At 67.5% G+C, this 167,344-nt stretch carries 147 protein-coding genes and 2 pseudogenes (1 of these 149 cut by a window edge); 96 read left to right on the top strand and 53 right to left on the bottom strand.

Annotated elements, in window-relative coordinates:
• The 4 genes from ACFWVD_RS05805 to ACFWVD_RS05820 all read left to right on the top strand — a co-directional run.
• Nucleotides 1–1,233, top strand: partial view of an APC family permease gene (locus ACFWVD_RS05805; protein ID WP_379240787.1) — the 3' portion only. Its footprint begins 273 nt before the window's first position; only the last 1,233 of its 1,506 coding nucleotides appear in the window; the start codon falls outside the window, past its left edge; it ends in the stop codon at nt 1,231–1,233.
• Between the two features lie 114 nt (nt 1,234–1,347).
• Nucleotides 1,348–1,980, top strand: coding sequence for a metal-dependent phosphohydrolase (locus ACFWVD_RS05810; RefSeq protein ID WP_379240788.1), 633 nt, complete (start codon nt 1,348–1,350; stop codon nt 1,978–1,980).
• A 154-nt stretch (nt 1,981–2,134) separates the two neighbouring features.
• On the top strand, nt 2,135–2,416 hold the full coding sequence (locus ACFWVD_RS05815) for an ArsR/SmtB family transcription factor (RefSeq protein WP_379240789.1): 282 nt from the start codon (nt 2,135–2,137) through the stop codon (nt 2,414–2,416).
• Nucleotides 2,416–2,808, top strand: coding sequence for a VOC family protein (locus tag ACFWVD_RS05820; RefSeq protein WP_379240983.1), 393 nt, complete (start codon nt 2,416–2,418; stop codon nt 2,806–2,808). Before ACFWVD_RS05815 ends, ACFWVD_RS05820 begins: the two co-directional genes overlap by 1 nt.
• A gap of 1 nt (nt 2,809) precedes the next feature.
• On the opposite strand, the gene ACFWVD_RS05825 is transcribed toward ACFWVD_RS05820, so the two are convergent.
• The 6 genes from ACFWVD_RS05825 to ehuB all read right to left on the bottom strand — a co-directional run bounded on the left by ACFWVD_RS05825 (nt 2,810) and on the right by ehuB (nt 7,599).
• Entirely contained in the window at nt 2,810–3,646 is an 837-nt protein-coding gene (locus ACFWVD_RS05825) for an SGNH/GDSL hydrolase family protein (protein ID WP_379240790.1), read from the bottom strand.
• 147 nt (nt 3,647–3,793) lie between these two features.
• Nucleotides 3,794–4,540 (bottom strand): peroxide stress protein YaaA, encoded by a 747-nt coding sequence (gene yaaA / locus ACFWVD_RS05830; protein WP_379240984.1) that lies wholly within the window; start codon nt 4,538–4,540, stop codon nt 3,794–3,796.
• 49 nt (nt 4,541–4,589) lie between these two features.
• Entirely contained in the window at nt 4,590–5,345 is a 756-nt protein-coding gene (gene ehuA, locus ACFWVD_RS05835) for an ectoine/hydroxyectoine ABC transporter ATP-binding protein EhuA (RefSeq protein ID WP_379240985.1), read from the bottom strand.
• Nucleotides 5,346–5,352: 7 nt separating this feature from the next.
• On the bottom strand, nt 5,353–6,000 hold the full coding sequence (gene ehuD, locus ACFWVD_RS05840) for an ectoine/hydroxyectoine ABC transporter permease subunit EhuD (protein WP_379240791.1): 648 nt from the start codon (nt 5,998–6,000) through the stop codon (nt 5,353–5,355).
• A complete protein-coding gene (ehuC, locus tag ACFWVD_RS05845; RefSeq protein ID WP_379240792.1) occupies nt 5,997–6,704 on the bottom strand; it encodes an ectoine/hydroxyectoine ABC transporter permease subunit EhuC in 708 nt (235 codons plus the stop codon). The genes ehuD and ehuC overlap by 4 nt, the downstream gene beginning before the upstream one ends.
• Nucleotides 6,705–6,711: 7 nt before the next feature.
• Nucleotides 6,712–7,599, bottom strand: a complete 888-nt coding sequence (gene ehuB, locus ACFWVD_RS05850) for an ectoine/hydroxyectoine ABC transporter substrate-binding protein EhuB (protein WP_379240793.1) — start codon at nt 7,597–7,599, stop codon at nt 6,712–6,714.
• Between the two features lie 258 nt (nt 7,600–7,857).
• Between ehuB and ACFWVD_RS05855 the strand changes: the two genes are divergently transcribed.
• From ACFWVD_RS05855 to ACFWVD_RS05865, 3 genes are all read left to right on the top strand, one after another.
• Complete coding sequence (locus ACFWVD_RS05855; RefSeq protein WP_379240794.1) at nt 7,858–9,606, top strand: proline--tRNA ligase; 1,749 nt, start codon at nt 7,858–7,860, stop codon at nt 9,604–9,606.
• Nucleotides 9,607–10,185: 579 nt separating this feature from the next.
• Nucleotides 10,186–11,841, top strand: a complete 1,656-nt coding sequence (locus tag ACFWVD_RS05860; protein WP_379240795.1) for a hypothetical protein — start codon at nt 10,186–10,188, stop codon at nt 11,839–11,841.
• A 142-nt stretch (nt 11,842–11,983) separates the two neighbouring features.
• Nucleotides 11,984–13,735: an acyl-CoA dehydrogenase family protein gene (locus ACFWVD_RS05865; protein WP_379240796.1), complete on the top strand. Its 1,752-nt coding sequence runs from the start codon at nt 11,984–11,986 to the stop codon at nt 13,733–13,735.
• A 197-nt stretch (nt 13,736–13,932) separates the two neighbouring features.
• Here the strand turns inward: ACFWVD_RS05865 and ACFWVD_RS05870 are convergent, their stop codons facing one another.
• Both ACFWVD_RS05870 and ACFWVD_RS05875 read right to left on the bottom strand, forming a co-directional pair.
• Nucleotides 13,933–14,364: a ferritin-like domain-containing protein gene (locus ACFWVD_RS05870; protein ID WP_379240797.1), complete on the bottom strand. Its 432-nt coding sequence runs from the start codon at nt 14,362–14,364 to the stop codon at nt 13,933–13,935.
• Nucleotides 14,361–15,206, bottom strand: a complete 846-nt coding sequence (locus ACFWVD_RS05875) for a hypothetical protein (RefSeq protein ID WP_379240799.1) — start codon at nt 15,204–15,206, stop codon at nt 14,361–14,363. Before ACFWVD_RS05875 ends, ACFWVD_RS05870 begins: the two co-directional genes overlap by 4 nt.
• A 230-nt stretch (nt 15,207–15,436) precedes the next feature.
• Here ACFWVD_RS05875 and rimP point away from each other — a divergent pair, with 230 nt between their 5' ends.
• From rimP to ACFWVD_RS05910, 7 genes are all read left to right on the top strand, one after another.
• Nucleotides 15,437–16,075: a ribosome maturation factor RimP gene (gene rimP, locus ACFWVD_RS05880; RefSeq protein ID WP_379240800.1), complete on the top strand. Its 639-nt coding sequence runs from the start codon at nt 15,437–15,439 to the stop codon at nt 16,073–16,075.
• Nucleotides 16,072–17,100: a transcription termination factor NusA gene (gene nusA / locus ACFWVD_RS05885; protein WP_379240801.1), complete on the top strand. Its 1,029-nt coding sequence runs from the start codon at nt 16,072–16,074 to the stop codon at nt 17,098–17,100. The genes rimP and nusA overlap by 4 nt, the downstream gene beginning before the upstream one ends.
• Nucleotides 17,101–17,171: 71 nt before the next feature.
• The gene (locus ACFWVD_RS05890; RefSeq protein ID WP_379240802.1) at nt 17,172–17,483 is read left to right on the top strand and encodes a YlxR family protein; all 312 of its coding nucleotides are present in this window, start codon (nt 17,172–17,174) and stop codon (nt 17,481–17,483) included.
• A gap of 108 nt (nt 17,484–17,591) precedes the next feature.
• Nucleotides 17,592–20,630 carry a translation initiation factor IF-2 gene (gene infB, locus ACFWVD_RS05895; RefSeq protein WP_379240803.1) on the top strand — a complete coding sequence of 1,013 codons (3,039 nt, stop codon included), beginning with the start codon at nt 17,592–17,594 and terminating at the stop codon, nt 20,628–20,630.
• Between the two features lie 94 nt (nt 20,631–20,724).
• The gene (locus ACFWVD_RS05900; RefSeq protein WP_379240986.1) at nt 20,725–21,018 is read left to right on the top strand and encodes a DUF503 domain-containing protein; all 294 of its coding nucleotides are present in this window, start codon (nt 20,725–20,727) and stop codon (nt 21,016–21,018) included.
• 17 nt (nt 21,019–21,035) lie between these two features.
• Nucleotides 21,036–21,482 carry a 30S ribosome-binding factor RbfA gene (gene rbfA, locus ACFWVD_RS05905; RefSeq protein ID WP_379240804.1) on the top strand — a complete coding sequence of 149 codons (447 nt, stop codon included), beginning with the start codon at nt 21,036–21,038 and terminating at the stop codon, nt 21,480–21,482.
• A 104-nt stretch (nt 21,483–21,586) separates the two neighbouring features.
• Nucleotides 21,587–22,585 carry a bifunctional oligoribonuclease/PAP phosphatase NrnA gene (locus ACFWVD_RS05910; protein ID WP_379240805.1) on the top strand — a complete coding sequence of 333 codons (999 nt, stop codon included), beginning with the start codon at nt 21,587–21,589 and terminating at the stop codon, nt 22,583–22,585.
• Between the two features lie 71 nt (nt 22,586–22,656).
• On the opposite strand, the gene ACFWVD_RS05915 is transcribed toward ACFWVD_RS05910, so the two are convergent.
• Nucleotides 22,657–23,826, bottom strand: a complete 1,170-nt coding sequence (locus ACFWVD_RS05915; RefSeq protein WP_379240806.1) for an MFS transporter — start codon at nt 23,824–23,826, stop codon at nt 22,657–22,659.
• A 210-nt stretch (nt 23,827–24,036) separates the two neighbouring features.
• On the opposite strand from ACFWVD_RS05915, the gene ACFWVD_RS05920 reads away from it, so the two are divergent.
• The 5 genes from ACFWVD_RS05920 to truB all read left to right on the top strand — a co-directional run bounded on the left by ACFWVD_RS05920 (nt 24,037) and on the right by truB (nt 29,384).
• Nucleotides 24,037–25,146 (top strand): lipase family protein, encoded by a 1,110-nt coding sequence (locus ACFWVD_RS05920; protein WP_379240807.1) that lies wholly within the window; start codon nt 24,037–24,039, stop codon nt 25,144–25,146.
• Nucleotides 25,147–25,265: 119 nt separating this feature from the next.
• Entirely contained in the window at nt 25,266–26,603 is a 1,338-nt protein-coding gene (locus tag ACFWVD_RS05925; RefSeq protein ID WP_379240987.1) for an MATE family efflux transporter, read from the top strand.
• A 69-nt stretch (nt 26,604–26,672) separates the two neighbouring features.
• Complete coding sequence (locus tag ACFWVD_RS05930) at nt 26,673–27,629, top strand: metallophosphoesterase family protein (RefSeq protein WP_379240808.1); 957 nt, start codon at nt 26,673–26,675, stop codon at nt 27,627–27,629.
• 157 nt (nt 27,630–27,786) lie between these two features.
• Complete coding sequence (gene npt, locus ACFWVD_RS05935; RefSeq protein WP_379240809.1) at nt 27,787–28,458, top strand: 4'-phosphopantetheinyl transferase Npt; 672 nt, start codon at nt 27,787–27,789, stop codon at nt 28,456–28,458.
• Entirely contained in the window at nt 28,458–29,384 is a 927-nt protein-coding gene (gene truB, locus ACFWVD_RS05940; RefSeq protein ID WP_379240810.1) for a tRNA pseudouridine(55) synthase TruB, read from the top strand. The genes npt and truB overlap by 1 nt, the downstream gene beginning before the upstream one ends.
• Before the next feature lie 206 nt (nt 29,385–29,590).
• Here the strand turns inward: truB and ACFWVD_RS05945 are convergent, their stop codons facing one another.
• On the bottom strand, nt 29,591–29,965 hold the full coding sequence (locus ACFWVD_RS05945) for a nitroreductase/quinone reductase family protein (RefSeq protein WP_379240811.1): 375 nt from the start codon (nt 29,963–29,965) through the stop codon (nt 29,591–29,593).
• A gap of 220 nt (nt 29,966–30,185) precedes the next feature.
• On the opposite strand from ACFWVD_RS05945, the gene ACFWVD_RS05950 reads away from it, so the two are divergent.
• Entirely contained in the window at nt 30,186–30,608 is a 423-nt protein-coding gene (locus ACFWVD_RS05950; protein WP_379240812.1) for an EF-hand domain-containing protein, read from the top strand.
• A 101-nt stretch (nt 30,609–30,709) separates the two neighbouring features.
• Here the strand turns inward: ACFWVD_RS05950 and ACFWVD_RS05955 are convergent, their stop codons facing one another.
• Nucleotides 30,710–31,036 carry a hypothetical protein gene (locus ACFWVD_RS05955; protein WP_379240813.1) on the bottom strand — a complete coding sequence of 109 codons (327 nt, stop codon included), beginning with the start codon at nt 31,034–31,036 and terminating at the stop codon, nt 30,710–30,712.
• Nucleotides 31,037–31,052: 16 nt separating this feature from the next.
• Between ACFWVD_RS05955 and ACFWVD_RS05960 the strand changes: the two genes are divergently transcribed.
• Nucleotides 31,053–31,592, top strand: coding sequence for a hypothetical protein (locus ACFWVD_RS05960; protein ID WP_379240814.1), 540 nt, complete (start codon nt 31,053–31,055; stop codon nt 31,590–31,592).
• Here ACFWVD_RS05960 and ACFWVD_RS05965 read toward each other — a convergent pair.
• Nucleotides 31,589–32,338, bottom strand: coding sequence for a metal-dependent transcriptional regulator (locus tag ACFWVD_RS05965; protein ID WP_379240815.1), 750 nt, complete (start codon nt 32,336–32,338; stop codon nt 31,589–31,591). The genes ACFWVD_RS05960 and ACFWVD_RS05965 overlap by 4 nt on opposite strands.
• A 112-nt stretch (nt 32,339–32,450) precedes the next feature.
• Between ACFWVD_RS05965 and ACFWVD_RS05970 the strand changes: the two genes are divergently transcribed.
• The 5 genes from ACFWVD_RS05970 (at nt 32,451) to ACFWVD_RS05990 (ending at nt 62,008) form a co-directional block, all read left to right on the top strand.
• Nucleotides 32,451–33,419 (top strand): bifunctional riboflavin kinase/FAD synthetase, encoded by a 969-nt coding sequence (locus ACFWVD_RS05970; RefSeq protein WP_379240816.1) that lies wholly within the window; start codon nt 32,451–32,453, stop codon nt 33,417–33,419.
• 124 nt (nt 33,420–33,543) lie between these two features.
• Complete coding sequence (gene rpsO / locus ACFWVD_RS05975) at nt 33,544–33,813, top strand: 30S ribosomal protein S15 (protein WP_379231837.1); 270 nt, start codon at nt 33,544–33,546, stop codon at nt 33,811–33,813.
• A 491-nt stretch (nt 33,814–34,304) separates the two neighbouring features.
• Complete coding sequence (locus ACFWVD_RS05980) at nt 34,305–36,575, top strand: polyribonucleotide nucleotidyltransferase (protein WP_379240817.1); 2,271 nt, start codon at nt 34,305–34,307, stop codon at nt 36,573–36,575.
• Between the two features lie 447 nt (nt 36,576–37,022).
• Nucleotides 37,023–60,530 (top strand): non-ribosomal peptide synthase/polyketide synthase, encoded by a 23,508-nt coding sequence (locus ACFWVD_RS05985; RefSeq protein ID WP_379240818.1) that lies wholly within the window; start codon nt 37,023–37,025, stop codon nt 60,528–60,530.
• Between the two features lie 146 nt (nt 60,531–60,676).
• Nucleotides 60,677–62,008 carry a M16 family metallopeptidase gene (locus ACFWVD_RS05990; RefSeq protein WP_379240988.1) on the top strand — a complete coding sequence of 444 codons (1,332 nt, stop codon included), beginning with the start codon at nt 60,677–60,679 and terminating at the stop codon, nt 62,006–62,008.
• Between the two features lies 1 nt (nt 62,009).
• On the opposite strand, the gene ACFWVD_RS05995 is transcribed toward ACFWVD_RS05990, so the two are convergent.
• Nucleotides 62,010–62,342, bottom strand: coding sequence for an ArsR/SmtB family transcription factor (locus ACFWVD_RS05995; RefSeq protein WP_379240819.1), 333 nt, complete (start codon nt 62,340–62,342; stop codon nt 62,010–62,012).
• A 107-nt stretch (nt 62,343–62,449) separates the two neighbouring features.
• Between ACFWVD_RS05995 and ACFWVD_RS06000 the strand changes: the two genes are divergently transcribed.
• Nucleotides 62,450–63,643 (top strand): MFS transporter, encoded by a 1,194-nt coding sequence (locus tag ACFWVD_RS06000; RefSeq protein WP_379240989.1) that lies wholly within the window; start codon nt 62,450–62,452, stop codon nt 63,641–63,643.
• A gap of 43 nt (nt 63,644–63,686) precedes the next feature.
• Here the strand turns inward: ACFWVD_RS06000 and ACFWVD_RS06005 are convergent, their stop codons facing one another.
• Complete coding sequence (locus tag ACFWVD_RS06005) at nt 63,687–64,082, bottom strand: VOC family protein (RefSeq protein ID WP_379240990.1); 396 nt, start codon at nt 64,080–64,082, stop codon at nt 63,687–63,689.
• A gap of 134 nt (nt 64,083–64,216) precedes the next feature.
• Between ACFWVD_RS06005 and ACFWVD_RS06010 the strand changes: the two genes are divergently transcribed.
• From ACFWVD_RS06010 to ACFWVD_RS06045, 8 genes are all read left to right on the top strand, one after another.
• Nucleotides 64,217–65,323 carry an alcohol dehydrogenase catalytic domain-containing protein gene (locus ACFWVD_RS06010; RefSeq protein ID WP_379240820.1) on the top strand — a complete coding sequence of 369 codons (1,107 nt, stop codon included), beginning with the start codon at nt 64,217–64,219 and terminating at the stop codon, nt 65,321–65,323.
• Between the two features lie 227 nt (nt 65,324–65,550).
• Nucleotides 65,551–66,297 (top strand): 4-hydroxy-tetrahydrodipicolinate reductase, encoded by a 747-nt coding sequence (dapB, locus tag ACFWVD_RS06015; RefSeq protein ID WP_379240821.1) that lies wholly within the window; start codon nt 65,551–65,553, stop codon nt 66,295–66,297.
• Entirely contained in the window at nt 66,294–66,791 is a 498-nt protein-coding gene (locus tag ACFWVD_RS06020) for a hypothetical protein (protein WP_379240822.1), read from the top strand. Before dapB ends, ACFWVD_RS06020 begins: the two co-directional genes overlap by 4 nt.
• A gap of 6 nt (nt 66,792–66,797) precedes the next feature.
• Entirely contained in the window at nt 66,798–67,250 is a 453-nt protein-coding gene (locus ACFWVD_RS06025; RefSeq protein WP_379240823.1) for a flavodoxin family protein, read from the top strand.
• 114 nt (nt 67,251–67,364) lie between these two features.
• The gene (locus ACFWVD_RS06030) at nt 67,365–68,030 is read left to right on the top strand and encodes a response regulator (RefSeq protein WP_379240824.1); all 666 of its coding nucleotides are present in this window, start codon (nt 67,365–67,367) and stop codon (nt 68,028–68,030) included.
• On the top strand, nt 68,027–69,241 hold the full coding sequence (locus tag ACFWVD_RS06035) for a sensor histidine kinase (RefSeq protein WP_379240825.1): 1,215 nt from the start codon (nt 68,027–68,029) through the stop codon (nt 69,239–69,241). Before ACFWVD_RS06030 ends, ACFWVD_RS06035 begins: the two co-directional genes overlap by 4 nt.
• Nucleotides 69,241–70,266 carry a hypothetical protein gene (locus ACFWVD_RS06040; protein WP_379240826.1) on the top strand — a complete coding sequence of 342 codons (1,026 nt, stop codon included), beginning with the start codon at nt 69,241–69,243 and terminating at the stop codon, nt 70,264–70,266. The genes ACFWVD_RS06035 and ACFWVD_RS06040 overlap by 1 nt, the downstream gene beginning before the upstream one ends.
• A gap of 40 nt (nt 70,267–70,306) precedes the next feature.
• A complete protein-coding gene (locus ACFWVD_RS06045; protein ID WP_379240827.1) occupies nt 70,307–71,506 on the top strand; it encodes a winged helix-turn-helix domain-containing protein in 1,200 nt (399 codons plus the stop codon).
• 10 nt (nt 71,507–71,516) lie between these two features.
• Here ACFWVD_RS06045 and ACFWVD_RS06050 read toward each other — a convergent pair whose 3' ends face one another.
• Entirely contained in the window at nt 71,517–71,963 is a 447-nt protein-coding gene (locus ACFWVD_RS06050; protein ID WP_379240828.1) for a hypothetical protein, read from the bottom strand.
• A gap of 114 nt (nt 71,964–72,077) precedes the next feature.
• On the opposite strand from ACFWVD_RS06050, the gene dapA reads away from it, so the two are divergent.
• Together dapA and ACFWVD_RS06060 are read left to right on the top strand one after the other, a co-directional pair.
• Nucleotides 72,078–72,986: a 4-hydroxy-tetrahydrodipicolinate synthase gene (gene dapA, locus ACFWVD_RS06055; RefSeq protein ID WP_379240829.1), complete on the top strand. Its 909-nt coding sequence runs from the start codon at nt 72,078–72,080 to the stop codon at nt 72,984–72,986.
• The gene (locus tag ACFWVD_RS06060) at nt 72,983–75,091 is read left to right on the top strand and encodes a ribonuclease J (protein WP_379240830.1); all 2,109 of its coding nucleotides are present in this window, start codon (nt 72,983–72,985) and stop codon (nt 75,089–75,091) included. Before dapA ends, ACFWVD_RS06060 begins: the two co-directional genes overlap by 4 nt.
• Before the next feature lie 138 nt (nt 75,092–75,229).
• Here ACFWVD_RS06060 and ACFWVD_RS06065 read toward each other — a convergent pair whose 3' ends face one another.
• Together ACFWVD_RS06065 and ACFWVD_RS06070 are read right to left on the bottom strand one after the other, a co-directional pair.
• Nucleotides 75,230–75,775 carry a hypothetical protein gene (locus tag ACFWVD_RS06065; RefSeq protein WP_379240831.1) on the bottom strand — a complete coding sequence of 182 codons (546 nt, stop codon included), beginning with the start codon at nt 75,773–75,775 and terminating at the stop codon, nt 75,230–75,232.
• Between the two features lie 61 nt (nt 75,776–75,836).
• Nucleotides 75,837–76,229: a DUF4189 domain-containing protein gene (locus tag ACFWVD_RS06070; protein ID WP_379240832.1), complete on the bottom strand. Its 393-nt coding sequence runs from the start codon at nt 76,227–76,229 to the stop codon at nt 75,837–75,839.
• A gap of 283 nt (nt 76,230–76,512) precedes the next feature.
• Between ACFWVD_RS06070 and ACFWVD_RS06075 the strand changes: the two genes are divergently transcribed.
• Together ACFWVD_RS06075 and ACFWVD_RS06080 are read left to right on the top strand one after the other, a co-directional pair.
• Nucleotides 76,513–79,047, top strand: coding sequence for a DNA translocase FtsK (locus ACFWVD_RS06075; protein ID WP_379240833.1), 2,535 nt, complete (start codon nt 76,513–76,515; stop codon nt 79,045–79,047).
• A gap of 151 nt (nt 79,048–79,198) precedes the next feature.
• Nucleotides 79,199–80,176, top strand: a complete 978-nt coding sequence (locus ACFWVD_RS06080) for a TerC family protein (protein ID WP_379240834.1) — start codon at nt 79,199–79,201, stop codon at nt 80,174–80,176.
• Nucleotides 80,177–80,232: 56 nt separating this feature from the next.
• Here ACFWVD_RS06080 and ACFWVD_RS06085 read toward each other — a convergent pair whose 3' ends face one another.
• Together ACFWVD_RS06085 and ACFWVD_RS06090 are read right to left on the bottom strand one after the other, a co-directional pair.
• Nucleotides 80,233–80,517: a YciI family protein gene (locus tag ACFWVD_RS06085; protein ID WP_379240835.1), complete on the bottom strand. Its 285-nt coding sequence runs from the start codon at nt 80,515–80,517 to the stop codon at nt 80,233–80,235.
• Nucleotides 80,518–80,533: 16 nt separating this feature from the next.
• Nucleotides 80,534–81,088, bottom strand: a complete 555-nt coding sequence (locus tag ACFWVD_RS06090; protein WP_379240836.1) for an amino-acid N-acetyltransferase — start codon at nt 81,086–81,088, stop codon at nt 80,534–80,536.
• 182 nt (nt 81,089–81,270) lie between these two features.
• Here ACFWVD_RS06090 and pgsA point away from each other — a divergent pair, with 182 nt between their 5' ends.
• From pgsA to ACFWVD_RS06115, 5 genes are all read left to right on the top strand, one after another.
• A complete protein-coding gene (gene pgsA / locus ACFWVD_RS06095) occupies nt 81,271–81,906 on the top strand; it encodes a CDP-diacylglycerol--glycerol-3-phosphate 3-phosphatidyltransferase (protein WP_379240837.1) in 636 nt (211 codons plus the stop codon).
• Nucleotides 81,903–82,394, top strand: coding sequence for a CinA family protein (locus tag ACFWVD_RS06100; RefSeq protein ID WP_379240838.1), 492 nt, complete (start codon nt 81,903–81,905; stop codon nt 82,392–82,394). Before pgsA ends, ACFWVD_RS06100 begins: the two co-directional genes overlap by 4 nt.
• A 111-nt stretch (nt 82,395–82,505) precedes the next feature.
• On the top strand, nt 82,506–82,937 hold the full coding sequence (locus ACFWVD_RS06105; RefSeq protein WP_379240839.1) for a helix-turn-helix domain-containing protein: 432 nt from the start codon (nt 82,506–82,508) through the stop codon (nt 82,935–82,937).
• Between the two features lie 147 nt (nt 82,938–83,084).
• On the top strand, nt 83,085–83,909 hold the full coding sequence (locus ACFWVD_RS06110; RefSeq protein ID WP_379240840.1) for a PspA/IM30 family protein: 825 nt from the start codon (nt 83,085–83,087) through the stop codon (nt 83,907–83,909).
• Between the two features lie 95 nt (nt 83,910–84,004).
• Nucleotides 84,005–84,865 (top strand): hypothetical protein, encoded by an 861-nt coding sequence (locus ACFWVD_RS06115; protein ID WP_379240841.1) that lies wholly within the window; start codon nt 84,005–84,007, stop codon nt 84,863–84,865.
• Between the two features lie 74 nt (nt 84,866–84,939).
• Here ACFWVD_RS06115 and ACFWVD_RS06120 read toward each other — a convergent pair whose 3' ends face one another.
• Together ACFWVD_RS06120 and ACFWVD_RS06125 are read right to left on the bottom strand one after the other, a co-directional pair.
• The gene (locus ACFWVD_RS06120; protein ID WP_379240842.1) at nt 84,940–86,433 is read right to left on the bottom strand and encodes a carboxylesterase/lipase family protein; all 1,494 of its coding nucleotides are present in this window, start codon (nt 86,431–86,433) and stop codon (nt 84,940–84,942) included.
• A 65-nt stretch (nt 86,434–86,498) separates the two neighbouring features.
• Nucleotides 86,499–87,194 (bottom strand): maleylpyruvate isomerase family mycothiol-dependent enzyme, encoded by a 696-nt coding sequence (locus tag ACFWVD_RS06125; RefSeq protein ID WP_379240843.1) that lies wholly within the window; start codon nt 87,192–87,194, stop codon nt 86,499–86,501.
• A gap of 160 nt (nt 87,195–87,354) precedes the next feature.
• Between ACFWVD_RS06125 and ACFWVD_RS06130 the strand changes: the two genes are divergently transcribed.
• Together ACFWVD_RS06130 and ACFWVD_RS06135 are read left to right on the top strand one after the other, a co-directional pair.
• Entirely contained in the window at nt 87,355–87,522 is a 168-nt protein-coding gene (locus ACFWVD_RS06130) for a hypothetical protein (protein WP_379240844.1), read from the top strand.
• A gap of 23 nt (nt 87,523–87,545) precedes the next feature.
• Complete coding sequence (locus ACFWVD_RS06135) at nt 87,546–88,256, top strand: PIG-L deacetylase family protein (protein WP_379240845.1); 711 nt, start codon at nt 87,546–87,548, stop codon at nt 88,254–88,256.
• Between the two features lie 10 nt (nt 88,257–88,266).
• Here ACFWVD_RS06135 and ACFWVD_RS06140 read toward each other — a convergent pair whose 3' ends face one another.
• Nucleotides 88,267–89,058 (bottom strand): HD domain-containing protein, encoded by a 792-nt coding sequence (locus ACFWVD_RS06140; protein ID WP_379240846.1) that lies wholly within the window; start codon nt 89,056–89,058, stop codon nt 88,267–88,269.
• A 116-nt stretch (nt 89,059–89,174) separates the two neighbouring features.
• Between ACFWVD_RS06140 and ACFWVD_RS06145 the strand changes: the two genes are divergently transcribed.
• Complete coding sequence (locus ACFWVD_RS06145) at nt 89,175–90,326, top strand: glycosyltransferase (RefSeq protein ID WP_379240847.1); 1,152 nt, start codon at nt 89,175–89,177, stop codon at nt 90,324–90,326.
• A 79-nt stretch (nt 90,327–90,405) separates the two neighbouring features.
• Here the strand turns inward: ACFWVD_RS06145 and tnpA are convergent, their stop codons facing one another.
• Nucleotides 90,406–90,852 (bottom strand): IS200/IS605 family transposase, encoded by a 447-nt coding sequence (gene tnpA / locus ACFWVD_RS06150; protein WP_379240848.1) that lies wholly within the window; start codon nt 90,850–90,852, stop codon nt 90,406–90,408.
• 25 nt (nt 90,853–90,877) lie between these two features.
• On the opposite strand from tnpA, the gene ACFWVD_RS06155 reads away from it, so the two are divergent.
• From ACFWVD_RS06155 to ACFWVD_RS06165, 3 genes are all read left to right on the top strand, one after another.
• The gene (locus tag ACFWVD_RS06155; protein WP_379240849.1) at nt 90,878–92,026 is read left to right on the top strand and encodes an RNA-guided endonuclease InsQ/TnpB family protein; all 1,149 of its coding nucleotides are present in this window, start codon (nt 90,878–90,880) and stop codon (nt 92,024–92,026) included.
• A gap of 122 nt (nt 92,027–92,148) precedes the next feature.
• Complete coding sequence (locus tag ACFWVD_RS06160) at nt 92,149–92,340, top strand: DUF3046 domain-containing protein (protein ID WP_379240850.1); 192 nt, start codon at nt 92,149–92,151, stop codon at nt 92,338–92,340.
• A gap of 7 nt (nt 92,341–92,347) precedes the next feature.
• Nucleotides 92,348–93,571, top strand: a complete 1,224-nt coding sequence (locus ACFWVD_RS06165) for a tetratricopeptide repeat protein (protein ID WP_379240851.1) — start codon at nt 92,348–92,350, stop codon at nt 93,569–93,571.
• Between the two features lie 13 nt (nt 93,572–93,584).
• Here the strand turns inward: ACFWVD_RS06165 and ACFWVD_RS06170 are convergent, their stop codons facing one another.
• On the bottom strand, nt 93,585–94,100 hold the full coding sequence (locus tag ACFWVD_RS06170; protein ID WP_379240852.1) for a CGNR zinc finger domain-containing protein: 516 nt from the start codon (nt 94,098–94,100) through the stop codon (nt 93,585–93,587).
• Between the two features lie 128 nt (nt 94,101–94,228).
• Between ACFWVD_RS06170 and ACFWVD_RS06175 the strand changes: the two genes are divergently transcribed.
• The 10 genes and pseudogenes from ACFWVD_RS06175 to ACFWVD_RS06220 all read left to right on the top strand — a co-directional run bounded on the left by ACFWVD_RS06175 (nt 94,229) and on the right by ACFWVD_RS06220 (nt 102,455).
• On the top strand, nt 94,229–94,690 hold the full coding sequence (locus tag ACFWVD_RS06175; RefSeq protein ID WP_379240853.1) for a VOC family protein: 462 nt from the start codon (nt 94,229–94,231) through the stop codon (nt 94,688–94,690).
• A gap of 40 nt (nt 94,691–94,730) precedes the next feature.
• Complete coding sequence (locus tag ACFWVD_RS06180) at nt 94,731–95,609, top strand: pyridoxamine 5'-phosphate oxidase family protein (RefSeq protein WP_379240854.1); 879 nt, start codon at nt 94,731–94,733, stop codon at nt 95,607–95,609.
• A gap of 20 nt (nt 95,610–95,629) precedes the next feature.
• A complete protein-coding gene (locus ACFWVD_RS06185) occupies nt 95,630–96,079 on the top strand; it encodes a nuclear transport factor 2 family protein (protein ID WP_379240855.1) in 450 nt (149 codons plus the stop codon).
• Nucleotides 96,080–96,251: 172 nt separating this feature from the next.
• Nucleotides 96,252–97,289 carry a recombinase RecA gene (recA, locus tag ACFWVD_RS06190; protein WP_379240856.1) on the top strand — a complete coding sequence of 346 codons (1,038 nt, stop codon included), beginning with the start codon at nt 96,252–96,254 and terminating at the stop codon, nt 97,287–97,289.
• Nucleotides 97,290–97,719: 430 nt separating this feature from the next.
• Nucleotides 97,720–98,262, top strand: a pseudogene (locus tag ACFWVD_RS06195) (regulatory protein RecX); the annotation flags it as partial.
• Nucleotides 98,263–98,412: 150 nt separating this feature from the next.
• Nucleotides 98,413–98,571, top strand: a pseudogene (locus ACFWVD_RS06200) (recombination regulator RecX); the annotation flags it as partial.
• Between the two features lie 244 nt (nt 98,572–98,815).
• Nucleotides 98,816–99,466, top strand: a complete 651-nt coding sequence (locus ACFWVD_RS06205) for an ABC transporter permease (RefSeq protein ID WP_379240992.1) — start codon at nt 98,816–98,818, stop codon at nt 99,464–99,466.
• Entirely contained in the window at nt 99,459–100,637 is a 1,179-nt protein-coding gene (locus tag ACFWVD_RS06210) for an ABC transporter ATP-binding protein (protein WP_379240857.1), read from the top strand. The genes ACFWVD_RS06205 and ACFWVD_RS06210 overlap by 8 nt, the downstream gene beginning before the upstream one ends.
• Nucleotides 100,638–100,704: 67 nt before the next feature.
• Nucleotides 100,705–101,478 (top strand): ABC transporter permease, encoded by a 774-nt coding sequence (locus ACFWVD_RS06215; RefSeq protein ID WP_379240994.1) that lies wholly within the window; start codon nt 100,705–100,707, stop codon nt 101,476–101,478.
• 26 nt (nt 101,479–101,504) lie between these two features.
• Nucleotides 101,505–102,455 carry a glycine betaine ABC transporter substrate-binding protein gene (locus ACFWVD_RS06220; RefSeq protein ID WP_379240858.1) on the top strand — a complete coding sequence of 317 codons (951 nt, stop codon included), beginning with the start codon at nt 101,505–101,507 and terminating at the stop codon, nt 102,453–102,455.
• A 65-nt stretch (nt 102,456–102,520) separates the two neighbouring features.
• Here the strand turns inward: ACFWVD_RS06220 and ACFWVD_RS06225 are convergent, their stop codons facing one another.
• The 4 genes from ACFWVD_RS06225 to ACFWVD_RS06240 form a co-directional block, all read right to left on the bottom strand.
• Nucleotides 102,521–103,414, bottom strand: coding sequence for an amino acid ABC transporter permease (locus ACFWVD_RS06225; protein ID WP_379240859.1), 894 nt, complete (start codon nt 103,412–103,414; stop codon nt 102,521–102,523).
• A complete protein-coding gene (locus tag ACFWVD_RS06230) occupies nt 103,411–104,082 on the bottom strand; it encodes an amino acid ABC transporter permease (protein ID WP_379240860.1) in 672 nt (223 codons plus the stop codon). Before ACFWVD_RS06230 ends, ACFWVD_RS06225 begins: the two co-directional genes overlap by 4 nt.
• Before the next feature lie 93 nt (nt 104,083–104,175).
• Complete coding sequence (locus ACFWVD_RS06235; protein WP_379240861.1) at nt 104,176–105,009, bottom strand: glutamate ABC transporter substrate-binding protein; 834 nt, start codon at nt 105,007–105,009, stop codon at nt 104,176–104,178.
• Between the two features lie 38 nt (nt 105,010–105,047).
• Complete coding sequence (locus tag ACFWVD_RS06240; RefSeq protein ID WP_379240995.1) at nt 105,048–105,776, bottom strand: amino acid ABC transporter ATP-binding protein; 729 nt, start codon at nt 105,774–105,776, stop codon at nt 105,048–105,050.
• Nucleotides 105,777–106,015: 239 nt separating this feature from the next.
• Between ACFWVD_RS06240 and miaB the strand changes: the two genes are divergently transcribed.
• Both miaB and ACFWVD_RS06250 read left to right on the top strand, forming a co-directional pair.
• Nucleotides 106,016–107,557 carry a tRNA (N6-isopentenyl adenosine(37)-C2)-methylthiotransferase MiaB gene (miaB, locus tag ACFWVD_RS06245; protein ID WP_379240862.1) on the top strand — a complete coding sequence of 514 codons (1,542 nt, stop codon included), beginning with the start codon at nt 106,016–106,018 and terminating at the stop codon, nt 107,555–107,557.
• Between the two features lie 107 nt (nt 107,558–107,664).
• Complete coding sequence (locus ACFWVD_RS06250; RefSeq protein WP_379240863.1) at nt 107,665–108,243, top strand: hypothetical protein; 579 nt, start codon at nt 107,665–107,667, stop codon at nt 108,241–108,243.
• A 55-nt stretch (nt 108,244–108,298) separates the two neighbouring features.
• On the opposite strand, the gene ACFWVD_RS06255 is transcribed toward ACFWVD_RS06250, so the two are convergent.
• Nucleotides 108,299–109,669 (bottom strand): DUF349 domain-containing protein, encoded by a 1,371-nt coding sequence (locus ACFWVD_RS06255; RefSeq protein WP_379240864.1) that lies wholly within the window; start codon nt 109,667–109,669, stop codon nt 108,299–108,301.
• Nucleotides 109,670–109,839: 170 nt separating this feature from the next.
• Here ACFWVD_RS06255 and ACFWVD_RS06260 point away from each other — a divergent pair, with 170 nt between their 5' ends.
• The 6 genes from ACFWVD_RS06260 to ACFWVD_RS06285 all read left to right on the top strand — a co-directional run bounded on the left by ACFWVD_RS06260 (nt 109,840) and on the right by ACFWVD_RS06285 (nt 115,985).
• Entirely contained in the window at nt 109,840–110,697 is an 858-nt protein-coding gene (locus ACFWVD_RS06260; protein WP_379240865.1) for a hypothetical protein, read from the top strand.
• On the top strand, nt 110,694–111,626 hold the full coding sequence (gene miaA, locus ACFWVD_RS06265; RefSeq protein ID WP_379240866.1) for a tRNA (adenosine(37)-N6)-dimethylallyltransferase MiaA: 933 nt from the start codon (nt 110,694–110,696) through the stop codon (nt 111,624–111,626). The genes ACFWVD_RS06260 and miaA overlap by 4 nt, the downstream gene beginning before the upstream one ends.
• Nucleotides 111,623–112,459, top strand: coding sequence for a TrmH family RNA methyltransferase (locus tag ACFWVD_RS06270; protein WP_379240867.1), 837 nt, complete (start codon nt 111,623–111,625; stop codon nt 112,457–112,459). The genes miaA and ACFWVD_RS06270 overlap by 4 nt, the downstream gene beginning before the upstream one ends.
• A 44-nt stretch (nt 112,460–112,503) precedes the next feature.
• Complete coding sequence (gene dapF, locus ACFWVD_RS06275; protein WP_379240997.1) at nt 112,504–113,385, top strand: diaminopimelate epimerase; 882 nt, start codon at nt 112,504–112,506, stop codon at nt 113,383–113,385.
• 169 nt (nt 113,386–113,554) lie between these two features.
• Nucleotides 113,555–114,988, top strand: coding sequence for a GTPase HflX (hflX, locus tag ACFWVD_RS06280; protein ID WP_379240998.1), 1,434 nt, complete (start codon nt 113,555–113,557; stop codon nt 114,986–114,988).
• 97 nt (nt 114,989–115,085) lie between these two features.
• Nucleotides 115,086–115,985 carry a lysophospholipid acyltransferase family protein gene (locus ACFWVD_RS06285; protein ID WP_379240868.1) on the top strand — a complete coding sequence of 300 codons (900 nt, stop codon included), beginning with the start codon at nt 115,086–115,088 and terminating at the stop codon, nt 115,983–115,985.
• Between the two features lie 64 nt (nt 115,986–116,049).
• Here ACFWVD_RS06285 and lexA read toward each other — a convergent pair whose 3' ends face one another.
• The gene (lexA, locus tag ACFWVD_RS06290) at nt 116,050–116,760 is read right to left on the bottom strand and encodes a transcriptional repressor LexA (RefSeq protein ID WP_379240869.1); all 711 of its coding nucleotides are present in this window, start codon (nt 116,758–116,760) and stop codon (nt 116,050–116,052) included.
• A 232-nt stretch (nt 116,761–116,992) separates the two neighbouring features.
• Here lexA and ACFWVD_RS06295 point away from each other — a divergent pair, with 232 nt between their 5' ends.
• From ACFWVD_RS06295 to nrdR, 3 genes are all read left to right on the top strand, one after another.
• Nucleotides 116,993–117,649: a hypothetical protein gene (locus ACFWVD_RS06295; protein WP_379240870.1), complete on the top strand. Its 657-nt coding sequence runs from the start codon at nt 116,993–116,995 to the stop codon at nt 117,647–117,649.
• A gap of 111 nt (nt 117,650–117,760) precedes the next feature.
• A complete protein-coding gene (locus ACFWVD_RS06300; protein ID WP_379240871.1) occupies nt 117,761–118,990 on the top strand; it encodes a hypothetical protein in 1,230 nt (409 codons plus the stop codon).
• Between the two features lie 69 nt (nt 118,991–119,059).
• Nucleotides 119,060–119,533, top strand: a complete 474-nt coding sequence (gene nrdR, locus ACFWVD_RS06305) for a transcriptional regulator NrdR (RefSeq protein ID WP_379240872.1) — start codon at nt 119,060–119,062, stop codon at nt 119,531–119,533.
• Nucleotides 119,534–119,564: 31 nt separating this feature from the next.
• Here nrdR and hrpA read toward each other — a convergent pair whose 3' ends face one another.
• Nucleotides 119,565–123,713 (bottom strand): ATP-dependent RNA helicase HrpA, encoded by a 4,149-nt coding sequence (gene hrpA / locus ACFWVD_RS06310; protein ID WP_379240873.1) that lies wholly within the window; start codon nt 123,711–123,713, stop codon nt 119,565–119,567.
• Nucleotides 123,714–124,033: 320 nt separating this feature from the next.
• On the opposite strand from hrpA, the gene ACFWVD_RS06315 reads away from it, so the two are divergent.
• Together ACFWVD_RS06315 and ACFWVD_RS06320 are read left to right on the top strand one after the other, a co-directional pair.
• Nucleotides 124,034–124,675, top strand: a complete 642-nt coding sequence (locus ACFWVD_RS06315) for a Pr6Pr family membrane protein (RefSeq protein ID WP_379240874.1) — start codon at nt 124,034–124,036, stop codon at nt 124,673–124,675.
• Nucleotides 124,676–124,729: 54 nt separating this feature from the next.
• A complete protein-coding gene (locus ACFWVD_RS06320) occupies nt 124,730–125,953 on the top strand; it encodes an aspartate aminotransferase family protein (protein WP_379240875.1) in 1,224 nt (407 codons plus the stop codon).
• Nucleotides 125,954–126,033: 80 nt separating this feature from the next.
• Here the strand turns inward: ACFWVD_RS06320 and ACFWVD_RS06325 are convergent, their stop codons facing one another.
• Nucleotides 126,034–126,381 carry a type II toxin-antitoxin system HicB family antitoxin gene (locus ACFWVD_RS06325; RefSeq protein WP_379240999.1) on the bottom strand — a complete coding sequence of 116 codons (348 nt, stop codon included), beginning with the start codon at nt 126,379–126,381 and terminating at the stop codon, nt 126,034–126,036.
• A gap of 520 nt (nt 126,382–126,901) precedes the next feature.
• On the opposite strand from ACFWVD_RS06325, the gene ACFWVD_RS06330 reads away from it, so the two are divergent.
• The 9 genes from ACFWVD_RS06330 to ACFWVD_RS06370 all read left to right on the top strand — a co-directional run bounded on the left by ACFWVD_RS06330 (nt 126,902) and on the right by ACFWVD_RS06370 (nt 132,429).
• Entirely contained in the window at nt 126,902–127,276 is a 375-nt protein-coding gene (locus ACFWVD_RS06330; RefSeq protein ID WP_379240876.1) for a hypothetical protein, read from the top strand.
• Nucleotides 127,273–127,569 carry a hypothetical protein gene (locus tag ACFWVD_RS06335; RefSeq protein ID WP_379240877.1) on the top strand — a complete coding sequence of 99 codons (297 nt, stop codon included), beginning with the start codon at nt 127,273–127,275 and terminating at the stop codon, nt 127,567–127,569. The genes ACFWVD_RS06330 and ACFWVD_RS06335 overlap by 4 nt, the downstream gene beginning before the upstream one ends.
• Nucleotides 127,570–127,887 (top strand): hypothetical protein, encoded by a 318-nt coding sequence (locus ACFWVD_RS06340; protein WP_379240879.1) that lies wholly within the window; start codon nt 127,570–127,572, stop codon nt 127,885–127,887.
• Between the two features lie 5 nt (nt 127,888–127,892).
• Nucleotides 127,893–128,654, top strand: a complete 762-nt coding sequence (locus ACFWVD_RS06345) for a hypothetical protein (protein WP_379240880.1) — start codon at nt 127,893–127,895, stop codon at nt 128,652–128,654.
• A 307-nt stretch (nt 128,655–128,961) separates the two neighbouring features.
• Nucleotides 128,962–129,315, top strand: a complete 354-nt coding sequence (locus tag ACFWVD_RS06350; protein WP_379240882.1) for a hypothetical protein — start codon at nt 128,962–128,964, stop codon at nt 129,313–129,315.
• 122 nt (nt 129,316–129,437) lie between these two features.
• Nucleotides 129,438–129,995 (top strand): DUF3558 domain-containing protein, encoded by a 558-nt coding sequence (locus tag ACFWVD_RS06355; RefSeq protein ID WP_379241000.1) that lies wholly within the window; start codon nt 129,438–129,440, stop codon nt 129,993–129,995.
• A 13-nt stretch (nt 129,996–130,008) separates the two neighbouring features.
• Nucleotides 130,009–130,389 carry a hypothetical protein gene (locus ACFWVD_RS06360; RefSeq protein WP_379240883.1) on the top strand — a complete coding sequence of 127 codons (381 nt, stop codon included), beginning with the start codon at nt 130,009–130,011 and terminating at the stop codon, nt 130,387–130,389.
• Nucleotides 130,386–131,690: a hypothetical protein gene (locus ACFWVD_RS06365; protein WP_379240884.1), complete on the top strand. Its 1,305-nt coding sequence runs from the start codon at nt 130,386–130,388 to the stop codon at nt 131,688–131,690. Before ACFWVD_RS06360 ends, ACFWVD_RS06365 begins: the two co-directional genes overlap by 4 nt.
• Nucleotides 131,677–132,429 carry an ESX secretion-associated protein EspG gene (locus tag ACFWVD_RS06370; protein WP_379240886.1) on the top strand — a complete coding sequence of 251 codons (753 nt, stop codon included), beginning with the start codon at nt 131,677–131,679 and terminating at the stop codon, nt 132,427–132,429. Before ACFWVD_RS06365 ends, ACFWVD_RS06370 begins: the two co-directional genes overlap by 14 nt.
• Before the next feature lie 15 nt (nt 132,430–132,444).
• On the opposite strand, the gene ACFWVD_RS06375 is transcribed toward ACFWVD_RS06370, so the two are convergent.
• The 5 genes from ACFWVD_RS06375 to ACFWVD_RS06395 all read right to left on the bottom strand — a co-directional run bounded on the left by ACFWVD_RS06375 (nt 132,445) and on the right by ACFWVD_RS06395 (nt 135,970).
• A complete protein-coding gene (locus ACFWVD_RS06375; RefSeq protein ID WP_379240887.1) occupies nt 132,445–132,996 on the bottom strand; it encodes a hypothetical protein in 552 nt (183 codons plus the stop codon).
• Nucleotides 132,997–133,069: 73 nt separating this feature from the next.
• Nucleotides 133,070–133,672: an energy-coupling factor transporter transmembrane component T family protein gene (locus ACFWVD_RS06380; RefSeq protein ID WP_379240888.1), complete on the bottom strand. Its 603-nt coding sequence runs from the start codon at nt 133,670–133,672 to the stop codon at nt 133,070–133,072.
• Complete coding sequence (locus ACFWVD_RS06385; RefSeq protein WP_379240889.1) at nt 133,669–134,349, bottom strand: energy-coupling factor ABC transporter ATP-binding protein; 681 nt, start codon at nt 134,347–134,349, stop codon at nt 133,669–133,671. The genes ACFWVD_RS06380 and ACFWVD_RS06385 overlap by 4 nt, the downstream gene beginning before the upstream one ends.
• A gap of 12 nt (nt 134,350–134,361) precedes the next feature.
• Nucleotides 134,362–134,955, bottom strand: coding sequence for a biotin transporter BioY (locus ACFWVD_RS06390; protein ID WP_379240890.1), 594 nt, complete (start codon nt 134,953–134,955; stop codon nt 134,362–134,364).
• A gap of 106 nt (nt 134,956–135,061) precedes the next feature.
• Nucleotides 135,062–135,970: a hydrogen peroxide-inducible genes activator gene (locus ACFWVD_RS06395; RefSeq protein ID WP_379240891.1), complete on the bottom strand. Its 909-nt coding sequence runs from the start codon at nt 135,968–135,970 to the stop codon at nt 135,062–135,064.
• A gap of 92 nt (nt 135,971–136,062) precedes the next feature.
• Here ACFWVD_RS06395 and ACFWVD_RS06400 point away from each other — a divergent pair, with 92 nt between their 5' ends.
• The 3 genes from ACFWVD_RS06400 to ACFWVD_RS06410 all read left to right on the top strand — a co-directional run bounded on the left by ACFWVD_RS06400 (nt 136,063) and on the right by ACFWVD_RS06410 (nt 138,029).
• Nucleotides 136,063–136,650, top strand: a complete 588-nt coding sequence (locus ACFWVD_RS06400; protein WP_379240893.1) for a peroxiredoxin — start codon at nt 136,063–136,065, stop codon at nt 136,648–136,650.
• 35 nt (nt 136,651–136,685) lie between these two features.
• Nucleotides 136,686–137,225, top strand: a complete 540-nt coding sequence (locus ACFWVD_RS06405) for a carboxymuconolactone decarboxylase family protein (RefSeq protein WP_379240894.1) — start codon at nt 136,686–136,688, stop codon at nt 137,223–137,225.
• 102 nt (nt 137,226–137,327) lie between these two features.
• A complete protein-coding gene (locus tag ACFWVD_RS06410) occupies nt 137,328–138,029 on the top strand; it encodes a PhzF family phenazine biosynthesis protein (RefSeq protein ID WP_379240895.1) in 702 nt (233 codons plus the stop codon).
• Here ACFWVD_RS06410 and ACFWVD_RS06415 read toward each other — a convergent pair.
• Together ACFWVD_RS06415 and ACFWVD_RS06420 are read right to left on the bottom strand one after the other, a co-directional pair.
• The gene (locus tag ACFWVD_RS06415; protein ID WP_379240896.1) at nt 138,026–139,237 is read right to left on the bottom strand and encodes a hypothetical protein; all 1,212 of its coding nucleotides are present in this window, start codon (nt 139,235–139,237) and stop codon (nt 138,026–138,028) included. The genes ACFWVD_RS06410 and ACFWVD_RS06415 overlap by 4 nt on opposite strands.
• A gap of 58 nt (nt 139,238–139,295) precedes the next feature.
• Nucleotides 139,296–139,880, bottom strand: a complete 585-nt coding sequence (locus ACFWVD_RS06420; protein WP_379240897.1) for a DUF5134 domain-containing protein — start codon at nt 139,878–139,880, stop codon at nt 139,296–139,298.
• Between the two features lie 208 nt (nt 139,881–140,088).
• Here ACFWVD_RS06420 and ACFWVD_RS06425 point away from each other — a divergent pair, with 208 nt between their 5' ends.
• The 4 genes from ACFWVD_RS06425 (at nt 140,089) to ACFWVD_RS06440 (ending at nt 142,375) form a co-directional block, all read left to right on the top strand.
• A complete protein-coding gene (locus tag ACFWVD_RS06425; protein ID WP_379240898.1) occupies nt 140,089–140,586 on the top strand; it encodes a GNAT family N-acetyltransferase in 498 nt (165 codons plus the stop codon).
• 67 nt (nt 140,587–140,653) lie between these two features.
• A complete protein-coding gene (locus tag ACFWVD_RS06430) occupies nt 140,654–141,244 on the top strand; it encodes a TetR family transcriptional regulator C-terminal domain-containing protein (protein WP_379240899.1) in 591 nt (196 codons plus the stop codon).
• Nucleotides 141,245–141,324: 80 nt separating this feature from the next.
• Nucleotides 141,325–142,065 (top strand): SDR family NAD(P)-dependent oxidoreductase, encoded by a 741-nt coding sequence (locus ACFWVD_RS06435; protein ID WP_379240900.1) that lies wholly within the window; start codon nt 141,325–141,327, stop codon nt 142,063–142,065.
• A gap of 97 nt (nt 142,066–142,162) precedes the next feature.
• Nucleotides 142,163–142,375 carry a 4-oxalocrotonate tautomerase family protein gene (locus ACFWVD_RS06440; protein WP_379240901.1) on the top strand — a complete coding sequence of 71 codons (213 nt, stop codon included), beginning with the start codon at nt 142,163–142,165 and terminating at the stop codon, nt 142,373–142,375.
• Between the two features lie 108 nt (nt 142,376–142,483).
• Here ACFWVD_RS06440 and ACFWVD_RS06445 read toward each other — a convergent pair whose 3' ends face one another.
• The 7 genes from ACFWVD_RS06445 to ACFWVD_RS06475 all read right to left on the bottom strand — a co-directional run bounded on the left by ACFWVD_RS06445 (nt 142,484) and on the right by ACFWVD_RS06475 (nt 149,891).
• Nucleotides 142,484–143,149, bottom strand: coding sequence for a Fic family protein (locus ACFWVD_RS06445; RefSeq protein ID WP_379240902.1), 666 nt, complete (start codon nt 143,147–143,149; stop codon nt 142,484–142,486).
• A 34-nt stretch (nt 143,150–143,183) separates the two neighbouring features.
• Nucleotides 143,184–143,381 (bottom strand): pentapeptide repeat-containing protein, encoded by a 198-nt coding sequence (locus ACFWVD_RS06450; RefSeq protein WP_379240903.1) that lies wholly within the window; start codon nt 143,379–143,381, stop codon nt 143,184–143,186.
• Entirely contained in the window at nt 143,311–143,892 is a 582-nt protein-coding gene (locus ACFWVD_RS06455; RefSeq protein ID WP_379240904.1) for a hypothetical protein, read from the bottom strand. Before ACFWVD_RS06455 ends, ACFWVD_RS06450 begins: the two co-directional genes overlap by 71 nt.
• A 109-nt stretch (nt 143,893–144,001) precedes the next feature.
• A complete protein-coding gene (gene speD, locus ACFWVD_RS06460; RefSeq protein ID WP_379240905.1) occupies nt 144,002–145,204 on the bottom strand; it encodes an adenosylmethionine decarboxylase in 1,203 nt (400 codons plus the stop codon).
• A gap of 7 nt (nt 145,205–145,211) precedes the next feature.
• Nucleotides 145,212–146,315, bottom strand: coding sequence for a type III PLP-dependent enzyme (locus tag ACFWVD_RS06465; protein ID WP_379240906.1), 1,104 nt, complete (start codon nt 146,313–146,315; stop codon nt 145,212–145,214).
• A 105-nt stretch (nt 146,316–146,420) separates the two neighbouring features.
• A complete protein-coding gene (locus ACFWVD_RS06470; RefSeq protein ID WP_379240908.1) occupies nt 146,421–148,919 on the bottom strand; it encodes a DEAD/DEAH box helicase in 2,499 nt (832 codons plus the stop codon).
• Between the two features lie 18 nt (nt 148,920–148,937).
• Nucleotides 148,938–149,891 carry a proteasome assembly chaperone family protein gene (locus ACFWVD_RS06475; protein ID WP_379240909.1) on the bottom strand — a complete coding sequence of 318 codons (954 nt, stop codon included), beginning with the start codon at nt 149,889–149,891 and terminating at the stop codon, nt 148,938–148,940.
• Nucleotides 149,892–150,086: 195 nt separating this feature from the next.
• Between ACFWVD_RS06475 and ACFWVD_RS06480 the strand changes: the two genes are divergently transcribed.
• The gene (locus ACFWVD_RS06480) at nt 150,087–150,803 is read left to right on the top strand and encodes a sensor domain-containing protein (protein ID WP_379240910.1); all 717 of its coding nucleotides are present in this window, start codon (nt 150,087–150,089) and stop codon (nt 150,801–150,803) included.
• Between the two features lie 147 nt (nt 150,804–150,950).
• Nucleotides 150,951–152,114 (top strand): DUF4192 domain-containing protein, encoded by a 1,164-nt coding sequence (locus tag ACFWVD_RS06485; protein WP_379240911.1) that lies wholly within the window; start codon nt 150,951–150,953, stop codon nt 152,112–152,114.
• Between the two features lie 79 nt (nt 152,115–152,193).
• Here ACFWVD_RS06485 and galE read toward each other — a convergent pair whose 3' ends face one another.
• Both galE and ACFWVD_RS06495 read right to left on the bottom strand, forming a co-directional pair.
• Nucleotides 152,194–153,174 carry a UDP-glucose 4-epimerase GalE gene (galE, locus tag ACFWVD_RS06490; protein ID WP_379240912.1) on the bottom strand — a complete coding sequence of 327 codons (981 nt, stop codon included), beginning with the start codon at nt 153,172–153,174 and terminating at the stop codon, nt 152,194–152,196.
• Nucleotides 153,175–153,177: 3 nt separating this feature from the next.
• Entirely contained in the window at nt 153,178–153,864 is a 687-nt protein-coding gene (locus tag ACFWVD_RS06495; RefSeq protein WP_379241001.1) for a metal-dependent transcriptional regulator, read from the bottom strand.
• A 129-nt stretch (nt 153,865–153,993) separates the two neighbouring features.
• Between ACFWVD_RS06495 and ACFWVD_RS06500 the strand changes: the two genes are divergently transcribed.
• A complete protein-coding gene (locus ACFWVD_RS06500) occupies nt 153,994–155,235 on the top strand; it encodes an acetoin utilization protein AcuC (protein ID WP_379240913.1) in 1,242 nt (413 codons plus the stop codon).
• Complete coding sequence (locus ACFWVD_RS06505) at nt 155,228–158,200, top strand: GNAT family N-acetyltransferase (protein WP_379240914.1); 2,973 nt, start codon at nt 155,228–155,230, stop codon at nt 158,198–158,200. The genes ACFWVD_RS06500 and ACFWVD_RS06505 overlap by 8 nt, the downstream gene beginning before the upstream one ends.
• A 114-nt stretch (nt 158,201–158,314) precedes the next feature.
• On the opposite strand, the gene ACFWVD_RS06510 is transcribed toward ACFWVD_RS06505, so the two are convergent.
• The 3 genes from ACFWVD_RS06510 to ACFWVD_RS06520 form a co-directional block, all read right to left on the bottom strand.
• Nucleotides 158,315–159,283 (bottom strand): sigma-70 family RNA polymerase sigma factor, encoded by a 969-nt coding sequence (locus tag ACFWVD_RS06510; RefSeq protein ID WP_379240915.1) that lies wholly within the window; start codon nt 159,281–159,283, stop codon nt 158,315–158,317.
• Nucleotides 159,284–159,452: 169 nt separating this feature from the next.
• Complete coding sequence (locus tag ACFWVD_RS06515; protein ID WP_379241002.1) at nt 159,453–160,952, bottom strand: methyltransferase; 1,500 nt, start codon at nt 160,950–160,952, stop codon at nt 159,453–159,455.
• Nucleotides 160,953–161,133: 181 nt separating this feature from the next.
• On the bottom strand, nt 161,134–161,874 hold the full coding sequence (locus ACFWVD_RS06520; protein WP_379240916.1) for a VOC family protein: 741 nt from the start codon (nt 161,872–161,874) through the stop codon (nt 161,134–161,136).
• 197 nt (nt 161,875–162,071) lie between these two features.
• Between ACFWVD_RS06520 and ACFWVD_RS06525 the strand changes: the two genes are divergently transcribed.
• A complete protein-coding gene (locus ACFWVD_RS06525) occupies nt 162,072–163,415 on the top strand; it encodes an MFS transporter (protein ID WP_379240917.1) in 1,344 nt (447 codons plus the stop codon).
• On the opposite strand, the gene ACFWVD_RS06530 is transcribed toward ACFWVD_RS06525, so the two are convergent.
• Nucleotides 163,386–163,793, bottom strand: coding sequence for a DUF3099 domain-containing protein (locus tag ACFWVD_RS06530; RefSeq protein ID WP_379240918.1), 408 nt, complete (start codon nt 163,791–163,793; stop codon nt 163,386–163,388). The two genes, ACFWVD_RS06525 and ACFWVD_RS06530, sit on opposite strands and share 30 nt — an antisense overlap.
• A gap of 83 nt (nt 163,794–163,876) precedes the next feature.
• On the opposite strand from ACFWVD_RS06530, the gene ACFWVD_RS06535 reads away from it, so the two are divergent.
• Entirely contained in the window at nt 163,877–164,119 is a 243-nt protein-coding gene (locus ACFWVD_RS06535; RefSeq protein ID WP_379232005.1) for a DUF3039 domain-containing protein, read from the top strand.
• On the opposite strand, the gene ACFWVD_RS06540 is transcribed toward ACFWVD_RS06535, so the two are convergent.
• On the bottom strand, nt 164,086–165,246 hold the full coding sequence (locus ACFWVD_RS06540; RefSeq protein ID WP_379240919.1) for a YihY/virulence factor BrkB family protein: 1,161 nt from the start codon (nt 165,244–165,246) through the stop codon (nt 164,086–164,088). The two genes, ACFWVD_RS06535 and ACFWVD_RS06540, sit on opposite strands and share 34 nt — an antisense overlap.
• A 173-nt stretch (nt 165,247–165,419) precedes the next feature.
• Here ACFWVD_RS06540 and ACFWVD_RS06545 point away from each other — a divergent pair, with 173 nt between their 5' ends.
• The gene (locus ACFWVD_RS06545) at nt 165,420–167,147 is read left to right on the top strand and encodes a DEAD/DEAH box helicase (protein ID WP_379241003.1); all 1,728 of its coding nucleotides are present in this window, start codon (nt 165,420–165,422) and stop codon (nt 167,145–167,147) included.
• Nucleotides 167,148–167,344 lie beyond the last annotated feature (197 nt).

The raw sequence follows: 167,344 nt of genomic DNA on the forward strand, positions 1-167,344 counted from the left end.
TACGGGTTCATCTCCTACGGCCTCGGCCGACGAGTCGGGCTGTCGGCCGGCCTGCTCGCCGCCTTCGCCTACATGGTCTTCGAGCCGTCGCTGATCGGCATCTTCTCCAGTTTCGCCACCAATACGGTGAGTGACCAACTGGGACTGGACATTCCGTGGTGGGTCTTCGCCGTCGCGATGCTGGCGATGAACGCGATCGGCACCTGGTTCGGCGTCGCGGTCGCGGAGAAGATCCTGATCGTGCTGCTGGTCACCGAAGTGGCGGTACTTGCCGCGATGGGGATCGGCGTGGCAGTGAATGGTGGTGGGCCGGACGGGTTTTCGCTGGCACCGCTGAATCCGATCAACGCGTTCACCGGCGTCTCGGCGGGCCTTGGCCTGTTCTTCGCGTTCTGGTCGTGGGTCGGTTTCGAATCCACCGCCATGTACGGCGAGGAATCGCGCGACCCCAAGCGGATCATCCCGAAGGCCACGATGCTGGCCGTGCTCGGTGTCGGTGTGTTCTACGTGTTCGTGTCGTGGATGGCGATCCTGGGCAACGGCCTGGACGGTTCGCAGGCGCTGGCCGCCTCCGCGAGCCCGGCTGACCTGTTCTTCAACCCGACGCAACACTACGTCGGGCAGTGGGCGGTCGTGGCCATGCAGTGGCTGATGGTCACCGGGTCGCTGGCCTGCGGCATGGCCTTCCACAACTGCGCGGCCCGCTACCTCTACGCCCTCGGCCGCGAAGGCGTGCTGCCCGTATTGCAACGCACCATCGGCCGCACCCACCCCGGGCACGGCTCCCCGCACATCGCCGGGCTCGTGCAGACCGGGTTCGCCGCCGCGCTGCTGCTGGCCTTCGGCCTCGCGGGCAAAGACCCGTACACGGGCACCTACACGCTGCTCGCGATCCTGGGCACCACCGCGATCCTGGTCGTGCAGGCCACCTGCTCGTTCGCGGTACTGGCCTACTTCCGCACCCACCATCCCGAGAGCAAGCACTGGTGGCGCACCTTCACCGCACCGCTGATCGGCGGCATCGCGATGCTCGGTGTGGTGGCGCTGCTGGTGGTCAATATGGACACCGCGGCCGGTGCCGAAGCGGATTCGCTGGTGCTGTGGGCCAGTCCGTGGATCGTGGCGGTGATCGCGATCGCCGGGTTCGCCTACGCCCAGTATCTGAAACAGCGCGCGCCGGAGAGGTACTCGTTGTTGGGGCGCACGGTGCTCGAGGAGTCGCACGAACGCTGACGAACACGGAACCCGGAAGATCCTTCCGGGTTCCGTTCGTCGTATCGAGCTGTGCGGCAGTGACATTGGGAAAGGGGGGTTGTGGGGTCGGGGGTGGGGGACGAAACTTTGGGGATGAGCGCGTTGTCGGAGGACCTGTTGCAGCGGTGGATCGCGTTGGCCGGGGGCGATGCCGCGCGCAGCGGTGCCGGTGTGATCGGGCGGTATGAGGAACCGCATCGGCGGTATCACACGACCACTCACCTGGCGGTGATGCTCGCGGCGATCGACGAATTGGCCGAGGCCGCAGACGATATCGATGCGGTGCGGTACGCGGCGTTCTTCCACGACGCGATCTACGCGGTTGCGCGCGCCGACAACGAGGAGCGCAGCGCCGATCTGGGCCGCGATGTGCTCGAATCACTGGGTGCCGCCCCGGAATTGGTCGACGAGGTTGTGCGGCTGGTCGTGCTGACCCGTGGGCACAAGCCGCAGCCCGGTGATGCGAACGGTGCCGTGCTCTGTGACGCCGACCTGGTCGTTCTCGGCGGAAGCCCCGAGGAGTACGCCGCCTACACCGTCGCGATCCGCGCCGAATACGCGCACGTGCCCGACGACCTGTTCCGGGCCGGCCGCGCCTCGGTGTTGCGCAATCTGGCCGACCAGCCCCGCCTGTTCCGCACCGACCTCGCCCACGACCGCTACGAGGCCGTTGCCCGCGCCAACCTCGCGGCGGAACTCGCCGAGCTCACCGCCGCAATCGGCTGACGGCCTGGATCTCACCGGCATAATCACGCACTTCGACGTCTTCGAGTCGGATATCTGATCGGAACGAGGCCGAGTGCGTGATTATGCCGGTCCGACAAGCTTGACAGGCAAGTCGGCGCTTGCCTATTGTTCGGGGGAGCGAACAGGAGCGCCCGTGACCGATATCTTCACCGCACTCGCGGATTCGACACGACGCGCACTCCTCGACGAACTCGCCGATCGCGACGGGCAAACCCTGTTCGAATTGTGCGCCCGTCTGGTGAGCAAACACGACATCAGCTCGTCGCGGCAGGCGATCACCCAGCATCTGGGGGTGCTCGAGGAGGTCGGGCTCGTGCATACCCGTCGTCAAGGTCGATACAAGTTCCATCACGCCGATTTCACGCCCCTGCACGCGGTTTCGCAGCGATGGCCCATCCCCAAGGAGGACACATGATCCGCATCGGAGTGACCAGCGTTTTCGTCGACGACCAGGCCAAAGCCGAGGCCTTCTACACCGACGTGCTCGGGTTCCAGGTCAAAGACAAGGTCCCCGTCGGCGAATACGACTGGCTCACCCTCGTCTCACCCGCCGACGTCGACGGCATCCAGCTGCTGCTCGAGCCCGACCAGCACCCGGCGGCCAAGGCCTACAAGACGGCGCTGAGCACCGAGGGCATCCCCGTGATCGTGTTCACCGTCGACGACCTCGACGCCGAATACGCGCGCCTGGTCGACCGCGGCGTGTTCTTCACCCAGCCGCCCGTGGTCATGGGCCCGGTCAGCACCGCGGTCTTCGACGACACCTGCGGCAACCTCATCCAGCTGATGGCGCCGATCGCCGAGTAGGTCAGCGGCCGAGCTCGGCTTCGATCGCCGAGGCGATCAACTCCGCGACGCCGCGCTGGCCGGCGAGTGTCGGGTGGTAGGGGAGCAGGGTCAGGTCGGCCACCAGGGGGTCGAACCAGCGGGTCGACGGGTCGGCGCACATCCCGAATTCCTTCGACGCGGCGACGGTGTCGACGTAGACGGCGCCGTGGTCGCGGGCTTCGCGAGCGACCACGGTGTTGAGACGTTCGAACTTGGACTGGATGTAGGCGGCGTCGGCGGGCCGCAGGCCCAGCATCGCCGGGCAGCTGGTGTCGGTGAGGTAGGTGGGCCACCCGTCGACGAAAATGGTGGCTTTCGGTGCGCGGCGGGCGATCTCGTCGAGAGCGGCGGCGTAGGAGGGGGCGATCGCGTCGATCTTGCTGTCCCACTGCGGATCTGCCTCGGCCGCGCAGCCACCCACGTGACAGTGGCCGAGAATGTACTCGGTCATGTCGGCGTCGTTGGCACCGATGTGCAGGGTGACGATCTCGGTGGCGGGCCCGAGCGCGTCCAGCTGCGGTGCTACGCCCGCGCCCTGCGAGCTGTACAGGTCGGCGATCTTCGCGGCGCTACAGGTCCGGTCGTCCAGCGACAACCCGAGTCGTTGCGCGACCAACTTGGGTGCGTTGGTCGTCGAGCGCACGCAGCGCAGGGGTGCGGTGAGGTCGAGGTTGACCGCGCCGGTGGTGGCCGCGCCGGAATCGCCGAGGGCCACGTACCGAGCTCCGGGCGTCGGTTGGCCGTGCACGGTGGCGGGGGTGATCGCCACTGCCGCGATCAGGCAGGTCGTCGCGAGCGCGCGCAGCCAGGTGTTCATCGGAGGTCCTGATCATCGGGGTTCGCGGCGGAACCGGTGGTCCGCATCGCGGCGGTGACGATCACTGTGCCGCATCCGCGCGGTGCGCGCGGGCGCAACTCACGCAGGTTTGTGCGGGACAACAACTCTCGGCGACCGCGGACACCGCTATTCAGTGATGATGAGCAATTCGGTCGGGGACGCGATCTCGGTGCGCAGACCGGCTTTGGTGGCCACGCGCGCCACCGCGCGGATGTCGGTCGGGTCCGCGCGGGTGAGGACCAGGGCGCGGGCGAGCAGGCCCTTGTGGTGTTTGTTGAAGTGGCTGACCACGGTGCGGGAGCCGTCGGGGTGCTCGGTGAGCACGTTGGCGGTGATGGCTTCGGGGACTCGACCCAGTTGCTGGTAGGTGCCCGAGCGCAGGTCGATCACCAGCTCGCCCGCGGCTTCGGTGTAGAGGGCGTCGGGGAGCACGTCGCGCCACACGGCCGACAGTGTCGGCAGCCCCGGGAGTTTGGTGCCGCCGGAGAGTCGGTAGGCGGGGATGGGGTCGCACGCGCGGACGGCGCCGAACAACGCCGAGCCGATTCCCAGCCGCGCGTAGGCCTTCGCGCGTTGGACCTTCGTGAACGATTTCGCGTCCAGTGCGTCGTAGAGGACGCCGGTGTAGCGCTCCAGGGCGGGGCGGGTGGCGCTGGTGCGCAGGGCGGCGTTGCGGGCGATCTCGGCGTCGGCGCCTTTGCCCAGGCCCAGCACGGCGGCCGAGACGGCGGGGTCGGCGGCCAGTTGCACGACCTCGGTGAGCAGCTTGTCGCGGACCGCGGACAGTTGCGGCATCGCGAGATCGTCGAGGTTCAACGGCGCGCCCGATCCGCCGTCGGACTTGGTTTCGGAGGGAGGCAGCAGCACCAGCACGATCGTCAACGGTAATCGTCGCCGGAACCGCCATCTCGCCCCGCCCCGTTCAGCGCACCGCCTCCAAGAACTTGCGCGTCCGTTCGTTGGTGGGCGCTTCGAAGATCTGCTCGGGCGGACCCTGCTCGATGATCCGCCCGGAATCGAACATCAGCACCCGGTCCGACACCTCGCGCGCGAACCGCATCTCGTGCGTCACGATCAGCATCGTGATGTCGGTGGTCTCGGCGATGGTGCGCAGCACGTCGAGCACGTCGCCGACCAGTTCCGGGTCCAGCGCCGAGGTCACTTCGTCCAGCAACATCACCTTCGGGTCCATCGCGCAGCAGCGCGCGATCGCCACGCGTTGCTGCTGACCGCCCGACAGTTGCGAGGGGTGCGCGTTCTCCTTGTCGGACAACCCGACTACGTCCAGCAGATGCCGGGCACGTTCGCGCGCTTCATCTTTGGACTTGCCCAGCACGTGAATTGGTGCCTCGGTGATGTTTTCGAGCACGGTCATGTTCGGGAACAGGTTGAACTGTTGGAACACCATGCCGATCTTCGTGCGCACCGCGCGCAGGTGTTTCTCCTTGGCGGGCACCAGCTTTCCGCCGCGCTGGGTGTGGGTCAGCGGTTCGCCGTCGACCCAGATCACGCCGTCGCTGATGGTCTCCAGTGTCATCAGCAGGCGCAAGATGGTGGTCTTGCCCGACCCGGACGGCCCGATCAACGTCACCTTCTCGCCGCGTCGGACGCTGAAATCCAGTTCGTCGAGCACGGTGAGCGCGCCGAAGCGTTTGACCACCTGATCGAATCTGATCATCTCGTCGTCAGTAGTAGGCAAGTCGCTTCTCCAGTCTTCTGATCAGCACAGACGTCGGGTAGCTGGCCACCAGGAAGAACACCCCGGCCAGGGAGATCGACTCCAGGTACGCGAAGTGGCGTGCCCCGAATTGCTGTGCGGCGGTCACCAATTCGACGACCGAGATGGCGAACAAGAACGGGGTGTCCTTGAACATCGACACGGCATTGGTGCCGAGGGCCGGCAGGCTGGCCCGGATCGCCTGCGGCAACACCACCGCACCCCAGGTGCGCGTGGGCGGCAGCGACAACGCGCGCGCCGCCTCCCACTGCCCCTTCGGCATCGCCTCGATCCCGGCCCGATACACCTCGGCCAGGTAGCTCGAATAGTGGATGCCCAGCACCACCACGCCGATCTGCAGCGCCGAGAACTGGGTGAGCAGTGTGTAGGCGAACAGCAACTGCACGACCAGGGGAGTGAGCCGGATGAACTCGCTGCACGCGTGGACGGGCCCGGCGATCCAGGTCGGCGCCGTGCGGCGGATCAGCGCGATCGCCAACCCCAGCACCGCGGCCAGCGTGAAGCCCAGCAGCGTGGCCAGCAGGGTAATCTGGAAGCCCTCCCACAGCACCGGCAGCGCCTCGCGGGCGCGTTCCCAACTCCATTCAGCGGTCATGACGCCACCTCCGGTGCCAGGCTGAGAACGTCCTTGAGCGAGGCTCCGCGGCCCAGTTTGTTCTTGGCGCGGGTCTCCAGCAGGTTCATACCGAGGGTGAGCAGGTAGCCGAGCACGAAGTAGATGAGCAGGCCGACACCGAACGAGAACAGCGTGTCGCCGGTGTCTTTGCGCAGGTCACCGATCTCGTACGTGAGGTCGTGCAGGGTGATGTACGACGCGACCGCGGTGCCTTTGAGCAGATGCACCAGCAGATTGGTCAGTGAGGGCAGCATCAGCGCCCAGGCCTGCGGGAACAGCACCCGTCGCATCCGCTGCCACGGACTGAAATTCAACGCCACCGCCGCTTCGAACTGCGCGCGCGGCACCGCGTTGAGCGCGCCACGCACCACCTCCGCACCGTAGGCGCCGTAGTTCAGGCCCAGCGCCAGGATGCCGCAGAACAGCGGGTCGAGCTTGTAACCCAGCAGCGGCAACACATAGAACAACCAGAAGATCTGCACCAGAAGTGAAGTGCCACGGAAGAATTCGATCATGACCCGGGCGCTGCCGCGGGCCGCGAGATTGCGCACCCGGGCAGTGGTGCCCAGGGCGAGGGCGAGGACGAACGCGAGCAACGCGCCGCCGATGGTCAGCTCCAGCGTGACCACGATGCCCTGCCACAGCGCGGGCAGGGCATCGCGCACCGCATCGAAATTGCTCATGGGTGGATCAGATTTCGCCCTTGCACAGCTTGGCTGTCGTGTACTTCGGATCGGGCAGCTCACGCTCGGTGAAGCCGAACTTGCCCACGATCGACAGGTACTTGTCCTTGTCGCCGGTGATCTTGGCCAGCTCCGCGTTGTACGCGGCCAGCAGGTCCGGATCGGTGGTGCGGAACACCGTGCCGCCCGCGCCGACCTGCGGCTTGCCGTCGATGACCGCCACGAACGACGGGGTCACCTCGACCGCGGCGTTCGGGGTGCGGTTCTTCAGGTCGTTGAGCGAGATCGCGGTGAGCGCGAACACGTCGGCGCGCCCGGAGGTGACCGCGTCCATCCCGTCCTGCGGGGTGCCCACCTGAGTGGACTCGATGCCCAGTGCGTCGGCGTAATCGGATTCGATGGCACCGGTCATCGACGCCATTTTCGCGCCGCTGTCCTTCACCGACTGCATATCGGTCAATTTCATCGGATTGCCTGGTTTGACCATCAACGCGGTGGTGTACATGAATTCCGGTTCGCTGAAAGAAGCCTGTTCACAGCGTTTCGGCAAGATCGACATTCCGGCACTCACGGCATCGAAACGATTGGCCTGCAGGCCGGGGATCAGCGCACCGAACTCGGTCTGCACACCGTCGACGGTCTTGATGCCGAGGTTGCCGAAGATCTCCCGGTGCAGGGCCACCGTGGCGCCGGTGAGCTGGCCGCCGTCTTCGAACGAATAGGGGGCCTCACCGGCGAAACCCACGGTGATCGTGCCCTTGTCCTTCAGCGACTGCAGCAGCTGTCCGCTGTCTGCGGTCTCGGTCTTGGTGCAACCGGCGAGGGCTGCGGCTACTAGCGCGGTACCGGCGAACACTGCTGTACAGCGCTTCGACAGGGAATTCGTCTCAGCCATTGTGACCTCTCGCAAGGGTAGCGTCGCGCTACCAATTTTCTGTTGTACGTATGTAATTGACTTATAAGGGAAATCTACGCACCGGATAATTGTCAGGTGCGGTTACGTTATCAGGTTGTTATTTGATGATTCAACCGCGTTCGAAATGGGTACCCCCATATGGATTACCTGTCTCCGCACTCGTTTTCGGGCCGCCTCGAGCCCGCTAGAGGTAATCGGCTGTCGCCCCGTCCACACCAGGGACTACCCTGTGCATCCGTGATCACCCGCCTCTCCCGCCTGTTCCTGCGCACCCTGCGAGACGATCCCGCCGACGCCGAGGTGCCGAGCCACAAACTGCTCGTGCGCGCCGGCTACGTCCGCCGGATCGCCCCGGGTGTGTACTCGTGGCTGCCGCTGGGTCTGCGCACGCTGCGCAAGATCGAAGAGGTGGTGCGCCAGGAAATGGACGCCACCGGCGCCCAGGAGATCTCGCTGCCCGCGCTGCTGCCGCGCGAGCCCTACGAGACCACCAACCGGTGGACCGAATACGGCCCCGGCCTGTTCCGGCTCAAGGACCGCAAGGGCGGCGACTACCTGCTCGGCCCCACCCACGAGGAGCTGTTCGCGCTCACCGTGAAGGGTGAGTACAACTCGTACAAGGACCTGCCGGTCACGCTGTACCAAATCCAGACCAAGTACCGCGACGAGGAACGTCCCCGCGCGGGCATCCTGCGTGGGCGCGAATTCGTCATGAAGGACTCGTACTCCTTCGACATCGACGACGACGGCCTGACCAACAGCTACGCCACCCACCGCAAGGCCTACCAGTCGATCTTCTCGCGCCTCGGTGTCGAGTACGTGATCGTGGCCGCCACCTCCGGCGCCATGGGCGGCAGCGCCTCCGAGGAATTCCTCGCCGTCAGCCCCGTCGGCGAAGACACCTACGTGGCCTGCGCGGAGTCCGGCTACGCGGCCAACGTCGAAGCCGTGGTCACCCCCGCGCCCCCCGCGATCGCGATCGAGGGCCAGCCCGAGGCCGTGGTCCACGACACCGAGAACACCCCGACCATCGCGACCCTGGTCGACTGGGCCAACTCCGTGGACGTGCTCGGCCGCCCGGTCACCGCCGCCGACACGTTGAAGAACGTGATGGTGAAACTGCGCCACCCCGACGGCAAGACCGAGATCCTGGGCATCGGCATCCCCGGTGACCGCGAGGTCGACGACAAGCGACTGGGCGCGGCCGTCGAACCCGCCGAGGTGGAACTTCTCACCGAGGCCGACTTCGCCGCCAACCCGTTCCTGGTGAAGGGCTACATCGGCCCGAAGGGACTGGCCGCCAACGGTATTCGCTACCTCGTGGACCCCCGCGTCGTCGACGGCACCGCGTGGATCACCGGCGCCGACGTCAAGGGCAAGCACGTGGTAGGCCTTGTCGCGGGCCGCGACTTCACCCCCGACGGCACCATCGAGGCCGCCGAAGTCCGCGACGGCGACCCCTCGCCCGACGGCGCAGGCGTGCTGGTGGCAGCGCGCGGCATCGAGATCGGCCACATCTTCCAGCTCGGCCGCAAGTACACCGACGCGTTCGACGTCGACGTGCTGGGCGAGAACGGCAAGCCCGTGCGCCTGACCATGGGCTCCTACGGCATCGGCGTCTCCCGCATGGTCGCGGTGATCGCCGAACAGCAGCACGACGACAAGGGCCTGCGCTGGCCCGCCGAGGTCGCCCCGTACGACGTGCACGTGGTCATCGCGAACAAGGACGCCGCCGCCCGCGACGGCGCCGAACACGTGGTCGCCGGCCTGAACGCCGAAGGCCTGGACGTGCTGTTCGACGACCGCACCGCCTCACCCGGCGTGAAGTTCAAGGACGCCGAATTGCTCGGTATGCCATGGATTCTGGTGATCGGGCGCGGCTGGGCCGAAGGCAAGGTGGAGTTGCGCAACCGCTTCACCGGCGAAGCCGAGGAGATCCCGGCCGAGGACGCTGTCAGCACGGTGACCGCGAAGGTCCGCGGCTGAGGCTCCTTCCCGACAATTCCGACCAGCCGCGGTGACACGGAGGTTCCATTCTCGTGAAGCGCACCTCCGTGTCCGGGGCTCTGTTGGTGCCGGGCAGCGCTTCGATGGGTGGGGTTGTGGCAGGTTCGGGGTGTCATCGAGCGAGGGGCGTAGATGCGACGGCGTAGGGGACCGGTGTCCGTGCCTGCTGCGGTTTTCGGCGCAGCGGCGCTGGTGGGTGTCGCTTGTGCTGGGGTGTGGTCGTTAGGCGGAGTCGAGCTCGGAGGTGTTGACCCCGGAGCCCTTGTCGTTGCGGTGTTGGGGTTTTTGTTCGCTGTCGCGCTGGGATGGCGATCTCAGCGATCCGATCAGCTGGCACAACGGTGGAACGACACGGATGCCCATGGTGTTGTTGATCGGCTTGCACCCTCGATAGCTGCAGTAGAGGGCACTGCTCGTTCCGACCTGGTGGGTAGCAGTGGGCGGCTCGACATAAGTTTTCGATTTCGAGCGGTTCCTTCCCATAACGCGAGTGGCTCGGGATCGGAAGGGGCTCTGTCGGAGGTTGTTCGCTATTACAGCGATCTTCAGCCACGACGGGTGGTCATCGCCGGAGCCGGAGGCGCAGGGAAAACGGTACTGGCGTTGGAGCTCGTGCTCGGCCTTCTGAATGCCCGCGCTCCTGGGGATCCAGTTCCAGTCCGTATCAGTGCTCCCACCTGGAAGACGGGAGATTCGATCGGAGTGTGGCTGGTTCAGCACCTGGTCGCCGTCTATCGGATGAGTCCGGCCTCGGCCGAATCCGTAGTCCATGCCAACTTGGTCATACCTGTCGTCGATGGACTTGACGAGATGGACTCCGGTGTACTGGGATACGGCTCGAGGTCCGCCAAGTTGGTTGCAGCCCTCAACAGCTTCCAGGATCTCAACCGCCGAGCTCCGATAATTGTCACTTGCCGGACCACGCAGCTCGAAGCGTTGATCGCGGCTCGAGTGTGGGTTCACGACTCCGCGACAATCGAGATCGAACCGGTGTCGCCAGCGAAAGCGCAGCTCTACCTGAAATCCGAGGTTGTTGATGTCGAACGTTGGCAGCCGGTGCTCTCGAAGCTGGCATTCGAACCGAATGGTGCCTTGGCGACTGCATTGAGCACACCGTGGCGGCTGTCGTTGGTGCGTCGGATCTACGAGTGGCGCGACCCCGACGGCAACTTTTCACGGGAACCTGTCGACGTGGTCAGCGTGGCTACGGGCGGTTCCGATGCCGTTCGGGATCATCTGTTGGCCCTTCTGATACCTGCTGCGGTTATCGATTCGAAAACCTGTAGCTACGCACCGGCGCAAGTGGAGCGCTGGCTGACCACGTTGGCGTGCGAGTACCTGAGCAACTTAGGGGGCACGACAGTCGGCGGTGTGACCGTTTCTGGGACTGATGTTGTGCCTCATCGGTTGTGGCCGCTGGCGGGTGTGCGTCGTGTTCGAGCTGTCACCATGTTGATTGCGTGGGTTCTGCTGTCAACCGCGTTGTGTGGCGAACTGGTTCGGGCCGATCCGCGGCTATCCGCTGCGTACGTTGCGACAGTCGGTGGTTTTGGTAGTGCTGTGTTGGCGACATCGATGCTATTCGTGCTATTGAACGAGGTGGAGCCGCACCGATTCGTCTGGACTTTCACCCATAAGGTAGGCGGGAGGAAACAGCTTCGCCGAGCCATAACGGCGGCACTGTTGCTCTGGGCAGGCGTCATCGCGCTGGGATTTGCAATGATTGCTCTGTCGGATCGCGTGGTGGCCAGCTGGGCATGGGGGGCTGTACCGGCATGTGGTGCTGCGTTCGCAGTAGCCGCACTTACCCGAGACGACGCCTCAGTCGCCGCGCGGCACCCACGCGAGGTGGTCGCTGCTGACGTTCGGTTCGGCGTCTTGTTTTCTGGAGTGTCGGGTGCGCTCATGGCGGTGCTTGTCAGGGTTGCGCCCCCACCGCCGGACGTCCCCGACGATTTCGGGTTACTTGTAGGTCCCGCGCTTGGGATCGTCATCGGGTGGACGATTGCCCCGACATCGATCTATTACCTCGCAATGCTGCTCAGTACGCGGCGCTGGTCGCGTAACCCACTGCCGTGGCGCCTCGTCCGCTTTCTTGACTGGGGTCATGATTGCGGCCTGCTTCGTACTGCCGGTATCGGCTATCAATTCCGGCACCGGGAGATTCAGGATTATCTAATTCGTCAGGCGCATCTCAGCGCGACTCACAGCTAGAGTCGAGGTGGGACGGCGGTCCCGAACCTGTCCTGACAGTTCGAAATCCGTACCCGATTCTGGGCAGTGACTTACGCCTACGTAAGGGAAACCTGCAGTTAGGCGCGTTGGCGTGTGGCGGGGCGCTGATAAGTTAGCGGGCATGACGAGTTCGCCCAGCCTGTTGTTCAACCCTGCTACCTACGACCCGCAGCACTTCGACGCGGAGACTCGACGGCTGTTGCGGGCCACCATCGAGTGGTTCGAGTCCAAGGGCAAGGCGCAGTTGCTGGTCGAGGATCGCGACGCGGTGTGGACCTCGGAGTTCCTGGAGTTCGTGGGCAAGGAGAAGCTGTTCGCTACCTTCCTCACTCCGGCTGCCTACGCCGACGGTGATCCGAACAAGCGCTGGGACGCGGCGCGTAACGCGGCGCTGTCGGAGATCTTCGGGTTCTATGGCCTTGCGTACTGGTACGCGGAGCAGGTCACGATTCTGGGTCTGGGCCCGATCTGGCAGAGCGACAACGAGATCGCCAAGCGCAAGGCTGCGGCTGATCTCGATGACGGGCAGGTGATGGCGTTCGCGCTGTCCGAGCGCGATCATGGCGCCGACATCTACAACACCGATCTGATTCTCACCCCGAGCGAACCGGGTAGTGCTGACGCCGAAGCGGGAATTCTGTTTCGCGCCAACGGTGAGAAGTACTACATCGGCAACGGCAACGTGGCCTCGATGGTGTCGGTGTTCTCCCGGCGCGGCGATGTCGAAGGGCCCGAGGGCTACATCTGGTTCGCCGCGGACAGTCGGCACGACGACTACCACCTGGTCGAGAGTGTGATTCACGGCCAGATGTACGTCAGCCACTTCCGGCTGGAAAACTACCCGGTCACCGCCGCCGACGTGCTTCATGAAGGGCCGGAAGGCTTTTCGGCCGCGCTGAACACCGTGAACGTGGGCAAGTTCAACCTCTGCCACGGCAGCATCGGCATGGTCGAGCACTCGTTCTTCGAGGCCATCACCCACGCCAACAACCGCATCCTCTACGGCAACCCGGTCACCGACTTCGGGCATGTGCGCGGCAACTTCGTCGACGCCTACGCCCGCCTGATCGCGATGAAGCTGTTCAGCGACCGGGCCGTGGACTACTTCCGCAGCGCCTCCCTCGAGGACCGCCGCTACCTGCTGTTCAACCCGATGACCAAGTCCAAGGTCACCTCTGAGGGTGAGGTCGCCATGACCCTGCTGCTGGATGTGTTGGCGGCCAAGGGATTCGAGAAGGCCACCTACTTCGCGCAGGCCTCGCGCTACATCAACCACCTGCCGCGCCTCGAGGGCACCGTGCACGTGAACGTGGGCCAGATCCTGAAGTTCATGCCCAACTACCTGTTCAACCCCAAGGAATACCCGGTCATCGGCACCAACCTCGACGCCGGTGACGAGGCGTTCTTCTGGGCGCAGGGACCGGCGCGAGGCGCGGGCAAGGTGCAGTTCGCGGACTGGACCCCGCCGTACGAGCAGGCAGCCGACGTGCCCAACGTCGCCCGGTTCTACGAGCAGGCCAAGGCGCTGCAGACGCTGCTGCTCACCGCGGCACCGGATGCGGACCAGCAGAAGGACCTGGACTTCATGCTGACCATCGGCCACCTGTTCTCCACGGTGGTCTACGGGCAGCTGATCCTCGAACAGGCGCAGCTCACCGGCCTCGACCGCGATGTCGTCGACCAGATCTTCGACTTCCAGATCCGTGACTTCAACACCCAGGCCTCGGCGCTGCTGGGCAAGCCGTCGGTCACCGAAGCGCAGCGTGACTGGGCGATCGGCGCACTGCGCAGCCCGGTTGCGGACAAGGAGCGTTTCGATCGGGTGTGGCAGCAGGTCCAGGCGTACGACGGCGCGTACGCGATGCGGCCGTAGTGCAGCCATCGATCGGCTGACCGCCGTAATCACACACAACGCCTCGTTCCAGTCAGGTTTCTGAATGGGCGACGGCGGTGTGTGTGATTACGCCGGATGCCCCGGCGTAATCGTCCAAAACGGCACGTTCGGAGTCGGAATTCGGACTCGAGGACGGTGTTTTGGACGATTACGCCGGATGTGCCGAAGGTCGGGGGTTACGCCTGACCGGGGAAGGCGACGGTCCACGGGCTGGTACCCAGGATCGACTGCCAGCGGGCCCGGCGGATGGCGGCCTCGGTGAGCGCTTCGGTCGCGGTGGCGCGCACCGACTTGTCGGTCGCGTTCTCGACGACCGCGTACCACGCTGCGGCACAGTCGGTTTCGACGCTCACCGCCAGGTGGGCCGCCGGGATCGGGTCGTCGACGGGTGCGGGAGGGTCGTACGCGGCGGCGGGTGCTTCGGGGGCGGTGCCGTCCGCTTCCAGGAGTTCGATCGTGGCGTCGCGGCGGGCTCGATGCGCGGCGGTGAACTCCGCGACCAGGCGGGAGCGGTCGGTGTTGGCGTAGGCGGCGATCACGCCGTAGGAGTAGACGGCGGCGTACTCGGCGTCCAGGGCGTTCTGTAGGGCCGTGCGTTGTTCGGTCATGTCAGCAGGACTCCTGCCTGGGTGGCGCAGGCCGCACTGATCGACGCGAGAAGGCCTGCGCGGTAACCGGATTCGGTGGCAGCCAGCGTGGCGGCGGACTGTTGGGAGCGGACCAGCTGGTCACGCAACTGTGTGATGGTCACCGGCTGCTGGGCCGCGGTCTCGGCCTGTGTGGCAGGCACCGGCGAACCGTCGGGGCCGGGCACGGTCAGCGCGCCGGTGCGGCGTACGGGGGTGGTGCCGTCGCCGTACACGCCGATCACGCGGTCGATTTCGGTGCGCAGTGCGTCGGCGTGGGCGGTGCGTTCGGTGGCGATGGTGGCCAGTGTGGTGTTCGACTGCGGAGCCAGTGCGATCGCGGCGGTCGCGGCGGCGGCGTCGGCTCGGGCCAGGACCTCTTGTGCGGCAAGGGGATCCGGGGCGTGCACGGTATCGTCCTCGGCGCAGGCGGCCAGTGCGGCGACAGTCGGAATGCCGATCGCGCTCGCTGCGGCGAATCGGAATATTGTGCGACGGGGCCAAGCCGATCCGGCGTCGACCTCCACGGGGCCCATCGTTGCGGTGTCGACTCGCGCGGGGTTCGTCGATCCGGCGTCGGCTCGCACGGGGCCCAACGCTCCGGTGTCGATTCGTGCGGGGCCCATCGCTCCGGTGTCGACTTGCACGGGATCCATCGATCCGGTATCGACCTGCACCAGCCCCGCCGACGAAAGCTGCTGCGCCGCAGGCGGATACGGAACATGGACAGGCATGTGCGAGGGGGTCGCGGCGGTGGGAGTCGACGGCGGTCCGGTGACACGTTCGATCCGTGAGGTGCGGGGATCGTGCCGGTCGAGGCTCATGCCGGAAGGTCGCCCGGCATGGCGCGGGACGGGATGGCGGTGGGGCACGTGCACCATCGTGCCAGATCGCGCGCGGGGGTCTCGCGCACGCCGCGACACGGGCGGGCACGCCGAGTCGGACCGGTGCGCGGTGCACGCCGCCTAGTCCTTTACACTCTCTGAGCGCGTTACGCTAGACCTTCAGCGTAGATATTTCCGATCGCGTCACAACTGAACCAGGAGCCGCCCATATGCCGATGCCCACCGAGGAAAGGGTGAGCCAGCTAGTCGCTGAGCTCGTCGCACGCCGGGGATTCGACCTCGAGGGCGTTGCGATCGTGGCCGCGGGCAATGGTGAGTTGGCTCCGGTTCGGGTGAAGGTGACCGTCGACAGCGACGGCCCCGCCGACCTGGACGCCATCGCCGCACTCAGTCGCGATATGTCCGAACTTCTCGATGCCGCAGGCGATTTCGGCGAGTCCGCCTATCTGCTGGAAGTGACCACGCCCGGCGTGGATCGCCCGCTGACCACCGAACGGCATTGGCGCCGCGCGCAGGGCCGCAAGGTCCGCGTGAAGCTGGCCGACGGTGCCGACCGGGTCGAAGACAAAGCCCGTTTCGACGCGCGCGTGGGCCAGCTGGCCGACGACGCTGACAACCCCACCATCGCGCTCGTGCTCGGCGGCAAGAACAAGCCGCATCGCGTGCACGTGCCGCTCACCGACATCGCCGAGGCCGTCGTGCAGGTCGAGTTCAACGCACCCGGTGCCGCCGAACTCGAACTCGCGGGCGGCATCGCGCCGGGCCGCCCCGTTCCGGGCGCGGAACCGGCCGACCTCGCCGCACCAGGACAACACAGTGACACTCCCACCGAAGGGGTTGCGGAATGAATATTGAAATCGAAGCCTTGCGCGCGATCGTCGCCGACAAAGGCATCTCGATCGAGACCGTGATCTCGGCGATCGAGTCGGCACTGCTGACCGCCTACCGGCACACCGACGGCCACGAGGCCAACGCCCGCATCGACATCAACCAGAAGACCGGTGTGGTGCGCGTGATGGCGCGCGAACTCGACGCCGACGGCAACCTGGTCACCGAATGGGACGACACCCCAGAGGGTTTCGGTCGCATCGCCGCCACCACCGCCCGCCAGGTGGTGCTGCAGCGACTACGCGACGCCGAGAACGAGAAGTCGTTCGGTGATTTCGCCGCCCACGAGGGCGAGATCGTGGGCGGTGTGGTGCAGCGCGACGCCAGGGCCAACGCCCGCGGCATCGTGGTGGTGCGCATCGGCAGCGAGGCCAACGGCGCCGAGGGTCTGATCCCGCCCGCCGAGCAGGTACCCGGCGAGACCTACGAGCACGGCGATCGCATCAAGTGCTACGTCTACGGCGTCTCGCGCGGCCAGCGTGGCCCGCAGATCCAGCTCTCGCGTACGCACCCGAACCTGGTGCGTCGACTGTTCTCGCTCGAGGTGCCCGAGATCGCCGACGGGTCCGTGGAGATCGTCGCGGTGGCACGCGAGTCGGGTCACCGGTCCAAGATCGCGGTGCAGTCCACGGTGCCCGGCGTGAACGCCAAGGGTGCGTGCATCGGTCCGATGGGTCAGCGCGTGCGCAATGTGATGAGCGAACTGGCCGGCGAGAAGATCGACATCATCGACTACGACGAGGATCCCGCGACCTTCGTGGGCAACGCGCTGTCGCCGTCGAAGGTGGTATCGGTCACCGTCGTGGATCCGGAGGCCAGGGCCGCGCGCGTGGTCGTGCCGGACTTCCAGCTGTCGCTGGCGATCGGCAAGGAGGGGCAGAACGCCCGCCTGGCTGCCCGTCTGACGGGCTGGCGCATCGATATCCGCAGCGATGCCGCCCCGGAACCGGACGACTCGGTCCGGCCCGAAGCGCAGCGCGGCTGATCCGAACACGCGTCGAATCCCGGCCCGCGGATTTCATGTTCGTAACTTCCGACAGGGGAGGGTTCGTCGTTATGACCGGGTCACCGGTAGAGTGGGTACAGGACCGGCCCGCGCAATCCGTTCGCACCTGTATCGGATGCCGTCAGCGTGAGCCATCTGCCGACCTGTTGCGGATCGTGGCGCAGCATCGGAATTCCGATGTCGCGATTGTTCCCGATCCGCGGCGCAGACTTCCCGGACGGGGTGCCTGGTTGCACCCCGTTTCAGCTTGTTTGCGTTCCGCAGAGCGGCGCCGAGCATTCGGCAGAGCCTTACGAGTGTCCGGAAATCTGGATATCTCAGCCCTGGAGCAGTACCTCGAGAACAGGCACGAGCACTCATGAGCACAACGTGAAGCACCAACGATGAACGTCCGTCGGAGATAACCCGAGGTCGTGCGGGCCCGCCTTACCTAGGCGGCGTCACTGCTCGGCCTCTCAGTGAGGAGAGCAGTGGCAGGCAAGGCCCGCGTGCACGAGTTGGCTAAGGAACTCGGTGTCACAAGCAAGGAACTACTCGCGAAGCTCAAGGAGCAAGGCGAGTTCGTGAAGTCGGCGTCCTCGACGGTGGAAGCACCCGTCGCACGTCGTCTGCGCGAATCTGTCGCATCCAAGGCCGCCCCCGCGGCCGATGCGAAGTCGGCGGCCCGTCCGGGCCCGTCGACCCCCGCAGCAGCAGCACCGGCCCGTCCGGCCGGCGCCAAGCCCACCCCCGGTGGCCCGCGCCCCGGTCCGCGTCCGGCTCCGGCCGCGCCCGCCCCGGCAGCTCCTGCCGCGCCGGTCGCGCCGAAGGTCGAGGCCGCTCCGGTCGAAGCCAAGCCCGCTACCCCGGCACCCGCGAGCACCGCTGCGGCCGCCGAGCAGGCTCCGGCCACCAAGCCCGCAGGTACCCCCGCACCCGGCCCGCGTCCGGCTCCGGCCGCGCCGCGTCCGGCTCAGCAGGCTCCCGCGGCACAGACCCGTCCGGGTCAGGCAGCACCGGCCGCTCCCGGCCCGCGTCCTGCCGGTCCCGGCCCCAAGCCGGGCCCCAAGGCTCCGCGCGTGGGTAACAACCCGTTCAGCTCGGCCCCCGATCGTGAGCGTCCCGCGCCGCGTCCGGCCGGTCAGGGCCAGGGTCAGGGCGGCACTCGCCCGACTCCGGGTCAGGGCGGTCCCCGTCCCGCACCCGGTCAGGGCGGTCCTCGCCCGGCTCCCGGTCAGGGCGGTCCCCGCCCGCAGGGTGGTCAGGGCCAGCGCCCGGCCGCCGCGCAGGGCGGTGCCCCGCGTCCCGGTGGTCCCCGTCCCAACCCGGGTTCGATGCCTCCGCGTCCGAACCCCGGTGCCATGCCCGCCCGTTCGGCACGTCCCGCCCCCGGTGGCGGCGCGGGTCGTCCCGGTGGCGGCGGTCGTCCCGGTGGCGCTCCCGGCGGTGGCGGCGCAGGCCGTCCCGGTGGTGGCGCAGGCGGTGGCGGTTACCGTGGCGGCGGTGGCGGTGCCCCCGGTGCTCCCGGTGCCGGTGCTCCCGCGGCCGGTGGTTTCCGTGGTCGTCCCGGTGGCGGCGGCGGTCGTCCCGGTGGTCCCGGTGGCCGTGGTGGCGCAGCCGGTGCGTTCGGTCGTCCCGGCGGTGCTGTCCGTCGTGGTCGTAAGTCGAAGCGGGCGAAGCGCGCCGAGTACGAGAACATGCAAGCTCCCGCCGTCGGCGGCGTGCGTCTGCCCCGTGGCAACGGTGAGGTCATCCGCCTCGCCCGTGGCGCCTCGCTGTCGGACTTCGCCGAGAAGATCGACGCGAACCCCGCAGCTCTCGTGCAGGCCCTGTTCAACCTCGGCGAGATGGTCACCGCCACTCAGTCGGTGAACGACGAGACCCTCGAGCTGCTCGGCGGCGAGATGAACTACGTCGTGCACGTGGTCAGCCCCGAGGACGAAGATCGCGAACTGCTGCAGTCGTTCGACCTCACCTACGGCGAAGACGCCGGCGGCGAAGACGATCTCGAGCACCGTCCGCCGGTCGTGACCGTCATGGGTCACGTCGACCACGGTAAGACCCGACTGCTGGACACGATCCGTAAGGCCAACGTCGCTGAGGGCGAGGCCGGTGGCATCACCCAGCACATCGGTGCCTACCAGGTGCTCACCAACCTCAACGACGAAGAGCGTCTGATCACCTTCATCGACACCCCGGGTCACGAGGCGTTCACCGCCATGCGTGCGCGTGGTGCGAAGGCCACCGATATCGCGATCCTCGTGGTCGCGGCCGACGACGGCGTCATGCCGCAGACGGTGGAAGCGATCAACCACGCACAGGCCGCTGATGTGCCGATCGTTGTCGCGATCAACAAGATCGACAAAGAGGGTGCGAACCCGGACAAGATCAAGCAGCAGCTCACCGAGTACGGCCTGGTCACCGAGGAATATGGCGGCGACACCATGTTCGTCAACATCTCGGCCAAGCAGGGCACCAACATCGATCAGCTGCTCGAAGCAGTGCTGCTGACCGCGGATGCCTCGCTCGACCTGCGGGCCAACCCGGACATGGACGCCCAGGGTGTCGCCATCGAGGCGCACCTCGACCGCGGCCGTGGCCCCGTTGCCACCGTGCTCATCCAGCGCGGCACCCTGCGCGTCGGTGACTCGATCGTGGCGGGCGACGCTTACGGTCGCGTCCGTCGCATGGTCGACGAGCACGGCGCGGACGTCCACGCGGCGACCCCGTCGCGTCCGGTCCAGGTCATCGGTTTCACCAGCGTCCCCGGCGCTGGTGACAACCTGATCGTGGTCGAGGAAGACCGCATCGCCCGTCAGATCGCCGATCGCCGCAATGCGCGTAAGCGCAACGCACTGGCCGCTCGCAGCCGCAAGCGGATCAGCCTGGAAGATCTGGATGCCGCACTGAAGGAGACTTCGGAGCTCAACCTGATCCTCAAGGGCGACAACTCCGGTACCGTCGAGGCCCTCGAAGAGGCGCTGCTCGGTATCGAGATCGACGACGAGGTGCGTCTGCGCGTCATCGACCGCGGTGTCGGTGGCGTCACCGAGACCAACGTCAACCTGGCGTCGGCCTCCAACGCGATCATCATCGGCTTCAACGTCCGCGCGGAGGGCAAGGCCACTGAGCTGGCCAACCGCGAAGGCGTGGATATCCGGTACTACTCGGTCATCTACCAGGCGATCGACGAGATCGAAAAGGCCCTCAAGGGCATGCTCAAGCCGATCTACGAAGAGGTCGAGCTGGGCCGCGCGGAGATCCGTGCGATCTTCCGCTCGTCCAAGATCGGCAACATCGCCGGTTGCATGGTGCTGTCGGGTTCGGTCAAGCGCAACGCCAAGGCGCGCCTGATCCGCGACGGTCGAGTGATCGCCGAGACGATGACCATCTCCTCGCTCAAGCGGGAGAAGGACGACGCCACCGAGGTGCGCGAAGGTTTCGAGTGCGGTCTGACCGTCACCTACAGCGACATCAAGGACGGCGACATCATCGAGGCTTACGAGCTTCGTGAAAAGCCGCGCGACTGATAAAACGCAACACCGCTTCGCACGCCGCATCCGAATTCTCGGGTGCGGCGTGCGGGCGTACAACCCCCACAACACACACAGGAGGTGAGCACCGCTGTTCATTGGTGCGCTCGAATTCGATCTGTTGCTCGGTGACGTGCATTCGCTCAAAGAGAAGCGGTCGGTGATCCGGCCGATCCTGTCTGAGCTGCAAAAACGCTTCGGCGTGAATGCCGCGGAAGCCGGAGATCAGGACCTACACCGCCGGGCATTGCTCGGGGTGGCCATGGTCAGTGCGGAGACGGGACACCTGAACGAGGTGCTCGACAAGTGTGAGCGGCACGTTGCCGCGCGTCCGGAGATAGAGTTGCTGGCAGTACGCCGCCGCGTCTTCGGGCCCGAAGACTGAGTTAGAGGAGGATTCCCATGGTGGATCAAGCCAGGGCACGCCGACTCGCCAAGCGGATTTCCGCGATCGTGGCGACCGCGATCGAATACGAGATCAAGGATCCGCGACTGCGGTTCGTCACCGTCACCGATTGCAAGGTGAGCGGCGATCTGCGCGAGGCGAATGTCTATTACACGGTGATGGGTGAAACCATCGACGCCGAACCCGACTACCCCGAGGCCGCCGCGGGGCTGGACGCGGCCAAGGGCGTGTTGCGGTCCAAGGTGGGCGCGGGCACCGGCGTGAAATTCACGCCGATCCTGTCGTTCACCCTGGACAAGGTGCCCGAGGTGGCGCGGGAGATGGAAGAGCTGCTGGCTCGGGCTCGCGCCATCGACGACGAGGTGGCCAAGGTCGCCGCCAACGCCAAGCACGCGGGCGACGCGGACCCGTACAAGGTCGATCGCGACGACGAGGACGAGTAGGCAGGCATGTCCGGTCAGCGCCCGGTAGCTCGAGTGACCACGCGGGGTGCGCAAGCGCGCCCCGCGGGCACCGCCCTGTCGGGCGCAGGACCGGTGGACGCCGGATGACCAGCGTCCGCGACGGGACCGAACTGGACGCCGCCGTCGCCGCACTGGCGGCGGCGCGTTCGGTGACCATCCTGTGCCACGTGCAGCCCGACGCCGACACCGTCGGCAGCGGGCTGGCGCTGGCCTTGGCCCTGCATCGGCGCGACGTACCGGTGTGCGTGTCCTTCGCCGAGCCCGCAGAGCTGCCCGCGTCGTTGCGCACGCTGCCGGGCGTGGAGCTCGTCTTGCCGCCCGCGCAGGTGCCCGACGAGGTCGATCTGCTGATCGTCGTCGACTGCGGTGCGCGCAGCCGTCTCGGTGCGCTCGCCGACCGATTGCCCGGCGCGACAACGACATTGGTGATCGATCATCACCGCGCCAACGACGGCTTCGGCACCGTCGACCTGATCGACGAAACCGCGGCCTCGACCACCGAACTGGTCACCCGCCTGCTCGACGCGTGGGGTGTGCCGATCGACGCCGCCATCGCACACTGCCTGTTCGCGGGACTGGTCACCGACACCGGCTCGTTCCGCTGGGCACGCCCCGGCAGTCACGCCATGGCCGAGCGTCTCCTGGCGACGGGCATCGACGGCACCGAGATCACCCGTGTCCTGCTCGACACCCACCCCTATGCCTGGCTGCCGATGCTGTCGAAGGTGCTGTCCTCCGCTGTGGTCGTGCCGCAGGCCGCGGGCGTGGGCCTGGTCTACGCGCTGGTTCGTGCCGCCGACACCCATGACGTGGGGCCCGAAGAAGTCGAAAGCGTCATCGACGTCATCCGCACGACTTCCGAGGCGGGGATCGCCGCCGTCTTCAAGGAAGCTCGCGGCCAGAACGACCGCTGGACCGTCTCCCTGCGTTCCCGCGACTCCGCGCCCGGCCTGACCGATGGCGTCGACGTCGCCGCAGTGGCCAGTGGATTCGGCGGTGGCGGTCATCGGTTCGCCGCCGGGTACACCACTTATGGCGACCCGGATGGCGTTGTGCGCGCGTTGGTTACTGCGTTGGGCTGATTCGCGGGGTGGAAACCACGCTGAGCGGACAAAACTTAGCTCAACGGTCGAGAATTCGACTGTTTTCGCGATTAGTGGGCGCTCAGCGTGGTCGCGTTGGTGCGCAACCGAAGGGCGAGGGGTACGCCCAGGATCGTGGTGGTGGCGCAGAGCACGAAAGCCCAGGCCGGGGTGTCCACCAGCAGGCCGGTGAGGCCCGCCACGACCAGGCCGCCGAGGTTGCCGGTCATCCAGATCAGGCCTGCCGCAGTGCCTTCGGCGGTGCCGGTGTGGCGTTCGGCCATGGCCAGCACGATCGGCAGGGCGGGCAGCAGGGTCAGGCCGATCAGGACGAAGGCCAGGAAGCCGGTGGCCAGGTTGGGGGCGACGGCAACCAGCAGGCAGGCGGCGGCGCTGGCGGTGAGGCCGACCATGACGGCGGGCAGCTCGATACCGCGACGCAGCACCGCGACCGGGATCACCGCGCACCCGACCACGCCCGCCAGGACATTCACCAGCAGCACGATGCTGGCCGAGTCCGCGCTGACGCCGGCGGGTTCCAGCAGGGCTTGGCCGTAGGTCGCCAGGGCCACGAAGGTGCCGAAGGGGAAGAACACGGTCAGGCACAGTCGCCGCACGTAGGAGTCGCCGATGGTGGCTCGCACGGCCGCGAGCGAGGTCGAGGTGCTCGCGGCGGGTCCGGTGCCCGCGCGCATCAATTCGACGGTCAGTGCGATCGCGGCGACGGCGGCGAAGATCGTGCCGACCGCGGCCAGCGTGGTGAGCTGGCTTTCCGCGGGCAGGGCGGCGCCGAGCAGGAACGCGGCCGTCATGCCTGCGAAGGTGCTCGCGGTGCCGATCGCGATGCCGGTGGGGCGGTCCTTCTCGTCGAGGTAGTGACCGGCGATGCCGGTGATCGCGTTGAGCACCAGGGGTTGGGCGATCGCGACGACGGTTTGGCCGACCAGCACCATCACGAATCCGTCGTCGACCAGGCGCAACGCGGCGCCGATCGCGGTGAGGGCGGCACCGGCGATCAGGCTCGGCCGGAACCAGCGGTCCAGCATGATCCCGGCGGGGATGGCCAGCACGACGTAGAGCAGCGGGAACATGTTCGCCAGCCACCCGATCGCCGACTCGGAGACGCCGAAGTGCTCCGCGGCCACGGTGGTCACCGGCGCGTAGGTGAGCCATACGAGTTGGGTCGCCGCGCCGACCAGGGCGAATGCCGTGATCACCCGCCATCGCTGCACAAACGCCATGGGTGGTCCTGAGTCTTTTCGGGCGAACTCGGTTCGCGGGGTACTGCCCGAGCTGGGCAGGTGACCAGTATCACCGGTTGGGGGGCTGCCGTCCACATTTCGCGGGACTTCGTCGTATCGAGGCTGCGGGCGTATTCGTTCGGCCCTGTGCGACTGGCTTCGGTTGGTTAGGGTCAGAGCCTGGCTGTTGGGCTGACGTGTGGAGGCGATGTGGTGTCGAGGTGGGCCGGGTTGGCGTTGACGGCGTTGCTGGTCACGCTCGGTGGGTCGGTCGCGCAGGCCGCGCCGGACTCGACCGGGCAGCTGCTCGGGCGCACGGTGCAGGAACCAGGGTGGGGTACGTGGAATCGTGCATCGATTCTCGAGTACCGCACGGAAGGTCCTGTCGGCGAGACGGTTTCGGCTTCGGGGTTGCTGTTGCTGCCCGACTCGCCCGCTCCTGCCGATGGCTATCGGGTGGTTGCCTGGGATCACCCGACCATGGGTTTGGCCGGGCATTGCGGCATCACCACGTCCCGCGGTGTCCAGGAACAGGCCATCATGCAGGCGTTTCTCGATCGAGGATGGGCCGTTGTCGCGCCGGATTACCTGGGTCTGTCACCGAACTCGACGTTCCCGCACCCCTATCTACACACGCGCACCGAGGCGACCTCGACCATCGATCTGGTCCGCGCGGCCCGCGCCGCCGAGCCCGCACTGTCGACGACCTGGGCTGTGGTCGGGGCATCGCAGGGTGGACACGCGGCCCTGGCCACCGGCAGCATCGCGCCGCAGTACGCGCCGGAGCTGGATTTTCGCGGAACCGCTGCCATGGCACCGGAGTCCAACTTCGAAACTGTGTTCGCGCAGATCAGCCCCGCGACCACGAATTTCCCGATGGAGGACAAGCTGATCGGCCCGTTCGCGGGGATGTTGGCCGGGCTCAGGCTCACCCGTTCTGATATCGACGTGAACAGGATTCTCACGCCCACGGGCCGCGCACTTGTCGATGCCATCGCGTCCAGTTGCGTCGAGGATTTCGACCGAGTCGCCGCTGGTACCACTTTCGGCACGATGCTCGCCGCGCCCGTTTCCGAGATCGGCGAGGCTCTGCGCGCGTACATGGCCGCGCCGACTCGCTTCGAACAACCCTTGTTGATCACGCACGGGGCCACGGACATGGTGGTGCCGCTGCCCATGACGTTGGCCTACCTGGCCCAATTGCAGGCGGCGGGAACCGATTACGAGTTCGACGTGCACACGGTGGGTCACAGCGAGATCGAAGTGGTCTCGCGCGACAGTGTGCTGGAGTTCGTCGGAAACCTGTTCGCCCGGCCCTGACCTGGGGCGCAGCGTGGCCGGTCCGAAGTTGTCGGTGGGGTGTGCCACGATCGGCAGGTCGGTAGCGTTCGCGCCGATCGGTCCTAGGGACGGTGGTGGGTGTGGGGACTGCGAAGTCGATAGACGACACCGTTGAGACGGTCGGCCCGGCGCGCATTCTCGGGATCGCGGTGCCCACGTTGGGGGTGTTGGTCGCCGAGCCGCTGTACTTGCTGTTCGATATCGCGGTGGTCGGCAGGTTGGGTGCGCTGGCATTGGCCGGGCTCGCGGTGGGGGCGGTGATTCTCGGGACGGTGAGTACGCAGCTCACGTTCCTGTCCTATGGAACGACGGCGCGCGCGGCCCGCAGACATGGTGCGGGGGACCGGACCGGCGCTGTCGAGGAAGGTGTGCAGGCCAGCTGGGTGGGGTTGGCGGTCGGTGCGGTGATCGTGGCGGTGATCCAATTGTTCGCGGCACCACTGTGTTCGGTGCTGTCCGGTGGCGGGGAAATTGCCGGGGAAGCGTTGGTCTGGGTGCGGATCGCGATCTTCGGGGTGCCGTTGATTCTGTTGGCCATGGCGGGTAACGGGTGGATGCGTGGGGTGCAGGACGTCCGCAGACCGCTGACCTATGTTGTTGTGGGGCTGGCACTTTCGGCTGTGCTGTGCCCGGTGCTGGTGTACGGATTACTCGGCGCGCCGCGCATGGAACTGGCCGGTTCCGCGGTGGCGAACCTCGTCGGCCAGTCGGTCTCAGGAGTCTTGTTCGCCTATGCGCTGCTGCGCGAACGGGTTTCGCTACGTCCGCAACTCGCGGTGATGCGCGCCCAACTGGTCCTCGGCCGTGACCTCATCGTCCGCAGCCTGTCCTTCCAGATCTGCTTCGTCTCCGCCGCCGCCGTAGCCGCCCGCTTCGGCGCCGCCTCCGTGGCCGCCCACCAAGTAGTCCTGCAATTGTGGAATTTCCTTGCCCTGACCCTGGATTCGCTGGCCATCGCCGCCCAAACCCTGGTCGGCGCGGCCCTGGGCGCGAGCAATGTCCACGGCGCCAAAGCAATCGCCCGCCGCGTCACCGTCTGGTCCGTCCTGTTCGCCTTATTCCTGGCCGCAGTCTTCGCCGCAGGCGCGAACGTGATCCCCCTGCTGTTCACCGACGACGCCCAGGTCCTGGACCGCACCCACGTCATCTGGTGGTTCTTCGTAGCGATGATCCCCGTCGCCGGCGCCGTCTTCGCCCTCGACGGCGTCCTCCTGGGCGCAGGCGACGCCGCCTACCTCCGCACCACCACCCTGGCCGCCGCCCTCACCGGCTTCCTACCCCTGATCTGGCTCTCCCTGATCTTCGACTGGGGTGTGGCCGGAATCTGGACAGGTTTAGTCGCGTTCATGCTGCTGCGATTGATCGCGGTCGTCGCGCGAGCGAGGTCGGGTCGGTGGGCCACCGTGGGCGCGGAGGTGCCGAGCGGAGCGGCGTAGAGACGCGGTGTTCGCGTGGGTCGCCATGGTGCATGACCCGGCCGATGAGTCGTGTGCCACTGTGGACAGGTGATTCCGAAGTTGATGGCGGTCAGTGATGTGCATGTGGGGCATCAGGGGAATAGGCCTGTGGTGGAGCAGATCCAGCCTGATTCGCCCGAGGACTGGTTGATCGTTGCCGGGGATGTGGGGGAGAAGGCCGAGGAGGTGCGGTGGGCGCTGGGGTTGTTGCGTAGCCGGTTCGCCAAGGTGATCTGGGTGCCGGGCAATCACGAGTTGTGGACCACGCCGAAGGATCCGGTGCAGATGCACGGGGCCGCGCGGTACGACTATCTGGTGGCGATGTGTCGTGACCTGGATGTCGTGACGCCGGAGGATCCGTTTCCGGTGTGGACGGGGTCGGGTGCGGAGAAGTACGGCGGGCAGGTCACCCTCGCGCCGATGTTTCTGCTGTACGACTACTCGTGGCGGCCCGCGGGCACGAAGACCAAGGCGGAGGGTTTGGCGCTGGCGCGCGAACGCAATGTCGTGGCGACCGACGAGTTCCTGCTGACCCCCGACCCGTACCTCACCCGCGACGCCTGGTGCCACGCCCGCGTCCAGTACACCCAGCGCCGCCTCGACGCGCTGCCGCCGGAAACCCCGCTGGTGATGATCAACCACTTCCCCCTGGTCCGCCAGCCCACGGAAATCCTGTTCTACCCCGAATTCTCCCTCTGGTGCGGCACCGACCTGACCGCCGACTGGCACACCAGCTACAACGTGGTCTGCTCGGTCTACGGCCACCTCCACATCCCCCGCACCACCTACTACGACGGCGTCCGCTTCGAAGAGGTCTCGCTGGGCTACCCCCGCGAATGGAAGCGCCGAGGCGTCCCGGATCCGCTCCTGCGCCAAATCCTGCCCGAACCCACCTACGCCGAAGGCGACTTGAATGCCTGGGGCGGCCATTTCAAGGTCACCCCGGAAATGGAAGCCGCGGCCGAGGAAATGCGCGCGAAGGCGGAACGCAGAAGAGGCATCTAGAAGCAAATTTGCACGAAATCCCACCACCTGATTTCGTAAGCACAGAGGTAGTTCACCGGGCACGAGCAAACCCGCCCACCCCCGGTACCGCCAGACGTCAACGCTGCGCAACCAGCACCTGGAGTCTGGCTTGAATACGCGGAGAGGCGGACAAGCTTTGCTGGAGAGGATTTTGCCGAGAAGTGTCGCTTCGGCGGAGCTCTTGGCGTTCCCGGAGGAATTGACGGCGCACCCCGCCGAAGAACACCTGATCGCCAAGTCCGTCGAGAAGCGTCGCCGCGATTTCATCGGCGCCCGGCACTGTGCCCGCCTTGCTCTCGAGGAACTCGGTGAGAAGCCCGTCGCGATCGGCAAGGGGGAGCGCGGAATGCCGCTGTTCCCGCGCGGCATCGTCGGCAGCCTCACCCATTGCGACGGCTACCGCGCGGCCGCGATGGCGCACGCGCTGCGTTTCCGTTCGGTGGGCATCGATGCCGAACCGCACGGTCCGCTGCCCGACGGCGTGCTCGATTCGGTCAGCCTGCCCGCCGAGCGCGAGTGGCTGGCTGCCACCCCCGGCGAGGGGCTGCACCTGGATCGACTGTTGTTCTGCGCCAAGGAGGCCACCTACAAGGCCTGGTTCCCGCTGACCCTGCGCTGGCTGGGTTTCGAGGACGCGCACATCACGTTCGAGATCGATTCCCGCACAGCGGATTCGGGATCGGGAACCTTTCACACGGAACTGCTCGTGCCGGGCCTGACCAACGACGGCGGCGCCCCGCTGACGAAGTTCGACGGCAGCTGGTTGATCGCCGACGGGCTGATCCTGACCGCGATCGCGCACGTCTGATGGCGGCGCGGGTATCGCGGGTCGGCGAGCTCGGCGGTCTGGTGATCGTCGACAAAGACAGTGGACTCACCAGCCACGATGTGGTGGCGCGCAGCCGAAAGATCTTGCAAACCAAGAAGGTCGGGCACGCGGGCACCCTGGACCCGATGGCCACCGGTGTGCTGGTGCTCGGGGTGGAGCGGGCCACGAAACTGCTCGGCCAGCTGCTGCTCACCACCAAGGCCTACACCGCGACGATCCGGCTCGGACAAGCCACGAACACCGATGACGCCGAAGGCGAAGTCATCGCGACGACCCCCGCGCTGCACGTCACCGACGAGGCGATCGCCGCCGGTGTCGCCGCCCTGACCGGTGACATCGAGCAGGTGCCCGCCACCGTGAGCGCCATCAAAGTCGACGGCGAACGCGCCTACGCCCGCGTCCGTGCGGGCGAAGAGGTGCAGTTGGCCGCCCGCCCGGTCACGGTGTCGCGCTTCGACATTCTGGCCCGACGCGACGTGGATGACTTCGTCGACCTCGACGTAGATGTCGAATGCACCTCCGGCACCTACATCCGAGCCCTGGCCCGCGACCTCGGCGCCGCCCTCGGCGTAGGCGGCCACCTGACCGCGTTGCGCCGCACCAGAGTCGGCCCCTTCACCCTCGAACACGCCCGCACCCTCGAACAACTCGCCGCCGCCGCCGAAGCCGACCAGCCCCTGCTGAGCCTCGACGTCGACACCGCCGTCAAAACCGCGTTCCCCCTCCGCGACATCGACGAATCCCAAGCCACCGACTTGCGCACCGGCCGCTGGCTCGACCCCGTCGGCATCAAAGGCGTCTATGCCGCCATCGATCCCCGCGGTCGAGCCATCGCCCTGCTCCAGGAAAGCGGCAAACGCGCGGGTTCGGTCATCGTGGTGCGCCCGCGCGGAATCGGCGACTGACCTCACGGGTCGGTTGGCCGACTCGTAGTCCGGCCTAATCGACCAATCCGCCGCCTCGTAACCCGAAAAACTGGTTCAGGGAGGGCGAATTGGTCGATTACGCCGGATCGTCGCCGGGGGTGAGGGGTGGTCGGCGCTGCCGAATCGGTAACGCCGCGCGTCTCGACGGTCATGCGAGCTGAGCGATCCCGACGAAAGATGTTGTCCTACAGCGTCTTAGGGGATGTCCGCGAGCGATGCGGATCTGCGGTGGAGTCCAGATCGATCCGGACCGTGAGCAGATCCGTGCCGAGCATGCGCACCATCATGCTGTTGAACCGGGGTAGCTCGCGAAGCCGAGCGCGTGCGTCATCGGCGGGAAGCGGGTGGGCGGTGCCGGTGTGCCAGCGGAAGCGAAGGCGCAGCCGGACCTGCGGATTCGCCTCGATGTTGCGAACGTAGGCCGAGGCTGCGCCGTGGTCGCTGACCAGCCAGAACGAGTCACCCACGCGCGTGCCGCCGATCGGCGTCCGGCGCGCGAGACCGGTCCGGCGGCCGGTGGTCTCGAGCAGGGCCGAGCCCGGCATCGCCCGCCCGCCCATACCGGGCGCAAACGAAACGACCGGGGCGAACCCCGACGACGTGGAGCTGCTGGTAGATCAAGCGTTCGGCGTGCTCTGGTATCGGCTCTCGGTGACTCGCGCGCCGCTGAGCGGGAAGGTTGCCGACCGTCTGGCCGACTCGTTGTGTGCCGCACCGGCTTCGGGGAATCCGTAGAGTGGCGGGACCGGCCGAGGGTGGTCGCGGGAGAGGGATCGTGAGATGAGTGCAGAGTCGGTCGATACGTTCACGCTGTGGGATCGCGACGGGGACGGGCTGGTGTCGGTGGAGGACATCGTCGACGGGATTCGTTCCGCGGGAGTCGAAGTCGATCGGGAGGCTGTCGAGCGGATGGTCGCCGCCGCGGACACCAACGGGGATTTTCTGGTCTCCCGTGCCGAGTTCGATGCCGCGGTGGTGCAGGGGCGGATCGAGGTCACCGACGCCGACGCGGCGTTTCGGGTCTTCGATATCAACGGCGACGGCCGGATCTCGGTCACCGAACTGGACGCGCTGATTCGGCACGTGGGTGCGGGCCGCATCGACGAACCGGCTGCCGACCTGCTCGCGGCCGCCGACCAGGACGGCGACGGGTACCTGTCACTGTCGGAATTCCGTGTGCTGCTGGACTTCTTGTCGCGGTGAGACCGGCGAAATCACGCAATTCGACGCCGAATAATCAGGAAACTGATCGGTGGGCGACGTTTTGCGTGATTACGCCGGGTGTCAGGGGTGGTGGACAGGGGTTAACGCCGTAATCGGGGTGGGCGATAGCCGAGAAGTATGGCTTTCGCTGCAGAGGGGTAGATCATGATGGGAAAGTCTTGGATCGGGGTGATCGCCGGTGTGACACTGGTGCTCGCGGGGTGCGGTAGTGGGGATGCGCAGGCGCCGGGGTCGAGTTCGGTGCGGCCGAGCACCACGCCGACGACGAGCGTGACGACAACGGTCATCACGCCGGCTTCGGGCACCGACCAGCCCACGATCGTGCCCGCGCCGTCGACCACCGCATCATCGGGCGGATCGGTGACGACGAAACCGGCACCGACGCCGCAACCCACGGGCACGATCATCCTGTCGACCCGGACGGTGGCCGGTTCGCCGGTGCCGAATGTGCTGGTGCACTTGGCCTTACATCGACCCTGTGACCCGGTCTCGCACGACATCAAGACGGGCGAGACGTCGGAGGCCGCGCGATTCGACGCGCACACCGACGCACAGGGCATCGCCACGTTCCCGAACGTGCCGGTCGGCTGCTACTACTTCGGCATGACCCCGCCCGAGGGCAGCAGCCCGGTCCCCGTCGGCATGCACACGCTGTTCCTGACGACCGCGGGCGCCACCCAGAAGGGGACCCTGGAGTTCAACAACATGACCAGCTCACCCAACTGCGACGAGACGACCATCGAAACCAGCCTCGGGGTCGATCCCGCGCCTGCGATCACCATCGACCTCTGCGACGGGGCGTGGGCGGTGGTCCGCTGGGACAGCCGAGGCGACAACCAGCAGATCATCAACTCCAACGTCGGCGGATGGCAGACGTACACGATCTTCCCGCACACCATCTGCTGGGCGAAGGCCACCGCCGACGGTGTTCCCGACCGGTTCAAGCGTTTCTTCGACTGCTAGGCGGTCAACCAAATAGCTTCGGCGGCAAGGGTTCCCAGTTCGGTAGGGGAATCGGCGGCGGCGATGCGCACGGCGATGGTGCCGGCGAAGTCGCGGCGTTCCTCGACGGCGATGGAGGTGTCGAGGGCGATGCCGACGGAGTCGAAGTAGCGCAGCATCGCGGGGTCGGAGTCGGAAATGCGCGCGACCCGGCCTGATTCGCCCGCGGCGAAGTCGCTGAGTTGGCGGGCGGGGGGTGTGGGGACCGCGCCGTCGGCGGAGGGGATCGGGTCGCCGTGGGGGTCGCGGTCGGGGTAGCCGAGTTTGGCGTCGATGCGCGTCATGAGCAGATCGGAGACGGCATGTTCGAGGATTTCGGCTTCGTCGTGGACCTCGTCCCAGCCGTAACCCAGTTCGTTCACCAGGAACGTCTCGATCAGGCGGTGGCGGCGCACCATCGCGACCGCGGCGCGGCGGCCGTGTTCGGTCAGGGTGATCGCGCCGTAGCGGGCGTGTTCGACCAGGCCCTGGTCGGTGAGTTTGCGGACCGCCTCGGACACGGTCGAGGCCGAGACGCCGATGCGTTCGGCGAGCAGCTTGGTCGACACCTTCTCCTGCGACCACTCCTGCGCGGTCCAGATCACCTTCAGATAGTCCTGCGCCACCGCCGACAAATCGGGGGCGAGGGTGGCGGTGGGACTGAGTTCGGCCTGCTCGCCGGGCTGCGTGGACGCACGGCGGGTCGCGACATCTCGTTTACCTGGCACGTTTTCAATGTTAGGCATCCCTGGCCCGAATGACACATCGGCGAACCGGCACGCCGGTGAACTCGTCGCACCGGAATTCTGTTCGCGTCGTGCTTTGCGTAGGCTTCGCGGTGTGCAGAGATGGCGAAGTCTGGACGACGTGCCCGGCGACTGGGGGCGTTGCGTTCTCACGATCGGCGTGTTCGACGGAGTTCACCGGGGGCACGCGCAGCTGATCAGCCGCGCGGTGGCCGCCGCCGAACAGCGTGGTGTCCCGTCGGTTCTGATGACCTTCGATCCGCACCCGATGGAAGTGGTGCGACCCGGTTCGCATCCCGCGCAGCTGACCACGTTGACCCGGCGCGCGGAACTGGCCGCGCAGCTGGGCATCGATGTGTTCTGTGTGATGCCGTTCACCCAGGAGTTCATGAAGCTCGCGCCCAGCGAGTACGTCAACGACCTGCTGGTGGATCGACTGCACGTGAGCGAGGTGGTGGTCGGCGACAACTTCACCTTCGGGAAGAAGGCCGCGGGCACGGTCGACACGATGCGTGAGCTGGGCGAGCGGCTGGGTTTCGAGGTCGACGGCGTGACCTTGCTCGGTGAGCACGCGGTCACGTTCTCCTCTACTTACATTCGCGCCTGCGTGAACGCCGGCGATATGGCCGCCGCGACCGAGGCGCTGGGCCGCCCGCATCGGGTGGAAGGCATCGTCGTGCGCGGCGACGGGCGTGGGCGTGGTCTTGGCTTCCCGACCGCCAATGTGGCGCCCACGATGCACGCCGCGATCCCCGCCGACGGGGTGTACGCGGGCTGGTTCACCGTGCTGGGCGACGGGCCGACCATCGGCACGGTCGCGCCCGGACAGCGGGCGATGGCGGCGATCTCGGTGGGCACCAACCCGACCTTCTCGGGTCGCACGCGCACCGTGGAGGCCTTCGTGCTCGACGGTGAGGCGGACCTGTACGGGCAGCACGTCGGCGTGGATTTCGTCGAACAGCTGCGCGGGATGCGCAAGTTCGACTCCATCGACGAACTGGTCGAAGCCATGGGCCGCGATGTCGAGGCCGCCCGCAAGGTCCTCACCGCCGACGAGGCCTGAGGCCGATTCGTTAGCGCATTGTTGCGTCGGGTAAAGTGGCTCCTCGGGTTTGCTGCGGTCCGCGGCGGCGCCCATCCCGGGTAACCGGAACTTCGAGCGCGGAACTGAAAATAGGAGTCCAGCCATGGCGCTGACCACCGAGCAGAAGTCGGCGATTCTCGCCGAGTACGGCCTGCACCCCACCGACACCGGCTCGCCGGAGGCGCAGATCGCGCTGCTGTCGAAGCGGATCTCGGACCTGACCGAGCACCTCAAGACGCACAAGCACGATCACCACACCCGTCACGGCCTGCTGGCCCTGATCGGTCGTCGTCGTCGCCTGTCGAAGTACCTGCAGGCCAATGACATCAACCGCTACCGTTCGCTCATCGAGCGCCTCGGCCTGCGTCGGTAATTTTTGCGGCTGGTGCCGCGGGTTTTCGGCCTCGTAACCCCGAATCCGAGGGGCGATACTGCGCCTTCGGCGTTCCGTCTCGCCCCTCGGATCCGGGGCGGCCGAAAACGTGGTGCTCGAGTTCGTATGACATGCCATCCTGAGGGAGGCGGTCGACATCTAGCCAGCGGGAAGAAGTACACTTCTTCTCGTTGGCTATTTGTGTATTCAACATGTGACAGCCGTGTGTACCCGTCCGCGTGGCGTCGGTCTTCGGTAGTGGCCTTTCGGCAGGCGTTGTTCTAACCGCCGTCGGGCTTCGATCGATGACCGCCTCTGCGTCGCCGCTTCCAAGGGGATTCGGCCGGGTGCTGCGCGTGGCAAGCCAGGAGGGTTTCCACGTGTCCGTGTCCGGTACGGCTGACGACAGCTGGTTCCGCGCCCACCAGGGTGCACATGCGCCTGGAAACGGCAGCGCGGTCCAGCGAGACGAGAGGTCGAGAGAAGAAAATATGACGCAGACAACTGAACGTGCATCGACTGCGGTCGAGGTCGAGCCCGGTGTTTTCGAGTCGGTCGCGCTGATCGACAACGGTAGCTTCGGCACCCGCACCATCCGCTTCGAAACCGGCCGTCTGGCCAAGCAGGCCGCGGGCTCCGTCGCCGCCTACCTGGACGACGAGACCATGCTGCTGTCGGCGACCACCGCCGGCAAGCACCCCAAGGATCATTTCGACTTCTTCCCGCTCACGGTCGACGTCGAAGAGCGCATGTACGCCGCGGGTCGCATCCCCGGCTCGTTCTTCCGTCGCGAGGGCCGTCCCTCCACCGACGCGATCCTGACCTGCCGCCTGATCGACCGGCCGCTGCGCCCGACCTTCATCGACGGTCTGCGCAACGAGATCCAGGTCGTTGTCACCGTGCTGAGCCTGAACCCGGTCGACCTGTACGACGTGGTGGCCATCAACGCCGCCTCGGCGTCGACCCAGCTGTCGGGCATCCCGTTCTCGGGCCCGATCGGTGGCGTTCGCGTCGCCCTCATCGGTGAGCAGTGGGTCGCGTTCCCGACCGTCGAGCAGCTCGAAGGCGCCGTGTTCGACATGGTCGTCGCGGGCCGTGTCACCGACACCGGCGACGTCGCCATCATGATGGTCGAGGCCGAGGCCACCGACAAGGTCATCGCGCTGATCGAAGACGGTGCGCAGGCGCCGACCGAGGCCGTGGTGGCCCAGGGTCTGGAAGCCGCGAAGCCGTTCATCGCGCGTCTGGTCCGTGCGCAGGCCGACCTGGCGGCGCTGGCTGCCAAGCCGACTCAGGACTTCCCGCTGTTCCCGCCGTACGGCCCCGATGTGTTCGAGGCTGTCGAGGGCACGTCCAAGCGTGAGCTCAACGACGCGCTGAGCATTGCCGACAAGCAGGTCCGCGAGGCCAAGATCGACGAGATCAAGGCCGAGGTGCTCGGACGCCTGGGTGACGACTTCGTCGGTCGCGAGAAGGAACTGGGTGCCGCGTTCCGCTCGGTGACCAAGAAGCTGGTTCGCCAGCGCATCCTCACCGACGGCTTCCGCATCGACGGGCGTGGCCTGGCCGATATCCGCGAGCTGTCCGCCGAGGTCGACGTGATCCCGCGCGCTCACGGTTCGGCGATCTTCGAGCGTGGCGAGACCCAGATCATGGGCGTCACCACCCTCGACATGGTGAAGATGGCACAGCAGGTCGACTCGCTGGGCCCGGAGACCTCCAAGCGCTACATGCACCACTACAACTTCCCGCCGTTCTCCACCGGCGAGACCGGCCGCGTCGGTTCGCCGAAGCGTCGCGAGATCGGCCACGGCGCGCTCGCCGAGCGTGCGCTGATGCCGGTGCTGCCCTCGCAGGAGGAGTTCCCGTACGCCATCCGTCAGGTCTCGGAGGCACTGTCCTCCAACGGCTCGACCTCGATGGGTTCGGTCTGCGCCTCGACCCTGTCGCTGCTCAACGCCGGTGTGCCGCTGAAGGCGCCGGTCGCGGGCATCGCCATGGGCCTGGTGTCGGACACCATCACCAATGACAAGGGTGTCGAAGAGGTCCGCTACGTCGCGCTCACCGACATCCTCGGCGCCGAGGATGCCTTCGGCGACATGGACTTCAAGGTGGCAGGCACCCGTGACTTCGTCACCGCCCTGCAGCTGGACACCAAGCTCGACGGCATCCCCTCGCAGGTCCTCGCGGGTGCGCTGAACCAGGCGCACGACGCCCGCACCACCATCTTGGACGTGATGGCCGAGGCCATCACCGACCCCGACGAGATGAGCCCCTACGCCCCGCGCGTGACGGCCATCAAGATCCCGGTCGACAAGATCGGCGAGGTCATCGGGCCCAAGGGCAAGATGATCAACCAGATCACCGAGGAAACCGGCGCCAACATCTCCATCGAAGATGACGGCACTGTTTTCGTCGGTGCGACCGATGGGCCTTCCGCCCAGGCCGCGATCGACATGATCAACGCCATCGCCAACCCGCAGCTGCCCAAGGTCGGCGAGCGTTTCCTGGGCACGGTCGTCAAGACCACCGCCTTCGGTGCGTTCGTGTCGCTGCTGCCGGGCCGTGACGGTCTGGTGCACATCTCCAAGCTGGGCAACGGCAAGCGCGTGGCCAAGGTCGAAGACGTGGTCAACGTCGGCGACAAGCTGCGCGTGGAGATCGCCGACATCGACAACCGCGGCAAGATCTCGCTGGTCCCGGTCGAGGACGACGCCGCCGCCGAGCCGGTCGCCGTCGAGGAAACCGTCGTCGCCGAGTAAGCGTTCGCACTGATCACCAAAACCCCCGCCGTTGCGAACGGCGGGGGTTTTGTCGTGCCAAACCTGTTCGTGACGCGGATCACGATGATGCAACGGTGATGCAACGTTGCGTGACCTAATGTGACTGGACACAGTAAGAACCCGTGCTGCTGTTTTGACTGAATCTGGTCCGGTTTATTATTGAAACGAATACGCTTCTCCTCGTCTGCGAAACGCGTGTGTCAGGTGTTGGTGGTTGACGATGGAGGTCGGGAGATGAGCCGGGATATTGCGATCGTGTCATAGCCGATCGCGCTGAATGCTGACGCGTACGGGTGGATTTCGGGCAGGTTGCCCGAGGTTGGCCACCCCCGCGTCGATCCCGCCCCGGTCGCGAACCGGGAGTTCGATGAGTTTGTTTGCGGCCGTGTGGTGTGACCCGTGGCCGGTAGAGGGAAGGCAATCCAGATGACCAACTCCACCCCGGCGCGCGCGGAAACAGAACAGCTGGCAGCGCTGGTGGCGACGGTCGCGGCGATGGAACCGGCGCGGATCGCGGTCGAGTTCGACGGTGTCGCGGTGTCCTATGCCGACCTGGATGCGCAGCTCACGGCGATGGGCGAGATGACCGGCGGGGCGTTGGACGCGGAAACGCTGGTGCAGGTGGTGCTCGCCGAGATGTTCCCCGCGGTGGTCGATGCCGCCGAGGGGACCTTCGGGGTGCTGTTGGATTCGTTGGCTGTCGATGTGCTGGCGGCGCTGGGGATCTCCGAGGTGGCTGCGGCCACGCTGGTCGACCGGTTCGCCGCGCAGCTGGCTGCCACGCCGGATGCGGTGGCGGTGCAGTTCGGTGACGTGGTGCTGACCTATGCCGAGTTCGATGCCAGGGTCGCGGTGTTGGCGGGTCGGTTGGTGCAGTTGGGTGTGGGGCCGGAGTCGCTGGTCGGGTTGGCCATGCGACGCAGTGTCGAGCTGATCGTGGCGGTGCACGCGATCGTGCGCGCCGGCGGTGCGTATGTGCCGTTGGATCCCGATCATCCGGTGGATCGGTTGCACTATGTGCTCGAGGTGGCGCGGCCGGTGGTGGTGGTCACGCGCGCGTGTGACGAGCCGGATCTGAACGGGGCGCCGGTGTTGCGCACCGATGATCTCGACTGGTCGGCTGTGCCGGGCGCGGTGGATTCCGGGGTGCGGGCGGGAAATACCGCGTATGTCATCTTCACCTCCGGGTCAACGGGGCGGCCCAAGGGTGTGGCGGTGACGCACGGGGCGATCGTGGCGAATCTGGACTGGCGGCAGCGGCGCTATCCGATGTCGCAGGCCGATGTGGTGTTGCAGAAGACGCCGTACACCTTCGACGTGTCGGTGTGGGAGTTGTTCTGGCCCTTGCAAGTTGGTGCGCGACTGATTGTCGCTGAACCCGGCCGCCACGGTGATCCCGCGTATCTGGCGGCGTTGATCGCGGCGCATCGGGTCACCGTGACCCACTTCGTGCCGTCGATGTTGGCCGCGTTCGTCGGGGAACTGGGCGACAGCGGGGCCGCTGTGGACCTGTCGTCGTTGCGGATGGTGTTCGCCTCCGGTGAGGCGCTGCCCGCCGCCACCGCCGCGCGGCTGCGCAAGCTGTCGGCGACCGCGCTGCACAACCTGTACGGGCCCACCGAGGCGGCGGTCGATGTGACCGCGCACGAGGTGACCGCCGCGGACGAGGTGTCGGTGCCCATCGGTGGACCCGCCGATGACACCGGGCTGCTGGTGTTGGACGAGAACCTCGACCAGGTGCCCGTGGGTGTGGTGGGTGAGCTGTACCTGGCGGGTGTGCAGTTGGCGCGCGGGTATGTGGCGCGGCCGGGGCTGACCTCGGATCGGTTCGTCGCCAATCCGTACGGGGTGGCCGGTGAGCGGATGTACCGCACCGGTGACCTGGTGCGCGAGTTGCGTGGTGAGCTGGAGTACTTGGGGCGCACCGACTTTCAGGTGAAACTGCGTGGGCTGCGGATCGAACTGGGGGAGATCGAGGCGGTGCTGGCCGCGCATCCGCTGGTCGGGAACGCGGCGGTGGTGTTGCATCGGCACGCTGCCGGGGAGGCGCTGGTCGGGTATGTGGTGAGCGTGGACGGGTCCGTGCTCTCCACCGCCGAGTTGGTGGCCCATGCGAAGGCGTCGATGCCGGAGTACATGGTGCCGTCGTTGCTGATTCAGCTCGACGCGATGCCGATCAATGCCAGTGGCAAGTTGGATCGTAAAGCGTTGCCCGAACCGGACTTTCGGGTTGCCGCCGCGGAGTTCCGGGAGCCGGAGACCGTCACCGAGCGGGCTGTTGCGGCGTTGTTCGCCGAACTGCTCGACGTGGAGACCGTCGGGTTGGATGACGACTTCTTCCGGCTCGGGGGAAACTCGCTGATCGCTACCCGTGCGATCGGGCGGCTGCAGGCGAAGTTCGGTGTGCGAGTGGATGTTCGGGACTTCTTCGACAGTCCCACCGTTGCGGTGTTGGCGAAGTTGGTCGAGGGTGGGGTTGTCGATGATCGGCCCGCGCTGGTGGCGGGGCCGCGGCCCGCGGTGGTGCCGTTGTCGCCTGCTCAGCAGCGGATGTGGTTTCTGAATCGGTTCGATCCGGAATCGGGGGCGTACAACATTCCGATCGCGGTGCGGTTGTCGGGGGTGTTGGATCGGGCGGCGTTGGCGGCTGCGGTGGGGGATCTGATCGGTCGGCATGAGGTGCTGCGGACGGTGTATCCCGAGGTTGCGGGGGTGGGGACGCAGCGGGTTCTTTCTGTTGAGCAGGCGCTGGAACTGCTTGCTGCCGAATCGGATTCGAGTTCGGACCGGGACGAGTCCGTCGCTGACCGTGGCGCGGGGGAAGATATTCCCTCGCTGCTCGAGCCCGTCGACCTCGCGGCGCACGAACTTACCGGCGCCTTGGCTGCGGTGATCTTGCGTGGATTCGATGTCACCGCCGCGCCGCCCGTGCGGGCGCGGCTGTTCTCGGTGGACGGCGATCACGTGTTGGTGCTGGTGGTTCATCACATCGCGTCGGACGGGTGGTCGGCCGGGCCGCTGGTGCGGGACACGATGACCGCCTACTACGCGCGTGCCGAAGGTGGTGTGCCGCAGTGGAATCCGTTGCCGGTGCAGTACGCGGACTACACGCTGTGGCAGCGTGCCGTGCTCGGTGCGGAGGAGGATGCCGACTCGCAGGCCGGGCGGGAGATCGCGTTCTGGCGTGAGTCGTTGGCTGGGTTGCCGGATGAGTCGAGTCTGCCGACTGATCGGCCTCGGCCCGCAGTTGCGTCGATGCGGGGGCGTCGGGTCTCGTTCGAGCTCGATGGTGACGTGGTCGAGGCGCTGAATACTGTTGCCGCGCAACAGGGTGCGACGCTGTTCATGGTGCTGCACGCGGCATTGTCGGTGCTGGTCGCGCGGCTGTCGGGTAATGCCGATGTGATGATCGGTTCGCCGGTCGCGGGGCGTGGTGCGGCCGAGCTCGATGATGTCATCGGGATGTTCGTCAACACCGCGGTGTTGCGCACGCAGGTGCGGGGCTCCGAACCGTTCGCCGAGCTGCTCGGTCGGGTTCGCACCGGTGACCTGGCCGCTTTCGACCACACCACGTTGCCGTTCGAGCGGCTGGTCGAGGTGCTCGCGCCGCCGCGTTCGGCCGGGCGTCATCCGCTGTTCCAGGTCGCGTTGTCGCTGCAGAATCTGCCGCCGACGACGTTCGAGCTGCCCGGTCTTCGTGCGGCTGCGGTCGAGATGCCTTATGACATCGAGAAGTTCGATCTTTCGGTGACTGTGCGCGAGTCTGCTGCTGCGGGTTTGTCGGGTGAATTCTCTTACGCCACAGATCTGTTCGATGAGCAGACCGTTGCGCGCATGGTGCGTCGCTTTACGGGCTTGCTCGCTGCGATCGCTGCCTCGCCGCAGACTCCCGTTGCTGATCTTCCCCTGCTGATCGATGCCGAACTCGCCGAGCTGACCACCCGCACCGGGGGTGTGTCGACTCCCGCTCCGTTGCTGCCGGAGGTGCTCGCTCGCGCTGCCGCCGACCCTGCCGCGATCGCGATCCGCGATGGTGTCCCCACTGTCACCTACGGTGAGCTCGACGCCGCCTCGTCGCGCCTGGCTGCACGCTTGGTCGAGCTCGGTGTCGGAGCGGGAGACCTTGTCGCGGTGAGTATTCCGCGCTCGGCCGAATCGGTCACCGCGGTCTGGGCGGTCGTGAAGTCCGGCGCGGGGTTCCTTCCCGTCGACCCGAACTATCCGGCGGATCGGATCGCCCACATGCTCGCCGATTCCGGTGCGGCGGCGGGGATCACGGTTGATGTGGTGCTGGCGGAGCTGCCGACCACGGTGAACTGGTTGGTGCTGGACCGCGCGGATTCGGGTGTGGGGACTGCCGGTGTCGGCATCGGCGCGTCGGGCGACGGCTCGGTTGCGGGCGGCGCGAAGCGGCGGGCGGTGGATCCCTTGGATCCCGCGTACGTCATCTACACCTCCGGCACCACCGGTTTGCCCAAGGGTGTGGTGATTCCGCACGGGGCGGTGGCGGCGTATCTGCCGGTGCAGGCCGGGCGGTATCGCGCGTCGGCGGATGCGCGGGTGCTGCACGTGGCGTCGCCCTCGTTCGATATTTCGGTGGCTGAGCTGCTGTTGACCGTGACCGAGGGGGCGACCATGGTGGTCGCGCCCGCGGGGGTGTTCGGCGGGGTGGAGCTGGGGGAGTTGTTGCGGGTCGAGCGGGTGACCCATGTGGTGATCACGCCGTCGGCGTTGGCCACGGTGAACCCGGACGGGCTCGATGAGCTGCGGGTGGTCGTTGTCGGTGGTGAGGCGTGCCCGGCCGAGCTGGTTGCGCGCTGGACCGCGGCGATTCCGGGGCTGATCTTCCGTAATGGTTACGGGCCGACCGAGACGACCATTGTCACCAATATCAGCGAACCACTCAGTGCGACAACGCCTGTCACGCTCGGTGGGCCGGTGGAGGGCACGACGGAACTGGTGCTGGACGAGCGGTTGCGGCCGGTGCCTGCCGGGGTGGTCGGCGAGCTGTATATCGCGGGGGCGCAGTTGGCGCGCGGGTATCACCGTCGGCCCGCGTTGACGGCGGGGCGGTTCGTCACCAATCCGTTCGGTGCGCCCGGTGAGCGGATGTACCGCACCGGCGACACTGTGCGGTGGATTCAGCGGGATGGTTCGTTCGATCTGGAGTACCTGGGGCGTAACGACTTTCAGGTGAAGGTGCGTGGGTTCCGGATCGAGTTGGGTGAGATCGATGCGGTGCTGGGGCGCCATCCCTCGGTCGACTTCGCGGCCACGATCGGCCATCACACTGCTGTTGGTCAGCGCGGCGATGACGGCCTGCGTGGCGATGACGGCGGGGCTGTCGGCGACCGCACTGGCGTTGGCGCGACGCTGCTGGTGTCGTATGTGGTGCCTGTCGCTGGTGCCACGATTGACGCCGCCGCACTCACCGCCCACACGGCCGCCCACCTGCCCGCACACATGGTTCCGGCCGCGATCGTCGCCTTGGACGCGGTGCCGCTGACCCCCGTCGGCAAGCTCGACCGGGCTGCGCTGCCCGCACCGGTATTCGAAGCCGCCGCCTACCGCGCGCCGGAAACCGTCGCCGAGCAGGTGGTGGCCGCCGCGTTCGCCGAGGTGCTCGGACTGGACCGGGTCGGCCGCGACGACGACTTCTTCGACCTCGGCGGCAACTCGCTCCTGGCCACCCGCCTGATGGCGCGCATCGGCACCGACCTCGACATTCGCATCCCCGTGCGCCAACTGTTCGACACCGCGACCGTGTCCGCGCTGGCCGCGGCGGCCGACCGTCTGCGCGGTACCGGCACCGGTCCCACGCTGGTGGCAGGACCCCGGCCGGACCCGCTGCCGCTGTCGCCCGCACAGCAGCGCATGTGGTTCCTCAACCGTTTCGACCCCGGTTCGGCCACCGACAACATTCCGATGGCCGTGCGCCTGACCGGCGATCTCGACATCACCGCCCTCCAGGCCGCGATCGTCGATGTGCTGGACCGGCACGAGGTCTTGCGCACCCGCTACCCGGAAATCGACGGCAACGCAATCGCCGAGATCCTCCCGGCCGCTGGCCTTCTCGGCGAGGTGCACCCCCGCATCGTGTCGGCGGGCGAGTTGCCCGACGCGGTGCGCACTGTCGCGTCGATCGGCTTCGACCTCACTGTCGACGCCCCGATTCGCGCGACCTTGCTCCGTGTTGCCGCGACAGATGCCGCGACAGATGCCACGACAGGTGCTACGACGGGTGCTGCGACCCATGCCGCGACGAGTGCCGCGACGGAGGTGGCGGTCCAAGCGGAGTATGTGCTGGTGATCGTGCTGCATCACATTGCGGCGGACGGGTTCTCGTTCGGACCGTTGATTCGCGATATTCTCACCGCCTATGCGTCACGCGCAGCCGGTGTTGTCCCGCAGTGGACGCCGCTGGCGGTGCAGTACGCCGACTACGCGGTGTGGCAGCACGCGGTGCTCGGTGATCCGGCTGATGCGGAATCGGTTGCCGCCAAGCAACTCTCGTACTGGCGTGAAGCGTTGGCGGGCGTGCCCGAGCAGTTGGAGCTGCCTGCGGACCGTACCCGTCCGGCGGTCGCCACGCGGCGTGGCGGGATGCACAGCGTCGACATCGACGGCCGGACCCACCGCGCGCTGGCGGAATTCGCTCGTGCACACGGCATTACGGTGTTCATGGCGGCGCACGCGGTGTTCGCGGTGCTGTTGGCGCGATTGTCCGCGACCACTGATATCGCGATCGGCACCCCGGTGTCGGGGCGTGGTGAACGTGCGCTGGACGCCCTGGTCGGCATGTTCGTGAACACCCTCGTGCTGCGCACCGAGGTCGCACCCGCGACGCCGTTCGTCGACCTGATCGCCCAGGTCCGCGACACCGACCTGGCCGCGCTCGGCCACGCCGACGTACCGTTCGAACGCCTCGTGGAGGTTGTCGATCCGGTGCGCTCGACCGCGCGCAACCCGCTGTTCCAGGTGATGTTGTCGCTCAACGAGGACACTCCGAGCGAACTGGCCCTGCCCGGTCTCACTGTCGCCGGTTTCGACCTGCCCGCCGGTGTGGCCAAGTTCGACCTGGAACTCACCCTCACCGAACATCGCGACGAAATCGGCAGTCCCGCAGGTATTTCCGGTGCGTTCCTCTACGCCACCGATCTGTTCGAGGCCACCACCATCGCCGGTTTCGCCACTCGGTTGCACCGCCTGCTCGACGCCGTCCTGGCCGACCCGGCGCGCCCCGTCGGCGACATCGACCTGCTCGACACCGCCGAGCGCACCGAAATTCTCCACACCTGGAACGACACCGCCATCGACGGTGCCAGCTCCGCCACCCTCGCCTCGCTGTTCGCTGATCAAGCAGCCGCAAGTCCCCACGCGATCGCTGTGGTCGTTGACACGGATCCGGCCGACGAGGTGTCGCCGGATTCCGACTTCGCAAGTATCGCGGCAGTTGAGCTTTCGTACGCCGAGTTCGGTGTGCGGGTTGCGCGGTTGGCGCGGCATTTGATCGCGCTCGGGGCGGGGCCGGGGTCGTTGGTCGCGGTGGCTATGCGACGTGGAGTGGAGCAGTTGGTCGCGGTGCACGCAGTGCTCGCAGCCGGTGTGGCTTATGTGCCGGTTGATCCGGATCATCCGGTGGAGCGGACGGCGTCTGTGCTGGCACAGACGGCACCGGTCTGCGTGCTGACTGTCACCGGAAGTGGTGTGGCGGTGGGGGAGTCGGTGTTGGTCGACACCCTGGATCTGTCGGCGCTGTCCGGTGCGCCGATCGCCGATGATGAGCGGGTTGCTCCGTTGCGTCCGGAACATCTCGCGTACGTGCTGTTCACTTCGGGTTCCACGGGTCGGCCGAAGGGTGTGGCGGTGCCGCACAAGGCGGCGGTGAACCAGCTGCTGTGGTTGCAGCGGGAGTACCCGCTGGGCGCCGACGATGTGGTGTTGCAGAAGACGCCGTTCACCTTCGATGCCTCGGTCTGGGAACTGTTGTGGCCCTTGCAGGTTGGTGCGCGACTGGTGCTCGCTACCGCTGACGGTCACCGTGACCCGGCATACCTGGCGTCCGCCACCGTGCGTCACCGCGTGAGTGTTGTTCAGTACGTGCCCTCGGTGTTGGCCGCGGTGGTCGCGGAACCGGTGCACGCGCAGGCGGATTCGCTGCGTCTGGTGTTCGCGGGCGGTGAAGCGCTGACGACCGATCTGGCACGGCGCGTGCACGCGAGCACCGGCGCGACAGTGGTCAACCTGTACGGACCCACCGAGACTGCCATCCAGGTCACCACGCATGAGGTGGGTGACGAGCAGGGTTCGTCGGTACCGATCGGTACGCCGGTTGCCGATTCCCGTGTGTACGTGCTGGATTCGCGCTTGCACCCGGTCCCGGCCGGGGTGCCGGGTGAGCTGTATGTGGCGGGCGCCCAGCTCGCCGACGGCTACCACGGTCGCACCGACCTCACCGCCGAACGTTTCGTCGCCGACCCCTTCGGCACCGGCGAGCGCCTGTATCGCACCGGTGACCTGGTCACCTGGCGCACCGGCCCGAACGGCCCCGCCCTGCATTACCTGGGCCGCACCGACTTCCAGGTGAAACTGCGCGGCCTGCGCATCGAGCCGGCCGAGATCGAAGCCGCCATCGCCTCGGTCCCCGGCGTCAGCCGCGTCGCCATGCTGGTCCGCTCGGACGAGGGTCGCCCCGACCAACTCGTCGCCTACGTGGTCCGCGCTGCCTCCGAAACGGTCGATACGTCCACGCTGGATTCAGTCGCCCCCACTGTCGCCGATCTCGACGCCGCGATCACCGAGACTCTGCCCTCTTACATGGTGCCGGGCGCGTACGTATTCCTCGACGAGCTGCCGGTCAACGCCTCGGGCAAGCTCGATCGGCGGGCGTTGCCCGCACCGCAGGCGCGTCAGCTCGACTACCGCGAACCCGCCACCGCCACCGAGCGGATCGTCGCCGCGACCTTCGCGGGTGTGCTCGATCTCGAGCGGGTCGGCGCGGGCGATGACTTCTTCGCGCTCGGTGGTAATTCGCTGCTCGCCACGCAGGTGGCGGCGCGGCTGGGTGCGGCGCTGGATGCTCGGGTGCCCGTGCGGGAGCTGTTCGAGGCCAGCACTGTCGACGGGCTCGCGGTGCGGCTGGATGCTCTGCGCGGCACCGGTAGCAGGCGTGGGCCGGTCGCCGGGCAACGGCCGCAACGGATTCCGTTGTCGCCCGCGCAGCAGCGGATGTGGTTCCTGCACCGCTTCGATCCCGATTCCGCCGCGTACCACATTCCGGTCGCGATCCGCCTCAGCGGCGAACTCGATGCGACGGCGATGCGCGGTGCGCTGGGTGATCTGATCGCCCGGCACGAGACCTTGCGCACCACCTACCCCGAATTCGACGGGCAGGCAACGCAACTCGTCGGCGAGGCGTTCACCCCTGAGCTGTCTGTAGTCGATGTGGCTGCCGAAGAGGTGCCTGCGGCGGTCGTCGCGGTGCTCGCCGGTGGTTTCGATATCACCACTGAGGTGCCGGTGCGCGCGGCTCTGCTGCGGGTGACCGCGACCGAGCACGTGTTGGTGCTGGTGGTGCATCACATCGCCGCCGATGGTTGGTCGATGGGCCCGCTGACGCGAGATCTGGTGGCCGCCTACGCATCCCGTGCCGCCGGTGCGGAACCGCAACTGCCCCCGCTGGCTGTGCACTACGCCGACTACGCGCTGTGGCAGACAGAGGGTTTGGGCAGCGTCGACGATCCGGACGCGCCGCTGGCCCGCCAGCTCGACTACTGGACGGACCGCCTCGCTGGCCTGCCCGATGTCCTGACCCTGCCCGCCGACCGGCGCAGGCCGCTGGTCGCCTCGAACCGGGGCGCCACCTTCCTTACTGAACTCGACGCTGACCTGCATCGTGGCATCGAGGAACTGGCTCGTGCGCACCGTGCGACCCCGTTCATGGTGTTGCACGCGGGCCTGTCCGTGCTGCTGGCGCGACTGTCGGCCGGTGCCGACATCGTCGTGGGCACGCCGGTGGCCGGTCGCGGGCATCGCGAACTCGACGACATCGTCGGCATGTTCGTCAACACCCTAGTGCTGCGTGCGCACGTGCGCGCCGACGCCCGCTTCGGCGATCTGCTCGATGACGTCCGCGCGGGCGACCTCGACGCGTTCGATAACGCCGATGTGCCCTTCGAAAGTCTGGTCGACGCACTTAATCCGGTGCGCTCCCAAGGCTATTCGCCGCTGTACCAGATCTCGCTCGCGCTGCAGAACCAGCGCCGGACCGCGTTCGAACTGCCCGGCCTGACCCTGTCGGGTCTGACCCTGCCGGACGCGCCGATCGAAGTGGACCTGGACTTCACCTTCGTCGACCGTTTCGCCGCCGATGGCACGCCCGACGGGCTCGACCTCGAATTGCGCTACGCCACCGATCTTTTCGATGCCGACACCGTGGCACGGATGGTCGCCATGCTCGAGCGCGTCCTGCGCACGGCGGTCGCACAGCCTGCCACGGCCGTAGGCGATCTCGCGCTGCTGGCCGACGCGGACAGGGTCGAACTGCTCGCGGGCCCCCACGGGGACGTGGTCGAACTCGACGCGGCCCTGGCCGAACTGGGCGTGCGCGCCCCGCTGGCCGCGCACCTGCTCGATGCCGCGGCCGCCCGCGATCCGCACGCCATTGCTGCGGTGTTCGAAGGCGCCGAAATCACCTATGGCGCGCTGGCGGCCAGAGCTAACCGCTTCGCGCGCAGGCTGATCGACTGCGGGGTCGGCCCGGAAACGCCGGTGGCCGTTGCTGTCCCGCGCAGCATCGAACTGCTGGTGGTGTTGCACGGTGTGCTCGCCGCCGGCGGTGTGTACGTGCCGATCGATGCCGCCCAGCCCGCCGAGCGCATCGGGCATGTGCTGGAGTCGGCCACGCCGCGCCTGGTGGTCGTGGCGGCCGCAGACGACCTCGACCACGTGGACAGCGGCATCCGATCCGCCACCGCCTCAGTGCATTTCGCGGCAGCTTCGCGCTCGGGGTTCCCGGTGCTCACGGTCGCTCAGATCGAGGATGCGGCGCAGGGTACCGTCGCGGGCACCCCGCTCACCGACGTCGAACGCCTCGCGCCGCTGCACCCCGAGCACCCGGCCTACGTGCTGTTCACCTCCGGCTCCACTGGCACGCCCAAGGGTGTGCTGATCTCGCACCGTGCCGTGGTCAACGAAATCGCCTGGCTGCGTGGCGAATACGCGATGACCGCCGCAGACCGCTTCCTGCAGCGCGCACCGCTGACCTTCGACGTGTCGCTGTGGGAACTGCTGGCACCCGCCCTGCTCGGCGCCAGGCTGGTGCTGCTGCGGCCCGGCGGCCACCTCGACCTGGCGTACCAGGCGCGGGTGGTGCGTGAGCAGGGCATCACCATCATGGAGATCGTGCCGTCGGTGCTGGCCGCGATGCTGGCCGAAGGTCTCGGCGACGCGCTGAGCGGGCTGCGGATGCTGCATGTGGGCGGTGAGGAACTGCCCGCGCCGCTGGCGGCCACCGTGCTCGCGACCATCCCCGGCGAGCTGCACAACACGTACGGTCCGACCGAAGTGGCGATCACCAGCACCTTCCAGCAGATCACGGCACCGGTCGAGCAGACCGAAATGCCGATCGGCAAGCCGACGTGGAATGTGCGCGCGTACGTCCTGGACGAGCGGTTGCACCCGGTGCCCGGTGGTGTCGCGGGTGAGCTGTATCTGGCGGGTGCGCAGTTGGCTCGCGGGTACCTCGGCAAGCCTGATCTGACTGCCGACCGGTTCGTCGCCGACCCGTTCGGTGCTGATGGTGCCCGCATGTATCGCACGGGCGACCTTGTCCGTCGTGATCGACAGGGTGCATTGGTTTACCTGGGGCGCAACGACTTCCAGGTGAAGATCCGTGGCCTGCGGATCGAGCTGGGTGAGATCGAGGCGGCCCTAGGCGACGCACCCGGCGTCACGCACGCGACCGTGCTGCCCGCCACCGACGATGCCGGACGCCAGTGCCTGGTCGGGTACGTCGCGGGCGATGTCGATGTCGTCGCGGTGCGCGCTCACGTCGCGGGTCGGGTGCCCGCGTACATGGTGCCCGCCCACCTCGTGGTGCTGGACACCGTGCCGTTGAACTCCGCCGGCAAGCTCGACCGGGCGGCGCTGCCCGCCGCTGACCTTTCGGTGACCACGGCATATGTGGCGCCGCGACCGGGAGCACAGACCGCGCTTGCCGCGGTGATCGCCGAGTTGCTCGGGGTGCCGCGGGTGGGTGCGCACGACGACTTCTTCGCCGTCGGCGGCAACTCGCTGCTGGCGATGCGCCTAGTGGCGCGGGCCAATGCCGCGCTGGGCAGTGCGCTGGATGTGCGCGACGTGTTCGACGCGCCGACCGTGGCGGGCTTGGCCGCACGGGCCGCTGAGGGTCGCGAACAGCTGCCGCCGCTGACCGCAGTGGTGCCGCGTCCTGATCGAATCCCGTTGTCGCTGGCGCAGACTCGCCTGTGGTTGCTGAACCGCATCGACCCGGACTCGGCCGTGTACACCCTGCCGATCGCCTTGCGCCTGACCGGCGACCTCGACACGGACGGCTTGTGGGCCGCGCTCGCCGACGTCCTCGGCCGGCACGAATCCCTGCGCACCGTGTTCCCCGAAGACGCGCAGGGCCCGACCCAGGTCATCCTCCCCGTCGGTCAGGTCATGCCTGCGACCGCCGTCCAACAAGTCCGCGAGGACGACTTGGTCGACGCCGTGCGCGCGATCATCGGCGCGCCCTACGACCTGACCACCGAGCCGCCGCTGCGTGCCGCGCTGCTGCGTCGCGTCGCGTCCGCGCATGGCCGCCCCGACGACGTGCACGGCCGCCCCGACGACGTGCACGGCCGCCCCGACGACGTGCACGGCCGCCCGGACGACGTGCACGGCCGCCCGGACGACGTGCACGGCGACCCCAGCGACGCGCATGGCCACGCTGACGGCGCGCATGGCCACGCTGACGGCGCGCATGGCCACGCTGACGGCGCGCACGGCTTGTCCGACGACGCGCATGGTCCCGCTGACGACGTGCATGGTCGACCCGACGAAGCGCACACCCCCGAGATCGAGCATGTTCTCGTGCTCGCCGTGCACCACATTGCCGCCGACGGCGTATCGACCACACCGCTGGCTCGCGACCTGATCACCGCTTACGCCGCGCGTTCGGCGGGCGGGGCGCCTGCCTGGGAACCGCTGCCGCTGCAGTACCCCGACTTCACCCTGTGGCAGCACTCGGTGCTCGGCGACGCGGCCGACCCCGACTCGCGGCTGGCGCGTCAGCTGACGCATTGGCGTAGCGAATTGGACGGGCTGGCACCGGTTTTGGAGCTGGCTACGGACCGTCCGCGACCCGTGGTGCGCGATGGTTCGGGTGCGGCTGTCGGGTTCGATGTGCCCGCCGAGGTGGTCGCGGGGATCGAGGCGCTGGCTCGGCGGCACGGTGTTTCCACGTTCATGGTGGTGCACGCGGCGTTCGCGGTGCTGTTGTCGCGGCTGGGTGCCGGGGCCGATATCGCGGTTGGTACGCCGGTCGCGGGGCGTGCCGATGCCGCTCTGGATGATCTGGTCGGGATGTTCGTCAACACGTTGGTGCTGCGGACCGCCGTGGACGGGGGTGCCGGTTTCGCTGAACTGCTCGCACAGGTGCGGGCGGCGGACTTGGCGGCGTTCGCCCATGCTGACCTGCCGTTCGAACGGTTGGTAGAGGAACTGAACCCGGTGCGGTCCACCGCGTATGCCCCGATCGTGCAGGTGATGTTGGCGTTCGAGCATCGCGAGGACACCACGATCGAACTGCCGGGGCTGCAGATCGCCGAGTTCGCGATGCCTGCCGCGACCACCCAGTTCGATCTGTCGCTGGCCATCAACGAGATCGCCGGTGCCGCAGGCGAACCGGGCATGCGCGGATGGTTGCGGTACGCCACAGATCTGTTCGACGCGGACACGGTCGCCGGGTTCGGTGCGCGGTTCGTGCGGGTGCTGAGCGCGGTGGTCGCCGATGACACCGTCGCGGTCGGTGAGATCGACCTGCTCGATGCGGGCGAAACCGCGCAGCTGGCGGCCTGGAACGACACCGCGGCGCCGTTGGATGTCGACGCGACGTTGGTGTCGATGTTCGCCGAACAGGCCGTGCGTACCCCGGACGCCACAGCTCTCGAGTTCGAGGGTGACCGAATCACCTACGCGCAGTTCGCTGTTCGTGTCGCACGACTGGCGCGGTGGTTGATCGCCGAACAGGTCGGGCCCGGTGCGATTGTCGGCGTGGGGCTGCGGCGGGGTATCGACCTGCTGGTCGCGCTGTACGCGGTGCAGGCCGCGGGCGCCGCCTACCTGCCGCTTGACCCCGATCATCCGGCCGATCGGATCGCCGATGTGCTCGCCACCGCGGCACCGGTCTGTGTGTTCGCGGCCCCCGGCTTCCCCGAAACAGGGACGCGCACGGTCGATCCGGCAGATCTTGAGCTGCACGGGTTCGCTGATGAACCCGTGACCGACGCCGACCGGATTCGGCCGCTGCGTGGCACCGACCTGGCGTACGTCCTGTTCACCTCCGGCTCCACCGGCAAGCCCAAGGGCGTCGCGGTCACCCACACCGCGATCGTCAACCGGCTGGTGTGGATGCAGGACGCCTACCGGCTCGACGCGGCCGGAACCGTGCTGCAGAAGACGCCGATCACCTTCGACGTGTCGGTGTGGGAATTGTTCTGGCCCTTGCAAGTCGGTGCCACCCTGGTGATCGCCCGACCCGACGGTCACCGCGATCCCGTCTACCTCGCCGAGGTGATCACCCGCACCGGTGTCGACGTGCTGCACTTCGTACCGTCGATGCTGGCAGCCTTCCTGGCCGAACCCCGTGCGGCCGACTGTGTTTCGCTGCGACAGGTGTTCGCCTCCGGTGAAGCGCTGCCCGCGGCCGACGCGCAGCGCCTGCGCGCACTGATTCCCGGTGTCGCCGTGCACAACCTGTACGGACCCACCGAGGCCGCGGTGGATGTGAGCTTCCACGAGGTCACCGACGCCGATGTCACTACAGTGCCGATCGGTGCTCCGGTCGCCAATACCGCTCTGCACGTGCTCGATTCGCGGCTTCGCCCCGTGCCCGTCGGAACGCCCGGTGAGCTCTACCTGGCCGGTGTGCAGCTGGCGCGCGGCTACCTCGGTCGCCCGGACCTGTCTGCGGACCGCTTCGTCGCCAACCCCCTCGGTGCGGCGGGCGACCGGATGTACCGCACCGGCGACCTGGTCGTCCGCACCCGAACCGGCGAGCTGGAGTACTTGGGCCGCACCGACTTTCAGGTGAAACTGCGCGGCCTGCGTATCGAACTCGGCGAAATCGAGGCGGTCCTGACCGGGCTCGACGCGATTGACCGAGCCGTGGTCACCGTCCGCGACGACGGCACCGGCGACTACCTCACCGCCTACATTGTGCCGTCCGAACTGCGCCCGACCGTGCAATCAGCTGCCGAAGCAGGCGCTGTCGGTCTCGACCTGGCCGCATCGGTTGCCGAGGCGGACACTGACGGTCTCGACCTGGCCGCATCGGTTGCCGAGGCGGACACTGACGGTCTCGACCTGGCCGCATCGGTTGCCGAGGCAGACACCGCTGGTCTCGACACGGCCGCATCAGCTGCCGATGGCCTCGACGCGGCTGCAGGTGCAACCCCTGCCGATACTGCGGGGGTGCGCGATAGGTCCGCGCGTCTTGACCTCGACGCGGTGAAAACAGCGCTGCAGCAGTCTCTTCCGGCTTACATGGTGCCCGCCGCGTTCGTCGTGCTCGAAACCTTGCCCGTGAACGCATCCGGCAAACTCGACCGACGCGCACTGCCCGCGCCCGAACTGGTCGCCAGGGAATTCCGGGCACCGACCACGGCGTCGGAACAGCTTGTAGCCGGGGTGATCGCCGACGTGCTCGGTGTCGAACTGGTCGGCGCCGACGACAACTTCTTCGATCTGGGCGGCAACTCCCTCATCGCAACCCGTGTCGCCGCACGACTCGGCGCGGCACTGGACCGGCAGGTGCCGGTGGCTCGAATCTTCGAAACACCAGTGGTCGCGGACCTGGCCGCCGCACTCGACGCGGCCAGCGGGGCCGCACGGGTGGCGTTGGTGGCGGGGGAGCGGCCCGCGTCGATCCCGCTGTCGCCCGCGCAGCAGCGGATGTGGTTCCTCAACCGGTTCGACCCGGATTCGGCCGGATACAACGTGCCGATCGCGGTGCGGCTGACCGGTGCGCTCGATCTGCACGCGCTGGCCGCCGCCGTCGATGACCTCATCGACCGGCACGAAGTACTGCGCACCTTCTACCCCGAGACCGCCGACGGACCGGTGCAGCAGATCCTGTCCGCCGCCGAAGCCGGTGTGGCACTGCAGGTTCGCGAGGTGGCGGCCGAAGAGATCGTCGGGGCGGTGACGGTGCTGGCCGCGACCACCTTCGATGTGACCGCGGGTGTGCCGTGGCAGGTGGTGCTGTATCGGATCACCGACGACGAGGCCGTGCTGGCCATGGTTGTGCACCACATCAGCGCCGACGGTTCGTCGGTCCCGCCACTGGTGCGCGACCTGATGACCGCCTACCTGGCCCGTCGCGACGGTGCCGCACCGCAGTGGGCGCCGCTGCCGGTGCAGTACGCCGACTACGCGCTGTGGCAGCGTGCGGTGCTCGGCGACGAGAACGACCCGGCGTCGGTGGCGGCTCGTCAGCTGGACTTCTGGCGCGGAGAACTCGCCGACCTGCCCGATGAGCTGGCCTTGCCGCTGGACCGGCCGCGACCCGCCGTGCGCACGCTCGCGGGCGGGACCGTTCCGGTGGCACTGGACGCGGACACCCACGCCAGGCTCGCCGTGCTGGCGAGGGAATCCGGGGCCACGCTGTTCATGGTCGTGCACACCGCGTTCGCCGCGCTGCTCGGCCGACTGTCGGGCAGCAACGACATCACCGTGGGGACGCCGGTTGCCGGGCGCGGTGAGGCCGCGCTGGAAGACCTGATCGGCATGTTCGTCAACACGCTGGTCTTCCGTACTCGCCTGCGGGCTTCAGAGTCGTTCCAGCAGTTGCTGATTCGTCAGCGGGCCACCGACCTGGCGGTCTACGCGAACGCCGAGGTGCCGTTCGAGCGGCTCGTGGAGGTTCTCGATCCGGCTCGTTCGACCGCACGGCATCCGCTGTTCCAGGTCGGGTTCTCGTTCCAGAACTTCGAACGCGCGGAGCTGGCGCTGCCCGGCATCACGGTGTCGGGCCTGGACACCGACAGTGAACTGTCGCAGTTCGACCTGCATCTGATCGTCAGCGACGAGTACAACGCCGACGGGACCGCGGCGGGTGTGAGCGGCGTGCTCACCTACGCGCACGACGTGTTCGACACCGAGACCGCCGCGGCGATCGGCGCGCGTCTGGAACGGCTGCTCACCGCCGTTGCCGCCGCACCGCACACACCACTGGACTCCGTCGATGTGCTCGAGCCTGCCGAACGGCACCGCATTCTCGACCAGTGGAACGACACGGCCCACGAAATCGACCGCACCGCAACGCTGCTCACCGCTTTCAACGCACAGGTGCAGGCGCAACCGAACGCCACGGCGCTGGTGTTCGACGGCACAGAACTGACATACGCCGCCTTCGGCGACCGCGTAAACAGGCTCGCCCGCCATCTGATCGCCGAAGGTGTCGGTCCCGATGTGCTGGTCGCCCTGGCGATGCGCCGCTCGATCGACCTGGTCGTGGCCATGTACGCGGTGCTCACCGCCGGTGGCGCCTACGTCCCCGTCGACCCCGACCACCCCGTCGACCGCATCGCCCAGGTCCTCGACACCGCCCGCCCCCACCTCGTCCTGACCACGCACCGGGACGAGTTCACCGCCCCGTTTGCTGTCGATTCCGACACGACTTCCCGCGAAACGACAGGTGCCGAGGCGAATTCGAGTCCACCCCAGGTCGCGGTGCAGCCGAGCGCCACCGACTCCGTCGACGTCAAGGCCGCCTCGGGCGCGCGGGTTGTCTCGCTAGACGATGTCGACACGACGAACTACTCAGCGCACCCGGTAGCCGACGGTGAACGCGTTGCCCCACTGCGGGATTCGAACCTGGCCTACGTCCTGTTCACCTCCGGGTCCACCGGCACGCCCAAGGGTGTGGCAATGACCCACGCCGGGATTCGCAATCAGATCGCCTGGCTCAATGAGCAGTACGGGCTCGGCAGCGAGGACGTGTACCTGCAGAAGTCCGCGGCCGGGTTCGACCTGTCGGTGTGGGGCTTCTTCGCCCCGCTCGCCGCAGGTGCGACGCTGGTCCTGGCCACGCCCGACGGTCATCGTGACCCGCTGTATCTGGCCGAACTCGTTGCCGTGCAGCAGATCACCGTGGTCGACTTCGTGCCGTCGATGCTGGCGATGTTCGCCGCACACGCCGATGCTGCGCAACTGACGAGCCTGCGACTGGTCTTCGCGATCGGCGAAGCGCTCACCCCGGAGACCGTGTCGGCGTTCCGGACGAAATCGGTTGCGGCCGTGCACAACCTGTACGGGCCTACCGAAGCCGCCGTGTCGGTCACCGCGTGGCCCGCCGACGAGGCGACCGGGCAGACCGTGCCGATCGGTGTGCCCGAATGGAACACGCGCGTCTACGTGCTCGACGAGCGGTTGCGGCCAGTGGCACCTGGTGTTGCCGGTGAGCTGTACCTGGCTGGCGACCAGCTGGCACGCGGCTACCTCGGCAGGCCCGACCTCTCGGCGGACCGCTTCGTCGCGGACCCGTTCGTCGCGGGGCTGTCGGGCGCGGACCCGATTGTCGCGGGGATGTCGGGCGCGGACCCGATTGTTGTGGGGATGTCGGGCGCGGACCCGTTCGCCGCAGAAGGTGATGCCGAGGTTCTTACGGGGTCGTCCGCAGCGGGCACGACTCGCAGCTCCGTCGGCGGTGCCCGCATGTACCGCACCGGTGACCTGGTGCGCTGGACTCGCGACGGCGTGCTCGTCTACCTGGCGCGCATCGACTTCCAGGTGAAATTCCGTGGTCAGCGCATCGAACTCGGCGATATCGAGGCCGCGCTGCAGGGTCTGGCCGGGGTCAGTCAGGCCGCGGCGGTGGTGTCCGACAGCGATACCGGCGAACGGCTCGTCGGGTATGCGGTGGCGTCCCCCGGCGTCGAGCTGGATCCGGCGCAGTTGCGCACGGGTCTCGCCGCGGTGTTGCCGTCGTACATGGTGCCGTCGGTGATCGTCGTGCTCGACGCCTTCCCGCTCAACACGTCCGGCAAGTTGGACCGAAAGGCTTTGCCCGCACCGGAATTCGTCGCTCGGCCGTTCCGGGAGCCGGTCAGTGCGACCCAGCGGGCGGTGGCCGAGGTGTTCGGCGAAGTGCTCGGGCGCGAACAGGTCGGTCTCGACGACGACTTCTTCGAACTGGGCGGCAACTCGCTCATCGCGACCCGCGTCGCCGCTCGACTCGGCGCGGCCCTGTCGATGCGGGTGCCGGTGCGGACCCTGTTCGAAGCCACCACCGTGGCCGATCTGGCGGCCGCGTTGGCCGCGCGCGTCGGCAGTGGGGCCGGGATCGCGCTCACCGCGGGCGAACGACCGGCTCGGATTCCGTTGTCGGCCGCTCAGCAGCGGATGTGGCTGCTCAACCGCCTCGACCCGGATTCCGCCGCCTACAACATCCCGATCGCGGTGCGCCTGACCGGCGATGTCGACGCCGCCGCGCTGGCTGCTGCGGTCACCGATGTGCTGGATCGGCACGAGGTGCTGCGCACGGCTTACCCGGCGATCGACGGGATCGGGTACCAGGCGGTGTGGGAGTTCGTGCCCGCGCCGGTGGTGGAGAACGTCGATCCGATCGCGGTGCCTGCCATCGTGGCGGCGGAGATCGGGCGCGGGTTCGATGTCACCGCGGCGCCGCCCGTGCGGGTGCGTGTGTTGCGTTGTGCGGCAGACGAAGTCGTGTTGGTGGTGGTGATTCACCACATCAGCGCCGATGGGTTCTCGGCCGGTGCGCTGCTGCGTGACACGACCGCCGCCTACTTCGCGCGTCGTGCGGGTGCCGAACCCGGTTGGGCGCCGCTGCCGGTGCAGTATGCCGACTACACGCTGTGGCAGCGTGCGGTGTTGGGCAGCGAGGACGACGTCGAATCGGTGGCGGCCCGGCAGTTGCGGTTCTGGCGCAGTGAGCTGGCAGGGCTGCCCGGTCTGCTCGAACTGCCTGCTGACCGGCCGCGTCCCGCAGTCGCGTCACAGCGCGGTGCCAGTGTGGAAACTGTTGTGCCGCAGCAGGTGTGGGAGCGAGTGGGCCAGCTGGCTCGCCGCGCCGACGCCAGCGAGTTCATGGTCGCCCACGCCGCCTTGTCCGCGCTGCTCGCGCGCCTGGCCGGCACCGGCGACATCGCGATCGGCACGCCCGTGGCCGGACGTGGTGAGCAAGCCCTCGATGACCTCGTCGGCATGTTCGTCAACACGCTCGTGCTGCGGACGGGTGTGGACCCCGCTGCCTCGTTCCGCACGCTGTTGCGCGAGGCCAGGCGGGTGGACCTGGACGCGTTCGAGAACGCGGACGTGCCGTTCGAACGACTCGTCGACGTGCTCGACCCGGTCCGCTCGACCGCCCACAGCCCGCTGTTCCAAGTGATGTTGGCGTTCCAGAACCTGTCCGCCGCCCCCGTCGAGGTGGTCCTGCCCGACCTCACCGTGACCGGGCTGGAGGCCGACGCGGCCATCGCCAAGTTCGACCTGGACCTGGTCCTGGCCGACACCGCCGACGGCGGTTGCTCGGTGAGCCTGACCTACGCCACCGACCTGTTCGACGCCGACACCGCCGCCCGCATCGCGCAGGGTTACGTCCAGGTGCTCGACGCGGTCACCGCCGATCCTGACCGTGCGGTGGGCGATATCGACCTGTTGACCGACGATGACCGCCGCGTGCTCGAAAAGTGGTTGGACACAGCGCCTTCGGTGAACGCTCGGGAGTCGCTCAGTCGGCAGTTCGTGTCGACGCCGGATATGCTGGCCGACGGCATCACCGAGCATCGCGGGTGCACCGACGGCCCGGCTGCCGGTCATCGCGCCGACGGCGTGGCTGCCGACCATCGCGCCGACGGCGTGGCTACTGACCATCGCACCGACGGCGTGGCTACTGACCATCGCGCCGACGGCCCGACTACCGACCATCGCGTTGTCGCGACATCGGAAGCAGGCATTCTGCCTATCGCGTTCGACCGCCAGGTTGCGCGGACACCGGCCGCAGTCGCGCTCATCGACGGCGACGCCGCGCTCACCTATGCCGAGTTCGCGGACCGAGTGAACCGGCTCGCGCGGCACCTCATCGAACAGGGTGTCGGGCCGGATAGTTCCGTGGCAGTCGCTGTGCGTCGGTCGACGGAACTGCTGGTCGGGGTGTACGCGGTACTCGCGGCGGGCGGCACCTACGTGCCGATCGACCCCGATCATCCGGCCGAGCGGATCGCCCGCATCGTGCGCATCGCGCAACCGGTCTGCGTGCTCACCACCACCGGCGACGCCGTGGGCTTCCCGGCACACGGCCTGGATGTGGTGTCGGTGGACACGGTGGATCTCACCGCCTATTCGGCAGGACCGATCGCCGATGGCGAACGTGTGCGACCGCTGCTGCCCGAGCACACCGCGTACGTGATCTTCACGTCCGGATCGACGGGACTACCCAAGGGCGTCGGTGTCCCGCACCGCGCGATCGTCAACCAACTCGACTGGCTCGCACAGGAATTCGAGTTCACCGCCGGTGACACCGTGCTGCACAAGACCCCGACCACCTTCGACGCCTCGATCTGGGAACTGTTACTGCCCCAGCGAGTCGGCGCCCGCACCGTCATCGCCGAGCCCGGCGGCCACGGTGATCCCGCCTACCTCGCGCAGCTGATCGCCGAACATCGCATCGACACAGTGCAATTCGCGCCCACCCTGCTCGCCGCCTACGTCGCGCACGTGCAAGGCCACGGCTCCCTGCAGCGGGTCTTCGCCGGTGGCGAGGCGCTGCCTGCCGCATTGGCGCAGCAGGTTCGCGCGCTCACAGGCGCGGACGTGGTGAACCTGTACGGGCCCACCGAAACCGCCGTGCAGGTCAGCACCCACGTGGTGAGCGACGACGACACCGTCACGGTGCCGATCGGTGTGCCCGTGTGGAACACCGGGCTCTACGTGCTCGACTCCAGGCTGCGGCCGGTACTGCCGGGTGTGACCGGCGAACTGTATGTCGGCGGCCAGCAGCTCGCGCACGGATACGTGGGTGCGGCCGAACTCACCGCCGAGCGATTCCTGCCCGATCCGTTCGGTGCCCCCGGCACACGGATGTACCGCACCGGTGACCTCGTTCGACTGCGTGGAAAGACCGCTCCCACACTGGAATACGTGGGTCGCTCCGACCTGCAGGTGAAGCTCAACGGTCAGCGCATCGAACTCGGCGAAGTCGAAGCCGCGTTGCAGCGTCAGCCGGGGGTCGCGCAGGCCGCGGCCGCGGTGGTGTCCGGCGTGGGTGCCGACCGGCTCGTCGCCTACATCGTCGCTGCCCGAAGCGGGGAGATCGACCCCGCCGACGGTGGACGCGGCACGGACACCGCTCGTGCTGAGGGCACGGACACCGCTAGTGCGGAGGCGGTCGCTGAACGCGGCGCCGGTGCTGATCGGGCAACGGACGGTACGGAAACCTTCGCGGGGCACGGTATTTCGCTCCTCGATTCGGGAGCATTGCGTTCAGCACTGGCCGCGGAACTCCCCGGCTACCTGGTGCCCGCCGTCGTACTCGAACTCGATTCCCTGCCCGTCAACACCTCCGGCAAACTCGACCGCACCGCCCTCCCCACCCCTGAACTGCGCCAGGCGACCTACCGGGCACCGATCACCGAGACCGAACAGCTCGTCGCGGAAGCCTTCGCGCGCGTGCTCGGCCTGGACCGAATCGGCATGGACGACAACTTCTTCGACCTCGGCGGCAACTCCCTCACCGCGGTCCAACTGTCGTCCCGACTGAGCGAAGCGTTGGGCAGCACGGTGCCGGTGGCGTGGTTCTTCACCGACCCGACGCCCGCCGTCGTCGTGGAACGTGTACGCGCCGAGGACGATTCGGCCGACGACGCGTTCGCGGTGCTGCTTCCGCTGCGCGCGGGCGGCATCGGCGCACCACTGTTCTGCATCCACCCCGTCGGCGGTGTCTCCTGGTCGTTCGCCGGCCTGACCCGACACCTGGACCCCCAACGTCCGATCTACGGCCTGCAGTCACCCGCGCTCACCGAGCACGAACCGCTGCCCGCCACCATCGACGCCTGGGCCCAGCGCTACATCGCCGCCATCCGCACGGTGCAGCCGGAAGGGCCGTACCACCTGCTCGGCTGGTCGCTGGGCGGGCTGCTCGCGCACGCCGTCGCGACCGGACTGCAAGCCGAAGGCGAACAGGTCAACCAGCTGGCCATGATGGACAGCTGGCTGGGCGACGGACCCGACAGCACCCCGATGCCCACCGTCGGCGACTTGCTCGGCGGGCTCGCGGGCGACGACAGCGCCTTCGACACCGACGGCCTGGTCGCCGCGGCCGCGGGCATCGGCGGGCCACTGGCCGCGCTGGACCGCAGCCGCATCGCCCGGATCATCGACGCCGCCACCGCGTCGATGCACATGGTCGACGACTACCGTGCGCAAAGATTCGACGGTGACCTGGTCTACTTCGCCGCCACGGTCGACGACCCCACCGGTGCCCATGGCGCACAGAGTTGGACCACGGCGATCGGCGGCACCATCCACCGCCACGGCATCGCCGCCACCCACTGGGCGATGGCGAGCGAGGCGGCCTTGGCGCAGATCGCGGACGTCCTCGACGCCGCGCAACCGGGCGCGGACCGGTCCGCGAGCGAGGACGGCAGGACGAGGGCCGATGCACGTGCGGGGGCGATGGGCGCATAGAATCGCGGAGCCGGCCGCAGTGCCTGCTGCCCCACACCCGCGCGTGTTCCAGGGGCACCGCACATGTCGCCAGCTCCCAGATTTCGAGAGGTCGAAGAAACCATGCCAGTACAGCCGTCCGGTGGAATCGGGTGACGAAGCCTAAGTTGACCGAGTCCAGTACCGAACCCGCTGACGACGTCTCCACCGACGGTGGAGTGCGCCGCACCGTGCTCCCCGGCGGCCTGCGCGTGGTCACCGAACACGTGCCCGGCGTGCGCTCCGCCTCCATCGGCGTGTGGGTCGGCGTCGGTTCGCGCGACGAAGGCCCCACCGTCGCGGGCGCCGCGCACTTCCTCGAACACCTGCTGTTCAAGGCGACCCCCACCCGCACCGCACTGGATATCGCACAGTCCATGGACGCGGTCGGCGGCGAACTCAACGCGTTCACCGCCAAAGAGCAGACCTGCTACTACGCCCACGTCATCGACGAGGACCTGCCACTGGCGGTCGACCTGGTCTCCGACGTGGTGCTCAACGGCCTGTGCCGCGCGGTCGACGTCGACGTGGAACGGCAGGTGGTCCTGGAAGAGATCGCCATGCGCGACGACGACCCCGAAGACCTGGTCGCGGACTCCTTCCTCACCGCCATGTTCGGCGACCACCCCATCGGCCGCCCGGTGATCGGCAGCGTCGAATCCATCGAGGACATGCAGGCCGCCCAGCTGCGCGGCTTCCACCAGCGCCGCTACCGGCCCGAACGCATGGTCGTGGCGGTGGCGGGCAATGTCGAACACGAGCGGGTGGTCGAACTGGTGCAGCGCGCGTTCGGACCTCACCTCGACAGTGCCGCCCAACCCGCGCCGCGTCGCGAAGGCAAGTTCCGCGCACAGGGCGCGCCCGGTCTGATCAGGATCAATCGCGACAGCGAACAGACCCACCTCGCCTTCGGTGTGCGCGCGTTCGGCAGGCACGAGGGGCAGCAGCGCTGGCCGCTGTCGATCCTCAACACCATCGTCGGCGGCGGGCTGAGTTCGCGTCTGTTCCAACGCATTCGGGAAGAACGCGGCCTGGCCTACTCGGTGTATTCGAGCGTGGACACCTTCGCCGATACCGGGTCGTTCTCGGTGTCGCTGGGCTGCCAACCCGAAAACCTCGGCCAGGTCACCACTTTGGCGCGCGACGTGCTCGACGAGGTCGCGGCCAACGGGGTCACCGACGCCGAATGTGCCAGGGCCAAGGGATCTTTGCGCGGCGGGCTGGTGCTCGGGCTCGAGGACTCCGCGTCGCGGATGAACCGGATCGGGCGCAGCGAACTCAGCTACGGCAACCATCGCAGCGTGTCGGCCACCCTGGCTCGCATCGACGCCGTCACCACCGAGGAAGTCAGCGCGATCGCCCGCACGCTGCTGTCTCGTCCCTACGGCGCGGCCGTGTCGGGCCCGTATCAGCGCACGCGCGACCTGCCCGCTTCCGTGCGAAAGCTTGTGCAGGGCTGAGTTATTCGGCCGAAAGGCTGGGTTCGGCCCGGTTGGCAGCGTTGACGATCGAGGGGAGCAGGCCGGGAACGGCCTGCTCGATCGCGGCCGTGCGCAGGTTCTGGTAGGTCTGGCCGTCGATGGTCAGACGTTCGATCAGCCCGGCTTCGCGCAGGATCTTGAAGTGATGCGTCGCGGTGGACTTGTTGATCGCGTCGTACAGTGCCGCGCACCGGATCGGGGCGGCCGCGTTGCTCAGGCGGCGGACCATTTCCAAGCGGACCGGGTCGTGCAGGGCGCCCAGAACGACGGGTAACGCCGCCACCGGCGTCGGCAGATCGTTAGCCTGTGTCATGATTCACCTCGCTCAGGGGTTTGATGGGCATCATACTCGGCGTAATCTGGGACACGTTCGATGGTGATCAAACTCTGCTGATGGAGACTGCTGTGGCAGCGACAACGATGCCTGTGGCCGAGGCCGGCCAGCGCTGGGCGTACGGCCTGATCCTGGCCGCGAGCGCCGTGGCGCTGGGGGTGTCGGGTGCGCCCGCTCCGCTGTACGGCATCTATGAAACCCAGTGGCACCTGTCGCCGCTGACCACCACCGTGGTGTTCGCCGTGTACGCCTTCGCCGCGTTGGGCGCGGTGCTGGTGTCGGGTCGGATCTCCGATGTGGTCGGCCGCAAGCCCGTGATGATCGGTGCGTTCGCGACCATGATCGTGGGTCTGGTGGTGTTCCTTCTTGCCGATTCGGTGCCGATGTTGTTGCTGGCCAGGGCATTACACGGGGCCGCGGTCGGCGCCACCGTGGTCGCCGGTGCGGCGGCGCTGCTGGATCTGCGACCCGAGCGTGGCGCGCGGTCCGGGCAGCTGACCGGGGTGGCGTTCAATGTCGGCATCGCGGTCGCGGTGCTCGGTACCGCAGTGCTCGCGCAGTACGCGCCGTCGCCGCTGCGCACACCGTATGTGGTGATCGCGGTGGTGTGTATCGCCGCCGGTGCGGGCATTCTCGCGCTGCGTGAGCCGCACACCGCGCGGGTGAAGGCGCGCATCACCATCGCCCGGCCGTCTGTTCCACACGAGATCAAGGCCGATTTCTGGTTCTCCGCGATCGGGGTGATGGCCGCCTGGTCGGTGCTGGGCGTGCTGCTGTCGCTGTACCCGTCGCTGGCCGCGGCCGAGACCGGCGTGCACAACCTGGTCTTCGGTGGTGTTGTCGTCGCCAGCACGGCGCTGGCCGCGGCGCTGTCGCAGTTGTTCGCCACGCGCGTTCCCGCGCGACGGGCCGCGGTGATCGGTGACCTCGGCATGGCCGTGTCGCTGCTGGCCACCATTCCCGCGCTGGCCACGAAACAGCCCGCGGTGGTGATCGCGGCGGGCGTGATCCTGGGCGCCACCTTCGGGCTCGGTTTCGGTGGATCGCTGCGGCACCTGTCGGAAGTGGTGCCGCCGCATCGCCGCGGCGAGACCATGTCGGCGTTCTACCTGCTGGCCTATTCGGCGCTGGCGTTGCCGACCTTGGTGGCGGGGTGGGCGGCCACCACCTGGGGGCTGACGACGGTGTTCCCGTGGTTCATCGTGATCGTGTCGGTGGCCTGCGTGGTCGCCGCGGTGTTGGGTATGCGCGGGACGCGCGCCGCCGCGAAACTGGCGTAGGTGCAGGCCGGTCCCTTGTTGAGTGGGACCGGCCTGGCTGGTTCTACGTGGGCCAACCGCCGTACGGGACGGTGATCAGTTCCAGGAAGTGGCCGTTGGGGTCGAGGAAATAGACCCCGCGGCCGCCGTCGTGATGGTTGATCTCGTTGACCCCGTGCTGCTGGGGGTCGGCCCAATGGTCCAGTTTGTAGCGCTGGATCTTGGCGTAGGCCGCATCGAACTCCTCCTCGGAGACGAGGAAGGCATAGTGCTGCGGCTGGATCTCGGACGTGTGCGGTGGGACCTTCGCGAAATCGAAGGCCGCGCCGTGGTCGAGGGCGATCGGAATGAACGGCCCCCACTGTTTTCCTACGTCCAACCCGAGGATGTCCGCCCAGAACTCGGCGGTCTCCCGATTATCGTGACATCCGACAATGGTGTGATTGAACTGCACTGACAGGGGATTTCTCCTTGTTCGTGATGGCACCGACCCTGGGCTCGGTACGAGGCGGCCGACAGGAGCACCATCACCGAGATCGAGATTAGCCACAGATCCCGGACCCTGTAAAGGGTGCTCGCGGTACCGTCGCGGCCATGAAGATTCGTGGAGCCGTCCTGGAACGGATCGCCGACCCGGCGCCGTTCGCCGATTCGCAGCCGATCACCGTGTGCGACCTGGAACTGCGCGAACCGGGACCGGGCGAACTGCTGGTGCGGATCGAGGCCGCGGGGCTGTGTCACTCGGATCTGTCTGTGGTGGACGGTAATCGGGTGCGACCGGTGCCGATGCTGCTGGGGCACGAGGCCGCGGGGATCGTGGAATCGGTGGGCTCGCAGGTCACCGATGTGACGCCTGGGCAGCGGGTGGTGATGACGTTCCTGCCGCGCTGTGGCGAGTGTTCGGGCTGCGCGAGCAACGGGCGGACACCGTGTGGGCCGGGCAGTGTGGCCAATAATGCGGGTGAGCTGCTGGGCGGCGGGCGGCGGTTGACCCGTGACGGTGCGGAAATCCAGCATCACCTGGGGGTTTCCGGTTTCGCCACGCACGCGGTAGTGGACCGGCGTTCGGTGGTTCCGGTCGACGATGATGTGCCGCCCGAGGTGGCTGCGGTGCTGGGGTGCGCGGTGCTCACCGGGGGTGGCGCGTTGCTGAATGCGGCGAAACCTGGTGTGGGAGACCGGATCATGGTTGTCGGGCTGGGTGGGGTCGGGATGGCGGCGGTGCTCGTGGCGGTGTCGCTGGGGTTGGGTGAGGTGATCGCGGTCGACACGGTGCCCGAAAAGCTCGCGCTCGCACGTGAATTCGGAGCGACAGCGGCTTTCACTCCCGCTGAAGTCGCGGAACAGAAGGTGGTGGCCGATGTGGTGGTCGAGGCGGCGGGCAATATTCGCGCGTTCGAAACCGCTGTTGCCGCAACGGCTCCCGGCGGTGTCACCGTGACCGTCGGCCTGCCCGCGCCCACCGCCACCGCGACGATCTCCCCGCTGGCCCTGGTCGCGCAGGGCCGCACCATCATCGGCAGCTACCTCGGCTCGGCCGTCCCCGACCGTGACATTCCCGAATACGTGCGGATGTGGCGTGCGCGCAAACTGCCACTGGAACGCCTGGTGTCCGCGCGGATCGGCCTCGACCAGGTGAACCAGGCGATGGACGACCTCGCGGCAGGCGCGGCCCTACGCCAGCTGATCATCTTCAACTAACCGCCGACTCACCCACGCCCCCGGCGTGCCGCATCGCCAGCACGACCTGGACCATTGATCACCACGCTCCTGTGGTGTTCTTTCCGCCGAAATCACACGACCAGAGCGTGGTGATCAACTGACCAGGTCGTGGTGATTCGAGGTCGGGGCGAGGTCGGGGCGGGGGTGGGGGCGGCTGGTCGATAGGCTTTCGGCGAGCAAGTGGAGTCGAGGACGAGGAGATGCGGGTGACCATTCGGGTCGGAGTGCTCGGAGCACACGGCAAGGTCGGGCAGGCGATCTGCGCGGCCGTGGAGGCGGCGCCCGATCTGGAGCTGGTCGCGCAGGTCGACAAGGGTGACGCGCTCGAGACGTTCACCGACACGGGCACCCAAGTGGTCGTCGATTTCACCCACCCCGACGTGGTGATGGGGAACCTGAAGTTCCTCATCGAGAACGGCATCCACGCGGTTGTCGGCACCACCGGCTTCGACGAGGCCCGTTTGGCGCAGGTCAGCGAGCAGCTGGCCCAGCATCCCGAGGTGGGGGTGCTGATCGCGCCGAACTTCGCCATCGGCGCGGTGCTGTCGATGCGGTTCGCCGAACAGGCCGCTCGGTTCTTCGACTCGGTCGAAGTGATCGAACTGCACCACCCGAACAAGGCCGACGCGCCCTCGGGCACCGCCTACCGCACCGCCGCGGTGATCGCCGCGGCCCGTGCCGAAGCGGGGGTGGGGATCAGCCCCGACGCCACGACCGCCGAACTCGAGGGTGCTCGCGGCGCCGACGTCGACGGGGTGCGGGTGCATTCGGTGCGCCTGGCGGGTCTGGTCGCGCATCAGGAAGTGCTGTTCGGCACGCAGGGCGAGACGCTGACCATCCGCCACGACTCGATCGACCGTTCCTCGTTCGCGCCGGGCGTGCTGCTGGGCGTGCGTGAGATCGGCAAACGGCCGGGTCTGACCGTCGGGCTCGACCCGTTCCTGGATCTATGAGCGACTCCGCCGATCAGCGGCCCGACCGTCAGGTCATGAAAACCGTTGCGGTGGTTGCCTTCATGGTCGTGGCGCTGCTGTACTACTTCATCCGACTCGGCGGCCTGGCGATCACCTACATCGTCAACCACGGGTTCGCGGGCCTCGCCCTCGGCATCGGCATGCTGCTGCTGCCCGTGGTCGGCATCTGGATCCTGTGGGCGACTCTCAGCGCGGCGTTCGGCCACCAGCGGCTGGCCAAGCGCATCCACGAGGAAGGGCTCGAGGTCGACACCTCGGAACTACCACGCCGCCCCTCGGGTCGAATCCAACGCGACGCCGCCGACGCCCTGTTCGCCCAGATCAAAACCGAATGGGAAGCCGACCCCGACAACTGGCGCTCCTCCTACCGACTGGCCCGCGCCTACGACTACGCCGGCGACCGAGGCCGCGCCCGCGACACCATGCGCCGCGCGGTGGCCCTGGAAAAACTGGAACGCCAACCCGGAGAGTAGACAGCCATGGCCCGGTTGCTGATCATCCACCACACCCCCTCGCCGCACACCCAGGCGATGTTCGAAGCGGTCCTCGCCGGTGCCAGTGACCCGGAGATCGAAGGGGTCGAAGTGGTGCGTCGGGCAGCGCTGGCGGTCACTGCGGTGGACGTACTCGAAGCCGACGGCTACCTGCTCGGCACCCCGGCCAACCTCGGCTACATGAGCGGCGCCCTCAAACACGCCTTCGACACCATCTACTACCCCTGCCTGGACTCCACGCGCGGGCGGCCCTACGGCCTGTACCTGCACGGGAACGAGGGCACCGAAGGCGCGGAGAGCAGCGTCGAGCGGATCACCACCGGTTTGGGGTGGCAGCGTGCCGCGGCCGCGGTCGTGGTTTCCGGGCCGCCCACCAAGGCTGATCTGGAGCAATGCTGGGAACTGGGTGCCACTGTTGCCGCTGGTCTGATGCACTAGAGCGGCCTCGCCCCGAATTTTGGTGGGCTGACACGCGGGCCCGCCATGCGGTAGAACTCGAGCCTGACGTGTTGCGGGCTGGCCGCGGTGGGTGTTCGAACAGGGAGTTGGTCGGTGAGCGAGTTGCGCGCAGTGCGACGGGTCGGACTGGTGGAGGACCACGAGTCGGTGGCGATCGGGCTGGCGGCCATGCTCGGCCCCGAACCCGACCTGGAGCTGGTGGCGGTGGCGGAGTCCGTGTCAGAACTGCTCGCGCAGACCCGCGACCTTGACCTGGTGGTGCTGGATCTGCGGCTGCCCGACGGGTCGACGCCCGAGGACAATGTGAACGCGCTGCACGAACAGGGCATCGAGGTGCTGGTGTTCACCGGCGCCGACAACGCCTTCCTGGTTCGCTCCGCGGCCAAAGCGGGGGTGCTGGGGGTGCTGCGCAAGTCCGAGAGCGTGGCCACGGTGGTCGCGGCGGTGCGCCGGGCGGCGTCGGGGGAACAGGTGGTGACCACCGACTGGGCCGCCGCCATCGACGGTGATCCGAAACTGTCCGATGTCGGCCTGAGCCCGCGGCAGGAGGAAGTGCTGATGCTGTACGCGTCGGGGGAGAAGGCCTCGCGGGTGGCGCGGCTGACCGGGCTGTCGGAACAGACCGTCAACGACTACCTCGGCCGGATCCGGCAGAAGTACTCCGACGCGGGCCGTCCCGCGCCGACCAAGACCGATCTGTACAAACGGGCCGTCGAGGACGGGTGGCTACCCGTGCCGGAAAGGCAGCAGCGCACGTGACCGACCTCGCGGTCGCGACGGCGCCCGCACCGGAAGCCGACGCCGAACTGTCCCGCGCGGCCACCGATCAGATCCTGCGCAGGCTCGGCGTGGTGACCGGGACCGGCGCGATGATCGTGATGGTGCTGGAACTGCCCGCGGTGCTGGTCCAGCCGTTGGACCTGTCGAGCTGGCCGGAAGTGCATCTGATCGCCGCCTATCTGATGTTCGGGGCGCTGGCGATCGTGTCGGCGCGCGGACCGGTCGAGTCGATCCGGCGCACCGCCGCCGCGGCCGCGGTCTGCTATCTCGCGGCCACCCTGGCCACGCCGCTGGTGTACTCGGTGGTGCACATCGGTTCGTTCGCGTCCTGGCCCTATCGCGGGCTGGCCGTGGGCGTGCTGGCGGCGGGACTGGCGTGGTCGCGGCGCACCGCGGCGGGCTACGGAGCGCTGCTCGCGGTGGGCACCAGTGTGGCCAATGCCCTTGTCGTGCCGGACAGTTCGGTGTGGGCGCTGTTCGGCGACATCACCCGCGGGATCGGTGTGGCCGCGCTGTTCCTGTGGTGCGCGGTGTACGCGCGCGCCGCCGCGGAACGGGTCGACCGGGAAGCGGTGCGGCAACGCGCGCGGGCGGCGGCGGTCGCGGCGACCTCGGCACGCGAACGTGAAGGCGCGCGGTTCGCGGCACTGATCCACGACGCGGTGCTGTCGACCCTGCTGGAAGCCTCACGCGCGCAACAGTCTTCGTCGGTGCTGCGCAATCAGGCCGCGCGCACCCTCGAACAGCTCGAGCTGTCGCGGACCGCGCCCGAGATCGACCACCTCGACGCCGCCGCGACCATCGACTTCCTGCGCGAGGCGGTGCACGACGTGGCACCCGAGGTCGCGGTGCAGGTGTCCTCGCGACAGGCGGCCGATCTGCGACTGCCGCTCGAGGCCGCCCAGGTATTGGGCGCGGCGCTGGCCGAAGCGGTGCGCAACAGCGTGCGGCACGCCGACGTCGCCGGTCATACCGTCCGGCGTGGGGTGTCGGTGACCATCGCGACCGGCGGCATCCGGGTGGTGCTGTCCGACGACGGCGCGGGCTTCGACCCCGCCCGAGTCCCGGTCGACCGGATGGGCATCGCGGGCAGCATCCTGGGCCGCATGCGCGCACTGGCGGGCGGCGCGGCCTTCGTGGAATCGGCTCCCGGCACGGGAACCGTGGTGACGCTGGTGTGGGGGAGCTGATGGTCGACCGTGATCTGCCGTTCGCGATGCGCGACCTGTTCGGGCTCAGCGACGGCACCGCCTGGCTGTTCGTAGTCATCTTCGAAGCCACCATCGTGATGTACCTGCGGGTGAACTTCGACTTCGCGCCGCCGCTGGCCGCGGGCACCGCGCTGCTGCTGATGGCCGCCGCCGCCATGGTGGTGCTGGTGTTCCCGGTGGACCCGCTGCCCTGGCCCGCCACGGCGTTCGTGGCGTGCGCCGGACCTGCGGCGATGGCGCTGACCCTGCCGTGGGTCACCAATCCCTCGGGGTTCTCCCAGCAGCTGTGGACCGCCTATCCCACGTCGTACCTGCTGGCGATGTTGGTGCTGCGCGGGCGGATCGCGTCGGCCTGGTTGGGGGTGGCGACGGCGGCGACCGTGCTGATCACGATGGGGGTGTTCACCTCCTGGCATGCCGAAACCGTGGTGCGCGCGATGACTCCGGTGGCCACGGTCGGCGCGGTGACGGTGTTCATGTCGATCGTGCGCCCGACGCAGGCGTCGCTGCGGGAACTGCGTAGCGACGCCAACCGGCGCGCGGCCACCGAGGCGGCGCTGGCCGCGGCCACCGCCGAACGGGATCGTCAACTGGGCGCGCTGGACCGGGTGGCCGGACCGCTGCTGACCCGCATCGCCGCCGGCATCGAACTCACCGACAGCGAACGCGAACAGTGCCGGTTGCTCGAAGCCGAACTGCGCGACGGGTTGCGCGCACCGCAACTGGTCACCGACCGGCTCAGCGCCGCCGCGCGCGGCGCCCGATCGCGCGGGGTCGAGGTCACGTTGCTCGACGACGGCGGGTTCATCGGCGTGCCGGAATGGGTACGCCACCAAGCGATTTCGGCCGCGGTCGACGAACTCGACATGGCCGCGGCCGGTTCGGTGACCGTGCGGGTGTTGCCGGTGGGCAGGCGCTGGGTGGCCACCGTGCTGGCCGCCGCGCCGACCGGGGATCGCCGCACCGAGATCGACACCGCGGGGCAGGTCAGCGTCTCCACCTGAGGCCCGATTTTCTGTCGTACCCCTGTGTCAGGCTGGGGTCATGCAGCGGATGAATGCGGCGCAGGCCCGGCGAACGGCACTGGCCGCGCAGGGATTCGGTAAGCGACGACCAACCAACCCCGGTCGACGGGCCGTGCTCGACGTGGTCGCCAGAACCCGTCTGCTGCAAATAGATTCGGTCTCGGCGGTGGTGCGCGCGCACTACGCGCCGGTGTTCAGCCGGATCGGACCCTACGATCGCACCCTGCTCGACAACGCCGCCTGGAGCGACAGTGCCAAGGCTAGGCGCGGGCTGGTGGAGTACTGGGCGCACGAGGCCGCGCTGATCCCGGTCTCGGACTGGCCGCTGATGCGCTGGCGCATGACCGAGTACCAGCACGGGCGCTGGGCGGGGATGCGCAAGGTCGTGGACCGAAATCCGACGCTGGGCAAGGACATTCTCGATGTCGTCACCGAGGTCGGCGCCGCGAGTGCGGGGGAGATCGAGAAGCATCTGGAACTGGACAAGCCGCGGGCGAAGGGGACGTGGTGGAACCTCAGCGATACCAAGATGATCTGCGAACAGCTGTTCGCGGCGGGGGAGTTGTCCACCGCGCGCCGGGTCGGTTTCACCCGGCACTACGACCTCACCGAACGGGTCGTTCCCGCTGATGTGCTCGGCCGTGAGGTCAGCGAAGACGATGCGGTGCGCGAGTTGATCCGCCGATCCAGTCGCGCGCTGGGCATCGGCACCGAGGCCGACCTGCGCGACTACTACCGGCTGGCCAAACGGCAGAGCGCGCCCGCGATCGCGGATCTGGTCGACGCGGGCGAACTGTTACCGGTGCAGGTCGACGGCTGGGACGCCCCCGCCTACCTGCACCCGGAGGCGAGCACGCCGCGTCGGATCACCGGGACCGCGCTGCTGTGCCCGTTCGATCCGCTGATCTTCTTCCGTCCGCGCACCCAGCGGGTCTTCGACTTCCACTACCGGATCGAGATCTACACGCCCGAACCCAAGCGGGTGCACGGCTACTACGTGTTCCCGATCCTGCTCGACGGCCAGCTCGTAGGCCGGGTGGATCTGCGCGCCGAACGCGCCACCGGCCGATTACTGGCCCCCGCCGCCTTCGCCGAACCCGGTCACGCCACCGCCGACACCGCGCGTGCATTACGCGAGGCGCTGCGCGACATGGCCGACTGGCTCGAACTCGACGAAGTCGTTATCGGCGACCGTGGAGACCTCGCCCCGCTGCTGTGATCGGGGGAGATCACCAACCCTTACCGCCGTACCCACGCATCTGATCCTTCAACGCGCCACTGACCGCACCCGACAGCCACGAGTTCAACGACTGACCGTTCTGCTGGGCCGCCTCCTCGGCTTTGGACTTCAACTGCTCGACCAGACGCAAGGTCACCCGGCTGATATCGCCGGTCATCTCCTCGAAAGTCGGTGGTTCGTCATCACCGGACGGCGTGTTCTTGCGCACGTCGGCCACCGCGTCGGTGCCCTCGAGTCGCACGTGCACGGTGCGGTCACCGAGTTCGGTACTGATCTCGGCGGCCAGTTCCGACAGCGCCGACAGCAACACCAGGCGCGTGGAACTTTCCACCGCGGCGGCCAGGGCAGCGGCGGTGGCCTGCGTTTTCTCGTCGCCCAGTGCCGCGGCGGCGATCAGTTCCTCGCGCAACCGCGCGGTATGAGCATTGAGATCCATGACATCAGTGTGACGTCATATGTGACATCACGCAAGGCCAAAGCCCGCCACCGGCAGCCGCTTCGGGCGCTAGGGTGTCGGCGCCACACCGGCGACCGGGTAGCCTTTGTGACCATGACGAACGGTGAATCGACGCCAATCCAGCTGCGCGCGTCCGGCACGGTCGGTGTCGCGATGGTGACCCCCTTCAGCGCTGCGGGCAAGCTCGACGTCGATGCCGGTGTCGCACTGGCGGCACACCTGGTCGACCGTGGTGTCGACCTGCTGATCATCTCGGGCACCACCGGTGAGTCCCCGACCACCAGTGAAACAGAGAAGGCCGACCTGCTGCGGGCGGTCGTGGACGGCGTCGGCGACCGCGCCACCGTGGTCGCGGGTGCGGGTACTTACGACACCGCGCACTCGATCGAACTGGCGCGGGCAGCGGAGAACGCGGGCGCACACGGCCTGCTCGTGGTGACCCCGTACTACTCGCGGCCCACGCAGGAAGGCCTGATCGCGCATTTCACCGCGGTCGCCGACGCCACCGCGCTGCCGATCACGCTCTACGACATCCCACCGAGGTCGGTGGTGCCTATCGCCATCGACACGATCCGGCGCCTGGCCGAGCATCCCAACATCGTCGCGGTGAAGGATGCCAAGGGCGATCTCGTCTCCGGAGCCGATCTCATCGCGACCACTGATCTGGATTTCTACTCCGGTGACGACGGACTGAACCTGCCCTGGCTGTCGGTCGGTGCCGTCGGGTTCATCAGCGTCATCGGACATCTCGTTCCGGAACGACTGCGCGAAATCCACCAGGCCTACACCGCTGGTGATGTGGCCAGAGCGCGTGAGATCAACGCGACACTACTGCCGCTGTATGCGGCCATGACCCGCCTGGGAGGTGTGGCGATGTGTAAGGGAGGACTCCGTTTGCTCGGCATCGACGTAGGTGAGCCCCGTTTGCCCCAGCTCATGCCCACCCAGGCTCAACTGGAGGAACTGATGCTCGATCTAGAGGCCGCGGGGGTGTCGGCATGACCGAACCCGTAGCGCGCAAGGCCCGTCGCCGTTCGGCATCGCGTGCGGCAGGCGCGCCCGAACCGACACCCGTGGAAAGTGTGCAAGCCGCGGTGAACAAGGTGGTGCCCCCCAAGGCGGCACCCAAGGACGCACCGGCCATCGACGAACCGATCGCCGTGATCACCGCCGAGGCCAACCTGGCCGGTGCCGCCGAAGTGGGCACCGACCTGCTCAGCGTCGCCGAGGAGCGGGTGACCGAGAAGAAGACCGCGCCGCGCCGCTCGCGCAGCAAGGCGGCCACCACGGCCACCGAGCCCAAGAGCAAGCCGGCCGAAACCAAGAGCAAGCCCGCCGAGCAGTCCCGCGGCGGCGGTCGTGGCAGGCAGCAGGGCGGCGGTCGCGGTCGCGGCTCGCAGCCGGTCGCGCAGCCGCGCGAGAAGGCCGCCCACGACAAGCTGGGCGCACCGCCCAAGCTGCCCAAGAACGGTCTGCGCGTGTTCGCGCTGGGCGGCATCGGCGAAATCGGTCGCAACATGACCGTGTTCGAATACGACGGCAAGCTGCTGATCGTGGACGTCGGCGTGCTGTTCCCCGAGGACCAGCAGCCCGGCGTGGACCTGATCCTGCCCGACTTCGGGCCCATCGAGCACCGGATGGACGACATCGTCGCCGTCGTGCTCACCCACGGCCACGAGGACCACATCGGCGCGCTGCCGTTCCTGTTGCGTCTGCGCCCCGACATCCCGGTGATCGGCGCCAAGTTCACCCTCGCGCTGGTGGCGGCCAAGTGCCGTGAGCACCGCCTGCAGCCCAAGCTGCGCGAGGTCACCGAGGGCGAGACCACCGTGCACGGGCCGTTCGAGCTCGAGTACTTCGCGGTCAACCACTCCATCCCCGACGCGCTGGCCATCGCCATCCGCACCGGTGCCGGCGTGGTGCTGCACACCGGCGACATCAAGCTCGACCAGCTGCCCCTGGACGGCCGTCTCACCGACCTCGCGGGCTTCTCGCGACTGGGTGACGAAGGCGTGGACCTGCTGCTGATCGATTCGACCAACGCCGAGGTTCCCGGCTTCGTCACCCCCGAGCGCGAGATCGGTGGCGTGCTCGACAATGTCATCGGCAAGGCCACCAACCGCGTCATCGTGGCCTCGTTCGCCAGCCACGTGCACCGCATCCAGCAGGTCGTGGACGTGGCGCAGAAGTACAACCGCAAGGTGTGCTTCGTGGGCCGCTCGATGGTCCGCAACATGGAGATCGCGCAGGACCTGGGCTACCTGACCGTGCCCGACAACGTCGTGGTCACCCTCGACCAGGCCGCGAACCTGCCCGGCAACCGCATCGTGCTGGTGTCCACCGGTTCGCAGGGCGAGCCGCTGTCGGCGCTGTCGCGCATGGCGCGTGGCGAGCACCGCCAGATCAACATCCGCGCCGACGACCTGGTCGTGCTGGCGTCGTCGCTGATCCCCGGCAACGAGAACTCCGTGTTCGCCGTGGTCAACGGCCTGGCCCGCCTGGGCGCGACCGTGATCACCCAGCAGAACGCCAAGGTGCACGTGTCCGGCCACGCCTCCGCGGGTGAGCTGCTGTACCTGTACAACGCGCTGCGTCCCACCAACGCCATGCCGGTGCACGGCGAATGGCGCCACCTGCGCGCCAACGCCGCGCTGGCCGTGGCCACCGGTGTGCCCGAGGAGCGGGTCATGCTGGCCGAGGACGGCGTGGTGGTCGACATGGTCGACGGCATCGCCTCCATCGTGGGCCGGGTGCCGGTCGGGCACGTCTACGTCGACGGCCTGTCGGTCGGTGACGTCGGCGAGTCGACCCTGTCGGACCGTCTGGTGCTGGGCGAGGGTGGTTTCATCTCGATCACCATCGTCATCGACTCCACCACCGGCAAGCCGGTCAGCACGCCCGAGATCAACGGGCGCGGCTTCTCCGACGACGCGAAAGCGCTCGACGGCGCCGCCGAACTGGTCGAGGCGGAGCTGCTGCGCCTGGCCGGCGAGGGCATCACCGACGCGCACCGGATCGCGCAGGGTGTGCGCCGCGTGGTCGGTCGCTGGGTCGCCGACGTCTACCGTCGTCGCCCGATGATCGTGCCGACGGTCGTGGCCGTCTAGCTCACCGATAGACACGAAAACCGCCGGGCGACACTGTCGCTCGGCGGTTTTCGTCTGTCATCCGGCGTAATCGACCAATTCGGCTCGCAAAAGCCGGTTCTGCGACTTTCGGGCGTCGAAGTGGTCGATTACGCCGGGTTACTGCTGGCAGGCCGCGGTGTCGAGCTTGGCCGACTTCACGATCGTGCACGTGAACACGTGCGACACGCGCCAGCCGCCTTCGGCCGCCACGAATTCCACCGAGGCGCCCTGCACCGGCTCACCGTCGATGGTGACATCGGCGGGCGCCTTGAGCTTCCCGTCGACCGGGGCTTCCACGGCGGTGATCTTGGCCTTGACCTTGTTGGTCTTGGCCGCCTCGACGAACTTGTCGACCAGGTTCGGGTCGCGGTCGGCGTCCTCGATGAAGGTGGCCTTCTCCTCGGCGGTGAGCTGTCCGGCCAGCGCCTTGTCCAGGCGGGCGTTGAGCTCGTCGACCGTGGGTGCGGGCAGGTTCGGCCGCGGGGTGGTCATCGGGGCGTCACCGTCCTGGGTGCCGTCCACCTTCTTACCGTCCCCGAAACCCGCGCCGGCGGTGGTGGTCGGTGCGGACGCGGACGGCTCGTTGCTGCTGCAGGCGGTGACGCCGAGTGCGGCGACGGCCAGCGTCACAGCGGCCACCGTGTTGAACATGCGGTTGTTCACTGAACTCCCCAAAAGAGATATGGCTTGCGAAATAGAAAGTGCCGCAACGGCACTGGAGCTGCTACACCTCGTAGCCGGCGGTGCAGTTCCAGTTGATGATCACCGCACCCGCGCCACGGTTGGCGTTGATCGCGTTGCGCTTGGCCGCGCGCAGCGACGGCGCCGACGCCCAGCTGTACGAGCGGCGCGATTCCGCCAGTGCCGCGCAGCCGTTGCGCCACGAGACCTTCACATCGCAGCCGGGACCGCCACCGTTGCGCTGGCAACTGGCGATGGCCGCGGTCTCGGCCTCGGCGTAGCTGTCGTAGTTGGCGGTGATGCTGGATGCGCCGTTGCGCGACAGCGCCAGTGCGCCGTAGTTGTCGGCCTGCGCGTGCGCGGGACTGATATTTCCGGCCAGCAAGGCACACACGGTCACGATCATGACCATCGCGCCGGTCAAAACTCTGTTCACTTGTTCCCCTTCGACATCTCGGGTCCTCGACCCGATCGACCGGTGACAACGTACCGAGTCGGACATCTCGGGCGCCAGTGGAAGCGGGCGCGAACGGCCGAAATGTAGGAGATCAGCAAGGATTCCGTAAGTCGGGCCCGGCGAAACGCGCTTCCACGCGACATTTCCCCGCGCTGACCGGGGCGCTGCGACCTGCGCCTCCATCGCTGATCGCCGTGCGCACCCGGGTGGGACCTGTGTTGCGGATGGTCTCGGAGGTGCTCGAGCGGCTAGCCTGATGTCCATGGCAGGTAAGTCCCGCAGCACCACGACCTCTCGTGCGCGGGCGGGATCGACCAGGGGGCAGAACCCGGCGTCGCGGTCTCGTTCGGCGACACCGCGAGCCACCGCAGCCCCGCGTGGCCGCACGACCCCGGCTCGCAGGCCGGTCAAACGCGCATCCAACACCGCCCCGCTGGCGGTGATCGGCCGCGGGATCGGTAGCGGCTGGACCATGTTGGCGCGCGGACTGGGCGCCACCACCCGCACGCTGAGCCGGGCCGGCGAGCTCGATCACGGACACCGGCGCGACGGCATCGGGTTGGCCTTGATCGCGTTGAGCGCGATCATCGCCGCCGCGGTGTGGCTGTCCGCGGGTGGTCCGGTGGGTCGTTTCCTCGAAGACGTGGTGCGTGCGATCGCGGGATCGGCGGCCGCGGTGGCGCCGTTGCTGTTCGTGGCGTTGGCGGTGGTGCTCATGCGCACCGAACCGCATCCGGAGATCCGGCCGCGGCTGGTGCTGGGCGGGTTGCTCGTGGTGCTGCCCGTGCTGGGGCTGTGGCATCTGGCCGCCGGGTCGCCCAGCGACGCGCACGGGCGTTCGCGGGCCGCGGGCGCGCTGGGTTACGCGATCGGTGGACCGCTGGGACAGGGCCTGACCCCCTGGCTGGCGTTGCCGATCCTGTTGCTGGCCATCATGTTCGGCGTGCTGTTGCTCACCGGGACCACAGTGCGCGAGGTGCCGTCGAAGCTGCGTGAGTACTTCGGTCTCGGCGAATATGCCGACGACAGTGACCCTTACGGCCCGGACAACTTTGACGCCGACGGACTCCCGGTGCACCGCAACCGAACTCGTCGACGCGCCGCCGCCGACGAACACGAGCCCGACCTGTTCGGGTCGGAGGCGATGGGCGAACCGCCGTTGCGCGACGCCAAGCCGATCGAGGAACCCCCCGCACCGGCCCCGGCGCCGAAACCGGCGCGCAAGCGTCCGGTGGTCGCGCCGGTCGTCGACCAGACCCCACCGCCGCCGCCGGAACCGGAGTTCGTCACCGATCGCGTCGTCGACGGCGACTACACGCTGCCCCCGCTGACGCTGCTGCTGGACGGCGACCCGCCCAAGAAACGGTCCGCGGCCAACGAATCGATGATCGAGGCCATCACCGAGGTGCTGGTGCAGTTCAAGATCGACGCCGCGGTCACCGGCTTCGTGCGTGGCCCCACGGTCACCCGGTACGAGGTGGAACTGGGCCCCGGCGTGAAGGTCGAGAAGATCACCGCGCTGGCCCGCAACCTGGCCTACGCCGTGGCCACCGAGAACGTGCGACTGCTCGCGCCCATCCCCGGCAAATCGGCCGTGGGCATCGAAGTGCCCAACGCCGACCGCGAATTGGTGCGCCTGGCCGACGTGCTCAAGTCGCCGCACACGCGCAACGACCACCATCCGCTGGTCATCGGCCTGGGCAAGAACATCGAGGGCGAGTTCGTCTCGGCGAACCTGGCCAAGATGCCGCACTTGCTCGTGGCCGGTTCGACCGGTTCGGGTAAGTCCAGTTTCGTGAACTCGATGCTGATCTCGCTACTGCACCGGGCCACGCCCGAAGAGGTCAGGATGATCCTGATCGACCCGAAGATGGTGGAACTGACCCCGTACGAGGGCATTCCGCACCTGATCACGCCCATCATCACCCAGCCGAAGAAGGCCGCCGCGGCGCTGGCCTGGCTGGTGGAGGAGATGGAACAGCGCTACCAGGACATGCAGGCCAACAAGGTCCGGCACATCGACGACTTCAACAAGAACGTGCGCTCGGGCAAGATTACTGCCCCGCTGGGCAGCGAACGCGTCTACCGGCCGTACCCGTACATCCTGGCCATCGTCGACGAGCTCGCCGACCTGATGATGACCGCCCCGCGTGACGTCGAGGACGCGATCGTGCGCATCACCCAGAAGGCGCGTGCGGCCGGCATCCACCTGGTGTTGGCCACCCAGCGCCCCTCGGTGGACGTGGTGACCGGCCTGATCAAGACCAACGTGCCCTCGCGCCTGGCCTTCGCCACCTCCTCGCTCACCGATTCCCGGGTCATCCTCGATCAGCCGGGTGCGGAGAAACTGATCGGCATGGGCGACGGCCTGTTCCTGCCGATGGGTCAGGGCAAGCCGACCCGCCTGCAGGGCGCGTTCATCTCCGATGAGGAGATCCAGGCGGTCGTGGAATTCAGCAAGACCCAGGCCGAACCCGAGTACCAGGAGGGCGTCACCGCCGCCAAGGCGGGCGAGGTCAAGGACGTCGATCCCGATATCGGCGACGACATGGACGTGTTGTTGCAGGCCGTGGAGCTGGTGGTCACCTCGCAGTTCGGGTCGACGTCGATGTTGCAGCGCAAGCTGCGGGTCGGGTTCGCCAAGGCGGGCCGGTTGATGGACCTGATGGAGACGCGCGGCGTGGTGGGTCCCAGCGAGGGTTCCAAGGCGCGCGATGTGCTGATCAAGCCCGACGAGCTCGACGGGCTGCTGTGGTCCATTCGTGGCGGCGATCCGGGCGCGTCCGACGACGAGTAGACGCACGGCGGTTTCGCGCATCGCCGACGGGGCATCCGCCGGTGGTGACAGCTGTGTGTGAAATCATGGCGAGCGAACGTTCCGCAAAGGCGACTGAAACGGACAATTCGGGCATGATGGACGACATGAACTTCATCGATCGGACCACCACATGCAGGTGACCACGCTCGAGTGGGTGATCACGGGACTGGTGATCCTCGGCCTGTTCGTCTTCGACTTCTTCGCACACGTGCGCACCCCGCACGAGCCCACCTTCAAGGAATCGGGCATCTGGTCCGCGGTCTACATCAGCCTGGCGCTGCTGTTCGGCCTGATCGTGGCCTGGAAATGGGGCGGCACGTACGCCGGGGAGTACTACGCCGGTTTCGTCACCGAGAAGGCACTGTCGGTAGACAACCTGTTCATCTTCCTCATCATCATGAGCACGTTCGCCGTGCCGCGGATGTACCAGCAGAAGGTGCTGTTGATCGGCATCGTGCTGGCGCTGGTGATGCGCGGGGTGTTCATCGCGATCGGCGCGGCCGCGATCAGCGCGTACAGCTGGGTGTTCTACCTGTTCGGCGCGTTCCTGATCTACACCGCGGTGAAACTGCTGCGCGAGAGCGGGCACGAGGTCGAACACGAGAAGGAACGTGACAGTTACATCGTGTCGCTGGCCAAACGGATCCTGCCCACCACCGACCAGTACGACGGCGACAAACTGATCACCCGCATCGACGGCAAACGCGTGGTGACCCCGCTGCTGCTGGCGCTGCTGGCGATCGGCTTCGCGGACCTGCTGTTCGCGCTGGACTCCATCCCGGCCATTTACGGCCTCACCGAACAGCCGTACCTGGTGTTCACCGCCAACGCCTTCGCGCTGATGGGTCTGCGTCAGCTGTACTTCCTCATCGGCGGGCTGCTGGATCGCCTGGTCTACCTGTCGTACGGGTTGGCCGCGATTCTGGCGTTCATCGGCATCAAGCTGGTGTTGCACGCGTTGCACGAGAACACGCTGTCGTTCATCAACGGCGGTGAGCACGTGAGCGTGCCGGAGATCTCCACTCCGATGTCGCTGGGCGTGATCATCGGCATCCTGGTGATCGCGACGGTGGCCAGTCTGCTGCGGACACGCCGCACCAACGCCTGAAAACGACACTGCCCGGAACCGCAGCGGTTCCGGGCAGTGCTGTGTCCGTGGGTCGGTTATTCGGCGAAAGCGCCCATCACCGGCAGCCATTCGACCACGCGCACCGCGTCGACCAGGCCCAGTTTCGCGAAGGGGTCCTCGCGCAGCAGTTCGGTCAGCGAGCTTGCGTCCTGGGCGCGGAACAGCAGCAGCGCGCCCGAACCGTCGGGGTAGGGGCCGGTGCTGAGCACGGTGCCGGCGTCGACGAGGCCGGTGAGCCAGCCGCGGTGCTCGGGGCGATTGGTCGCGCGGTCGGCCGCGGTGGCCTCGGAGTAGGTGTAGTGGACAGCGAAGATCGGCACAGTCGATCGCTTTCTTCTAGAGGGTCAGCAGCATGCGGGTATTGCCCAGGGTGTTGGGTTTGACGAAGCTCAGGTCCAGGAACTCCGCGACACCGGTGTCGTAGGACCGGCACATCTCGGCGTACACCTCCGCGGTGACCGGCGTGCCGTCGATCTCGACGAACCCGTGCCTGCCGAAGAAGTCCGTTTCGAAGGTGAGCACGAACACCCGCTGCAACTGCAACTCGCGCGCGACGTTCACCAGATGATCGACCACCGCACCGCCCACCCCGCGGCCCTTGACCACCGGATCGACCGCGACCGTGCGCACTTCGCCCAGATCGGCCCACAGCACGTGCAACGCGCCGCAGCCCACGACCACGCCATCGAGCTCGGCCACCCAGAACTCCTGCACCGATTCGTACAGGGTGACCAGGTTCTTCTCGAGCAGGATGCGGCCCGCGTACTCGTCGACCAGGCGCTTGATCTCGGGGACATCGGAGGTTCGCGCTCGTCGGACGACCACACCGGACACGGGTGCGGCGGAGTGCGCGTCGCTGGTCGAACTGGTCGAGGGTCCCCGTGAGGTCATGGGGTGCACAGTAGTCGGCCGGGTTACCGATAGTCTGAACATGTGCCGCACATCCTGTCGTTCCGCTGCTCGCATCGCGCCGGGCTTCACGACCGGACAGCGCGTCATGGATCGGGCGAGCAAACTGTTCGCGATAGAGCTGAATCTCGGCGCGTTGCCGGTGAGTGCCGAGAGGGCGGGGCATGAGCGTGCGACCCGAAGAGATCGACCGCGGGTCCAGTGCCGCGACACCGTTGCACGGCATGCCGGAACCCGAAGTTCCCCTGCTCAATATCGCGAATGTGTTGACGATCGCGCGCATCGTGCTGGTGCCGCTGTTCGTGTTGGCGCTGTTCGCCGAGGGTGGGCACGACACGCGCTGGCGGGTGATCGCCGCGGCGATCTTCGGACTGGCCGCGATCACCGACCGCTTCGACGGGCAACTGGCCCGCAAATACGGACTTGTCACCGATTTCGGGAAGCTCGCCGACCCCATCGCGGACAAGGCGCTGATCGGTGCCGCGCTGATCGGGCTGTCGGTACTGGGCGATCTGCCCTGGTGGATCACGCTGGTGATCTGCGGCCGCGAAATCGGCATCACGCTGCTGCGACTGGTGGTCGTGCGGCGTGGCGTGATCCCGGCCGGGCGCGGCGGCAAGCTCAAGACGCTGGTGCAATCGGTGGCGATCGCGCTGCTGGTACTGCCGCTGTCGGGGATCTTCGCCACCGTCGGCATGTGGCTGATGTACCTGGCACTGGCGCTGACGGTGATCACCGGACTGGACTATGTGGGCCAAGCCGCCCGAGTGTGGCTGGCGGGGGGACGGGCGCGGTCGTGAGCGATCCGCTCACCGACGGCGCGCCGGTCGTCGAACTGGTCAGGGCCCTGAACGCGGCGGGTCACACCGTCGCCACGGCCGAATCTCTCACCGCGGGTTTGTTGGCCGCCACCATCGCGGGTGTTCCGGGTGCCAGCGCGGTGCTGCGGGGCGGTCTGATCGTCTACGCCACCGACCTCAAAAGCAGCCTGGCCTGCGTCGATGATCAAGTTCTCCGGGTCGACGGGCCGGTCGCCGCCTCGACCGCGCGACAACTGGCCGCCGGGGCCCGCAAGCAGTGCGGTGCGGACTGGGGAGTCGGATTGACCGGGGTCGCTGGACCCGATTCCCAGGACGGGCATCCCGTCGGCACGGTATACCTCGGATTGGCCGGTCCACAGCACAGCGAAGTGGTCCGGTTGAAACTGGACGGTGACCGGTGGACGATCAGACTCGGTGCGGTGCACAGTGCGGTGCGGGAGTTGCTGCGCTGTGTGATAGTCGAGTAGCCGGTTCAGTGTGAAGTAGCCGGGTTCGGGAACCACCGGCTGTTGCTCGACGTTGTGCCAGAAAGAGGTGAGCACCGCCCCAGGCGGTGACACGAGGTGGAGGAGAACCAGATGACGCTGCTGCGGGAGGCAATCGGGGACAGTCTGCGGCGTGCGCGTCTCGCCCAGCATCGAACGCTGCGCGAGGTCTCGACCTCCGCGCGCGTGAGCCTCGGCTATCTGTCGGAAGTGGAGCGCGGCCGCAAGGAAGCCTCCAGTGAACTGTTGGCCAGCATCTGCGAGGCCCTCGACCTGCCCTTGTCGCGGGTGCTGTGGGACGTGAGCACCCTGATGGCCGGCGCCGACGGCTCCGCGCCGCGCGAACCCGCGCTCACCGGGCCCGCCGTCGAACGCGAGCCCGCCGCACAGCCGGAACCCGCGCCCGGAGAGGCTTCCGCGAGCGCGTCGGTCGAGCCCGGCCCGCGCATCGGCATCGCCGAAGACACCCGCATCGTCATCCCGGCGCCCAGAGCCGAGATGCTGGTACTGGTGAAGGGAATGTGAGAACCGATAGATTCTCCTCAGGCGTGCGTCGGTCCGGTCATTCCGGCTACGGGTGCCGCATGGTGAAGGATAAGCACGTATCTGGTGCGTGACGGTCGCGTACCACCAGTCGCTGCAGCGACGCACAGATGGAGGCGGGATCAATCGATGGCTAATCCGTTCGTGAAGGCCTGGAAGTACATGATGGCCCTCTTCGACTCCAAGATCGAAGAACATGCGGATCCGAAGGTCCAGATCCAGCAGGCGATCGAGGAAGCGCAGCGTCAGCATCAGGCGCTGTCGCAGCAGGCGGCGTCGGTGATCGGTAACCAGCGTCAGCTGGAGATGAAGCTGAACCGCCAACTCGACGAGGTCGAGAAGCTCAACGCCAATGCCCGGCAGGCCGTCACCCTGGCCGACCAGGCACAGGCCGCGGGCGACACCGAGAAGGCGATCCAGTACACCAACGCCGCCGAGGCGTTCGCCGCGCAGCTGGTCACCGCCGAGCAGTCGGTGGAAGACCTGAAGGTGTTGCACGATCAGTCCCTGCAGGCCGCGGCTCAGGCCAAGAAGGCGGTCGAGCAGAACGCGATGATGTTGCAGCAGAAGGTCGCCGAGCGCACCAAACTGCTCAGCCAGCTCGAGCAGGCCAAGATGCAGGAGCAGGTCTCGGCCTCGCTGCAGCAGATGGACTCCACCCTGTCCGCGCCGGGCTCCACGCCCAGCCTGGACGCCGTGCGCGACAAGATCGAACGTCGCTACGCCAACGCTCTGGGTTCGGCCGAGCTGGCGCAGAACACGGTGCAGGGGCGGATGATGGAGGTGCAGCAGGCCAGCGTCCAGATGGCCGGGCACTCCAAGCTCGAGCAGATCCGCGCGTCGATGCGCGGTGACGCGTTGCCCACCGGCGGCACCAACGCCGCGATCAACCCGGCGCAGCCCCAGGCCGCACCGGCGACCGACATCACCAAGGGCCAAGCGGCTCAGCAGTAGACAATCAGGTCCGGCGACGGCGCGGGAACCGGCGGAAACGCCCGGTGACCGCGCCATCAACGGTTTTCGACCGACATACCGGGGGAAGGACACCGATGAGCGGGAAAGTGCGGCGCGTGCGTGCCGAGATCGTGGAACCGGCGGCGATCGCACAGGCGGGTTCGGTGACCCTGCGTGGTGTCGGTGAGCAGGCCTTGGGCGCGGTGCGGCGATGGGCTGATCCGCGCGAACGGGAATTGCGGCGGCGTCGGCGAGCTCGTCGGCGCAGCTTTCAGCTGGGGACTGTTTCGGGCATCACCACGGTCGGCGCGGTCGGGCTTGCGGTGATCTCCGCTCCTGCCTGGGCGGTGGTGGTGATCGGTGGTGGGGCGGTCGCGTTCGTCACCGGGACCGCGTTGAGTGCGCGGCGGTACCTGCAGTTGCGTAGTGCTCCGTTGCCACAGGCGGCGTTCGTCGCTCGTAAGTCGCCGGGGATTCGGTCGGCCGCACGCGCGCCTATCCAGCGGCTGATCCGGGCTGAGCGTGCGCTGTATGACCTGGGTGCGCAGATCGGGCGGACGCGTCGTCTTCCTGAAGACGAATTGCGTGACCTGCTCGATACGGCTCGGTCCGGTGCTGGGGCTTTGCACGCGCTGGCTACCGATGTGGTGGCCATGGAGCAGGCCGCTGATACCGTCGGGCGTGCTAATCCCGAGACGGTCGCTGCGCTGAAAACCACTGTCAGTGGGGTGGTTTCGCGCTTGGAGACCGGTGTTGTCGAATATGAACAGCTTGTGGCTGCGGCAGCTCGGATTCTCGCGGTTCCCGAGGACAATGTGGTCGCCTATCAGTTCAACGGGATCGTCGCGGATCTGCGGGAAGCCGCCGACCGCCTCGACGGGTGGGCGCAGGCGCTCACTGAACTGGTCGATCCGGGGGCTGAATTGTTCTCCGGCCCAACAGATTCGGGTCACTGATCTGGTTGTCCGTGCCCGCTGAATGTCGGCACGATCCCGGTCGGCACGCTGTCACGCGTGCCGACCGGGATTCGTCAGGCGCTGGTGAACGCTTGGCGCAGGGCCGCTAGTTCGTCGGGGCGGGGGTCGGTGACGGTGGTGGATTCGGGGGAGTCGAAGATTCGAACGTTCTTCTCTTCGCTGGTGAACTGGGGCCAGCCGGTGGTGCCGTTCGTGGCGAAACCGACCCAGGCGGCGTGGATTTCGTCGGCGAGGGCTTGGGGTGGAGTCGGGCCGGTGATGGAGTGGGCGTGCTCGAGCGCATCGAAGACGAACGGGACCTCGAGCACGTGGCAGGCACCCAGATCGGGAAGACCAGTGGGCCAAGCGAATTCGTAGACGTGAGTGGGCTGCGTGGTGGCGTTGGCTTCGGCGAAGTCGAAGGTGCCCGCCCGGAAGGTCAGGTCGGTCATGATCGCGTTGAAGATCTCGGCGGGGGTCGCGTCGGGGCGCTCCGTCGAATATGTCTGTGCGACAACGGGATCAATGCCGTAGCGGGTGAGTACGAAGGGCAGCGCGTCGGCGGTGATGCCGGCGGCCAGACCTGCCGGAACGGTGAAGAAACGGAACTCGTCGGCGGTGGTGCCCGCGATCAGCGGGACGGCACGGTCGGGGTGCGCGCGCAGAACCTGCGTCGGCGCGCCTTCGACGATGTCGTTGTCGACCACCGGGAACAGGCTCATGATGCCGCCGCCCATCTGGATCACCGATGCGCCCCACCGCTGCGGATCGGGATCCATCATCAACGCCAGCGCGACAGCGTTCTGTGCGGTGCGCAACTGGTCGGGATCCAACTTGCCGAAATCTTCTGCGGTAGGCGAGATTCCGAGTTCGGTGGCCAGCGCCGCGGACACCTTGCGCGCATCGGCGGCATCGGCGGCGACCGCACCGTTGCCGCTCTGCATGATCGCGCGCCGGAACAGCCCCGCGGTCTGCGGCGCGGCGATCAGAGCCGCCACGCTCATCGCACCCGCGGACTCACCGAAGATCGTCACATTGTCGGGGTCGCCACCGAACGCGGCGATGTTCTCGCGCACCCACCGCAACGCGAAGATCTGGTCGTGCAGACCGCGATTGGACGGGGCGCCCTCGAGCTCGGCGAAGCCGGAGATCCCCAGCCGGTAGTTGATGCCCACCATGACCACGCCGTCGCGCGCGAACGCGGTCCCGTTGTAGATCTCCCGCGCGTTGGACCCGCGCACGAACGCGCCACCGTGAATCCACACCAGCACGGGCAGGCCCGCCGCCGACGGGTCGGGCGTCCAGATATTGGCGTTGAGGTACTCGTCGCCGGGGATCCCGTCACTGCCGATCAGCGCGTGGATCGGGGCGGGATACGGGCTCTGCGCACACGTCGCGCCGTTCTCGGTCGCCTCGCGCACCCCGTCCCACGCCGGGGCGGGCTCGGGGAGTTGGAAGCGTTTCGGCCCGATCGGCGCCGCCGCGTACGGCACCCCGAGAAAGCGGGTGACACCGGCCTCGGTACGCCCGCGCAGGGCACCGCTCGCGATCGTGACGATGGGTTCCATGAAAGTCCTCCTACACAGTGAGCCCCGATTATGGACGCTTGTCCGGCTCGACGTCAGTCGTTTGCCTACGGAACGAGCGGCCCGGCCAGCACGCGTTCGCCCGCGGCCCGGTCGCCGTCCCAGGTGAGTTCCGGGTCGGCGGCGGATTTGCGTGCCCACAGGGTCAACAGCAGGTCCGATGCGGTGCCGGCGAGTTCGGCGACCGGTTCGCCCGGCCCGTAGGTCCATGTGTAACCGGTGTCAGTCGCTCGCAGCGACAGCGCCACGTCGGGTTCGGTGGCCAGGCCACGGTAGATCATCCGGGGTGCGAACAGTTCGAACACCTCGTCGATGCCGTCGACGGCGAGATCAGGGTCGAACGGGTCCGGCTTGCCCAGCGCGTTCTGCCCGTCCCACAGGTGCATCAGCGTCTCGTGGGCGCGGCGCCGACGCCAGAAGCCGACCGTGCGCGGCATGGTCTCGGTGAAGGTCCAGGCCTTCTGGTTCTCGTCGGCCGACAGTGAGGTCGCCAGCGCGTCGGCGGTGGACTCGTACCACTCCCGCATCGCCACCGGATCCTTCGGCGCCGGGCTGCCCTCGTCGTCGCCACGCAGTTCGGCCACCGCGGTGACCACCCAGGTATTGCCACGACCCATGTGATCGACCAGGTCGTAGAAGGTCCAGTCACCGCACGACGGCACCGGCGCGGTGAAATCGGTGTCGGGGGTGATGAGTTCGCCGAAGGAGGTGAGCTTCGCGCACAGCAACGCCAAGTAGTCCATACCGCTCACCGTAGTCGGAAGGTCGTCGCGGCGCCGGTCTAGGGGTGAACCCTGATCTATACCCGGATATCGGTGCTGACCTGGTGATTTACCGGTGGTTCAGTGGGAGCATCGAAGGTGTCGGATCGCTGGACGGCGGTCGAGGAGACTAGGAGTCATCATGGTTTTGAAGGTCATCGGCATCGTCGTGGTCGCAGTGATCGCGTTCTGGATTCTGGGGGCGTTGATCGAAGCGCTCATGCCCATTCTGGTGATCGGGGCGATCGGCACCGGCGTCTACCTGCTCTACAAGGCCGTGTCCGACAACGACAAGACCCCGATCAGTTAGCCGCGGATGGCTAGCATGGCGGTGTGGAACAGCTACCCGAGGACTGGCAGCGCGGACTGGTGATCGTCGCGCACCCCGACGACATCGAATACGGGGCTGCCGCGGCGGTCGCGCGCTGGACGGGGCAGGGCAAGGACATTCGCTACCTGCTCGTCACGCGTGGTGAGGCGGGAATTGCCGGGATGCCGCCCGCGCAAGCCGCGCCGCTGCGGGAGATCGAGGAGATCTCGGGAGCGCGCGAAGTCGGCGTGCACACCGTGGAATTCCTGGACCATCCCGACGGCCGCATCGAGGAAGGTCTCCCGCTGCGACGGGAACTGGCGGCGGCGCTGCGCAGGCATCGCCCGGAAATGGTGGTGCTGTTCAACTTCGGTGATACCTGGGCTCCGGGAGTGGCCAACAGTGCCGACCACCGGGCAGTCGGCCGATCGGCTATCGACGCGATCTCCGACGCGGGCAACGAATGGATCTTCCCCGAAATCGCTGATCTACCAACATGGTCGGCGCGCTGGGCAGCTGTTGTCGGCCCGGTCGCGACTCACGCCGTGGATGTGAGTGCGCATCTGGATCAGGCGCGGGCGTCGCTGGCCGCGCATCGGCGTTATCTGCAGGTGTTGAGCCCGGTGCCGGTGGAGGAGCAGGTTCGCGAAATCGTCACGTTCGCAACGGGTCCCAAGGAGGGGTTTCCCGCGGCGCACGCGGTGGGTTTCGAACTGTTCACGTTCGCTGGTTGATCGGTTCGGGTCAGTGCATTCGCGCGACGCGGTCGACGACATGTCGCCAGTTCTGCAGTGGGGCAACGTGTAAGCCGACCACCTTGCCCGCGTCGTCAGCTCGTCGCAGCGCCAGGGCTGCGCTGAAATCGGGGTCGGTGCGGAAGGTTTCGACCTCGGCGGGCGTCATCGGTCCGCCCTGGGCGATGAGCGTGCGCTGACTGGAGGGTGACAGTGCGGCCGCATGGGTCGAATCCGTCGCTACCAGAAAGCGTTTCGCGGTCACGTGTAGTTCGATCAGGCGGGCGACCCGCGCGCCGAGCAGTCCCCGCACCGCGGCGGCACCGTGTGCGCCGTGGCCGGCGTCGTCACCGGGGATCAGCACATGACCGATGTCGTGCAGCAGCCCGGCGACCTGGAGTTGCTCGTCATCGGGAAAATCACGCCGCAGCAGCTCCGCGCACTGGCGGTCGTGATCGAGGATGTCGACGGGGTCACCGGTGCGGTCGGCGGTGTCCCACGCGTCGGCACATTGCTCGAGCAGGGTGAACAGGCCGTCGACGGTGCCGATCGGGGTGATGTGGTCCGCATCGCTGGGCTCGGCGTTCTCGATCCCGTCCCGCCTGACATTGTGGCAGGCAGAGGGCGATGCATGAATGTCGCGGCCACGCTCGGGCGGTGTGGGGGAGTCGGGCCTGCGGGGTGGCACGAGATCTCTGTCGCCGTGTTCGTACGGCGCGGAAGGACCGAGACTGTGGACTTGCACGTGATCGCGGCTGCTGGGTTCGTGCGGCGCGGGGGAGCCGGGACTGTGGGGGCGCACGTGATCGCTCCTGCCGATTCGTTCGATGCTGTGGGGTTGCGTCCGCAAGGTAGCGCAGAAGTCGGGGTTGGGTTGGTCGAGGTGGGTGCGGCCTGGGGATATGGCAGGCTGAGCCCATGCGGATAGCTGTGGTGGCCGGGCCCGATCCAGGGCATGCGTTTCCCGCGATCGCGTTGTGTCTGCGGTTGCTGGACGCGGGGGACGAGCCGGTGCTGTTCACCGGGCCGCGATGGCTCGATGCCGCACGGGCGGTCGGGATCAGTGTGCGCAGGCTCAAGGGGTTGGCGCCGCGGCCCACCGACGACGACACCGACGCCGGCGCGCGAATCCACGAACGTGCCGCTCACATCGCCGCCGAGAACCTGCCCGAACTCAGCGCGATGCTGCCCGACCTGATCGTGTCCGACGTGCTCACCGCGGGCGGCGGCATGGCGGCCGAACGGCTGGGACTGCCCTGGGTCGAACTCTCCCCGCACCCGCTCTACCTGCCCTCCAAGGCCCTGCCGCCGATCGGCAGCGGTCTCGCGCCCGGCGAAGGTGTGCGTGGTCGGATGCGGGACGGTGTGTTGCGCACGATGACCGCCCGCGCCGTCCGCGTCGGCCAACGTCAACGGTCGGCGGCCCGCGAAACCATCGGCCTACCCGCCGAGGACCCCGGCCCCACCGCGCGTCTGGTCGCCACCCTGCCCGCGCTCGAGATGGACCGCCCGGACTGGCCCGCCGACACCCACGTCGTCGGCCCCCTGCTGTGGGAACCCACCGACGCCGTCCTCCCACTGCCCCCCGGCGATGCCCCACTGGTGATGGTGGCGCCCTCGACCGCGCACACCGGTGTGGACAACATGGCCGAAGTAGTGCTCGCCGGCCTGGCCGGACTCGGTGTGCGCGCAGCGATCTCGACACTGGACACCCCACCCGCGCACCTGCCCGACTGGGCCACCGCGGGTCTGGGCCGCCAGGACGAACTGCTCACCCACGCGGCAGTCGTCGTCGGCGGCGGCGGACACGGCCTGCTCGCCAAATCCCTTTCCGCCGGGGTCCCCGTGGTGACCGTCCCCGGCGGCGGCGACCAGTGGGAACTAGCCAATCGAGCTGTGCGCCAAGGCAGTTCGATGCTGGTCCGCCCACTCACCCCCGAAGCGGTCGAATCCGCCGTACGCAAGGTACTGGACGACCCGGCCTTCACCGCCGCCGCCCGCCGAGCCGCCGAAGGCCTGACCCAGGTCGCGGACCCGGTCCAGATCTGCCACGACGCCGCAAAGCGATAGCCCGTCGCCCGTCGAGCGGGCGGGGGAGCGGCCCCTGACCAGGAAACGTAGCGCGCAAGCCCGGTCCTTCAGGGCCGGGTTAGCGCATCAACTTCGGCCTTCCTGGGGCGCGGGGCGGCCGTTGCTGTTGCTCGATGTACTGCCTCACGATCGAGTCCGGCGCGCCTCCGCAGGACGCGGCCAAGTAACTGGGACTCCACAGCTGCCCGTTCATGCTGTGCTGGTCCACCCAGTACCGATACTGGTCACGAAGGCGGCGAGCTGACACCCCCTTGAGGCTGTTCACCAGCCTCGACACCGCGACCTTGGGCGCGTACTCCACCAGCAGGTGCACATGGTCGGTTTCGCCGTTGAATTCGACCAGGGTCGCTTCGAAGTCGGTACACACCTCGCGCATCACCCGCTCGCAGGTGGACAGCATCTCGTCGGTGAGCAGCCCACGCCGATATTTCGTGACGAAGACCAAATGGACATGCATGGCGGAAACAACACTGCGCCCACGCCTATAATCGTCGGTAGAAATCATAGGCCAATACAGTACATTCGATCTTGTGCAGCTCCGGTACAACTACCGCGTGTATCCAACGCCGGGCCAACAGGATTCGTTGGCTCGGGTGTTCGGTTGCGCACGCGTGGTGTACAACGATGCACTACGCGCCCGCCGCGATGCTTACGCCGCAGGGCTGCCCTACATCAAGGACTCGGCGTTGCAAACCAGGGTGATCACCGACGCCAAGCGGACACCGGAACGGGCGTGGCTGGCCGAAGTGTCCTCGGTGGCGCTGGTTCAAGCGTTGGGCGACCTGCACGTCGCCTTCCGTAACTTCTTCGCCTCCGTGGCTGGGAAGCGCAAGGGCGGCAGGATCGCGGCTCCCAGGTTCCGGTCCCGCAAGGACAACCGGCAGGCGGTCCGGTTCACCCGCAACGGTTTCTCGCTGCGCCCGAACCGGCGACTGTATATCGCCAAGGTCGGCGAACTGAAGGTCGCGTGGTCGCGGGAACTTCCCGCCGACCCGTCGTCGGTCACGATCGTCGGGGATGCCGCGGGCCGGTATTTCGCGTCGTTCGTTGTCGAAGTGAACGCGCAGCCGTTGCCGCCGGTGGACTCCGAGGTCGGAATCGATCTCGGCTTGACGACGTTCGCGGTCCTGTCGAACGGCAAAACCATCGCCTCGCCGAAGTTCTTCCGCCGCGCCGAACGAACACTCCGCAAGGCACAGAAAGCGTTGTCCCGCAAGGACAAAGGCTCGAAGAACCGGGCGAAAGCCCGGATCAAGGTCGCTGCTGCTCATGCGAGGGTGGCCGACACGCGCCGGGATTGGGCGCACAAACAGTCCACGACGATCATCCGCGAAAACCAAGCGGTTTACGTCGAGGACCTGTGTGTGAAGGGCTTGGCCCGGACCCGGTTGGCGAAGTCGGTGCACGACGCCGGGTGGGGCATGTTCACCACCATGTTGGAGGAGAAAGCTGCCCGGTACGGGCGCACCTTCGGCCGGGTGGATCGTTGGTTCCCGTCCACCCGCCTGTGCTCGGAATGCGCAGTCGTGGGCGAGAAGAAGCCGTTGCATGTGCGGGAATGGACGTGCGGGTGCGGTGCGGTCCACGACCGCGATCTCAACGCCGCGATCAATATCCTCGCCGCTGGACAGGCGGAGAGGCTAAACGCCTGCGGAGGGACCGTAAGTCCTGCCGCCTAGCGGAAGGCACGTCCCTGTGAAACAGGAACCCACCGGAGAACCGCAAGGTTCAGGAGGAATCCCGGCCCTTCAGGGCCGGGAGGATGTCAAAGCTGTCACACAGCGCGAGTATCTTGGGCAGCGTGCGGTTGACCGAATTCCAGGAGCTGATGCACACCGAGTTCGGCGTCGCGCGCGCCGACGCCATGCTGACCGATCACGTGATACCCCAGTTGGGGCGCACGGGGGCGGTCGCGATCGACCAGGGTGTCGACCCGCGCGACGTGTGGCGGGCCCTGTGTGCCGACTTCGATGTCCCTCCGACCCGGTGGTGAGCAGGCAATGGCCGTGACAGCGCAGAACTCGGACACGCGACCGTATCGGTTCGACGAGCGGCTGCGCATGATCCCGGTCGACCCCGAAACCCTCGCGGCCCGGGTCGCGCTGGCCGACCCGCACGATTTCCCCGGCCTGCGCAGGCTGGGTATCGCGTTGATGCTGCTGGGCCGCCACGACGAGGCGCTGGACCGGCTCGACCAGGCCCTCGAACTGGCTGATACCGAACGGCGCCGGATCACCGTCTGGATCAACCTGGCCGACGTCTACCGCTACCAGGGCGAGCCCACCCACGCCGAAATCCTGTACCGCCGGGCCCTGCACGCCAGCCGCGCGCTCGACCCGGATCTGGTCTCCTTCGCCGCCCACCACCTGGGCAAATCCCTGGCCGAACAGCACCGCCCACAGGAAGCGCGCGAGCTGCTCAACGAGGCCATGCGCCTGCGGGTGGCCGACGGCGATTCCGAACTCATCGAATCCACCCGCGCGGCCCTGGACCACCTCGACGAGCTGGCCCTGCCGCTGCCGCCGACGATCGAGACGCTGCTGGGACCGGTGCCCGCGTGGTCGGACGAGCACGAGGGCCGTGACGGCAACCTGGTGCGTTCGGGCCAGTACTGGATCAAACGTGGGCCGCGCGCGGTGGCCGAGTTCCATCGGCTGACCTGGTTGCGGGACAAGGGAATTCCGGTACCCGACGTGGCCGCCTTCGCCGAAGACGTGTTGGTGCTCGACGATGCCGGGGTGGGATCGCTTGCCGGACAAGCTGATCCGGCCGAGGTCGGCACGCAGATGGGTCAGACCCTGCGCGCGCTACACGACCTTCCGGTGGCGGACTGCCCGTTCGACGGTGGTCTCGACGTCACCCTCGCCCGCGCCCGCCGGCACGTAGTCGAAGGTTTCGTCGACACAACGGATTTCGACGATGACCACCGCGACCTCGCTCCTGCGGCGATGCTGGAACAACTACGCGAACAGCGCCCGGCCACCGAGGATCTGGTCGTCACGCACGGCGATTTCACGCCGGGCAACGTGCTCACCGGCGGCCTGCTGATCGATGTCGCGGCACTGGGCCGCGGTGACCGCTACCGCGACCTGGCACTGGCCGAACGCGACCTGGCCGCAGACTTCGGCAGCGAGGCGGTCACGGCCTTCTTCACCGCCTACGGGTCGACCGAACCCGATCGCACCAAACTCGACTACTACCGCCTGCTCGACGAACTGTTCTGACCGGGCGGGTCGGTCAGCTGCCCTTGGCGTAGTGCCGCGCCGCCTTGGTGCGATTGCCGCACGTCGCCATCGAATGCCAGCGGCGGGTGCCGTTCTTGGACGTGTCGTAGAAGAACAGCACGCAGTCGGGGTGCGCGCACTGGCGGATCCGGTGCGGTGCCTCGCCGATCAGGTGCAGCAGATTGTCGGCGGCGAGCCAGCCGGGTAGCCACGCCGGGTCGTCGACCTCGGGGATGTCGCGCGGACCCTCGTCGGTGAGCTCGCGACGGATGCGCCCGGTGGCCAGGACGCGATTCAGCGCGGCGTGCTCGGTCCGGGTGACCGCGTCGTGCACGGCGTCGCGCGCGGTGTGCAGCGCGGTGAGGGTGTGTTCGTCGACGGGCACGCGGTCGGCCAGACCGAGCAGCTCCAACCAGGTGCGCAGGCCGTCGAGATCGGCGAGCAGATCGCCGGGTTCGGCGCCCGCCCACCGCGTGTTGAGCAGGTCCAGAGCAGGGGGTTCGCCGGTGTGCGGACGGGGATCGCGCATGCCCGAGGTTATCAACACGCCGTTCCTAACTGTCTAAAAGTATTTCAAGGGTTGACGAAGGGTGGGGTCCATCGTATGTTCTAACTGTTCAACAACCAATAGATGGTTAATCATTCCGGGAGGAAACCATGACCGCCGTCATCGCACCCGTGCTCACCACCGGCCACATCGGCCTCAATGTCGCCGACCTCGACCGATCCGTGGACTTCTACCGCCGAGGCCTGGGCTTCGAACCGCTGGGTACCGGCGCGAACGGCGAACAGCGCTGGGCGTTCCTGGGCCGAGGCGGGGCGCTGGTGCTCACGCTGTGGCAGCAGAGCAGCGGCGAATTCTCCACCAGCACACCGGGTTTGCACCACCTGTCGTTCCAGGTCGACGATGTCGACACGGTGCGCGCCGTCGAGTCGGCATTGCGCGACCTGGACGCGGAGTTCTTCCACGACGGCGTGGTCGCGCACGGGGAGGGTGCGTCCTCGGGCGGCATCTTCTTCGCCGATCCCGACGGCATCCGGCTCGAGGTGTACGCCCCGGCGGGCGCCGAGACCGCACCCGCGCCGGCGGGATCCGCGCCGACGTGCGGATTCTTCTGAGCCACCGGCGATTTCACGTCATCGATTGAGGAGAATCAGCATGTTTCACTCCGGTGAGCTGGCCGTGCAGCAGCGCTTGGGACAGGCCGAGACTGCGGCACATGTCGGGCGCTCGATCCGTTCGCAGATCCCGGCGGTGGCCGCGTCCTTCCTGGCGCAGCAGCCGATGGTGGTGCTGTCCGCCGCGGACCCGGCGGGCCGACTGTGGTGCAGCCCGCTCACCGGGCCCGCCGGTTTCGTCCACGCAATCGATGACACCACGATCGATATCGACACCGTGCCCGCCGCCGATGATCCACTGTCGGCGGCGTTGGCAGGCGACGTCGCGGTCGGCATGATCGCGCTGGAACCGCAACGCCGCAGGCGAATGCGCGTGAACGGCACCTCCACCGCTCGGGCGGACGGGCTACGGATCACCACCGAACAGGTCTACGCGAACTGCCCGAAGTACATCTCGCGCAGGCATATTCAGGAGATCGCGGCTGCCTCGATCGAACCCGTCTGGCGCGGAACAGAACTGACCACTGCGGCGGTAGAGATGATCGGCGGTGCCGACACCTTCTTCGTCGCCACCGCCGACGCCGAGGGGCATGCCGACGCCTCTCACCGCGGGGGCAATCCCGGTTTCCTGCAGGTACTTTCAGCGAACCGGCTGCGCTGGCCGGACTACCGCGGCAACTCGATGTTCATGACACTGGGCAATATCGCCGTCCAACCACGCTGCGGCCTGCTGATCGCCGACTGGTCGACCGGCGCTTTGCTGCAGCTCACCGGACATGCCGAAATCCTCTGGGACACAGAAGCATTGACCGCCGGAGCGCAGTGCGCGGTCGACTTCACCATCGAACAGATAGTCGAAAGGCCGGGCGCGCTCGCCCTACGCTGGGGACCATCCGAACTGTCCCCGGTCAACCCCTGATCACCGAAAGGCCTTCTCCCATGCGACCTCCCCTGCCACCGTTCGACCTGGAATCCGCGCGCGCGAAGGTGCTCGCCGCCGAAAACGCCTGGAACACCAAGGATCCCGAACGTGTCGCCGCCGCCTACACCGAGGACTCGGTGTGGCGTAACCGCGACGAGTTCTTCACCGGCCACGCCGCGATCGTGGACTTCCTGACCCGCAAGTGGTCGACCGAGAACGGCTACGCGCTGCGCAAGAATCTGTGGGCCTTCCACGACAACCGCATCGCCGTGCGCTTCCAATACGAATGGCACGACGAGTCGGGGCAGTGGTGGCGCAGTTACGGCAACGAGCAGTGGGAGTTCGCGCCCGACGGGCGGATGGCGCGGCGGGAAGCCAGCATCAACGATGTGCGCATCGACCAGGCGCAGCGGCGGATCTTCGGGCCGCGGGCCGAGGGCGACGAGTCGGTGCTGCCACCGCACTGACCGCCGGTAACGCTGTCGGATTGCTGGTCGGAGGGGCTGCTTCGCGTGTTGCCGGGCGCGTCGCTTGACTCGAATGGGTGTTCGACTAACGTGGGCGCCAGAACTTGTCGGTGCCGGCCTCTACTGTGGGCGCCAACCAGAGAGACACTCAGCTCGAGAAGGGGCACACAACATGGCACCGCAGGCCTACGATCGCGACAAAGCGCTGGAACTGGCACTGGCGCAGGTGGAGAAGAGCTTCGGCAAGGGCGCGGTGATGCGCCTGGGCGAAGAGACCCGGCAGCCGATCGCCGTCATCCCCACCGGGTCCATCGCGCTGGACGTCGCGCTGGGAATCGGCGGGTTGCCGCGTGGTCGCGTCGTGGAGATCTACGGCCCGGAATCCTCGGGTAAGACCACCGTCGCGCTGCACGCGGTGGCCAACGCGCAGGCCGCGGGCGGTGTCGCCGCCTTCATCGACGCCGAGCACGCGCTGGACCCCGACTACGCCCGCAAGCTGGGCGTGGACACCGACGCACTGCTGGTCTCCCAGCCCGATACCGGTGAGCAGGCCCTGGAGATCGCCGACATGCTCGTGCGCTCGGGCGCCATCGACATCCTGGTCATCGACTCCGTGGCCGCCCTGGTGCCGCGCGCGGAAATCGAAGGCGAGATGGGCGACAGCCACGTCGGCCTGCAGGCCCGCCTGATGAGCCAGGCGCTGCGCAAGATGACCGGTGCGCTGAGCAACTCCAACACCACCGCGATCTTCATCAACCAGCTGCGCGAGAAGATCGGCGTGATGTTCGGCTCGCCCGAGACCACCACCGGTGGTAAGGCGCTGAAGTTCTACGCCTCGGTGCGCCTGGACGTGCGCCGCATCGAAACCCTCAAGGACGGCAGCGACGCGGTCGGCAACCGCACCCGCGTGAAGGTGGTCAAGAACAAGGTCGCCCCGCCGTTCAAGCAGGCCGAGTTCGACATCCTCTACGGGCACGGCATCTCCAAGGAGGGCTCGCTCATCGACATGGGTGTCGAGCACGGCTTCATCCGCAAGTCCGGCTCCTGGTACACCTACGAGGGTGACCAGCTGGGTCAGGGCAAGGAGAACGCCCGCAAGTTCCTGCTGGAGAACAAGGACGTGTGCGACGAGGTCGAGAAGAAGATCAAGGAGAAGCTGGGCATCGGCGCGGTACTGACCGCCGAGGCCGACGCTCCCGCCGACTTCTGAGCCGATGAGCACGCCGAGCCCCGGCGGCCACCGCGATCGGGTCGACGTCGATCCGGTGCAGGACATGCGTCAGCAGCTGGCCCGCCTGGGTATCGAGGTGGAGCCGGAGCCGCTGATCGTGCCCACGGCAGGTCGCGGCCGGGGTGAGGCCGATGGACTCGTCCGATCGACTCGAGACAATCGAGCCGATCAGGACGCGGAGGGGATTCGGTCGGGTGCGGGCGACCCGCAGCGCGCGCACCCGACCGGATTCACCGATCGTGACAAACCACCGCATTTCGCTGCGCGGGTTGGTGATGATCATGAAGAGTGGAGCAGGCAGGGTCGGCAACGGCCCCGCAGCGCACGACGCGAACGCAAGTCCGCGCGGCGCGACGAATTCTCCCTGTCGTCCGTCGTCGGTGGTGACGACGGCAGGCAGGTGGATCCGGTGGCGGCCGGATCCCAGCCGGGAGAGCCCGACAGGCGGGCCGGCACACGCCGGCTCGCCCCGGGCGACCGTCCCGACGCGACCCTGGAACAGGCCAAAGAAGCGTGCTTGCGGCTGCTGTCCGTGCGCGCCCGCAGCCGCGCCGAACTGGAGAAACGGCTCGGTGAGAAGGGGTTCCGGGTCGAGATCACCGAGGCCGCGCTGGAACGGTTCACCGAAATCGGCCTGATCAACGACGCCTCCTTCGCCGAACAGTGGGTGCACGAACGTCACACCTACTCCGGGCGGGGCAAGAAAGCCCTGCAACGGGAGCTACGCGAGAAAGGCGTCGCTCCCGGCGATGCCGAGGAGGCGCTGTCGATCGTCACCGACGATGCCGAACAAGCCCGCGCCGCCGACCTGGTCCGCCGCAAACTGCGCACCCTGTCCGCGGAGATGGACCGCGACAAGGCGGTTCGTCGACTGGTGGGGATGCTCGCCCGTCGCGGCTACGACCAATCCACCGCCTTCGCCGTGGTCACCGCCGAACTGGACGAAGCGGGTTTCGCGCGCACGTCCGCCGCAGCGGTCCGGGCGAACAGGTCTGGCGCCACCGCGGACGGATCGGCGGCGGACGAAACCGCCGCTGCCACAGCGGAGCCGGATGCTCCTGGTTACGCGTCACGCAGGCCGACACCCGGCGACGAACAAGCCGCGATCGACCTGGTCCGCCGCAAACTGCGCGCCATGCCCGCCGACCTGGACCGGGCCAAGGCCGCCCGCCGCCTGGTCGACATGCTGGCGCGCCGTGGGTACAGCCCGTCGGCGGCCTACACGGTAGTGAAAGAAGAACTGTCACAGGCAGATCGTTAGGCCCCCTCGGGGGAACGCCGGTTCGGTGGCCCACAGCACGTGGCGTCGACGGTGATCGATCAGCGGCCTGGTAAGTGGTCGGCATTGTCCGAATCGGCGCGGGGGTTGTTCGGCAGGCGTAGGATGATCATGCTGGCGAAACCTGGTTTCGCACAGGCTGATTCGCCGATGTCGTGCCTCGGAATGGGGTGTGGTTTCGGGGAGCAGGGCCGTAGGTGGCCGTCGTTCGACGGGGGAGGGCATCCTGGACGCGTTGTGGTCGTTCGTGGTGAACCGGCGGGAACAGCTGCTGGTCGATTCTTATCTGCATGTGTCGGCGGTGGTGCAATCGCTGGTGCTGGCGACGCTGATCGCGGTGGCACTGGGTGTGCTGGTGTACCGGAGCCCGCTGGGGTCCGCCGCCGCGACCGCCTCGGCGGGGGCGATTCTCACCGTGCCCTCGTTCGCGTTGCTGGGGTTGTTGATTCCGTTCCTCGGCCTGGGGGTCGCGCCCACGATCGTGGCCCTGGTGCTGTACGCGCTGCTGCCGATTCTGCGTAATACGGTGCTCGGGTTGTCGTCGGTGGATCCGGCGGTGACCGATGCCGCACGCGGTGTCGGCATGAACCGGGTGCGGTTGCTGACCACAATCGAACTGCCGCTGGCCTGGCCGTCCATTCTCACCGGCATGCGGGTCAGCACCCAGATGATCATGGGCATTCTGGCGCTGGCGGCCTATGCGAAGGGCCCCGGTCTGGGCAACCTGATCATCTCCGGGCTGGGTCGTCTCGGGAGTCCGAACGCGATCCCGCAGGCGCTGACCGGCACCGTCCTCATCGTCGTGCTCGCACTCGCACTCGACGGCGTGCTCGTCCTGCTCGGACGGCTCACTATTCCGAGGGGAATTCGTGACTGACATCGACATCACCAAGCCGACATCCAGTGCGGTGAAACCCGCGGTCTCCGGCGAGGAGATCGTGCTCGACCAGGTCACCAAACGCTATCCAGAACAGGCGCAACCCGCGGTCGAAGAGGTCTCCATGACCATCCCGGCCGGGGAGATCGTGGTGCTGGTCGGCCCGTCGGGCTGTGGCAAGACCACCACGATGCGGATGATCAACCGGCTGATCGAACCGACCTCGGGCACCGTCACCATCGGCGGCCGAAACGCGGGCGCGATCGACGCCGACGAATTGCGCCGCGGCATCGGCTATTCGATCCAGCAGGCGGGCCTGTTCCCGCACATGACCGTGGCCAAGAACATCGCCACGGTGCCGGGTCTGCTGGGCTGGGACCGCCGCCGCATCGCCGAACGCACCGACGAAATGCTCACCCTGGTGGGCCTGGACCCCGACACCTACCGCAACCGCTACCCCCGCCAACTGTCGGGCGGACAGCAGCAGCGCGTCGGTGTGGCCAGGGCGTTGGCCGCCGACCCGCCGGTCCTGCTCATGGACGAACCTTTCGGAGCCGTCGACCCGATCACCCGCGGCCTGCTGCAGGACGAATTGCTGCGCCTGCAAAGCGAACTCGGCAAGACGATCGTGTTCGTGACCCACGATTTCGGTGAAGCCGTGAAACTGGGCGACCGCATCGCCGTGCTGGGTGACCGCTCCCGCATCCTGCAATACGACACCCCCGCCGCGATCCTGGCGGCACCCGCCGATGAAACGGTCGCCGGGTTCGTCGGCGCCACCGCCACCATCGACCGCCTCGGGTTGGCGGTCCTGGCCGATCTGGACTTGGACCAGGGCGTCACCGCAGACGAGAACACCACCCCCGCGGCACTCACCGCAGCCCTGCGCGAAGCGGACCGCACCTGGGGCATCATCCTCGACCCCGAACGCCGACCCCTGCGCCGCGTCTCGACAAACGAACTCGCCCACGCGAATTCACTACGAGACCTGGGCACCCCGATCGGCAGAACCCTGCCCGCCGACGCGACCCTGCAAGACGCACTCGCGGCGCTGCTCACCGAACGCACAGCCTCCGCCGTCGTCGTCGACAACACCGGCACCTACACCGGAACAGTCACGGTAGACACCCTGATCAACCACCTGGCGGCGACCGAAACGGCCACAGCATGACGGCGCCACGACGCGAAGCGCGGAGGGCAGCACTGTGACCGATACGGTGACCGCCACGCCACGTTCGATCGTCGACCTCCCCGCGGTGACCGCCGCTCCCGCCACCCAGCGCCGCGCGGAATACCTGCGACTGCTCGCCCAACCGGTGATCGTGCTGTTCCTCACCGTCGGTGTGCTGGTCTGGGCGTTCCGGCGCGATCTCACCGTCATCCAGCAGGCCACCATCAGCGTGAGCAATATCGCCCAGGTGACCTGGCAGCACATTCTCATCACCGCGGCGGTGGTGCTCATCGTCGTCGCGCTGGCCGTGCCCCTGGGCACGATCCTCACCAGACCCCGATTCCGCCGCCTGGCACCCCTGTTCGTCGGCATCGCCAATATCGGTGCCTCGGCGCCCGCGATCGGCCTGATCGTGCTGTGCTACTTGATCACTCGCACCACCGGGTTCTGGGTGGGTGTGGCGCCGATCGCGTTCTGCTCGCTGCTGCCGGTGCTGCGCAATACGATCCTGGGCTACCAACAAGTCGACCCCGCACTGATCGACGCGGGCAGGGGACAGGGCATGTCCACGGGACTTGTGTTGCGCCGCATCGAGTTCCCCCTCGCGGTGCCCTACATCCTCGCGGGCTTGCGCACCTCGCTGGTACTCGCAGTCGGCACCGCCACCCTGTCGTTCATGGTCAGCGCGGGCGGCCTGGGCATCCTCATCGACACCGGCTACAAACTGCGCGACACCGTCACTTTGACGTTGGGCGCGGTCCTGGCGGTCGCCCTCGCACTGTTCGTCGACTGGCTCGGCGCGCTGGCCGAACAGTTCCTCGGCCCGAGGGGGTTGCGTTGAGGTTCAAGGGATTACAGCGCGCACTCGTGCCGGCACTGAGCGTGCTGGTGCTGGTCAGTTGCGGACTACAGTCGGGCGGCTCCGTGCCGCTGCCGGTAGGACCGGGCAGCATCCAACCCGTCCCCGAACTCGACGGCGTGGCCGTCACCGTGGGCTCCAAGGACTTCACCGAGGCCAACATCCTGGGCTACATGATCGAATTCGCACTCACCGCCGCCGGCGCGAACGTGCGCGACCTCACCAACATCCAGGGCTCCAACAGCCTGCGCGACGCCCAACTGCACGGCCAGATCGACATCGCCTACGACTACACCGGCACCGGCTGGATCAACTACCTCGGCAAGGAGAAACCCGTCCCCACCGAACAGGGCCAGTTCGACGCGGTCCGCGACGCCGACCTGGCTGAACACAACATGGTCTGGGCGGCGATGGCGCCGATGAACAATACTTACGCTCTGGTCACCAGCAAGGCCACCGCGCAGGAAACCGGCGTGCGCACCCTGTCGGACTACGCGAACCTGCTCGCCAAAGACCCCGGCGCCGCGACCACCTGCGTGGGCACCGAGTTCAATGTGCGCCCCGACGGCTACCCTGGCCTGGCCGCCGCCTACGGCATCGACGCGGGCAAGGCGCAGCGCCAGATCGTCCAGGACGCACTGGTCTACCAGGCCACCGCCGACGCGAAACAGTGCCGGTTCGGCTCGGTCGCGGCCACCGACGGCCGCATCCCCGCCCTGGAACTGGTGTTGCTCGAAGACGACAAGGGCTTCTTCCCGAAGTACAACGCGTCGCTGGTGATGCACCGCGACTTCGCCGACGCCCACCCCCAGGTCGCTCAGGTGCTGGCCCCGATCTCCGCGCGTCTGACCAACGAGGTGATCACCGAACTCAACCGTCAGGTCGACATCGACGGCCGCGAACCCGCCGACGTCGCCCGCGACTGGATGGTCGAGCAAGGCCTGGTCACCGTGCCGTAAAGGCCTGTCGCACCACAAAAACGGGCCCGATCCAGCACGCTGGATCGGGCCCGTTCTCGTGAACGTCACAACTTCTTGGTGAGGTCCATTCCGGGTGTCGCGTCGGCGGCGATCGAATCCGCGGCCAACACCACACCGCCGCCCTTCTTACGCGCCCGCAACCGCTTCTCCAGCGTCGTGGCCAGGAAGCTCAGCGCCATGTTCAGCGAGATCATCAGCACCGCCACGACCATCAGCGCGGGGATCGCGTTGCCGAACGACGCGCCGATCTGCGCACCGGATCGCACCAGCTCCACGTAGGTGATCTGGTAGCCCAGCGCCGTGTCCTTGAGGACGACGACCATCTGCGAGACCAGCGCGGGCAGCATCGCGGTGACGGCCTGCGGCAGCAGGATCAGCCGCATCAGCTGGTTCTTGCGCAGACCCAACGCCATCGACGCCTCGGTCTGCCCCTTGGGCAGCGACTTGATGCCCGCGCGCACGATCTCCGCGATGACCGCGGAGTTGTAGATGATCAATGCGATGACCACCGCGGCCAACGCCAGCTGATCCGACGGGAACAGGTCGTAGTCGGCGAACACCGCGAACAGGAAGATCATCAAGATCAGCACCGGGATCGCCCTGGCCAACTCCACGACCGTGCCCGCGACCAGGCGCACCCACCGGTGATCCGACAGCCGCAGGATGCCGAACAGCATGCCGAAGATCACCGAGCCGATGATCGAGATCACCGCGGCGGTCAGGGTGCCTTCCAGGCCGGGCAGGATGTAGGTTTCCCAGACCTGGGAGTCCAGGAACGGCTCCCACTTGGCCGCGGTGAACTGGCCCTTCGCCGCGAAGGCGTCGTACAGCCACCAGCCCGCGCCCACGAGCGCGACCACCACCAGCACCGAGTACAGGTTGTGACGCAGCCGCGCGCGGGGGCCCGGAGCGTCGAACAGAACCGAAGCACCGCTCATCGTGCCACCTCGTAACGCTTGGCCAGCCAACCGAACAACAGCCCGGTCGGCAGGGTGAGGACGACGAAGCCCAGCGCGAAGATCGCACCGATGGCCAGCAGCGCGGCCTCGTTCTCGATCATCTCGTTCATCAGGTACGCCGCTTCGATCACGCCGATGACCGAGGCCACCGTCGAGTTCTTGGTCAGCGCGATCAGCACACTGCCCAGCGGCGCGATGACCGCGCGAAACGCCTGCGGCAGCACGATCAACCGCAGGTTCTGCGAGAACCCGAAGCCCAGCGACCGCCCGGCCTCGGATTGGCCCAGCGCCACGGTGTTGATGCCCGAGCGCAGCGATTCGCACACGAACGCGGCGGTGTAGACGCTGAGGCCGATGATCGCCCAGCGGTAGTTGATGACCTTGATCTCGTCGCTGCCCAGCGTCCACCCGAGGGTGGTGTACAGGCCGATCGAGGTGAACACCAGGATCAGCGTCAGCGGGGTGTTGCGGAAGATCGACACGTACGCCGCGCCGACCCAGCGCGCGACCGGGATCGGGGACACGCGCATACCGGCGACGACGGTACCGATGACAAGGGCACCGATCGCCGAGAAGAAGGTGAGTTTGATTGTTACCCAGAACGCATCAAGGATTCGGGATTGATACGTCGAGATCAGGTCGAACACGGACGCGCGTCCTCCGATCGGTGTAAAGGCCAGCGGGACAACACCGCATCGGTGACCCGAGACAGTCTCGGGTCACCGATGAACAGTGGTAGATCAGTAGCGGTCGACGACCGGAGCCTCGGGCACCGCGAAACCGGTACCGGCGAAGTTCTTCTCCTGTGCGGCCTTCCACGAACCGTCATCGATCATCGCCTGGATGGCGTCGTTGATCTTGCCGCGCAGCTCCGAATCGCCCTTCTTCAGGCCGATGCCGTACTTCTCGGTGGTGAACTTCTTGTTCACCAGCTTGAAGGTGCCGGGGACCTGCGCGGCGAAACCGGCGAGGATGACGTTGTCGGTGGTGACCGCGTCGATCGCACCGTTACGCATGGCCTCGATGCACAGCGAGTAGGTGTCGTAGGTCTGCAGCTGCGCCTGCGGGTAGTTCTTCTCGATGTTCTGGGCCGGGGTGGAGCCCTTCACCGAGCAAACCTTCTTGCCGGCCAGCGAGTCCGGGCCGGTGATGTCGGTGTTGGCCGCAGGCACCAGCAGGTCCTGACCCGCGATGTAGTACGGGCCCGCGAAATCGACCTTCTCCTTGCGCTTGTCGTTGATCGAGTAGGTGGCCACGATGTAGTCGACCTGGCCGTTCTCGATCAAGGTCTCGCGCTGCGGGGTAGGAGATTCCTTGAAGGTGATGTTCTCCGGCTTCACGCCGAGCTTGTTCGCGACGTACTTGGCCACATCGACGTCGAAGCCGCTGTAGGTGCCGTCGGTGTTGCGCAGGCCCAGACCCGGCTGGTCGAACTTGATGCCGATGGTGAGCTTGCCGTCCTTGGCGTTGTCCAGGGCCGACTTGTCGCTGCCGCCACCACACGCGGTGAGCGTGGCAGCCATTACCAGTGCCGCGGCGCCGATACCGACGCGCATCGCACGATTGATCCTCATGGGTTTCCTTCTCCTTGTGACACAGATGATGCTGGAAGTCAGTGACTGAGAATCTTGCCCAGGAAGTCCCTGGCACGTTCGGATTTCGGTGCGGTGAAGAACGCTTCGGGGGCGGCGTCCTCGACGATCTCGCCGTCGGCCATGAACAGCACGCGGTCGCCCGCGCGGCGTGCGAAGCCCATCTCGTGGGTGACCACGACCATGGTCATGCCCTCCTTGGCCAGCGCCACCATCACGTCGAGCACCTCGTTGACCATTTCCGGGTCCAGCGCCGAGGTCGGCTCGTCGAACAGCATGACCTTGGGGTCCATCGCCAGCGATCGGGCGATGGCCACGCGCTGCTGCTGACCACCCGACAACTGGGCCGGGTACTTGTCGGCCTGGTTGGCGATGCCGACCCGCTCGAGCAGGGCCAACGCGTGCTCGCGGGCGGCGTCCTTGCTCTTGCCGCGCACCTTCATCGGCGCGAGCATGACGTTTTCCAGGATGGTCTTGTGCGCGAACAGGTTGAACGACTGGAACACCATGCCGACCTCGGCGCGCAGCGCCGCGAGAGCTTTGCCCTCGTCGGGCAGTGCGACGCCGTCGATGGCGATGTCACCGGAGTCGATCGGTTCCAGGCGGTTGATCGTGCGGCACAGGGTCGACTTTCCCGAACCCGACGGGCCCAGAACGATCACTACCTGCCCACGGGGCACTTCGAGGTGGATATCGCGCAGGACGTGGAGGTCACCGAAGTGTTTTTCCACGTTGCGCATCGAGATCATCGGCACAGCAGTAGTGGCTGCGGCGTCGGCTTTCCCGAACGCGGGTGCGGCGTCGTCGGTCATGGTGAGAAACCTTATGTCCAATCTGGAGAATTGCCCGGCTTTCGCCGACATGCCGTGACGGCTCGCCGAAACGACACGTGCTGGTAACCCAGCAGCTTGCCCGTTACCTTTGCGCATTATTACCCATTCGCAACCGTGACGCGCATCACAGTCGGTGTGGCCCGTACCCTGGACGGGTGGAATCGACGGTTCAGAACGGGACTCAGCGCACGGACGCGCGCAGCTACGAGGTGCGCACTTTCGGCTGCCAGATGAATGTGCACGACTCCGAACGACTCTCGGGTCTGCTCGAAGACGCGGGCTACACCAAGGCCGCCGCCGGGCAGACGCCGGACCTGATGGTGTTCAACACCTGCGCGGTGCGCGAGAACGCCGACAACAAGCTCTACGGCACGCTCGGCCAGCTGGTCCCTGTCAAGCAGGCACGCCCCGGTATGCAGATCGCCGTGGGTGGTTGCCTGGCGCAGAAGGACCGCGAGACCGTGGTGCGCAAGGCGCCGTGGGTGGACGTGGTGTTCGGCACCCACAACATCGGCTCGCTGCCGGTGCTGCTCGAGCGCGCCCGGCACAACGAGGAAGCCCAGGTGGAGATCCTGGAATCGCTCGAGGCGTTCCCGTCGACCCTGCCGGCCAAGCGGGAGTCGGCGTACGCGGGCTGGGTGTCGATCTCGGTGGGCTGCAACAACACCTGCACGTTCTGCATCGTGCCCTCGCTGCGCGGCAAGGAAGTCGACCGGCGCCCCGGTGACGTGCTCGCCGAGGTGCAGGCGCTGGTCGACCAGGGCGTGCTGGAAGTGACCCTGCTGGGTCAGAACGTGAACTCCTACGGCGTGAACTTCGTTGACCCCGAACAGCCGCGCGACCGGGGCGCCTTCGCGCAACTGCTGCGCGCGACCGGTCGGATCGAAGGCCTGGAACGTGTGCGGTTCACCTCCCCGCACCCCGCGGAGTTCACCGACGACGTCATCGAGGCGATGGCGGCCACCCCCAACGTCTGCCCGCAGCTGCACATGCCGTTGCAGTCGGGTTCGGACCGGGTGCTCAAGGCGATGCGCCGCTCGTACCGCAAGGAACGATTCCTGGGCATCATCGACAAGGTGCGCGCCGCGATGCCGCACGCGTCGATCACCACCGACATCATCGTGGGCTTCCCCGGCGAGACCGAGGAGGACTTCCTCGAGACCATGGACGTGGTCCGTCGCGCCCGCTTCACCAGCGCGTACACGTTCCAGTACTCCAAGCGTCCCGGCACTCCGGCCGCGGAACTGCCCGATCAGCTGCCCAAGCAGGTCGTGCAGGAACGGTTCGAACGGCTGATCGCGCTGCAGGATCAGATCGCCTGGGAAAACAATCAGGCACTGATCGGCACCGAAGTGGAACTGCTGGTCGCCGAGGGCGCGGGCAAGAAGAACGCGGTCACCGCGCGCATGAGCGGGCGAGCGCGCGACGGTCGACTGGTGCACTTCCGTCCCGGTGACGTGACCGGCATCCGCCCCGGCGACATCGTGACCGTCGACATCACCGAGGCCGCCCCGCACCACCTCATCGCCGACAGCGCGGTGAAGTCGCATCGCCGCACCACCGCCGGTGACGCGCACGAACGCGGCGTCACCCCCAAGACCGCGCCGATCGGTGTCGGCTTGGGTCTGCCGCGCATCGGCGCACCGGTGGTCGAAACGGTCGTCGACAGCGGCTGTTCGACCGGTTGCCCCTCGTGAGCGACGAATCTACTACCGGTCGTAGTGGGTCGAATGCGAACGACAAACCCGGTGATGGCACAGTGGAACCCACCCATGATCAGCCTGTCGACAGGAGCGGACACGCGGTGAACCCGGCGCGCAACGACCAGGATTTCGAACAGTTCCGTGGCGAACTCGACGCCGTCGAACGCCGCATCGCCGGTGAGATCGACCCCGGCGCGCGAGCACTGGTGGTCGCGGGCGCGGTCTTCGCGCTGCTGTTCTCCCTCGTCTTGCCGACCGCGGGCACCGCGCGCGGCTTCGACGTGCTGCTGAACACCGAGGCCGCGGGCGTCGAGCACATCGGCCTGCCGTCGCGGATCTTCGTGTGGCTGGTCATCGTGTTCGGCGTCGGCTTCTCGCTGCTGGCGCTGACCACCCGCCGCTGGGTGCTGGCCTGGATCGCGTGCGCGGGATCGGCGGTGGGCAGCGTGTTCGGTGTGCTGTCGATCTGGCACCGTCAAACCCCCGGCCTGGGCAATTACGAAGGCGCGGGCCCCGGCATCGGCTTGATCTTGGGCACGATCGCGATCATGGTGCTCACGTTCCACTGGATCCGCGTCGTGTGGAGTCGCACCGCCGTGCAACTCGCCGCTGAAGAGCAGCGTCGCAACGCGGCCCGTGAAGCCGAAGACCGCGACCGAAAGCGCCTCACCGGCGAATAGCCTTGTCACACAAAGAAACCCCGACCGATTCGGCCGGGGTTTCTTCGTACTTCACTCACAAATTGCTGACCGCGCCTTCAGCGGCCTCGGCCCATTCGCGCCACTGCTGTGCCTGCTCGAGGGCCTTCTCCGCGTCGCGCTTCTTGCCCGCCGCGGTGGCCTTGGCGGCCTGCTCCTCGTACTGGGCGACCCGCTCACGGAACTGCGCGGCCCGGGCGACGGCCTCGGGGTCGCTGCGCCGCCACTGCTGGTCGGCGGCGTCGCGCACCCGCTTCTCGATGGCGCGCAGCTTGGCTTCCAGTTCCTGCATCTGTTCGCGCGGGACCTTGCCGATGGCGTCCCACTTGTCCTGCAGTTCGCGCAGGGCGTTGCGGGCGGCGTCCATGCCGTTGGCCGGGTCGATGTGCTCGTAGGCCGCTAGGAGTTCCAGTTTGGCGGCGGCGTTGGTGTCGAATTCGGCGTCGCGTTCGGACACCGCGGCGTTGCGGGCGGCGAAGAACACGTCCTGCGCGCTCTTGAACCGGCGCCACAGCGACTCGTCTGCTTCGCGCGGTGCCCGGCCCGCGGCTTTCCAGTCGTTGAGCAGGTCGCGGAACACCGCGGCGGTGCCGGTCCAGTCGGTGGAGTCGGCCAGTTCCTCGGCGCGCACGCAGAGTTCTTCCTTGCGCGTCTTGGCCGTGGCACGTTCGCGATCCAGATCGGCGAAGTGGGCACCGCGACGGCGGTTGAACGCTTCGCGGGCCTTGGAGTACCGCTTCCACAGCGCGTCGTCGACCTTGCGATCGACCCCGCGGATCGATTTCCACTCCTCGAGGATGTCGCGTAGCCGGTCGCCCGCGGCCTTCCACTGGGTGGATTCGGCGGCGATCTGCTCGGCCTCGGCGGCGAGGGCTTCCTTGCGCTCGGTGTGTTCGTGCCTGGCGCGGTCCTTCTCCTCCTTGGCCTGCGCGGCGGCTTCCTCGGAGTGTTCGGTGATGGCCTGCAGGCGCGCGGCCAGCCCGTCCAGGTCGCCGATGACCGCGGCGGTGGGCAGCGTTTCGGCCAGGGCCAGGGCGGCGGCTTTGGTCTTGCGCGCGTCGGCACCGGCGGCCAGGCGTGCTTCCAGCAGCGCGACCTCGGTGGCCAGATCGTCGAACCGGCGGCCGAAGTGGACAAGGCCCTCGGCGACGTCGCCCGCCTGCCAGGAGCCCACGATGCGTTCGCCGTCGGCGGTGCGCACCCAGGCGGTGCCGTCCTCGTCCACGCGTCCCCATTTGCTCGGGTCGGTGGCCGACGGCACGACCACGGCGTGCGGGTGCGGTTGGTCGGGGCCCGGCGCCGGTTTCACGGCATGGGGTTTCGGAGCTTTCCCGCCGGGTTTGGGGCTACCGGACGGTCGCGGGGCCGGACCTGGGGTGGGCTTCGCGGTTCCGTTGCTGTCGGTCATTGCTCTCCGTCCCTGCCGCGCGTCACGGCTGCCTGGTTACGCCCTAGCACTTCCCATTGAACCCGGTTCGCGCCGCGGAAACCATCGATCCGAAGGATCGAAGAGCGGATTTCCTGGGATTTCGTCCCGGACGACGTGGGTAGTCGCACCTGAAAACACTAGCAATCTCGGTGGGCAACGCTGCGCCGGACACTCGCAGACCGCCGTGGGCCCGCGCCGCGCCGGATGCGGGCCTGCCCGCGCACTGCGGCTACGGTTACCGCGTGTTCTCGATAGCGGCCCTGGTCCCGTCGCCGCCGATGCTGGTGCCCGCACTGTGTGGGCGAGTTCCGGTGTCGGGCAGCGATCCCGACGATCCGACCGTGGTGTTGCGTGCGGCGGCCCTGGACGCCGCGACCGTGCTCGCCGCGCGGGCGGACCGGTGGATCGTGATCGGCGTCGACAGCCATGACCGGATCTACGGTTCGACGACCCGGGGAACGTTTCGGGGCTTCGGTGCCGACGTCGTGGTCGACCTCGGACCGTCGGTGGAACCGTCCACGTCAGCAGACTCCCAGCTTCCCCTTCCGGTGCTGATCGCTGGCTGGTTGCGGGAGCAGGTCGCGCCCGGTATCTCGGTGCAGGCCCGGCTGATCGCGGCGGATACGTCGGCGTCGGAATGTGTCGCGGTCGGTGCCGCGTTGCGCGAGGAACTGGATGCTTCGCACGATCAGGTCGCTGTGCTCGTCGTCGCGGACGGCGCGGCGACTCTGACGCTGAAAGCCCCCGGCTATCTCGACGAACGCGCAGCCGCTGTCCAGCACGATCTGGACACCGCGCTGCGCACCGGTTCGCGTGCCGGTCTGGCCGCGCTGCCCCCGGAACTGTGCGCGGAGCTGCTCGTGGACGGGCGGGCCGCCTACCAGGTACTGAGTGGTCTATTCGCCGCTGATTCGACCGATCCGCGGGTGCGTACGCTCTACCAAGGCGCACCTTTCGGTGTCGGCTATGACGTGAGCGTGTGGCAGCAAGGGGAAGGTGACCAGTGACGATCAGACCGATCGCGGTCGTCGGCCCCACCGCCACCGGAAAATCCGACCTGGCGCTGGATCTCGCCACCGAACTCGACGGCGAGATCGTCAACATCGACGCGATGCAGCTGTATCGCGGCATGGATGTCGGCACCGCGAAACTGCCCCCCGACCAGCGCCGCGGCATCCCTCACCACCTGCTCGACGTCCTCGACGTCACCGAAACCGCGACCGTGGCCGCCTATCAGAGCGCGGCCTGCGCGATCGTCGACGACATCACCGCGCGCGGCAAAACCCCCGTCATCGTGGGCGGTTCGATGATGTACGTGCAGGCCCTGCTCGACGAATGGGATTTCCCCGCCACCGATCCCGACGTCCGCGCCCGCTGGGAAGCCGTCCTCGAAGAAGGCGGCGTGAACGCCCTGCACGCGGCCCTGCAGCAGGCCGACCCGGTCGCCGCGGCCACCATCCTGCCCACCGACGGCCGCCGCATGGTCCGCGCGCTCGAGGTGGTCGAACTGACCGGCCGCCCCTTCGCGGCCTCGGCCCCCACCATCGGCACCCCCCGCTGGAACACTGCCATCCTCGGCGTGGACCGCGACACCGCCGCCCTGGACGCCCGCATCGAAACCCGCACCGCGCTGATGTTCGACACCGGCCTGGTCGAGGAGGTTCGCGGCCTGCTCGACGCGGGCCTGCGCGAAGGCCAAACCGCCCGCCGCGCCATCGGTTACGCCCAGGTACTGGCCTACCTGGACAACGAATACGACCTCGCGCACGCCCGCGAGCGCACCCTCATCGGCACCCGCCGTTACGTGCGCAGGCAGCGGTCCTGGTTCCGCCGCGACCCGCGAGTGGCATGGGTCGACGGCGCCGACCCCGACCTGGCCGCGACCGCGCTGGCCCTGCTCACAACCCACGACCCGATTGGACGGACAGCGCAGTGACGCGACGAGTCAGTACCCGCAACGCCTCGGTCCAGGTGTGGCAGGCCTACCTCAACAACCGCACCAAACGGCATCGCGACGGCCGGTTCCTCGTGCAGGGCGTGCGCCCGATCACCCAGGCCCTGGCCAACGACTGGCCCATCGAAACGCTGCTGTACCGCCTCGGCGGCCCCGACCTGTCCAGTTGGGCACGCGAAATCCTCGACACCACCGACATCCCGGTGGTGGGACTGGTCCCCGAACTCATGGCCGAGCTGGGGGAGAAGGCGGCCAGCTCGCCGGAGATCGTCGCGGTCGCGGAGTCGCGGCACGTGAACCTGGCCCACTACGCACCCGGCGAACCGGGGGAGGACGCGCCGGTGGTGGTCGTGTTCGATCGCCCGAACTCGCCGGGCAACCTCGGCACGCTGATCCGCTCCGCCGACGCCTTCGGCGCGTCCGGGGTGATCGTGACCGGCCACGGCGCCGACCAGTTCGACCCGCAAGCCGTGCGCGCCTCCACCGGGTCCCTGTTCGCGATGCCGGTCCTGCGCGCCCAAGGCCCCGAACAGGTACTGGACTTTCGCGACCGTCAGGTGGCCCGCGGCATCCCCACCCGCATCGTGGGCACCGACGAACACGCCCCCGAGACCATCTACGACCACGATTTCACCGAGGCCACCATCCTGGTCGTGGGCAACGAGACCAGCGGCATGAGCTCGGCGTGGGCGCAGGCCTGCGACGACCTGGTCACCATTCCGATGGGCGGCACCGCCAGCTCACTGGGCGCACCGTCGGCGGGCGCGATCAGCCTGTACGAGATCGCCCGGCAACGCCGCACCTTCGCCCGGTAACGCCCACCGCTTCGGCGCGGAGCACAATGAAGCTTGTGTCCGACATCGAATTCAGCAAGGGCCACGGCACCCAGAACGACTTCGTGGTGCTGCCCGACCTCGAGGTGCGCCTCGACCTGACCGCCGACCGCGTCGCTGCCCTGTGCGACCGGCAGCGAGGTCTGGGCGCCGACGGCGTGTTGCGCGTGGCGAAGGCCGGTGCGCTGCTGTCCGCCGGGGTTCTCGAAAGGCTGCCCGACGGTGTCGGTCGCGACGACTGGTTCATGGACTACCGCAACGCCGACGGCTCGATCGCCGAAATGTGCGGCAACGGCACCCGCGTGTTCGCGCACTACCTCAACGCCACCGGCCTGGAAACCCGCACCGAATACGTCGTCGGCAGCCGCGCGGGCGCCCGGCCCGTCGTCGTGCACACCGCGGATTCGACCGACGGCGAAGTCACCGTCGACATGGGCGTTGTCCGCGAACTCGGCCCGTCGACCGCCACCCTGGCTGGTTGGGCGCTGGCCGGCATCGGCATCGACGTGGGCAACCCGCACCTGGCCTGCGTCGACGAGAGCCTGACCGCCGACGCATTGGCCAAACTCGACCTCACCGCGTCACCGGGCTTCGACCCCGACCTGTTCCCGCACGGCGTGAACGTGGAAATCCTCACCGCCCTGGACGCCGACAACGCCGTGGACATGCGCGTGTACGAACGCGGCGTGGGCGAAACCCGCTCCTGCGGCACCGGCACCGTCGCCGCGGCCGCCGCCGCACTGACCGCCGCGGGCGTGTCGGTGGGCACCGAAACCGGCGAGGTCACCGTGCGCGTACCCGGTGGTCAGGTGCGGGTCACCATCGTGCAGGGGCGGGCGTGGATGCGCGGTCCGTCGGTGCTGTTGGCCACCGGAACACTGTCGCGGCACTGGTGGGACGCGCAGTAGTGCCGATAACCGCGTGCACGCTGTCACCCCGACGTGGCAGCATGGAGAACGTATGACGAAACCAGTAGAACCCACAGAACCCACATCGGCGCAGCAGTCCACCGCCGATCCCGACATCGACGCGCAGCACAGCGACGTCGATGAGGCGCTGGCCCGGCACGCGGCCCGCATGAACCAGCCCGGCTGGGCCGCCGAACCCACCCGCGGCGAGATGCAGCTCGACGAGCGCAGCTCCCTGCGTCGCGTGGCCGGTCTGTCCACCGAGCTCACCGACATCACCGAGGTCGAATACCGGCAGCTGCGCCTCGAGCGGGTCGTGCTGGTCGGCGTGTGGACCACCGGCAGCACCGCGCAGGCCGAGGGCAGCATGGTCGAACTGGCCGCCCTGGCCGAAACGGCGGGCTCGGAAGTCCTGGAAGCGCTGATCCAGCGCCGCGACAAGCCGGACCCGGCCACCTACATCGGTTCCGGTAAGGCCGAGGAGTTGCGCACGATCGTGCTCGACACCGGCGCCGACACCGTGATCTGCGACGGTGAACTCACCCCCGCCCAGCTCAACGCGCTGGAGAAGGTCGTCAAGGTGAAGGTCATCGACCGCACCGCGCTGATCCTGGACATCTTCGCCCAGCACGCCACCTCCCGCGAGGGCAAGGCCCAGGTCGCGCTGGCCCAGATGGAATACATGCTGCCCCGCCTGCGCGGCTGGGGTGAGTCGATGTCGCGTCAGGCCGGTGGTCGCGCGGGCGGCGCCGGCGGCGGTGTGGGCACGCGTGGTCCCGGTGAGACCAAGATCGAAACCGACCGCCGCCGCATTCGCGAACGAATGGCCAAGCTGCGCCGCGAGATTCGCGAGATGAAGACCGCGCGCGACACCATGCGCGCGCGTCGCAGCGAAAGCGGCGTGCCGTCGATCGCGATCGTGGGCTACACCAACGCGGGCAAGTCCAGCCTGATGAACGCGCTGACCGGCGCGGGCCTGCTCGTGCAGGACGCCCTGTTCGCCACCCTCGACCCGACCACCCGCCGGGCCGCGCTGGACGACGGCCGCGAGATGGTGTTCACCGACACCGTCGGTTTCGTGCGCCACCTGCCCACCCAGCTGATCGAGGCCTTCCGCTCGACCCTGGAAGAGGTCACCGACGCCGACCTGCTGCTGCATGTCGTCGACGGCGCCGACCCGCTGCCGCTGGAACAGATCAAGGCCGTGCGCGAGGTGATCACCGACGTGATCCGCGAACAGGGCACCCCCGCACCGCCGGAACTGTTGGTGGTCAACAAGATCGACGCCGCGGACCCCAACGAACTCACCCGCCTGCGCGGCATGCTCGAGCAGGCCGCGTTCGTGTCGGCGCAGACCGGCGAGGGTGTCGAAGAGCTGCGCGAGCGGCTGTCGGAGGTGCTGGGCGGACTCGATGTCGACATCAGTGTCCTGCTGCCCTACAGCCGCGGCGACCTGCTCGCCCGCATCCACGCCGACGGCCGCATCGTCACCGCCGACCACGAGGAAGGCGGCACCCGGGTTCGCGCGCGCGTGCCGCACGCCCTTGCCGCGGCACTGTCGGAGTACGCCCATTCCGGGCCCGCGGAGCCGGTGCACAGCTGATCTTCTGCGCTGATTTGCCGACCGGTTGCGGTCATTTGTCGATGCGACACAGGCGTTTTCGGGCGCTATGGTCGATGGTCGACAGCAGGAGGGTGTTATGTCGAACGACAAGCAGGGTTCGGAAATTGTGATCGACGACAGGGTCGCCGCGCGTGACGGCGACCCTGTCCTGTCGGATGGGGCACCGTTGAATCCGGCGCCGGGCGTGTGGGACATGCGCGTGTTCGAGGCGTTGCTCGCGCCGCTGCGGGCATGGACCAGCCCGAAATTCTATGGCCTGGACAATATTCCGACGCACGGCCCGGTGCTGATCGTGGCCAACCACAATCTGCTGGGCGGGATCGACGCCCCGCTGATCCTGCCGGAGATCCTGCGTCAGCGCGGCCGGTTGGTGCGCGGCCTGGCCGAGCACGTGCTGATGGTGCCCGGCGTGCGGAACTTCCTGCACCACTACGGCGCGGTGCGCGGCACCCGCTCGAACTGCCTGGCGCTGCTGGAGCGCGGCGAGGCGGTGGTGGTGTTCCCCGGCGGGGGCCGCGAGGCGATCCGCCGCAAGGACGAGAAGTACGTGCTCAAGTGGGAGGGCCGCACCGGTTTCGCCCGCATGGCGATCCAGGCCGGCGTCCCGATCGTGCCCCTGGCCATGATCGGCATCGACGACGCCTACGACATCGTCTTCGACGGCCAACACCCGGTGATGCGCCCGCTGCGCTGGACCTGCAGCCTGCTGGGCATCAACCCCGAACTGAACCCGCCCCTGGTCAAGGGCATCGGCCCGACCATCGTGCCCCGCCCGGAACGGTTCTACTTCTCCGCGGGCACCCCCATCGACCCCACGGCGTGGATGGAAGCCGACGACCTCGACGGTGCCGCCGCGGACCTGCGCGACGTGGTCCGCAAGGGCCTGGAAGAGGAACTGCAGTTCCTGTTCAACGAACGCGACCGCGACTCCGGGCGCACCCTGGTAGGACGGCTGCGCAACGCCCTGCCGTTCTGACGCGAGTACGACAACGCCGCGGTGGACACGATGTCCGCCGCGGCGTCGTGCTGTGCGGAGTCCGCTAGATCTTGCGGATGACCGTGACGACCTTGCCCAGAATTTGCGCGTCGTTGCCCGGGATCGGTTCGAAGTGCGGGTTGTGCGGCATCAGCCACACGTCCTTGCCGGTGCGCTTGAACGTCTTCACCGTGGCCTCGCCGTCGATCATCGCCGCGACGATATCGCCGCCCTCGGCGACGTTCTGCTGACGCACCACCACGAAGTCGCCGTCGCAGATGGCCGCGTCGATCATCGACTGGCCCACGACCTTGAGCAGGAACAGCGAACCCTCGCCGACCAGCTCGCGCGGCAGCGGGAACACGTCCTCCACGGCCTGCTCGGCCAGGATCGGACCGCCGGCGGCGATCCGGCCCAGCACCGGCACGAAGGTCGGGGTCGGGCGGCTGGGATCGGGCTCGTCGGGCTGCGGCAGGGTGGTGACCGAACGCACCGCCTCGTCCAGACCGCGGACATTCACCGCGCGCGGACGATTCGGATCGCGGCGCAGATACCCCTTGCGTTCCAGTGCGCGCAGCTGATGGGCCACCGAGGAGGTGGACGTGAGCCCGACCGCGTCGCCGATCTCGCGGATGCTGGGCGGGTAGCCGCGCTCGGTCACCGAGGAACGAATGACATCGAGGACCGTGCGTTGACGCACGGTGAGATCCGCTCCGGATCCCGATGTGACGGTGCCGGTGCCGCTTTCGTCACCCGTGTCGTCTGTGTGGGTCACCGTGTCCCGCCCTTCTGAGTTGTCGAATTCGCCATCTCGAGGCTAGTCGGGCCACGCCGAACAATCAAACATCTGTTCGAGCATGTCGGGCGTTTCCTGCTGACATCCGCGCCGGGATCTGGTAGAAATCGAACATCAGTTCGTCGCACAGGTGTTCGAACAACGGGAGGCATCGCCGCCTCACCAGTACTTTCTCGCAGCAGCGGAGCACACCACCCCGGAGGTTCTTCCGATGAGCACAGCAACCAGCGCCCTGCGTTCCCTCGACTCCACCGCGGTCCCGGAGACCAAGCTCCGCCGTCGGCGCAATGCCCGCACCGCACGACCTTTCGCTCTTGTACGACCCACTCTTTCGCGCCCATCGGTGGATCGTGGCTTGCCTGCCGTGCCTCGCCCGTCGACCGAAGCCGATTCGACCATCGCGCGCGGCATTGTTCGATCCGGTGTGTTGGTCGGGGCGAACGACTCTTCCGTCGATATCGCCCGTGTCGCGCGTCGCATCGAACTCACCGACGCCGAACTGGATCTCGCCTTCGCCACCGTGCCGCGTAGCGCGCCGGCGTTTCGAACACGCGACCTCGCGCGGCCCTCGTCGGATCGTGGCCCTCGTCATCGCGCGCCGCGCAGTGAACTGTCGCTGTATGCGCGCGGTTCGGTAGGTCCCGCCCGGCACGCGCGCGGTGCGCATCCATTGCACCGGATCGAACAGGCCAAAACCGGGTTCGCGGCACTGGCGGTGACGGCGCTGGTCACCGCGCTGATCGTGGTGGCGTTTCTCGGGTTGGCGCATGTTCGAGCGGGAAGTTTCGTGGACCACGTCGACTCGTCGATTCCCGGCATCTCCGAGCAGGCGGGGTTACCGTCCGGCGGGATGCCCTCTCTCCGATAGCGCGAAAGCGATTGCGCGAAAAGGGTTTCGAGTCGAAACCCCGCCCAAACTAGAACACGTTGCTACGGTGCGAGCATCCTGAATCAGGGCGGGGGCCTTGATCGAAACCGGATGCGAGGTCCTGTGCGGCGCTTCTCGATCGCTCTCCTTCTGAGCGTGCTGCTCGGTGCGTTACTCACGCCCGTCGCACACGCGGAATCCACCTACCTCGATCTGCCCACCCTCAACGGCGACGGCGAATACGGCGGCGGCCTGCACCCGGACCTGCCCACCGCGCAGCAACCTCTGCTGGACGCACTGACCCAGGCCCGAGCCGACGGCATCGACCCGGCCCGCTATTCGACTCTGCTGCACCAGTATTGGCTCGTAGTAGCCACCGACAACGCCGCCATCGACCTTGCCGCCTGGGATGTCAACCGTGGCGTAGCAGCCAACACCGCCACCTTCACCCAGGTGTACGTGAACTACTTTCGCATCGCCGCGGCCCGCCCCGACTTCTACTGGGCAGGCCTGGCAGGCATCGCGGGCGGTTCCTTCGCCTCAGGGGTGTTCGATGTCGGCGATATCGGCACCGTGCTGTCGGTCGGCGGCATCCACCAACTCGGCTCCGCGGTGGCCGACCTGCTGCGCACCACTCCACCGCAGCTGCTCACCGGCGTGCCCGCCGACATCACCGCCCTGGCCACCCTCGCCCCGCGCCTGACCCCCGCCGACCTGGCCTGGTACCAGTCGCGGCTGATGATCATGCAGAAACACATCTTCACCGATCTGGTCCCGATGCACGAGGCCTACCTCGCCCTCGGCATGGCGGGCATCCACGAGATGTACGCGGCCGGCCTGCTCGACGACCGCATGTACGCGGCCTGGCAGGGTATCGACGGCGGCACCGACTCCGGCCGTGCCGACGCGCTGGTCACCATGACCGATCGCGAACAGAACCACATCGTGGCCGACCAGTGGGACGAGACCGCCGCCGGTCGCGCGGGGTTGGGCCGGGTGCTGACCTATGTCACCACCGTCGCGGGCAAACCGGGCGTGCCCGGCACCCGCGCGCCCGGCGTGTACGCCCCGGTGACGGTGTGGTCGCCGATCGCCGCGGGCAGTCCGGTGGGGCTGCGGATGCCGCTGCCCGCGTTCAACTGGGCCGACCGCGACACCCGCTGGGCCTACCTCACCGCCGATCTGGTGCCCCGTCATCTGGACCTGGTCGCCGACCCCGCGCACGCGGTGATGGTCTATCGCGAACCGTTTCCCGGCAAGCTGCATCGTGGCCGGATGCTGTCCCGGTTACCCGACATCATCGCGGACCTGACCACGCAATGGCAGGTTGTGCCCTCCTGACCGGTATCCTGTCAAGAGCCGTGGAATTACCAGGCACAAAAAATCGCGCATCGACGAAGGAACCCTCGGATGCATTGCCCGTACTGCCGACACCCCGACTCGCGCGTGGTCGACTCGCGGGAAGTCGAGGAGGGCACCGCGATCCGCCGCCGCCGTTCCTGCCCGTCGTGTACCCGTCGTTTCACCACGGTCGAGACCGCGATCCTGTCGGTGGTCAAGCGCAGTGGCGTGACCGAGCCGTTCAGCCGTGAAAAGGTGATCGTCGGCGTGCGTCGGGCGTGCCAGGGTCGCGAAGTCGACGACGACGCCCTGAACCTGCTCGCCCAACAGGTCGAAGACGCGGTGCGCGCCACCGGTTCTCCCGAAGTGCCCAGCCACGAAGTCGGCCTGGCGATCCTGGGCCCCCTGCGCGACCTCGACGAGGTGGCGTACCTGCGCTTCGCGTCGGTGTACCGATCCTTCACCAGCGCAGCCGATTTCGAACGCGAGATCACCGAGATGCGGGCCGCGCGCGAAGCCGCCGCGGTGGCCTCCACCGACTGATTGACGTTGTAGCCATACAGGATTCGGCAGGTCAACGCCGAATAGTGCTGATGGCCTTCTCGATTCGCTTGGCCGACACCGGGTACGGCGTGCCCAGCTTCTGCGCGAACAGGCTCACCCGCAATTCCTCGATCATCCACCAGATCTCGGTGACGTCGCGGGCATTCTTGCGCCCGGGGGACAGGGCGCGCACGAGCTTGTCATAGGCCGCGAGCATCCGATCGACTTCCACCATCGCCTGCCGGTCACGCACCGCCGACCCCGGCAGCGACTCCAGTCGTTGCGCCGCCGCGAGCAGATACCGGGGGAGTTCGAGCAGTCGCACCCGCCCCCATTCGGCGACGAAACCGGGAAACAGCAGGTCGTCGAGCTGCTGGCGGACATCATCGGCGATATCGGTCTCGAGGGTGTCGGCCACCGCCGCACGCGCCTGCTGTGCCGCGGCCAGCACCGGCACAACGGTGCGAATCAGCGCCACGACCGCCGTCGACAGTTGCGGCCGGACCTTCTCGACCAGTTTGTCGAACTCGGCGGGCGTGCGAACCGGCCCACCCGCCTTGGCGATGAGTTCGTCGGCCGCGGCGACCCGACAGTCTTCGACCAGTTTTTCCAGGGAACCGTCCGGGTTCTGGCTCAGCGCCAGCCGATCGCGCGGCGGCAGTCCGGCCGTGACCGCACGGGTCGAGGTGGGGATCGCCGCGAGCAACAGGGTGCGCACACCCGCGCGCATCGCCGCCGCCTGCTCACCGGGCGAGCTCAACACGCGCACCGCCACACCGTCACCCTCGGGCACCAGCGCCGGGTACCCGGTCACGGTCTGCCCCGCGACCTCGCGACTCACGGTCGGCGCGACCGTACCTAGGGATTCCGACGTCCACACCGTGGCCGGCGCACGCTCGGCACCGGCGGTCACCCGCGCCACCGACGCCGAAACCTGGTCGGCCAGTTGTATTTTCAGCTGCGGCAAGCTCTTGTTCTTGGCCAGCACCTTGCCCTGCTGATCGACCGCGGCGAACGTCATCCGCAAATGATCGGGCAGCGCGGCGGGGGACAGGTCGTCGGTGGTGATGGTGACCGAACCCAGTCGCGACAGCTCCCGCGACAGCCCCGTGCGCAGCGGTTCGGCGCGCGGGGTCAGCCCGCGCAGGGCCGCCGCCGCGAAGTCGGGCGCGGGAACTACCGCGCGCCGCAACGCTTTCGGCAGAGTCTTGATGAACGCGACGGCCAGTTCCTCGCGCATCCCGGGCACCAGCCAGTCGAAGCCGACCGCGCGCACGTGCGCGAGCTGCTCCACCGGAATACGCGCGGTGACGCCGTCGTCGTCCTGGCCGGGTTCGAACTGGTAGGTCAGCGGGAAGCTGAGTTCACCCTGCCGCCAGGCGTCGGGGAAGTCGGTCGGGTCCAGTGCCGCGACACCGGCGTTGACCACGGTGTCGGTCGAGAAGTCCAGCAGCGCAGGATCTTTGCGTTCGGTCTTGCGCCACCAACTGTCGAAATGCCGCACCGACACGATGTCGGCGGGCACGCGCTTGTCGTAGAACTCGAACAGCACCTCATCGTCGACGAGCAGATCGCGCCGCCGCGCCCGATGCTCCAGATCGGCCACATCGTCGATCAGCGCACGATTGCGCGCGAAGAACCCGTGCCGCGTCTGCCACTCACCCTGCACCAGGGCGTGCCGGATGAACAGCTCCCGCGACAGTTCCGGATCGATGCGCCCGAAGTCCACCGGCCGCCCGGTCACCAACGGCACGCCATACAGCGTGGCCCGCTCGTAAGCCCGCGCCGAACCGCGCTTGGCCGACCAATGTGGTTCGGAGTAAGTACGTTTCACCAAATCGCCGGCCAGCCGCTCGGCCCACTCCGGCTCCACCTTCGCCGCGATCCGCCCCCACAGCCGCGAGGTCTCCACCAGCTCCGCCGCCATCACCCAGCGCGGCGCCTTCTTCGCCAGCGACGACCCGGGGAAGATCATGAACTTCGCATTGCGCGCCCCGAGGAACTCCCGCGACTCCGCCTCGCGCACACCGATATGCGAGAGCATTCCGGCAAGCAGTGACTGGTGGATCTGGGTACTCGGCCACGGCATCGCGTCGTCATCGGCCGAGTTGGTTGACGCCCCTGCGGTTTTCACGGTCGTTGCCTGCTGCTGCCCGCGCCGAGCTCCGTGGCCGGCAGTCGAATCCGCTACCGGACGTGGGGAATTTCCCCGCCCACGGCCCCGGCCCCGGCGTCCGGTAGAGGCACCCGCCGACGCTGCGGGTTGGTCGGTCTCGGTGTCCGCCCGGCCCGAACCAGCGCCGTTCCAGCCCATGCCGCGCGCGATCGTGCGCAACTGGCCGTGCAGATCCTGCCACTCCCTGATGCGCAGATAGTGCAAGAACTCGTCACGGCACATTCGCCGGAACTGGTTCGAGGACAAAGACTTCCGCTGCTCGGTGAGGTAATCCCACAGTCGCAGGTACGCCAAAAAATCCGAACCCTCGACCGTGAACCGAGCGTGCTGAGCGTCAGCCGCCTGCTGATGCTCGACAGGACGTTCCCGCACATCCTGAATCGACAGTGCCGCAACAATAATCAGCACCTCATCGAGACACCCGTTGCGCTGAGCCTCGACCAACATCCGCGCCATCCGCGGATCCACCGGCAGCTGCGCCATCTCCCGACCGATCGGCGTCAGCGTGAGATGCCCACCCGAATCAGCTTCGCCCGCAACAGCTTTAGAGCTGCCATGTGCCAGCGCACCCAATTCCTCGAGCAACGCGATGCCGTCACGGATAGCCCGACGATCCGGTGCCTCCACGAACGGGAAACTCTCGATATCGCCCAGCCCCAGCGCCGTCATCTGCAGAATGACCGCCGCGAGATTGGTGCGCAGGATCTCCGGTTCGGTGAACGCGGGCCGCGCCTCGAAATCGTCCTCGGAGTACAACCGAATACAGATACCGTCCGCGACCCGACCACAGCGCCCCGACCGCTGTCGCGCCGAAGCCTGCGACACCTCTTCGATCGGCAGCCGCTGCACCTTCGTCCGCATCGAATACCGCGAAATACGGGCCGTACCAGGGTCGATCACGTACCGGATGCCGGGAACCGTCAGTGAAGTCTCGGCGACGTTGGTGGCCAGCACCACCCGTCGACCGGTATGCGGCGAGAACACCTTGTGCTGCTCAGCCGCCGACAGTCGCGCGTACAGCGGCACGATCTCGGTGCGCGGCAGTTTCAGGTCACGCAGGGCGTCGGCGGTATCGCGGATCTCGCGTTCGCCCGACAGGAACACCAGCACATCACCGTCGCCCTCGGCGAACAGTTCGACCACACCGTCGGCGATCGCGTCGGTGGGATCGCGGTCGACCACCCGCGAATCCTCATCGTCGTCAGCCCCGGGCAGTTCCAGCGACAGCGGTCGATACCGCAACTCCACCGGATACGACCGCCCCGACACCTCCACGATCGGCGCCGGATCGCCCTGCGCATCGGCGAAATGCCGCGCGAACAGTTCGGGGTCGATGGTGGCGGAGGTGATGATCACCTTGAGATCGGGGCGCTGCGGCAGCAACTGCTTCAGATAGCCCAGCAGGAAGTCGATATTGAGGCTGCGTTCGTGCGCCTCGTCGATGATGATCGTGTCGTAGCGGCGCAACATCCGGTCGCGCTGGATCTCCGCGAGCAGAATGCCGTCGGTCATGAGCTTGACCAGCGTGCGATCCGACGCGTGATCGGTGAACCGGACCGTGTACCCGACCACGTCACCCAGTTCGGTGCCCAGTTCCTCGGCGATGCGCTCGGCCACCGTGCGCGCGGCCAGGCGTCGCGGCTGCGTATGACCGATGGTCCCGCGGATGCCGCGACCGAGTTCGAGACAGATCTTCGGGATCTGGGTGGTCTTACCCGAACCCGTCTCACCGGCCACGATCACGACCTGGTTGGCGGCGATCGCGGCGGCGATATCGTCGCGCCGCGCCGACACCGGCAGCTGCTCGGGGTAGGTGATCTGCGGAAGCGCCGCGCGGCGATTGGCCACGCGCGTCTCGGCGGTGGCGATCTCGGCCTCGACGGCGGGCAGATCGTCGGGGCGCGCACGGTCGAGCTTGCGCCGGAGTCGATGTTCGTCGCGCAGCGCGACCTCCGCCAAGCGAGCGCGAAGCGCGCGTACTCCGGTGCTGGATGTCCTGGTCATTGCGGCTACCAGCCTAGCGAAGGCCGCCACCGAATTTTCCGCCGCGTCGGTTGCGAGGACCCTCGCGGAGACCAAGGACACACCGTGTCGTGTGGCTGTCGAGGTCCGCGAGTCTTCGCGGCTGTCGTGGCGCGACAGGTGCGCGAGCGCGAGCTCCCGGTGAGCGGGGTCGGGTTATGCGAAGATCCGGGCATGATCGGTCGGCTCGCGGCAGTGCGGCGTCACCGCGCGGCGGGCTCCGGCGTGGCGAACCGGCCGACGTGGTCGATGCGCACAGCAGTCCCGTCGCGTGGCGTCGGAGTGGTCGGAAAGGACACAGCATGAGTACCTCGGTGCGTACGGCGTGGTGGATCAGGGCGTACCGGATCGCGTTCGGGCTGCTCGGGGTGCTGGCCCTGCTGTGGATTCCGATCCGCAATATCGACTCCGCGACCTTCTCGCTCACCAACTACCTGAGCTACTTCACCATCGAGTCCAACGTCCTGTCGGTGATCGTGCTGCTCGTCGGCGGCGCGCTCGCCCCGCGAAGTCCGCGCTGGCAGACCTTCCGCGGCGCCGTCACCCTCTACATGCTGATCACGATGGTCGTCTACGCCGTCCTGCTCGCCAACGTCGACGTGATGCTCACCGACAAGTGGATCAACGACGTCCTGCACCGCATCCTCCCGCTGGTGCTGCTGCTGGACTGGCTGTTCGTCCCGATGGCGAAACGCCTGCGCCCCAGCCCCGCGCTGATCGGCCAATGGCTGATCTTCCCGGTCGTCTACGGCGTCTACAGCCTGATCCGCGGCCCGATCGTCGACTGGTACCCCTACCCGTTCATCGACCCCCGCGTGCAGGGTTGGGTGTCGCTGACGATCGGCTTGCTGGTGTTGCTGGTGGTGTTCGTCGTGCTCGCCGTCGCCATGGCAGGTCTGGGCGACCTACCGGCTCGGTGGCGCGAACGCAAGACCACAGACTGAGATAGCGGTGGGTCAGCTGCGGGGGCGCGAGCCCGGTGCGGTAAATGTGGACCCATGAATGCGCTCTGGCATGGATTCGCCGATATGGGTGCCGTCAATCGTGACGGTGCGTTCGTTGTCGCTCGCGGCGAGGGCGCGTACGTCTTCGACACCGCGGGCAAGCGGTACCTCGACGCCACCGCCGGGCTGTGGTTCGCCAACGTCGGGCACGGTCGCGGCGAGATCGCCGACGCGGTCGCCGACCAGCTGCGCACCATCGCGCACTACTCCAACTTCGGCGACCTCACCGAAGCCCCCACGCAGGAACTCGCCGAGAAACTGTCGTCGATCGCGCCCGTTCCCGGCAGCAAGATCTTCTTCACCTCCGGCGGTTCGGACTCGGTGGAGACCGCGGCCAAGCTGGCCCGCCGCTACTGGCACGAACAGGGCCGCCCCGACAAGAAGATCCTGGTCGGCCGCCGTCTGGCCTACCACGGCATGCACTACGCGAGCACCTCACTGGGTGGCCTGACGCCCAACAAAGAGGGCTACGGCGTGCTGGTGGAAGACACCCGCACCGTCGAATGGAACGACGCCAAGTCCCTGCTGGCCATGATCGAAGAGGTCGGCGCCGAGCAGATCGCCGCCTTCTTCTGCGAACCGATCATCGGCGCGGGCGGCGTGTACCTGCCCCCCGAGGGCTACCTGGCCGAGGTCCGTCAGATCTGCCGCGACCACGACATCCTGTTCGTGGCCGACGAGGTCGTCACCGGTTTCGGCCGCATCGGCGGCTCCTGGTTCGCCTCCACCCGCTTCGACCTGCAACCCGACCTGATGACCACCGCCAAGGGCCTGACCTCCGGTTACCTCCCCATGGGCGCGGTCTTCATCGCCCCCCACCTGGCCGAACCCTTCTTCGCCGGCGGCACCTGGTTCCGCCACGGCTACACCTACGGCGGCCACGCGGGCGCCGCCGCAGCAGCGCTGGCCAACCTGGCCATCATCGAACGCGAAGGCCTCGTAGAAGAAGCCGCCCGCCTGGAATCCACCCTCCACACCGCCCTGGCCCCCCTGGCCGACCACCCCCGCGTCGCCGAAGTCCGCAGCGGCCTCGGCGCGGTAGCAGCCGTCCAACTGGCCGACCCCTCCGAAGGCCCCGCCCTGGTGAAAACCCTGCGCGAACACGGCATCTCAGGCCGCGCCGCCGGCGCAGGCGCCATGCAGATCTCCCCGTCGTTCGTCATGACCGACGCCCAGGTCGCCGACCTGGCAGAAGGATTCGCCCGCGCCCTGGGCTGATCCCCACTCATCCACGCACCGGGCCCGCCAGCGAAACTCGCCGGCGGGCCCGGTGTCGTTCAGTGTTCGGGCCGCTTAGATCAACGTGCCGAAAGACGCTGATTCAGCAGCTGATTCAGGGACACCTTGGCCTCCTTGGCTTCGCGCACCAAGCGCGCGTGCAGTTCCGAGGTCGTCCGAACGATAAATTTCCCGCTGTAATTCTGTTCGGCCAGCGGCACGGGGATCGGCTCGTCGTTCACCGCAAGATCCTTGATGGTGTCGGCCACCAACTCGCGCATTCCATCGAGGGCTTGGGATTGGGTGGGCGCGACCCAGGACAGCGAGGGGAACTCGACGCACTGGGCGACGAACTCTTCATCCTCGGCCGACCACAGGACTCGATAGGCGTAGTGGGCAGGGTCGGGTAGGTGGTTGCGGTCGTACATCTCAGACACCCTCCTCCGGCTCCATCGTGCAACTTGTCGACCTGTGTCAAAGTAAATGGTATCGCCCGTGATACTGGGTAGCCACTATGCGACGTCGTGGTTGCCAGTCGAGGCACCCGGGGTCGGTGCCGACTGTGGTCGGCGTGGGCAAAGGCTCCCTCGGCAACGCAATCGCCTGGCCGATGGTGGGGACGCCAGTCAACATGGCGGAGCGCTGCACCGACTCGGCAATGTCGACCGGTGACTGAAATTGGCCGCCACCAACAGCATTCAGTCCTGATCGGTCCGCGATCACACAGCGCACCGATTGCCTCCGGTCGGACGAGGTGTCGTTCTTGCTGGTCCTGGGGGCGGATCGATGATTGGTTCATTTCGGACGTGGAGGGGCAGAGTCTGTGCAGTGGCAATCGTGTTGTCGGAGGTGTTGACAGCACCCCTGGGGCGGCAGGTAACCTCCACCCGGCGTCGGCCGGGCGGCGACAAGCGGTGTCCGGGATCCAGCGCACGGGGAGGCGGCCAGATGACGATCATGCATCGCGAGGAACTCGGCGAGCTGCTGGACCAGATCCATGACCAACTCGACACGTTTCGGGCCCGGGCTTCGCGCGCGGTCTCGACGGCGTCGCGCGAGTCGTTCACCGGGTACTCGAACGACCGACGGGTGATGGCAGTCGTGAGCGGCGACGGGCAGACCGTCCGCGACATTCGGATGAAGCAAGGATTCGGCGACCTCAGCCGACCAGCCTGGCTCCTCGCCGACGACATAGACCTGGCGTGCCAAGGGATCGTAGAGGCGATTAACAACGCACGGAAAGAAGCGGTTGATCAGTCGATCAAGGCTCTGGCGGAAGAATTCCCTGAAGCATTCGAACTTCTGAAGGATCTCAAAGAGTGACCGATTTCGATGAATTATACGCATTGACGCAAGAGCTGAACAGAAATTTTGACCGCACGGTCGGCAGGGTTAAGCGAGGGGAGTCACTGCCTCACCAGCAGCGACATACTGTCCCGATTGTTGACGCATATGTTGACGCAGAGTACGGCTCACTGACGATTGATGGCGTCGGCCAGCTGTTCGATATCCAGCTCGACGCCTACGAAGTATCTCAATCGAATGAGAGTCAGATAGTCGCGCTGATTTTGCAAACCGTGAATAGCGCGCTCAGTAGCAGGACAGGGGGAGATTAAGTGACCGACCTGAGTGTATGTCCGCAGGCATTGAGGATGCAGGCCCGCGAGATCGGGGATTGCTCGGTTCATTACACCACGTCTGCTGCGCGTGTTGGCGAGCATCGGCTTTCGCCACTGGCTCTGGGTGCGCTTGGCCGAGATATCGTCCAACACTTCAATGATATGAGCCTGAATGTCAGTAATAAACTGAAGGACAGCGCCGCGACAGTTCAATCCGCCGCAGATGGAATCCATGCGTGCGCAACGCACTTTGAGGGCATGGATGATGACTATTATCGCAAGTTTGGTTACATCAACGAGACTCTGGGGTACTGAGCGCTATGGGAAGCAGGACAACAAAAGGGTATCCCGTCCCAGCTGATCACAACCCAGGCAAGCTGCCCGAGGAGTTGATCTTTCCATGGGGTGCGGCGGGCACGCTCGTTACAACTGCCGAGCGGATTGGGGTGCCGGGAGTCCGTGAACTGATCGATGGCATTCAGGCGATGTTAGGAAATCCTAATGAGGCCTCTGAAACCACTACCGCCTGGCAAAGTGCCGTGCAGGAACTGACGTCGGCTGTGGACGGCAGCGGTACCAACAATATTGGGCTCTTGACGGCCAAGGACGAGCTGGGTGCACGTTGGAACGGCGGGGCGCGAGAGGCTGCAGTAGCCTATGTCGAGCGCGTCGTCACGACGACGAATGCGATCCGCGATTCCATTAAGAACATGGCGACGAAGGTTGACGAACTCCGTTCTATTATTATGATGAACTACAAGGAGGCAATTAAGCTTATCAGTGAATACGCCCAGATTGTTGTCGAGACCACCGGAGGTCTTATTTCATACGCTGATGACCTCCTAAAATTCGATCCAACTGGTGTTGTTGCGACAGTGACAAAGACGATTTCGAAGTTCGTAGAACTGGCCAGCGCGAAAGTGCAGGCGGTCATCGATTTTCGAGATCAGGTCGTCACGGTTATCAATGGTATTAAGAATGAAGCCGCCGCCATTCCCGTGCAATCGGGAATAGCCCCGGCCGCGCTCGATAAGGGCGCATGGCAGCCGCGAAAGCCTACTGGAAAGGCATTCGGTGAATAGGAATTCGATCCGTCTACCGCTAGTGGTTGCGTGTGGTGTCGCTCTTGCTGCGTGTAGCAACGATGGATCATCGGAAATCGCCCGGTTTGATCGAACCCCGAAATCCTGTGTCGCACTGTCGAAGTTCACTGCCTCTTCGATCTCGGATTACGCTGGCTCGATATACAAAAATGTGGAGCTTTCTCGGGTGAACCTTGACGAGCTCCCTCCCACTTCTGGTGCTCGGGATTACGGATGCGATGTCCACTTCCTTGCTGCCAGCGTCACTCATGGACCGCCGGGAACGCCTATCACGCGATCGATCAATGTGTCGTTCAAGCTGTATGACTCTGGGGTATCGGGTGCGGAGGAAAGCTTCCAGATCTCGCGCGACGCAGCCACTGGCAAACCCAAGGTTTCAGCGGCCAAGGCGGTTGCTGGAATTGGAGACGAGGGATACGTGGTCGATGATTCCAGCCTGAGTTCGGCCAAGACGACGGTCACCTTCCGCTCGAGCAACCTGGTCGTCAGGGTCGGTGCCAGCGGTGACGACTTTGGTGCGAGCGGGATGGATGATGGATCCCCCTCGTCCGAGCTGGTGTCGGGTGTCCACAATGCGGCCGAGGCAATTGCTCGCGCAGTGGCTACGAATCTCGAGCCGATCGTCAACGACATCGGCTAGCAGGCTCTAGCCGCAGCTCGGTCGAGGAGGTCGATGTGATGAACGCGAGTACGCTCAAAGCTGCTGCACAGGACGAAGATTCAGTAGTCCCGGTGCGCCGGTCACACAGAGGGGGAAAGTTCATGTGGTCATGGCGGAACGCCATCCCAGCTCTCGCTGCCGTGGGTGTCCTGGTCGGCGGATGTAGTGACCCGGAACTGACTCGTACGGCGCAGTCGAGCACCACTGTTGCGGCAACAACGAGCGTTGATGCGGACGCAAGCCTCTGGGACCCCTGTCTGCTGGCCGATTCTGCGGTGTCCGCAGCGGGCCTCAACACCTCGACTAAGGAGAAGGACGTAGCCGGCGTCGACTTCGAGGATTGGAAGGTGTGCGGGTGGGACGACGCAAAGAAGACCTACTCGTTGACGGTGTACTCGACGAACCACACTCCGGCAGAGCTAAGGCAGCGCTCCGACCGAGGCGAGTTTGTTGATACGAAGTTGGGCGACCGCCCCGCGCTGCAATACCGAACACTGGGCTCAAGTCGTGACTATTCGTGCTCGATCGCAACTGACGCGAGCTTCGGGCTTATCGATTTCGACGTCTTGGTCCGACACAGTGCGCGTGACAAAGTTCCTGACCCGTGTGCGGAAGTTCGGCGTGTAGCTGAGGCTTTGGTTTCCGGGCTGCCAAAATAATCTAGGGGGCTAGGTGTCGTTCAATATTGATCCGTCAGAATGGCAGCGGCTGAATACCCGAGCTGCGGCAGGAGAGCTTTCGATACACCCAGACGTTGGCCAAAACCTTGCGAAGGTATGCGACGACCACATCGATGTGCTGGAGAACGTGCTCAAGAAGTCCAGACAGGTCGAGAACATCACCGGCTTTGGCACATTCAGCTCCAGTCAAGTGCTCGAGAAAAAATTCTCGTTGACCGCAGTCGGCGGTGATCGGTCTCTCGACGACGCGATCCGTCAGCACATTGAGGCCGTAACGGCAGCAAAAGAGGCTGTCCTCAAGGCCGTCGCGAACTACAAAGCCCAAGACGATTACAACGCAGGTCAATTTGACGGTCTCGGGGGAAACGGATGACCTACGAGGAATATCGAGACAAGGTGATCGCTGCACAGGAGCAGTGGAACCAAGAACGCAGCGGAATCTACCTGATGCAGAATCTCGCCCAGTTCTCATCGATCTTCGGCGGTGGTGAGACGCAGCCGAATAAGCTCACTGTTCCAGACGGGTTCGATGGCATGTCTCTGACCGAGATGCAGAACGCGGTATCGGCGATGAAGCCAAGTATCGTGAACGACGCGTCGGAGGTGTGGGACACGATCTGTCAGGATCTGTCGACATCGCTCACCACGTTCAACAAGGCGTTCGAGGCCACGGTCAACGAGAAGGACGGTTGGTCAGGCGAGGCGGCAACGGCTGTCGTTTCCGCCGTGACCAACTATGCGAAACAGTCGAGCACGCTGCCCGCAGCGGCGCTCGCGGTAAGTCTGAAGCTCGCTGAGATGCGGACGGGTCTCGAGCAGACTCAGGCACTGATGCCCGGAATCACTGTGCGCCCCAGCAACACTGGAAAGACGTTGCCCGCTGACGGAGATCTGAAGATGGACGATTACACCACCGTGGAGGCGGAGGAAGAGTCGCGGCGGATCTTGCGTACTGTTTACAGCCAGGTCGCGGTCCAGTCCGATACCGGCGTTCCGTTCATGCCAGCCGCACCGAAGATTGCAGACGGTGGGGGCGACCAGGCTGTTGTGGGTGGCGATCGGGGTGGCAAGACCGGCGGAGATCCTGGTGGCGCGAGCAGCGAACACGGGGCGGATGGTGGGACACCCGAGACGGGCAGTACGCCGGAGACCGCTGCACCAGACAATGAGGTCGACGAATCACCGTCGAACTCGCCCGAATTGGCGTCGAAGGACGAAACGTCTGCAGCATCATCGGCGTCTCCTTCGACCACCACCCCCGCTCAAACAGGCGTACCGTCAGCCGCCACGCCTACAGCCCAGAGTCCCACCGCAACGACACCTTTGGTTGCCACGCCGGGTGTAGGGCGCGGCGGAGGCGGTGCTCCGGGAGCAGGACGCGACGGTGCCGGAGGTGCGCCCACTGCGGGTCGTGCGCAGCCGGGCACACCGACGAGTGACCGCGCTGCAGCGTCGGGAGCCCGTTCCGCGGCGGCGGCAACGGGCCGAGCGGGGATGTCGGGCATGGGCGGTATGGGTGCACCTGGTGCGGGTCGCGGTCAGGACGAATCCGAGGGTAAGGGCATTCCTGATTACCTGATCAACCAGGACAACGGTGATCGACTTACCGGAATCAACGAGGTCGAGACAGTAATCCCAGTGATCGGTGGGAAGCCGGACCGTGCACAAAGCTAGGTTCTCCGCGCAGGAGTTTCAGATCCTCTGGTCTGCGTATGGCCGCGATCGTCTGCCTTATCCACTCCGATTCCGCCCCGCGACCAGTGACTTCTATGAACTGAAGCAGGATCGTGAACGCGCGGTGGAAAGCCTGCTCGCAAAGTACGACCCATCGATTGAGCGTGCCCTCGACACGCTGGTCAATCCTGCGGCCCGGATCGAGTCGAAAGGTTTTGCTGGGCACGATAACTCCCGGATCATCCGGTTCTACGGCGCGATCCGTGACACGGTAGGGGCCACGCTCGACCAGGAACCAGGGCCGTCCGGTGACAATGGTGGCGCTGTGGTGCTCAGCTACGGAACTGCCGATGAAGTTGCCGATTCCGCGGTCGCCACGCTACCCGCGCGCGAGCCTGGCACCCGAGCGCCGATCGAAGTTCGCCGCGAGCGGATTGCCGCAGAAGACGAGTACTTCGAGTTCCGCGTCGGTGCGTTGAGCGCCGTCGACCAGCTCGATCTGATGTTCGGACGTCCACGGTCCGCGTATGGCGAGATTGCCGCATACGCAGGCGGTGCGCTCGACGCGCGGCCGTCGGCGTCGGTGCGTACGTTCTGGTGGATGGACTATCCCGACGGTCGTTACTACGTCCGCACCGGTGACCCAATCATCGCCGAACCGCTCGACAGCGCTCGCATGACCGCCGGTATTCGCGCGATGCTCCACCGCGCACAGCGCCAGCACTCAAACCTAGACTGACTAGTCGGGAAGCCTTCAGACCGAGTGCTGGCGCACAACACCGAATTCGGCAGTGCTGGTGGAGAACGCATCGATCGCTGCGCTCTCGGTCAGCGGCACTGTCGCATGGCCGACGGTCGATGCCAGCACGAAACCACTGCTGTAGAGGACAGGCACGGCGCGATTGGCTACCTGTCGGGTCAGCTCATGAAGGTCCGCGACCTCCGCTTCGGTAGATCCGGGGCCATGCCGCAGCCCGACCATACGGTGAGGGAGTCCGACGATGTCGACCCATAATTCCTCGGTGTCATCGGGCGTGGTGACCGTGAGACCGGCCTCGGATAGGATGGTCGCGACCTCGTCGCGCATACGGACCAACCCGAGGATCAGATCTAAGTCGTCGGCCAATGCTGTTTCGGCGAACTCCGCCCGAATCACCTCGTCGTCGGCTCCTTGCTTATGGAGGACATCGACAGCGGCGATCACGTCGTAGTCGGCCTGACCCAATTCATGATGAACCTCCTTCCAGCGCTGGATCGACGCGGCCAACAACAACTGCGCAGCAGGTTCCTCCCAGTCAGGGTTCATGACCTGACCGTAGTGCGAAGTCGGGCGTTGAGCGATGACCTGGACGCGTCGGGCGGCCAGCGGCGCGATTGAGTCAGTCGTCGTCGACCCCACGCGCGGCCAGGGCTTCGCCCATCGCGTCGGCGGTCCGCAAGGCGCGTACCAGCACTGGCGTGACCAACGCTGTCGTGGACCAGGAGACGCCTCGTGCTCGTCGCGCCTCGCCGACGTCGTGGACGATCTGCGTCAGCAGGGGTACGCACCGAATAGCCAGTGCGAGAAGTAGACTCACGCGCTCTGGGTTAACGCCGATGCGGCGCAGTGGGTTCAATGCGCGGGTCAGGGCGTCGAGCATGTCGGTGACTCGTGTGGTCACAGTGACCAGCGCGGCGAGAGCGACTGAGACCAGCAGTACTCCGCACACCACAACCGCCCGCGCGGGCGAGGTGGTGAGTAGTTGGAATGCGCCGATGATCGCTGTCATCCACAGCACCGGGCGGATCTGGGCGAAGGCCACTCGCCAGGAAATGCGTGCCAGCGCAAACGAACTCGCCACGAGCGCCACCGTGACAACCACTGCCACCGGGGTGCGCACGAACACCGTCATCGCGAGGATCGCGACCACCAACAGCGCCAGCTTCGCCCCGGCGGGCATTCGGTGCAGCAGCGAGTTGCCGGGGCAGTAGAGGCCGATCATTCGATGAGTTGCCGATACGCGTCGATCGCCTCGGCGGGTGGGCCGTCGAAGACGACAGAGCCGTTGTCCAACACCACGACTCGATCGAAACCGTCGAGCAGTCCGAGTTGGTGGGTCACCACGATCACCTGCTGATCGAGGGAGTTCAGTGCCTCGGACACCCGGCGTGCGTTGCGCAGGTCGAGCAGGGTTGTCGGTTCGTCCGCGACGATCACCTCGGGTTCGCGAATCAGCGCGGAACCGATCGCGAGGAGTTGTTTCTGGCCGCCGGACAGTAGGTGCGCGGGATGGTCGGGGTGTGCGGCCAGGCCGAAGCGGTCCAGCATTCGCTGCACGCGTTCCGCGATCTCGGCCTTGCTTAGTCCCCTGCGCCGCAGCGAGAACGCCAGATCCTCGGCGACCGTCGGCATCACGATCTGCGTGTCGGGGTCGGTGAACACGAACCCGACCTTGCGCCGCACCTGCGCGCCCTTGCGGGCGACGTCGAGCCCGTCGACGGTGACGGTGCCGGTCGACGGTTTCAACAACCCGTTGAGCATCCGGGCCAGCGTCGATTTCCCCGACCCGTTGGCGCCGATGAACCCCACCCGACGCTCGGTGATGCGCAGCGAGATATCGCGCAGCACGGTGCGGTCACCGAAGTGGTGACCGACCGCGTCGACGACGATCTCGCTCACGACAGGCGCCGATTACGCACGGATCAGTCCGGGATACGCGCGGTGCACGCCCTTGGCGACCACCGTGGCGACCACGACCTTGGCCAGGTCGCCGGGCACGAACGCGAAGTTGGTCGACACCGCCGCCCACACACCGAGATCGGTGCGCAGCAGCAGGCCCGCGGTTCCGAACAGGTAGATGACCACGATGCCGCCCAGTGCGTTGATCAGCAGGCCGAGCCACAGCGGGTACTTCGGCAGGATCAGTGCGGTGAGCAAGCCGATGACCAGTGTCGCCGGGATCCAACCGGTCAGGTAGCCGGCGGTCGGCGAGGCCAGTGCGGTCAGGCCGGTGCGGCCGCCGGACAGCAGGGGCAGGCCGATCATGGTCAGCGCGATGAACACCGCGACCGCGGCGGTGCCCTTGCGCGCGCCCAGGATCGCGCCGGTGAGGATCACGCCCAGCGTCTGCAGGGTGATCGGCACGCCGCTGAACCCGACGGTGATCGCGCCGGGCAGTCCCAGCGCCGCGATCAGGGCCGCGAACACCGCGATCTGCGCCAGATCCCTTGCGGTGAACAGGGTGGCCCGCTTCGGGGAGTTCTCGACTTCGGGCACGGCAGCCATCCTTCACAGCAGAATTGAACGACGTTCAAAATAGCAGGCGAGCTGCGCGAGCGCACGGGCGGAAGGGGAGACGCGCTCACTCCCGCGGCGCCGAAGAGCGGGCGCGTCAGAAGGGTCGCTTGGAGCGGATGACCGCGGCCAAGAACTCGTAGTCGGCAGCCCGCGCCGACGACGACCGGAACACCAGTCCCACCGTGCGGCCCGGCGCGGGCGCGGCGAAGCGCGCGGTGTCCAGGGTGCCGCGCGCGGTTTCCGACGGCACCGCCATCTCCGGAATCAGCGTCACACCCAGCCCGCCCGCCACACACTGCACGACCGTGGTCAGCGACGCGGCGCGGGTGTCGCCGACCGCGCCGGGGTACACATCGGCCGAACGGCACAGGTCAAGGGTCTGATCGCGCAGGCAGTGCCCTTCGTCCAGCAGCAGCAGCGGCAAGTCGGTCAGCTCGGGCGCGGACAGGTCGGTGCGTCCGGCCAGCGCGTGCCCGCGCGGGGTTACCAGCACGAATTCCTCACTGTAGAGCGGTATTTCGAGCAGCCCGCTCGTCTCGGTGGGCAGCGCCAGTACCGCGACATCGAGCACGCCGGTGCGCAGTCCGTCCAGCAGTCGGGAGGTCTGATCCTCCACCACATGCGGCACGACGCCGGGCAGTTTGGCGCGCAATTCGGGCAGCAGCTCCGGCAGCACGTACGGCGCGACGGTGGGGATGATGCCCAGTCGCAGCGTGCCGCCGAGGGTGTCACCGGTGGCCGTGGCGACGAAGCGGTCGGCGGCTTCCAGGGTTGCCATGGCCTGCGGCAGCAGCCGGGATCCGGCGGCGGTGACCAGCACTCGACGGGTGCTGCGCTCGATCAACTGCAGCCCGAGCCCGTTTTCCAGTGATGCCAGTGCCTGCGACAACGTGGGTTGGCTCACAGATAGCCGGGCCGCGGCGGTGCCGAAATGCCGGTATTCGGCCACGGCCACGAACGCACGCAGCTGCGACAGGGTTGGCTGATAAGTCTGATCACTCACACCTATCAGTGTACGGGTAACAATCGGCTTTTCCTTTTAGTAGGCTGCGATCAAGCACAACGAATCCACACCACGAATGAGGAGACGAACGCATGGCTCTGCTGACCATCGGCGACCAGTTCCCGGCATACAACCTCAAGGCCGTCATCGGCGGCGACCTGTCGAAGGTCGACGCGCAGCAGCCCGACGATTACTTCACCCAGATCACCAGCGACGATCACGCGGGCAAGTGGCGCATCGTGTTCTTCTGGCCCAAGGACTTCACCTTCGTGTGCCCCACCGAGATCGCCGCGTTCGGCAAGCTGAACGAGGAGTTCTCCGACCGTGACGCCCAGGTCCTCGGTGCCTCGGTGGACAACGAGTTCGTGCACTTCCAGTGGCGTGCGCAGCACGACGAGCTCAAGACCCTGCCGTTCCCGATGCTGTCGGACCTCAAGCGTGAACTGGCCGCCGCCACCGGCGTGCTCAACGCCGACGGTGTCGCCGACCGCGCGACCTTCATCGTCGACCCCAACAACGAGGTGCAGTTCGTCTCGGTGACCGCCGGATCGGTCGGCCGCAACGTCGACGAGGTGCTGCGCGTGCTGGACGCCCTGCAGTCCGACGAGCTGTGTGCCTGCAACTGGAAGAAGGGCGACCCGACCATCAACGCGGGCGAGTTGCTCACCGCCAGCGTCTGATTCACCCATCGAACATCTGAAGGAGCCCCACTGATATGAGCATCGAGAACCTGAAGAACTCTCTCCCCGAGTACGCCAAGGACCTCAAGCTCAACCTGTCCTCGCTGGCCCGCACCACGGTGCTGTCCGAGCAGCAACTGTGGGGCACTCTGCTGGCGTCGGCCGCCGCGACCCGGTCGGCCACGACGCTGCGCGAGATCGCCGAAGAGGCCGCCGATGTGCTGTCCGCGGAGGCGTACGACGCCGCGCTGGGTGCCGCCTCGATCATGGGCATGAACAACGTGTTCTACCGGGGCAAGGCGTTCCTGGACGGTCGTTACGACGACCTGCGTGCGGGTCTGCGGATGAACATCATCGGCAACCCCGGCGTGGACAAGGCCGATTTCGAGCTGTGGTCGTTCGCGGTCTCCTCGATCAACGGGTGCGCGCACTGCCTCGAGGCGCACGAGAAGACGCTGCGCGAGGCCGATGTGTCGCGCGAGGTGATCTTCGAAGCGCTGCGCGCGGCGGCGATCGTGGCCGGTGTGGGCCAGGCGGTCGCGTCGACCGAGGCGCTGGCTTCGGCTGCCGTCTGATTTCCCCTCGTGGTACGGCCTCGATCCGGATTGTCCGGGTCGGGGCCGTTTCTCGTCGGCGGGTCCGTCAATGCCGCTTGCGGGGCCGGTAGGCTTTCGATCATGAATGCACATGATGTGCCCGATGCCCCGGACATTCAGGTTGAGGTCGTCCGAGTGTTCACCGACCCGGCCGGCAACCTCGGCAATGCGCTGGGGGTCGCCCGCGCCGGTGATGTGGTCGCGTTGGACAAGCAGTTGCTCGCCGCTCGCCTGGGTTTCAGCGAGACCACGGTGGTCTCCGATCCCGTCGACGGCGTCGCCGACGTTCGCATCTACACACCCGCGGTGGAACTGCCCTTCGCCGGCCATCCGACCGTCGGCACGGCCTGGTGGCTGGACGTGCAGCGCACGCCGGTGCACACGTTGAACGTGCCCGCCGGTGCGGTCGCTGTCACCCAGTCCGATGGTCTGACCTGGATCACCGCGCGTGCGGAGTGGGCGCCGAAATTCACCTTCCAGCAACTGGATTCGGTAGAACAGCTCGCGGCGTTGTCACCCGGCGACTACACCGAGGGCCAGCATTACTTCTGGGCCTGGACCGACGAGTCGCGCGGTGCGCTGCGGTCGCGGATGTTCGCGCCCGCGATGGACATCGCCGAAGACGAGGCGACCGGGGCAGCGGCGGTCGCGCTGACCGCGCAGTTGCGGCGCGGACTGATCATCACGCAGGGCCAGGGTTCGCAGTTGTACACGGAGTGGGATTCCGACGGCTGGGTTCGCCTGGGCGGGCGGGTCGTCGAAGACCACGTGGTGGTGCTCTAACCGTCGGGTTGGACACCGAAGCGGCGCAGCCACGGCGGGCGGGTCGTCCAGTGGCCGCGCCGTGGTGGCGCGTCGGTGCCCAGGTCGGCGAGGATGCGGGTTTCGAGGTTGCGGGGCGGGGTGTGTTGGTCGTCGGCGGCCAGTAAGGCCAGCACCTCGTGCACGCCGCGCACGCGAGTGGCGAACTGGGACACGCTGTTCGGGGTGAGTTTGCTCTCGATGTGGTGATGTTCGAGTTCGGCCACGGCGTCCAGTGCGTACGCGTCGGCCAGTGACAGCACCGAACCGGGCGGGGACCACTGTTGCTGCGCGGTCCAGCGATCGATGCGCTGTTCGGCCAGCCGCTCGATACTTTCGGCCAGCAATCTGGTGACCATCGGGACGCGTAAGCCCAGCTCGCGGCTGATCGCGCGGTAGGTGCGGCCGCCGTAGTAGGCGAGTACGAAGACTTCGCAGCGGCTGTCGAGGGGGTCTTCGAAGCCCAGACGGGCCGCGGCGGCCAGCCAGGGGATGTCGTCGCCGCGGCGGTCCAGGCGCAGGCGTTGGATGGCCAGGCGGTGGATTTGGGCCAGGAGCCAGGATTGGTCGGCGGGGATGGAGGGGGTGTCGAGGTCGGTCTCGGTCGGTTCAGAGTAGGGATCGGGGGTGCCGTCGGAGCTCGGGATCTGGTCGGGCTCGGTGCGTTCGGGTGCGGGGCGTTCCGGTTCGACGTGGTCGACCAAGCGGGCACCGTCCGGGGTGTAGATGACGCCGCGGCCGAAGGTGACGTCCAGTGAGGTGTTGGTGTAGTCGACCAGGTCGGAGCGAGGTCCGGACGCGGCGAATGCCGAACGGCCCCACGGGGTGCCCAGGTCCGGGAGCGAGGACTGGTCCGTTCGAAACTGGTTCTCGGATTCGACGGCGCGAGAGCCGGATGCCGGTGCGGCAGAACGCGATTCGATAGGCAGGGAACCGTAGTCGTCAGCAATCGGGTCGTCGTCGACGATCCACTGTGCGGCCCGCACACGTCGATACCCCTCGCGGACAACATCTTCGGCAGCACCACGACGGTGCAACACCCGCAGCGCCAACCCGAACGCGGCGGCACCGGTGGCTCGGTACAACTCCCGCATCTGCTCGCGATCGTCCGGCCCCGCGGCGATCTCGGGCACGCGAGAGCCCGCACCGCGAACCCCTGGCGTCGGTTGGGGACCGCGCTGCCCACTCATCGTCGAATTCCTGCCCGCACAAAGGCAATTCGCAGCGCGAGCGGTTGTGGATCGGTATTCACCGGCCGATCGCGGCGATCAGCATGAACGCCGTCCCGATATCCATCACCACATGGGGCACCAGCGCCGAGGTCAGCGGGTGGGTTCCGGCGGGGTGCAGGGCCCGGTGCCAGCGTGGTCGGTGACCGGCGATACCGAGCGTGAGCAGCGCGTCCACGCCGAACAACACCGCCAGCGCGACGGCGGGCCAGGTCGCGACGCCCTGCTCGTGCACGGATCCGTGTCCGGTCATCGCGTAGAGCATCGCCGCGGCCGCGACGGTGTGATAGCCCAGCGCCGACACGCCGTCGGGTGGCGAGCCCGAACGCCACTGCACGGCGCGTTCGGCCGACAGGATCGCGAACGCGACCGTGAGCGCGGTGAGCACCCCGCGCATCGCGTGCGGGTCGGCCGCGGCGGGGAACACCAGCATGGCCAACATCACCAGACACATGAGCAGGTGCGCACTGTCCGAGGCCGTGTCGACCCGATGAGAAACCGGTAATCGCCTGGTCAGCCGGGTCGCCACGATCAGCGACGCCACCACGAACGCGGCGACCACCGGCCACCGCACCACCGCGTACTCCTGCACGAAATCGCCCATGGCCCCACCACTTTCGAGTCGACACTCGCCCCACCATGCTCGCATCGACGGTCGCACCCCCGCACCGTTTCCGCACGACCCCGTCACCGATTGCGGCGTGTTCGCTGAGCGTCCGCGCCGCGTCGGTCGGTGAACCGACCCGCACAACCTCGGTCGGCGGACCGACCCGGATCGCGACGCGACGGCCCTCGCCGTAGAAGATGGACCGATGACCATCAACCAGCCCGGTGCCATCGATCAACTACGCGTGACGCCCGACGACCTGTCCGGCCCGCAGATCCGCGCCCTGCTGGCCGCCCACCACGCGGAAATGTCGGCGGCCTCGCCCGCCGAGAGCATGCACGCCCTCGACCTCACCGCCCTGCGCGATCCCGCGATCACCGTGTGGAGCGCGTGGTCCGGCGACGACCTCGTCGGCTGCGGCGCAATGAAAGAACTCGACCCCGAACACGCCGAGATCAAGTCCATGCGCACCGCCGCCGACCACACCGGCCGTGGCGTCGCCGCCACCGTCCTCACCCACCTGGTCGCGGTAGCCCGCGAACGGGGTTACCGCCGCCTGAGCCTGGAAACCGGCACCGAAGACTTGTTCGCCCCCGCTCGCCGCCTCTACCTGCGTCACGGGTTCACCGAATGCGGACCGTTCGGCAGCTACCGCCTCGACCCGCTGAGCCAGTTCTTCACCCTGGACCTGGAACGCTGCTGACCTCCTCGCTGACGTCTCCGCCACGCGCGGTTGCCATAAGTAGACGACCGGTCGTATAGTTGCCCGCATGGCACGACCACGGCGCAGCGACGACACGCGAGCCCTTCTCATCGAGGAGGGCGCGGCCGATCTGCTGTCCCACGGCTATCACGGCACCGGCATCAAGCAAGTGCTCGACAAGGTCGGCGTGCCGAAAGGCTCGTTCTACAACTACTTCGACAGCAAAGAGACGTTCGCGCAATCGGTGATCGAGCATCACGCCCTGTGCATCCAGCGCAACCTCGCCGACGCCTTCGGCTCCACCGACGACCCCCTGGTAGGCGTGCGCACCTTCTTCGAACGTCAGACCGCCGAGTTCGTGCGCACCGACTTCACGGGTGGCTGCCTGCTCGCCAATCTCGCCGCCGAGCTCGAGGGCAGTGACGTACTGCGCGAAGAACTGTCGACCGCCTGGACCGGCTGGCGCGACGGTGTCGCGGGCGCCCTGCGTGCCGCACAGACCGCCGGTTCGGTGCGCGACGATATCGACGCGGTCGACCTCGCCGACCTGCTGCTCGAATCGTGGGAGGGCGCCGTGATCCGGATGAAACTGCAGCGCACCGTCGAACCGCTGCACAAATGCCTGAAACGTCTGCTGGACGACTACTTCCGGCCCTGATCCGGGTCGGGTGGAGCGCCCGGGTCGTCTGCTGTCCATTCCAAGACGACCGGTCGTATCAAATGAGAGGGAAGACGATTATGTCCACCATCAAGACGGTCATCGTGACCGGATCCTCCAGTGGGATCGGGCGCGATATCGCCCGTGCCTTCGTCGCGCGGGGCGACAATGTCGTGCTCAACGGGCGCGATCCGGACAAGCTCGCCGCGGTGGCCGCCGAACTGGGCGCCCCCGAGCGCATCGCCGTCGTCGTCGGCGATATCGGCTCGCCCGCAACGGGTTCGGCGTTGGTGACCGCGGCCGTGCAACGGTTCGGTCGGGTGGACGTGTTGGTCAACAACGCGGGCACCTTCGCGGCCAAGCCCTTCACCGAGGTCACCGACGAAGAACTGACCGGCTACCTCGACGGCAACCTCAAGGGCACGTTCTTCACCACGCAGGCGGTGGTCCGCCGACTGCGCGAGCAGGGCGACGGCGGCAGCATCGTCAATATCGGCACCGTGCTGGTCACCCACGCCCTCGCGGCCATCCCCGCGTCCGCGCCGCTGGCCAGCAAGGGCGCGGTGCACGCGCTGACCACCAGCCTGGCCGCCGAACTGTCCGCGGACGGAATCCGCGTCAACGCCGTCGCGCCCGGCTTCGTGCGCACACCCCTGCTGGCAGATGCCGACGAAACCGCGTTCGGCGCCCTCGCCCTGCTGGGTCGCCTGGGCGAAGTCGCCGAAACCACCGCCGCGGTACTGCATCTGGCCGACGCGCAGTTCACCACCGGGCACATCCTGCCCGTCGACGGCGGCTTCATCTCCGGCCGAGCAGCCTGATTTTACGAGATCGATTCGTACACAACGGGTTCGGACCCGCAGCACATCGAACCTGGCTCATTCTGAAGTAGCTGCACCCACCGCGAAAGGACACACCATGCCGTACGTGAATATCAAGGTCACCGATGAAGGGGTCACCGTCGAGCAGAAGGCGCAGCTCATCAAGGGCGTCACCGATCTGCTGTTCGACGTGCTCGGCAAGGACCCCAACCTCACCTTCGTGGTCATCGACGAAGTGCCGCTGACGGATTGGGGTGTGGGTGGGCTGAACGTGGCGGAGTTCCGCGCCAAGCACGCGGCACAGGATTAGACGCTCGGTGAGCCGGGACACGTGCCCGGCTCACCGGCTCCGCTGGTTTCGAACCTCGAAAAACCGGCCTTGCACCACCGGCGGCCGGAACCATCCGGGCCGCGATGCCTACCTACGTCGATCGTCGAGGGCTGTGAGTCCGTGGGAGCGAAGGAGTTCCTTCACACCGTCGCGCTCGTCGCGGATATATGCCAGGGCGAGACGGTCGTTGAACTGGTCCGACAGGCTCGGATCGTCCTCGTCGACGGGGACAACCAGCAGCATCTCCGTATCCGCGTCGAGCAGCAGCTTGTTCGCGACGAAGATGGCCGTGCGCTTGTTGCCGTCTTCGAAAGGCTGGGCCTTCGAGAGCTCGACAAACACGTCCAGCGCGTTCTCGGTCACGTCGTCACTGCACGTCGTGCGGTCGAGAAGGCGTTGCAAGTCTTGGTCGGTCATGGCGGCGGGTTCGTGGCGGCCGTACCTGGTCTTGACGCCGATCTGTTGGTCGGCGGTCCTGAGTTTGCCGGGGTGCAGCGCGGCACTACGGGTGAGCTGCTGATTGACGGCTCGGACGAAGGCCGCGTCGACGGGGCCGCCGAGGTTGTCGATGATGAACTGCGCCGCGTCGCGCAGATCCTCGAGCAGTGCGAGGTCGGATCGCGACGTGACGCCTTCGAGGCTGCCGGAGCGCAGGAAGTTCTCGGTGTCGAGGCGGCCGGTGGAGAGGCCGTCGAAGACCTTGCCCGAGGAGTACACCACTCCGGCGAGGTCGACGACGTCGATGCGAGTCACGATGCACTCCTTGGTCGGCTAGCGATCGGGCAGGTCACGCTGGTGTGAAGTCTGTCGGCCGAACGGTTCTGGCATCGTGAATGATTCCGGCGAGGTTGGCCCCGGTCAAATTTGCGCCAGTGAGATTCGTCCCGGACAACGGCGCGAATCTGACGATCGGTTCAGAGCGGGCCGTCGAATTCGACCGAGGCGTCGAGCGCGAACCAGCCCATCGATGACAGATTCCCGCCACGCTTTTTCCGGTAGGTGGGCCCCAGCCACAGGCCCGGCTCGACCTCGCGCAGTTCGTCGTAGACCCTACGCAGGGGGCCGGGTGTGCCCACGCGGGGATCGGCGTAGTCCAAGCGTACGACTGCTCGGCCGTCGAATGCGGACTCGCCCACCGTCGCAACGAAATTCAGGGCTCGCATGCCGCCGAGTAGACGTAAGACGTTGTGTCCGTATGCCATCCCACCGTCCACGTGACGAAAAGACTTCGCTACCCAGAAGTAGCCGGGGCGTCTCATCAACGCGCCCAGGACTCGGGTGCCGGGGACGGGGAACGTTCGCATCACCAGGTCGCCGGTCAGGTGGGTGAAGTCGACGGTTTCCGGTGCGGCGGTGAACATTTCCGCGAGCGCGGGGATGCCCGCGGCGGACAGCGCGTCCAAGCGGGGGCGATGGGGTGACGGTCGACAGACCGGCATCGAGCCGGTTTCCGACGAGGGTGTCTGCGGCAGGGGCGAATTCGAGGGGTCCAGCACCCTCGCATCCTGCCAAACATCGCCGGCCCGAGCACGGCGAAATCGAGCGCAGGCCGAAACGACAACGGACCGGGACGCCGTACAGCGTTCCGGTCCGTTGCGGTATTGCCTAGCGCCGCAACGCGTACGGCTCGATCGCGCCACGCTCCAACGCACGCGCGTCGATCGTCTCGGCCCGGTAGGGCAGCAGCGCGAGACGGTCGCGCATGCCACGCACCGGGTCGTCGATCTTCTCGTTCAGGCCGAACAGGAAGGTCCACTCGTGCTCGTCGGAACCGTAGGGGACCACGGTGGCGAACTGCTCGGTGAACCGGCCCCAGGACCGCTTCAGCGTTTCGTTGCGCCACATGGTCGCGCAACCGGCCTGGGCGGTCAGCACGCCGCCGGGGGCCAGCAGGGCCTTACATCGGGACAGGAATTCCGACTCGTACAGGCGGTTGTGCTGGGCATCCTCGACGCGCTCGTCGGGCAGATCGATCACGATCACGTCGTAGCGGGTGCCCGCCTCCTGCGCCTTCGCCAGGAAATCCCAGCCGTCGGCGTAGTGCACGTGGATCGGGCCCTCGTGCTTCACAGCGGCGGTCAGCTCTTCGGTGGTGTAGCCGTAGGGCAGGTGCTCGGCGCACAGCTCCACTTCGCGCTGATCGATGTCGACATGGTCGACCAGGGTCGCCCCGGCCGCCACCGACATCTGCGACGCCACACCCTCACCGGAACCGATGATCAGCACCCGATCCAGCTTCTCCGCGAGCACGAACGCCGGGACCATCATGGCCTCGTGGTAGGTGATCTGGGAGAACTCGGTGGACTGGCGATCGTCGTCGGAGAACAGAGAGATGCCCTGATCGGTGCGCGCGATCACCATGTGCTGGTACGGGGTGTTGGTGTCCACGATCACCTCGTGCAGATCCCAGATCCGGGTCAGGCCGTCGCCCACCGGTTCGTAGATCTTCTCGGCACCGTGCCCACGCTGCACCGTCTGCATCCGAACGGTGGTGGGGGACAACTTGTCTCGCAGCAGTTCGACTGCCTTCGTCGCGCCCGCGCCGATGCTGCCGCAGGTGAACACGTCGACGAAGATGTCGCCGGACTCCGGATAGGTATGAATCGAGGCGTGAGACTCCGCCAACAGCGCGAGGACGGTCACCCCCTGCGGATCGAACTTTTTATGGACGACTTCGCAGATGGTGACGCCCGCCGCGAGCAGCGAATCACGCAACGCCGATTCGAGTCGTTCGAGGTCGTCGCACAGGGCGGTGTCGACGCCACCGAACTCGGCCAGCACATGCCAACCGGTGAAATCCGCCGTCATGGCAAACTCACTCTCGCTCAGCGCCCTGGACATGAACGGTCAAGGGCGGAAAACCATTGAAGGACACCGACGAATAGCTCGCGGTATAGGCGCCGGTGTGCAGGATCTGAATGCGGTCACCGGCTCGCAACGTGGTCGGCAGAAGGACCTTCGTGCGTTGATACAGTACATCGTCGCCATCGCAGGTCGGACCCGCGACCACCGCCTCAGCCACCGGATCGCCGTCGCGATCGGTGACGAAACGGTAGGCGATGTACTCGTTCTCCGTCTCGGCCATACCGTTGTATCGGCCGATGTCGAGATACACCCAGCGCCGACCATCCGGCGCGAAACGCACGCCGACGACCTCGGCGTGAATAGTGCCCGCGTTACCCACCAGCGCACGGCCGGGTTCGACGATGACGCCGGTGGCGGCGGGCAGGAACTGCGCGGCGGCGGCGCTGATGGCCGCGCCGATCGCGTCGAGTTCGGGGGCGGCGGCGGCGTAGGAGATCGGCAGACCGCCGCCGACATTGACCGCGGTGACGCGAATGTCTTTGTCGGCCAAGGCTTGCACGATCTCACCGGCTTGCTCGATGCCGATCCGCCAGGCGGCGGGATCCAGCTGCTGGGAGCCGACGTGAAAATAGGGGCCACCGACCGTGAGGCCCAGATCGCGGGCGCGCACCAGCAGGCGCAGGGCCTCGGCGGGCGCGCAACCGAACTTGGTGCCGAACGGGGTGCGGGACTCGGGCGCGCTGGACAGGAACCGGCACTCGACCTCGGCGCCGGGCGCGTGCTCGGCGATGCGGACCAGGTCGTCTTCGGTGTCGAAGGCGTAGCGGCGCACACCCAGCGCGAAGGCGCGCGCGATGTGGGCGGCCTTCTTGATGGGGTTGCCGTAGCAGAGCTTGTCGGGGGATACGCCCAGCGCGAGGCACTGGTCGATCTCGCCGATGCTGGCGACGTCGAACTCCGCGCCCTCGTGGTCGAGCAGGGTGATCAGTTCCGCCACCGGCGCGGCCTTCACCGCGTACCTGATCCGAGTACCGGCGCTGACGGCGGCATGCAGGGTTCGGTAGTTGGCACGCACCCGCTCGGGGTCGATGACAAGGTACGGCGATTCGGGCACGGAGGGAAACTTTCGGTCGGCGGCCGAGAGAGACTATCAGCGGCGCCTACCCAACAACGAATCCGTCAAACCTTCGTCATCTTCGTCATAGGTGACAGGTATTACTCAACCCGCGGCGACTGTGACCTCGTCGAACACGACCTCGCCCGCGGCGTCGGACTCCTCGAGATCCACGATCGCGGTCAGCGCCCAGCCGTGATCGCCGGCCGGGTCGTCGATCACCTGACGCACATGCCAGAAACCGGGCCGCTGCTCCACCTGGAACAGGGCCGGGCCGCGCGCGTCGGGGCCGGTGCCGATGGTGGCGTACTCGTCGAAGTAGGGGGCGAGGTCTTCGGCCCAGTCGGGGCCGGTGCCCAGTTCGTCGAGTTCGTACCAGCGGCGGCGCGAGGCCAGTTCCACGCGACGGAACATGGCGTTGCGCACCATGATTCGGAAGGCGCGTTCGTTGGCGGTGATGGGTCGCACGGTTTCGGCGCCGAACGCGATCTGTTCGGTGTCGTTCTCCGCGCCGGGGTTGGTGAGCTGTTCCCATTCGTCGAGCAGGCTCGAATCGACCTGGCGGATCAGCTCTCCCAGCCATTCGGTGAGGTCGCCGAGGTCTTCGGTGCGCGCGGAATCGGGCACGGTGCGGCGCAGGGCGCGGTAGGCGTCGGCCAGGTAGCGCAGCACCACGCCTTCGGAGCGGGTCAGTTCGTAGTGTGAGATCAGTTCGGCGAAGGTCATCGCGCGCTCGATCATGTCGCGCACCACCGACTTCGGCGACGGCGCGAACTCCGACACCCACGGGTGGCCGGTGCGGTAGGTCTCGAACATCGGGTCGATCAGCTCGGCCAGGGGTTTGGGCCAGGTGACTTCCTCGAGGAGTTCCATGCGCTCCTCGTATTCGATGCCGTCGGCCTTCATTTCGTTGACCGCGACACCACGGGCCTTGTGCTGCTGGGCCATCAGGAGTTGGCGCGGGTCTTCGAGGGTGGCCTCGATCAGGGACACGACATCGAGTGTGTACGTGGGGCTTTCGCGGTCCAGGAGGTCGAACGCGGCCAGTGCGAACGGGGACAGTGGTTGGTCCAGCGCGAAGTCGCGTTGCAGGTCCACGGTCAGGCGGGCCATGCGGCCGTTGGCGTCGGGTTCGGAAAGTTGTTGCACCACACCGGCATCGCGCAGCGAACGGTACAGGCGGATGGCGCGCAGGATGTGTTTGCGTTGCGCGGACCGTGGCTCGTGGTTCTCTTCGAGCAGGTGACGCATGGCGTAGAAACAGTTGCCGGGGCGGGCGATCACGTTGAGCAGCATGGAGTTCGTGACGCCGAAACGCGACACCATCGGTTCGGGCGGGGCGGCGATGAGACGGTCGAACGTCTCCTCGCTCCACGACACGAAACCCTCGGGTGGCTTGCGGCGCACCACTTTTCGCTGCTTCTTCGGGTCGTCGCCGGCCTTGGCGAGCAGGCGGGTGTTCTCGACTTCGTGCTCGGGGGCCTGCACGACCACCGTGCCCATCGTGTCGAAACCGGCACGGCCCGCGCGGCCCGCGATCTGGTGGAACTCACGGGCTTTGAGCCTGCGGGTGCGCACACCGTCGTACTTGGTGAGACCGGTCAGCAACACCGTGCGGATCGGCACGTTGATACCGACGCCGAGAGTGTCGGTGCCGCACACCACCTTCAGCAGGCCGTCCTGGGCGAGCTTTTCCACCAGTCGGCGATATTTGGGCAACATGCCCGCGTGGTGCACGCCGATGCCGTGGCGGATCAGGCGCGACAGGGTCTTGCCGAAGCCGGTCGCGAAGCGGAAATCGCCGATGGCGGTGGCGATCGCCTCTTTCTCCGCGCGGGAGGCAAGGTTCACGCTGGTCAGCGCCTGCGCGCGTTCCAGCGCGGCGGCCTGGGTGAAGTGCACGACATACACCGGCGCCTGATGGGTGGACGCCAGCTCTTCCAGCGTTTCGGTGATGGGGGTGCGCACGTACGAATAGGTCAGCGGCACAGGACGTTCGGTGCCCGCGACGACCGCGGTCGACCGGCCGGTGCGCTTCTCCAGATCGGCGGCGAAGAAGTCCACTTCACCCAGAGTCGCCGACATCAGCAGGAACTGGGCGCGCGGCAATTCGATCAGCGGCACCTGCCACGCCCACCCGCGATCGGGATCGGCGTAGAAATGGAACTCGTCCATCACGATCTGGCCCACCGGCGCATCGGCGCCCTCGCGCAACGCCAGGTTGGCCAGGATCTCGGCGGTGGCGCAGATGATCGGGGCGTCGGCGTTGACCGCCGCGTCGCCGGTGACCATGCCCACGTTCTCCGCGCCGAACACGTCGCACAGCGCGAAGAACTTCTCGCTCACCAGGGCCTTGATCGGCGCGGTGTAGTAGCTGCGCTGCCCGTTCGCCATCGCGAACAGGTGCGCGCCCACCGCCACCAGGGACTTCCCGGAGCCCGTCGGGGTCGCCAAGATGACATTGGACCCCGACGCCAACTCCATGAGCGCCTCGTCCTGCGCCGGGTACAGGGGCGTGCCCTTCTCGGCGGCCCACAGCGCGAACGACTCGTACAGGGCGTCGGCGTCGGTCCCGGGGATTTCCAGCAGGTCGGTCAGGTCCACTCCGCCAACCCTAGTGGGTTAGACGGGTCGATCCTTACCGTCGTTGGAGGTGTCGTCGTAACCGCCCTGCTCGGCCAGGAACCGCTCGAACTCCGCGCCCAGCTCCTCGCCGCTGGGCAACTCGCCATCGGCGGCCAGCAGGCTGGACTGGCGTTCCTGCGCGGTGACGAAACTGTCGTACTGGCGTTCCAATGCCGTGACGACTGTCTCGACCTCCTCGTTGCCCGCGATGTGCTCGGTGACCTGTTCGCGCACGCGCGCGGCGGCCTCGCCCAACGCCGACAACGGCAGGTCCAGGCCGGCGTTCTCGGCGACGTTCTCGAGCAGGGTCTGCGCGGCCTCGGGGTAATCGGTCTGGGCCAGGTAGTGCGGCACATGCACCGAGAACCCCAGCGACTCGTGACCGTGCTGCCCCATCCGGTACTCGAGCAGCGACGACGCGCTACCGGGCACCTGCAACTCGCCCGGCCACCGCTGATGTTCGCCGATCAACGTGTTGTCCGAGGCGTGCGCGGTCACGCCCAGCGGGCGGGTGTGCGGGATCGCCATCGGGATCGCCGACAGGCCGATCGTGCGGCGCACGCCCAGCTGTTCGGCCAGCAACCGCACCGCGGTGGTGAACTTCTCCCAGCGCAGATCCGGCTCCAGACCCGACAGCAGCAGGAACGGGGTACCGGCGGTGTCGCGTAGCGCCCACAGGTTCAACTCCGGCTCCGCGTAATCGGCGAAGTGGTCGGTTTTGAACGTCATCAGCGGGCGACGCGAACGGTAATCGAGCAGCTCGTCGACCGCGAACGACGCGACCAGCTCCGACTCCAAACTCTCGCGCAGGTGTGTGGTCGCCAAGCGCACGGCGTGTCCGGCGTCGGTGAAACCCTCCAGGCCGTGCACCAGCACCGGGCCCGCACCGTCGTCCGAGGACAACTGCGGTGCCGGGAACTCCAGTTCGTACATGTGCGACTGGTCATCCATCGCGTTTCTCCTTCCTGCGCGGTCCACCATCGCGACACGGGGTGGGGAAGCGGATCTCCATTGTCCCCCACGACAGCTGTGCGATCGCACACGGCCGGGACGGCTCGTCCTGGTAGGCAACAGTGAGTGTGTGTCGCGCATTCCCGCACGGCGTGGCGCGCGGGACGAAGTCGGTGGTGGGGCACAGTGAAGGGTGTGAATGTGGCGCGAGCGACAGTCGTCGGTGACCCTGGTCTGCGGCGCTGGTGGCTGGGGTTGGCCGCGGTCTCGTGTGCGCTGACCGGGTGTGGGGACAGTGTCAGCGGGACGCCGGTGGCCGAGAGTGCGGTGTCGGTGCAACACGTGGACGCGACGTTGTCGCAGTTGCTGCCCGCACCGTCGCAGTTTCCCGCGCGGTATCCGGCGGTGGTGTTGCCCGCGCACGCGGCGACGGCGGCCGCGGGTGATCTCGACGGCGTGGGGGCGGGGGATACGGTCAGTCCGGCGCAGTGCGCGCCCATCGAGCCCGAGCCGGGTGGGGAGCCCGCGGCGGTGGCGGTCGGGACCGACGACGCGAGCAGGAACACGCTGACCGTGGAACTGTCCCGCAGCACCGAACTGGTGTCGCGGTTGCGTGATCAGCTGCGCGGATGCGGGCAGATCCAGGTTGCGCGGGCAGGAGCGGGTTCGACAGTCACCACCGTGCTCGACCAGGCCGTACCCGCCGGTGCCGACGATGCGATAGCGTTGCGGCGCACCGTGGTTCCCGATGTCGGCGGCGCCGGGTTGACGCAGACCATGCAGACCTCGGTCGGCCAGATCGGTGACGTGCGGATCACCGTCACCTCGATGACTTTCGGTGCGGGACAACCGGATACGGCCGCCGTCGAGGAGATGTTCGCCACTACCGTCGCCTCCGTGCGCGGCAGCTGAAACGGCTAGCAGCAGGGTGTGACAAGTTCGCTGTTCGCGCGACGCCGTGACCGGGAATTGTCCACAGCGTCGGCGCTATCCACAGGCTCGAGGAAAGCCCAGGTCGCGTAATCGGGCATGTGCTGCGCGGTGGGCATCGTTGCGGCCATGACCTCTTCGACGAACCGCACCCGCCGCGCCCAGCGCACCGGACCATTCGCCCGCGCACTCGGCTGCGCCGAACCCATCCCGCGCTACCCGGGCGGACTGCCACGCCCGTCCCTGCACGTCGACGAACCCGGCGAACTGATGGCCGCGCTGCCCGCGATGCTGGGCTTCGTGCCCGAACGGTCGCTGGTGATCGCCATCCTGCACATCCTGGCAGGGGGCTCCGAGGGGATCGAGTCGGTGGTGCGCTTCGACCTCGACGTGGCGGTCGACATGCACCGTATCGACCAGTTCATCGCCTGCCTGTTCGCGATCTGCGAGCGGGAGGAGGCGACCGGGGTGCTGGTGGTCGTCGTGGACGACTCGGGCGAGTTCGAGGGCGCGGAAGTACTGCGGGCCTCGGCGCTGGTCGACGTGCTGGAAGACGGAGGTGTGCCGATTCGTGGGGCCTGGTCGGTGCCCACGGTCACCGCGGGCGAGCGGTATTACAGCGTGCACGGCAGTGTCGGCACCGGCCTGGTCGCCGATCCTGGTTCGTCGATCGTGGCGGTGTCACATGTGTTGGACGGCAAGCAGATTCGCGGATCCCGCAACGAGATGACCGCGCTGATGATGCCCGACGACCTGATGCGCGCACGCGTGCGGGCCCGGCTGGACGCGGCCGACGAGCGCTACCGCGGCGGGCTGAGCGCGGCCGCGCACGTCGGGAACACCGAGGGATACCAGCGGCAGGCGCTGGAATGGGTGCTGTGGCAGATCGCCGACACCGCTTCCGGCGCACCGCGCGCGGAACGCGAACTCGCGCGACTGGCCGCGACCCTGCGTGACCGGCCGATCCGCGACGCCATGTACGGGCTGGCGCTGGGCGACCACGCCGAGGCGGCCGAGCAACTGTGGGCACAGTTGGCCAGGGCCACGCCCGGCACCGACCGGGCCGAAGCCGCGGCCCTGCTGGGATTCAGCGCTTACCTGCGCGGCGACGGACCGTTCGCCGGCGTCGCGATCGCCGCCGCGGTCGAGGCGGACGCGCACCACTGCATGGCGGTGCTGTTGGAAACCTCGCTGCAGACCGGGTTGCGACCCGAACGGCTACGCCGACTCGCGCACTGCGGTCACCAGATCGCCGCCGACCTGGGGGTCGACATCGGCCCGATCTCCCTGTGAGACAGGCGATTCGGTGTGTATCGCCGGTTTCTCGGCGGGCAGTACGGTTGCTCGGTGGATGGGATACCGAGCGGGTGACTCAGCGGGCGCTGTGAGCCTTGTCGCCCAGCGAGCGCAGGAAATCCCACGCGTCGGAGACGATCTCGTCCAGGTCGTTGTGCTGCGGCTGCCAGCCCAGTTCGGCCACGGCACGGTCGCTGGACGCGATCAGCACGGCCGGGTCGCCCGCGCGGCGCGGCGCGTCGATCGTCTCGATCGGCAGACCGGTGACCCGCTCGCACGCCGAGATCACTTCGCGCACCGAGAAACCGGTGCCCGAACCCAGATTGCAGATCCGGTGCGTGCCGGGCTGCGACGACGCCAGCGCCAGCAGATGCGCCTGCGCGAGATCGCGGATGTGGATGTAGTCGCGCACGCACGTACCGTCCGGCGTCGGCCAGTCGGTGCCGTACACGGAAATGGCCTTGCGGTGGCCCAATGCCACCTGCAACACGAGGGGGATCAGATGCGTTTCCACCACCCGGTTCTCGCCCAGGCCTGCATAGGCACCGGCCACATTGAAGTAGCGCAGGCTGGTCGCGGCCAGATCATGCGCCGCCGCGTACGAGGTGATCGCATGATCGATGGCCAGCTTGCTCGCACCGTAGGGGTTGGTCGGTGCGGTGCGCGAGGCCTCGGTGATCGGGACCTGCTCCGGTTCGCCGTACACCGCGGCGGTGGAGGAGAACACCAGGCGCGGGGTGCCCGTCTCCCGGATCGCCTCGAGCAGCGTCAACGTCTTCACGACATTGCCGTGCCAGTACTTCTCCGGCTTCTCCACCGACTCACCGACCAGCGACTGCGCCGCGAAATGCAGGACACCGTCGAAGGATTCGGCGCGCAACAGGTCGGGGGCGGCCTGCGCGATATCGCCCTGCACGAACCGGGCACCGGCGGGCACACCGTCGGCGTTACCGGTGGACAGGTCGTCGACGACGACCACCTCGTGGCCCTGCTCGAGCAGCACGGCGGCACAGCCGCCACCCACATAGCCGGCGCCGCCGGTGACAAGAAGTTTCACGAATCAGACCAGCCTCACCTGGACGGCATGCGCCATCTCTTCGGACAGTTCGAAACCGTTGTGCCCCGGCACCGTGATCAGTACCGCACCCGGCTTGGTTTCCACGGTCACGCGCGCATCGGGCACCACGCCCGCTTCACGCAACCGCCCGATCACCTCGGGATCGGTTTGGATGTGCTCGGCCAGCCTGCGCACGACCACCGCGTGCAGCGCGCCGTTGGGCAGATCCGACAGTCGGATCAGCTTCTCCTCCACGACGGGCGCGTCGGCCAGACCCAGTTCGTCCAGGCCCGGAATGGGGTTGCCGTAGGGCGAGGTGGTCGGGTGGTTGAGCACCTCGATCAGGCGCCGCTCCACCTCCTCGCTCATCACATGCTCCCAGCGGCACGCCTCGGCGTGCACGTTCTCCCAGTCCAAACCGATGATGTCCACCAGCAACCGCTCCGCGAGCCGGTGCTTGCGCATCACCGACACCGCCATGGAACGGCCCTTGTCGGTGAGCTCGAGATGGCGATCGCCGGCCACGAGCAACAGGCCGTCGCGCTCCATCCGCGCGACCGTCTGGCTCACCGTCGGACCACTCTGCTCGAGGCGTTCGGCGATGCGCGCCCGCAAAGGCACCACGCCCTCTTCCTCGAGGTCGTAGATGGTACGGAGATACATCTCCGTGGTGTCGACCAGATCCTTCACCTGATACCCCTTCGTCGCCACGAATTCTACCCACGTTGCAGCACCGCTCCGTCCGCCGGACCAGCGGCACTGTTTCTACTGCATGTCAACCACGCACGGGGCGTGCTGCTTCCGGCTAGCGTGGCGAACATGGTCACGCCGCCGCGCAGGCAACACACGGGGACCGTTCTGTGGACCGAGCGATTCCTCGGCTACACGTGGAGTCGCGAGCATCCGATGAAACCGGCACGCCTGCAATACACCATGTCACTGGCCGAGAGTCTCGGTGTGCTCGACGGTGTCGAGCCACTGTCGCCCGACGCCGCCACTGCCGCAGACCTTATGCGAATCCACAGCAGCTCCTACATCGAGGCGGTGCGCCGGGCAGGCGAGGGCCCGCCCACTCCCGAGGATGCGGTCTATGGGCTGGGCACCGCCGACAATCCGGTGTTCCCGCACATGCACGAAGCGGCGTCGGTGATCGTGGGTGGCACCCTGGCCGCGGCACGGGAGATCGCGGCAGGGCGAACCCAGCGGGCGGTGAGCATCGGCGGCGGAATGCACCACGCCATGCCCGATTCCGCGGCGGGGTTCTGCGTCTACAACGATGCAGCGATCGCCATCTCGTGGTTGCTGGACCACGGCTTCGACCGCATCGCCTACATCGATGTCGACGTCCATCACGGCGACGGTGTGCAGCGCGCGTTCTATGCCGATCCGCGCGTGCTCACCATTTCCCTGCACCAGCATCCGGCGACGTTGTGGCCCAACACCGGTTGGCCCGAGGAGACCGGGGTCGGGGCGGCCGAGGGCACGTCGATCAACCTGCCGCTGTTGCCCGGCACGCGAGACGCGCAGTGGCTGCGCGGGTTTCACGCGGTGGTGCCCAGTGCGGTGGCCGCGTTCCGGCCGCAGATCATCGTCAGCCAGTGCGGCGTGGACACCCATCGTGAGGATCCGCTCGCGGATCTGGAACTCACCGTCGACGGTCAGCGGGCGGCGTTTCTGGCGATGCGCGACCTGGCCGACGAATACGCCGAAGGGCGGTGGCTGGCCATCGGCGGCGGCGGATACGGGGTGGTGCGGGTGGTGCCGCGCGCCTGGACGCACCTGCTCGCCGCGGCGTTGGACCGCCCCCTGGCCCCCGAAACGTCGGTGCCCACCGACTGGATCGAGCAGGTGCGCGAATACGCGCCGCGGGTGCAACCGCCCACGACCATGGGCGACGGTGGCGATACCGCCTACCGGGCGTGGGACGGGCCCGGCGGCACACCCGAGATCGGCGACGCGGGGCAGATCCGCGCGCAGCGAGCGATCGACACGGCCATCACGGCCACCCGACGGGCGAGCTTCGGCCTGTTGGGGCTGGACCCGGAGGACCCGCGTGACTGAGCCACTACTACCCGACACCTCCGACACACCCGCGAATCCGCCCGCGCCACCCCAACATTGGTACGCCGATGTGCTGGCCGCCGACGGGGGAGTGGTCCGGGTTCGGCCGATCGTGCCCGACGACGCCGACGCACTGGCCACCTTTCACACCGGACTGTCGGATCGCACCCGCTATCTGCGCTACTTCGGTCCGTACCCGCAGATTTCACCGAAGGACATGTACCGCACCACCCACGTGGACTACCGCGACCGGGTGGGTTTGGTTGCGGTCCTTGGTAGTTCGATCATCGGCGTGGCCCGCTACGAACTGCTGCCCAGGCCGGGCTCGCGTGCTGCCGAGGTCGCGTTCGTGGTCGCCGACGAGCATCAGGGGAGAGGGCTGGGCTCGGTGCTGTTGGAACACCTGGCCGGCGCCGCCGCGGAGAACGAAGTGGTCGCGTTCGTCGCCGAGGTGTTGGCCGAGAACGAAGCCATGATCACGGTGTTCCGCGAGGCGGGCTACCAACTGCAACGCAGTCGCGACGGTGCCGAAGTGCACCTCGAATTCGCCATCGACCCCACCGAAGCGCTACGTACCGTGCGTGATTCGCGCGAGGCGGCGTCGGAGGCTCGCAGCGTGGGCAACCTGCTCGCGCCCGGTTCGATCGCGGTGATCGGGGCGTCACCGGAACAGACCCGGGTGGGTGGCGCGGTGCTGGCGAACCTGCTGGCCGGTGGTTTCAGCGGACCGGTGTTCCCGGTGAACCTGCACCGGCGCTCGGTGCGTGGTGTGCGCGCCTACGCCACGGTGCGGGAGATCCCCGATGAGGTAGACCTTGCCGTCGTCGCGGTGCCGCCGGCCGCGATCGGGGCGGTTCTCGACGACTGCATGGCCAAAGGTGTCAAAGGCCTGGTCGTGTTGACCGCGGGCTTCGGTGAGACCGGGGCGGCCGGGCTGGCCGCCGAGCACGATCTGGTCGCCGCCGCCCGCGCGCACGGGATGCGCGTGGTGGGGCCCAGTGCGCTGGGCATCGCCAACACCGACCCCGCCGTCGGGCTCAACGCCACCCTGGCCCCGGTGCTGCCCGAGCGCGGCCGCATCGGTTTCTTCTGCCAATCCGGGCCGCTGGGCGCGGCGATCCTGCGCGAGGCCGCCGCCCGCAACCTCGGCCTGTCCACCTTCGTGTCCGCGGGCAACCGCGCCGATGTCTCCGGCAACGACCTGCTGCAGTACTGGGACACCGCCGCCGACACCGAGGTGATCCTGCTGTACCTGGAGAGCTTCGGAAACCCGCGCAAGTTCTCCCGCCTGGCCCGCCGGGTAGCGCGCAACAAACCGATCGTCGCGGTCAGCAGCGGTCGCCTGGCCGCGGGCGCCGACATGGACCGCACCGTGGTCCGCGACCTGTTCGGCCAAGCCGGAATCATCCAGGTCGACTCCATCTCGGAACTGTTCGACTGCGCCGCCCTCCTTGCCAACCAGCCCCTGCCGACCGGCTCCCGCGTCGCCGTGGTCGGCAACAGCGCAGCCCTGAACTGGCTGGCCATCGACGCCGCCCGCAGCGAAGGACTCCACATCCACCGCCCCGCGACAGCCGTCGACCGCGGCCCCGGCGCGCGCCCGACCGAGCGGGGCGCGCGGAGCGTACGACCGGCCGAGCATGGTGATCGACCGAGCGAGCAGGGCTCGGACGGTGGGCAGTCGACCGAGCAGCGCAGGACCAGGGCCAGGTGGGCTGAGTGGGGCGCGGACAGCACGCGGAGAACGGTGCGGGATGCGCGGCGCGCCCAGTCGGCTGAGCAGGACCCGGACCCTGCCGGGGCACAGGACTCCGCCTCGCTCACCGAGCAAGGTGCCCAGCGGAACGCTGATGTCGCGCCGGTCGAGGGGCCGGTGGATTTGGGGCCTGAGGCCACGCCCGCGGACTTTCGGGAAGCGGTACTCGCCGCATTGCGCAGTGATCAGGTCGACGCGGTGATCGTGGTGGTCGCACCGCCGGTGCCGGTGCTGATGGAAGGGTTCGGGGACGCGCTGCGGGCGGCGGCCGCGGCGGCGCCCGATAAGCCGGTGCTGGCGACATTCGTTGCGGAAGCGGGCATTCCGCCGCAATTGGCGGTGCGCACCACCGCGGGCGCACCGGCGCGGGGGTCCATTCCGTCATATCCCGATCCCGAGCGTGCGGCTCGGGCCCTGGCCAGGGTGCACCGGTATGCGCGCTGGCGGGATCGGCCGATCTCGCCGGTGGTGCGGCCGCCCGGGATCGACACCGCGACAGCGGCGGCGCTGGTGGACGGGTGGCTGGCTGAGTCTGGTGGACGGTGGCTCACCGATGAGGAGGCCGCGCGATTGCTCGGGTGCTATGGCATCGACGTGGTCGAGTTCCGGGCGGTGCGCGATGCCGAGCAGGCGGTGGCGGCCGCCGAGGAACTCGGGTATCCGGTCGCGGCGAAGGCGACCGGTGAGCTGTGGCGACGTCGACCGGATCTGATCGGGGTGCGCCTGGACCTGTGGGGGCCCGACGCGGTCCGCCAGGCCTACACCGACCTGGTGCAGATCTGCGGTGACCCGCTGCTGCACGTGCAGAAGATGGCGACCAAGGGTGTGGGGTGCGTGCTGAGCGTCACCGACGACCCCTCGTTCGGGTCGGTCATCCAGTTCGGCCTGTCGGGCATGATCATCGACCTGCTCGGCGACCGCGCCTACCGCGCACTACCGCTGACCCAGCAGGAGGCCACCGCACTCATCGACGCCCCCCGCGCAGCCCCGCTGCTGTCGGAAGGTCCAGGCCGCACCGGCGTCGACAAAGCCGCGTTAGCCGAACTGGCCCAACGCATCTCGGCCCTGTTCGACGACATCCCCCACCTACGAGAACTGTCCTGCGATCCCGTTCTGGCCGCCTCTGCCTCAGCGGAAATCATCTACGCCCGTGCCCGAATCGGCCCAGAACCCAGCCGCTTCGACACAGGCCCCCGCCGCTTGGCCTGAGCCGCGCGGTGGGTGGACGAACAACGCCGACCGGCTCGCGACCCGGAGGGGAGGGTGCGCGGGCGCCGGTCGGCGTTTCGGCAGACGACCCCTGGGGGCCGTCGAGTTCTGGGGTCAGCTGGCGTAGGCGCGCAGACGGTCGGCGCGGTCACCCTTGCGCAGCTTGGACATGACCTCGCGTTCGATCTGGCGGACCCGTTCGCGGGACAGGCCGAACAGCTTGCCGATCTGGTCCAGGGTGCGCGGCTGGCCGTCGTCGAGGCCGAAACGCAGGCGGATGACCTGCTGTTCGCGCTCGTCGAGGGTGGCCAACACGCTGCGCACGTCGTGGTGCAGCAGGCCCGCGATCACGGCGCTCTCGGCGGAGGTGGCCTCGGAGTCCTCGATGAAGTCGCCCAGCGGGGCCTCTTCGTCGTTGCCCACGGGCATGTCCAGGCTCACCGGGTCGCGGCTGTGGTCGAGCAGGTCGGCGATCTTCTCCACCGGGATGCCCGACTCGTTGGCCAGTTCGGCGTCGGTGGCCTCGCGGCCCAGCTGCTGGTGCAGTTCACGCTTGATCCTGGCCAGCTTGTTCACCTGTTCCACCAGGTGCACGGGCAGCCGGATGGTGCGGCTCTGATCGGCCATGCCGCGCGTGATGGCCTGGCGAATCCACCAGGTCGCGTACGTGGAGAACTTGAAGCCCTTCGCGTAATCGAACTTCTCCATCGCGCGGATCAGCCCGAGATTGCCCTCCTGGATCAGGTCCAGCAGGGGCATTCCGCGGCCGGTGTAGCGCTTGGCCAGCGACACGACCAGACGCAGGTTGGCCTCGAGCAGGTGCGAACGGGCGGCAGAGCCCTCGCGGACCAGGATCGCCAGATCGCGCTTGCGCGCCGCCGTCAACCGCTTACCGGTGGCGAGCAGGTTCTGGGCATACAGACCCGCCTCGATGCGCTTGGCCAACTCGACCTCGTCGGCCGCGGTGAGCAGTGCCGTACGGCCGATACCATTGAGGTACACGCGGACCAGATCGGCTGCGGGGCTCTGGGCGTCGATATCGGCCTCGCTGGGGCGCAAACGAGTGGTGGCGGGGCTTGTCATGACTTGCCTCCTGTCGGTGGTGTCTTACTCCGATCAACGGACCCGACTTAGAGAAAGTTCCCGATCTCGTGCGCGATAAACCGCTCTGAGCTGCTGGTTAGTACCTCAACGGCTGAGAAGTTCCTGAGAAGGGTGCCGCGATCGGAACTGCTGCCCACCGCGGGGCGGTTCAGACGGGCCGCACCAGTCCGTGCCGCACCAGTCCGGCGACCACCCCCAGCGCCTGCGCGGCGAACTCCGGGGTGACCTGCTGTTCTCCGTCGGCGATGGCGAGCAGTTCGATCAGTTCGTACAACGGCAGCCCGTCGGGCCGCATTCCCGCCACCAGCGCGACCGTGGACCCGTCGACCTCGTGCTGCCAGGCCGGCCCGTCGCCGCGATGCAACCGGGCCACCTGTTCGGTCCAGCCGAACTCGCCGGGCAGGTAGACCCGTTCCAGCGCGGTCGCCGGGCTCGGCGCGAAACGGGATGTCCACGCGAGGTTTTCGTCGAGGGAAACCGCCCGCAACCACGCCGAACGCGCGAAGTACCCGGCCACCTCGGTGCCCAGCGGGTCGTCGAAACCGTGGGTGAGGTCTTCGGCGAGCAGTTCGGTCGGTCCGTCGATCGAGCGCAGGTACACGAACCCGAATCCGATACCTTCCACATCGGCGTCGTCGAGCGCGTCCAGCCAGCGGGCGGCCTGCTCCTGGGCGGCCGGGTCGCGGGGGTCGAGGCCCGCGTCACGCAGCCAGGTGCCCACGTACAGGGCCGGATCGGCGACATCGCGCTGCACGACCCACGCGTCGACACCGTGCGCGGGCAACCAGCTCGACACCCGCTGCCGCCAATCCTGGCCTTCCACGTGAACCCACGCGGCGAGCATGGCTGCGGTACCGCCGGGAGCGAGCAGGTCGGGCGCCTGGCCGATCACCAGTTCGCTGGCACCGTCCAGGGCCAGGCCGGAGTCGCGGTAGGTGTGTTCGATGCGGGCCGGACCGACCACGAACGGCGGATTGGCCACGATCTGATCGAAGCGACGCCCGGCCACCGGCTCGAACCACGAACCCTCGAGCAGTTCGATATCGAGTTCGTTGAGCACCGCGGTGGCCCGCGCCAGCCACAGGGCGCGCGCGTTGACGTCGGTGGCGGTGACCTTGCCCGCGTACCCGGCCGCGTGCACGGCCTGCACACCGCAGCCCGTGCCCAGATCCAGCACCGTGCCGACGGGTTCGGTGGGGGTGGCCCGCAGCAGCGACAGCGACGCGTGCCCGACGCCGAGCACGTGGTCCTCGGTCAGCGCGCGCCGTCGCATCGAATCGTCGAGATCGGACAGGATCCAGCGGGTACCCGCGCCGGCGTCGAGGGGCCGCAGATCCAGTGCGGCCCTGATCTCGTCACCGTCGCTGGTGAGCAGCCCCGCCGCGACGGCGTCGTCGACGCGCACCGGCGCCAAGGCCGCGGCCACTTCGCGGATGGGCAGCGCGTCGCCCAGCAGCAGCAGTCGCACCAGCGTGCCCAGTTCACCGGCGGCGCGCGCGGCCCGACGTACCGGCACCGGCTCCGAACGGCTCAGCGCCGCATGAACATCGGGCCCCAACACCTCCACCAGGCTGTCGGCGTCGTAACCGACCCGGATCAGCGCGGTGCGCAGGTCCGGGCACAGCGCGGTGAGCAGGGATCCGGTCATCGTGGGGTTCGTAGGCACCCGATCACTCTGCCAGCATCACCGGCGCCCACTTCGACCAGCTCGCACTGCGTGTCGCGCTGATTACGTCGAGCCGCCCCAGCGGATCAGGCAATAGGCGGGCGCGCTCATTCGGCCGAGCTGGTAGCGGCGACCTGCCGACGATGAGCGGGCTTCGGTCAGCTCAACCGGTGTAAGGGTCTCGGGACGTGACGCAGTAGAGGGCGTTTCCGGGGTCGCGCAGCACTATCCAACGTTCGGCGTCGGTGACGCGGGTGGCGCCCAACGATTCGTGCCAGGCGGCGGTGGCGGTGATATCGGAGGAGGCCAGGTCGGCGTGGGCGCCTGCGGGGCGGGGCTCGTCGAGGCGTTGCAGCAGGAAGTGCAGTGGTTGGTCGGGGCCGCGTAGGCGGGAGAACTCGGGGCGTCTGCCGCGCTGGGGTGTCCAGCCGGTGAGGGACTGCCAGAAGGCGGTGTCGGCATCGATGTCGTCGGGGGACAGGTCGAGACAGATCTGGTCGAGTCGCGACACCGTGCCGTCGGGTGCGGTGGAGACGGTGACCGGCACCGAATCATCCAGTGCCACTCGACGTTCGGTCGGCGTGAAGCAAAAGGTCTGTCCCGCAGGCGAGTTCATCACGGTGAAGTCGGGCTGCACGGTGACCACGCGGGCACCGAGTCCGGTCGCGACGGTCACGGCCGCGGAAATGTCGTCGACATCGAGATCGAGATGAATACCGCCGTCATCGCCGACCGCCTGCATCTTGAGCCACGCGGGCCCAGTAGCAGGCAGCAGTGTGACGAACTCGTCGTGTTCGCCGCGCCGCGCCGACAGGGTGGAGCCGGTGACCTCGGCCCAGAAGCGCGCGCAGTCGTCGAACGTGTCGGCGGGTCGGTCCAGAAAAGCCCAGGTCCAGCGAATCACGCTGTCTCCCTTCCCCGTCGAGTGTGCAGGCAGCGCCTGTCGTTCTGTCCGAACGGTAGGCCGCGCGGACCCTGCTGTCGATACCGCTGTCGCGCGTCGCCATCGTCTGGCAGCGCGCCCACCGGGTTGGCGGATATCGGCGAAACGTGTCACCCCGGCCACTCGCTCGTCGCGCGCCGATCCGGCATTCTGACCAAGTGACCGATTTACGCGCGCCCCTGCCGCCCACCGGCGACGACCCCGCCGACAGCCGCACCGGCACAAACACCCCGGCGCGCGGCCGACTGCACCCCGCCTGGATCGTGGCGGGCGTCGGCTTCGTCGCCCTGCTCGGCGCGGCCGCGTTCCGGTCGGTCCCCAGCGTGCTCATCGAACCGCTGCACACCGAATTCGGCTGGTCGCACGCGACGATCTCCACCGCGATCTCCCTGAATATGCTGCTCTACGGCTTGATCTCACCGTTCGCCGCCGCGCTGATGGACCGCTTCGGCATCCGCAAGGTCGTGTGTTCGGCGCTGGTGCTGATCGCCGCGGGCAGCGGGCTGACCGTATTCATGACGCAGGCGTGGCAGTTGGTGGCCACCTGGGGACTGCTGGTGGGTATCGGTGTCGGGTCGATGTCCATGCCGTTCGTGGCCACCATCACCGGCCGGTGGTTCGTTCAGAGTCGCGGCCTGGTCACCGGCGTGCTCACCGCCGCGGGGGCCACCGGTCAGCTGGTGTTCCTGCCGCTGGTGGCCATGCTCGCGCACGATCACGGCTGGCGGTTGCCGTCGCTGCTGGTGGCCGCGGTGGCCCTGTCGGTGGTGCCGTTGGTGTGGCTGTTCGTGCGCGACTACCCCAGCGACGTCGGTGTCCAGGCCTACGGTGCGCCCGCGGATTCGACTGCGGGCGTGCGGGTTCCGATCGCGGGCGGTGCCAATCGCGCGTTGACAGTGTTGGCATCGGCCGCGCGCACACCCGGATTCTGGCTGCTGGCAGGCGGTTTCGCGATCTGCGGTGCGTCGACGAACGGCCTGGTCGGCACGCACTTCGTCACCGCCGCCCACGACCACGGCATGCCGCCGACCACCGCGGCCGGACTGCTGGCGCTGGTCGGCATCTTCGATATCGCGGGCACCATCGCCTCGGGCTGGCTGTCGGACCGCGTCGACCCGCGCTACCTGCTGTTGGGCTACTACTCGCTGCGCGGGCTGTCGCTGCTGATCCTGCCGTCGCTGCTGGGCCCACACACGCAACCCAGCATGTGGGTGTTCATCGTGTTCTACGGCCTGGACTGGATCGCCACCGTCCCGCCGACCGTGCTGCTGTGCCGCGAACTGTTCGGCGCCGACGGCCCGATCGCGTTCGGTTGGGTGTTCGCCGCCCACCAGGTCGGCGCGGCCATCGCGGCTACCGGTGCGGGCTTCATCCGCGACGTGCAGGGTTCCTACGACCTGGCCTGGTACGTGGCAGGAGCGTTGTGCGGCCTCGCGGCCATCATGTCGATGCTGGTCCGCAGACCGAAAACCTCAACTGTCGATGGACTTGTGCTGCCCTGATTCCAGCGCCGTCTGGCTGGAATGACCGTCCCAGCGACTGGGCTCGTTCTTGGTGCGCGGCGGTCGATCATTGGCGATCAACACCGCGATCCACGGCAACGGCACCGACGCCGCGATGATCAGAATCGACAGCAGCGGATTCTCGAACGCGCTGTACGCGATCGCCGCCAACACCAGGCACGGAATCCGGAACGCCATGATGAACGTGTACCGGCGCACCCTGGCGCGATGCTGATCGTCCAGCGACGGCGCGGCCTCGGTGATCAGCACGGCGTGTTCGGCGGGCAGGGGACGGAAGAACCCGCGCGAAGCCGTGGGCTGCGCGGGTCCGGTTACCTCGGGTTCGTCGGCGTCAGGGGTCTCGCCGTGGGACTGCATACCCCCGAGTCTTCCACTGCGCGTCACGCGGCGCACACGCGGCTGGTCAGCGGTGCGCGCGCGGGATGCGGCATCATGGAGGGGTGAGTACAGACACTCTGGTACGCCCGGAAACCACGACCGACGAAACGACCAGCGACGACACCCCCAAATTCTTCCACTACGTGAAGAAGGACCGGATCGCCGAAAGTGCCGTCATGGGCACGATGGTCGTGGCCCTGTGCGGCGAGGTCTTCCCGGTGACCCGCTCGGCCAAGCCCGGCTCGCCCGTGTGCCCCGACTGCAAGAAGGTCTACGAGGGTTTGCGCAAGGGCGGCGACGACTGAGCTGAACGTTCGATCGGTGACGCTGGTGCCTGCGGACAGGCCCCAGCGTTGTCGTCGTGCTCCTCGTCGTCCTCACCACGCACCTGGCTGGTGATCCACTCCTTCACCTGCTCGATCCGGGTCGCGCGCGCGGGCCAGAACTCCTGCACCGCGGCGTTGAACTCCGCGCCCAGGATCACCGCGAAGCCGAGAAAGTACGTGAACAGCAGGAACGCGATCGGCGTGGCCAGCGCCCCGTAACTGACCCCGGTGGCACTGATCGCGGACAGGTACCGGCGCAGCAGGTCGCTGGCGGCCATGAAGAACACCCCGGCCACCAGCGCGCCGCCGAACAGTCGATGCCACGGCAACGACTTGTGCAACGCCAGCTTGTACAGCGTGGTCAGCCCCACGATCAGCAGCAGGCCCACGATCGGGTAGTAGAACGTGTCGACCAGCCGCAACCCCGGCTCACGCCACGATTCGGGCAGCACCCGACCGATCCGGGTGGGACCCAGCGCGATCACCGGCAGGATCAGCACCGCCGCCACCACGAACTGCACATACAGCAGCAGCGCGAAGATCCGCTGCCAGACCGGATGCCGGGCATCCTGCTGACCGTGCGCTTCCACGATCGCGTCCACGAAGGTCGACATCGCCGACGACCCGGCCCACAGCGACAGCACGAAACCCACCGACACCACCGCGCCGCGCCCCTTGCCCAGCACGTCGTCCACGGTCGGTTCGATCAGATCCGACACCACCGACGGGCTGAAGAAGTCGCGGCTGAACGCGATGATCTTCGCCTCCACGATCTCCAGCGTGTCGGGCCCGAACAGCCCGCCCACATAGCCGAGGCTGCCCAGAATGCCCAGTAACAACGGCGCCAGCGACAGCGTTTGCCAGAAGGCGGCTGCCGCGGACTTGGTGAAGATCGAGTTGTCCCAGCACTTGGTGGCGACCCGGACCACCAGCCGCCACGCGGTCGCCGACCAGCGCAGCCACCGTCGTTGATCGCTGCGGCGTTGCCCGGCAGCGGGCACACCGGCCGACGGGCGCGCGGGGGCGGCGCCGGGCGCGAGCGCGCGCGGCGGGTGCGTCGCATCGACGGCGGGGACCTGGTCGTTGTTCATCTCGGTGTCAAGCATGTCTCACGAACGCGGTCCGTGTGGCGCGGCCCAGGCATCGTGTCGGCGGGTAACAGGTAAATGGTCGGTGAGCACGCGCGTCGCTGTGATGCCTGTCGCCCACCCCGCGTCGGTTTGGCGACACGCCGTAGCGGGCGGCTAGGGTCGTGTGCGTGACTGGGTCGGGTGCCGCCATGGCGAAGCAAGCGGGGACACCGGGCGAAACTGTTGCCCCCTCGGGTTCGTTGCGTGCCTGGCAGCGGCGCGCGTTGACGAAGTACCTGGCCACCAAACCGCGTGACTTCCTCGCGGTCGCCACCCCCGGCGCCGGTAAGACCACCTTCGCGCTGCGGGTTGCCGCGGAGTTGCTGGCCGATCGCACGGTGGATCAGATCACCGTGGTCGCCCCCACCGAACACCTCAAGCACCAGTGGTCCTCCGCCGCCGCGCGGGTGGGAATCCAGCTGGATTCGCGGTTCTCCAACTCCACCGGCGGCACCTCCGGCGACTATCACGGTGTCGTGGTGACCTACGCCCAGGTGGCCGCGCACCCCACCCGCCACCGCGTGCGCACCGAGAACCGGCGCACGCTGGTGATCCTCGACGAGATCCACCACGCCGGCGACGCCAAGACCTGGGGTGAGGCCACCGAAGAGGCGTTCGGCGACGCGACCCGGCGCCTGGCGCTGACCGGCACCCCGTTCCGCAGCGACGACTCCAAGATCCCGTTCGTCACCTACGAACCCGACGAGGGCGGCTTCCCGCGTTCGCGCGCCGACCACTCCTACGGCTACTCCGACGCGCTCGCCGACGGCGTCGTGCGCCCCGTGGTGTTCCTGGCCTACTCCGGCGACGCGCACTGGCGCGACAGCGCGGGCGAGGAACACACCGCTCGCCTGGGCGAACCGCTCAGCGCCGAGCACACCGCACGCGCCTGGCGCACCGCGTTGGACCCCGCGGGCGACTGGATCTCGGCGGTGTTGCGCGCCGCGGACACGCGACTGCGTCAGCTGCGCGCGTCCGGTATGCCCGATGCGGGCGGACTGGTGATCGCCACCGACCAGGAGCGCGCCCGCGACTACGCCGAACTGCTCGAACACATCTGCGGCGAACGACCCACGGTCGTGCTGTCGGACGACCCGCAGTCCTCGCAGCGCATCGGCGAGTTCGGCAAGGGCACCCAGCCGTGGATGGTCGCGGTGCGCATGGTGTCCGAAGGCGTGGACGTGCCGCGCCTGGCCGTGGGCGTGTACGCCACCAGCGCGTCGACGCCGCTGTACTTCGCGCAGGCCATCGGCCGTTTCGTGCGTGCCCGCAAACCCGGCGAGACCGCCAGCGTGTTCCTGCCGTCGGTGCCGGTGCTGTTGGACCTGGCCGCCCAGCTCGAACTGCAACGCGACCACGTCATCGGCAAGCCGCACCGCCCCAAGGACGGCCTCGACGACGAACTGTTGATGGACGCGAACAAGACCAAGGACGAGCCCGGCGAAGACGAGAAGTCCTTCGTGGCACTGGCCGCCGACGCCGAACTCGACCAGGTGATCTACGACGGCTCCTCCTTCGGCACCGCCACCATCGCGGGCAGCGACGAGGAAGCCGACTACCTGGGCATCCCCGGCCTGCTCGACGCCGACCAGATGCGCGCGCTGCTGCGCGACCGCCAAACCCGTCAACTGGCCGACCGCTCCGCCCAAGAAACCGCACCCCCGCCCGCCGCCGTCGCCGAACGCGTGGCGACCTCGGACAAACTGGGCGAACTGCGCCGCGAACTCAACAGCCTGGTCGCCATGCACCACCACCGCACCGGCCAACCCCACGGCGTGATCCACGGCGACCTGCGCCGCGAATGTGGCGGCCCGCCAACGGCTTTGGCGTCGGTCGATCAACTGGTCGAACGAATCGCGGCATTGCGTCGCCGGTAATACCCGACGGGCGGGGTACTAGTGCCGCGTCCGGAAAGGTTGATGCGGTAACCGCTCGGGGTGGCGGGTTGATCCGTGGCCGGTGACCGGTGATGCTGCCCAACGGAGGTGGTGCCGGTGGCTCGCAAGCCGGATGTGTTCGTCAGAGCGGTAACCCCAGAGGAAGGCCGCAAACTCGCCCAGATCGCTAGGCGCAG

Source organism: Nocardia sp. NPDC058666, assembly GCF_042714895.1.
Taxonomy (GTDB): domain Bacteria; phylum Actinomycetota; class Actinomycetes; order Mycobacteriales; family Mycobacteriaceae; genus Nocardia.

Bases quoted from the DNA above. Each gene is read 5' to 3' on its own strand.
- ACFWVD_RS05810 (WP_379240788.1), top strand. From the start codon at position 1,348: ATGAGCGCGTTGTCGGAGGACCTGTTGCAGCGGTGGATCGCGTTGGCC.
- ACFWVD_RS05825 (WP_379240790.1), bottom strand. From the start codon at position 3,646: ATGAACACCTGGCTGCGCGCGCTCGCGACGACCTGCCTGATCGCGGCA.
- ehuA (WP_379240985.1), bottom strand. From the start codon at position 5,345: ATGATCAGATTCGATCAGGTGGTCAAACGCTTCGGCGCGCTCACCGTG.
- ehuD (WP_379240791.1), bottom strand. From the start codon at position 6,000: ATGACCGCTGAATGGAGTTGGGAACGCGCCCGCGAGGCGCTGCCGGTG.
- ehuC (WP_379240792.1), bottom strand. From the start codon at position 6,704: ATGAGCAATTTCGATGCGGTGCGCGATGCCCTGCCCGCGCTGTGGCAG.
- ehuB (WP_379240793.1), bottom strand. From the start codon at position 7,599: ATGGCTGAGACGAATTCCCTGTCGAAGCGCTGTACAGCAGTGTTCGCC.
- ACFWVD_RS05865 (WP_379240796.1), top strand. From the start codon at position 11,984: ATGACGAGTTCGCCCAGCCTGTTGTTCAACCCTGCTACCTACGACCCG.
- ACFWVD_RS05870 (WP_379240797.1), bottom strand. From the start codon at position 14,364: ATGACCGAACAACGCACGGCCCTACAGAACGCCCTGGACGCCGAGTAC.
- ACFWVD_RS05875 (WP_379240799.1), bottom strand. From the start codon at position 15,206: ATGAGCCTCGACCGGCACGATCCCCGCACCTCACGGATCGAACGTGTC.
- rimP (WP_379240800.1), top strand. From the start codon at position 15,437: ATGCCGATGCCCACCGAGGAAAGGGTGAGCCAGCTAGTCGCTGAGCTC.
- nusA (WP_379240801.1), top strand. From the start codon at position 16,072: ATGAATATTGAAATCGAAGCCTTGCGCGCGATCGTCGCCGACAAAGGC.
- ACFWVD_RS05890 (WP_379240802.1), top strand. From the start codon at position 17,172: ATGACCGGGTCACCGGTAGAGTGGGTACAGGACCGGCCCGCGCAATCC.
- rbfA (WP_379240804.1), top strand. From the start codon at position 21,036: ATGGTGGATCAAGCCAGGGCACGCCGACTCGCCAAGCGGATTTCCGCG.
- ACFWVD_RS05910 (WP_379240805.1), top strand. From the start codon at position 21,587: ATGACCAGCGTCCGCGACGGGACCGAACTGGACGCCGCCGTCGCCGCA.
- ACFWVD_RS05915 (WP_379240806.1), bottom strand. From the start codon at position 23,826: ATGGCGTTTGTGCAGCGATGGCGGGTGATCACGGCATTCGCCCTGGTC.
- truB (WP_379240810.1), top strand. From the start codon at position 28,458: ATGGCGGCGCGGGTATCGCGGGTCGGCGAGCTCGGCGGTCTGGTGATC.
- ACFWVD_RS05945 (WP_379240811.1), bottom strand. From the start codon at position 29,965: ATGGGCGGGCGGGCGATGCCGGGCTCGGCCCTGCTCGAGACCACCGGC.
- ACFWVD_RS05950 (WP_379240812.1), top strand. From the start codon at position 30,186: ATGAGTGCAGAGTCGGTCGATACGTTCACGCTGTGGGATCGCGACGGG.
- ACFWVD_RS05955 (WP_379240813.1), bottom strand. From the start codon at position 31,036: ATGATCGTGCCCGTGGGTTGCGGCGTCGGTGCCGGTTTCGTCGTCACC.
- rpsO (WP_379231837.1), top strand. From the start codon at position 33,544: ATGGCGCTGACCACCGAGCAGAAGTCGGCGATTCTCGCCGAGTACGGC.
- ACFWVD_RS05980 (WP_379240817.1), top strand. From the start codon at position 34,305: ATGACGCAGACAACTGAACGTGCATCGACTGCGGTCGAGGTCGAGCCC.
- ACFWVD_RS05985 (WP_379240818.1), top strand. From the start codon at position 37,023: ATGACCAACTCCACCCCGGCGCGCGCGGAAACAGAACAGCTGGCAGCG.
- ACFWVD_RS05995 (WP_379240819.1), bottom strand. From the start codon at position 62,342: ATGACACAGGCTAACGATCTGCCGACGCCGGTGGCGGCGTTACCCGTC.
- ACFWVD_RS06000 (WP_379240989.1), top strand. From the start codon at position 62,450: ATGCCTGTGGCCGAGGCCGGCCAGCGCTGGGCGTACGGCCTGATCCTG.
- ACFWVD_RS06010 (WP_379240820.1), top strand. From the start codon at position 64,217: ATGAAGATTCGTGGAGCCGTCCTGGAACGGATCGCCGACCCGGCGCCG.
- ACFWVD_RS06020 (WP_379240822.1), top strand. From the start codon at position 66,294: ATGAGCGACTCCGCCGATCAGCGGCCCGACCGTCAGGTCATGAAAACC.
- ACFWVD_RS06025 (WP_379240823.1), top strand. From the start codon at position 66,798: ATGGCCCGGTTGCTGATCATCCACCACACCCCCTCGCCGCACACCCAG.
- ACFWVD_RS06040 (WP_379240826.1), top strand. From the start codon at position 69,241: ATGGTCGACCGTGATCTGCCGTTCGCGATGCGCGACCTGTTCGGGCTC.
- ACFWVD_RS06045 (WP_379240827.1), top strand. From the start codon at position 70,307: ATGCAGCGGATGAATGCGGCGCAGGCCCGGCGAACGGCACTGGCCGCG.
- ACFWVD_RS06050 (WP_379240828.1), bottom strand. From the start codon at position 71,963: ATGGATCTCAATGCTCATACCGCGCGGTTGCGCGAGGAACTGATCGCC.
- dapA (WP_379240829.1), top strand. From the start codon at position 72,078: ATGACGAACGGTGAATCGACGCCAATCCAGCTGCGCGCGTCCGGCACG.
- ACFWVD_RS06060 (WP_379240830.1), top strand. From the start codon at position 72,983: ATGACCGAACCCGTAGCGCGCAAGGCCCGTCGCCGTTCGGCATCGCGT.
- ACFWVD_RS06075 (WP_379240833.1), top strand. From the start codon at position 76,513: ATGGCAGGTAAGTCCCGCAGCACCACGACCTCTCGTGCGCGGGCGGGA.
- ACFWVD_RS06080 (WP_379240834.1), top strand. From the start codon at position 79,199: ATGCAGGTGACCACGCTCGAGTGGGTGATCACGGGACTGGTGATCCTC.
- ACFWVD_RS06090 (WP_379240836.1), bottom strand. From the start codon at position 81,088: ATGACCTCACGGGGACCCTCGACCAGTTCGACCAGCGACGCGCACTCC.
- pgsA (WP_379240837.1), top strand. From the start codon at position 81,271: ATGAGCGTGCGACCCGAAGAGATCGACCGCGGGTCCAGTGCCGCGACA.
- ACFWVD_RS06105 (WP_379240839.1), top strand. From the start codon at position 82,506: ATGACGCTGCTGCGGGAGGCAATCGGGGACAGTCTGCGGCGTGCGCGT.
- ACFWVD_RS06110 (WP_379240840.1), top strand. From the start codon at position 83,085: ATGGCTAATCCGTTCGTGAAGGCCTGGAAGTACATGATGGCCCTCTTC.
- ACFWVD_RS06115 (WP_379240841.1), top strand. From the start codon at position 84,005: ATGAGCGGGAAAGTGCGGCGCGTGCGTGCCGAGATCGTGGAACCGGCG.
- ACFWVD_RS06120 (WP_379240842.1), bottom strand. From the start codon at position 86,433: ATGGAACCCATCGTCACGATCGCGAGCGGTGCCCTGCGCGGGCGTACC.
- ACFWVD_RS06125 (WP_379240843.1), bottom strand. From the start codon at position 87,194: ATGGACTACTTGGCGTTGCTGTGCGCGAAGCTCACCTCCTTCGGCGAA.
- ACFWVD_RS06130 (WP_379240844.1), top strand. From the start codon at position 87,355: ATGGTTTTGAAGGTCATCGGCATCGTCGTGGTCGCAGTGATCGCGTTC.
- ACFWVD_RS06145 (WP_379240847.1), top strand. From the start codon at position 89,175: ATGCGGATAGCTGTGGTGGCCGGGCCCGATCCAGGGCATGCGTTTCCC.
- tnpA (WP_379240848.1), bottom strand. From the start codon at position 90,852: ATGATTTCTACCGACGATTATAGGCGTGGGCGCAGTGTTGTTTCCGCC.
- ACFWVD_RS06165 (WP_379240851.1), top strand. From the start codon at position 92,348: ATGGCCGTGACAGCGCAGAACTCGGACACGCGACCGTATCGGTTCGAC.
- ACFWVD_RS06170 (WP_379240852.1), bottom strand. From the start codon at position 94,100: ATGCGCGATCCCCGTCCGCACACCGGCGAACCCCCTGCTCTGGACCTG.
- ACFWVD_RS06175 (WP_379240853.1), top strand. From the start codon at position 94,229: ATGACCGCCGTCATCGCACCCGTGCTCACCACCGGCCACATCGGCCTC.
- ACFWVD_RS06180 (WP_379240854.1), top strand. From the start codon at position 94,731: ATGTTTCACTCCGGTGAGCTGGCCGTGCAGCAGCGCTTGGGACAGGCC.
- ACFWVD_RS06185 (WP_379240855.1), top strand. From the start codon at position 95,630: ATGCGACCTCCCCTGCCACCGTTCGACCTGGAATCCGCGCGCGCGAAG.
- recA (WP_379240856.1), top strand. From the start codon at position 96,252: ATGGCACCGCAGGCCTACGATCGCGACAAAGCGCTGGAACTGGCACTG.
- ACFWVD_RS06225 (WP_379240859.1), bottom strand. From the start codon at position 103,414: ATGAGCGGTGCTTCGGTTCTGTTCGACGCTCCGGGCCCCCGCGCGCGG.
- ACFWVD_RS06235 (WP_379240861.1), bottom strand. From the start codon at position 105,009: ATGAGGATCAATCGTGCGATGCGCGTCGGTATCGGCGCCGCGGCACTG.
- ACFWVD_RS06240 (WP_379240995.1), bottom strand. From the start codon at position 105,776: ATGATCTCGATGCGCAACGTGGAAAAACACTTCGGTGACCTCCACGTC.
- ACFWVD_RS06255 (WP_379240864.1), bottom strand. From the start codon at position 109,669: ATGACCGACAGCAACGGAACCGCGAAGCCCACCCCAGGTCCGGCCCCG.
- hflX (WP_379240998.1), top strand. From the start codon at position 113,555: ATGAACCAGCCCGGCTGGGCCGCCGAACCCACCCGCGGCGAGATGCAG.
- ACFWVD_RS06285 (WP_379240868.1), top strand. From the start codon at position 115,086: ATGTCGAACGACAAGCAGGGTTCGGAAATTGTGATCGACGACAGGGTC.
- ACFWVD_RS06295 (WP_379240870.1), top strand. From the start codon at position 116,993: ATGAGCACAGCAACCAGCGCCCTGCGTTCCCTCGACTCCACCGCGGTC.
- ACFWVD_RS06300 (WP_379240871.1), top strand. From the start codon at position 117,761: ATGCGAGGTCCTGTGCGGCGCTTCTCGATCGCTCTCCTTCTGAGCGTG.
- nrdR (WP_379240872.1), top strand. From the start codon at position 119,060: ATGCATTGCCCGTACTGCCGACACCCCGACTCGCGCGTGGTCGACTCG.
- hrpA (WP_379240873.1), bottom strand. From the start codon at position 123,713: ATGACCAGGACATCCAGCACCGGAGTACGCGCGCTTCGCGCTCGCTTG.
- ACFWVD_RS06315 (WP_379240874.1), top strand. From the start codon at position 124,034: ATGAGTACCTCGGTGCGTACGGCGTGGTGGATCAGGGCGTACCGGATC.
- ACFWVD_RS06320 (WP_379240875.1), top strand. From the start codon at position 124,730: ATGAATGCGCTCTGGCATGGATTCGCCGATATGGGTGCCGTCAATCGT.
- ACFWVD_RS06325 (WP_379240999.1), bottom strand. From the start codon at position 126,381: ATGTACGACCGCAACCACCTACCCGACCCTGCCCACTACGCCTATCGA.
- ACFWVD_RS06330 (WP_379240876.1), top strand. From the start codon at position 126,902: ATGACGATCATGCATCGCGAGGAACTCGGCGAGCTGCTGGACCAGATC.
- ACFWVD_RS06345 (WP_379240880.1), top strand. From the start codon at position 127,893: ATGGGAAGCAGGACAACAAAAGGGTATCCCGTCCCAGCTGATCACAAC.
- ACFWVD_RS06355 (WP_379241000.1), top strand. From the start codon at position 129,438: ATGTGGTCATGGCGGAACGCCATCCCAGCTCTCGCTGCCGTGGGTGTC.
- ACFWVD_RS06365 (WP_379240884.1), top strand. From the start codon at position 130,386: ATGACCTACGAGGAATATCGAGACAAGGTGATCGCTGCACAGGAGCAG.
- ACFWVD_RS06375 (WP_379240887.1), bottom strand. From the start codon at position 132,996: ATGAACCCTGACTGGGAGGAACCTGCTGCGCAGTTGTTGTTGGCCGCG.
- ACFWVD_RS06380 (WP_379240888.1), bottom strand. From the start codon at position 133,672: ATGATCGGCCTCTACTGCCCCGGCAACTCGCTGCTGCACCGAATGCCC.
- ACFWVD_RS06390 (WP_379240890.1), bottom strand. From the start codon at position 134,955: ATGGCTGCCGTGCCCGAAGTCGAGAACTCCCCGAAGCGGGCCACCCTG.
- ACFWVD_RS06400 (WP_379240893.1), top strand. From the start codon at position 136,063: ATGGCTCTGCTGACCATCGGCGACCAGTTCCCGGCATACAACCTCAAG.
- ACFWVD_RS06405 (WP_379240894.1), top strand. From the start codon at position 136,686: ATGAGCATCGAGAACCTGAAGAACTCTCTCCCCGAGTACGCCAAGGAC.
- ACFWVD_RS06410 (WP_379240895.1), top strand. From the start codon at position 137,328: ATGAATGCACATGATGTGCCCGATGCCCCGGACATTCAGGTTGAGGTC.
- ACFWVD_RS06415 (WP_379240896.1), bottom strand. From the start codon at position 139,237: ATGAGTGGGCAGCGCGGTCCCCAACCGACGCCAGGGGTTCGCGGTGCG.
- ACFWVD_RS06420 (WP_379240897.1), bottom strand. From the start codon at position 139,880: ATGGGCGATTTCGTGCAGGAGTACGCGGTGGTGCGGTGGCCGGTGGTC.
- ACFWVD_RS06425 (WP_379240898.1), top strand. From the start codon at position 140,089: ATGACCATCAACCAGCCCGGTGCCATCGATCAACTACGCGTGACGCCC.
- ACFWVD_RS06430 (WP_379240899.1), top strand. From the start codon at position 140,654: ATGGCACGACCACGGCGCAGCGACGACACGCGAGCCCTTCTCATCGAG.
- ACFWVD_RS06435 (WP_379240900.1), top strand. From the start codon at position 141,325: ATGTCCACCATCAAGACGGTCATCGTGACCGGATCCTCCAGTGGGATC.
- ACFWVD_RS06440 (WP_379240901.1), top strand. From the start codon at position 142,163: ATGCCGTACGTGAATATCAAGGTCACCGATGAAGGGGTCACCGTCGAG.
- speD (WP_379240905.1), bottom strand. From the start codon at position 145,204: ATGACGGCGGATTTCACCGGTTGGCATGTGCTGGCCGAGTTCGGTGGC.
- ACFWVD_RS06475 (WP_379240909.1), bottom strand. From the start codon at position 149,891: ATGGATGACCAGTCGCACATGTACGAACTGGAGTTCCCGGCACCGCAG.
- ACFWVD_RS06485 (WP_379240911.1), top strand. From the start codon at position 150,951: ATGACCTCTTCGACGAACCGCACCCGCCGCGCCCAGCGCACCGGACCA.
- ACFWVD_RS06500 (WP_379240913.1), top strand. From the start codon at position 153,994: ATGGTCACGCCGCCGCGCAGGCAACACACGGGGACCGTTCTGTGGACC.
- ACFWVD_RS06510 (WP_379240915.1), bottom strand. From the start codon at position 159,283: ATGACAAGCCCCGCCACCACTCGTTTGCGCCCCAGCGAGGCCGATATC.
- ACFWVD_RS06515 (WP_379241002.1), bottom strand. From the start codon at position 160,952: ATGACCGGATCCCTGCTCACCGCGCTGTGCCCGGACCTGCGCACCGCG.
- ACFWVD_RS06530 (WP_379240918.1), bottom strand. From the start codon at position 163,793: ATGCAGTCCCACGGCGAGACCCCTGACGCCGACGAACCCGAGGTAACC.
- ACFWVD_RS06540 (WP_379240919.1), bottom strand. From the start codon at position 165,246: ATGCTTGACACCGAGATGAACAACGACCAGGTCCCCGCCGTCGATGCG.
- ACFWVD_RS06545 (WP_379241003.1), top strand. From the start codon at position 165,420: ATGGCGAAGCAAGCGGGGACACCGGGCGAAACTGTTGCCCCCTCGGGT.